The organism is Streptomyces sp. BL1, from assembly GCF_057628045.1.
The window spans coordinates 4,847,672-5,075,246 of sequence record NZ_JBXYWZ010000002.1 but is presented as its reverse complement, the minus strand read 5'-3'; the positions used below and the strand labels follow the sequence as shown (position 1 = coordinate 5,075,246).

191 protein-coding genes, 4 tRNA genes, 1 other RNA gene, 3 pseudogenes and 1 riboswitch (2 of these 200 cut by a window edge) are annotated in these 227,575 nt (G+C 71.7%); of the genes and pseudogenes, 92 read left to right on the top strand and 107 right to left on the bottom strand.

Going from position 1 to position 227,575, the window contains the following annotated elements; translation table 11 throughout:
• From AC3AGO_RS22275 to AC3AGO_RS22255, 5 genes are all read left to right on the top strand, one after another.
• Nucleotides 1-132, top strand: partial view of a sugar phosphate isomerase/epimerase family protein gene (locus AC3AGO_RS22275; RefSeq protein WP_487821987.1) — the end only. 726 nt of this gene lie to the left of the window's left edge; only the last 132 of its 858 coding nucleotides appear in the window; its start codon lies off the left edge, out of view; the stop codon is at nt 130-132.
• Between the two features lie 4 nt (nt 133-136).
• Entirely contained in the window at nt 137-1,627 is a 1,491-nt protein-coding gene (locus AC3AGO_RS22270; protein WP_487821986.1) for a sugar porter family MFS transporter, read from the top strand.
• Between the two features lie 184 nt (nt 1,628-1,811).
• The gene (locus tag AC3AGO_RS22265) at nt 1,812-2,006 is read left to right on the top strand and encodes a helix-turn-helix transcriptional regulator (RefSeq protein ID WP_487821985.1); all 195 of its coding nucleotides are present in this window, start codon (nt 1,812-1,814) and stop codon (nt 2,004-2,006) included.
• Between the two features lie 232 nt (nt 2,007-2,238).
• Nucleotides 2,239-2,457 (top strand): heavy-metal-associated domain-containing protein, encoded by a 219-nt coding sequence (locus AC3AGO_RS22260; RefSeq protein ID WP_487821984.1) that lies wholly within the window; start codon nt 2,239-2,241, stop codon nt 2,455-2,457.
• Nucleotides 2,454-4,772 (top strand): heavy metal translocating P-type ATPase, encoded by a 2,319-nt coding sequence (locus AC3AGO_RS22255; RefSeq protein ID WP_487821983.1) that lies wholly within the window; start codon nt 2,454-2,456, stop codon nt 4,770-4,772. Before AC3AGO_RS22260 ends, AC3AGO_RS22255 begins: the two co-directional genes overlap by 4 nt.
• A 451-nt stretch (nt 4,773-5,223) precedes the next feature.
• Here the strand turns inward: AC3AGO_RS22255 and AC3AGO_RS22250 are convergent, their stop codons facing one another.
• Nucleotides 5,224-6,513, bottom strand: a complete 1,290-nt coding sequence (locus AC3AGO_RS22250; RefSeq protein WP_487821982.1) for a citrate synthase — start codon at nt 6,511-6,513, stop codon at nt 5,224-5,226.
• Between the two features lie 159 nt (nt 6,514-6,672).
• Nucleotides 6,673-8,925, bottom strand: coding sequence for an SF1B family DNA helicase RecD2 (gene recD2 / locus AC3AGO_RS22245; RefSeq protein ID WP_487821981.1), 2,253 nt, complete (start codon nt 8,923-8,925; stop codon nt 6,673-6,675).
• Between the two features lie 93 nt (nt 8,926-9,018).
• Between recD2 and AC3AGO_RS22240 the strand changes: the two genes are divergently transcribed.
• The 3 genes from AC3AGO_RS22240 to AC3AGO_RS22230 all read left to right on the top strand — a co-directional run bounded on the left by AC3AGO_RS22240 (nt 9,019) and on the right by AC3AGO_RS22230 (nt 12,598).
• Nucleotides 9,019-10,569 (top strand): sugar ABC transporter ATP-binding protein, encoded by a 1,551-nt coding sequence (locus tag AC3AGO_RS22240; RefSeq protein ID WP_487821980.1) that lies wholly within the window; start codon nt 9,019-9,021, stop codon nt 10,567-10,569.
• Nucleotides 10,559-11,551 carry an ABC transporter permease gene (locus AC3AGO_RS22235; protein ID WP_487821979.1) on the top strand — a complete coding sequence of 331 codons (993 nt, stop codon included), beginning with the start codon at nt 10,559-10,561 and terminating at the stop codon, nt 11,549-11,551. The genes AC3AGO_RS22240 and AC3AGO_RS22235 overlap by 11 nt, the downstream gene beginning before the upstream one ends.
• A gap of 84 nt (nt 11,552-11,635) precedes the next feature.
• Nucleotides 11,636-12,598 (top strand): substrate-binding domain-containing protein, encoded by a 963-nt coding sequence (locus AC3AGO_RS22230; protein ID WP_487821978.1) that lies wholly within the window; start codon nt 11,636-11,638, stop codon nt 12,596-12,598.
• Nucleotides 12,599-12,823: 225 nt separating this feature from the next.
• Here the strand turns inward: AC3AGO_RS22230 and AC3AGO_RS22225 are convergent, their stop codons facing one another.
• The 11 genes from AC3AGO_RS22225 to AC3AGO_RS22175 form a co-directional block, all read right to left on the bottom strand.
• Nucleotides 12,824-13,672: a sugar phosphate isomerase/epimerase family protein gene (locus tag AC3AGO_RS22225; protein ID WP_487821977.1), complete on the bottom strand. Its 849-nt coding sequence runs from the start codon at nt 13,670-13,672 to the stop codon at nt 12,824-12,826.
• Entirely contained in the window at nt 13,669-14,853 is a 1,185-nt protein-coding gene (locus AC3AGO_RS22220; RefSeq protein ID WP_487821976.1) for a dihydrodipicolinate synthase family protein, read from the bottom strand. Before AC3AGO_RS22220 ends, AC3AGO_RS22225 begins: the two co-directional genes overlap by 4 nt.
• Complete coding sequence (locus tag AC3AGO_RS22215; RefSeq protein WP_487821975.1) at nt 14,850-16,001, bottom strand: Gfo/Idh/MocA family protein; 1,152 nt, start codon at nt 15,999-16,001, stop codon at nt 14,850-14,852. The genes AC3AGO_RS22220 and AC3AGO_RS22215 overlap by 4 nt, the downstream gene beginning before the upstream one ends.
• 116 nt (nt 16,002-16,117) lie before the next feature.
• Nucleotides 16,118-17,908, bottom strand: a complete 1,791-nt coding sequence (locus AC3AGO_RS22210; protein ID WP_487821974.1) for a hypothetical protein — start codon at nt 17,906-17,908, stop codon at nt 16,118-16,120.
• 80 nt (nt 17,909-17,988) lie between these two features.
• Complete coding sequence (locus AC3AGO_RS22205; RefSeq protein WP_487821973.1) at nt 17,989-18,585, bottom strand: hypothetical protein; 597 nt, start codon at nt 18,583-18,585, stop codon at nt 17,989-17,991.
• Between the two features lie 4 nt (nt 18,586-18,589).
• On the bottom strand, nt 18,590-19,519 hold the full coding sequence (locus tag AC3AGO_RS22200) for a carbohydrate ABC transporter permease (RefSeq protein WP_487821972.1): 930 nt from the start codon (nt 19,517-19,519) through the stop codon (nt 18,590-18,592).
• On the bottom strand, nt 19,519-20,505 hold the full coding sequence (locus tag AC3AGO_RS22195) for a carbohydrate ABC transporter permease (protein ID WP_487821971.1): 987 nt from the start codon (nt 20,503-20,505) through the stop codon (nt 19,519-19,521). Before AC3AGO_RS22195 ends, AC3AGO_RS22200 begins: the two co-directional genes overlap by 1 nt.
• Nucleotides 20,505-21,785, bottom strand: coding sequence for an ABC transporter substrate-binding protein (locus AC3AGO_RS22190; protein WP_487821970.1), 1,281 nt, complete (start codon nt 21,783-21,785; stop codon nt 20,505-20,507). The genes AC3AGO_RS22195 and AC3AGO_RS22190 overlap by 1 nt, the downstream gene beginning before the upstream one ends.
• Nucleotides 21,786-21,813: 28 nt before the next feature.
• Nucleotides 21,814-22,563, bottom strand: a complete 750-nt coding sequence (locus AC3AGO_RS22185) for a cupin domain-containing protein (RefSeq protein WP_487821969.1) — start codon at nt 22,561-22,563, stop codon at nt 21,814-21,816.
• Nucleotides 22,564-22,573: 10 nt separating this feature from the next.
• Complete coding sequence (locus AC3AGO_RS22180) at nt 22,574-23,497, bottom strand: DUF6807 domain-containing protein (protein WP_487824762.1); 924 nt, start codon at nt 23,495-23,497, stop codon at nt 22,574-22,576.
• Nucleotides 23,498-23,514: 17 nt separating this feature from the next.
• Nucleotides 23,515-24,672, bottom strand: a complete 1,158-nt coding sequence (locus AC3AGO_RS22175) for a Gfo/Idh/MocA family protein (RefSeq protein ID WP_487821968.1) — start codon at nt 24,670-24,672, stop codon at nt 23,515-23,517.
• A 157-nt stretch (nt 24,673-24,829) separates the two neighbouring features.
• Between AC3AGO_RS22175 and AC3AGO_RS22170 the strand changes: the two genes are divergently transcribed.
• The 3 genes from AC3AGO_RS22170 (at nt 24,830) to AC3AGO_RS22160 (ending at nt 27,927) form a co-directional block, all read left to right on the top strand.
• Entirely contained in the window at nt 24,830-25,930 is a 1,101-nt protein-coding gene (locus AC3AGO_RS22170; protein WP_487821967.1) for a LacI family DNA-binding transcriptional regulator, read from the top strand.
• Nucleotides 25,931-25,990: 60 nt separating this feature from the next.
• Nucleotides 25,991-26,863 (top strand): sugar phosphate isomerase/epimerase family protein, encoded by an 873-nt coding sequence (locus AC3AGO_RS22165; protein WP_487821966.1) that lies wholly within the window; start codon nt 25,991-25,993, stop codon nt 26,861-26,863.
• Between the two features lie 446 nt (nt 26,864-27,309).
• Nucleotides 27,310-27,927 (top strand): LppU/SCO3897 family protein, encoded by a 618-nt coding sequence (locus tag AC3AGO_RS22160; RefSeq protein ID WP_487824761.1) that lies wholly within the window; start codon nt 27,310-27,312, stop codon nt 27,925-27,927.
• A gap of 77 nt (nt 27,928-28,004) precedes the next feature.
• On the opposite strand, the gene AC3AGO_RS22155 is transcribed toward AC3AGO_RS22160, so the two are convergent.
• Nucleotides 28,005-29,432, bottom strand: coding sequence for a S28 family serine protease (locus AC3AGO_RS22155; protein ID WP_487821965.1), 1,428 nt, complete (start codon nt 29,430-29,432; stop codon nt 28,005-28,007).
• A 173-nt stretch (nt 29,433-29,605) separates the two neighbouring features.
• On the opposite strand from AC3AGO_RS22155, the gene AC3AGO_RS22150 reads away from it, so the two are divergent.
• On the top strand, nt 29,606-30,088 hold the full coding sequence (locus AC3AGO_RS22150) for an NUDIX hydrolase (RefSeq protein WP_487821964.1): 483 nt from the start codon (nt 29,606-29,608) through the stop codon (nt 30,086-30,088).
• A 65-nt stretch (nt 30,089-30,153) separates the two neighbouring features.
• Here AC3AGO_RS22150 and AC3AGO_RS22145 read toward each other — a convergent pair whose 3' ends face one another.
• The 4 genes from AC3AGO_RS22145 to speB form a co-directional block, all read right to left on the bottom strand.
• A complete protein-coding gene (locus AC3AGO_RS22145) occupies nt 30,154-32,832 on the bottom strand; it encodes a glycosyl hydrolase family 65 domain-containing protein (RefSeq protein WP_487821963.1) in 2,679 nt (892 codons plus the stop codon).
• Nucleotides 32,833-32,984: 152 nt separating this feature from the next.
• Entirely contained in the window at nt 32,985-36,884 is a 3,900-nt protein-coding gene (locus tag AC3AGO_RS22140; RefSeq protein ID WP_487821962.1) for an ABC transporter ATP-binding protein, read from the bottom strand.
• 143 nt (nt 36,885-37,027) lie between these two features.
• Nucleotides 37,028-38,155, bottom strand: a complete 1,128-nt coding sequence (locus AC3AGO_RS22135) for an esterase-like activity of phytase family protein (RefSeq protein WP_487821961.1) — start codon at nt 38,153-38,155, stop codon at nt 37,028-37,030.
• 523 nt (nt 38,156-38,678) lie between these two features.
• Nucleotides 38,679-39,659 (bottom strand): agmatinase, encoded by a 981-nt coding sequence (gene speB, locus AC3AGO_RS22130; RefSeq protein ID WP_487821960.1) that lies wholly within the window; start codon nt 39,657-39,659, stop codon nt 38,679-38,681.
• Nucleotides 39,660-39,832: 173 nt separating this feature from the next.
• Here speB and AC3AGO_RS22125 point away from each other — a divergent pair, with 173 nt between their 5' ends.
• On the top strand, nt 39,833-40,633 hold the full coding sequence (locus tag AC3AGO_RS22125) for a phosphatase (protein WP_487821959.1): 801 nt from the start codon (nt 39,833-39,835) through the stop codon (nt 40,631-40,633).
• 25 nt (nt 40,634-40,658) lie between these two features.
• On the opposite strand, the gene AC3AGO_RS22120 is transcribed toward AC3AGO_RS22125, so the two are convergent.
• The 4 genes from AC3AGO_RS22120 to AC3AGO_RS22105 all read right to left on the bottom strand — a co-directional run bounded on the left by AC3AGO_RS22120 (nt 40,659) and on the right by AC3AGO_RS22105 (nt 44,585).
• Nucleotides 40,659-41,675, bottom strand: coding sequence for a cation diffusion facilitator family transporter (locus AC3AGO_RS22120; RefSeq protein ID WP_487821958.1), 1,017 nt, complete (start codon nt 41,673-41,675; stop codon nt 40,659-40,661).
• A gap of 28 nt (nt 41,676-41,703) precedes the next feature.
• Nucleotides 41,704-42,603 carry an acyl-CoA thioesterase II gene (gene tesB / locus AC3AGO_RS22115; protein WP_487821957.1) on the bottom strand — a complete coding sequence of 300 codons (900 nt, stop codon included), beginning with the start codon at nt 42,601-42,603 and terminating at the stop codon, nt 41,704-41,706.
• Nucleotides 42,604-42,673: 70 nt separating this feature from the next.
• On the bottom strand, nt 42,674-43,831 hold the full coding sequence (locus tag AC3AGO_RS22110; RefSeq protein WP_487821956.1) for an acyl-CoA dehydrogenase family protein: 1,158 nt from the start codon (nt 43,829-43,831) through the stop codon (nt 42,674-42,676).
• 130 nt (nt 43,832-43,961) lie between these two features.
• On the bottom strand, nt 43,962-44,585 hold the full coding sequence (locus AC3AGO_RS22105) for an SACE_7040 family transcriptional regulator (protein ID WP_487821955.1): 624 nt from the start codon (nt 44,583-44,585) through the stop codon (nt 43,962-43,964).
• A gap of 115 nt (nt 44,586-44,700) precedes the next feature.
• On the opposite strand from AC3AGO_RS22105, the gene AC3AGO_RS22100 reads away from it, so the two are divergent.
• The 5 genes from AC3AGO_RS22100 to AC3AGO_RS22080 all read left to right on the top strand — a co-directional run bounded on the left by AC3AGO_RS22100 (nt 44,701) and on the right by AC3AGO_RS22080 (nt 51,754).
• Nucleotides 44,701-46,368: a carboxyl transferase domain-containing protein gene (locus AC3AGO_RS22100; RefSeq protein ID WP_487821954.1), complete on the top strand. Its 1,668-nt coding sequence runs from the start codon at nt 44,701-44,703 to the stop codon at nt 46,366-46,368.
• Nucleotides 46,369-46,439: 71 nt separating this feature from the next.
• Entirely contained in the window at nt 46,440-48,533 is a 2,094-nt protein-coding gene (locus AC3AGO_RS22095) for an acetyl/propionyl/methylcrotonyl-CoA carboxylase subunit alpha (RefSeq protein ID WP_487824760.1), read from the top strand.
• 23 nt (nt 48,534-48,556) lie between these two features.
• The gene (locus AC3AGO_RS22090; RefSeq protein WP_487824759.1) at nt 48,557-49,537 is read left to right on the top strand and encodes a hydroxymethylglutaryl-CoA lyase; all 981 of its coding nucleotides are present in this window, start codon (nt 48,557-48,559) and stop codon (nt 49,535-49,537) included.
• A 5-nt stretch (nt 49,538-49,542) separates the two neighbouring features.
• Nucleotides 49,543-50,712, top strand: a complete 1,170-nt coding sequence (locus AC3AGO_RS22085; RefSeq protein WP_487824758.1) for an acyl-CoA dehydrogenase family protein — start codon at nt 49,543-49,545, stop codon at nt 50,710-50,712.
• 112 nt (nt 50,713-50,824) lie between these two features.
• Nucleotides 50,825-51,754 (top strand): DUF4429 domain-containing protein, encoded by a 930-nt coding sequence (locus AC3AGO_RS22080; RefSeq protein WP_487821953.1) that lies wholly within the window; start codon nt 50,825-50,827, stop codon nt 51,752-51,754.
• A 58-nt stretch (nt 51,755-51,812) separates the two neighbouring features.
• Here AC3AGO_RS22080 and AC3AGO_RS22075 read toward each other — a convergent pair whose 3' ends face one another.
• Nucleotides 51,813-53,429 (bottom strand): beta-N-acetylhexosaminidase, encoded by a 1,617-nt coding sequence (locus AC3AGO_RS22075; RefSeq protein ID WP_487821952.1) that lies wholly within the window; start codon nt 53,427-53,429, stop codon nt 51,813-51,815.
• Between the two features lie 192 nt (nt 53,430-53,621).
• On the opposite strand from AC3AGO_RS22075, the gene AC3AGO_RS22070 reads away from it, so the two are divergent.
• A complete protein-coding gene (locus AC3AGO_RS22070; protein ID WP_487821951.1) occupies nt 53,622-53,900 on the top strand; it encodes a hypothetical protein in 279 nt (92 codons plus the stop codon).
• Between the two features lie 85 nt (nt 53,901-53,985).
• Complete coding sequence (glmS, locus tag AC3AGO_RS22065) at nt 53,986-55,812, top strand: glutamine--fructose-6-phosphate transaminase (isomerizing) (protein ID WP_487821950.1); 1,827 nt, start codon at nt 53,986-53,988, stop codon at nt 55,810-55,812.
• Between the two features lie 317 nt (nt 55,813-56,129).
• On the opposite strand, the gene AC3AGO_RS22060 is transcribed toward glmS, so the two are convergent.
• On the bottom strand, nt 56,130-56,651 hold the full coding sequence (locus tag AC3AGO_RS22060) for a universal stress protein (protein ID WP_487821949.1): 522 nt from the start codon (nt 56,649-56,651) through the stop codon (nt 56,130-56,132).
• A 459-nt stretch (nt 56,652-57,110) separates the two neighbouring features.
• Between AC3AGO_RS22060 and AC3AGO_RS22055 the strand changes: the two genes are divergently transcribed.
• From AC3AGO_RS22055 to AC3AGO_RS22035, 5 genes are all read left to right on the top strand, one after another.
• Nucleotides 57,111-57,371 carry a hypothetical protein gene (locus AC3AGO_RS22055; RefSeq protein ID WP_487821948.1) on the top strand — a complete coding sequence of 87 codons (261 nt, stop codon included), beginning with the start codon at nt 57,111-57,113 and terminating at the stop codon, nt 57,369-57,371.
• Between the two features lie 452 nt (nt 57,372-57,823).
• On the top strand, nt 57,824-59,092 hold the full coding sequence (locus tag AC3AGO_RS22050) for a helix-turn-helix domain-containing protein (protein WP_487821947.1): 1,269 nt from the start codon (nt 57,824-57,826) through the stop codon (nt 59,090-59,092).
• A 10-nt stretch (nt 59,093-59,102) separates the two neighbouring features.
• A complete protein-coding gene (gene orn / locus AC3AGO_RS22045; RefSeq protein ID WP_487821946.1) occupies nt 59,103-59,705 on the top strand; it encodes an oligoribonuclease in 603 nt (200 codons plus the stop codon).
• A gap of 99 nt (nt 59,706-59,804) precedes the next feature.
• A tRNA-His gene (locus AC3AGO_RS22040) sits at nt 59,805-59,877 on the top strand.
• Nucleotides 59,878-59,993: 116 nt separating this feature from the next.
• Nucleotides 59,994-60,638 carry a DUF6069 family protein gene (locus AC3AGO_RS22035; RefSeq protein ID WP_487821945.1) on the top strand — a complete coding sequence of 215 codons (645 nt, stop codon included), beginning with the start codon at nt 59,994-59,996 and terminating at the stop codon, nt 60,636-60,638.
• A gap of 90 nt (nt 60,639-60,728) precedes the next feature.
• On the opposite strand, the gene AC3AGO_RS22030 is transcribed toward AC3AGO_RS22035, so the two are convergent.
• Both AC3AGO_RS22030 and AC3AGO_RS22025 read right to left on the bottom strand, forming a co-directional pair.
• Nucleotides 60,729-61,283: a murein hydrolase activator EnvC family protein gene (locus AC3AGO_RS22030; RefSeq protein ID WP_487821944.1), complete on the bottom strand. Its 555-nt coding sequence runs from the start codon at nt 61,281-61,283 to the stop codon at nt 60,729-60,731.
• Nucleotides 61,284-61,410: 127 nt separating this feature from the next.
• Nucleotides 61,411-62,475, bottom strand: coding sequence for a LacI family DNA-binding transcriptional regulator (locus AC3AGO_RS22025; RefSeq protein ID WP_487821943.1), 1,065 nt, complete (start codon nt 62,473-62,475; stop codon nt 61,411-61,413).
• Nucleotides 62,476-62,661: 186 nt separating this feature from the next.
• Here AC3AGO_RS22025 and AC3AGO_RS22020 point away from each other — a divergent pair, with 186 nt between their 5' ends.
• The 4 genes from AC3AGO_RS22020 (at nt 62,662) to AC3AGO_RS22005 (ending at nt 67,422) form a co-directional block, all read left to right on the top strand.
• The gene (locus AC3AGO_RS22020) at nt 62,662-64,014 is read left to right on the top strand and encodes an ABC transporter substrate-binding protein (protein ID WP_487821942.1); all 1,353 of its coding nucleotides are present in this window, start codon (nt 62,662-62,664) and stop codon (nt 64,012-64,014) included.
• A 4-nt stretch (nt 64,015-64,018) separates the two neighbouring features.
• Nucleotides 64,019-65,047 (top strand): carbohydrate ABC transporter permease, encoded by a 1,029-nt coding sequence (locus AC3AGO_RS22015; RefSeq protein ID WP_487821941.1) that lies wholly within the window; start codon nt 64,019-64,021, stop codon nt 65,045-65,047.
• A gap of 10 nt (nt 65,048-65,057) precedes the next feature.
• Nucleotides 65,058-65,906, top strand: a complete 849-nt coding sequence (locus AC3AGO_RS22010; protein WP_487821940.1) for a carbohydrate ABC transporter permease — start codon at nt 65,058-65,060, stop codon at nt 65,904-65,906.
• A gap of 70 nt (nt 65,907-65,976) precedes the next feature.
• A complete protein-coding gene (locus tag AC3AGO_RS22005; protein ID WP_487821939.1) occupies nt 65,977-67,422 on the top strand; it encodes a GH1 family beta-glucosidase in 1,446 nt (481 codons plus the stop codon).
• A gap of 186 nt (nt 67,423-67,608) precedes the next feature.
• Here AC3AGO_RS22005 and AC3AGO_RS22000 read toward each other — a convergent pair whose 3' ends face one another.
• From AC3AGO_RS22000 to AC3AGO_RS21990, 3 genes are all read right to left on the bottom strand, one after another.
• Nucleotides 67,609-68,643 (bottom strand): chitinase, encoded by a 1,035-nt coding sequence (locus AC3AGO_RS22000; protein WP_487821938.1) that lies wholly within the window; start codon nt 68,641-68,643, stop codon nt 67,609-67,611.
• Between the two features lie 160 nt (nt 68,644-68,803).
• Nucleotides 68,804-70,255, bottom strand: coding sequence for a sensor histidine kinase (locus tag AC3AGO_RS21995; protein ID WP_487821937.1), 1,452 nt, complete (start codon nt 70,253-70,255; stop codon nt 68,804-68,806).
• The gene (locus AC3AGO_RS21990) at nt 70,252-70,962 is read right to left on the bottom strand and encodes a response regulator transcription factor (RefSeq protein WP_487821936.1); all 711 of its coding nucleotides are present in this window, start codon (nt 70,960-70,962) and stop codon (nt 70,252-70,254) included. The genes AC3AGO_RS21995 and AC3AGO_RS21990 overlap by 4 nt, the downstream gene beginning before the upstream one ends.
• Nucleotides 70,963-70,994: 32 nt before the next feature.
• Here AC3AGO_RS21990 and AC3AGO_RS21985 point away from each other — a divergent pair, with 32 nt between their 5' ends.
• Complete coding sequence (locus tag AC3AGO_RS21985; protein ID WP_487821935.1) at nt 70,995-71,546, top strand: hypothetical protein; 552 nt, start codon at nt 70,995-70,997, stop codon at nt 71,544-71,546.
• 28 nt (nt 71,547-71,574) lie between these two features.
• Here the strand turns inward: AC3AGO_RS21985 and AC3AGO_RS21980 are convergent, their stop codons facing one another.
• Both AC3AGO_RS21980 and AC3AGO_RS21975 read right to left on the bottom strand, forming a co-directional pair.
• Nucleotides 71,575-72,474 carry a spermidine synthase gene (locus AC3AGO_RS21980; RefSeq protein WP_487821934.1) on the bottom strand — a complete coding sequence of 300 codons (900 nt, stop codon included), beginning with the start codon at nt 72,472-72,474 and terminating at the stop codon, nt 71,575-71,577.
• 166 nt (nt 72,475-72,640) lie between these two features.
• Nucleotides 72,641-73,048: a hypothetical protein gene (locus AC3AGO_RS21975; protein WP_487821933.1), complete on the bottom strand. Its 408-nt coding sequence runs from the start codon at nt 73,046-73,048 to the stop codon at nt 72,641-72,643.
• 176 nt (nt 73,049-73,224) lie between these two features.
• Here AC3AGO_RS21975 and AC3AGO_RS21970 point away from each other — a divergent pair, with 176 nt between their 5' ends.
• Complete coding sequence (locus tag AC3AGO_RS21970) at nt 73,225-74,685, top strand: NsdA family TPR-like regulatory protein (protein WP_487821932.1); 1,461 nt, start codon at nt 73,225-73,227, stop codon at nt 74,683-74,685.
• A 96-nt stretch (nt 74,686-74,781) separates the two neighbouring features.
• On the opposite strand, the gene AC3AGO_RS21965 is transcribed toward AC3AGO_RS21970, so the two are convergent.
• Nucleotides 74,782-75,396 (bottom strand): histidine phosphatase family protein, encoded by a 615-nt coding sequence (locus tag AC3AGO_RS21965; protein WP_487821931.1) that lies wholly within the window; start codon nt 75,394-75,396, stop codon nt 74,782-74,784.
• 203 nt (nt 75,397-75,599) lie between these two features.
• Between AC3AGO_RS21965 and AC3AGO_RS21960 the strand changes: the two genes are divergently transcribed.
• From AC3AGO_RS21960 to AC3AGO_RS21930, 7 genes are all read left to right on the top strand, one after another.
• On the top strand, nt 75,600-76,613 hold the full coding sequence (locus AC3AGO_RS21960; RefSeq protein WP_487821930.1) for a phosphatase PAP2 family protein: 1,014 nt from the start codon (nt 75,600-75,602) through the stop codon (nt 76,611-76,613).
• Nucleotides 76,540-77,658: a hypothetical protein gene (locus tag AC3AGO_RS21955; RefSeq protein ID WP_487821929.1), complete on the top strand. Its 1,119-nt coding sequence runs from the start codon at nt 76,540-76,542 to the stop codon at nt 77,656-77,658. The genes AC3AGO_RS21960 and AC3AGO_RS21955 overlap by 74 nt, the downstream gene beginning before the upstream one ends.
• Before the next feature lie 88 nt (nt 77,659-77,746).
• Nucleotides 77,747-79,306, top strand: a complete 1,560-nt coding sequence (locus tag AC3AGO_RS21950; protein WP_487821928.1) for a hypothetical protein — start codon at nt 77,747-77,749, stop codon at nt 79,304-79,306.
• 20 nt (nt 79,307-79,326) lie between these two features.
• On the top strand, nt 79,327-80,685 hold the full coding sequence (locus tag AC3AGO_RS21945) for an AAA domain-containing protein (protein WP_487824757.1): 1,359 nt from the start codon (nt 79,327-79,329) through the stop codon (nt 80,683-80,685).
• 90 nt (nt 80,686-80,775) lie between these two features.
• Nucleotides 80,776-81,153 carry a hypothetical protein gene (locus AC3AGO_RS21940; protein ID WP_487821927.1) on the top strand — a complete coding sequence of 126 codons (378 nt, stop codon included), beginning with the start codon at nt 80,776-80,778 and terminating at the stop codon, nt 81,151-81,153.
• Between the two features lie 144 nt (nt 81,154-81,297).
• A complete protein-coding gene (locus AC3AGO_RS21935; protein WP_487821926.1) occupies nt 81,298-82,011 on the top strand; it encodes a hypothetical protein in 714 nt (237 codons plus the stop codon).
• Nucleotides 82,002-82,075, top strand: a tRNA-Lys gene (locus tag AC3AGO_RS21930). The genes AC3AGO_RS21935 and AC3AGO_RS21930 overlap by 10 nt, the downstream gene beginning before the upstream one ends.
• A gap of 131 nt (nt 82,076-82,206) precedes the next feature.
• Here the strand turns inward: AC3AGO_RS21930 and AC3AGO_RS21925 are convergent.
• The 3 genes from AC3AGO_RS21925 to AC3AGO_RS21915 form a co-directional block, all read right to left on the bottom strand.
• Nucleotides 82,207-82,455: a hypothetical protein gene (locus AC3AGO_RS21925; RefSeq protein WP_487821925.1), complete on the bottom strand. Its 249-nt coding sequence runs from the start codon at nt 82,453-82,455 to the stop codon at nt 82,207-82,209.
• Between the two features lie 97 nt (nt 82,456-82,552).
• Nucleotides 82,553-83,602, bottom strand: coding sequence for a hypothetical protein (locus AC3AGO_RS21920; RefSeq protein WP_487821924.1), 1,050 nt, complete (start codon nt 83,600-83,602; stop codon nt 82,553-82,555).
• Between the two features lie 468 nt (nt 83,603-84,070).
• Nucleotides 84,071-85,294, bottom strand: a complete 1,224-nt coding sequence (locus AC3AGO_RS21915; RefSeq protein WP_487824756.1) for a M6 family metalloprotease domain-containing protein — start codon at nt 85,292-85,294, stop codon at nt 84,071-84,073.
• A 425-nt stretch (nt 85,295-85,719) separates the two neighbouring features.
• Here AC3AGO_RS21915 and AC3AGO_RS21910 point away from each other — a divergent pair, with 425 nt between their 5' ends.
• Nucleotides 85,720-87,507: a putative bifunctional diguanylate cyclase/phosphodiesterase gene (locus AC3AGO_RS21910; RefSeq protein WP_487821923.1), complete on the top strand. Its 1,788-nt coding sequence runs from the start codon at nt 85,720-85,722 to the stop codon at nt 87,505-87,507.
• Nucleotides 87,508-87,617: 110 nt separating this feature from the next.
• On the opposite strand, the gene AC3AGO_RS21905 is transcribed toward AC3AGO_RS21910, so the two are convergent.
• The 3 genes from AC3AGO_RS21905 to AC3AGO_RS21895 form a co-directional block, all read right to left on the bottom strand.
• Nucleotides 87,618-88,700: an LLM class flavin-dependent oxidoreductase gene (locus AC3AGO_RS21905; protein WP_487821922.1), complete on the bottom strand. Its 1,083-nt coding sequence runs from the start codon at nt 88,698-88,700 to the stop codon at nt 87,618-87,620.
• A 132-nt stretch (nt 88,701-88,832) separates the two neighbouring features.
• Nucleotides 88,833-89,564, bottom strand: coding sequence for a maleate cis-trans isomerase family protein (locus AC3AGO_RS21900; RefSeq protein WP_487824755.1), 732 nt, complete (start codon nt 89,562-89,564; stop codon nt 88,833-88,835).
• Between the two features lie 139 nt (nt 89,565-89,703).
• Nucleotides 89,704-90,654, bottom strand: a complete 951-nt coding sequence (locus tag AC3AGO_RS21895) for a maleate cis-trans isomerase family protein (protein ID WP_487821921.1) — start codon at nt 90,652-90,654, stop codon at nt 89,704-89,706.
• A 222-nt stretch (nt 90,655-90,876) separates the two neighbouring features.
• Between AC3AGO_RS21895 and AC3AGO_RS21890 the strand changes: the two genes are divergently transcribed.
• The 9 genes from AC3AGO_RS21890 (at nt 90,877) to AC3AGO_RS21850 (ending at nt 99,755) form a co-directional block, all read left to right on the top strand.
• Entirely contained in the window at nt 90,877-91,845 is a 969-nt protein-coding gene (locus tag AC3AGO_RS21890) for a D-2-hydroxyacid dehydrogenase (protein WP_487821920.1), read from the top strand.
• A 63-nt stretch (nt 91,846-91,908) separates the two neighbouring features.
• Complete coding sequence (locus tag AC3AGO_RS21885) at nt 91,909-93,363, top strand: amidase (protein ID WP_487821919.1); 1,455 nt, start codon at nt 91,909-91,911, stop codon at nt 93,361-93,363.
• A gap of 191 nt (nt 93,364-93,554) precedes the next feature.
• Nucleotides 93,555-94,487 carry an ectoine/hydroxyectoine ABC transporter substrate-binding protein EhuB gene (gene ehuB, locus AC3AGO_RS21880; protein WP_487821918.1) on the top strand — a complete coding sequence of 311 codons (933 nt, stop codon included), beginning with the start codon at nt 93,555-93,557 and terminating at the stop codon, nt 94,485-94,487.
• Nucleotides 94,484-95,218, top strand: a complete 735-nt coding sequence (ehuC, locus tag AC3AGO_RS21875; RefSeq protein WP_487824754.1) for an ectoine/hydroxyectoine ABC transporter permease subunit EhuC — start codon at nt 94,484-94,486, stop codon at nt 95,216-95,218. The genes ehuB and ehuC overlap by 4 nt, the downstream gene beginning before the upstream one ends.
• Nucleotides 95,218-95,868: an ectoine/hydroxyectoine ABC transporter permease subunit EhuD gene (ehuD, locus tag AC3AGO_RS21870; protein ID WP_487821917.1), complete on the top strand. Its 651-nt coding sequence runs from the start codon at nt 95,218-95,220 to the stop codon at nt 95,866-95,868. The genes ehuC and ehuD overlap by 1 nt, the downstream gene beginning before the upstream one ends.
• On the top strand, nt 95,858-96,685 hold the full coding sequence (gene ehuA, locus AC3AGO_RS21865) for an ectoine/hydroxyectoine ABC transporter ATP-binding protein EhuA (RefSeq protein ID WP_487821916.1): 828 nt from the start codon (nt 95,858-95,860) through the stop codon (nt 96,683-96,685). The genes ehuD and ehuA overlap by 11 nt, the downstream gene beginning before the upstream one ends.
• 189 nt (nt 96,686-96,874) lie before the next feature.
• Complete coding sequence (locus tag AC3AGO_RS21860) at nt 96,875-97,633, top strand: IclR family transcriptional regulator (RefSeq protein ID WP_487821915.1); 759 nt, start codon at nt 96,875-96,877, stop codon at nt 97,631-97,633.
• A 115-nt stretch (nt 97,634-97,748) separates the two neighbouring features.
• Nucleotides 97,749-97,822: transfer RNA gene (locus AC3AGO_RS21855), tRNA-Lys, on the top strand.
• Nucleotides 97,823-97,955: 133 nt separating this feature from the next.
• Nucleotides 97,956-99,755, top strand: a complete 1,800-nt coding sequence (locus tag AC3AGO_RS21850) for a hypothetical protein (protein ID WP_487821914.1) — start codon at nt 97,956-97,958, stop codon at nt 99,753-99,755.
• Between the two features lie 84 nt (nt 99,756-99,839).
• On the opposite strand, the gene AC3AGO_RS21845 is transcribed toward AC3AGO_RS21850, so the two are convergent.
• Nucleotides 99,840-102,095, bottom strand: a complete 2,256-nt coding sequence (locus tag AC3AGO_RS21845; protein ID WP_487821913.1) for a tetratricopeptide repeat protein — start codon at nt 102,093-102,095, stop codon at nt 99,840-99,842.
• A gap of 367 nt (nt 102,096-102,462) precedes the next feature.
• Nucleotides 102,463-103,482: an ABC transporter permease gene (locus tag AC3AGO_RS21840; RefSeq protein ID WP_487821912.1), complete on the bottom strand. Its 1,020-nt coding sequence runs from the start codon at nt 103,480-103,482 to the stop codon at nt 102,463-102,465.
• Between the two features lie 140 nt (nt 103,483-103,622).
• Here AC3AGO_RS21840 and AC3AGO_RS21835 point away from each other — a divergent pair, with 140 nt between their 5' ends.
• The 4 genes from AC3AGO_RS21835 (at nt 103,623) to glxA (ending at nt 109,804) form a co-directional block, all read left to right on the top strand.
• Nucleotides 103,623-104,744, top strand: coding sequence for a winged helix DNA-binding domain-containing protein (locus AC3AGO_RS21835; RefSeq protein ID WP_487821911.1), 1,122 nt, complete (start codon nt 103,623-103,625; stop codon nt 104,742-104,744).
• Between the two features lie 62 nt (nt 104,745-104,806).
• Entirely contained in the window at nt 104,807-105,553 is a 747-nt protein-coding gene (locus AC3AGO_RS21830) for a FadR/GntR family transcriptional regulator (protein WP_487821910.1), read from the top strand.
• Between the two features lie 205 nt (nt 105,554-105,758).
• Nucleotides 105,759-107,816, top strand: a complete 2,058-nt coding sequence (locus tag AC3AGO_RS21825; protein WP_487821909.1) for a glycosyltransferase family 2 protein — start codon at nt 105,759-105,761, stop codon at nt 107,814-107,816.
• Nucleotides 107,813-109,804 carry a radical copper oxidase GlxA gene (glxA, locus tag AC3AGO_RS21820; RefSeq protein WP_487821908.1) on the top strand — a complete coding sequence of 664 codons (1,992 nt, stop codon included), beginning with the start codon at nt 107,813-107,815 and terminating at the stop codon, nt 109,802-109,804. The genes AC3AGO_RS21825 and glxA overlap by 4 nt, the downstream gene beginning before the upstream one ends.
• 505 nt (nt 109,805-110,309) lie before the next feature.
• Here glxA and AC3AGO_RS21815 read toward each other — a convergent pair.
• A complete protein-coding gene (locus AC3AGO_RS21815; protein WP_487821907.1) occupies nt 110,310-111,368 on the bottom strand; it encodes a glycoside hydrolase family 6 protein in 1,059 nt (352 codons plus the stop codon).
• Nucleotides 111,369-111,584: 216 nt separating this feature from the next.
• On the opposite strand from AC3AGO_RS21815, the gene AC3AGO_RS21810 reads away from it, so the two are divergent.
• The 4 genes from AC3AGO_RS21810 to AC3AGO_RS21795 all read left to right on the top strand — a co-directional run bounded on the left by AC3AGO_RS21810 (nt 111,585) and on the right by AC3AGO_RS21795 (nt 114,754).
• The gene (locus AC3AGO_RS21810; RefSeq protein ID WP_487821906.1) at nt 111,585-112,340 is read left to right on the top strand and encodes an ANTAR domain-containing protein; all 756 of its coding nucleotides are present in this window, start codon (nt 111,585-111,587) and stop codon (nt 112,338-112,340) included.
• A gap of 61 nt (nt 112,341-112,401) precedes the next feature.
• Nucleotides 112,402-113,142 carry an ANTAR domain-containing protein gene (locus AC3AGO_RS21805; RefSeq protein ID WP_487821905.1) on the top strand — a complete coding sequence of 247 codons (741 nt, stop codon included), beginning with the start codon at nt 112,402-112,404 and terminating at the stop codon, nt 113,140-113,142.
• Between the two features lie 352 nt (nt 113,143-113,494).
• Nucleotides 113,495-113,636, top strand: a riboswitch (cobalamin riboswitch).
• A 27-nt stretch (nt 113,637-113,663) separates the two neighbouring features.
• Nucleotides 113,664-113,891, top strand: coding sequence for a CbtB domain-containing protein (locus AC3AGO_RS21800; RefSeq protein ID WP_487821904.1), 228 nt, complete (start codon nt 113,664-113,666; stop codon nt 113,889-113,891).
• A gap of 14 nt (nt 113,892-113,905) precedes the next feature.
• Nucleotides 113,906-114,754: a CbtA family protein gene (locus AC3AGO_RS21795; RefSeq protein WP_487821903.1), complete on the top strand. Its 849-nt coding sequence runs from the start codon at nt 113,906-113,908 to the stop codon at nt 114,752-114,754.
• Here AC3AGO_RS21795 and AC3AGO_RS21790 read toward each other — a convergent pair.
• From AC3AGO_RS21790 to AC3AGO_RS21760, 7 genes are all read right to left on the bottom strand, one after another.
• Nucleotides 114,740-115,486 carry a sortase family protein gene (locus AC3AGO_RS21790; protein ID WP_487821902.1) on the bottom strand — a complete coding sequence of 249 codons (747 nt, stop codon included), beginning with the start codon at nt 115,484-115,486 and terminating at the stop codon, nt 114,740-114,742. The genes AC3AGO_RS21795 and AC3AGO_RS21790 overlap by 15 nt on opposite strands.
• A gap of 195 nt (nt 115,487-115,681) precedes the next feature.
• Complete coding sequence (locus tag AC3AGO_RS21785; RefSeq protein ID WP_487821901.1) at nt 115,682-116,461, bottom strand: HAD-IIA family hydrolase; 780 nt, start codon at nt 116,459-116,461, stop codon at nt 115,682-115,684.
• A gap of 108 nt (nt 116,462-116,569) precedes the next feature.
• Complete coding sequence (locus tag AC3AGO_RS21780) at nt 116,570-117,640, bottom strand: 2-aminoethylphosphonate ABC transporter substrate-binding protein (protein WP_487821900.1); 1,071 nt, start codon at nt 117,638-117,640, stop codon at nt 116,570-116,572.
• 67 nt (nt 117,641-117,707) lie between these two features.
• Nucleotides 117,708-118,505: an ABC transporter permease gene (locus AC3AGO_RS21775; RefSeq protein WP_487821899.1), complete on the bottom strand. Its 798-nt coding sequence runs from the start codon at nt 118,503-118,505 to the stop codon at nt 117,708-117,710.
• Nucleotides 118,486-119,439 carry a 2-aminoethylphosphonate ABC transporter permease subunit gene (locus AC3AGO_RS21770; RefSeq protein ID WP_487821898.1) on the bottom strand — a complete coding sequence of 318 codons (954 nt, stop codon included), beginning with the start codon at nt 119,437-119,439 and terminating at the stop codon, nt 118,486-118,488. Before AC3AGO_RS21770 ends, AC3AGO_RS21775 begins: the two co-directional genes overlap by 20 nt.
• Nucleotides 119,432-120,514, bottom strand: coding sequence for an ABC transporter ATP-binding protein (locus tag AC3AGO_RS21765; protein ID WP_487821897.1), 1,083 nt, complete (start codon nt 120,512-120,514; stop codon nt 119,432-119,434). The genes AC3AGO_RS21770 and AC3AGO_RS21765 overlap by 8 nt, the downstream gene beginning before the upstream one ends.
• 134 nt (nt 120,515-120,648) lie before the next feature.
• Nucleotides 120,649-121,398, bottom strand: coding sequence for a GntR family transcriptional regulator (locus tag AC3AGO_RS21760; protein ID WP_487821896.1), 750 nt, complete (start codon nt 121,396-121,398; stop codon nt 120,649-120,651).
• Nucleotides 121,399-121,479: 81 nt separating this feature from the next.
• Between AC3AGO_RS21760 and AC3AGO_RS21755 the strand changes: the two genes are divergently transcribed.
• A complete protein-coding gene (locus AC3AGO_RS21755) occupies nt 121,480-122,562 on the top strand; it encodes a Gfo/Idh/MocA family protein (RefSeq protein ID WP_487821895.1) in 1,083 nt (360 codons plus the stop codon).
• A gap of 562 nt (nt 122,563-123,124) precedes the next feature.
• On the opposite strand, the gene AC3AGO_RS21750 is transcribed toward AC3AGO_RS21755, so the two are convergent.
• The 3 genes from AC3AGO_RS21750 to AC3AGO_RS21740 form a co-directional block, all read right to left on the bottom strand.
• Nucleotides 123,125-123,982 carry a fumarylacetoacetate hydrolase family protein gene (locus AC3AGO_RS21750; RefSeq protein ID WP_487824753.1) on the bottom strand — a complete coding sequence of 286 codons (858 nt, stop codon included), beginning with the start codon at nt 123,980-123,982 and terminating at the stop codon, nt 123,125-123,127.
• A gap of 153 nt (nt 123,983-124,135) precedes the next feature.
• Nucleotides 124,136-124,984: a class E sortase gene (locus AC3AGO_RS21745; protein WP_487821894.1), complete on the bottom strand. Its 849-nt coding sequence runs from the start codon at nt 124,982-124,984 to the stop codon at nt 124,136-124,138.
• A gap of 96 nt (nt 124,985-125,080) precedes the next feature.
• Entirely contained in the window at nt 125,081-126,469 is a 1,389-nt protein-coding gene (locus AC3AGO_RS21740) for a DUF445 domain-containing protein (protein ID WP_487821893.1), read from the bottom strand.
• A gap of 219 nt (nt 126,470-126,688) precedes the next feature.
• Here AC3AGO_RS21740 and AC3AGO_RS21735 point away from each other — a divergent pair, with 219 nt between their 5' ends.
• Entirely contained in the window at nt 126,689-127,999 is a 1,311-nt protein-coding gene (locus AC3AGO_RS21735) for an SGNH/GDSL hydrolase family protein (RefSeq protein ID WP_487821892.1), read from the top strand.
• Nucleotides 128,000-128,231: 232 nt separating this feature from the next.
• Nucleotides 128,232-130,580, top strand: a complete 2,349-nt coding sequence (locus AC3AGO_RS21730; RefSeq protein WP_487821891.1) for a transglycosylase domain-containing protein — start codon at nt 128,232-128,234, stop codon at nt 130,578-130,580.
• A gap of 89 nt (nt 130,581-130,669) precedes the next feature.
• On the opposite strand, the gene AC3AGO_RS21725 is transcribed toward AC3AGO_RS21730, so the two are convergent.
• A complete protein-coding gene (locus AC3AGO_RS21725; protein WP_487824752.1) occupies nt 130,670-130,972 on the bottom strand; it encodes a GroES family chaperonin in 303 nt (100 codons plus the stop codon).
• Nucleotides 130,973-131,082: 110 nt separating this feature from the next.
• Nucleotides 131,083-131,406 (bottom strand): DUF3618 domain-containing protein, encoded by a 324-nt coding sequence (locus tag AC3AGO_RS21720; RefSeq protein WP_487821890.1) that lies wholly within the window; start codon nt 131,404-131,406, stop codon nt 131,083-131,085.
• Between the two features lie 149 nt (nt 131,407-131,555).
• Between AC3AGO_RS21720 and bcp the strand changes: the two genes are divergently transcribed.
• The 5 genes from bcp to AC3AGO_RS21695 all read left to right on the top strand — a co-directional run bounded on the left by bcp (nt 131,556) and on the right by AC3AGO_RS21695 (nt 135,383).
• Entirely contained in the window at nt 131,556-132,029 is a 474-nt protein-coding gene (gene bcp, locus AC3AGO_RS21715; RefSeq protein WP_487821889.1) for a thioredoxin-dependent thiol peroxidase, read from the top strand.
• A 101-nt stretch (nt 132,030-132,130) separates the two neighbouring features.
• On the top strand, nt 132,131-133,669 hold the full coding sequence (locus AC3AGO_RS21710; protein WP_487821888.1) for an MFS transporter: 1,539 nt from the start codon (nt 132,131-132,133) through the stop codon (nt 133,667-133,669).
• Nucleotides 133,670-133,831: 162 nt separating this feature from the next.
• Nucleotides 133,832-134,461: an HNH endonuclease gene (locus AC3AGO_RS21705; RefSeq protein ID WP_487821887.1), complete on the top strand. Its 630-nt coding sequence runs from the start codon at nt 133,832-133,834 to the stop codon at nt 134,459-134,461.
• Nucleotides 134,458-135,297, top strand: coding sequence for an HNH endonuclease signature motif containing protein (locus AC3AGO_RS21700; RefSeq protein ID WP_487821886.1), 840 nt, complete (start codon nt 134,458-134,460; stop codon nt 135,295-135,297). The genes AC3AGO_RS21705 and AC3AGO_RS21700 overlap by 4 nt, the downstream gene beginning before the upstream one ends.
• 11 nt (nt 135,298-135,308) lie before the next feature.
• Nucleotides 135,309-135,383: transfer RNA gene (locus AC3AGO_RS21695), tRNA-Leu, on the top strand.
• Nucleotides 135,384-135,430: 47 nt separating this feature from the next.
• On the opposite strand, the gene rdgB is transcribed toward AC3AGO_RS21695, so the two are convergent.
• The 4 genes from rdgB to AC3AGO_RS21675 all read right to left on the bottom strand — a co-directional run bounded on the left by rdgB (nt 135,431) and on the right by AC3AGO_RS21675 (nt 137,760).
• Nucleotides 135,431-136,066, bottom strand: a complete 636-nt coding sequence (rdgB, locus tag AC3AGO_RS21690; RefSeq protein ID WP_487821885.1) for an RdgB/HAM1 family non-canonical purine NTP pyrophosphatase — start codon at nt 136,064-136,066, stop codon at nt 135,431-135,433.
• Nucleotides 136,067-136,128: 62 nt separating this feature from the next.
• A complete protein-coding gene (locus AC3AGO_RS21685) occupies nt 136,129-136,542 on the bottom strand; it encodes a hypothetical protein (RefSeq protein ID WP_487821884.1) in 414 nt (137 codons plus the stop codon).
• Between the two features lie 132 nt (nt 136,543-136,674).
• A complete protein-coding gene (gene rph, locus AC3AGO_RS21680; RefSeq protein ID WP_487821883.1) occupies nt 136,675-137,400 on the bottom strand; it encodes a ribonuclease PH in 726 nt (241 codons plus the stop codon).
• A gap of 126 nt (nt 137,401-137,526) precedes the next feature.
• Nucleotides 137,527-137,760, bottom strand: coding sequence for a PTS sugar transporter subunit IIB (locus AC3AGO_RS21675; protein WP_487821882.1), 234 nt, complete (start codon nt 137,758-137,760; stop codon nt 137,527-137,529).
• Nucleotides 137,761-138,021: 261 nt separating this feature from the next.
• Between AC3AGO_RS21675 and AC3AGO_RS21670 the strand changes: the two genes are divergently transcribed.
• A complete protein-coding gene (locus AC3AGO_RS21670) occupies nt 138,022-139,326 on the top strand; it encodes a PTS transporter subunit EIIC (protein WP_487821881.1) in 1,305 nt (434 codons plus the stop codon).
• 275 nt (nt 139,327-139,601) lie between these two features.
• Nucleotides 139,602-140,867, top strand: a complete 1,266-nt coding sequence (locus AC3AGO_RS21665) for a PTS transporter subunit EIIC (RefSeq protein ID WP_487821880.1) — start codon at nt 139,602-139,604, stop codon at nt 140,865-140,867.
• 72 nt (nt 140,868-140,939) lie between these two features.
• Here the strand turns inward: AC3AGO_RS21665 and AC3AGO_RS21660 are convergent, their stop codons facing one another.
• From AC3AGO_RS21660 to clpS, 8 genes are all read right to left on the bottom strand, one after another.
• Entirely contained in the window at nt 140,940-141,701 is a 762-nt protein-coding gene (locus AC3AGO_RS21660) for an MBL fold metallo-hydrolase (protein WP_487821879.1), read from the bottom strand.
• A 313-nt stretch (nt 141,702-142,014) separates the two neighbouring features.
• Nucleotides 142,015-142,965 carry a PLP-dependent cysteine synthase family protein gene (locus AC3AGO_RS21655; protein WP_487821878.1) on the bottom strand — a complete coding sequence of 317 codons (951 nt, stop codon included), beginning with the start codon at nt 142,963-142,965 and terminating at the stop codon, nt 142,015-142,017.
• Nucleotides 142,965-143,243 (bottom strand): MoaD family protein, encoded by a 279-nt coding sequence (locus AC3AGO_RS21650; RefSeq protein WP_487821877.1) that lies wholly within the window; start codon nt 143,241-143,243, stop codon nt 142,965-142,967. The genes AC3AGO_RS21655 and AC3AGO_RS21650 overlap by 1 nt, the downstream gene beginning before the upstream one ends.
• Nucleotides 143,244-143,375: 132 nt before the next feature.
• Nucleotides 143,376-143,510, bottom strand: a complete 135-nt coding sequence (locus AC3AGO_RS21645; RefSeq protein WP_487821876.1) for a putative leader peptide — start codon at nt 143,508-143,510, stop codon at nt 143,376-143,378.
• A 131-nt stretch (nt 143,511-143,641) separates the two neighbouring features.
• Entirely contained in the window at nt 143,642-144,067 is a 426-nt protein-coding gene (locus AC3AGO_RS21640; RefSeq protein WP_487821875.1) for a M67 family metallopeptidase, read from the bottom strand.
• A gap of 88 nt (nt 144,068-144,155) precedes the next feature.
• On the bottom strand, nt 144,156-145,640 hold the full coding sequence (locus AC3AGO_RS21635) for an amino acid permease (protein ID WP_487821874.1): 1,485 nt from the start codon (nt 145,638-145,640) through the stop codon (nt 144,156-144,158).
• Nucleotides 145,641-146,005: 365 nt separating this feature from the next.
• A complete protein-coding gene (locus AC3AGO_RS21630) occupies nt 146,006-146,620 on the bottom strand; it encodes a DUF2017 domain-containing protein (RefSeq protein ID WP_487821873.1) in 615 nt (204 codons plus the stop codon).
• Between the two features lies 1 nt (nt 146,621).
• Nucleotides 146,622-146,933, bottom strand: coding sequence for an ATP-dependent Clp protease adapter ClpS (gene clpS, locus AC3AGO_RS21625; protein WP_487821872.1), 312 nt, complete (start codon nt 146,931-146,933; stop codon nt 146,622-146,624).
• 155 nt (nt 146,934-147,088) lie between these two features.
• Between clpS and AC3AGO_RS21620 the strand changes: the two genes are divergently transcribed.
• Nucleotides 147,089-148,417, top strand: coding sequence for a nicotinate phosphoribosyltransferase (locus AC3AGO_RS21620; RefSeq protein WP_487821871.1), 1,329 nt, complete (start codon nt 147,089-147,091; stop codon nt 148,415-148,417).
• An 80-nt stretch (nt 148,418-148,497) separates the two neighbouring features.
• Nucleotides 148,498-149,085 carry an isochorismatase family protein gene (locus AC3AGO_RS21615; RefSeq protein WP_487821870.1) on the top strand — a complete coding sequence of 196 codons (588 nt, stop codon included), beginning with the start codon at nt 148,498-148,500 and terminating at the stop codon, nt 149,083-149,085.
• A gap of 37 nt (nt 149,086-149,122) precedes the next feature.
• Here AC3AGO_RS21615 and AC3AGO_RS21610 read toward each other — a convergent pair whose 3' ends face one another.
• The gene (locus tag AC3AGO_RS21610; RefSeq protein ID WP_487824751.1) at nt 149,123-149,389 is read right to left on the bottom strand and encodes a hypothetical protein; all 267 of its coding nucleotides are present in this window, start codon (nt 149,387-149,389) and stop codon (nt 149,123-149,125) included.
• An 890-nt stretch (nt 149,390-150,279) separates the two neighbouring features.
• On the opposite strand from AC3AGO_RS21610, the gene AC3AGO_RS21605 reads away from it, so the two are divergent.
• On the top strand, nt 150,280-150,639 hold the full coding sequence (locus AC3AGO_RS21605; RefSeq protein WP_487821869.1) for a hypothetical protein: 360 nt from the start codon (nt 150,280-150,282) through the stop codon (nt 150,637-150,639).
• Between the two features lie 4 nt (nt 150,640-150,643).
• On the opposite strand, the gene AC3AGO_RS21600 is transcribed toward AC3AGO_RS21605, so the two are convergent.
• Complete coding sequence (locus tag AC3AGO_RS21600; protein ID WP_487821868.1) at nt 150,644-151,321, bottom strand: RDD family protein; 678 nt, start codon at nt 151,319-151,321, stop codon at nt 150,644-150,646.
• Between the two features lie 106 nt (nt 151,322-151,427).
• Nucleotides 151,428-152,957 carry an RDD family protein gene (locus tag AC3AGO_RS21595; RefSeq protein ID WP_487821867.1) on the bottom strand — a complete coding sequence of 510 codons (1,530 nt, stop codon included), beginning with the start codon at nt 152,955-152,957 and terminating at the stop codon, nt 151,428-151,430.
• A 318-nt stretch (nt 152,958-153,275) separates the two neighbouring features.
• Between AC3AGO_RS21595 and AC3AGO_RS21590 the strand changes: the two genes are divergently transcribed.
• Nucleotides 153,276-153,758: an SsgA family sporulation/cell division regulator gene (locus tag AC3AGO_RS21590; protein ID WP_487824750.1), complete on the top strand. Its 483-nt coding sequence runs from the start codon at nt 153,276-153,278 to the stop codon at nt 153,756-153,758.
• Between the two features lie 97 nt (nt 153,759-153,855).
• Nucleotides 153,856-154,314: a hypothetical protein gene (locus AC3AGO_RS21585; protein WP_487821866.1), complete on the top strand. Its 459-nt coding sequence runs from the start codon at nt 153,856-153,858 to the stop codon at nt 154,312-154,314.
• A gap of 75 nt (nt 154,315-154,389) precedes the next feature.
• On the opposite strand, the gene AC3AGO_RS21580 is transcribed toward AC3AGO_RS21585, so the two are convergent.
• Together AC3AGO_RS21580 and hppD are read right to left on the bottom strand one after the other, a co-directional pair.
• Complete coding sequence (locus AC3AGO_RS21580; RefSeq protein ID WP_487821865.1) at nt 154,390-155,757, bottom strand: FAD-binding oxidoreductase; 1,368 nt, start codon at nt 155,755-155,757, stop codon at nt 154,390-154,392.
• 286 nt (nt 155,758-156,043) lie between these two features.
• A complete protein-coding gene (gene hppD, locus AC3AGO_RS21575; protein WP_487821864.1) occupies nt 156,044-157,189 on the bottom strand; it encodes a 4-hydroxyphenylpyruvate dioxygenase in 1,146 nt (381 codons plus the stop codon).
• A gap of 143 nt (nt 157,190-157,332) precedes the next feature.
• Between hppD and AC3AGO_RS21570 the strand changes: the two are divergent.
• The 5 genes and pseudogenes from AC3AGO_RS21570 to AC3AGO_RS21550 all read left to right on the top strand — a co-directional run.
• Nucleotides 157,333-157,797 (top strand): annotated as a pseudogene (locus AC3AGO_RS21570) (Lrp/AsnC family transcriptional regulator); the annotation flags it as partial.
• Between the two features lie 145 nt (nt 157,798-157,942).
• Nucleotides 157,943-158,590, top strand: coding sequence for an ABC transporter permease (locus tag AC3AGO_RS21565; RefSeq protein WP_487821863.1), 648 nt, complete (start codon nt 157,943-157,945; stop codon nt 158,588-158,590).
• Between the two features lie 70 nt (nt 158,591-158,660).
• A complete protein-coding gene (locus AC3AGO_RS21560; RefSeq protein ID WP_487824749.1) occupies nt 158,661-159,887 on the top strand; it encodes a betaine/proline/choline family ABC transporter ATP-binding protein in 1,227 nt (408 codons plus the stop codon).
• Complete coding sequence (locus tag AC3AGO_RS21555; RefSeq protein WP_487821862.1) at nt 159,884-160,714, top strand: ABC transporter permease; 831 nt, start codon at nt 159,884-159,886, stop codon at nt 160,712-160,714. The genes AC3AGO_RS21560 and AC3AGO_RS21555 overlap by 4 nt, the downstream gene beginning before the upstream one ends.
• Nucleotides 160,714-161,715 carry a glycine betaine ABC transporter substrate-binding protein gene (locus AC3AGO_RS21550; protein ID WP_487821861.1) on the top strand — a complete coding sequence of 334 codons (1,002 nt, stop codon included), beginning with the start codon at nt 160,714-160,716 and terminating at the stop codon, nt 161,713-161,715. Before AC3AGO_RS21555 ends, AC3AGO_RS21550 begins: the two co-directional genes overlap by 1 nt.
• 55 nt (nt 161,716-161,770) lie before the next feature.
• On the opposite strand, the gene AC3AGO_RS21545 is transcribed toward AC3AGO_RS21550, so the two are convergent.
• The 6 genes from AC3AGO_RS21545 to AC3AGO_RS21520 all read right to left on the bottom strand — a co-directional run bounded on the left by AC3AGO_RS21545 (nt 161,771) and on the right by AC3AGO_RS21520 (nt 169,057).
• Complete coding sequence (locus AC3AGO_RS21545; RefSeq protein ID WP_487824748.1) at nt 161,771-162,601, bottom strand: S16 family serine protease; 831 nt, start codon at nt 162,599-162,601, stop codon at nt 161,771-161,773.
• A gap of 50 nt (nt 162,602-162,651) precedes the next feature.
• Entirely contained in the window at nt 162,652-163,296 is a 645-nt protein-coding gene (locus AC3AGO_RS21540) for an IclR family transcriptional regulator (RefSeq protein WP_487821860.1), read from the bottom strand.
• A 948-nt stretch (nt 163,297-164,244) separates the two neighbouring features.
• The gene (locus AC3AGO_RS21535; RefSeq protein ID WP_487821859.1) at nt 164,245-166,035 is read right to left on the bottom strand and encodes a DEAD/DEAH box helicase; all 1,791 of its coding nucleotides are present in this window, start codon (nt 166,033-166,035) and stop codon (nt 164,245-164,247) included.
• A gap of 142 nt (nt 166,036-166,177) precedes the next feature.
• Nucleotides 166,178-167,431, bottom strand: a complete 1,254-nt coding sequence (locus tag AC3AGO_RS21530) for a YeiH family protein (RefSeq protein ID WP_487821858.1) — start codon at nt 167,429-167,431, stop codon at nt 166,178-166,180.
• Nucleotides 167,431-168,030 (bottom strand): cysteine dioxygenase family protein, encoded by a 600-nt coding sequence (locus AC3AGO_RS21525; RefSeq protein ID WP_487821857.1) that lies wholly within the window; start codon nt 168,028-168,030, stop codon nt 167,431-167,433. Before AC3AGO_RS21525 ends, AC3AGO_RS21530 begins: the two co-directional genes overlap by 1 nt.
• Nucleotides 168,031-168,151: 121 nt before the next feature.
• On the bottom strand, nt 168,152-169,057 hold the full coding sequence (locus tag AC3AGO_RS21520; RefSeq protein ID WP_487821856.1) for a LysR family transcriptional regulator: 906 nt from the start codon (nt 169,055-169,057) through the stop codon (nt 168,152-168,154).
• A 185-nt stretch (nt 169,058-169,242) separates the two neighbouring features.
• Between AC3AGO_RS21520 and AC3AGO_RS21515 the strand changes: the two genes are divergently transcribed.
• A complete protein-coding gene (locus AC3AGO_RS21515) occupies nt 169,243-170,817 on the top strand; it encodes an FMN-binding glutamate synthase family protein (protein ID WP_487824747.1) in 1,575 nt (524 codons plus the stop codon).
• Between the two features lie 93 nt (nt 170,818-170,910).
• Here the strand turns inward: AC3AGO_RS21515 and AC3AGO_RS21510 are convergent, their stop codons facing one another.
• Nucleotides 170,911-172,305, bottom strand: a complete 1,395-nt coding sequence (locus AC3AGO_RS21510) for an MFS transporter (RefSeq protein WP_487821855.1) — start codon at nt 172,303-172,305, stop codon at nt 170,911-170,913.
• A gap of 270 nt (nt 172,306-172,575) precedes the next feature.
• Between AC3AGO_RS21510 and AC3AGO_RS21505 the strand changes: the two genes are divergently transcribed.
• Nucleotides 172,576-173,508: an alpha/beta fold hydrolase gene (locus tag AC3AGO_RS21505; protein WP_487821854.1), complete on the top strand. Its 933-nt coding sequence runs from the start codon at nt 172,576-172,578 to the stop codon at nt 173,506-173,508.
• 576 nt (nt 173,509-174,084) lie between these two features.
• Nucleotides 174,085-175,729 (top strand): annotated as a pseudogene (locus AC3AGO_RS21500) (IS200/IS605 family accessory protein TnpB-related protein).
• On the opposite strand, the gene AC3AGO_RS21495 reads toward AC3AGO_RS21500, so the two are convergent.
• The 6 genes and pseudogenes from AC3AGO_RS21495 to AC3AGO_RS21470 all read right to left on the bottom strand — a co-directional run bounded on the left by AC3AGO_RS21495 (nt 175,702) and on the right by AC3AGO_RS21470 (nt 185,630).
• Complete coding sequence (locus tag AC3AGO_RS21495; protein WP_487821853.1) at nt 175,702-178,062, bottom strand: xanthine dehydrogenase family protein molybdopterin-binding subunit; 2,361 nt, start codon at nt 178,060-178,062, stop codon at nt 175,702-175,704. The pseudogene AC3AGO_RS21500 and the gene AC3AGO_RS21495 overlap by 28 nt on opposite strands.
• 127 nt (nt 178,063-178,189) lie before the next feature.
• Nucleotides 178,190-178,873, bottom strand: a pseudogene (locus AC3AGO_RS21490) ((2Fe-2S)-binding protein); the annotation flags it as partial.
• A 2,717-nt stretch (nt 178,874-181,590) separates the two neighbouring features.
• The gene (locus AC3AGO_RS21485; protein WP_487824746.1) at nt 181,591-182,454 is read right to left on the bottom strand and encodes an FAD binding domain-containing protein; all 864 of its coding nucleotides are present in this window, start codon (nt 182,452-182,454) and stop codon (nt 181,591-181,593) included.
• A 316-nt stretch (nt 182,455-182,770) separates the two neighbouring features.
• Nucleotides 182,771-184,306, bottom strand: a complete 1,536-nt coding sequence (locus tag AC3AGO_RS21480; RefSeq protein ID WP_487821852.1) for a beta-N-acetylhexosaminidase — start codon at nt 184,304-184,306, stop codon at nt 182,771-182,773.
• Between the two features lie 290 nt (nt 184,307-184,596).
• Entirely contained in the window at nt 184,597-184,896 is a 300-nt protein-coding gene (locus tag AC3AGO_RS21475) for a DUF3039 domain-containing protein (protein ID WP_487821851.1), read from the bottom strand.
• A gap of 11 nt (nt 184,897-184,907) precedes the next feature.
• Nucleotides 184,908-185,630 carry a YqgE/AlgH family protein gene (locus tag AC3AGO_RS21470; RefSeq protein WP_487821850.1) on the bottom strand — a complete coding sequence of 241 codons (723 nt, stop codon included), beginning with the start codon at nt 185,628-185,630 and terminating at the stop codon, nt 184,908-184,910.
• 182 nt (nt 185,631-185,812) lie between these two features.
• Here AC3AGO_RS21470 and murA point away from each other — a divergent pair, with 182 nt between their 5' ends.
• Complete coding sequence (murA, locus tag AC3AGO_RS21465; protein WP_487821849.1) at nt 185,813-187,141, top strand: UDP-N-acetylglucosamine 1-carboxyvinyltransferase; 1,329 nt, start codon at nt 185,813-185,815, stop codon at nt 187,139-187,141.
• A gap of 141 nt (nt 187,142-187,282) precedes the next feature.
• On the opposite strand, the gene AC3AGO_RS21460 is transcribed toward murA, so the two are convergent.
• From AC3AGO_RS21460 to AC3AGO_RS21445, 4 genes are read right to left on the bottom strand one after another with little or no spacing between them, the layout of a single operon-like run.
• Complete coding sequence (locus AC3AGO_RS21460) at nt 187,283-188,419, bottom strand: ABC transporter ATP-binding protein (RefSeq protein ID WP_487821848.1); 1,137 nt, start codon at nt 188,417-188,419, stop codon at nt 187,283-187,285.
• Nucleotides 188,416-189,333, bottom strand: coding sequence for an ABC transporter permease subunit (locus AC3AGO_RS21455; RefSeq protein WP_487821847.1), 918 nt, complete (start codon nt 189,331-189,333; stop codon nt 188,416-188,418). The genes AC3AGO_RS21460 and AC3AGO_RS21455 overlap by 4 nt, the downstream gene beginning before the upstream one ends.
• Nucleotides 189,321-190,202, bottom strand: a complete 882-nt coding sequence (locus AC3AGO_RS21450; protein ID WP_487821846.1) for an ABC transporter permease — start codon at nt 190,200-190,202, stop codon at nt 189,321-189,323. The genes AC3AGO_RS21455 and AC3AGO_RS21450 overlap by 13 nt, the downstream gene beginning before the upstream one ends.
• 37 nt (nt 190,203-190,239) lie before the next feature.
• Nucleotides 190,240-191,379: an extracellular solute-binding protein gene (locus AC3AGO_RS21445; protein WP_487821845.1), complete on the bottom strand. Its 1,140-nt coding sequence runs from the start codon at nt 191,377-191,379 to the stop codon at nt 190,240-190,242.
• 269 nt (nt 191,380-191,648) lie between these two features.
• Here AC3AGO_RS21445 and AC3AGO_RS21440 point away from each other — a divergent pair, with 269 nt between their 5' ends.
• Entirely contained in the window at nt 191,649-192,386 is a 738-nt protein-coding gene (locus tag AC3AGO_RS21440; protein ID WP_487821844.1) for a GntR family transcriptional regulator, read from the top strand.
• Nucleotides 192,387-192,406: 20 nt separating this feature from the next.
• Nucleotides 192,407-193,042 (top strand): HAD family hydrolase, encoded by a 636-nt coding sequence (locus AC3AGO_RS21435; protein WP_487821843.1) that lies wholly within the window; start codon nt 192,407-192,409, stop codon nt 193,040-193,042.
• A 153-nt stretch (nt 193,043-193,195) separates the two neighbouring features.
• On the opposite strand, the gene AC3AGO_RS21430 is transcribed toward AC3AGO_RS21435, so the two are convergent.
• Together AC3AGO_RS21430 and AC3AGO_RS21425 are read right to left on the bottom strand one after the other, a co-directional pair.
• The gene (locus AC3AGO_RS21430) at nt 193,196-193,477 is read right to left on the bottom strand and encodes an HU family DNA-binding protein (RefSeq protein ID WP_345748889.1); all 282 of its coding nucleotides are present in this window, start codon (nt 193,475-193,477) and stop codon (nt 193,196-193,198) included.
• 387 nt (nt 193,478-193,864) lie between these two features.
• Nucleotides 193,865-195,307, bottom strand: a complete 1,443-nt coding sequence (locus AC3AGO_RS21425; RefSeq protein ID WP_487821842.1) for an NAD-dependent malic enzyme — start codon at nt 195,305-195,307, stop codon at nt 193,865-193,867.
• 263 nt (nt 195,308-195,570) lie between these two features.
• On the opposite strand from AC3AGO_RS21425, the gene AC3AGO_RS21420 reads away from it, so the two are divergent.
• Nucleotides 195,571-195,777, top strand: a complete 207-nt coding sequence (locus AC3AGO_RS21420) for a cold-shock protein (protein WP_487821841.1) — start codon at nt 195,571-195,573, stop codon at nt 195,775-195,777.
• 169 nt (nt 195,778-195,946) lie between these two features.
• Here AC3AGO_RS21420 and AC3AGO_RS21415 read toward each other — a convergent pair whose 3' ends face one another.
• The 6 genes from AC3AGO_RS21415 to AC3AGO_RS21390 form a co-directional block, all read right to left on the bottom strand.
• Nucleotides 195,947-198,274, bottom strand: coding sequence for a HelD family protein (locus AC3AGO_RS21415; RefSeq protein ID WP_487821840.1), 2,328 nt, complete (start codon nt 198,272-198,274; stop codon nt 195,947-195,949).
• Nucleotides 198,275-198,368: 94 nt separating this feature from the next.
• Complete coding sequence (locus AC3AGO_RS21410; RefSeq protein ID WP_487821839.1) at nt 198,369-199,094, bottom strand: anti-sigma factor family protein; 726 nt, start codon at nt 199,092-199,094, stop codon at nt 198,369-198,371.
• Entirely contained in the window at nt 199,091-199,633 is a 543-nt protein-coding gene (locus AC3AGO_RS21405) for a sigma-70 family RNA polymerase sigma factor (RefSeq protein WP_487821838.1), read from the bottom strand. The genes AC3AGO_RS21410 and AC3AGO_RS21405 overlap by 4 nt, the downstream gene beginning before the upstream one ends.
• 239 nt (nt 199,634-199,872) lie before the next feature.
• Nucleotides 199,873-201,075, bottom strand: coding sequence for a uroporphyrinogen-III synthase (locus AC3AGO_RS21400; RefSeq protein ID WP_487821837.1), 1,203 nt, complete (start codon nt 201,073-201,075; stop codon nt 199,873-199,875).
• 182 nt (nt 201,076-201,257) lie between these two features.
• The gene (locus tag AC3AGO_RS21395; protein WP_487821836.1) at nt 201,258-202,616 is read right to left on the bottom strand and encodes a nitrate/nitrite transporter; all 1,359 of its coding nucleotides are present in this window, start codon (nt 202,614-202,616) and stop codon (nt 201,258-201,260) included.
• Between the two features lie 184 nt (nt 202,617-202,800).
• Nucleotides 202,801-203,403 (bottom strand): TetR/AcrR family transcriptional regulator, encoded by a 603-nt coding sequence (locus AC3AGO_RS21390; RefSeq protein WP_487821835.1) that lies wholly within the window; start codon nt 203,401-203,403, stop codon nt 202,801-202,803.
• Nucleotides 203,404-203,550: 147 nt separating this feature from the next.
• Here AC3AGO_RS21390 and AC3AGO_RS21385 point away from each other — a divergent pair, with 147 nt between their 5' ends.
• From AC3AGO_RS21385 to AC3AGO_RS21365, 5 genes are all read left to right on the top strand, one after another.
• The gene (locus AC3AGO_RS21385; protein ID WP_487821834.1) at nt 203,551-204,318 is read left to right on the top strand and encodes an SDR family NAD(P)-dependent oxidoreductase; all 768 of its coding nucleotides are present in this window, start codon (nt 203,551-203,553) and stop codon (nt 204,316-204,318) included.
• 322 nt (nt 204,319-204,640) lie between these two features.
• On the top strand, nt 204,641-204,793 hold the full coding sequence (locus AC3AGO_RS21380) for a hypothetical protein (RefSeq protein ID WP_487821833.1): 153 nt from the start codon (nt 204,641-204,643) through the stop codon (nt 204,791-204,793).
• A 153-nt stretch (nt 204,794-204,946) separates the two neighbouring features.
• Nucleotides 204,947-206,329 carry a hypothetical protein gene (locus AC3AGO_RS21375; protein ID WP_487821832.1) on the top strand — a complete coding sequence of 461 codons (1,383 nt, stop codon included), beginning with the start codon at nt 204,947-204,949 and terminating at the stop codon, nt 206,327-206,329.
• Complete coding sequence (locus AC3AGO_RS21370) at nt 206,326-206,871, top strand: glycine-rich domain-containing protein (protein WP_487821831.1); 546 nt, start codon at nt 206,326-206,328, stop codon at nt 206,869-206,871. The genes AC3AGO_RS21375 and AC3AGO_RS21370 overlap by 4 nt, the downstream gene beginning before the upstream one ends.
• Before the next feature lie 134 nt (nt 206,872-207,005).
• Nucleotides 207,006-208,349, top strand: coding sequence for an MFS transporter (locus AC3AGO_RS21365; RefSeq protein ID WP_487824745.1), 1,344 nt, complete (start codon nt 207,006-207,008; stop codon nt 208,347-208,349).
• A gap of 730 nt (nt 208,350-209,079) precedes the next feature.
• On the opposite strand, the gene AC3AGO_RS21360 is transcribed toward AC3AGO_RS21365, so the two are convergent.
• Nucleotides 209,080-210,045: a LysR family transcriptional regulator gene (locus tag AC3AGO_RS21360; protein WP_487821830.1), complete on the bottom strand. Its 966-nt coding sequence runs from the start codon at nt 210,043-210,045 to the stop codon at nt 209,080-209,082.
• A 97-nt stretch (nt 210,046-210,142) separates the two neighbouring features.
• Between AC3AGO_RS21360 and AC3AGO_RS21355 the strand changes: the two genes are divergently transcribed.
• Nucleotides 210,143-211,450, top strand: a complete 1,308-nt coding sequence (locus tag AC3AGO_RS21355; protein ID WP_487821829.1) for an MFS transporter — start codon at nt 210,143-210,145, stop codon at nt 211,448-211,450.
• Here AC3AGO_RS21355 and AC3AGO_RS21350 read toward each other — a convergent pair.
• Together AC3AGO_RS21350 and AC3AGO_RS21345 are read right to left on the bottom strand one after the other, a co-directional pair.
• Nucleotides 211,432-212,412 (bottom strand): oxygenase MpaB family protein, encoded by a 981-nt coding sequence (locus AC3AGO_RS21350; protein WP_487821828.1) that lies wholly within the window; start codon nt 212,410-212,412, stop codon nt 211,432-211,434. The two genes, AC3AGO_RS21355 and AC3AGO_RS21350, sit on opposite strands and share 19 nt — an antisense overlap.
• Nucleotides 212,413-212,584: 172 nt before the next feature.
• Nucleotides 212,585-213,388 (bottom strand): DeoR/GlpR family DNA-binding transcription regulator, encoded by an 804-nt coding sequence (locus AC3AGO_RS21345; RefSeq protein WP_487821827.1) that lies wholly within the window; start codon nt 213,386-213,388, stop codon nt 212,585-212,587.
• A 161-nt stretch (nt 213,389-213,549) separates the two neighbouring features.
• Here AC3AGO_RS21345 and AC3AGO_RS21340 point away from each other — a divergent pair, with 161 nt between their 5' ends.
• Nucleotides 213,550-215,004, top strand: a complete 1,455-nt coding sequence (locus AC3AGO_RS21340; RefSeq protein WP_487821826.1) for an Nramp family divalent metal transporter — start codon at nt 213,550-213,552, stop codon at nt 215,002-215,004.
• A gap of 185 nt (nt 215,005-215,189) precedes the next feature.
• On the opposite strand, the gene ssrA is transcribed toward AC3AGO_RS21340, so the two are convergent.
• The 5 genes from ssrA to ftsE form a co-directional block, all read right to left on the bottom strand.
• Nucleotides 215,190-215,560, bottom strand: a transfer-messenger RNA (tmRNA) gene (gene ssrA / locus AC3AGO_RS21335).
• A 129-nt stretch (nt 215,561-215,689) separates the two neighbouring features.
• Nucleotides 215,690-216,214, bottom strand: a complete 525-nt coding sequence (gene smpB / locus AC3AGO_RS21330) for an SsrA-binding protein SmpB (RefSeq protein WP_487821825.1) — start codon at nt 216,212-216,214, stop codon at nt 215,690-215,692.
• Nucleotides 216,215-216,232: 18 nt separating this feature from the next.
• Nucleotides 216,233-217,516, bottom strand: coding sequence for a S41 family peptidase (locus AC3AGO_RS21325; protein ID WP_487824744.1), 1,284 nt, complete (start codon nt 217,514-217,516; stop codon nt 216,233-216,235).
• A 151-nt stretch (nt 217,517-217,667) separates the two neighbouring features.
• A complete protein-coding gene (ftsX, locus tag AC3AGO_RS21320) occupies nt 217,668-218,579 on the bottom strand; it encodes a permease-like cell division protein FtsX (RefSeq protein ID WP_487821824.1) in 912 nt (303 codons plus the stop codon).
• 63 nt (nt 218,580-218,642) lie between these two features.
• The gene (ftsE, locus tag AC3AGO_RS21315) at nt 218,643-219,332 is read right to left on the bottom strand and encodes a cell division ATP-binding protein FtsE (protein WP_487821823.1); all 690 of its coding nucleotides are present in this window, start codon (nt 219,330-219,332) and stop codon (nt 218,643-218,645) included.
• 270 nt (nt 219,333-219,602) lie between these two features.
• Here ftsE and AC3AGO_RS21310 point away from each other — a divergent pair, with 270 nt between their 5' ends.
• Complete coding sequence (locus AC3AGO_RS21310) at nt 219,603-219,797, top strand: hypothetical protein (protein ID WP_487821822.1); 195 nt, start codon at nt 219,603-219,605, stop codon at nt 219,795-219,797.
• Between the two features lie 136 nt (nt 219,798-219,933).
• On the opposite strand, the gene AC3AGO_RS21305 is transcribed toward AC3AGO_RS21310, so the two are convergent.
• The 4 genes from AC3AGO_RS21305 to AC3AGO_RS21290 all read right to left on the bottom strand — a co-directional run bounded on the left by AC3AGO_RS21305 (nt 219,934) and on the right by AC3AGO_RS21290 (nt 225,339).
• Entirely contained in the window at nt 219,934-220,704 is a 771-nt protein-coding gene (locus tag AC3AGO_RS21305) for a collagen-like protein (protein WP_487821821.1), read from the bottom strand.
• A gap of 256 nt (nt 220,705-220,960) precedes the next feature.
• Complete coding sequence (prfB, locus tag AC3AGO_RS21300) at nt 220,961-222,076, bottom strand: peptide chain release factor 2 (RefSeq protein ID WP_487821820.1); 1,116 nt, start codon at nt 222,074-222,076, stop codon at nt 220,961-220,963.
• A gap of 130 nt (nt 222,077-222,206) precedes the next feature.
• Nucleotides 222,207-223,457, bottom strand: coding sequence for a serine/threonine-protein kinase (locus AC3AGO_RS21295; protein WP_487821819.1), 1,251 nt, complete (start codon nt 223,455-223,457; stop codon nt 222,207-222,209).
• Between the two features lie 118 nt (nt 223,458-223,575).
• Nucleotides 223,576-225,339 carry a serine/threonine-protein kinase gene (locus tag AC3AGO_RS21290; protein ID WP_487821818.1) on the bottom strand — a complete coding sequence of 588 codons (1,764 nt, stop codon included), beginning with the start codon at nt 225,337-225,339 and terminating at the stop codon, nt 223,576-223,578.
• A 487-nt stretch (nt 225,340-225,826) separates the two neighbouring features.
• On the opposite strand from AC3AGO_RS21290, the gene AC3AGO_RS21285 reads away from it, so the two are divergent.
• On the top strand, nt 225,827-227,575 hold the 5' portion of the coding sequence (locus tag AC3AGO_RS21285) for an FHA domain-containing protein (RefSeq protein WP_487821817.1). 1,587 nt of this gene lie beyond the right edge of the window; 1,749 of the gene's 3,336 nt are visible here — the first part of the coding sequence; it begins with the start codon at nt 225,827-225,829; its stop codon lies beyond the right edge, outside the window.

The following is a 227,575-nucleotide window of genomic DNA, read 5'->3' as shown; positions in this document are numbered from 1 at the left end:
TTCGAGGCGCTGCGCGCCAACGGCTTCGACGGCACGCTCACTTCGTGCGTGTTCGCCTGGGAGGACCGGGCCAGGGAGTCGACCGAGTTCATGCGCAAGCGCATCCACGAGTACGTCGCGGACTGGCGGTAGACGCGTGGCGACCGGCATACGGGAGACGGCCGGGGAACGGGAGCCGGCCGGGACGCGGGAAGGGAAACAGAACCGCGCGCTGACCGGAATCGCCGTCATCTCCACCCTCGGCGGGCTGCTGTTCGGCTACGACACGGGGGTCATCTCCGGCGCCCTGCTGTACATGAAGGGCGACTTGGGGCTGACCCCGTTCACCGAGGGACTGGTCGTCGGGTCGCTGCTGTTCGGTGCCGCGTTCGGCGCGGTGGCGGGCGGCCGGACCGCGGACGCGCTGGGGCGGCGGCGCGCACTGTTCTTCGCCGCGGTGCTGTTCGTGCTCGGCGCGATCGGCACCTCCATCGCCCCCGACGTACTGCTGATGGTGCTCTCCCGGCTGGTGCTGGGGCTCGCGGTGGGCTCGGCGTCCGCCGTGGTGCCGCTGTACATCGGCGAGTTGGCGCCCGCGCACCGGCGCGGCCGGCTGGTCACCCAGAACGAACTGATGATCGTCACAGGGCAGTTGCTGGCGTTCTCCATGAACGCCCTGCTGGCCCACGTGTGGCAGGGCGCGCACATCTGGCGCTGGATGCTGGCGATCGCCGCGGTGCCCGCCGTCCTGCTGTGGCTCGGCCTGCTCCTGCTGCCCGAGACGCCCCGCTGGTACGCGAAGCAGGGCCGGTACGAGGAGGCCGGGCGGGTACTGCGCGGCACCCGCGCCGATCCGGCGGCCGCGGACGCCGAACTGGCCGCCATCCGCGAGTCGGTGGAGGCCGACGCGGCACTGGCGAAGGCCGGCTGGGCGGACCTGCGCACGCCGTGGATCCGCCGGGTGGTGATGATCGGTCTCGGCGTCGCCGTGTGCCAGCAGATCACCGGCATCAACACGGTCATGTACTACGCGCCGACGATCCTCGGGTCGACCGGGATGGGCACGTCCGCCTCACTGGTGGCGACGATCTCGATCGGGGCCATGTCGGTCCTGATGACCTTCGTCGGCATCTGGCTGCTCGGCCGCGCGGGCCGGCGTCCCATGCTGATCACCGGTCAGACGGGCACCACTGTTTCGCTCGCCGTGCTCGGACTGTGCTTCACGCTGCCCGAGTCGACGGTGCGCAGTTACGTGGTGCTCGCGGTGATGGTCCTGTTCGTCGCGTTCCAGCAGAGCCTGATCTCCACGGTGACCTGGCTGATGCTCGCGGAGATCTTCCCGCTGCGGCTGCGCGGCTTCGGGATGGGCCTGTGCATCTTCCTGCTGTGGATGGTCAACTGGGCTGTTTCCTCCGGCTTCCCCGTCCTGGTCGACAGCGTCGGCTCTGCGGCGACCTTCTTCGTCTTCGTGGCCTGCGGCATCGGAGCGCTGGTCTTCAGCACCCGCTGCCTGCCGGAGACGAAGGGGAAGACGCTGGAGGAGATCGAGACCGCGATGAGGGCCGGCAAGACTGCGGGCCCTTCTCCGGCCGTCGTACACAGCCCTGTTGACGGACCGTCAGGAAAGCGCGGCTCAGTGAACCGGTGAGCGCCCCGGTCGTACGCCGGCGTGTTCCCGTCCGGGAACGGGCGTCGGCGTACGGTCACGAGCGTCACCATTACACGGGTTCCGCGTCACAGACACGTCTCAGGCCCTCGCCGATGTCACCCTCCGTCGTTCACACGGCACAGGCTGATTGATCAACAGCCACCCCTGTGGGAGGTGCCGAGAGATGGCCGACCGACGGCTCTGGTCGTACAAGGAAATCGCCGCGCACATCCGCGTCCAGCCGGACACGGTGCGCTCGTACCGGAAACACGGTCTGCTGCCGCAGCCCGACCTGGTGGAGGCCGGGAAGCCGTACTGGTTCGCGGACACCATCCGTGAATGGGTCGCCCGCCGGCCGGGCCACCGCGGCGGACGCTGATCACTGACCACCGGGAAGACACCGTAACCGCAGCAAACTGACCGCACCGAGAACACAGCCCTGACCGACCGGCCCCGGCCGCCTCCTCCCCCCCGTGACGAGGCCGCCGGGGCTTCGACGTGTGCGAGGGCGCGTGCGGGGAACCCGGACACCGCGTCGGAATACCTAGGGGGGGTATAGTGTTCACTGCACTGAGAGACAGCAGAGCAGCATGAGCGCGAGGAGACTCTCCATGAGCAACGTCACCACTGTGTACAAGGTTGCCGGAATGACCTGCGGGCATTGCGAGGGCGCGGTCTCCGAGGAGATCGCGGAACTCACCGGCGTGGAGTCGGTCAAGGCCGTCGCCGCCACGGGAGAGGTCACCGTCGGCTCCGCGCAGGAGCTGGACGACGAGAAGGTCCGCGCCGCCGTGGACGAGGCGGGATACGAGCTCGTCGGCCGGTCATGAGCGCACCCACGGACACCTCGCAGGCCGTCGCCGCTCCCGCCGGGGAGCGGGCCGCGGAGCCCGCCACGGACGTCGAGCTGACGATCGGCGGGATGACGTGTGCCTCGTGCGCGGCCCGCGTCGAGAAGAAACTCAACCGGATGGACGGGGTGACGGCCAGCGTCAACTACGCCACGGAAAAGGCGAAAGTGGCCTACGGGGGCGGGGTGTCCGTGGACGACCTGATCGCCACGGTGGAGCGCACCGGGTACTCCGCCGAGCTCCCGCAGCCGCCGGCCCCGAAGCCCTCGGGTGACGCACAGTCCGGCGCCGCGCCGGAGGACGCGGGCGACGACGGGCTCGCCGCCGTACGGCAGCGGTTCCTCGTGTCCCTCGTGCTGTCCGTCCCCGTCGTCCTGCTGGCGATGGTGCCTGCCCTGCAGTTCGACAACTGGCAGTGGCTCTCCCTGACTCTGGCCTCCCCCGTCATCGTCTGGGCCGGACTGCCCTTCCACCGGGCGGCCTGGACCAACCTGCGGCACGGTGCGGCGACCATGGACACCCTGGTGTCGGTCGGCACGCTCGCCGCGTTCGGGTGGTCGCTGTGGGCGCTGTTCTTCGGGCACGCCGGCATGCCGGGCATGCGGCACGGGTTCGACTTCACCGCCGCACAGGGCGACGCGTCCTCCGTCATCTATCTGGAAGTCGCCGCGGGCGTCACGACGTTCATCCTGCTCGGCCGCTTCCTTGAGGCACGCTCCAAGCGGAAGGCGGGCGCGGCCCTGCGCGCGCTGATGGCGCTGGGCGCCAAGGATGTCGCCGTCCTGCGGAACGGCACGGAGACGCGCATCCCGGTCGGACAGCTCGCGGTCGGCGACCGGTTCGTCGTACGGCCCGGCGAGACGGTGGCGACCGACGGCACGGTCGTCGACGGCAGTTCAGCCGTCGACACATCCATGCTGACGGGCGAATCGGTACCGGCGGACACGTCAGCCGGTGACACGGTGACCGGTGCGACGGTGAACGTCTCCGGCCGGCTGGTCGTCGAGGCGACCCGTGTCGGCTCCGACACCCAACTGGCGCGCATGGCACGGCTGGTCGAGGACGCGCAGAGCGGCAAGGCCGAAGTGCAGCGGCTCGCGGACCGCGTGTCCGCCGTCTTCGTACCGGTCGTCCTGCTGATCGCCCTCGGCACACTCGTCGGCTGGCTGCTGGCGGGCGGCGAGATCACGGCGGCGTTCACCGCGGCCGTCGCCGTACTGATCATCGCCTGCCCGTGCGCGCTGGGGCTGGCGACGCCGACGGCACTCATGGTCGGTACGGGGCGCGGCGCGCAGCTCGGCATCCTCATCAAGGGCCCCGAGGTGCTGGAGTCCACCCGCCGCGTCGACACGGTCGTACTGGACAAGACCGGCACCGTCACCACCGGCCGGATGACGCTCCAGGACGTCTTCACCGCGGACAGCGCGGACGGCACCGGCGGCACCGACGAGGAGACTCTGCTGCGTCTCGCGGGCGCCCTGGAGGACGCTTCCGAGCATCCGGTCGCACGGGCCGTCGCCGAGGGGGCACGCGCCCGCACAGGCGCGGCGCTGCCCGCCGTGGAGGACTTCCGCAGCCTTCCGGGCACCGGCGTACGGGGCACGGTCGAGGGACACACCGTCGAGGCGGGCCGCATCACGGAGCACGGCGAACTCCCGCCCGGGCTCGCGGAGTCGAAGGCCGCTGCGGAGGCGGAGGGCCGTACGGCCGTCATCGTCTCCTGGGACGGCGCGGTCCGCGGCGTCCTCACGGTCGCCGACACGGTGAAGGACACCAGCGCGGAAGCCGTACGGCAGCTGCGCGGCCTGGGTCTCACACCGGTCCTGCTGACCGGGGACAACCGGGCGGTGGCCGCTTCGGTGGCCCGCGCCGTCGACATCGCGGACGAGGACGTCGTCGCGGAGGTGCTCCCGGAGGACAAGGCCGCGCAGGTACGGAGGCTCCAGCAGGAGGGTCGTACGGTCGCGATGGTCGGCGACGGCGTGAACGACGCGGCGGCGCTGGCCCAGGCGGACCTGGGGCTCGCCATGGGGACGGGCACGGACGCGGCGATCGAGGCCGGCGACCTGACGCTGGTGCGGGGGGACCTGCGGGTGGCCGCCGACGCGATCCGGCTGTCGCGCCGGACGCTGAGCACCATCAAGTCCAATCTGGGCTGGGCGTTCGGCTACAACGTGGCGGCGCTGCCGCTGGCCGCCGCGGGCTTCCTCAACCCGATGATCGCGGGCGCCGCGATGGCGTTCTCCTCGGTCTTCGTGGTCACCAACAGCCTCCGCCTGCGCCGCTTCCGCTGACGCCCGCGAGGCGGTCCCGCGCCCGGAACAGCACCCCGAAAGACAACGAAAGCGCCCCGTCGGCCGAGGTCCCCCCACGGGCCTGGCGACGGGGCGCTTCCGGTTCCCGGTCATGGATTCCCCCCACGGGATCCTGGCCGGGCGCTTGCTGGCTGCACGTACGGGCGGGAGGGCCGCTCAAAGCTCCCCGTGCTGCACGCTTCACCCCTGCTCCACCGGGCCCGTCCCCAAAGACGCGCTCGGTGGCGTGGCGAAGGCTCCGCCGGGAGGCCGACGCCACCCGGTTAGACCCTCGACACCCCGCAATGGTTACCCCCCAAACGCTGTGATCTATGTCTCCCGGCAGATCTGCACATACGGATGGGCCCGGTCCTCTCGGACCGGGCCCATCCGGTGCGCTGCGCGGAAACCGCGGTGGAGCGTCAGTGGTGCGAGCGGGGCCGCCGGTACGTCAGCGGGACTCGACCGGCACGTAGTCGCGCAGGACCTCGCCCGTGTACACCTGCCGCGGACGGCCGATGCGGGAGCCCGGCTCCTTGATCATCTCGTGCCACTGGGCGATCCAGCCCGGCAGCCGGCCGAGCGCGAACAGCACGGTGAACATGCTGCTCGGGAAGCCCATGGCGCGGTAGATCAGGCCGGTGTAGAAGTCGACGTTGGGGTAGAGCTTCCGCTCGGTGAAGTAGTCGTCGCTCAGGGCGTGTTCCTCGAGCCGCAGGGCGATGTCGAGGAGCTCGTCGCTCTTGCCGAGAGCGGAGAGAACGTCGTGCGCCGCCGACTTGATGATCTTCGCCCGGGGGTCGAAGTTCTTGTAGACACGGTGCCCGAAGCCCATCAGCTTCACGCCGTCTTCCTTGTTCTTCACCTTGCGGATGAAGGAATCGACGTCGCCGCCGTCGGCCTGGATGCGCTGCAGCATCTCCAGGACGCTCTGGTTGGCGCCACCGTGCAGCGGGCCCCACAGGGCGTTGATGCCCGCCGAGATGGACGCGAACAGGTTGGCCTGCGAAGAGCCCACCAGCCGGACAGTGGAGGTCGAACAGTTCTGCTCGTGGTCGGCATGCAGGATGAGCAGCTTGTCGAGGGCACTGACCACGACCGGGTCCAGCTCGTACTCGGCGGCCGGCACGGAGAAGGTCATCCGCAGGAAGTTCTCGACGTAGCCGAGGTCGTTGCGCGGGTAGACCACCGGGTGACCCATGGCCTTCTTGTAGGCGTAGGCCGCGATGGTCGGCAGCTTGGCCAGCAGCCGGATGGTCGAGAGGTTGCGCTGTTCCTCGTCGAACGGGTTGTGGCTGTCCTGGTAGAAGGTCGACAGTGCACTGACGACCGACGACAGCATGGCCATCGGGTGGGCGTCACGCGGGAAACCGTCGTAGAACCGTTTGACGTCCTCGTGCAGCAGCGTGTGCTGCGTGATGTCGTTCTTGAAATTGGCGAGCTCGTCGACGGTGGGCAGCTCGCCGTTGATCAGCAGGTAGGCGGTCTCGATGAACGAGCCGCGCTCGGCCAGCTGCTCGATGGGATAACCGCGGTACCGCAGAATCCCCTGCTCGCCATCGAGGTAGGTGATGGCGGACTTGTACGCGGCGGTGTTGCCGTAGCCCGAATCCAGGGTCACCAGACCGGTCTCGGCTCGCAGCTTTCCGATGTCGAATCCGCGGTCACCGATGGTGCTGTCGACGACCGGGTAGCTGTACTCGCCGTCCCCGTACCGCAGTACTACAGAGTTGTCGCTCACGTCATCCCTCACCGACGTAGTGCCTCTTCTTCGAGGTGCCCTGACTCACTCCACTGTCCCCCATGAAGTGCTGTGCGGTGCACTGGGGGTCGTCCAATGGGCTCCTATGTGGCACGCAGTGCCTTTCAGGAACATCCTGCACCCTCCATGCTCCGGCGGTCACCCCCCGGAGCCTTCCCTCGCAACGGATGTACCCCCGGAGGGCACGAGCCCACCACGGAGCCGGTGTGCGAGTGCCGTGCACCGTCTTCCGGCCGAAACAGTGCGGACCGCCTGCCCGAGGGCCCGTCGTGAACCGACCAGCACCACAAGGCGTTTCGCCCTGGTCACAGCCGTATAGAGCAAATTGCGCTGGAGCATCATCCAAGCGCCCGTCGTGACAGGAATCACCACTGCCGGATACTCGCTGCCCTGCGATCTGTGGATCGTGACGGCATAGGCGTGGGCCAGCTCGTCGAGCTCGTCGAAGTCGTAAGCGACTTCCTCGTCCTCGTCGGTGCGGACCGTCAGCCGCTGTTCGGCGGCATCGAGTGCAGTGACGACGCCGACTGTGCCGTTGAAAACGCCGTTCGCGCCCTTCTCGTAGTTGTTCCTGATCTGGGTGACCTTGTCCCCGACGCGGAACACCCGGCCGCCGAACCGCTTCTCCGGCAGATCGGGGCGGGCCGGGGTGACGGCCTGCTGGAGCAGCCCGTTGAGGTGCCCGGCGCCGGCCGGGCCGCGGTGCATGGGCGCGAGCACCTGGACGTCACGGCGCGGGTCGAGACCGAACCGCGCGGGGATCCGGCGGGCCACCACGTCGACGGTGAGCTTCCCCGCCTCCTCCGTGTCGTCCTCGACGAAGTGGAAGAAGTCGTCCAGGCCCTGAGTGACGGGCTGGGAACCGGAGTTGATGCGGTGCGCGTTGGTCACCACGCCGGACTGCTGCGCCTGCCGGAAGATCCGCCGGAGCCGTACGGACGGCACGGGGCCGCCCTCCGCCAGGAGGTCGCGCAGCACCTCGCCCGCGCCCACCGACGGCAGCTGGTCCACGTCGCCGACGAGCAGCAGATGGGCGCCCGGCGGCACCGCTTTGATCAGCTTGTTCGCCAGAAGCAGATCCAGCATGGACGCCTCGTCGACCACCACCAGATCGGCGTCGAGGGGCCGTTCGCGGTCGTACGCGGCGTCCCCGCCGGGCTTCAGCTCCAACAGCCGGTGCACAGTGGACGCTTCGGCGCCCGTCAGTTCCGCGAGCCGTTTGGCGGCCCGTCCGGTGGGCGCCGCCAACAGCACCTCCGCCTTCTTGGCGCGGGCCAGTTCGACGACCGAACGGACCGTGAACGACTTGCCGCAGCCGGGTCCGCCGGTGAGCACGGCCACCTTTTCGCTCAGCGCGAGCCGGACGGCCTCGCGCTGCTCGGGGGCGAGCTCGGCTCCCGTACGGGACGCGAGCCAGCCGAGCGCGACGTCCCAGTCGACGTCCCGGAAGGCGGGCAGCCGGTCCTCGTCGGCGCGCAGCAGCCGCAACAGCTGCGCGGACAGGGCGACTTCCGCCCGGTGGAACGGCACCAGATAGACCGCGACGACGGGTTCGCCGTCCTCCCCCGGGACGGTCTCCCGGACGACGCCCTCGTCCTCGGCGGCGAGTTCGGCGAGGCACTCGATGACGAGTCCCGTGTCGGCCTGGAGCAGTTTCACCCCCTCGGCGATGAGCCGCTCCTCGGGCAGATAGCAGTGTCCCTGGTCGGTGGACTGCGACAGGGCGTACTGCAGGCCGGCCTTGACGCGCTCCGGACTGTCGTGCGGTATGCCGACGGACTGGGCGATGAGGTCCGCGGTGAGGAACCCGATGCCCCACACGTCTGCGGCGAGTCTGTACGGCTGGTTCTTCACGACGGAGATGGACGCGTCGCCGTACTTCTTGTAGATGCGGACGGCGATGGACGTGGTGACGCCGACGCCCTGCAGGAAGACCATCACTTCCTTGATGGCCTTCTGTTCCTCCCATGCGGCGGCGATCCTCTTGGTGCGCCGCGGGCCCAGGCCCGGGACCTGGATCAGCTGCTGCGCGTCCTCCTCGATGACGTCGAGCGTCGCCGTGCCGAAATGGTCGACGATCTTCTCCGCCGTCCGCGGGCCGATGCCCTTGATGAGGCCCGAGCCGAGATAGCGGCGGATGCCCTGCACGGTGGCGGGGAGGACCGTCGTGTAGTTCTCCACCGTGAACTGTTTGCCGTACTGCGGGTGCGAGCCCCAGCGGCCCTCCATCCGCAGGGACTCGCCCACCTGCGCGCCGAGGAGTGAGCCGACGACGGTGAGCAGGTCGCTCCCGCGCCCGGTGTCGACCCGGGCGACGGTGTACCCGTTCTCCTCATTCGCGTAGGTGATGCGCTCGAGGACCCCCTCAAGCACCGCGGGTTGGAAGGTCATCTCACCGACCGTAGCGGCAGCTACCGACAACTTCCCGGCACGGGCGGGTATTTGGCATGATCACGATCTCGTACGCGACGGAGGGAGCCGCCCGTGGAAGGGAACCGGGAGCTGCTGCGCACCGAGGGCATCCGGAAGGCCTTCCCCGGCGTGCTCGCCCTGGACGGTGTGGACTTCCAGCTGTGCGCGGGCGAAGTCCACGTGCTGCTCGGCGAGAACGGCGCGGGCAAGAGCACTCTGATCAAGGTGCTGTCCGGCACGTACCGGGCGGACGCGGGGCAGGTGCTGCGCGAGGGGCGGCCCGTACGGGTGCACGACACGTCGGAGGCGGAACGGCTCGGCATCGCCACCATCCACCAGGAGTTCACGCTGGTGCCGCAGCTGAGCGTCGCCGAGAACATCTTCCTCGGGCGGCAGCCGCGCCGGTTCGGCCTGCTGGACCGCAAGCGGATGGAAGCGGACGCCGCCGTACTGCTGGAGCGGGTCGGTGTCGGCGTACCGCCGCACACGCGGGTTAGTGAACTGGGCATCGCCGGGCGGCAGATGGTGGAGATCGCCAAGGCGCTCAGCCTGCACGCCGACGTGCTCATCATGGACGAACCGACAGCCGCTTTGACGGCGGGCGAGGTGGACAGACTGTTCGCGCTCGTGCGCGGACTGCGGGACGAGGGCGTCGGCATCGTGTTCATCACGCACCATCTGGAGGAGATCCCCGCCCTCGGTGACCGGGTGACTGTTCTGCGGGACGGCCGGAGTGTGGGACAGGTGCCGGCGGGCACGCCGCGCGACGAACTGGTCCGCCTGATGGTGGGGCGCAGCATCGAGCAGCAGTACCCGCGGGCGACGGGGCACGTACAGGAAGCGGCCGGCGGTGACGGGGGGCCGCTGCTGCGCGTGTCCGGGCTGGGCCGTGCCGGCAGCTTCAGCGGCATCGGCTTCGAGGTGCGGGCCGGCGAAGTGGTGGGCCTGGCGGGGCTGGTGGGCTCGGGCCGTACGGAGGTCGCACGGGCCGTGTTCGGCGCCGACCGGTACGACACGGGCACCGTCGAGGTCCTCGGCAAGCGGCTGCCCCGCGGCGATGTGAACGCGGCCATGGCGGCCGGCATCGGCCTCGTACCGGAGGACCGCAAGGGGCAGGGGCTGCTGCCCGACGCGTCCGTACAGGACAACCTGGGGCTGGTCACACTGCGCGCCGCCACCCGCGCCGGACTGGTCGACCTGCGCGGGCAGCGGCAGGCCGCCGCGGGCGTCGCCGAACGGCTCGCCATCCGGATGTCCGGGCCCGGTCAGCATGTCCGCACGCTGTCCGGCGGCAACCAGCAGAAGGTCGTCATCGGCAAATGGCTGCTCGCGCGCAGCAGGGTGCTGATCCTCGACGAGCCGACCCGCGGCATCGACGTGGGCGCGAAGGTCGAGATCTACGAACTGGTCAACGAGCTGACGGCGTCCGGGCACGCGGTCCTGATGGTCTCCAGCGACCTCCCCGAGGTGCTGGGCATGAGCGACCGCGTGCTGGTCATGGCGCAGGGCCGGCTCGCCGGCGAACTCACCGCGCAGGAGGCCACCCAGGACGCCGTGATGGAACTCGCCGTCGGCACGGCGGCACCGGGCACCACGGAGGGGAAGAGCACGCATGGCGACTGACACACAGCGGACTCCGGACACCGGCACGAAGGGCCGGCCGCACCGGCTGCCGCCGGTGGCACGCCGGGTGCTGCTCGACAACGGCGCGCTGAGCGCGCTCGTCGTCCTGGCCGCCGCGCTGGCGCTGCTGTCGCCGGACTTCCTCGGCACCCAGAATCTGCTGAACGTCGGTGTGCAGGCGGCGGTCACGGCGATCCTCGCCTTCGGCGTCACGTTCGTCATCGTCAGCGGGGGCATCGATCTGTCGGTCGGTTCGGTCGCCGCCTTCTCCGCGATCATGCTGGGCTGGACCGCGACCGGACAGCAGCTCCCCGTGTGGCTCGCGGTGCTGGTCTCGCTGGCCACCGGCACAGCCTGCGGACTGCTGAACGGTGCGCTCATCGCGTACGGGAAGCTGCCCCCGTTCATCGCGACGCTGGCCATGCTGTCGGCCGCACGCGGCCTCGCGCTGGTCGTGTCACAGGGCAGTCCGATCCTGCTGCCGGACTCCATCGGCGACTTGGGCGGCACGCTGGGCGGCTGGCTGCCGGTGCCCGTCCTCGTACTGGCCGGCATGGGCCTGATCGCGGCGCTGGTGCTGGCGCGTACGTACAGCGGCCGGGCGATGTACGCGATCGGCGGGAACGAGGAGGCCGCGCGGCTGTCCGGCATCCGGGTGCGCCACCAGAAGCTGGTCGTGTACGGGCTGTCCGGGCTGTTCGCCGCCGTGGCCGGCATCGTGCTGGCCTCCCGGCTGGCCTCCGCCCAGCCGCAGGCGGCCGCGGGCTACGAACTGGACGCCATCGCCGCCGTGGTGATCGGCGGGGCGAGCCTGTCGGGCGGTGTCGGCAAGGCGTCCGGCACGCTCATCGGCGCCCTCATCCTCGCTGTTCTGCGCAACGGTCTCAATCTGCTTGCCGTGTCCACTTTTTGGCAGCAAGTGGTCATCGGTTGCGTCATTGCCCTCGCTGTACTGATCGATACACTGCGTCGCCGGGCATGAGCATGATCTACGCACTGCCTGACGCACCACGGGACAAGCACGTCGTTCCGCTCCCCTGCCACCGACTGCAAGGACTGCAGCAGCATGAGCAAGAGCAAGAGACAGCGCACTTCCGTGTCCACCGCCCTCTTCGCCTCCGCCGTCGCCCTGGCCCTCACCGCGACCGCGTGCGGCTCGGCGGAGAAGACGGCCGGAGGCGGTGAGGGGAAGCCGGTGAAACTCGGGCTGGCTCTCTCCACCCTCAACAACCCCTTCTTCGTCGAGATGAAGAAGGGGGCGGAGACGGAAGCCAAGGCGCAGGGCGCCCAGGTCACCGTGCAGGACGCGCAGGACGACGCATCCCAGCAGACCAACCAGGTGCAGAACTTCCTCTCGCAGAACGTGAAGGGCGTCATCGTCAACCCGGTGGACTCCGACGCCGCGGTGCCCGCCGTGAAGGCGTCGGAGCGCGCCGGGGTACCGGTCGTCGCCGTCGACCGGAGCGTGTCCGGCGGGAAGGTGGCGACCACGGTCGCCTCCGACAATGTGGGCGGCGGGCAGATGGCGGCCAAGCAGACCGCCAAGGCACTCGGCGGACAGGGCACGATCCTGGTGCTGCGCGGCACGCCGGGCACCTCGGCCTCGCAGGAGCGCGGCAAGGGCTTCACCGAGGGCCTGAAGAAGTACCCCGGCATCAAGGTCGCCGCACGGCAGTCCGCCAACTTCGACCGGGCCAAGGCCCTCGACGTCACCACCAACGTGCTCCAGGCCCACCCGGACGTACAGGCCGTGTTCGCGGAGAACGACGAGATGGCGCTGGGCGCCGCGAAGGCGCTGGGCAGCAGGGCGGGCCAGTCGGTCCGGGTGATCGGCTTCGACGGCACACCCGAGGCGCTGAAGGCCGTCAAGAAGGGCACGCTGAACAGCACCATCGCCCAACAGCCCGCCGAGCTCGGCAAGATGGCCGTACGCAACGCGGTGCGCGTCACCCAGGACGGCAAGATCGAGGAGACCATCAAGGTGCCGGTCAAGGTGGTGACCAAGAAGAACGCGGGGGACTTCTCCTGACGGAGCCCACGCGGCAGTCGGACGTGGCGGTGGGGGCCGCGGACAGTTCGAAGGGCCCGGTGTCGGTGTCGCACCGGGCCCCTCGCGTTCCCCCCGTCGCCTCCCCTGAACGTCCCCCCAGGAAGTCCGACGCCATGTATGACTCGCGACCCCCCGGAAGGGTTGTACGGCGTCCGCGGAAATTTCCGGCGGGCCCTCAAGGACCCATATGGGCCCTTACGGGCGTCAGTCGAGCGCGTGCCGTACGTACCGGGCTGCCGTGTCGGCCAGGACGCGGACGCCGTCCTGTGCCCACAACTCCTCGTTGAAGATCTCCACTTCGACCGGCCCGTCGTAGCCGGTGGCGTCGACCGCCTGCCGGAAGCCGCGCAGATCGACGGACCCGTCTCCCAGCTGTCCGCGTCCCAGCAGCACCCCTTCGGGGAGCGGCGTGATCCAGTCGGCCAGCTGGAAGGCGGCGATCCTGCCACCCTCGCCCGCCCGGACGATCTGTGCCGGCACCCGGTCGTCCCACCACAGGTGGTACGTGTCCACGGTGACGCCCACCTGGTCGGCGGGGAACCGTTCGGCCAGGTCGAGCGCCTGGCCGAGGGTGGAGACGACACAGCGGTCGGAGGCGTACATGGGGTGCAGCGGCTCGATGGCGAGCCGCACCCCCAGCTGACCGGCGTACGGGGCGAGTTCGGCGAGCGCGTCGGCGACACGTTCGCGCGCGCCGGGCAGGTCCTTGCTGCCTTCCGGCAGTCCACCCGACACCAGGATGAGCGTTGTGGTGCCCAGGGCCGCGGCCTCCTCCAGTGCGGCACGGTTGTCGTCGACGGCACGCCGGCGCTCCGCCGGGTCGAGCGCCGTGAAGAAGCCGCCCCGGCAGAGCGAGGTCACCGTGAGCCCGGCGTCCCGTACCAGCCGGGCGGTCTTCTCCAGGCCGTACTCCGCCACCGGTTCGCGCCACAGTCCGACACCGGGGACGCCCAGTTCCACTGCCGCGTCCGTGAGTTCGGGGAGCGACAACTGTTTGACGGTCTGCTGGTTGATGGAGAAGCGGGACAGGTCGCCGGTGGACGGCATGCTCATCGGGGCACTCCATGGATGTCGAGCAGCTGCCGCATGCGGTGCTGTGCGAGGGACGGATCGGGGAACAGGCCGAGCCCGTCGGCCAGTTCGTACGCGCGAGCCAGGTGGGGCAGCGACCGTGCGGACTGCATGCCGCCCACCATCGTGAAGTGCTCCTGATGGCCGGCCAGCCACGCGAGCAGCACGACACCGGTCTTGTAGTAGCGCGTCGGCGTCTGGAAGAGATGCCGGGAGAGCGGCACCGTCGGGTCGAGGACGGCCCGGAACGCGGTGGTGTCCCCGGTGTCCAGATCACGCACCGCCTGCGCGGCGAGCGGGGCGAGAGGGTCGAAGATGCCCAGCAGCGCGTGGCTGAAGCCGCGTTCGTCGCCGGCGATGAGCTCCGGGTAGTTGAAGTCGTCGCCCGTGTAGCAGCGCACACCGTCCGGCAGGCGGCGACGCAGTGCGACCTCCCGCTGTGCGTCCAGGAGCGACACTTTGACGCCGTCGACCTTGTCGGGGTGCCGGGCGATGATCCGCAGGAAGGTGTCGGTGGCCGCGTCCAGGTCGTCGCTGCCCCAGTAGCCCGCCAGCGCCGGGTCGAACATGGGGCCCAGCCAGTGCAGGACGACCGGTTCGGTGGCCTGGCGGAGCAGATGCCCGTACACGTCGGCGTAGTCCTCGGGCCCCCGCGCGCGGGCGGCCAGCGCCCGGGACGCCATCAGGATGGCCTGTACCCCGGTCTTCTCCACGAGGGCCAGCTGCTGTTCGTACGCGTCCCGTACGTCGGTCAGCGTGTGCTCCGACTGCGGGCCGGGCGCGGTCAGTTGGTCGGTGCCCACACCGCAGGCGATGCGCCCTCCGACGGCGCGCGCCTCCGCCGCCGAGCGCTCGATGAGCTCCGCTGCGCCCGCCCAGTCGAGCCCCATACCGCGCTGCGCGGTGTCCATGGCCTCCGCCACGCCGAGCCCGTGCGACCACAGGTGCCGCCGGAAGGCGAGCGTCGCGTCCCAGTCGACGGCCGCGGGCCCTTCGGGCGTCGTGTCCGCATACGGGTCGGCGACGACGTGCGCGGCGGCGAAGACCGTACGGGAGGCCGGCGGGGCCGCGAACGCACCGGCGGCGACGGCGGGTTCGGCCCGCGGCGTGTACGTGCGCAGCTGTCCTCCGGCGTCCGGCAGCCGGACCGTCTCCGGGCTCACAGCGACAGCTCCGGCACCTCGAAACGGCGGCCCTCGGCCGACGACTTCAGCCCCAGCTCAGCGAGCTGCACGCCGCGCGCGCCCGCCAGCAGGTCCCAGCTGTACGGCGTGTCCAGGGCGACATGCCGCAGGAACAGCTCCCACTGCGCCTTGAAGCCGTTGTCGAACTCGCCGTTGTCCGGCACCTCCTGCCACTGGTCGCGGAACGACTCGGTGGCGGGCAGATCCGGGTTCCACACGGGCTTGGGCGTGGCGGACCTGTGCTGCACCCGGCAGCGCCGCAGACCGGCGACAGCGGAGCCCTCCGTGCCGTCGACCTGGAACTCGACCAGCTCGTCCCTGTTGACGCGCACCGCCCAGGAGGAGTTGATCTGTGCGACGGCCCCGCTCTCCAGCTCGAAGATGCCGTACGCGGAGTCGTCGGCGGTCGCCGGGTACGGAGCGCCCTGCTCGTCCCACCGCCGCGGGATGTCCGTGGCGGCGTGCGCCTGTACGGTGCGCACCCGGCCGAACAGGTTGTGCAGGACGTACTCCCAGTGCGGGAACATGTCGACGACGATGCCGCCGCCGTCCTCCGACCGGTAGTTCCAGGACGGGCGCTGCGCCTCCTGCCAGTCGCCCTCGAACACCCAGTAGCCGAACTCGCCCCGTACGGACAGGATCCGCCCGAAGAAGCCGCCGTCGATGAGCCGCTTCAGCTTCAGCAGGCCCGGCAGGAACAGCTTGTCCTGCACGACGCCGTGCTTGATGCCCGCGTCCCTCGCCAGCCGTGCGAGCTCCAGAGCGCCGTCGAGCCCCGTGGCGGTCGGTTTCTCCGTGTAGATGTGCTTGCCGGCGGCGACGGCCTTCCTGAGGGCCTCCTCGCGTGCCGAGGTGACCTGCGCGTCGAAGTACACGTCGACCGAGGGGTCGGCGAGCACGGCATCCAGGTCGGTGCTCCATTCGTCCAGACCGTGCTGCTCCGCAAGGGACTTGAGCGCGTGGTCGCGCCGGCCGACGAGCACCGGCTCGGGCCACAGCACCTCACCGCCGCCCAGGTCGAGTCCGCCCTGTTCGCGGAGCGCCAGGATCGACCGTACGAGGTGCTGGCGGTACCCCATCCGGCCGGTCACGCCGTTCATGGCGATCCGCACTGTCCTGCGTGTCACTGGCTTTTCTCCTTCGCCGTTGATCCCCGGAACCCGATGTCTCCCCGGTACCCCGATAGCAAGCGCTTTCTCCCCGGTGCGCCGAACCGGCCGTTCCGCCGCCCGCGAGGGCGGCTTCAGGTCTGTGCTGCCCGGCCCCGCAGCAGGTGCAGGGTGCCGGTGAACGGCGTGCGTCCCGTGAGGAGCACGCGCGGCCCGTCGGGCGTGAGGCTGCCGTTCATCCAGCTGTACCGCTCCCCCGCGTCCACCACGGGCGGCTGTCCGCGGCCCGCCCCGGTGCCGGGGCCGAACTCGATGCGGTCGCCGCCCGCGGTGCATGTGCCCCACCCGTCGGCCAGTTGGTACGTGTCCTTCTGGCCGTCGACCGGCCGCAGCCCGTCGCCGGAGAGCCGGCCGCCGCGCTTGAAGCACAGTTCGACCGCGAACGGCACGGCGGCTCCGGTCAGCGTGAAGCCGATCTCGTACCCCCGGGCGACTGTGCGCACGAGCACTTCGGTGCGCAGTGAGCGCCATTCCTTGGGCCGGTGCGGGAAGTCCATGGAGGACCAGAACCGGCCCTCGTCGGTGAGCGCGTACGCCCCGTCCGGCCGTCTGTGCTGCGGAGGGAGCGGCTGGTGGAAGGCGGCCCGCACCTCTCCCGTCAGCCGCCAGGCGCCCTCTCCCGCGGGCTCCAGGTCCGCGGCGCGGAAATGGCCCGTGGAGAAGAACTGCGGGGCGAGGCGCAGTGATTCGAGCACCGCCTCCCCGTCCCGCATCCTGAAGAACGTGGGGTTGGCCGACAGTCCGGACGCGATGGCGTGCTTGCCGGGCACGTCGGTGCCGCCGAAGACGGTCGCACTGTGCGCGCCGCGGCGGATGCGTACGAGGCCCGTACCGCGGTCGTGGTGCGTGAACGTGCCGGGCGGTGCGCCGGCGGGCGGGAGCTCTCCGCCCAGCTCCGGGTGGTCCAGCACCTCCGCGAGCCGGTCTCCCAGCGGCGTCTCGCCGAACTTCTGGCCGCTGCCCCGCTGTTGCAGCAGCCGCGCCACGGCGGCGAACCGTTCGTCACCGTCGCGCAGTGCGAGCTCGCGGTACTGCAGCCAGTACTCCGGCAGTTCCTTGCGCTCCGTCTGGTCCTGGCGCCGTGAGTGCACGGTCTCCACCGTGCCGTCCGGTTCGATGAGGTACAGCGTGGCGGCGAGATTGCGGCGCACGTGCGCGTACAAGTCGGACCGGCCGTACAGCCGCGCGACGGTGAGCAGGGAGGGATTGGTGACGACGGCGGCGTACGTGGCACTGCGCTCGCTGTACTCGCCGCCCTCCAACTGGTCCACGCCCTCGGCCAGCCAGGCGTCGATCCGGCGGGCGCACCGCGCGTCGGGCCACAGGCTGTGGATGCGGGCGAGCGCCGCGCACACCTTCCAGCGGTGGTTCGGCGTGTGCACGCCGCCGTGCGCGAGACCGGGCACAGCTTTGCGCAGCACCCTGCGGAGCGCCGCGCGGACGCCCGCGGTCGCCGAGTGGCCGTCCTGGTCGAGGATCCGGTACGCGAGTGCCAGGTCGACCAGGGAGAAGGCGCTGTCCGGCGGGGAGTGCACGGCGCCCTGGTCCCACAGTCCGTCGGGGTGCTGTGTCTCCTCCAGGGCGGCGGCCAGTTCCCGCAGCGGTCCGTGCAGCGCCGCGTCGTGGTGATACCGCGAACCGTCGTGCACATGGAGGGAGCTGAGAGTACGCAGGGACCGTGCCGGTGCGCGGGCCATTCCCAGCGCGCGCAGATCGGCGATCTCCTCTTGATAGCCGTCCCGGATCTCGTCGGCCCGCTCGTCGGCCGCCTTGGTCAGCAGTGCCATGAACTCGGCGTCCTGTCCGCCCTTTTGCGCGGCGGGCGCGGCTGGCGCGGCGGCGGCCGCCGGTGCTCCGGCGGTCATGCCGGCTGCCGTCGTGGCCGCGGCAGTGGCCAGGAAGCCCCTCCTGGGAAGACCCCGGTCAGAGGTCGCCGTCCGGTCCCTCATGCGCCCCGCCCCTCACGCAGTTCGACCGCCGTCAGGGCCGCGGCCAGGGGCCCCGGCACCAGGAAGAGGAGCGGCGGCATGGTCCAGGCGCAGACGGCAGCCGTCATGAGCGCGAGCAGCACGAGTCCGGAGCCGGGAAGGTCGCGGGCCGTACGGGCTGAGCTCTCCCGCAGGGCGCCCCGCCAGTCGCGCACCGACCGGGGCCGGGCACACGCGCGCAGGCCGATGACTCCCGCGGTGGCCCCGGTGGCCGTGAGGAACCACGCGAACGGGACGGCGCCGGGCAGCCCCGCGGAGGCCAGGCCCGCATCGGCGGCGAGAAGGGCGCACAGCGCGAGCAGCACTCCGCCCGCCGCCAGGTCGCCCCGTCGCAGACGTGCGCGCAGGGCGGTGAAGTAGCGGCCGGCGGTGCGGGGTTCGTCGTACAGCCGGCCGCGCCGCAGCAGTTCGCAGGCCGTCGACAGGGCGGCCGGAACGGTGACCACGGGGACGCATGCCGCCGCGGTGGCGAGGCCGAGTGCCAGCACGTCGGCGAAGAGCTCGAAGCGGGGTCCGAACAGTTCGCCGCGTTCACGGACGGGTGCCGCTGTCATCGGTTCACCCCTTCACACCGGAGTTGGCCATGCCTTCGACCAGCAGCCGCTGGAAGGCGAGGAAGAACAGCACGATGGGCAGCAGTGCGAGCACCGACATGGCGAACATCGGCCCGTACGCGGACTGGCTGGAGGTGTCCACGAAGGTGCGCAGGGCCAGCGTCAGCGTGTACTTCTCCGGCTCGAACAGATAGATCAGCTGCGTGAAGAAGTCGTTCCACGTCCAGATGAAGGTGAAGATCGCGGTGGTCACCAGCGCGGGCCGGGTGAGCGGCAGGATGACGCTGGCGAACGTGCGGAAGGGTCCGCAGCCGTCGATCTTCGCGGCCTCCTCCAGTTCGCGCGGCAGTCCGCGCATGAACTGCACGATGAGGAACACGAAGAACGCGTCCGTGGCGAGGAACTTGGGCAGCACCATCGGCCAGAAGGTGTTCACCATGCCCAGCTGGTTGAAGACGATGTACTGCGGGATGAGCACGGCGTGGTGCGGCAGCATGATCGTGGCGATCATGAAGGCGAACAGCGGGCCGCGCATCCGGAAGCGCAGCCGCGCGAAGGCGTACGCGGCGAGCGAGCAGCTGAGGACGTTGCCCAGAACGGCTCCGACCGAGATGGTCAGCGAGTTGCCGAACAGCTGGAGCAGGCCGACCCCTTCGATGCCCTCGGCCGCCGTGCCGTAGTTCTCGGCCGCGAGCCGGGAGGGCAGCAGGGCGAGGCTGGAGAGCACTTCGTCGGCGGGCTTGAAAGACGTGGCGACGAGCCAGGCCAGCGGGTAGAGCATCACCAGCAGTACGGCGAGACAGCCGGCGTGCAGGGCGACGCGTGTCCAGTCGACAGGTTTGCCGTTCCGGCCGCCGCGGACCCTTTTGCCGGGGCCTCCCGTGCCGCCCGTCGTGTCGCTGTGCGGGCGCGGGGTGGTCGTGGTGGCGGTCATCAGCGGCCCTCCTCGTTCGCGTAGAAGACCCAGGAGCGGGAGGTGCGGAAGAGCACCGCGGTGACGATGCCGATGGCGAGCAGCAGCATCCACGCCATCGCGGAGGCGTAGCCCATGTGCGAGGCGGTGAAGCCGCGGTCGTAGAGGTACAGCGTGTAGAAGAGCGTGGAGTCGGCGGGCCCGCCGCGGCCGCCGCTGACGGCGAACGCGGGCGTGAACACCTGGAACGCCTGGATGGTCTGCAGCACCAGGTTGAAGAAGACGACGGGCGACAGCATGGGCAGCGTGATGGAGGCGAACTGCCGCCACCTGCTCGCCCCGTCGACGGCCGCGGCCTCGTACAGCTCCTGCGGTATCTGCTGGAGTCCCGCCAGGAAGATGACCATCGGGGCGCCGAACTGCCACACGGTCAGCAGGGCGACGCTCAGCAGCGCCCAGCCGGGCTGGTTGACCCAGCCGCCGATGTGCAGACCGAGACCGCCGAGCACACTGTCGACGGTCCCGCCGTCGTTGAAAATGGCCCGCCATACGAGCGCGATGCTCATCGACGCACCGAGCAGCGACGGCGCGTAGAAGGCCGAACGGTAGAAGGACTTGCCCCGCTTCATGGACTTCAGCGCGACCGCGACGGCCAGTGCGAAGCCCAGCTGGAGGGGCACGGCGACCAGCACGTACAGCAGGGTGTTCCCCACCGACCGCAGGAGTCGCGGGTCCTCGGTGAACATCTGCGTGTAGTTGCGCAGTCCGATCCAGCGCGGCGGGTCGAAGAGGTTGTAGTCCGTGAAGGACAGATAGAGCGAGACAGCCATCGGCAGCAGGGTGAGCACGGTGGCGCCCAGCACCCAGGGCGAGAGGAACACCCAGGCGGCGCCCTCCCGTTCACGCCGCGGCCGGCGTCCGGGACGCTTGCCGCCCTGTGCCCCGGTCCGCTGCCCGGGCACGTCCGTGCCCCGGTGGCGGGTCTCCGTCGTGGTCGCGGTGCTCATCAGGGCCTCAGCTCCGCACGTGCCTCGGTCAGATAGTCCTCGGCGACCTGACGGGGCGTCGCCTTGCGGAAGGACACGTGGTCGTAGTCGCGCTGGAAGACGGACTGCAGGGCGTTGTCGCCGCGCGGCGGCGCTGCGGGCGGGTCGTTCAGCTTGCCGAGGAGGCTCTGCTGGAGTCCGGCGACCCGCTTCTGGAAGCCGGTGAGCTCGGGGAGTATGCGGGCGCTCTGTGTGCTGTTGACGGGCAGTCCGCGGTCGACGCCGAGAATGCGTGTCCCCTCACGGGAGTTCAGCAGGAAGTCGATCAGCTGCGCGGACTCGCGGGGGTGTGCGCTGTTCGCCGAGATGCCGGCCAGCATGGAGGGCTTGAAGTACTGCCCCGGTGTGCCGTCCTTGCCGGACGGCATGGGGGCCAGTGCCAGGTCGCCGCCGTACATCGCCTCGTAACCCGCGGACGGCGCGTCCCAGTTGAACTCGCCGGACGTCTGCTTGCGTCCCATCGGCGCGTTCTCCACCGAACCGTCCATCTGCGTGGTCGCCTTGGCGGGGCTGACGAGCCCCTCCTTGCGGAGCTTCGTGACGTACGTCCAGTAGCGCGTCAGGTCCGCGGCGCTGAAGGCCGCCTGCCCGTTCTTGTCGTACAGCTTCTTGCCCTGGCCGCGCAGCCAGACCTCGAACCAGTCCTCCGTGCTGCCGGGGTCGGTGACCCCCGGCTTCCCGGTCTTCTCCTTCAGCTTGCGCAGCGCCGACTCCCAGTCGTCCCACGTCCATCCGGGCCGCGGCGGGGCGATGCCGGCCTCGCGCCAGGCCTTCCTGTCGTAGGCGAGCACCTGTGTGCCGGTGCCCATGGGAAGCGCGTACTGCGTGCCGTTCACCTGCCCTGCCTTGAGCAGACTGTCCGGCATCCGGTCCGTGGGGACCGTCTTGCTCTCCTTGCCGATGTCGCGCAGCACGCCCGAGCCGGCGTACTGGCTGATCTGCCGGTAGTCGAGCTGCATCACGTCCGGGGCGTCGCCGCCTGCCGCCTGGGTGGCGAGCTTCTGTTTGTACGACTCGTACGGCGCGTAGGAGGTCTGGACGTCGATGTGCGGGTGGGCGCGTTCGAAGGCGGCCACGGCCTTGTCGGTGAGCGCCGCGCGGTCGGCGTTGCCCCACCAGGTGAAGCGCAGCGTGACCTTGCCGCCGTCCGCTGCCGCGCCGCCACCGCAGCCGGTGAGCACGGCACAGAGCGTCAGCGCCGCCGCAGCGGCACAGGACGCCCTTGTCCTGGTTCCGAGCATGCTGGGGGCCTTTCGGTCTCTCGGTGGGTCACTCGCCGTAGTACGGGAGCGTGGTGCCGGGCAGTTCGTACTCCTCGCGCCGGCCGCACATGCCGTATCCGCCGTGCCGGGTGGGGCCCGCGGAGTGGGCGCGCGCCTGCGCGAGGTGGGACGGGTCGCCGCCGGCGAGCGCCTCCAGCTGCCGTCCCGTGCGTTCGGCGGCGGCCAGCGCGCCCTCGCGCCAACGCTCCTGCCAGGCGGCCACCTTGGGCCCGACGATCCGTGCCGCGGCACGGTGGAAGGCGTGCAGGGGCTCCGTGTCGCCGCCGCGGACCGCGTCGCGCAGCCGCAGATAGCCCTCGACGGCGAGGTCGCGGCGCTTGCGCACGGCCGCTTCGGCCTCGGGCCCTTCCTTCGCCGGCAGGGCTGCCGCCGCCGCGTACGTCTCCGGGTCGGCGAGCACGTCCGGCGGGAACGTGAAGACCGCGTCGCCCGCTTCGGGCAGCCCGCTGTTCTGCATCAGCACGGTCACGCGCAGCGCGCCCCCGTCGACCATCCTGTGCACGGTTCCGGGGCTGAACCAGGCGAGCGCGCCGGGTTCCAGAGGTGTCTCCAGGTAGCCGTCCTGCGGACTGAGCGTCTGGACGGCGCCCCGCCCGCCGGTCACGACGTACGCCTCCGTGCAGGCGAGATGGATGTGCGGGCTGCCGCCGCACACGCCGTCGGCGGCCTCCCATGTGTACGCGCTGATGTGCGACAGTCCGATGCCGCCCGGCAGCGGTGCGTCCAGTGCCGTCATACGGATCTCCTCACCAGGCCAGCGACTTGAGGTGCTGCTCGATGCCGGGCACGTCCCACTCGCCGTCGGCGACCAGCACGCGGTAGCGGTACTGGAAGGACTCGCCGGGCGGCAGCTCGAACTCCTCGAAGAAGGCCCACGAGAAAGCCACCGAGGGGATGGGCTCGGACCGTACGAACCAGTGCGAGGCGTGCCGCGCGTTCTCGTTCTCCGGCGCGTGCTGGAACGCGAGCGTCGAGTGCGCGTCCACGTCGTCGTGTTCGGCGGTGAGCGCGACCCAGGGGCACTCCGCGGCCGGTGTGCCCATCGCCTCCTGGTCGGTGCTCGGGCCCGCCGCGGTCAGCACCCGGCCGCCGGTGAAGTCGCGCGGGCCGCGCCACTGGAGCCCTGTGTAGCCGGCCTGTTCGCGGCCCGCGGTCGTGGGCGAGCCGAAGTGCAGTGCTTCTCCGCGGACGTTGGTCAGCGTGATGCTCCAGTCGACGGCGTACGAGGAGCTCTCCGCGTCCACCGAGTGCACCGCGACCGTGCGCTGTTCGCGGGCCCATTCGGTGCCGCCGTTCTCCACCCAGGTGAGCCGTTCGGTGAAGTCCAGCCTGTCGTCCGACACGTCGAAGGAGTCGAAACCGTCGTGCCGCATGGAGCCGACCCGCTCGTGGAGCGGAAGGTAACCCTCCCCGTGGACATAGGAGTTGCCGCCCCAGAAGTTCTGCCCGGACAGATGGCTCGCGGTCATCTGCAGGCCCTTGTGCCAGCGGTGGTCGCTGGGCCGGTATCCGCTGACAGTCCGGCCGCCGAGCGTGCGCAGCGGATGGACGTACGGCTTGCGGGCCTCGAAGGCCACCGGGTCGGGCGCGTACACGTACGACAGCAGCTCGGTGCCGCCCGCGCTGACGGTGACACGTTCGCCGTGGGTGTGGGTGACGGTGACCGGCATCTGTGCGCTCGGTTCGCTCATCGCTGCGTCACTGCTCCTTCGGTACCGGCGTCCTGGACCGCCCTGGGCGCCCAGTCGGGGTGGTTGCCGTGCATGGCCCGGTAGTACGGGTCGGCGGGGCCGATCTCGCCCGCGCGCACGGGGCGCGCCGTACAGGCCGACTTGTAGAGCGCGGCGAGGAATTCGAGGGTGCGGCGCGCGTCGGCTCCGCTGCCGGGCGGCCGGACGCCCTTCTCCATGGCGTCGAGGAAGCCGTCCAGCTGTGCGGCGTGCGAGCTGGGCAGGTCCGCGGCGGGCGCGCTCCAGCGGGCCGTACGGTCCGTCTGCTCCCGCACGTGCGGTGCGGGGGTGTACGTCCAGTCGTCGTTGCTGTGGCCGTACAGGTGCGTCAGTTCGACCGTCGCGTCGGCGCAGTCGACACGTATGCGGCTCACTTCGTCCGGGCTGAGCACACTGTTGACGACGGTGGCCATCGCGCCGCTGTCGAAACGGACGAGCGCGGTGGACACGTCCTCGCTCTCCACGTCGTGCACCAGCCGGCCCGCCATGGCGCGGATCTCCGTCCAGTCGCCCAGCAGGTGCAGCAGCAGGTCCATCTGGTGGATGCCGTGCCCCATCGTCGGGCCGCCGCCCTCGGTGTCCCAACGGCCGCGCCAGGGCACCGAGTAGTACGCCTCGTCCCGGAACCAGGTGGTCTGGCAGTGCGCGACGAGCGGCCTGCCGAGGTCGCCGCCGCGCAGCAGCTCCCGCGCGTGCACGGCGCCGGACCCGTAGCGGTGCTGGAACACGGGCGAGACGTACGGTCCGCCGTTCTCCCCCTCGGCGGCGGCCAGTTGGTCGTATTCGTCGAGCGAGAGACACAGCGGCTTCTCGCACAGCACCCACGCGCCGGCGCCGAGCGCTGCCCGGACCTGTCCGGTGTGCAGGGCGGGAGGCGTGCCGATCAGTACGAGGTCGGGGCGTTCGGCGGCCAGCATCTCGTCGATGCCGGTGTAGCCGGCGACGTCCTCTCCGGCCAGCGACCGGAAGGCGGCGAGCCGTTCGGCGTCGACGTCGACGGCCGCGACCAGCTGTACGCGGTCGGACTGTTCACGCAGGGCCGGCAGGTGGCTTCCGGTGACGATTCCGCCGGTGCCGACGACAGCGGCGCGGTACAGGGGCTTCTCAACGGGCATGCGACAGGGTCTCCTTGAGAATAGAAAGCGCTTGCCGTCGAGGAAGGACGGTACGGGCGCCCGGATCATCCGGGCAAGAGATGTGCACCGAGGAATTTTGAAACGTGTCAAACCGCGGAGTGAGAACATGACGCGGCAGTGGACGACGGAGGTAACGATGGCAGTGACCCTGGCCGACGTGGCGGCACGCGCGGGAGTCTCGGCGGCCACGGTGTCGCGGGTGCTGAGCAACAACTACCCGGTCGCCGGGGCGACACGGACCCGCGTCCTGCGCGCCGTGGAAGACCTCCAGTACGTCGTCAACGGGCAGGCGAGTGCGCTTGCGGCCGCCACCTCCGATCTGGTCGGCGTGCTCGTCAACGACATCGCCGACCCCTTCTTCGGCATCATCGCGGGGGCCGTGCAGAGCGAGATGGGCGGCGACGGCGGTACGGGCCAGAAGCTCGCCGTCGTCTGCAACACGGGCGGTTCACCGGAGCGCGAACTCACCTATCTCACCCTGCTGCAGCGGCAGCGCGCCGCCTCCGTCGTACTGACCGGCGGCGCCATGGAGGACGCCGGGCACCGTGCGGCACTGGCCGCCAGACTGCGCCATCTCGCCGAGGGGGGCACCCGCGTGGTGCTGTGCGGCAGACCGCCCCTGACGGATCCGGCGGAAGCGCACGAGGAGAGCGCCGCCGCAGAGACACCCGGGGCACCGCCCATCGTCACCGTCGCCTTCGACAACAGGGGCGGCGCCCGGCGGCTCACCGAGCACCTGCTCGCACTGGGCCACCGCCGCATCGGCTACGTCGCGGGCCCGGCCGAACGGACCACCACCCGGCACCGTTTGGAGGGCCACCGTGCCGCACTCCGCGAGCGGAGCCCCGGACTGCTGCCGGACGCCGACAGGCTGACGGTGCACGGCGGCGCGTACGACAGGGCCTCGGGGTACGACGGCGCGCTGGAACTGCTGCGCCGCGACCCCGGCGTCACCGCCGTACTGGCCGCCAACGACACGGTGGCGCTGGGGATTTGCGCGGCGCTGCGGGAGCAGGGGCTGCGCATCCCGGAGGACATCTCCGTCGCGGGCTACGACGATCTGCCGTTCAGCGCCGACGCCTCCCCCGCGCTGACCACGGTGCGGCTGCCGCTGCACGAGGCGGGGGCGCGGGCGGGACGGCTGGCGCTCGACCGGGAGACGCCTCCGCCGGGCGGCGTGGCCACCGCGCGCGCGGACCTGATGGCGCGCGCGTCGACGGCCCCGCCCCGCGGGTGAACTCCACGCAACCCTGCGGGGTCCTTGTCGTGGGGGCGGTGCGTCTGGTGCGCTGATCTCATGCGACTCGCCTTTTCCACCCTCGGCGTTCCCGGTCTGCCCGTCGCCGACGCCGTCCGCCTCGCCGCGGACAACGGGTTCGACGGACTGGAGCTGCGCGCGCACCCCGAGGAGCAGGTGCATCCCGGGATCGGCCTGTCCGAACGCGTCGGCGTGGTGGAGGAGTTCAAGAACGCGGGCGTGGAGATCCTCGCCGTGGCCGGCTACACGAAGATCGCCGAGCCGGGCGGGGACGACAAGGTGCAGGCCGGCCTGCGTGCCCTGCTGGAGCTCGCACGCGACCTCGACGCACCGTACGTCCGCGTGTTCCCCGGCGGCGGTGACACGTCCGCCGAGGAGGCCGACGCGACGGCAGCGCGGCGGCTCGCCAAGGCGGCGCCGCTCGCCTCCGATCTGGGCGTGCGCATCCTGCTGGAGACACACGACTCGCATCGCACGGGCGCGGACGCCGCCCGGGTGCTCTCCGCCGTCGGGCATCCCTCGGCCGGCGCGCTGTGGGACGTACTGCACACCTGGCGGGGCGGGGAGGACCCCGACACCACGTTCCGGCTGCTCGCGCCGCACCTCGGCTACGTACAGGTGAAGGACGTCGCCTCCCCCGAAGACACCACTCCCCTGCCGCCCGGTGAGGGGGTGCTGCCGCTGCGCGAGGTGGTCGGTCTGCTGAGGCGTGCGCGGGAGGAAACCCCCGCCACATCGGGCGATTTGGAGGGGGTCGAGGCGTCGCAGTACGGCCTGCGCCCGGATTCCGGCGGCTGGCTGTGCTGGGAGTACGAGAAGCGCTGGTACCCGGAGGTGCGGGAGTTGTCCACCCTGCTGCCGGGCGTGCGTGCACACCTTCGCCACCTGCTCGACGGGGACCGCGCGCACTGATACCGGCCGTACGCCCCGCCGGTTCCCGTGCAGACACCCGGCCGGATGCCGCGCTCCGCGTCCGGGCCGGCCGCAGACGTACGCGATGCGCCATCCACACCCTTTCCACAGTTTCTCCGGATTCCGGGAACCTTGACCCGCCACTCTCCGTCAGACTGGCATGCCGCCGGAGAGTCCCCGCAGTGCGGCGTCGGCCTCGCTGCTGGCTGCGTCGCTGACCCACCTCTCCAACCGCCTGCGGCCGGCGGCGGGCCGCCATCGGTGCACACCCCCCTTCAACCGCACCGGTGGCGGCTCACCCGTTCGACGTATGGCTCCCCGCTCGGCGCCGCAGCACGCTGGACTGCGATATGTTCAGGGGGATTTGAAGGGATTTCCCGGCGGTTTCGGTGCATCCGGGACACCACGTCGGGGACATCGGGGAAGCCGGGGAAAACACCATGCGCATGCCTACAGTGCGCGCCGCTGTCACCGCGGCCGCGTGCGCGGCGGCGCTCGCCCTGAGCGCGACTGCCTGTCAGCAGCAGCCGCGGACCGACGAAGAGCCCGGCCAGCCGTCCGCCGCGCCCGCGGCGCTGGACACCTCGTTCCTCGCGCGGGGCGAGTGCAGTTCGCGCGGCCGCGCCGACTTCCGCGAGGTCTCCTGCGGCAGTGAACGTGCCGTCGCCAAGGTGACCGCACGGCACGACGGCCGGAAGGCGGACGGGCCGCGCTGTCCCGCGTACACGGACTTCGTCCTGCACATCACCGAACGGCTGCCGGACGCCGACGAGGACGGCGACGGCAGCGTCCCGCGCGGCTACGCGTGCATGCGCAATCTCGAACCGCCGCACCCCGGCGACCCGGGCGGTGGCGGCGGCCCGCGGACCGTGGTCGGCGACTGCGTGTACACGGCCCGGCAGGGCGAGGTGCGGGAGGCGCCCTGCGACGGGTCCGGCGAGCACTCCCCAGGGTTCCGGGTGGCCTCCACAGCGGCCGTGCGCGGTGACTGCCCGTCCGACACGACGCTCTTCGTCGGGCTGGACGGCAGGGAGCCGGTCGGCTGCGCCCGCGCCGTCGGGTAGTCCGGTGTGCCGGACTGCCCTGCGGGCGCAGCCTTCTGACAGTGCGACAGTGCGTTACGGACGCACGCCGCGGTGGGTCACGGACGCAGTGTCTGCTGCTTCTGCGCGGTGCCCTTGTCGAGCTTCGCGTCGTACTCCGTCAGCCGCTTCGGCTTCGCCGACGGGTCGGTCTTCACTCCGGCCCAGCGCATCAGGGTGCGGGTGGCCGCGGCCCTGTCGTCCTCGCTCAGTTTGGCGATGTTCGCGCCGTGGTTCTGGCCGGGCGCCACATAGCGGTGGGAGTCCTTGCTGCCCTGTCCGACGGTGAACGGTTCGGCGCTCCACGGGTCGTTCTCCCCGTTGACGAACAGCATGTGCCGCGACTTCGTCCGCACCCACCGGTCGACGTCCTTCATGGCGCCCTTGTCGAACGTCATGGGGATGTCCCTGGGGACGTACGTGCGCGGCACGTTGAGGCCCGGGTACTTGCGCAGGCCGTCGAGCAGGGGCTCCTCGTAGTCGGGCGAGCCGAGCTGGGTGCCTGCCTGGTAGTAGTACGGCGTGTAGGGCTCCATGCCCTGGTCCGTACCGGCCTCCCAGCCGCCGATCTCGTCGGCCCACTTGTACAGGTCGTCCGTCGGCGCTTCGGGGGACGGCACTGTCTCGCACTCCTTGCCGTCCAGGTGGTACTGCCAGTAGCCCCACACGAGGTCCTGGGCGATCAGCTCGAAGGCCTTGTCCGCGTTGCCCGCCAGCTTGAACGTGTAGCCCTTGTCCTCGGCCCACTTGTCGATGCGGGACACGAACTCGTCGCGGCGCTCGAAGATTTCGCGCTGCGCCGCGTTCAGCCGGTTGCGGCACTCGTCGCTGCCGACGTTCTCGAAGAACCGGTAGTACGCGGAGTCCTCGTCGTTCTTGACGTCGTTGGGCGCGACGTAGGCGACGGTGCCGTCCATGTCCTGGGGGTAGAAACGGCGGTAGTACGTCGCCGTCATCCCGCCCTTGCTGCCGCCGGTCGACACCCAGTTCTTGCTGTAGATGCGGTCCAGCGCGTCGTGGATACGGTGCTGGTCACTGGCGGCCTGCCAGATGTCGAGCTTCTTCCAGTCGGCCGGGTCGGGCCGGGACGGGGTGAAGTACCGGTACTCCATGGAGACCTGGTTGCCGTCGACCATCTGCGTGGGCTCGCTGCGGCTCGGGTTCGTGTTGAGGCCGTAGCCGGAGGTGAAGAAGACCGTCGGACGGCTCTCGCCCTTGTGCAGGATGGATATGCGCTGCTTGAACGTGCCCTTCTCCGGGTGCCGGTGGTCCACCGGCTGCCGGTAGTTCAGGACGAAGTAGCGGTAGCCGTCGACCGGCTTCTCCTGGACCAGGCTCATCCCCGGAATCGCGAGGATGCGGTCCTTGATGTCGGTGCCTGCCGTGCCGGTTCCGGCCGCGGTGGCGGCCCCCGCCGAGATGCCGCCGGCCCCGACGCTGCCTATGAGCATCGCGGACGACAGCACCCATCTGAGCGTTGTACGCATGTTCCCTCCCCTGTAGCCCCTGTGGTGACAAAGGTCGGAGGGAACCTATCGGCGCGCCACCCGTCCCGCCAGACCTCCTCCGTGACCGGAATCGCCCCGTACGGACGCCGGGAGGGCCGGCGGGCCGGTCCGCGACGCCACGAAGGCCCGCCGGACACCCCTAAGGTGGCCGCATGCCGGAACTCTCACCGCAGCCGCTGGCCACCGGGCCGCGCCGGATGGCGCTGCTCGCCTTCCACCGCCTCCCGGAGGGGCGGCAGTTCGACGACGCACCGGTCGCCTATGTGCTCGTCATCCTGCGGCACGAGGGACGCCCGCTGATGGTGTACGTGCGCCACCGTGCGCTGTGGGAGCTGCCGGGCGGCGGCATCGAGTCCGGCGAGACGCCCCGCGCCGCCGCCGTGCGAGAGCTGTGGGAGGAGACCGGGCAGCGGGTCGAGGAGGACGCGCTGCGGTTCGCCGGGTACGCGCAGACGCTGCTCGGTGCGGACCAACGGATGCTGTACGGCGCCGTGTTCACCGCCGACTCGCAGGGTCCGCTGCCCTTCGAGGAGAACGACGAGATCGCCGCCGTGCACTGGCGCGACGGCGACGAGCCGCTGAACGGCCTGGTACAGACTGTGGACGAGTATCTGATCGACGTCTGCCGGGGCTGACCGTACGGCTGTACGGCCGGCCCCGGCAGGTCTTTCGGTTCAGCGGGTGGTCACCGCGTGACCGTTCACTGGGTGACCTTCAACTCCGTGATTCCCGCGGGCTTCTCGGCGTCCTTGGCACTCACGGACACCTTCACGTAGCGGTAGGGCAGCCGGCGCCCGTCCGCGTCCGCCTGCCGCCAGTTCCTGCCGTCGGACGACACGGCGACCGTGTGGCTCTGCGGCGCGGGACGGGTCCACTGCGGCGTGACCGTACCGCCGCTGCGCACTCCGCCCAGATCGACCGTCACACTGCCCCGCTTGCCGTCCGGCATCCATGCCGTGGCCGTGCTCCCGTCGACCGCGGCACCGGCGTACATGCCGGGCTGCTCCGAACTCGCCTGCGCGCTGCGGCACCTGGCCGCGTTGTCGGTCGGCTGCAGGTCGGGCCGGCGCGTCTTGAGCACGGCCGGCGCGGCCTCGCTGACGGTCTGTTCGCCCTGCGGGGTGTCCAGCGTCATCGGGTCGCCGTCGGTCAGCCGGACGGTCGTACTGTGCGCGCCGAGCGACACGTCGTACGTACGCCCCTGCCAGCGCAGTCCCTTCAGCGTGACGCCGTCCTTGAGCTGCGGCGGCAGCATCGGGTCGAGCTTCAGTTTGCCCTCGCGCAGCCGCTGTCCGGTCAGCCCGTGGGTGAACGTCTGCAGGAAGCCGCCCTTGCCGGTGAGGAAGTCCTGTGCGGGCGAACCGGACAGCGGGTCGTTCGCCCCGGCCTTCTCCCCGCGCGCCTCGGAGAAGTTGCCGAACTCCCGCATGAACGGCCGTACGGAGCGCTCCATGTAGGTGTACGCGGAGCAGCCCGGCTCGCCCGTCGCCGCGGCGTCCACGGAGTGCACCGAGTCCGTCATGGCGGGGCCCTCGGGGTCGGTGCGCTGGGCGTAGTAGTCGAGCGTGCGGGTCGCGGTCTTCCGGGACATGGGCCACTCCAGCGGGTACATCAGCAGCACCGTGTCGGCCTGCTTGATGGTCGTGCCCTTGTAGCCGTCGTACTGCTGGTAGATGCCCTTCTTCTTGTCGAAGGGGATGCGGAGCTTGTCCGCGACGGTGTGCCACTTCGCCGGTGTCTTCTCGCCCACCAGCTGTGCGGCGCGGGCGGCCTGACGGAGCGTCGTCGCCGCACCGGCGTTCGTGAACACCCCGTCGTCGACGCCGTTGCTGTACTCGTCGGGACCCGCGACGTTCTTGACGGAGTAGCTGCCGTCAGCGTTCTTGTGCGCCCGGCTCGCCCAGAATTCGGCGATGCCCTTGAGCACGGGCCAGCCGCGTTCGCGCAGCCACTGCTTGTCGCCTGTGGCCAGGTAGTACTGCCAGGTGGCGAGGGCGATGTCGCTCTGCAGATGGTTCTGCGTGCGGCAGTGCGGCGGGTCCCAGCTGTGGCACTCGCGCCAGGCGTCGCCCTTCCTGCCGGCGTTCCAGGCGTAGAACAGTCCGTCGTATCCCAGCTTGCGGGCGTTGGCACGCGCGCCGGGCATGGTGCGGTAGCGGTAGTCCAGTACGGACCTGGCCAGCTTCGGATGAGTCGCCAGCAGGCCCGGGTACATCCAGGTCTCGGCGTCCCAGAAGATCAGGCCCGCGTAGTTGTCGCTGCTCAGCCCCGTCGGGGCAATACTGTCGTCGGCGCCTTTCCGGGTGCTGGACAGCAGTCCGTACTGCGCGGAGCGCAGCCATTTCTGCATCTCCGGACGGCCGTTGACCTGGATGTCGGTCTGCCACAGCTTCCGCCATGCCGCCGTATGGTCCGCGTGCGCCCGGTCCCAGCCGCGCGACGCGGCCTTCCGCGACGCCGAGAGTGCCGCCTTCCGCGGGGACTTGGAGGTGAGCGCGGTGTCGACGCCGACGTACTTGGTGACGTCGTAGGTGTGGCCGCGCCGCGCGGAGAAGGACACGTCCCGCTTCGTGGTCAACTTCCGGGCATCGGTGGCCTTTTGTTCACCACCTGTACGCATTCCGGGTCCGGGGCGCAGCGTGGAGGCCACCGCTCCCGCGGTCTTCGAGCCGTGGGTGCGGAAGGCCACGTCCATCGATCCGGCACCGCGGTCGCCGCCGCCGGTCTGGCTGACGCGGCGGGCGCCCCGCCCGTCCAGTACGTCGGTCACCTTCGCGGGACCGCTCCAGTGCGGCGTCATCGACAGCCGTACGGCGCCCGCGTGTTGGTGGTTCCGGTCGGTGAAGACCTCGTACGTCAGGTCGGTGGCCCGTCCGTCGGGCGCCGTCCACGTGAGCGAGGTGCGTACGGTTCCCTCGCGCATGTCGAGCGACTGCTTGTAGCCGGAGACCCGGCCGCGCGGCGTACCGGACGAGAAGGTCGCCTGTGAACGGCCGCTGCCTGCGGTGACGTTGATCCCGGTCCAGTTGGGCAGCCCGGCGACGGCCGCCTTGTCCTTGGCCGTGCTCTTGTTGTGGCCGTAGAGCCCCGCGACGACTGAACCGTCGTAGCGCGGTGTGTAGAGGGGGAATCCGGTCTTCTCGCCACTCGCGGAATAGCCCGCTCCGGTGGCGGCCACACGCTGGCCCAGATAGCCGTTTCCGACGAACGGCCGGTAGCCGTCGTCCGGGGTGAACTTGTGGGAGGAGAGCACCCAGCCGCCGGGGCTCCCCGCCGGCTGGTGGTGCTGCTGCGGTGGCTGGGCGGCCGAGGCCTGCGGAACGGCGGCCACCAGGGCGCACGCGAGCGCCGGCGCCATGAGGCGGGCTGGTCGAAGCATGGAGCGAACCTAAAGATGTGAACATGACGAGTCAATAGAGCTCGCCATGTGTTAAATCCTTGAACTCCATCTCGTGGCTCCGGTACGGCCGTCCGGCCCCTCCGACGGACGTGCGTGCCCCGGCCGCACCGGGGCACGCACGCGTCACACCGTCACACCGCCGCCGGTTCGGTCTCCCCGGAGAACGTGCGCCAGAGCCGCGCGTAGTGCCCCTCGCGGGTGAGCAGTTCCCTGTGCGTACCGTCCTCGACGATCCGGCCGTGGTCGAGCACCACCACCCTGTCGGCACGCGCCGCCGTGGTGAGCCTGTGCGCGACGACCAGCGTGGTGCGGGTGCCGGCCAGCCGGTCGGTCGCCTCGTTCACCAGTGACTCCGTGGCGAGGTCGAGCGCCGCCGTGGCCTCGTCCAGCAGCAGCACGTCGGGGTCGACGAGTTCGGCGCGGGCCAGCGCGATGAGCTGCCGCTGACCGGCCGAGAGGTTCCTGCCCCGTTCGGCCACGGGGTGCAGATAGCCCTCCGTCAGCGCGGCGATCATGTCGTGTGCCCCCACCGCCCGTGCGGCGGTCTCCACTTGGGCGTCCGTGGCGTCGCTCCGCCCGTACGCGATGGCGTCCCGCACGGTGCCCGGGAAGAGGTAGGGCTCCTGCGGCACGACGCCCAGCCGGTGCCGGTAGCCCGCGAGACCGAAGGTCCGCAGGTCCTCGCCGTCCGCCAGGACGGCGCCGTCCGTCGGGTCGTAGTAGCGCGCGACGAGTTTCACCAGGGTGGACTTCCCGGCGCCGGTCTCGCCGACGAACGCGACGGTCTGTCCCGCCGGGATGTCCAGGCTGATGCCGGACAGCGCCTCCTCCTCGTGGAGGGAGCCGTCCGCCGACCCGTACCGGAACGACACGTCCTCGAACGTGATCTCGCCGCGCAGCGGCCCCGCCTCACGCGGCTTTTCCGGCTCCGGGGTGCTGGTCCGCTCGCTCAGCAGTTCCTGGATGCGGCCGAGGGCCACCGACGCCTGCTGGTAGCCGTCGAACACCTGCGACAGCTGCTGCACCGGCGCGAAGAACAGCTCGATGTAGAGCAGATAGGCGACCAGCGCGCCCGCCGTCAGCGTGCCGGCCTCGACCCTGCCCGCGCCGACGATGAGTACGGAGGCGGTGGCCAGCGAGGCGAGCAGCTGGACGAACGGGAAGTAGACCGAGATCAGCCACTGTCCGCGCACCCGCGCCTGCCGGTAGCTGTCGCTGCGGCGCGCGAACCGTTCGGCGCCGCTGCCCTCCCGCCGGAAGGCCTGCACCATGCGCAGTCCTGCCACCGACTCCTGGAGGTCCGCGTTGACGACGCTGACACGTTCGCGTGCCAGCTCGTACGCCTTGACGCTCTGCCGCCGGAAGAAGACCGTGCCGATGATCAGCAGCGGCAGCGACGCGAACACGACCAGGGCGAGCTGGACATCGATGACGAGCAGGGCGACGAGGATGCCGAGGAAGGTGAAGACGGAGACGACAGCGGTGACGAGTCCGGTCTGCAGGAAGGTCGACAGGGCGTCCACGTCGGTCGTCATGCGCGTCATGACCGCGCCGCCCAAGTGCCGCTCGTAGTAGTCGAGTCCGAGGCGCTGCAACTGCGCGAAGATCTTCACCCGCAGGGCATAGAGCACACGTTCACCGGTACGCCCTGTGAGCCGCATCGAGCCGAACTGTGCCGCCCACTGTCCCGCCACCACGAACAGCGCCAGTCCTGCCGCCGTCCACACGGCGCCGAGGGCCGCCTTCTGCACACCGTCGTCGATGCCGTGCCGGATCAGGATGGGCAGCGTCAGCCCGAAGCCCGCGTCGAACGCGGCACAGACGAGTGCGACGGCGAGTGCGGCACCGAAGCCGCCGAGCAGACGCCGCAGTCCGTACGAGGTCTCCTCCCGTTCGGCACGCTCCTCGTCGACGTCGGGGACGCCGTCGGCGGGCGGCAGAGCGGCGACCCGGGCGAGGAGTTCGGGGCTGCCGGGCGAGGAGCCCAGCGCCGCACCGAAGCTGCCCGGAGCGCCGGACTGTGCGTCGGCGCCCAGTCCGGACGTGTCGCTGTCGTCGTCCGTGCCGGAGGCCTGCCGGCGCACCCAGAGTCCGAGGGTGACGCCGTCGGCGTTCCGCTCGTCGTCGTGGTGCCCGGCGGCGCCCGCCGGGTCGCGGTCGACCTCGCCGAGCTCGTCCGGGTCGGTCAGCAGCCGCCGGTACAGGCCGCAGCGCTCGGTCAGTTCGTCGTGGGTGCCGATGTCCATGAGCCGGCCGCCGTCCAGCACGGCGATCCTGTCGGCCAGCGCGAGGGTGGACATCCGGTGCGCGATCAGCAGTGTGGTGCGGCCCGCCATGACGCCGCGCAGCGCCTCGTGGATCTCGTGCTCCACGCGCGCGTCGACCGCGGAGGTGGCGTCGTCCAGGAGCAGCAGCCGGGGGTCGGTGAGGATGGCGCGCGCGAGTGCTATTCGCTGCCGCTGTCCGCCGGAGAGGGTGAGGCCCTGCTCGCCGACCGCCGTGTCGTACCCGTCGGGCAGTTCGGTGATGAAGCCGTCGGCCTGTGCGGCACGTGCCGCGGCGCGTATCTGTTCGTCGGTGGCGTCGGGCGCGCCGTAGGCGATGTTCTCCCGTATGGACTCGGAGAACAGGAAGCTGTCCTCGGGCACGAGGCCGATGGCCGAGCGCAGCGAGTCCAGCGTCAGGTCGCGCACGTCGTGCCCGCCGACGCGTACGGCGCCGCCGGTCACGTCGTAGTAGCGGGGCAGCAGCAGCGAGACGGTCGACTTGCCGCTGCCGCTGGTGCCGACGACGGCCACGGTCTCGCCGGGCTCGATGCGCAGGCTGAACCCGTCGAGCACGGGACGGCCCACAGTTCGGCTTCCGGAACCGCCGTCCGTGGAGGCGTCCTTGGAGTCATCGGCGGCGTCGTCCTTGGAGCCGTCCGCGGTGGCCGCGCCGTGCGGGCCGTAGCCGAAGGTGACGTTGTCGAACTCGACGGACGCGTCGGCCTCTTCGGGCAGCTCGTGCGCGCCGGGGCGCTCCGCCATGCGCGGTTCGGTGTCGATGAGTTCGTAGACCCGCTCGACGCCGGCGCGGGCCTGCTGGCCGACGGTGAGCATCATGGCGAGCATGCGGACCGGGCCGACGAGCTGGGCGAGGTAGGTCGAGAAGGCGACGAAGGTGCCGAGGGTGATCTGCCCCTCGGTGGCCATCCAGCCGCCGAGCGCCAGCATGCCCACCTGCCCGAGCGACGGGATGGACTGCAGAGCGGGCGTGTAGCGGGAGTTGAGCCGTACGGTGCGCAGCCGGGCGGCGAACAGCCTGCGGCTGATGTCGCGCAGTTTGCCCTTCTCCTGGCTCTCCTGCCCGAATCCCTTCACCACGCGCACGCCGGTCACGGCGCCGTCGACGACGGACGCGACGCCGCCGGCCTGCTGCTGTGCGTACCAGGTGGCGGGGAAGAGCCGGGTGCGGCTGAGGTTGGCGATCCACCAGAGGGCGGGGAAGACGGCGAGCGAGACGAGGGTCAGCAGCGGGGAGAGGACCAGCATCACGACGAGCGCGACGGCGAACAGCAGCACGTTCCCGATCATCATCGGCAGCATGAACAGCAGGCTCTGTACGAGCTGCAGGTCGCTGGTGCCGCGGCCGACGACCTGCCCCGTCGACAGTTCGTCCTGACTGCGTCCGTCGAGCCGGACGATCGAGCGGTACATCTCGGTGCGCAGGTCGTGCTGTACGTCGAGGGCGAGCCTGCCGCCGTGGAACCGGCGCACATAGGTGAAGGCGTAGACGGCGATGGCCGCGACGATCAGCAACCCGATCCAGAGCGCCATGTCGCCCTGCCCGCCGACCACCACGTCATCGATGATCACCTTGGTCAGCAGCGGCACCAGCGCCGTGACGGCCATACCGCCCAGGGAGGCGCCCAGCGCGAGCAGCGCGCTGCGTTTGTACCGCCAGCAGTACGAAGCCAGCCGCCGTGTCCATCCGGCACCTTCGGTGCCGTCCCGGCCGGCCGGCCTGCTGTCCTTCTCGGTCCCCGCCACTGCGCGCCCTCCCGCTGTCCGACGGCTGATCTCTGCTGCCGGATGCTGCAACGCGCTGGCGTGGGGATTTCATCCCCACGCAATACTGCGCAACAAACCGCGCGCGGCGTACGCGGAGGGCGCGTGGAGGGCGCGGGGCCGGGTCAGTCCACGCCGGGCAGCCGTACGTCCAGCCGGTACAGCCTGGTGACCTGCTTCGCGCTCTCGTTGTCGTCGCTGGCGAGCAGGAGACGCAGCCGTCCGCCGGGGGCGTGCCCGGTGACCGTCATGGCCTCGATGTTGTCGAGCAGCGGGTTGCGCTGTGTGCCGGGGTGCGTCGCGCCGAGGTCCGGGCAGTCCCCCAGGTCGGCGAGGAGCGTCTTGCGGGCCGGGCGCTCACGCCCCGTCAGCTTGTCCACGGTGCCGACGTCCTGCGCGCCCCGCGGGTCGGCGAGCGAGAGCCGCACGGTGTTCCCCGTCGCCTCGTCGAAGCCGCGCTCCAGGACGAGCAGCCGCCCGTCGCCCGTCGCGGCGATCTCGGAGACACCGAGCTCCGGGTCGACCGGGTACGCCCACTGCTGTGCGGGCCTGTCCTGCGCGTCCCAGGTCTGCATGCGCACCAGCGGCCTGCCGTGCGCGTCCTTGCCGTCGCCCGCCAACTGGCCCTCCATGGAGGCGGTCAGCCTGCTGCCGTGCGGCCCGTGCCCGGCGGTCAGCCCCTCGAAGGTCTGGTTCTGCTGCGCCCGGCCGGCGGGGGCGACCCGCAGCGGTGCGGGGACGGGCAGCCGTCCGGCGAGCGTGCCGTCCGCGTCGTACCGGCGGACGGACGGTTCGGTCTCCGAGGTGACGAGCCGGCTGCCGTCCGGCTGGACGGCGAGTCCCTCCGAGTCGAGGGCCGCGCCCTTCTCGTCGGCCAGCGGCACCGCGCGCGTGACATGCCGGCCCTTCAGGGAGTGTCCGCCGAGGGAGTAGAGAACGGACCGGTCGGACAGTGCCTCGGTGCGCCCGTGTGCGTCCTGCGCGAGCGCGGAAAGACCGCCCACAATGCGGCCCTGGAAGACGGCCTTGTCGAGTGCGTCGGAGTAGCCGCGGACGGCCGCGCGCGGCGAGCAGGCCGCGCCGTTCTGTTCGCCGGTGTTGTTCTGTACGCCGGTGCCGGTCTGTACGCCGCTGCCGTTCAGTTCGCCGGTGCCACGCTGTCCGCCGGAGCCGGCCGCCGCGGCGGGCACACACGTCAGCGCGGCGAGGACGGCGGCGGCAAGGGTGAGCGAGGTGCGCGGACGTACGGTCACAGAGTCCCCCGGGAGTCGCAAGCAGGTCGTCGGCCGGAAACGGCAGGATCAGACCGGTACCGTAACGCCGCGCGGCGTCCCGGGGGCCAACAAGCGACACAGGGCTGACAGTTCGCCCGCCATCCCGTTCACATCCGGAATCCGTCCGTACGCGGTGCGGGCCGGTCGGCCGGACCGGCGGCGGCCCCGGGAAGCCGGGCTTCCCAGGACCGCCGCGGCCTGCGTGGCGCCGGTGGATGCGTACAGGCGGGCACCCCCCACGAGGCCGGCACTGTCGCCGTCAGCCGGCGCCCATCCCGCGGGACTGCGCTCGCAGTCTGACGAGAACTTCCACGGAATGCACATCGACCCGACAGATTCAGTAACGTTGCGTGTTAAAGCTGTCTCTCTTTGTCATCTCCCGGGGCAGCGGACGCGACTTCCGCCACCCCGTCCCATCAGCGACGATCGCCGCCCCGCCGGACGACGTGCCCAACTCCCCGCGCCCGCAACGCCGTTCGGACCGCTCTCAACACGGCCGGAATCATCCTGCCCGGCCGCGATCTGCCGCGATCTGCCGGGACATCAGAGTCGTCAGCTCGTACGCGGTGTGCGAGGCGGCCACCGAGGTCATCTCGGCGTGGTCGTAGGCAGGGGAGACCTCCACCAGGTCGGCGGAGACCAGGTTGCAGTCCGACAGGCCCCGCAGGATCTCCAGCAGTTCGCGCGACGTCAGCCCGCCGGCCTCCGGTGTGCCGGTGCCCGGGGCGTGCGCCGGGTCGAGCACGTCGATGTCGACGGAGACATAGAGCGGCCGGCCGCCGATGCGCTGCCGCAGCTGGTCGGTGATCTCGTCGACGCCCCGCCGCATCACGTCGGCGGAGGTGACGATGCCGAAGCCCATGCGGGCGTCCTCGTCAAGGTCCTTCTTGCCGTACAGCGGGCCGCGCGTCCCCACGTGGGAGAGCGCCGACGTGTCCAGCAGCCCCTCCTCGAAGGCCCGCCGGAAGGGAGTGCCGTGGGTGTACTCCGCGCCGAAGTACGTGTCCCAGGTGTCCAGATGGGCGTCGAAGTGCAGCAGTGCGACAGGGCCGTGCTTCCGGACGACCGAGCGCAGCAGCGGCAGCGCGATGGTGTGGTCGCCGCCGAGCGTCATCATGCGCGCGCCCGTGTCGAGGATGTCGTCGGCCGCGCCCTGGACGGTCTCCACCGCCTCCTCGATGTTGAACGGGTTGGCCGCGATGTCGCCCGCGTCGGCGACCTGCGCGAGCGCGAAGGGCGCCGCCTCCTGCGCGGGGTTGTACGGGCGCAGCAGCCGGGACGCCTCACGGATGGCGTTGCCGCCGAAGCGGGCGCCCGGCCGGTAGGAGACCCCGGTGTCGAACGGGACGCCCACGACCGCGACGTCCGTACGGCCCCCGACCTCGTCCAGCCGCGGCAGCCGCGCGAAGGTCGGCGGGCCTGCGAAACGCGGGACGCGGGAGGAGTCGACGGGGCCACGGGGCTCAGGATTCGGGGTGGTCATGCGTGCGAGCGTAAGGGGCTTCGGCGGCAGGCCAATTGGACGGTCCTGAGCATCCGCGGAGAAGTTTTCTCCACCGCGTCCAGTGACCGCGGCGCACGTCGTCCTCCGGTTCCGGAACATCCGGCCTCCGGGTACCGGCACAAGGGCTCACCGCAACGGGTGACAATGAGCCCATGCCCATATTCGCCGCCTGCGCCGCGCCCACCCGCTCCGAGCTGACCGACCACCTCGTCCGCACCCGTCTCGCGGGGGAGGTCGCCACGCCCCGCGAGAACAACCTGTCGCACTACCGGAAGCTCTCCGCCGGCGACCGCCACTACTGGCTCGGCCTGGAGCTCGGCGACCGCTGGAGCGACGAGCGGGACGTGCTCACCGTGATGGCGGAACGCTGCGGCGTCGTCCCCGGCGCGGACCACCGCGAGGGCCAGGACACCATCGACCCCGAGCTGACCGTCGGCGCGCTCGACCGCGCGGCCGCCGAGCTGCGCAAGGCGGCGGAGAGCGGGCAGCGCGTGCTGTTCGCGACGGGGCACCCGGGAGCGCTGCTCGACATGCACGGCACGGTGGCGAGGGCGCTGGACGCCGCGGGGTGCGAGATCGTCCGGGTGCCGCTGGGCACCTTCGCGGACGAGGGCGTGGTGGCCCAGTTCGCGGGTGTCGCGGTGTACGAGCGCGGCGCCTCCCTGTGGCACACCCACTCCCCCGAGCCGATGCGGGAGACCCTGGACGCGCTGGAGCGCGCCGGGGAGCCGCTGCCCGGCCTGGTCGTCGCCGACCACGGCTGGGCGGGCTGCGCGGCGCAGCGCGGCATCACCGCGGTGGGCTTCGCCGACTGCAACGACCCGGCGCTCTTCCTGGGCGAGGCGGAGGACACGCTGTCCGTCGCGGTGCCGCTGGACGACCATGTCGCCGACCCGCGGCACTACGAGCCGCTCGCCGCCTACCTGCTGGACGCGGCGGGCCTGCTGGGCTGACGCGCGGGGCGGGCGGGGCCGCTGCTCACCGGTCCGGGCGGGGCCTTCCCGCCCGGCTCTGGGCGGGCCCCGGCGTCGGGTCGAGGAAGACCCGGTCGACCGCGGGGAGGCGGTTGCGCAGCAGCCGCTCCGCGTCCTCGCAGGCCCACTCGATCTCGGCGGCCGTCGCGTAGTCGGCGAAGTCCACTTTGGCCGCGACGAGCACCGACCGCGGCCCCTGCACGATGGTCACCAGCTCCAGTACGGACTGCACATCGGACAGCGAGAGCAGTTCGGCGCGTACGGCCTCCCGCATGCGCGGCGGCAGTGAACGGCCGATCAGCAGCGAGGCGTTGCTGCGGCCGAGCGACACGGCGACGTACACCAGCAGCAGACCGATGCACAGGGAGGCGCAGCCGTCCCACAGGGGCGAGCCGGTCAGCTGGCCGCCCAGCAGTCCGCCCGCCGCCAGTACGAGGCCGACCAGTGCGGCGCTGTCCTCCATGACGACGGCCTTCACGGCGGTGTCCGGGGTGTGCCGCAGATAGGTCAGCGGCGGCACCCCGAACCGCTGTGCCTCGGAGCGCAGTTGACGCTGCCCCTGGAAGAGGGAGCTGCTCTCCAGGACGAAGGCGACGGCGAGCACCACGTACGAGACGGTGGGGTTTCCCAGTTCCTCGCCCCGCGCGATGGTGTGGATGCCGTCGTAGACCGCGAACACGGCGCCGCCGAAGAACGTGGCGACGGAGGCGAGCATCGCCCAGATGTACCGCTCGTTGCCGTAGCCGAGCGGGTGCTCCTCGTCGGCCGGCCTGTCGGCGCGCTTGAGCGAGGTGAGCAGCAGGATCTCGGTGACGGTGTCGGCCACGGAGTGCGCGGCCTCGGAGAGCATGGCGCTGGATCCGCTGACGATGCCGCCGGCCGCCTTGGCCACGGCGATGCCGAGGTTGGCGAGTCCGGCGATGACGACGGTGACGGCGCTCTCGCCGCCCTCGCCGCCGTTTCCGCCTTCGTCCTCCCCGGGTCCGGGGCTCTCCTCGCTGTGCTCCGTATCGCTGTTCACAGCAGGGAAGTATGCCCGATATGCGGCGTTACTTCTGGTCGTTCTGCTCCCACGGCACCCGGACGACGCCCTCCTGGATCACCGACACCGCGAGCCGGCCGTCCCGGGTGAAGATCCGGCCGCGGGCAAGTCCCCTGCCGCTCTGGGACGTCGGGCTCTCCTGGTCGTACAGCAGCCAGTCGTCCGCGCGGAACGGACGGTGGAACCACATCGCGTGGTCCAGGCTGGCGCCGACCACGTCGCCGACCGCCCAGCCGCCCCGCCCGTGCGCCAGCAGCACCGAGTCGAGCAGCGTCATGTCCGACACATAGGTGGCAAGACAGATGTGCAGTGTGGGGTCGTCCAGTTCGCCGTCCAGCTTGCCGTTCGTACGGAACCACACCTGCGAACGCGGTTCCTTCGGCTCGCCGACGCTGCCGAACGGCGGCTCTTCGACGTACCGCAGGTCCACCGCGCCGCGGGCCCGGATCAGCCGGCGCGGCACGTCCTCGTCCCGGAACAGGTGCGCGTACCGCGGGAGCATCTCCTCCGCCGTCGGCAGGGTCTCCGGGTCCGGCGCCTCCGGCATCGGCTCCTGGTGCTCCAGTCCCTCCTCGAACGTCTGGAAGGACGCCGACAGATGGAAGATGGGCTGGCCGTGCTGCACTCCGACCACGCGCCGCGTGGTGAACGACCTGCCGTCCCTGATCCGGTCCACCGTGTAGACGATGGGTGCCCCGGGGTCCCCCGCGCGCAGGAAGTACGCGTGCAGGGAGTGCGGGAGGCGTCCGTCGGGCACCGTTCTGCAGGCGGCGACGAGCGCCTGTGCGGCGACCTGTCCGCCGAACACCCGGGGGACGACGGACGCGCGGCTGTCGCCGCGGAAGATGTCCTGCTCGATCTGCTCCAGGTCGAGCAGATCGAGCAGGGACGTCAGTTCGTGACTCATGCCGACGATTCTGCCCGCCGCGCATTACCAACGGTTACGACGCAGGTCACAGCCCTGGTAACGGTTCTGTTCACAGCCCCATGGACTTCGCGACGATCGACCGCATGACCTCGCTGGTGCCGCCGTAGATGCGCGAGACACGGGTGTCCGCGTACAGGTTGGAGATCTTGTACTCCAGCATGTAGCCGTAACCGCCGTGCAGCTGGAGGCACTTGTCGATGACCTTGGCGGCCAGCTCGGTGGTGAACAGCTTCGCGGAGGCCGCGTCGGCGGGCGTCAGCTCGCCCGCGTCCAGCGCCTCCAGCGCGCGGTCGACGACCGCCTCCATCGCGTCCACGTCGGCCTTGCAGTCCGCCAGCACGAACTTGGTGTTCTGGAAGGAGGCGACCTCCTTGCCGAAGACCGTCCGCTCCTTCACGTAGTCGTGCGCGAACCGCACCGCGGCGGCCGACTGCGCGTACGCGCCGAGCGCGATGCCCAGCCGCTCCTGCGGCAGGTTCTGGCCGAGGTACGAGAAGGCCTTGCCCTCCTCGCCGAGCAGGTCCTCGACGGGCACCTTGACGTCGGTGAAGGAGAGTTCCGCCGTGTCGGAGGCGCGCAGGCCGAGCTTGTCGAGCTTGCGGCCGACGGCGTAGCCCTCGGACTTGGTGTCCACCACCAGGAGGGTGATGCCGGCGCGGCGGTCCTCCGGGGTGGCCGGGGCCGTGCGGGCGCACACGATCACACGGTCGGCCTGGACGCCGCCGGTGATGAAGGTCTTCGCGCCGTTCAGGACGTAGTGCGTGCCGTCCTCGGACAGCTTCGCCGTGGTCTTCATGCCCGCGAGGTCGGACCCGGTGCCCGGCTCGGTCATCGCGATGGCCGTCATGATGTCGCCCGAGACGAAGCCCGGTAGCCAGCGCTTCTTCTGCTCCTCGTTGCCGTACTTCAGGATGTACGGCAGGCAGAGCGCCGTGTGCACGCTGGAGCCGCCGAAGCTGACGCCGGCGCGGGCGCACTCCTCGGTGATGACCGCGTTGAACTTGAAGCTGGCCTCGCCGGCGCCGCCGTACTCCTCGGGGACCTCGATGCCGAACACGCCCAGCTCGCCGAGCTTCTTGTAGAGATCACGCGGGACGTACCCCTGCTCCTGCCACTCCGGGTAGTAGGGCACGACCTCCGCCTCGATGAAGCCGCGGATGGTCTGCCGGAACGCCTCGTGGTCCTCGTTGAACACCGTGCGCCGCACTGCCTGCCTCCTCAAGTCCCGCTCTGACACGCCCCGCTCTGGCAACAGCTCCGCTGCCGCGGCACCCGCTCGGCCCCGCCAGCTTGGCTAAGCGCTTGCTCAGAGCTCCTCGCGTCAAGCTACCCACCGGTCACACCGGCTGTCCAGAGGCGGCGGCGAACGCCCCGCGCGCGAGGCGGTGCAGCAGCGCGGCCGTGGCCTGCCGGCCGGGCAGCGCCGAACTGCCGCTCAGATGGGGCGTGGAGTTGAGCAGCCCGAAGACCGTGTGCACACAGACCCGCGCCTCCAGCTCGGTCAGCGCCGGATAGACCTGCCGCACGGCGTCCACCCACAGCTCCACGTACTGCCGCTGCAGCTTGCGCACTTGCTTGCGGTCGGTGTCCCGCAGCCGGTCGAGCTCCCGGTCGTGGACGGTGATGAGCGAGCGGTCGTCGAGGGCGAAGTCGATGTGCCCGGAGATCAGCGCGTCCAGCACCGCCTCGGGACCGCTGGCCGCCGCGGCCGACTCCGCGACCCGCATCCGGCCGCCCTCGTAGAGCCGTTCACTGATGCCCACCAGCAGCTCGGCGAGCATCGCGTCCTTGCCGGCGAAGTGCCGGTACAGACCGGGGCCGCTGATGCCGACCGCCGCCCCTATCTCGTCGACCCCCACGCCGTGGAAGCCGCGCTCGGCGAACAGCCGGGCGGCCTCCCGGAGGATCTGGTCACGGCGGGTCGGCACAGCGGACCCGGTGGCCCCCGTCTCGGTTCTCATGGATTCATTCTAGACAGCCGAGTTAGTGAGCGTTAACCTGGCCGCAACAGGTTAACGAGCACTAACTCGCGCCGTCGTGGCGGGCGCGCAGTCGTGGCAAGGGGGCCCGGACCGCATGGACGAACGGACCGCACCGGCAGCGGAGTTCACGCCGGACACCGCGCCCGCGCTGCGCACCGGCGCGGATCCCGCCTCCGAGGAGTTCCGGGGCAACGAGGCGGGACACCGCGAGCTGGCCGCGCGGCTGCGCGAGAAGCTCGCTGCGGCCCGGCTGGGCGGCGGCGAGCGGGCCCGCGCCCGGCACACCGAGCGCGGCAAGCTCCTCCCCCGGGACCGGGTGGACGCGCTGCTCGACCCGGGCTCGCCGTTCCTGGAGCTGGCGCCGCTGGCCGCCGACGGGATGTACGAGGGGGCCGCGCCGGCCGCCGGCGTGATCGCCGGGATCGGCAGGGTGGCGGGCCGCGAGGTGGTCGTGGTGGCCAACGACGCCACGGTCAAGGGCGGTACGTACTACCCGATGACGGTGAAGAAGCATCTGCGCGCGCAGGACGTCGCGCTGGAGAACAGCCTGCCGTGCGTCTATCTCGTCGACTCCGGCGGCGCCTTCCTGCCCATGCAGGACGAAGTCTTCCCGGACCGCGAGCACTTCGGCCGCATCTTCTACAACCAGGCGCGGATGTCCGCCGCCGGCATTCCGCAGGTCGCCGCGGTGCTGGGTTCCTGCACGGCGGGCGGCGCCTATGTGCCGGCCATGAGCGACGAGGCCGTCATCGTGCGCGGCCAGGGCACCATCTTCCTGGGCGGCCCGCCGCTGGTGAAGGCCGCGACGGGCGAGGTCGTCACCGCCGAGGAGCTGGGCGGCGGCGAGGTGCACAGCCGCGTCTCCGGGGTGACCGACCACCTCGCGGAGGACGACGCGCACGCCCTGCGGACCGTGCGGGACATCGTGGGCACCCTCCCCCCGCGCGGCCCCGCCCCCTGGTCGGTGCGGCCCGCGGAGGAGCCCGCCGTCGACCCCGCCGGGATGTACGGCGCGGTCCCGGTCGACTCGCGCACGGCATACGACGTGCGGGAGGTCATCGCGCGCGTGGTGGACGGCTCCCGTTTCCACGAGTTCAAGGCGGAGTACGGCACCACGCTGGTCACCGGCTTCGCCCGGATCCAGGGCCATCCGGTCGGCATCGTCGCCAACAACGGCATCCTGTTCTCCGAATCCGCCCAGAAGGGCGCCCACTTCATCGAGCTGTGCGACCAGCGCGGCATCCCCCTGCTCTTCCTCCAGAACATCTCCGGCTTCATGGTCGGCAGGGACTACGAGGCGGGCGGCATCGCCAAGCACGGCGCGAAGATGGTGACGGCCGTCGCCACCACGCGGGTGCCGAAGCTGACCGTCGTCATCGGCGGTTCCTACGGCGCGGGCAACTACTCGATGTGCGGCCGCGCCTACGGCCCCCGCTTCCTGTGGATGTGGCCCAACGCCAAGATCTCCGTGATGGGCGGCGAGCAGGCCGCCTCCGTGCTGGCCACCGTCAAGCGCGACCAGATGGAGGCGCGCGGCGAGGAGTGGAGCGCGGAGGACGAGGAGGCGTTCCGCGCACCCGTGCGCGCGCAGTACGAGGAGCAGGGCAACGCCTACTACGCGACGGCGCGGCTGTGGGACGACGGCGTCATCGACCCGCTGGAGACCAGGACGGTGCTGGGCCTGGCCCTCACCGCCTGCGCCAACTCCCCGCTTCCGCACCGGGATCCGAAGGCTCCCGGCTTCGGCGTCTTCCGGATGTGACGGCGGCGGTGACGGACATGGTGACGGCGGATTCGGTGACGGGGACGGCGAAGGGGACGGGGACTGTGGCGATGTTCGACACCGTGCTGGTGGCCAACCGCGGGGAGATCGCGGTGCGGGTGATCCGTACGCTGCGGGCGCTGGGCGTCCGCTCGGCCGCCGTCTACAGCGACGCGGACGCCGGCGCCCGGCACGTCCGGGAGGCGGACACGGCGGTGCGCATCGGTCCTGCGCCGGCCGCCGAGAGCTATCTGTCGGCGGAGCGGCTGCTGGAGGCGGCGCGGCGCACGGGCGCGCAGGCGGTGCACCCGGGCTACGGCTTCCTGGCGGAGAACGCCGCGTTCGCGCGGGCCTGCACGGACGCCGGGCTGGTCTTCATCGGCCCGCCTGCCGAGGCGATCGCGCTGATGGGCGACAAGATCCGCGCCAAGGAGACGGTGCACGAGGCGGGTGTCCCGGTGGTGCCCGGCTCCTCCGGGAGCGGCCTCACCGACGGTGAACTGGCCGCCTCGGCACGGGAGATCGGCATGCCGGTGCTGCTGAAGCCCTCGGCGGGCGGCGGGGGCAAGGGCATGCGACTGGTGCGGGACAGCTCCGCGCTGGAGGAGGAGATCGCGGCGGCGCGGCGGGAGGCCCGCGGCTCCTTCGGCGACGACACGCTGCTGGTGGAGCGCTGGATCGACCGGCCCCGCCACATCGAGATCCAGGTGCTGGCCGACGGGCACGGGAAGGTGCTGCATCTCGGCGAGCGGGAGTGCTCGCTGCAGCGCCGCCACCAGAAGATCGTGGAGGAGGCTCCCAGCCCGCTGCTGGACGAGGCCACCCGCGCGGCGATGGGCGAGGCGGCGGTGCGCGCCGCGCAGTCCTGCGGCTACCGCGGCGCGGGCACGGTCGAGTTCATCGTGCCGGGCGACGACCCGGCCGCCCACTTCTTCATGGAGATGAACACCAGGCTCCAGGTCGAGCACCCCGTGACGGAAATGATCACCGGCCTGGATCTCGTCGAGTGGCAGCTGCGCGTCGCCGCCGGCGAGCAACTGCCGTACGAACAGGACGACATCACGCTGCACGGACACGCCGTGGAGGCCCGGATCTGCGCGGAGACCGCCCGCCCCGCGGGGGACGGGGAGCGCGTGGACTTCCTCCCCTCGGCGGGCACGGTGCTCTCCCTGCACGAGCCGGCGGGCGACGGGGTGCGCACCGACTCGGGGCTCGCGGAGGGCACCGAGGTCGGCACCGTGTACGACCCGATGCTGGCCAAGGTCGTCGCCCACGGCCCCGACCGGCCCACCGCGCTGCGCAGACTGCGCGTCGCGCTGGCCGCCACGACCGTCCTCGGTGTGGACACCAACACCGGTTTCCTGCGCGCCCTGTTGGCGCTTCCCGAAGTGACGGCGGGCGAGCTGGACACGGGCCTGGTGGACCGCTCCGCGCACACGCTGGTGCCGTCCACGGTGCCCGACGAGGTGCTGGCGGCCGCGGCCCTGCTGCGGCACGCGGCTCTGGAGCCGTCCGGCGCGGGATGGACCGACCCGTTCTCGGTGCCGTCCGGCTGGCGGCTCGGCGCCCCGCCCGTCTGGACCCCGCATCCGCTGCGGGTGCCGGGCCGCCCTCCGGTGACGGTGTCCGTACGGGGCCGGGCCCACGAGGCCGAGGTGCGGGTGGGCCCGGACGGCACCCCGCGGCCCGCACGGCTCTCCCCGGACACGGGCCGACCGGACGGGGGACGTCTGGGAACGGAGCAACGGGGCACGGTGCGGCTGGAGTTCGACGGTGTCACGCACACCTTCGCGTACGCGGCGGGGCCCGGCGGCCGGTGGCTCGGCCGGGACGGCGACAGCTGGCATCTGCAGGACCACGATCCGGTCGCCGAAGCGCTGCGCGGCGCCGCGGGCGCGCACGGCGCCGACACGCTGACCGCCCCGATGCCGGGCACCGTCACCGTCGTCAAGGCGGCCGCCGGGGACCACGTCACGGCGGGCCAGAGTCTGCTCGTCGTCGAGGCGATGAAGATGGAGCACGTCATCACCGCCCCCTGCGACGGCACGGTCACCGAGCTGGATGTGACCGCCGGCAGCAGCGTCGCCATGGACCAGGTGCTCGCCGTCGTCGAACCGCACGCCACAGAGCAGCAGATCCCCGAGCAGGAGGCGGACCCCTCATGACCGAGCATCCCCCCGGCCTGCCGATGCGCTTCCCCGCCGACGGCCTGCCCTCAGCGGTGCGGATCCACGAGGTCGGCCCCCGTGACGGCCTGCAGAACGAGGCGGAGACCGTTCCCGTCGAGGTGAAGGCCGAGTTCATCCACCGCCTGCGGGAGGCGGGGCTCACCACCGTGGAGGCCACCAGCTTCGTCCACCCCAAGTGGGTGCCCCAACTCGCCGACGCCGAGCAGCTGATGCCCCTCCTCGGCGACCTTCCCGCGGACACCCGGCTGCCGGTGCTGGTGCCCAACGCGCGGGGTGCGGAGCGTGCCGCGGCGCACGGCTGCCCGTACATCGCGGTGTTCGCCAGTGCCACCGAGTCCTTCGCCCGGGCCAATCTCAACCGTTCGCTCGACGAGTCCCTCGCCGTGTTCGAGCCGGTGGTCGCCCGCGCCAAGGAGGACGGCCGGCAGGTGCGCGGCTATGTGTCGATGTGCTTCGGCGATCCCTGGGAGGGGCCGGTGCCGCCCGCCCAGGTGGTGCGGGTGTGCCGGGCCCTGCTCGGCATGGGCTGCGACGAGCTGAGCCTCGGCGACACCATCGGCGTCGCCACCCCCGGCCATGTCGCCGCGCTGCTGGGCGCGTTGACCGAGGCGGGGGTGCCTGTCGACCGCCTCGCCGTGCACTTCCACGACACCTACGGCCAGGCACTGTCCAACACTCTCGCCGCCCTGCAGCGCGGGGTGACCACCGTGGACGCCTCGGCCGGCGGCCTGGGCGGCTGCCCGTACGCCAAGAGCGCCACCGGCAATCTCGCCACCGAGGACCTCGTGTGGATGCTGCACGGCCTCGGCATCGGCACCGGAGTCGATCTGGCCCGGCTCACCGCCACCAGCGTGTGGATGGCGGACCGGCTCGGACGCCCCAGCCCCTCCCGTACCGTGCGTGCGCTCACCGGCGCCGACGGCACCCCGCAGCGCTCCGCCGCCTCCCACGAGGAGCGGCCGGAGCGGAAGGAGCAGTGAGCAGCATGTCCCTGGACCACCGCCTCTCCCCCGAGCACGAGGAACTCCGGCGCACCGTGGAGCAGTTCGCCCACGATGTGGTGGCCCCCAAGATCGGCGAGTTCTACGAGCAGCACCAGTTTCCGTACGACATCGTCCGTCAGATGGGAGACATGGGGCTGTTCGGCCTGCCCTTCCCCGAGGAGTACGGCGGGATGGGCGGGGACTATCTCGCGCTCTGCGTCGCCCTGGAGGAGCTGGCCCGGGTCGACTCCTCCGTCGCCATCACCCTGGAGGCCGGGGTCTCCCTGGGCGCGATGCCGGTGTTCCGGTTCGGCACGGAGGAGCAGAAGCGGGAGTGGCTGCCCCGGCTGTGCTCCGGCCAGATGCTCGGTGCCTTCGGCCTGACCGAGCCGGAGTGCGGCTCGGACGCCGGCGGCACCCGCACCACGGCGGTACGGGACGAGAGCACCGGCGAGTGGGTGATCAACGGCACCAAGTCGTTCATCACCAACTCCGGTACGGACATCACCGGTCTTGTCACGGTCACCGCCGTCACCGGCCGCAAGCCGGACGGCGCGCCCCGTATCTCGACGGTCATCGTGCCGTCCGGCACTCCGGGCTTCACGGTCGCCCCCGCCTACTCCAAGGTCGGGTGGAACGCCTCCGACACCCATGAGCTGTCGTTCGACGGGGTGCGCGTCCCGGAGGCCAATCTGCTCGGTGAAGAGGGCCGCGGATACGCCCAGTTCCTGCGGATACTCGACGAGGGCAGGATCGCGATCGCCGCGCTGGCCACCGGTCTCTCGCAGGGCTGTGTGGACGAGTCGACCGTCTACGCCAACACCCGTACGGCCTTCGGCAAGCCCATCGGGGCGAACCAGGCCATCCAGTTCAAGCTCGCCGACATGGAGATGCGGGCCCACACCTCGCGGCTGGCCTGGCGGGACGCGGCGTCCCGGCTGCTGGCGGGCGAGCCGTTCAAGAAGGAGGCGGCGCTGGCCAAGCTGTACTCCTCGGAGAGCGCGGTGACGAACGCGCGGGAGGCCACCCAGATCCACGGCGGCTACGGCTTCATGAACGAGTATCCCGTGGCCCGCATGTGGCGGGACTCCAAGATCCTGGAGATCGGCGAGGGCACGAGCGAGGTCCAACGGCTGCTGGTGGCAAGGGAGCTGGGCGTCGGCGCGGACTGACACCCGGCGCCGGGACCCGGCCGCCGCTGTCACGGGACGGCGGCGGCCCCTGCCCGGCGGGAACTGCGGACGGGCCACCTGTCGCCTGGACGAAAGCGGGCATAATCGCCGCATGGCGGAAATCATCCAGCGCGCCGGCACCTGGACGTTCGACGGGGACACCGTGCGGATCGTTCCGGGCGCCGAACGGCAAGTCGCCCAGCTGCGCAGGTCGTTGGGTGAGGTGGCGGTGCCGTTGGCGGCCGTGGCCGGGATCGCCTTCGAGCCGGGCCGCAAGGGCGGCCGGCTGCGGCTCCGGCTGCGGGACGGTGCCGATCCGCTGGCACAGGTCGCCAGCGGGCGGCTGCCGGACGCCTCCGATCCGTACCAACTGGCCGTGGAGAAGGACCGGATGGGCGTCGCCGAGTATTTCGTGGACGAGGTGCGGAACGCCCTGCTGCTGGAGCGGATACCCGACTCGCCCTGCGACCGCTTTCTCCTGCCGGGCCCGCCCGTCCCGCTGACCGCCAACGGCACGGACGGCACGGCCTCCTTCGACGGGGAGCGGATCCACCTGGAGTGGAACTGGATGGCGGAGGAGAGCAAGACCCACGCCGGCCCGCGGACGTTCACCCTGGAGGACCTGGAGGGCGTGGAGTGGACCCCGGCGATCGGCTGGGAGAGCGGCAGTCTCCGTATCCGCCCGCACGGCAAGCAGCTCTCTCTCAGGCCGCAGCACGACCCCAACTGCCTTGTGCTGTGGGGTGTCCGGCAGGCCAGGGAGACCGGCGGTTCGGTGCTGCTGGCGGCCGCCGTCGTGGCCCGGCTGCCGCATCCGCACGGTGCCGCCGTCTCCCGGCTCTCGGGGCGCCTGCCGGAGCCGCCCCCGTCCCCGGCCGCGAAGGCCGGGCCGGGGGCGGGTGCCGACGCCGACGGGCACGGCGACGCCGGTCACGACGTGCTGCTGCGCCGGCTGCGGGAGCTGGGTGAGCTGCACCGGAGCGGGGTGCTGACGGACGACGAGTTCGCCCTGGCCAAGAAGTCGGTCCTCGACCAGTTCTGACCACCGGCCCACCGGACCCGGCCGCCCACCGGACCCGACTCCTCACCGCCGGTTCGCGTCACCGTGCGGGCCAGGGCACCTCGGGCGACCGCCAGTAGTCGACCCCCAACTCCTCCCAGCGCGGCGCCTGTTGCGCCAGTCGCTCCCGGTAGCCGTCCCAGCCGTGCGTCGCCGCGGGCGACCAGCCGAGCTCCGCGATGCCGGGCAGCCGCGGGAAGGCCATGAATTCGATCTGGTCGTCCGTGGCGAGCGTCTCCGTCCACAGCGGCGCCTCGACCCCGAGCACCGCCTCGCCCGGTACGCCCTGCACCAGGCTGCCCGGGTCCCAGTCGTAGGACTGTCGGGCCTCCACGTATCCGGCCCAACTCAGGCCGTGGGGCGTGTCCTTGTTGTATTTCATGTCGAGGTAGGCGCGGTTCGCGGGCGACATGACGATGCGGGTGCCCTTCTTCGCGGCGTCGGCGACCTCCTTCTCGTTCCCCTCCGTGCCCCAGTACTGGGCGACCGCGCCCTTCACCGGATTGCCGCCGGTCAGCTGGTGCCAGCCCACGACCGTCTTCCCGTACTTCCGCACCGACTCCTGCGCCCGGTCCATGAACCGCACATAGTCCTCGTGGCTGGTCGCGTGCGCCTCGTCGCCGCCGATGTGCAGGTAGGGGCCGGAGGTCATGGCCGCGATCTCCCGCACCACGTCGTCCACGAAGTCGTACGTGATCTCCTTCGGCACGCACAGCGAGCTGAAGCCGACCTCGATGCCCGTGTAGAGGGGCGGCGCCTTGCCGTCGCAGTTCAGCTCCGCGTACGAGGCGAGGGCCGCGTTGGTGTGTCCGGGCATGTCGATCTCGGGCACGACCGTCAGATGCCGCTCGGCGGCGTAGCGGACGATCTCCCGGTACTGCTGCTTGGTGTAGTGGCCGCCCGCGCCGCCGCCGACCTCCGTGCTGCCGCCGTACGTCGCGAGCTTCGGCCACGAGTCGATGGCGATCCGCCAGCCCTGGTCGTCGGAGAGATGCAGATGCAGCTTGTTGACCTTGTACAGGGCGAGTTGGTCGATGTAGCGCTTGACCTGCTCGGTCTCCAGGAAGTGCCGGGAGACGTCGAGCATCGCGCCGCGGTAGGCGTAGCGGGGTTTGTCGGTGAGCGTTCCGGCGGCCACCTTCCACGGTCCGGGACGCTCGCCGCGCGCCTCGATGGCCGCGGGCAGCAGCTGCCGCAGGGTCTGTACGCCGTGGAAGAGGCCGGCCCCGGTGGCGGCCCGGATGACGGCGGCCTTCCGGTCCACGTCCAGCCGGTATCCCTCGGCGCCGTGCCGTGCCCGGTCGTCCGCGCCGGCTGTGAGCCGCAGTTGGATGCCGTCGGGGCCCGGTTTCGTGGTGACGGGCAGCGCGTAGCCGGTGGACGGGCGGAGCAGCGCGGCGAGTTGCTCGCCGGCCTTGCGGGCGGCGCCGCCGGGCCCGGTCACCCGGATCGGGGTCCGCTCCCCGAGGGTGAAGCTCCCGCTTCCCTCCCGTACGGAGGCCGGCGCGGGGATCACCTGGCCGAGCGGCCGGGGTGCGGAGGAGCGGGCGGTCTCCGCGCTGTCGCGCGGCTCCGGGGCCGCGGCGAGGGCGGTGGATCCGGGCACCGCGGTGGCGAGTAACGCGGCACACAGCAGCAGTGGTCTGAGCCGTCTCACGGGCGATCCCTCCACGGGCTCGTACGGGATGGGGACGAACGGCAAGCGTGGTGCGGTCGCGCAGACCCTCACTCGTACCGCCGACCCCAGAAGCGGTCAAGGTGTAGACCAATTCCGGCCTGTCGCACGCGATCCTGCCCGATATCGGGCAGGATTCTTGCACTTCCCCCGTCGAGACCCCACTATCGACAGGTGCTCGACACTCGGACGCCGGTCCACGACGACCTCATCGACCATCTGGTCCGCACCACGCCGCTGCAGCGCGGCGAGGCGGCCCGGGTCGTGCTCGACGTGCTGGCGTACTTCGACGAGACCGCAGAGGAGTTCGTCCGCCGCCGCCACCGCGAGCTGCGCTCCGGGGGCCTGCAGAACACGGAGATCTTCGAGCGGATCTCCGCGGAGCTCCCGCACCGGGCCGTCGCACCCGCCCGGCTCTCGCTCCGTCAGCTGCGCCGCATCGTCTACGGATGACGGAACCGGCGTCCGGCCCGGCGGGTCTCGACTCGCAGCACCACACGTTCATCACCGTCCGGTTCAGGGAGAGGCAGCAGCCAGCATGTGCGGAATCGTGGGATATATCGGCAAGCGTGAAGCGGCACCCCTGCTTCTGGAGGGCCTGCAGCGTCTGGAGTACCGCGGCTACGACTCCGCCGGTATCGCCGTCCACAGCAGCGGTACGGGCAAGAGCGCGGGCCTGAAGACCGCGAAGTCCAAGGGCCGGGTCCGCGATCTGCGCGACCGGCTCCCCAAGCGGTTCGCCGGCACCACCGGCATCGCGCACACCCGCTGGGCCACCCACGGCGCCCCCAACGACGTGAACGCCCACCCGCACCCGGACGCGGACGGCAAGGTCGCCGTCGTGCACAACGGCATCGTCGACAACGCGTCCGAGCTGCGCGCCAAGCTCACCGCGGACGGCGTGGAGTTCATCTCCGAGACCGACACCGAGGTGCTCGCGCACCTCATCGGCCGCTCCCAGGCGGCCGACCTGGAGGCCAAGGTCCAGGAGGCGCTGCGGCACATCGAGGGCACCTACGGCATCGCCGTGCTGCACGCCGACTTCCCGGACCGGATCGTCGTCGCCCGCAACGGCTCCCCCGTGATCCTCGGCATCGGCGAGCACGAGATGTTCGTGGCCTCCGACGTCGCGGCGCTCGTCACGCACACCCGCCAGGTCGTCACCCTCGACGACGGCGAGATGGCCACCATCACCGCCGACGACTACCGCACGTACACCACGGAGGGCTCCCGTACGTCGGCCTCGCCCGAGACCGTCGAGTGGGCGGCCGAGTCGTACGACATGGGCGGCCACGACACGTACATGCACAAGGAGATCGCCGAGCAGGCCGACGCCGTGGACCGCGTGCTGCGCGGCCGGATCGACGACCGCTTCGCGACCGTGCACCTCGGCGGCCTCAACCTGGACGCGCGCGAGGCGCGCACCATGCGCCGGGTGAAGATCCTCGGCTGCGGTTCGGCGTACCACGCGGGCATGATCGGTGCCCAGCTCATCGAGGAGCTGGCCCGGATCCCCGCGGACGCCGAGCCCGCCAGCGAGTTCCGCTACCGCAACCCGGTCGTCGACCCGGACACCCTCTACATCGCGGTCAGCCAGTCCGGCGAGACCTACGACACGCTCGCCGCCGTGCAGGAGCTGAAGCGGAAGGGCGCCCGGGTGCTCGGCGTCGTCAACGTCGTCGGCTCCGCCATCGCCCGTGAGGCGGACGGCGGCATGTACGTGCACGCCGGGCCCGAGGTCTGCGTCGTGTCCACGAAGTGCTTCACCAACACGGCTGTCGCCTTCGGGCTGCTGGCCCTGCACCTGGGCCGGATCCGCGACCTGTCCGTCGCCGACGGCAAGCGCATCATCGCCGGGCTGCGCAAGCTGCCGGAGCAGATCTCCCAGATCATGGACTCCGAGCCGGAGATCGCGAAGCTCGCCGAGGTGTACGCCCAGGCCAAGAGCATGATGTTCGTCGGCCGGGTGCGGGGCTACCCCGTGGCCCGGGAGGCCTCCCTGAAGCTGAAGGAGGTCTCGTACATCCACGCCGAGGCCTACCCGGCCTCCGAGCTGAAGCACGGCCCCCTCGCGCTGATCGAGCCCGCCGTGCCGACCGTCGCGATCCTCCCGGACGACGATCTGCTGGACAAGAACCGCGCCACCCTGGAGGAGATCAAGGCCCGCAGCGGGCAGATCCTCGCCGTGGCGCACCAGGAGCAGGAGAAGGCGGACCACACGATCCTGGTGCCGCAGAGCGAGCCCGAGCTGGACCCGATCCTGATGGGTCTGCCGCTCCAACTCCTCGCGTACCACACGGCGCTGGCGCTGGGCCGGGACATCGACAAGCCGCGCAACCTGGCCAAGTCCGTCACCGTGGAGTGACGTCGGAGCTCCGGGCCGGCACCGGAGCGGCCCGGGCCGCTCCGGGAGATGGGCGGAACCCCGCGCAGGCCACCAACTGCGCGGGATTCCGCCTCCCCTGAGCCGGCGTCGCCCATTACGCCGGCTGGTGGGCCACCGTGGCGGGACCGTCACCTCCCGTCCGGCAGCTCGCCGTTCAGGTACCCGGTCCTCCGTATATGCCCATCACAAGCGCACAATCCACCTCTACGGCTGAGTAGACTTATCGACCGCGGTGTACTGAATCACCCGTAGACGGGGGCAAGTTGACGGCGCGCCCCCGAACGAGTGGCCGCGCGTCAGGGAATGACGACGACGGGGCGCTGCGCGCGGCGCGCGAGCCGGCCCGCGACCGAGCCGAAGATGCGCCCGACCAGGCCGTGCGTCGAGCCGACGACGATGGCGTCCGCCTCGTACTCCTGCCCGACCTCTTCCAGCTCGTGGCAGATGTCGCCGCCGCGCTCCACGAGGATCCACGGAACGTCCGACAGGTGCTCCGCACAGGCGAGTTCGAGTCCGAGCACCTCGGTGCGGTGGTCGGGGACGTCGACGAAGACGGGCGGCTCACAGCCGGCCCACACGGTGGTGGGCAGCCGGTTCGCCACGTGCACGATGATGAGGCCGGAGCCGGAGCGGCCGGCCATGCCGATGGCGTACGCGAGGGCGCGCTCACTCGATGTGGAGCCGTCGAATCCCACGACGACGCCGTGCTGAAACGCCGGATCGCAGGAATGGCGTGCTTCTTCCGCCACCTCGGGGATCACTGTCGGATCGGCGACCTGCTTGCGGTCCGCTGGTTCGGGGATCTCGTGTCCAGCCATGATGTCTCGGCGAAGGGAGGCCTCTGTGCGGAGGACGGCGGGCGATGGTGCGCTCTCGTGGGTGCGGGACTGCGGTCTTGAACCTGGGATGTCGACCGGGAATGGCCTTTTCAACTCCCTACCCCGAGGGTACGGCGGTACTCCCCCGTTGCCCAGAGGCTGAGGGGCGTACGCGCCGCGGGCGCTGCGTTTCCCAGGGAGCGGAGCATGCCTGAGCGTGGGGCTTTGCGCAATGCCCGGCCGCGCCCCTTACAGGCCCCCGCGCCGCGCCCCGCCAGTGACCGGCACCCCGGGCAGCGCGTTGAGCAGGGCGTGCCCGCACCGCTCTCCGCTCCAGCCGCCCCGCACACCCTCTCCTCCGACACCCGTCCGGAGTCCGCGCCGGCCGCCGCCGTCCCCCCTGCGCCACGGAGCGCCCCGGAAGCCGCACCGGCCCACGGTGCGCGCTCCCCCGATCCGGTGACAGAGGTCGTCCGCTGGTCGGCGTTCAGCAGCGCACTTGTCCTCGTCGTTCTGCTGGTGTGCGGGTCGTCGCTGCCGGGCGCGTTCGGTACGTCGATCGGCTTGGCCGCCGTGACCGTCGTATGCCGTGGCCTGCTCCGCGAATCCGAGCGCACGCGCGCGAAGTTCGCCACCCGGGCGCCCGGCCCGCAGCGCGACCGCCGGCGGCGGCCCGGTGAGGGCTCACATCGCGGCGGCCGTCACCAGCGTTCTCTGTGACAAGCGCCTCAACTACGCGCCCGCGTACGGCAGTCGGCGACGGCGCACGCCCCCGGAGTGACCGAATCGCGCATCCGTACCCCGTCGTTTTCGGCCAAGTTCCATCCGAGTAGCGTTCCTTGCCGTGACCCCTCCTCAACCCCCTTGCCACCTGGGAGGAAAGGACTGCCGGTCACGTGTGCGGCCTACGGCGATGGGGCAGGGACGGCATGCGCACTTCCCAGCTGCGTCGCCGAGTGGAACGCTTCGTGATCGAATGCTTCACGCCAAGTTGCCTTATCGACATAGCGTCGGGTGCCGAACTTGTCCCGCTGACCTCATCCGACACAGTAGATTCGATCTTGGCTATCGCCGCGGGGGAGACGTGCAGGAACGATGAGGACGCGACGATTGAGGGGGGCTGACTTCCGGTGAGCGTTCCAAAGAGCCACGAGGACTCCACAAACGGCCCGGTGACGACCCGTAAGCTGGCCGCACGCCGCCGCCGCGAGATCGTGGCCGTGCTGCTCTTCAGCGGGGGTCCCATATTCGAGAGCTCCATCCCGCTCTCCGTGTTCGGCATCGACCGCCAGGACGCCGGCGTGCCGCGCTACCGGCTGCTGGTGTGCGGTGGCGAGGACGGGCCGCTGCGCACCACCGGAGGGCTGCAGCTGAGCGCGCCGTACGGGCTGGAGGCACTGTCCCGCGCGGGCACTGTCGTGGTGCCCGCCTGGCGGTCCATCACCCAGCCACCGCCCGTGGCCGCGCTGGACGCGCTGCGCCGTGCACACGAGGAGGGGGCCCGCATCGTCGGGCTGTGCACGGGTGCCTTCGTCCTCGCGGCCGCCGGGCTGCTGGACGGCCGTCCGGCCACGACGCACTGGATGTACGCGCCGACGCTCGCCAAGCGCTATCCGGCCGTTCACGTCGATCCGCGCGAACTCTTCGTGGACGACGGGGACATCCTCACCTCGGCGGGCACCGCCGCCGGGATCGACCTGTGCCTGCACGTCGTCCGCACGGACCACGGAGCGGAGGCGGCCGGCGCGCTCGCGCGGCGGCTCGTCGTCCCGCCGCGGCGCGGCAACAGCGTGGAGCCCGGGGCGCACGCACGGCAGCTCGACCGCTCCTTACCAGAGGAGATCAGCTCCGATCCGCTCGCCGAGGTCGTCGCGTGGGCGCTGGAGCACCTGCACGAACAATTCGACGTGGAGACCCTCGCCGCGCGTGCCTATATGTCCCGCCGCACCTTCGACCGGCGTTTCCGTTCCCTGACTGGGAGCGCTCCCCTGCAGTGGCTGATCACGCAGCGGGTGCTCCAGGCGCAGCGGCTGCTGGAGACCTCCGACTACTCGGTCGACGAGGTCGCGGGCCGCTGCGGTTTCCGCTCCCCCGTGGCCCTGCGGGGCCATTTCCGGCGCCAGTTGGGCTCCTCGCCCGCCGCGTACCGGGCCGCGTACCGGGCGCGACGCCCGGAGTCCGGCGGCTCGGGCGAGACGAACGCGGCCGTACGTACGGAGGCTCCGGCCGACCGTCCCGCGGGCGCTCCGCAGCGGGAGCAGCCGGGCGCGGGGGGCGCGGTGCCCGCGCCCCGGGAGCGCGCCGACCCGGGCAAGCCGGAGTCCGACGCGTACGCGCCCCGGATGCCGGGGCAGCGCTTCCGCCGGGACCAGGGCAGGGACCAGAGGGAGCACAGAGACCTCCGGGACCATCGCGGCCAGAGCCCGGGCCGGGCGACGTAGGGTGAAGCGCATGAACGATCGCATGGTGTGGATCGACTGCGAGATGACCGGGCTCTCGCTGTCCGACGACGCGCTCATCGAGGTGGCGGCCCTGGTCACCGACTCGGAGCTGAATGTGCTCGGGGACGGTGTCGACATCGTCGTCCGGCCCCCGGCCCCGGCACTCGCCTCCATGCCGGAGGTGGTGCGCGAGATGCACACCGCCTCCGGCCTGCTCGAGGAGCTGGACGGCGGCACCACGCTCGCCGAGGCCGAGGCGCAGGTCCTGGAGTACGTACGGAAGTACGCGCCGGAGGCGGGCCGCGCCCCGCTGTGCGGCAATTCGGTCGGCACCGACCGCGGCTTCCTCGCCCGGGACATGCCGGCCCTGGAGCAGCACCTGCATTACCGCATCGTCGACGTGTCCTCGGTGAAGGAGCTCGCGCGCCGCTGGTATCCGCGGGCCTACTACAACAGCCCGGAGAAGAACGGCAATCACCGCGCGCTCGCGGACATCCGCGAGTCGATCGCCGAGCTGCGCTACTACCGCGAGGCGGTGTTCGTCGCCGAGCCCGGCCCGGACTCGGACACCGCCAAGGAGATCGCGGCGAAGCACGTCCTTCCCCGGCAGTGAACTCCCGCTGCTGACCGCCCGCACGAAACATGTGCGCGAGCACCCCTGAAGACCCTGTACACTTTTTCTCGGCCGGTCGGAGAAAGCGCGCCGGTCGTGGTGGATGTAGCTCAGTTGGTAGAGCACCTGGTTGTGGTCCAGGAAGTCGCGGGTTCAAGTCCCGTCATTCACCCTCGTGGAGAAGGCCCCCGTTCCGGGAAACCGGAACGGGGGCCTTCTCGTTGCGTGGCCTCCGCGGGCGGCAGAGCCTTGGAGGATCTGGCTCCACAGCGGAGGGACACGCGACCCATGGCAGCTGCACGCGGGCGGTACGACGGATATCCGGGGCAGGGTTACCCCGATCACGGACAGGGCCCCGGCGGTCAGGGGCAGGGCCCGCGGTACGGGCAGCCGTACGGACAGCAGCAGTACAGCCAGAGCCACGGGCAGGACCCGTACGGCTACGGCGGCGGTGACCCCTACGGGCAGGATCCGTACGGGCGCGACCCCTACGGGCGGGGCCCGCGGCGGCCGCGGGTCGCGGCGGGCCGGCTGTGGGCAGGCGGGGTGATGGCGGCGGTGGTCGCGGCGCTCGCCGCCTTCGTGGCGCTGATGCTGGTGCGCGGGGTGCTGGACATCCCGGTCTTCGCGCCGCAGAAGCACGGCACGCTCGTCCTGGCCACGTCCGGCACCCTGGCGCTGGGCGCCGCGGCCGCCGCGCTGCTGGCCACGGCGGTGCTGCATCTGCTGATGGTGTCGACGCCGCAGCCGGAGCGGTTCTTCGCGTGGATCGTCGGGCTGGCCACGGTCGCGGTGATGCTGCTGCCGTTCACCTCGCAGGCGAGCTGGCCCGCGAAGATCGGTACGGCGGCCGTCTATCTCGTTCTCGGCCTGATCATCGGCTCACTGCTGACCGCGGTGGCGCGCAGCGCGAGCAACTCCGACTACGACTGACCCCGCCGGAGCGCTCCCGAAACACTCCGACCACGCATGACCGGGCGGGCCCCTGAGGGGCCCGCCCGGTCCGGTTCGGGGTGGTGTCCGTCACGTCAGGCTGATGCCTTTCCGTGCGAGGTAGGCCACCGGGTTGATGTCGGATCCGTAGCCGCGCTTCGCTCTCACCTCGAAGTGCAGGTGCGGGCCCGAGCTGCGCCCGGTGTTGCCGGACTTCCCGAGGTAGCTGCCGGCGCTCACCCAGTCCCCCTTGCGTACGCCGATCTTCGAAAGGTGCGCGAAGAGCGTGTACTTGCCGTCGGCCATGTGGACCGTGACGGCCTTGCCGTAGTCGCCGGACCGTCCGGCGAAGACCACCCGGCCCGCGCCGACGGAGCGGACGGTGGTGCCGACCGGGACGGCGAGGTCGACACCCGTGTGCCGGCCGCCCGCGTAGTCGCCCTTCACGCCGTATCCGCGGGAGATCCGGTAACCGCCCGTCAGCGGGCCGGTCCAGCCTCCCTGTGCCGCCCGCTGCGGCGTCTGCTGTGTGCTGTGCGTGCCGTGTGCGCTCCGGTCGCTCTGCGGGGCCGCGGCGGGGGCTGCGGCGGCGTTTCCTGCCGCACCCCCTATGGAGACCGCGGCAGCGAGTGCGCCGATAGTCACTATCCGGGCGAAACGCCCTGTTTCTGATGTCATGTCAGCGAGCAAAAGACAGTTCGCACCGGCACGCATCCGGGAGCCGTCCGCCAGGGTGACTGTGAACCGTCCGCCGGGTGAGAGGCGGTCAGGATCAGGACGATGCGCGGCGGATGAGCTCCGTGGGCAGCACCCTTGCGGGCGGCTGCAATCCGGACACCTGCTCCCCTTTTTTCCGTCCCACGTCCATCAGTTCGAGCAGCATGCGGGCCATCTCCCGGCCCATTTCCTCGATCGGCTGCCGCACGGTGGTCAGCGGCGGGTCCATGTGGCGGGCCACGGCGGAGTCGTCGAAGCCGACGAGCGCGACGTCGCGCGGCACTTCACGGCCCGCCTCGCGCAACGCCATCCGGGCCCCCGCCGCCATCACGTCGGAGGCGCAGAACACCGCGTCCACGTCCGGCGCGGCCGCCAGGAGCCGGCGCATCGCGGCGTGCCCCCCGCGCTCGGTGAAGTCGGCCGCGGCGACGAGCCGTTCGTCGTCGGGGACGCCCGCGGCGCGCAGTGCCTCGCGGTAACCCGCCAGCCGGCACTGGGCGACGTACATGTCCTGCGGTCCCGTGATGGTGGCCACTGTCCGTCTTCCGCGTGAGAGAAGGTGGTTCACCGCGAGCAGCGCTCCCCCCGGATTGTCGGAGTCGACGTACGGCACGGTCTCGCCGGCCGAACGGCGGCCGCCCAGTACGGCCGGAGTCCCGGAGCGGCGCAGCAGATCGGGCAGCGGGTCGCCGGTGTGCACGGAGACGAGCAGCGCGCCGTCGACGCGGTGCGCCGCCGCGTACTGCGCGAAGCGGTCCCGCTCGCGTTCGTCCCGTATGAGGGTGACCAGCAACTGGAGCTCGTTGTCCGCGAGTTCCCCGCTGACGCCGCGCAGGATGCCGGAGAAGTACGGCTCGGCGAACAGCCGCGACTCGGGTTCGAGGACGACCAGCGCGATGGCGTCGGCGCTGCCCGCGGCCAGTGCGCGGGCGGCGCGGTTGGGCACGTAGCCGAGCTCGGCGACGGCCTCCTGGACTGCCGCGCGGGTGCGTTCGCTCACCCGGGGCGAGCCGTTGACGACCCGGGAGACGGTGCCGCGGCCCACTCCGGCGCGCGCCGCCACCTCTTCCAGCGTGGGGCCCGGCCGCCCGGCGCCGCGCCGGGTGCGGGGTGTGACCATCTCCGCCTCCCTGCCGAGGGTCTGAGCCGGCTGTGCCGGCTCATTCAACTACACCCGTTTCCCGACGACTTGCCGTCCGACTCCTTGACACCTTCGCACGGCGCCGCAACTCTTCAACCCATCACGTATGGGAGCGCTCCCACACTTCTTCCCACTCAAGAACCCTTACGTTCGAGAGGAAGCATCATGCGCGCCATCTCCCGCTCCAAGCCCTCCCCACGCCCCCGGTTACGGCCCGTCCGTGCGCTCACTGCGGCCACTCTCGCCACGCTGCTCGGCGGCGGCGCGCTGGCCGGCTGCGCCGAGGACGGCAAAGAGCCCGCGCGTTCAGGAAGCGACGCCAAGGGCAACACCACCGTCTCCGTCGGGGTGTTCGGGGTCTTCGGCTACAAGCAGGCCGGCCTCTACGACGAGTACGAGAGGCAGAACCCCGGCGTCACCGTCAAGGAGAACTCGACCGAACGGGCCGAGGACTACTACCCCGCGCTGCTCAACCACCTCTCGGCGGGCAGCGGTCTGAGCGACATCCAGGCCGTCGAGGTCGGCAACATCAACGAACTGGCGACCGTCCAGGCCGACAAGTTCCTGGACCTCTCCAAGCAGCCGGGGGTGCGCAAGGAGGACTGGCTCGGCTGGAAGTGGGACCAGGCGAAGACCGAGGACGGCAAGGTCATCGGCATCGGTACGGACATCGGGCCGATGGGCATCTGCTACCGCAAGGACCTCTTCGAGAAGGCCGGTCTGCCCACCGATCGGGAGGACGTCGGCCAGCTGTGGGCGGGCGACTGGGGCAAGTACGTCGACGCGGGTGAGACGTACATGAAGAAGGCCCCGAAGGGGACGAAGTTCACGGACTCGGCCGCCGGGCTCTACAACGGCTCGGTGTCCAGCTACGTGGACAAGAACTACGACCGCGACGGCAATCTGGTCTACAAGAAGAGCAAGGCCGTCAAGGAGTCCTGGAACCTGGCCATGCAGGCGTCCGAGGCCAAGATGACCTCGGGCCTCAAGCAGTTCGACAAGGAGTGGGACCAGGCGTACGCGAACGGCAGCTTCGCCAGCGTCATCTGCCCGCCCTGGATGCTCGGCTACATCAAGGAGAAGGCCGGCACGAAGGGCGCGGACAAGTGGGACGTGGCCGCCGCGCCGAAGCCCGCGAACTGGGGCGGCTCCTTCCTGGCCGTACCGCAGAACGCCAAGAACAAGACCGAGGCCGTGAAGCTGGCCCGCTGGCTGACCGCACCGGAGCAGCAGGCCAAGGTGTTCGAGAAGCAGGGCAGCTTCCCCAGCACCACGAAGGGGCTGGCACTGCCGCGCGTGAAGGACGCCAAGCACCCGTACTTCAGCGACGCGCCGACCGGGCAGATCTACACGAAGGCCGCCGAGAACGCGCCGCGTGCGGTGCTCGGCCCGAAGGACCTGCTCATCCAGCAGTACATCTCCGACATCGGCATCCTCCAGGTCGAGCAGCAGGGCAAGTCGCCCGCGCAGGGCTGGGACGCGGCCGTCAAGAAGATCGACGACGCGGTCGAGGACTGAGCCGATGACACTGCCGACGACCGACCCGGAGCGCCGGGACGCCGTCCGCACGGACGGCGCCGGGGGCACCGGCGCCGGCAGCCCGGCCCGCCGTCCCCCGCGCCCGCCCCGCGGGCGCGGGGGTGCCGCGGACCGGCGCAGCCGGCGCTACCTGCGGGACGCCAAGTGGAGCCCGTACGCGTTCATTTCGCCGTTCTTCCTGTTCTTCGCGGCCTTCGGGCTCTTCCCGCTGCTCTATACGGGCTGGGCTTCCCTGCACAAGGTCTCGCTGCACAACCCGACCGAGATGGAGTGGGCCGGGCTGCACAACTTCGCCCGGCTGATGGAGGACGAGTTCTTCTGGAACGCGCTGCAGAACACGTTCACCATCGGCGTGCTCTCCACCGTTCCGCAGCTGGCGATCGCGCTGGGGCTCGCGCATCTGCTCAACTACCGGCTGCGCGGCAGCACGTTCTTCCGCGTCGCGATGCTCACGCCGTACGCGACCTCCGTGGCCGCGGCCACGCTCGTCTTCGCGATGCTCTTCGGACGCGACTACGGAATGATCAACTGGGCGCTGGGGCTCGTCGGCATCGACGGCGTCGACTGGGAGAACGGCACCCTGAGTTCGCAGATCGCGGTGTCCACGATCGTCATCTGGCGGTGGACGGGCTACAACACGCTGATCTACCTCGCCGCCATGCAGGCGGTGCCCGCCGATCTGTACGAGGCCGCGGCGATCGACGGCGCCTCGCGCTGGCGGCAGTTCCTGCACGTGACCGTGCCGTCGCTGCGGCCGACCATTCTGTTCACCGTGGTCGTCTCCACGATCGGCGCGACCCAACTCTTCGGTGAGCCACTGCTGTTCGGCAAGTCGCAGTCCGGCGGCGGTTCGCACCAGTACCAGACGCTGGGCCTCTATCTGTACGAACAGGGCTGGTTCAGCTTCCATCTCGGCCGGGCCTCCGCGGTCGCCTGGACGATGTTCCTGATCCTCGTCGTGATCGGCCTGGCCAACTGGCTGGTCGCACGGCGGCTGCAGAAGAGCCACTGAGGGGGCCGGCATGCTGCGTACCAAGGCCAACACGGCGGGCAGGCAGTTGCACGGCGGAAGGATCACCTATGCCGTGCTGATCCTGTTCACCGTCGGATCGCTCTTTCCGCTCGTGTGGACGGCGATCGCCGCGTCCCGCGACACCCAGCGGCTGGCGGAGACACCGCCGCCGCTGTGGTTCGGCGGGAACCTCTTCCACAATCTGAGCGTCGCCTGGAACGACGGGGCGATGGGCAAGGCGCTGTTCAACACGGTCATCGTGTCCGGCACCATCGCGGTGAGCACCGTGCTGTTCGCGACGCTCGCGGGGTTCGCCTTCGCCAAGCTCCGGTTCCGGGCCAAGAACGTCCTGCTGCTGCTGGTGATCGGCACGATGATGGTGCCGCCGCAGCTGAGCGTCGTACCGCTGTTCATGGCGGTCGCCGAACTGGAGTGGACCAACCAGCTGCAGGCGGTGATCCTGCCGACGATGGTGAGCGCCTTCGGCGTCTTCTTCATGCGGCAGTACCTGGTGACCGCGCTGCCCACCGAACTGCTCGAGGCGGCACGGGTGGACGGCGCGCACAGCCTGCGCGTGGTCTGGCACGTCGTCTTCCCCGTGGCACGCCCCGCGATGGCGGTCCTGGGCATGCTGACGTTCGTGATGGCCTGGAACGAGTTCTTCTGGCCGATCATCGCGCTGACCCAGGACAACCCGACCGTGCAGGTCGCGCTGACCGGGCTGGGCCGGGGCTACATCCCGGACGAGTCCGTGATCATGGCGGGCGCGCTGCTCGGCACGCTGCCGCTGCTCGTCGCCTTCGCGCTGTTCGGCAAGCAGATCGTCGGCGGCATCATGCAGGGCGCCGTCAAGGGCTGAGTCCCGCCCTCTTACTTCCTCCCCTCCCCTCCCCCGAGACGTCGTACGACCACGAAATGGGAGCGTTTCCATGACCCTTGTCCCCGAGACATCCGAGAGCTCCACCGGGGCGCCGTCCTTTCCGCCCGGCTTCCTGTGGGGCACGTCCACCGCCGCGTACCAGGTCGAGGGCGCGGCGGCGGAGGACGGGCGCACGCCCTCCATCTGGGACACGTTCGCGCACACGCCGGGCAAGGTCCTGCACGGCGACACCGGTGACCGTGCCTGCGACCACTACCACCGGTACGCCGAGGACGTGGCGCTCATGTCCCGACTGGGCGTCGGCGCCTACCGGTTCTCCGTTTCCTGGTCCCGCGTGCAGCCCACGGGCCGGGGTCCCGCCGTACAGCGCGGCCTCGACTTCTACCGCAGGCTGACCGACTCGCTGCTCGACGCCGGCATCACTCCCCTGCTGACCCTCTACCACTGGGACCTGCCGCAGGAGTTGGAGGACGCGGGTGGCTGGCCGCAGCGCGACACCGCGTACCGGTTCGCCGACTACGCGCGCGTAGTCGCCGACGCGGTCGGCGACCGTGTCGACATGTGGACGACGCTCAACGAGCCCTGGTGCAGCGCCTTTCTGGGGTACGGCTCCGGGGTGCACGCGCCCGGGCGTACGGACCCCGTCGCGGCGCTGCGCGCGGCGCACCACCTCAACCTCGCCCACGGGCTCGCCGCGCAGACCCTGCGCGCCGCACTGCCGGCCCGCGCGCAGGTCACCGTCAGCCTCAACCCCGCGGTGGTGCGCCCCCGTTCGCACTCGGCGGCCGACGTGGACGCGGCGCGCCGTATCGACGCGCTGGCCACCCGCGTGTTCACGGGGCCGATGCTGCACGGCCGGTACGACGACGATCTGCGGGCCGACACGGCGCACCTGACCGACTGGAGCTTCGTACGGGAGGGCGACACCGCCCTCGCGCGGCAGCCCCTCGACGCGCTCTGCATCAACTACTACACGCCGTCCTGGGTTTCGGCAGTCGAGGGCGACGGAGCCGCCGTGCGCGACGACGGCCACGGGGCCTCCGGGCACTCCCCCTGGCCGGGCGCCGACGACGTCGCCTTCCACCAGCACCCCGGCGAACGGACCGGCATGGGCTGGGGCGTCGACCCGGAGGGGCTGACCGAACTGCTGCTGCGCTTCCACCGGGAGGCGCCGGGCCTGCCGCTGTACGTGACGGAGAACGGCGCCGCGTACGAGGACCGGCCGGACGCCGAGGGCCGGGTGCACGATCCGGAGCGCATCGCGTATCTGCACGGCCATCTGAAGGCGGTGCACGCCGCGTTGGAGCGGGGCGCCGATGTGCGGGGCTACTTCCTCTGGTCGCTGCTGGACAACTTCGAGTGGTCCTACGGCTACAGCAAGCGCTTCGGCATGGTGCACGTCGACTTCGAAACCCTGCGGCGTACGCCGAAGTCCAGCGCGCACTGGTACGCCGGTGTGGCCGCGTCCGGACGGCTGCCGGACGGCCCGGCGTGAGCTGAAGGCCGTACGCAGAGGGGCCGCGCACAGAACTGCCGCACGCAGAACTGCCGCACGCAGAGCGGCCGTACACAGAGGGGCGGGGCGCAGCGGGTGGGGGACTGTCCGCTGCGCCCCGCAGTTCCGGGGTCCTCGTGGGGGATGTGGGGGGTGACCCCGGGGGCGGGGGTGGCTGTCAGTGGGTCAGCCGGCGAGCACCTTGGCGAAGGCGTCGGCGCTCTGCTCGACGCCCGAACAGGTCGGGTCCGCCTGGTCCTTGGAGCCGCCGGGGCACGCCTTGTCGCGGGTCGCGGACCACATGGACAGGCTGCCGACGCCCTTGTCCGCGGCGAACTTCCGTACCTGCGCGGCGTCCGCCGTGGTGAAGACCTCGCCCTTGACGTCGTTGACGCCGATCATCGGGGTGAGCCCCACGGTCTTCCACGCCGCCGTGTCGCCGAGGCCGAACGACTTCTTGATCTGCTTCTGCGCGGCGGTCGCGGCCTTGGTGGCGTACGTGCCCATGTCGCCGTCGTAGGAGGGCCCGTAGTCCATCGCCATCAGGTTGACGGTGGAGGTCTTCACGCCCTGCTTCTTGGCGTCGTCGAGCAGTTTGACGCCGTCCGGGGTGAGGCCTTCCGGCATCACGGGGAGGGTGAAGGACACGTCGAGTCCCTTGTGGGACTTCTGCAGTGCGGCGATGGCCTTGGCGCGCTTGGTGTTGGCGGCGGTGTCCGGGAGGGCGCCGCCCTCGATGTCGAAGTCCACCTTCTTCAGGTCGAAGGTGTCGACGACCTTGCCGTACGCCTTCTCCAGTTCGCCCGCCGAGCCGCAGGACAGGCCGAGTTCGGAGCCGTTGGCGCCGCCGAAGGAGACCCGGACGTCGCCGCCCTTGGCGCGCAGCTGCTTGATCTGCTTCGCCGTCGCGTTGTCGCCGAGGTTCTGCGTGCCGCCCCACTTGGGCGTGCAACTGCCGTCCGCCGCGGTCACGAAGGCGAGGTTGAACTCCTTCGTGCCGGTCTTCTCCGCGCTCTTCACCAGGTCGTACGAGGGCTGGAGCGAGGTGTCCACGTACGGCGCGAAGGACGTGCTCCCGGCGGCGGCCGTGCTCTCCTCGCCGGCCGTCGCGTTGCCGGCCAGCAGGAAGCCCCCGCCGGCGACCAGGGCCGCTGCTCCTGCGGCACCGACTGCCTTGACCTTGCGGCTGGTACGGCGGCGGTGTGCGGCGTTATTGCTCATCGCGGTGCTGCCTCGTTCTGTGGGGGGATCGGGTCCGGTGTGCACCCCGTGGAGACGAGGTGAACGAGCAGCACGCTAGCGGTGGAGAATCCGGCATCCGGGGCGAACCGGACGGACGCCGTAAGGCTTAGGGGTCGCTTAAGGAGGCGAAAGGGCCCTCTTAGCCGCGGCGGGCCGTACGGCGGTCGACGCCGCCCCGCATCCGGTGCCGTACCCGGCCCGCGACGCGGTGGCCGCGCGCTCCTGTACGTGCCCCGGCCCCGTCGGCGGGGTGCTGCGCGAGCCACACCCGTACCTCCGTGCCGCCGAGCACCGAGCGCCCCAACCGCACGTCGCCGCCCGTCGATTCGGCGACCCGGCGCACGATGTCCAGGCCGAGGCCCGTCGATCCGGGGCCGCCGTCGCCGTGTCCGCGCCGCAGCGCGGCCGCCGGGTCGTCGATGCCGGCTCCGGCGTCCGACACCAGCACGATCACGGCGTCGCCGGCGTCGTGCACGTCGACGGAGAAGGCGACGCCCTCGCGGGTGTGCCGGAAGACGTTGCCGAGCATCGCGTCGAGCGCGGCGGCGAGTTCGGCGCGGGCCACGGGCACCCGTACCGTCCGGTCCACCCCGGCCAGCCGCACCTCGCGCCCCTCGTCCTCGGCCAGCGCCGACCAGAAGCCCATCCGTTCGCGGATGACCTCCGCCGCGTCGCAGCCCGTGAAGGTGTGCGCGCCCGGGGTCCGGTCGCGCTGTTCGCGGGCCGTACGGATGACCTGGTCGACCTCGCTCTCCAGCTTCGCGACGGCCTCCCTGGTCTGTTCGGCCGCGTCGCCGTCGCCGAGGGAGGCGGCGTTCAGCCGCAGCACGGTCAGCGGTGTGCGCAGCCGGTGCGACAGGTCGGCGGCCAACTCCCGCTCGTTGGCGAGGAGCTGGACGACCTGGTCGGCCATGGAGTTGAACGCGACGGCCGCGGACCGCAGTTCGGTGGGGCCGTGCTCGGGTACGCGCACGCCGAGCCGCCCCTCCCCGAGGTCGTTGGCGGCCCCGGCGAGCTGTTCGGCGGGGCGCACCATGCGGGTGCCGAGCCGGTCGGCGACCGCCACCGAGCCGACGATCAGGGCGAGTCCGACGCCGGCGAGCACCAGCCAGGCGGTCGCGACCCCGTTGGTCACCTCGTCGTCGGGCACGAACACCTCGACGACCGCGACCTCTCCGCTGGCCACGGCGGTCGGCTGGAGCAGCGAGTAGCCGCCGGGCACGGCGACCGTGGCGGCCCGGCCCAGCCGCTGCACGGTGTGCAGATCGTCCGCGGGCGCACGCCCCCGGCCGACTTCCACGTCGTCGCGCCCGCCGGACGGCTCCCGGCCGGCGGGTGCGCCGAGGCCGCCCGGCACATGGACGGCGATCCGTCCGTCGGCGCCCGCCTGGGTGCTGGCGACGGCGCGGTCGAGCTTCTCGCGGTCGCTGGTGATGGCGAGCGCCGGTCCGACGGCGGACGCCTGCCGCTCCGCGTTCGAGAAGGCGCGGTCGCGCGCTGTCTCCTTGACGACGAGGGCGAGCGGGACGGCGAAGGCGACGACCACCATGACGGTCACGGCGAGGCACACCTTCACCAGTGCCCATCTCATGTGGCGGGCCCCGGCTCCGCGGGCGGCTCCAGCTTCACGCCGACGCCGCGCAGCGTGTGCAGATAGCGCGGACTGGCCGCGGTCTCCCCCAACTTGCGGCGCAGCCACGACAGATGGACGTCGATGGTCTGGTCGTCCCCGTACGACTGCTGCCACACCTCGGCGAGCAGTTCCCTGCGCGGGACGACGACACCGGGCCGGCCCGCCAGAAAGGCCAGCAGGTCGAACTCGCGGCGGGTGAGGTCGAGCAGTCCGCCGTCGAGCTCGGCGATCCGCCGCAGCGGGTCGATGGCGATGCCGCCGACGCGCAGCACGTGGTCCTCGGCGGTGCCGCCGTTGCCGCCGCCGCGCGAACGGCGCAGCACGGCGGTGAGCCGCGCCGAGAGGTGCTCCACGGAGAACGGCTTGACCAGGTAGTCGTCGGCGCCGTCGTTCAGCAGCCGGACGATCTCCGTCTCCTCGTCCCGCGCTGTGGCGATGATCACGGGTACGTCCGTGATCCCGCGCAGCATCTTGAGCGCCTCGGCCCCGTCCAGGTCCGGCAGGCCGAGATCCAGGATGACGAGGTCGAATCCGACCTGCGTCACCTCCCGCAACGCCTCCAGCGCGGTCCCCACACTCCGCACGGTGTGGGACGCGTCGGTGAGGTGGCGGATGAGGGCGGAGCGTACGAATTGGTCGTCCTCGACCACGAGCACACTTGCCATGCGCGGCACCGTACGCCATTAGGGTGAGCCGGATGCAACGACGACGTCTGGTCCACGCGGCGGCGTGGACCCTGGCCACAGGGGCCGCGGTCACCCTCTCCTGGTGGGGTGTGCACACGGTGCTGGCCGGTACGGCGTACGACCCGCCGCGCGCGCTGCCGGTGTCCGGCCCCCCGGCCAAGGCCGAGCCGCGGGTCTCCTCGACGCACCGGCCGAAGCCCTCGTCGTCCTCGCCCACGGCGTCCCCCTCACCGTCGGAGTCCGGCGGGAAGCAGACGCCCTCGCGCCCGCCCGACACCGGGAGCGCGCCGGACCCCGAGCCGTCGCACTCGCGGACGCCGGCGGCCCCGTCCTCCTCGGGGAACGTCGAGAGCGTGTCGGTGGACGGCGGCCGGGCGGTGTTCGACATGGGGAAGCGCTCGGCGACGCTGGTGTCGGCGACGCCCAACGCGGGCTGGGACATGCGGGTCTGGAAGTCGCAGCAGTGGATCCGGGTGACCTTCACCAAGAGCGACGGGACAGAGGCGTCGGTCTTCTGCCGCTGGGACGAAGGCGCGCCGCGGATCGAGAAGTTCGCGGGCTGAGCCGGCCGGCCACGGGGCCGGTTCCGCGTCAGTCGAAGGTGCCTGCGGGCGGTACCGGCGAGTCCTGTGCCGTCGCGTCGGTGACCGGGCGGGCCCCGGCGGTGAAGTCGTCGAGGTCCTTGCCGTGTTCCACGCGCGCGTGCTGCGGGTCCCCCGCGGCCCGCCGCGTCAGCACCGCGACGGGCAACTCCCCGTCGGACGCGGCCAGTACGCCGTTGCCGAACCGCCGCCCGCGCAGCACCGCGGGCTCGGCGACCAGGCACACCTCGCGGAACTCCGCCCGTACGGTGGCGACTTGGGCCCTCAGATGCGCCGGCGCGGGGCCCGTACGGGACGGCCCGTCCGTGATGTTCGCCGTGTACAGCCCGCCGGGCCGCAGCACCCGGCGCACCGCGCGGAGGAACTCGACGCTGGTGAGCCGGGCGGGCGTGCGCGCGCCGCTGAACACATCGGCGATGACCAGGTCCGCCCACCCCTCGGGGATGCGGTCCAGCCCCTCCCGCGCGTCGCCTGCGCTGACCCGCACCCGCCAGTTCCTGTCCAACGGCAGCTGTTCGCGCACGAATCGGGTGAGGGGCGCGTCCGCCTCCACGACCCGCTGGACCGAGCGCGGGCGGGTGGCGGCGATGTAGCGGGCGAGGGTCAGCGCCCCGCCGCCCAGGTGCAGGACCTGCAACGGAGTGCCCTGCGGGGCGGCCAGGTCGGCGAGGTGGCCGAGCCTGCGCTGGTACGCGAAGTCGAGGTGTGCGGGGTCGTCCAGGTCGACGTACGACTGGGGGGCGGCGTCCACGGTGAGGGTCCAGCCCCGGGGGCGGTCGGGGTCGGGCACCAGTCGTGCGAGTCCGCCGTCGACCGTCGCGCTCAGCGGCTCACGCTGCGCGTGTGGCTTGCGGCCCGTGTGTGCCCCGCGTTCTCTTTTCCGTCCCACGAGGCCAGTATCCCGCGCCCCTTTTTGCGCAGTTCCCCGCGCCCCTTGTGTGCGCAGTTCCCCGCGCCCCTTTGGTGACGTCAGCGGCAGGGGTGCGGTGCCGCTGGGGTTTGCGCAGTTCCCCGCGCCCCTTATCTACGCCGTTCCCCGCCCCTTATTTGCGCGGTCAGTGGCAGCGGTCCAGGGCTTCGATGGTGCGGGCCGCCTCGCCGAGTGCGGCGCGGAGGCGGGCCGGTTCGGTGGCTCCTGCGTACGCGCCGTCCGGTGGCACCAGCCAGCCGGTGCCCGCGACGGGCGGATCGCCCTGCTGGGTGCCCCGTACGGGGCTGCAGGTCTGCGTACAGGCGCTGCCCGGCAGGTCCCAGCCGTCGGCGGTCCCCGGGGGGACGAGGAATCCGAGCGTGTCGCCCGCGCCGTCGTGCAGCACGGGGCCGACGCCGTCCCGCAGCCGCAGGATGTCGACCGCCTCCAGACCCTGCCGCGCCGGCACGGTCACCAGATCACAGGGTTCACCGCCGGGGCGGATACTGCCCGCGCCGCCCAAGGCGGCGGTGCCTACGCCGGTGTGCAACATAGGGCGCTCCTCCGAACTACTCCGGTGGTTGTACGGAGTTCAACGCCCGTCGCTGTCAATGGCTACGGCGGCAGAATGCCGCAAAGGATGGCACTTCATGGCGGATCCTGGGTGGGATATCCCTTTTGTAGCCAGATCCCGCGTGACGGCCGTATCGCAGCCGGTACGGTCCCGCCATGGCGTCGTCACCCTCTGCGTCACAGGAGCCGCGCGGCACAGCACGCGGTTCCAACACCGCTTTCCGCCGGCTGCGCGGCACGCTGTCGCCCGGCGAGTTCGCCGCGGCCGTGCGCCGTGCCGCGCGGGAGATCGGAGAGCAGGTCTCCTGCGACGCGCGGTACATCGGGCGGGTGGAGGCCGGCGAGATCCGGTGTCCCAACTACGCCTATGAACGCGTGTTCCTGCACATGTTCCCGGGTTACTCGCTCACCGACATGGGCTTCGCCCCACGGGAGTCCGTCCGGGGCCGCGCGGCACGCGCCGGAGAGGAGCGCGGCGGCGCGGACGAGGCAGCGCACGGTGTCGACTTCGCGCTCCCGCTGCCGCCGATGCGCCACCCGGACGCCTCACCCTGCGGCGCCCGTCGCCACTGCACCGACTGCCCCGAGATCGACGAGGAGAGCGACGTGCTACGTCGCGCATTCATGACCGGCGGCCCGGCCGCCCTGGCGGCCGTGTCCTTCGGCGCCACCTCCGCGCGCGCGGCGACCGGCCCGCCCGGCATCCCGTCGCCGGGGCGACGGGCCGGCGGCTCCGACGCCGCCGCCGTGGAGGGCGCCGTCCGCCACATCCGTCTGCTCGACGACCGGCACGGCGCGGACGCCCTGTACCGGCACGCGGGCGATTCGCTGCGCGCCGCGTACGAGATGCTCGACGCCGGCGCGCAGCGGCAGTCCGTCTTCAACCGGCTGCACTCGGGCGCGGGCGAACTCGCCATCTCCGTCGGGTGGCTGGCGCACGACTCGGGCCGCTTCGGCGACGCCCGCTCGCACTACGCGGAGGCGCTCGCCACCGCGCGCGTCGCCACCGATCCGGCGCTGGAGGCGCACGCCTTCTGCAACACGGCGTTCCTCGCCCGGGACGCGGGCCGCCCCCGCGAGGCGGTGCGCGCCGCGCAGGCGGGCCAGCAGGCGGCGAAGCACCTGGGCTCCGACCGGCTGCTGGCGCTGCTGGCGCTGCGCGAGGCGGGCGGCTGGGCCGGCCTCGGCGACCGGCCGGGCTGCGAACAGGCCCTGGGCCGCGCCCACGCGCTCTTCGCCCGCGGCCCCGAGGACGCCGACCCCGAGTGGATGTCCTTCTTCGGCGAGGCCGAACTGGAGGGCCTGGAGGCCCAGTGCTGGTCGGCGCTGGGCGCCTGGCCGCTCGCCGCCGAGCACGCGCAGCGCGCGGTCGACCTCCAGGACCCGCACTTCGTGCGCAACAAGGCGCTGTACACCGCGGAGTTGGCGGACGATCTGACGGGCCGCCGGCGCCCCGACGAGGCGGCGGCGGCCGGCACCCGGGCGCTCGCGCTGCTCGGCCCCGTCCAGTCCCGCCGGATCCGGGAGATGCTCGGCCGTACGGCACGCCGCCTGCGGCCGTACGCGTCGGAGCCGCCCGTGCGCGACTTCCTCGCCCGCATGCCGCGCACAGCCTGACTGTCGCTTGCCGCGCACTGCCTGACCGTTCGGCCGTCCCGTCAGACTGTGCGCCGATCCGTCGGACAGTCCGTCAGGTGACGTCCGGACAGTCCGTCAGGCGATGTCGCGCTCCAGATGTCCGGTGTCGTTCCAGCGCACGATCGCCGGTGCGCCGTACGCCCAGCCGAGCGTCGACAGGGACGTGGGGTCCAGCTTCAGCCGCGCGGCGAACAGCGGCTCGTAGCCCATCCAGCGTGCGGCGAGGACCCGCAGCACATGGCCGTGCGCGAAGATCAGCACATCGCGCTCGGGCTCCCCTCTGACCCACTCGACGACCTCGTCCATCCGTGCCGCCACGGACGACAGCTGCTCGCCGCCCGCCGCGCCGTCGCGCCAGATGAACCAGTCCTCCCCGGCACTCTGCCGGATCTGTTCGGGCGTCAGCCCTTCGTAGTCGCCGTAGTCCCACTCCTGCAGCACGTCCCAGACCTGCGCCCGGTCGCCGCCGAATCCCGCGATGTCGCAGGTCTCCCGCGCGCGGGACAGCGGGCTGGTGAGCACCGAGACGTCCGGCAGGCCGTTCCACGGAGCGTGGTGCAGCCGCTCGCCGAGCAGCTTGGCTCCTCTGCGCCCCTCGTCCAGCAGGGGAATGTCCGTACGGCCTGTGTGCTGTCCGGTGAGTGACCATTCGGTCTGTCCGTGCCGGACCAGCAGGATGCGCGCTGCCATGGAAACCTCTTCGGCGTTTTTGCTTTGTAGCGGTGAACGGCTGTCTCCGCTTGTGCTGCCACGGTCCATCTTCGCTCAGCCGTTCGCGCTCAACCTCCGAGGGTGGCTTCGCGTCCCGTTGTGTGACCGACGGCATACGTTCATCTCTGGTATGCCGTGCCCCATTTTGCGGGACTGCCACCGAAAAATTGGAGAGCGCCCGTATGCCCAGCCGGTTGCCCGAGACACGTCGTCCACGGTGGTGGACAGAGCTGCCACTGATCGTCGCGGTGTACGCGCTGTACTCCGCGGCACGGCTGTTCGTGCGCGGCGACGAGTCCGCCGCCGGAGCACACGGACTCGCCCTCCTGCGCCTGGAGCAGCCGCTGCGGCTCGACCTGGAGTCCTGGCTGAACAGTCTGTTCACCGAGCACGCCTGGCTGGGTGTGCCGGCGGACTTCTCGTACGCCTCGCTGCACTATCTGGTCACCCCCGCCGTGCTGGTCTGGCTGTTCCGCAGCCGTGCCGTCCGCTACCGGGCGATGCGCACCTGGCTGATGTGCTCCACGCTGCTCGGCCTGGCCGGGTTCGTGCTGATGCCCACCAGTCCGCCGCGGCTGCTGGGTCCGGGGCACGGGTTCACGGACACCATGGAGCAGTACGCCGCGTACGGATGGTGGGGCACCGAGGCCAGCGCTCCGCGCGGACTGGGCGGTCTCACCAACGAGTTCGCGGCGATGCCCAGCCTGCATGTCGGCTGGGCACTGTGGTGCGGTGTCGTGCTGTGGCGCTGCGGGCGGCGGTCCCTGCTGGTGCGTACGCTCGCCGTCGGCTATCCCCTCGGCATCACCGTCGTCGTGATGGGCACGGCGAACCACTATCTGCTGGACGCCGTCGCCGGGGTCGCGGTGATGGCGCTCGGGCTGCTGCTGACCCGCCCCGTGCTGCTCGTCTCCGCCCGTCTGCAGGCCGTACGGCGGCGGACGCCCGCCGGTGCGGTGCGACCGGTGGCCGGTTCGCCGGGCCGTGTGCCGGCCGTGCCCGCGGGGCGTACGGCAGTGACTTCGGCGGCACCGGTGACTTCGGGGCACGCGGGGGCCAGGATTGTCGGTGCCGGATGCAAGACTTCCGGAGGTACTGCAATCTCCCACGAGGCCACAGCCGATGAGCACATCCCCCGGCGACGGGACGGAGCCGACGAACGGCCCGGCGAGCGGTCTGCGCCGGCGGCTCACTGAGCTGCGCGGCGGGCCGCACATCCCGCCGCGCCCGCTCGACGCCCGCGCGCTCGCCGCCCTGGCGGCGAACCCGGGCTGCCACCGCAGGGCCCTGCTCGACGGCGCGGGGGTGGACAAGGGCGCCGTCGCCGGCGCGCTCGGTGCGCCCGCCGCGTTCGGCCAGTCGCAGTTCGCCTTCATCCGGGGCAACGCCTTCGAGGCGCGCGTGAAGGCGGACGGCGGCGCCGAGTTGATAGCGCTGCTGTGCGCGCGGACGGGCGAGGACCGTCCGGACCCCGCGGACGTCTCCGTCCCGGAGCTGACCGCCGACGGCCCCGTGGGGCGTGCGGCGCGGACGCGGCTCGCGCTGGAGGAGGCCGCCGGTTCGGGCGGCTGGGCGCTGCTGGACCATCCGATGCTCGCGCTCGACGTGGCGGGTTCGACGGCCTATCTGGAGCCGGACGCGCTGGCGGTGCACCCGGACGGCGCGTGGACGGTCCTGGAGATCAAGTCCTTTCCGGTGCTGGACGGTTCGGCCGATCCGGCGAAGGTGGGCGCGGCGGCCCGGCAGGCCGCGGTGTACGCGCTGGCGCTGGAGGCGCTCGGCGGCACTGTCCGGGAGCGGGCCCTGCTGGTGTGCCCGAAGGACTTCTCCAACCTGCCCACCGGTGAGCTCGTCGATCTGCGCAAGCAGCGTGCCGCGACCCGCCGTCAGCTGGCGCGGCTCACCCGTGTCGAGGAGATCGCGGCGGCCCTCCCGGAGGGCACGAGCTTCGATCCGTCGCGTTCCCGGGAGGAGCTGACGGCGGCGGTCGAGTCGGTGCCCGCGGCGTACGCGCCGGAGTGTCTGGCCGGCTGTGAGCTGGCGTTCCACTGCCGGGGCAGGGCGCGGGAAGAGGGCGCCGTGGAGGCGCTGGGCCGGGGTGTGCGGGCCGAGTTGGGCGCTCTGACCACGGTGCGGGAGGTGCACTCCGCCGCGGCGGACCCGCCGCCGGACGATCCCGCGGCCGAGGCCCTGCACAGGGCGGCGCGGCTGCGGGCCGAGGCGCTGGGGCGCACGCCATGACGGGAGCCGGTGTGACGAGGGGCGGTATGACAGGTGCCGGCATGACGGTGGCTGGTACGACGGGAGCCGGCATGACGGGAGGGGCCGCATGACGCTGATGTCCGTGGTGGCGCGCGTGGAGGCCGTCGAGGCGGACCGGGCGCAGCCGACGGCGACCGTACGGCACCGGCATCTCGCCGAACGGCCGCTGGTGATGGTGCCGTTGACGACCGCCGGGGAGGCCGGCGCGCCGCTGGGCGTGATGCTCGGCACCGATCCGGACGCGCCGACGACGCTGGTCGTGCCGCAGCCCCGGGACCGCGATCTGCGCTTCGCGTTCCTGTCCGCGCTGGCCGACGCCCTCCTGCCGCATCTGGAGTCCGCGCAGGACGACGTGGAGTTCGAGGAGCGCAAGGAGAAGGACCCGGAGACCGGGAAGCAGACCCCGGTCCAGGTCGAACTGTGCGCGGACGCCCCGCAGTTGCTGGTGCCGAACGCCCCGGGTGCCGATTTCGTACGGCTCCTCGGGCGCTCCACGCGGTTCCGCCGCACGGCCGCCGACGACCCCGAGGCGGCGTATCCGGCGCCGCCGCGTGTCCCGCTGCTCGGCCGCTGGCTGACGCACTACGGGGAGCGCGCCCGGGTGCCCGGTTCGGCGCTGCTGCTGTCCATGACGGAGCTGCTGACCCGTCACTGGGCCACCGGGCAGAGCCAGTTGGAGGACCAGCACCTGCCGTCGCTGCTCGCCTGGATCGACCCGCCGGAGGGCACCGGAGGCGCCGCGGCGGCGCTGCGCGCGGAGACCGCGCGGGACGAGCGCGGTCAGCTGCTGGTGCCGCCCGCGGGGCCCGCCACCGACCCGGCCTTCGACAACAAGCTGCTCGCGCCCGCCGTCGAGGCGTACGACGCGAAGGTGCCCGGCGCCGAGCAGCGGGTCCGCGAGCTCGTCACCTCCCAACTGGCCCCCGCCTGGCGCGACATGTGGCGCGGCGTCGAGCTGCTGCGCGGCCTGCCGGAGGGCGCCAGGGTGGCCGAGCGCTGGAAGCGGGACCGCTGGTCGTACACGGGCCACCGGGACCGTGTCCGTTCCGGCGAGCCGCCGCAGCCGCGGCGGGACGACGCGGTGACCGCCGCGCAGAAGCTGGCCGGGCGCGAGCAGGCGCAGGCCCGCCTGGAGGCGCAGGAGGCCCTCGACGATCCGCTCACCATGGCGGCGGCCCGGCTCACCGGCGCCGCCTTCGCCGGTGAGGTCGTGGAGACGGAGATGGCCTGGTCGGAGGGGAAGCGTCCGATGCCTCGGCCGCTGGTCACGCTGCGCACGGACGACCAGCCGCAGCTGTCCGCCGGCGGCAGGGTGCACCGGGCGCTGCCCGAAGGGACGCAGCAGACGGCCGAGTTCACCGGTTCGCCGGGCGCCGGGCTGATCACCGTGCGGCTGACGAACGGCATGGGGCGCGGCAAGGAGCCCGCGCCGGGGACCGTTCCGGAGCCGGGTGACCGGCTGTGCTGGACCCTCTTCGAGCACGCGCCGCGCGGCGGGCCCGGCCTGCCGGCCCCGGAGGACACCCCGTGGACGCACGGCGGTCCGCCCGAGTCCGCCACGGGCCAGGCCGAACTGCCCGCGCCCGCCGAGGCTCCCGACCCCGTGACCCCGGAGGACCTCCTGTGACGCCGTCCCCCGACCTGACCGTGGCCGCCGAACAGACCGGCGCTCCCGGGGCATTGGACCTCTCCCCCGGCGAGGCCGCGTCCCGCGCCACCGCCGCGATCCTGCACGACACGCTGTACGGCACGGCCCGCGGCGTCATCGTCGACTCCCCGCCCGGCGCGGGGAAGTCCACCCTCGTGGTCCGCGCCGCGCGTGAACTGGCCGCCGCGGGGCACCGCCTGATGGTGATCGCGCAGACGAACGCGCAGGTCGACGATCTCGTCGACCGGATCGCGGAGGCCGACCCCGAGCTCCCCGTCGGCCGGCTGCACAGCAGCGAGCCGCATCCGTACGACCCGGTGCTCGACACGCATCCGTCGGTGGTCACCTCCGCCAAGCCGGCCGACCTGGCGCAGCTCGACATCGTGGTGTCGACGGCGGCGAAGTGGGCGTGGGTGAAGACGGAGGACCCCTGGCCGTACGCCATCGTCGACGAGGCGTACCAGATGCGGTCCGACGCGCTGCTCGCCGTGGCGGGCCTGTTCCAACGGGCCCTGTTCGTCGGCGATCCCGGCCAGCTCGACCCGTTCAGCCAGGTCGGCGCCGACCAGTGGGCCGGCCTGTCGTACGACCCGTCGGCCAGCGCCGTCGCCGCGCTGCTGGCGCACAATCCGCAGCTGCCGCAGCACCGGCTGCCCGTGTCGTGGCGGCTGCCGGCGTCGGCGGCGCCGCTGGTGTCCGACGCGTTCTATCCGTTCACCCCGTTCCGCAGCGGCACAGGACCCGACGACCGGCGGCTCGCGTTCGCCGTGCCCGCGGACGGTTCGCCCGCCGACCGGGTCATCGACGAGGCGGCCGCGGCCGGCTGGGGCCTGCTGGAGCTGCCCGAGGCCCGTACGCCGCGCACCGACCCGGAGGCGGTGGAGGCCGTCGCCGAGGTCGTACGCCGTCTGCTGGCCCGCGAAGGGGGCGCCGTCAGCGAGCGCTCCGAGGAGGCCGCGCCCCTCACGGCGGCGCGGGTCGCGGTCGGTACGGCGCACCGCGACCAGGCCGCCGCGGTGCGCGCCGCGCTGGAGCGGCACGGCGTCGAGGACGTCACGGTGGACACCGCGAACCGGCTGCAGGGACGGGAGTTCGACGTCACGGTGGTGCTGCACCCGCTGTCGGGCCGCCCGGACGCGACGGCGTTCCACCTGGAGACGGGGCGGCTGTGCGTGCTCACCTCGCGGCACCGGCACGCGTGCATCGTGGTGTGCCGGGCGGGAGTTCCGGAGCTCCTCGACGACCATCCGGCCACCGAGCCCGTGCAGCTGGGCGTCACGGTGAAGTTCCCGGACGGCTGGGAGGCGAACCAGGCGGTGCTCTCCCATCTCGCGGGGCACACAGTGAGATGGGCCTGACGGCCCGACGGCGACCGACCGCGACGACGACTGCCCGCTGCGGCGACCCCGCACAATGGAACGCGGCCCACGACCTACGGAGGTAGCCCGATGTCCGAGCCGCAACCGGCTCCGGGACCGCGCGGTGCGCCGCGCTTCCACCGTCCCGCACCGCTGCTCTTCGAACCGACGGATTCCACGGCGGACGACGAGCACTTCTTCGACCTGGAGACGATCACCGACCCGGGAGAACTGCTCGGCCGTTCCACGGAGCTGACGCTCGCCTTCCGCGCGGCGGCCGACCGGGCCATGGAGTTCCAGGCGATGGCGGCGGCGCAGCTGGCCGACCCGAAGCGGTTCGACCGGCTGACGGACGAGGCGATCGCGGAGCGCGGCGGCTGGACGGCGGCATACGCCCGGAAGATGGTCGAGTTCGGCCGGGAGCTGCTCGCGAACCGCGGCCCGGAGTCGGCCCCGGACCGCGCGTGACCGACCGGTCGTACCCGGAGTAACCCGGCGGGGCTTGCCCCTCTGGCATATCCCGGCCAGAAGGTACCGGACACGCGGTCACCTTGTCCCCGATTCGGGCAATACCCGGAATCGGAAGCCCTGCCTTCGCTACTCCTGGGAGGTATGAGCGACTGGCAGCGGGAGACCCCCCATACCGACATCTTCGAACTCGCGTCGACCAGGCCCCGCGGGGACCGGTCCGCGCACTCCGGAGGCGACCGGCCGGGGCCGGCCCGGGTCACCCTCGCCGGGGCCGACTGGCTCGCCTCCGCCAGCGACTTTCCGCGCAGCGTGCACGCCCTGTGGCACCTGCGCCCCTCGGCGCCGAGCGTGCTGCCCTGCGGCACCGCGTTCGACATCGTGAGCACGGCGCCGCTCTTCGGCCGGCACCTCCTCGACCGCCTCTGGTCGGGGGGTCCCGGCAGCGGCCCGGTCGCCGTGCACCGCGGCCGTACGCTGCTGTTCACCGCGCCGGGCACGGCCGACCGGCTGCCCGCGCTGCTCGGCTGGGAGGAGTGGCACGACGCGGACCAGCCGGAGGAGGACGAGGGCGAGGACGCCGCGGGCAGCGTTCCGCGGCTGCTGTGTCACGGCCCCGGCGACGCCGTCACCATCCCCGCGCTGCATCCGGCGGGCCCGGAGCCCGCCTCGTCCCGCTGGCTCGTCGCCCCGGATCTCCGGCATCCCTGGCTGCCGGGCCCCGATGTGCTGCTCTGGGCCTGCATCCGCACCCAGCGCGCCATCCGCGCAGGTCGGACCGGTCAGCGGCGCGGACAATCGATTTTCACAACGGCGGGGACCGATGCTAAGGTCTACGACGTCAGCGGGCGCCGCTAGCTCAGTTGGTTAGAGCAACTGACTCTTAATCAGTGGGTCCGGGGTTCGAGTCCCTGGCGGCGCACAGACACACCGGAGGCCCCTCGCGCAGGCGAGGGGCCTCCGGTGTTTTCGCACCACAGAGGCCGCAACGGCCGTACGGCGATAGCCCGCCGTGTCAGCCAGTGCCCATCGCCGTTCTGTGGCTCTGGGGCCTCAGACCGGCTCGTGCCCGTGGAGGCGCAGCAACCCGTACTCCCCGTCGGCCTCATGTTGGACATAGATCACGAAATCACGCCCGGTCGCGTGTTCGCGAGCCCACCGCATGACCTCCTCGATGCCTCCCGCACCCTCGAGGAGCCATTCGTCGCTCTCGGTCGTTTCGAGGTTCCAGAAGTCCACCCGGTACGACGGTTCGTCGACCTCCCAACGGACATACCTGGGATCAACTTGCCTGGCCTTCATATGTCCTCCGGGGCAGATCTACTTCGCCGCGAACCTCAACAGCCCGCGTACGCACAGGTTTACGCTGCTCACGTCGTGCCCGTGGCACTCCCCCGGATCAGCGTGATTGCCCGGGCCCCCGGCTGTGCTCTTCCTGATTCGCGGCACGCTCCGGGCCGCAGTCCCTGCACGTCCCCGGGGCCGGCGCGCGGAAGGCGCGTTCGCAGCCGTCGCAGGTCTGGAGCGGGTCCGGGCGCTGCGCCTCGGGACGTGGCGGGCCGGGAGTTTCCGGGAGGGCTGGTGGCAGCCAGTGCTTCAGGCGGTACGCCAGGACGGCGGCGGGCATCCGGAGCACCCCGGCCGGCAGATCGGCGACGAGCGTACGAGCGGTGGCCTCGGGCGATACCCCGCGGGCAAGCCAGGCAGTGGTTGCCGGGGCGAGTCGCCGGATGTCGCGCTCGCTGAGCAACAGCCGCGGGTCCGGCCCTCGGAGCGAGGCGAGCAGGTCGGTGGCGGTGCGGTACTCGGAGGGGTGGTGCTCTGCCGAGTGGAGATTTACGGGGCCGGTGAGGAGTTCGGGGAGCGACGCCGGCTCGGTGGCCGACCCGGGCGCCGTTGCGGGGCCCTGCCCTTCGGCCGGAACAGCCGCCGGCCGAGGGGCCGTTGCGAGGTCCCGGCGCTGCGCCGCCGCCCGCACGGGGCGGCCCGCGGGCTCCGCCTCCGCCTGCGCGGGCCTACCCGCACGCTGCGGGTGCGGGGGCTGGGGCTGGGGCTGGGGTCGCCCTCGATCCGGGTGTTCCCGGTCAAGTGGCTTGTCGTAGGCGAGGGTTCGGGTCGTCCAGCGGCCCGTGCTCGTGCGTTCGCGTACGCGGGTGAGGTAGCCGTGGGTTTCCAGTTCGCGGAGGGCGCGGGCGATGGTTACCTCTCCCTCGCGGAAGCGGGAGGTCAGGCATTTGATGCTGATGACGGCGCCGTCGGGGAGGGACTGGATGTGGACGGCCAGGCCGATCGCGGTGAGGGAGAGCTCGCAGTGCTGGGCGAGGTGGTTTCCGACCACGGTGAAGCGCTCGGTGTGCCGGTGCCGGACGTGGGTGACTCCGGCGGTGACCTTCGTGCCGGGAACGGGGTGTTGGGCGCGCGGGGGCGCGTTAAGCTGCTGCTCAGCCATCGGGAAGGTCTCGCTTCCTCGGTGGTCAGGCCCTCGTTCGGGATGCCACTCCCGGCGGGGGCCGTCTCATGTTCGGTTGTACTCGGTCGGCGCGAGCATAAGCGCCAACAACCGCTTGACGACCCACAGTTCGAGGAACGCCACCCGTACGGATGAGGCGGGACGGGTTTGGTTGGGGAAGGTTTTTCCCTGAATTCTTTACGGGGCGGCCGGGCGCACCGGGACACGGTGCACCGGGTCGTGGCGTACCGGGTCGCGGAAACCCCGATCCGGTGCCGGGCAGCCGGTCGACGGGTCCGGCCGAGGGTGCGGGCGGGCACGCGAGAGGGGCCGGGCGGTCCTCGCCGCCCGACCCCTCTCCGTACGTACAGTTCAGCGCGCGCCGAGAACGCCCTCGCCCGCCGCGGTCACGAACGCACTGAACGCGGCGGCAGGAGAGCCGCGTAGCCGCGTGGGGCCGCGCAGAGCTCAGCGGACGACGGGGAGTTCGGGGGCCGCGGCGGTGGTGGCGCGGAGGGGGCCGCGGTTGATGCGGAGGTTCCAACTGCCGTCCGGGTCGCGCCCGGTGACCTGGACGCGGATCCCGCCGCCGCGCGCCGTCCGGTAGCTCTCCCCCACCCCGAGCGGCGCGTCCGCCAGTTCGGGGCTGACCGCCTCGGACGGGCAGCCGCCCGTACGGGGGTGCCCGTCGACCACCTCGACGGGGCCCTCGGTGGACGGGCGGTCGCTGCGTACCCAGTACAGGAGGACGCCGCTGCGGCACGCGCCCGCGTCCACGCCCTTCGGCTCCCGCACCTCCATGGCCAGCGCCTCCGTCGCGCCGGTCCGCACCACGGCGAGCCGCCGGTCGTCCGCGCCGCCGAGCCGGGCGCCGGCGAGCGGGTCGAGGGTCGCGTCGTAGCCGCCGGGCCCGGCCGGTACGCACGTCACGTTCCGCTTCTCCAGCCAGCCGAGCTTCCACTTGTCCCAGCCGAACGGGTCGGGGGCCAGCCCGAACTGACTGCCCATGAGATCCCAGTCGCCGACGTACGTGTCCCAGTCGCCCTTGCCGTCCTCGGGGCGCTGGTAGAGGTCGGGCAGATCGAAGATGTGCCCGGTCTCGTGGGCGAGCACGTTGCGGTCCGGCGGGGTCTGCTCGAACACCGTGACGACGCGGCTGAGCTTCCGGCCGTCGGCCTCGACGGGTTCCTCGAGATTGACCACCTTGGTGGCGTCGGAGTTGACGCCCGGCGCGTCGGGGTCGGCGACGAGATAGACGAAGTCGTAGCGGCTGAAGTCGACATGGGGGTCCGCGGCGGCGATGGCGTCCCGCAGATAGTCGGTGCGCTGCTCCGTGCTCCAGTCCCGCTGTATCCCGTACGCCGTGGACGCCTCCGGCATCCGGGTCCACCGCCGGTCGGGGTGCGGCCGCAGCCGGAACTTGCCGTACGAGACCCGGTCGAAGAAGTCGGTGGTGACCGGGAAGTGGTCGGCGGTCAGCTCGGCCGGCGTGGCCATCGGCTGCGCGTCCGGGAACGAGAGGAAGAGCATCGCGGCGTCGAGGGCGCCCCGTGGCTTCGGGTAGCTCGCGTCCCAGCTGTCCACGCCCAGCGAATGGTGTGAATCGGTGCGCGGAAGGGCGCACGGACCGGCTGCCGCGTACGCCGTGGTGACCGGTCCCGCCACAAGCCCCGTCGCCATGAAGGCCGTCATCGATATCAGGATCGCGGCGGGGCGGCGCCAGCCGCGCCACGCCGGGGCGGCAGCGGGCTTTCGCGTGAACGCCACGTATCGACCTCGCCGGATGAGGGGGTGCGGACCGCTTCCACCCTTGTCCGGCTTGTGGCGTTACGTCCTGTTCGGCTGCTCCGGAAGAGCCACGGGCAATACGATTACTCCACGTGACGACATATCGCCTGTGATCAGAACTCTTTCAACACCGGAGGGAAATCTGTCAGGTGCGTAAGAACGAGTCTGCCCCAGGCGCAACAGTGGCCCGGATCAGCACCGGAGACACTGGCTCCGGTCTGCCGAAAGCCTCTATGATCGGCACATTTCCAGCGCGGACCGGCTACCGGACGGATCAGTCCCGCCGCCCTGCCGGCCCGTACGTATCGAGTCCCCCGTGGGAGCGATCGGTGAACGGACCCCTCGAAGGACCGGGCGACAGCCCCGGCCACGTCCCCGGAACACCAGCGCAGACCATCACGGAGAGTATGGGAGGGCGAGCGGGGCGCGGCCGCCGCGGACGGCCACGGATCAGCGACTACCGGGCGGCGTTCAACGCGGCGCAGCTGCCCATGGCGATCGTCGACCAGGACGGCAGAGTGCGGTCGGCGAACCGGGCGCTCGGCGCGCTGCTCGGCATCCGGCCCGAGTCCCTGGCGGCCGTACCGGTCGTCGAACTCGCCGGCATCGGCCCGGACGCCAGGGCGCACCACGCCTGCCGCGACGTACTGAGCGGACGCAGCGACCGGATGAGCCGCACCAGCCGGCTGAAGCACGCCGACGGGCACACCCTGTGGGCCGATGTGGCGCTGGTGCCCACGGCGCAGCCCGGCGAGGCGCTGCTGACCATCGCCGACATCAGTGAACGGCGGGATCTCCAGGAGCGGTTGAGGCACCTGCAGATGCACGACCCGGTGACCCGGCTGCCCAACCGCACGCTGTTCTTCGAGCGGCTGACGAACGCACTGTCCGACACGGCGACCGGCCGGGTGGGGCTCTGCTATCTGGACCTCGACGGCTTCAAGGCCGTCAACGACACGCTCGGACACCGGGCCGGCGACCAGCTGCTCGACGCGGTCGCGCAGCGGCTCGCCGGCTGCGCGGAGGACGGCGACGGGCCGGGGCATCTGGTGGCGCGGCTCGGCGGTGACGAGTTCGCACTGCTGGTGGAGAGCTCGACCGGGACGGAACAGCTGACGGGGCTCGCGAAGGCCGTACAGGCGGAGCTGCGCAAGCCGTTCGACCTGGACGGGCAGCGGCTGGCGGTGTCGGCCAGCATCGGCGTCGTGGAGCGGGAGGCGGCGGGCACCGGGCCGACCGCGCTGATGCAGGCGGCGGACACCACGCTGTACTGGGCGAAGGCGGACGGCAAGGACCGCTGGACGCTGTTCGACCCGGAGCGGAACGCGCACCGGATGACCCGTCAGGAGCTGTCCAGCACCCTGCGCGGCGCCATCGAGCGGGGCGAGTTCCTGCTGGAGTACCAGCCGATCGTGGGCTTCGGAGACGAGTCGGTGCGCGGGGTGGAGGCGCTGGTGCGCTGGCGCCATCCGCGGTTCGGCACGCTCGGGCCGAACCGCTTCATCGGACTCGCCGAGGAGAACGGCGCCATCGTGCCGCTGGGGCGCTGGGTGCTCGCGGAATCGTGCCGCCAGGCACGGCGGTGGATGGACGAGCACGAAGGGCAGCCGCTGTTCGTCAGCGTCAACGTGGCCGTACGGCAGGTGTGGGACTCGGACTTGGTGGCCGACGTCCGGGACATCCTGGAGGAGACCGGGCTGCCGTCGGGGCTGCTCCAGCTGGAGCTCACCGAGTCCGCGGTGATGGGGTCCGGGGGCCGCCCGCTGCAGGCGCTGCGGGCGCTGAGCGACATGGGCATCCGGATCGCCATCGACGACTTCGGCACCGGCTACTCCAACCTCGCCTATCTCAGCCGGCTCCCGGTGCGCACGCTGAAGCTGGACGGCACCTTCGTCGAGGGCTTCCGCACCGCGCGGGAGTACGCCAACCCGGCCGACGAGACGATCGTGGCGGCGCTGGTGCAGCTCGCGCACAACCTCGGGCTGACCGTGACTGCCGAGTGCGTGGAGAACCAGGCGCAGGCCGAGCGGCTGCGGCGGATCGGGTGCGATACGGGGCAGGGGTGGCATTATGCGCGGCCCATGGCCGCGGAGCGGATTGGGGAGTTGCTCGGGTAGCGCGGGGGCGGGGGGCTGCGGTTCCGCTGGGGTTTGCGCAGTTCCCCGCGCCCCTTATCTTGCGCCGTTCCCCGCGCCCCTTGTTCGCGCCGTTCCCCGCGCCCCTTCCCTTACGGCAAGTCGTAGGCGTCTGCGATCAGTTGGAGGGAGTGGACTCGGGCGGCGGGAGTGTGGGCGTTGGCTGTGAGCATGAGTTCCTGGACGCCGGTGCGCTTCACCAGGCCGTTGAGGCCCTCCCGTACCGCGTCCGGCGTGCCGAAGGTGACGTTGTTCATCCAGCTGTCGACGAAGTCCCGCTCGATCTCGCTGAAGGGGTACGCCTCCGCCTCCTCGGGAGTCGGCATCAGGCCGGGGCGGCCCGTCCGCAGCCGGAGCATGGACAGCGCGCCGGTCAGCACCTGACGGCGCGCCTCCCGCTCGTCATCGGCTGCCAGCGCCGCCGCACCGATCAGCGCGTACGGCTCGTCGAGCACCGCCGAGGGGCGGAAGCTCTCGCGGTAGAGGTCCAGCGCGGGAAGGGTGTTGGCGCTGGAGAAGTGGTGGGCGAAGGCGAACGGCAGGCCCAGCTGGCCGGCCAGCTGGGCGCTGAAGCCGGAGGAGCCGAGCAGCCACACCGAGGGGCGCGTGACGCTCTCGCCCTGGACGGGTCCGGGGACGGCGTGGATCCGGGAGTACTTGTGCCCCTCGGGGAAGTCGTCGTCGAGGAACCGGATCAGCTCGGCGAGCTGCTGCGGGAAGTCGTCCGCGCCCTCGTTCAGCCGGTCCGTGCGGCGCAGCGCGGCGGCGGTCGCGCCGTCCGTGCCGGGCGCGCGGCCCAGGCCCAGGTCGATCCGGCCGGGGGCCAGCGCCTCCAGCGTGCCGAACTGTTCGGCGATCACCAGCGGGGCGTGGTTGGGCAGCATGACGCCGCCCGAGCCGAGCCGGATCCGCTCGGTGCGGGCGGCGAGATGGGCCAGGATGACGGCGGGCGAGGAGCTGGCCACGCCCGGCATGGAGTGGTGCTCGGCCACCCAGTAGCGGGTGAAGCCGCGCTGTTCGGCGAGCCGGGCCGCCTCGGCGGAGGCGCGCAGCGCGTCGGAGGAGGTGTGCCCCGTACCGACGTTCGCCAGGTCCAGTACCGACAGCGGCACCGGTGCCGTGCCGTGTGCCGTCCCCCGGATGCCGTCGTCCGCCGCTCGCTCTTCGCCCGCCACGTGGTCCGCCTCTCTCCGCTCACTCAGTGCTTCGGTCCGGTGAGGGACAACGGCGGGCGGCGCCGTTCTCTTCCCCGTGGCGCGTGTGCGACGCGCCACGGGGACGGAATCCGTACGGCGGCGGGGCGGGGGTCAGGAGAAGAGGCGGCCCAGCGCGGGGCAGCGGACCTCTTCGTCCAGCAGGCGGAGCCCCTCCCAGGCGGTGACCTGGTTGGCCGTCAGGACGGGCTTGCCCAGCGCGTCTTCCAGGTCGGGGATCCACTCCGCGGTGTGCAGCGCCGTGTCCGGCAGCAGCACCGCCTGCGCGTCGGGGTGGTCGCCGCCGCGGGCCAGGGCCAGGACCTCGTCCCGGCCCCAGGTGCCGACCTCGGCCGCGGTGATGATGCCGCTGCCGCGCATGGTGACGACCTCGGCGCCCGCCGCCTTCAGGAAGCCGGTGAACAGCGCGGCCACGTCCTCCGGATAGGTGGCGGCGATCGCGACCCGCTCGACACCGAGCTGCCGTACGGCGCCGGCGAACGCGAAGGACGTGCTGGACGCCGGGAGGCCCGCGGTCGCCGACAGCTCGCGCACCTGCTCGTGCGCGCCGTCCCAGCCGAAGACGAAGCTGGCGCTGGTGCAGGCCCACACCACCGCCTGGATGTCCGCCTTCTTGACCTCCTCGACCCGGTCGGCGAGCCGCGCCGCCGAGCCCATCTCCAGCAGCGCGTCCACCCGGTGCGCGTCCTCGCCGATGTCGGTGTGCACCAGCGGCAGCCGGACCCGCGCGCCGGCGTCCGCGAGGATGCCCTCCAGCCGCGGATAGTCGTCCTCTGCCGAGTAGCCGGGATAGAGGAATCCGACGGCCTTGGAGCTCCCCGTCATGTCGGTCGCGTTCGCCGTGTCCGGCACATTCGCCTCCCGCTGCGCCTCTCTGTGCCCCACCTGTCGGATGAGGCTGCCTGCCGTGCCCCGCCTGCCGGTTGGGGCTGCCTGCCGTGCCCGCCTGTTGCGCTTACGCCCGTCAGACGGGCGGCTGCGGGCCGCCCCACTCGTCGGGGCCCGCGGAAGGGCCCGCGCCGTCGAGGCCGTCGGACGGGTCGATGCCGTCCGTGCCGGCGCCGGCCAACGCGGCTGCGTCGCCGGGCTCGTTCACCCCGTAGGGACGGCAGGAGTCGTACGTCTCGTACGGCTCGTAGGGCTCCGACGGCGAAGGGGACATCGCCGCCGGGCCGCGTCGCGCGACCGGGTCGAGCAGCGCCTGGTACGGACCGACCGCCTCCTTGCCCATCCGGCGCAGCGCGGCCCACACCGTCACCTGGTTCGCCGACAGGACCGGCATCCGCAGCTCGGCCTCCAGCTGCGGAATCACGTCGTACGTAGGGAGGTTGGTGCAGCTGATGAACAGCGCGTCCGGCCCGTCGGCTACCGCGTCGCGGGCCATGGCGACCACGTCGCGGTAGGGCACGCGCCAGATCTCCCCGGTGAGGCCGAGGTAGCTGCGGCCTGTGACGGTGATGCCGGCCTCGCCGAGGTAGTCCTCCAGCGAGTCGGTCACCGACTTCGTATAGGGGGTGACGACGGCGACCCGCCGTGCGTCGATCTCCTGCAGCGCTTCGAGGAGCGCGCCCGAGGTGGTCAGGCTGGGCAGTTCGCCGGCCTGCGCCATCGCCGCGCTCATGGCCCGCTCGCCCGCGGTGCCGCCGACGAAACTGCCCGACGTGCAGGCGTACGCGAGGACTTCGGGCGCCACGGCGCACAGTGCGCGCACGCCCTCGCGCAGCGTCTCGTGCTCACTGACCATGCGTGCGAGGTCGAGACTCACCTCGACGGGTACGAACGGGGTACGGGTGAGGTGCAGCGACACATCGTCCGGAACCCAGCGCCACAGCTCCCGGTCGAGAGCGAAGTCGAACGGAGCGACGATGCCGACGCCGCGCTGCGGCTGCGGTCCGCCGAGGAAGGAGACATCCATTTCGAGCCCCAAAGAACGGAGGGGTGGCCTGCGCGGCCAGAAGCCAAAAGAAAGAAACGGAACGCCGGTCGGAAGCCGGGACGCAGGGACAGATGCCTTTGTTGACGAAGGTAGTTCGCGCTCCCTACCGTGGTCAATCCTCGCATCCCTCACAAGGCCATGCCTTCCTCACCGGGCGCCGCACAGTCAACCGCACCTTCGTTTCGAAATGGTTTCCTGGCTATGACCGACGAATCCTGTGTGCTCGTCCTGGATGCGGAGCCGCTGCCGCGACTGGACCGGCTGGCGGGCCGGGCCCGAGTCGTACACGCCGACGAGAAGAGCCTGGCCGAGCATCTTCCCACCGCGGACGTGCTGTTGGTGTGGGATTTCCTGTCCGACGCGGTACGCGAGGCGTGGCCCGGCGGCGGTCCGCGGCCGCGCTGGGTGCACACACCGAGCGCCGGTGTCGACCGGCTGCTCCCCGAGCTGGCCGAATCGCCCGGCACCGTCCTCACTAATGCGCGCGGAGTCTTCGACCAGCCCATTTCCGAATACGTGGCGGGACTTGTCCTCGCCATGGCCAAGGATTTTCCCGGGACATGGGAATTGCAGCGTCAACGCCGTTGGCGACACCGGGAGACAATGCGCGTGAGCGGAAGCCGCGCGGCGGTGGTCGGTTCCGGTCCTATCGGCAGGTCAATCGGCCGCACCCTCAAGGCACTGGGTGTCACGGTCGATCTGGTCGGCCGGCGCGCGCGGGACGGCGATCCGGAATTCGGCCGGGTGCACACCGTCGGCGCGCTCGGGGACGTACTGGCCACGGCCGACTGGGTGGTGTGCGTGGCGCCGCTGACGGAGGAGTCGCACGGGCTGTTCGGCGCGGAGTCCTTCGCCCGGATGAAACCGGGGGCGCGTTTCCTCAACGTGGGGCGCGGACAGCACGTCGTCGAGGACGAGTTGGCGGACGCGCTGCGGCGGCAGCACCTCGCGGGCGCGGCGCTGGACGTCTTCGCGGACGAGCCGCTGCCGGAGGACAGCCCGCTCTGGGACGTGCCGGGACTGCTCGTCTCGCCGCACATGAGCGGGGACACCGTGGGCTGGCGGGACGACCTCGCCGAACAGTTCCTGGACAACTTCGACCGCTGGGAGGCGGGCGAACCACTGCTGAACGTCGTGGACAAACAGCTCGGTTACGTCCCGACGGTGTGAGCCCGCGGCCGGTGCGGCCCGCGCGGGAAGACTTGTGACTGTCGTGACTGGAGAGGACGTGCCATGCCGGATCTCGGCGCGCTGACGGCGAACCAGCTCCTCGCGGGGTACGCGGCGGGGGACTTCTCCCCCGTGGACGCCGTACAGGAGACGCTCTCCCGTGCGGAGTCGGCGCAGAGCCGGGTCAACGCCTTCGTACGGATCGACCACGAGGAGGCCCTCTCCCGCGCGCGGGAGAGCGAGGAGCGCTGGCGGCAGGGCACCCCGCGGGGACTGCTCGACGGGGTGCCGGCCACGGTGAAGGACATCCTCCTGATGCGCGGCGCCCCCACGTACAAGGGGTCGTGGGCCATCGGGGACGACGCGCCGCAGGACGAGGACGCCCCCTCGGTGGCGCGGCTGCGGGAGCACGGGGCGGTGTTCCTGGGGAAGACCACCACACCGGAGTTCGCCTGGAAGGGCGTCACCGACTCGCCCCGCCACGGGGTGACCGGCAACCCGTACGACCCCTCCCGTACCGCGGGCGGCTCCAGCGGTGGCGGGGCCGCCGCCGTGGCTCTCGGGGCCGGGCCGCTCGCGCTGGGCACGGACGGCGGCGGGTCGGTGCGGATCCCCGCGTCCTTCTGCGGGGTCTTCGCGCTGAAGCCCACGTACGGGCGCGTTCCGCTCTATCCCGCCAGCGCCTTCGGCACGCTCGCGCACGTGGGGCCGATGACCCGGGACGCTGCCGACACGGCGCTGCTGATGGACGTGATCGGCGACCCCGACCCGCGGGACTGGTCCCATCTGGGGCCGCGGCAGGGCAGTTTCCGCGAGGGGCTGCACGGCGGGGTGCGCGGGCTGCGGATCGCGTACGCGCCGACGCTGGGCGGGCACACGGACGTCGACCCGGCGGTCGCCGACGCGGTGCGGCGCGCCGTGGGCCGGCTCGCGGAACTGGGCGCCGAGGTGGAGGAGGCCGACCCCGGACTGCCGGACTGTGCCGAGGAGTTCCACACCCTGTGGTTCAGCGGCGCCGCGCGCGTGACGCAGCACTTCGGCAAGGAGCAGCGGGACGCGCTGGACCCCGGGCTGCGGGAGATCTGCGAAGAGGGCGCCGCGTACAGCGCGTTGGACTATCTGGCGGCCGTGGACGTACGGATGGCGATGGGCCGGATCATGGGCGGGTTCCTGAGCGGCGGCGGAGGCGCGGCGGGCGGCCCCGGGGCGCGCCGCCCCGGCACGTACGACCTGCTGGTCACGCCGACCCTTCCGGGGACCGCGTTCGGCGCGGGGCGCGAGGTGCCGGAGGGCGCCCCGTACCGGCGCTGGACCGGCTGGACGCCGTTCACCTATCCGTTCAACATGACGCAGCAGCCCGCCGCTTCGGTGCCGTGCGGCACTGACGGCGACGGACTCCCCATCGGTGTGCAGCTGGTGGCGGCGCGGCACGAGGACGCCCTGGTGCTGCGCGCGGCGCACGCGCTGTACGAGGCGGGCGTCGCCGGCATCCCGGCACCCCCGGGCGGTGAAAACTGAGGAGCAGAGAACTCCCGGAATGCTCCCGGAATGGGAGTGATGGCCAGATTCTCCGGTGAACGGTTCCCACTGTGCCGAGAGGAACGCTTGTTTCCTGGGTGTTTCCGGAGCACAGGTCACGCTGGTTGCAAGAGGATCAAGGGCCGGAAACGATCGGCATATTGTCGTCCCCGCTGGGTAGTTGCGCGCCCATGGCTCCACCACAAGGGAACAACACCGGAAGAAACGGAAGAGGTTTCGGCCGCCGCTCCCTGCTTGCGGGAGCGGCGTCTTTTGGTGCGGTGGCCGCGCTCGGGGCGACCACCGCATGCAGCCGGGTACCAACGGGCGATCTGCTCACCCGTCTCAAGAGCGCCGGAACCGTACGTCTGGGCATCGCGGGCGAGGTCCCGTACGGATTCATCGACAAGAACGGCGAGTTCACCGGCGAGGCGCCGGAGCTCGCGAAAGTCATCTTCAAACGGCTGGGGGTGGAGAAAGTCCAGCCCGTGGCGACCGAGTTCGGTTCGCTGATACCCGGGCTGCGGACGCAGCAATTCGACGTGGTGTCGGCCGGTATGTACATCAACGCCGAACGCTGCGCGAGTGTCATCTTCTCCGATCCGGAGTACCGGATGCTGGACTCTTTCATCGTTCGCAAGGGCAACCCGCTGGGGCTGAACTCCTACGAGGACGTGGTGAAGAAGAAGGCCAAGTTCGGTACCGGCAGCGCCTACGCGGAAATCGACTACGCGGTGGCGGCCGGCTATCCGAAGGAGAAGATCACCATCCTGCAGGACCAGGTGGCCGGTCTGAACGCCGTGGAGGCCGGACGCATCGACGTTTTCGCGGGAACCGCGGTGACCGTCCGCGAAGTGGTCAAGAAGAGCCGGAAGGCGGAGGCCACGGGGGAGTTCGCCGCCGTGGTCGACGGAGCGAAGGTGCGGGACGCGGGCGGGTTCGCCTTCCGTCCCGTGGACACCGAACTGCGCGATCTGTTCAACCGCGAACTCAAGAAGATGAGGGAGAGCGGTGAACTGCTGCGCATCATGCGGCCGTTCGGCTTCACCGAGAACGAGATGACCGACTGGACCGCCAGGGAACTCGGGGGCAAGGACAAGAAGGGGAGGTGGATCTGTCGATGAACATCCATCTCTGGGAACTTCTGCTCAAGGGACTCTGGATCACCATCCAGCTCACCGTGTTCAGCGGCGCGCTCGCCGCGGCGGTGTCCTTCGCCGTCGGCATCGCCCGCACCCACCGGCTGTGGATCGTCCGCTTCGTCGCGGGCTTCTACACCGAGGTGTTCCGCGGAACCTCCGCACTGGTGCTGATGTTCTGGGTCTTCTTCGTCCTGCCGCTGATGCTCGGCTGGCAGCTCGTCCCGATGTGGGCCGCGGTGGTCTCCCTCGGCCTGACCTACGGCGCGTACGGCTCCGAAGTCGTCCGCGGCGCCCTCCAGTCGGTGAGTCCGGCGCAGCGCGAGGCGGGGATCGCACTGAGCTTCACCGCGGGGCAGCGGATGCGGAAACTCCTCATCCCCCAGGCCTGGCCGGAGATGATCCCGCCGTTCAACAACCTGGCCATCGAGCTGATGAAGGGTACGGCGCTGGTCTCCATCATGGGCGTCGGCGACACGGCGTTCAGCGCCCAGATGATCCGCCTCGCGCTGCAGGAGAGCGCCGAGGTCTACTCGTACACCCTCGTCATCTACTTCGTCGTCGCCTTCCTCATCACCCGCGGCATGCGGGGACTTGAGCGCAAGGCCAAGGCGGGCATCGGGCAGGCGCCGCCGAAGGGCGCGGGGCTGACCCGGATGCTCGGCCTGCGGCAGCAGTCCGAGACCGCTGCCCCGAAGGCTGGAGGCGGTATCTGATGCAGTGGGACTGGTCCGCGGTATCGGACTTTCTGCCGGAGTTCTGGCGCGGGGTGCTCGTCACCCTGCAGGCGCTGGTGATGGGCTCACTGATGTCCTTCGCGCTGGGGCTCGTGTGGGCGATCGCGCTGCGCTCGAAGACCCGCTTCCTCACCTGGCCGGTGGGGCTGCTGAACGAGTTCGTGCGCAACACGCCGCTCCTCATCCAGCTGTTCTTCCTGTTCTACGTGATGCCCGAGTGGGGCGTGCAGTTCTCCACGCTGACGACCGGCGTCCTCGCGATCGGGCTGCACTACTCGACGTACACCGCGCAGGTCTACCGGGCGGGCATCGACGCGGTGCCCGAGGGCCAGTGGGAGGCGGCCACCGCGCTCAGCCTGCCGCGCACCCGCACCTGGGGCGCGGTGATCCTGCCGCAGGCCTTCCGCCGGGTCGTCCCGGCACTCGGCAACTACGTCATCGCGATGCTGAAGGACACCCCGATCCTCGCCGTGATCGGCGTGCTGGAAATGCTCCAGCGCGCCCGCATCTTCGGCGCCGGATCCTTCCAGTACGTCGAGCCGATCACCGTGGTCGGCGTCGCCTTCATCCTCATCGCCTACCCGGCTTCCCTGCTGATGCGAGCCCTGGAGCGTCGTCTTGTCCAGTGACACCACCCCACCGACCGCCTCCGCGGCGGAGACCGCGAACCCGGCCGTCGACGGCAGCGAGTTGATCAAGTTCGACAACGTGACGAAGCGCTTCGGCAGCAACGTCGTGCTGGACAACCTCTGCTTCGACGTCGCCTCCGGAAAGCACGTCACCCTCATCGGCCCCTCCGGATCCGGCAAGACCACGATCCTGCGGCTGCTGATGACGCTGGTGAAGCCCGACGAGGGCACCATCAAGGTCGCCGGCGACTACCTCACGCACGAGGAGAAGGGCGGCAAGCTCGTCGTGGCCGGCGAGAAGCACACCCGCGAGGTGCGCAAGAGCATCGGCATGGTGTTCCAGCAGTTCAACCTCTTCCCCAACATGAAGGTGCTGCGGAACATCACCGAGGCCCCCGTGCACGTGCTCGGGCTGTCCAAGGACGAGGCCGAGCAGCGCGCCCGCGACCTGCTCGAACTCGTGGGCCTGACCGAGCACATCGACAAGTACCCGACGCAGCTCTCCGGCGGCCAGCAGCAGCGCGTCGCCATCGCCCGCGCGCTCGCCATGCGGCCGCAGGTGCTGCTGCTGGACGAGGTCACCTCGGCGCTCGACCCCGAACTGGTGGCCGGTGTGCTGGACGTGCTGCGCGACATCGCGCAGACGACGGACATCACCATGCTGTGCGTCACGCACGAGATGAACTTCGCACGGGACATCTCCGACGACGTGCTGATGTTCGACGCGGGGCGGGTCATCGAGTCCGGCTCGCCGGAGAAGATCTTCAGCGACCCCGAACACGAGCGCACCCGCGAGTTCTTGAGCGCGGTGCTCTGATCCCTGCGGAGTACGGGGTGCGGGGTCGTCGCAGGTGCGGGGCCCCGCACCCCCTCTCCGCCAACGGCATATGCCGATAGCAGCAACAGCACCCCCTGGGGTGGCAGTTGGCGGCTATCGTGTGTCGTACGGTCGTGACCACATCCGCTGGACGCGACACGAACGGGCACACCCTCCAAGGAGGCCACCGTGGCGCTCAGGCCGGAGCCGACGGCTCCGTTCCACTCGGTGCAGTACGCGCTGCGCGTGCTGGAAGCAGTGGCGAGGCACCGGGACGGCGTCAGCGAGGAGACGCTGTCACAGGAGACCGGACTGCCCTCCGGGCACCTGGCGCATCTGCTGCAGATGCTCCGCCGGGAGAACTACGTGGAGCAGCTGGCCGAGGGCTCGTACGTGGTCGGCGAATCGCTGATGCTGCTCGGCGCCGGCGGAAACCGCGAACACGCCCTGCGCGACCGGCTGCAGCGCACCCTCACCGAGCTCCGCGACACCGTGGGCGCGGCCGTCTACTACAGCCGGTACCGCGACGGTGAGCTGGAGATCGCGCAGTACGCGGACGGCCCGAAGACCCCCTCGGTGAACCAGTGGGTCGACTTCCGCTCCGCCGTGCACGCCACCGCGATCGGCAAGTGCCTGCTCGGGCAGCTCGACCACGACGGCCGCAAGGACCATCTGGCGCGGCACAAGGCCGCCCGCCTCACCTCGCGGACGATCACCGACGAGCGGCTCCTGCTGAACACCCTGGAGCGGCAGCCCCCGACGGTCCCCGTGCTCGACCTCCAGGAGTACGCGGTCGGCACCGTGTGCGCCGCGGTGCCGATCACGGCGGGCTCCTCCGTCGGCTGTCTGGCGCTCTCGCTCCCGGTGGAGAACGCCCACCGGCTGCGCAGCGCGGCGGAGACGCTGAGCCGGCGGGCCGCGCCGGTGCTGCTGTCGCTGTCGATCTGAGGACAGCCGGTCCGAGGCCGCCCCGACGGCGGGCGGCCGCCACGGGAGTGGTCACGAGCACCCCCGCACAGGGGGTAGTATTTCTTTTGTCAGCCGGTCACGGCAGACACCACAGGCGCCGTTAGCTCAGTTGGTTAGAGCAGCTGACTCTTAATCAGCGGGTCCGGGGTTCGAGTCCCTGACGGCGCACCTGTTTCCGAAGGCCCCTCGCACAGGCGGGGGGCCTTCGACGTGTGCGGTGTGTGCTCGGGATGCCCCGAGCCCCGTGCCCGGTGAGGGCCCGATCCGGTGGTCCGCGCTCCGTGTGACTTAGGGTGCCCGGATGACCGGGGAGGCGTGGATACGGGTACCGGTGGGGGCGCATGCCGGAGACTGGGCCACCCGCGGCGGCTGCCGTCGCGTTCTGCTGGTCGTCCACAATGTGACGTCCGCCACGCGACTGCTGGATGTGCTCCCGCTGTTCCGCGACGACTTGCGGGTCCAGCTGCTCGCGACCTGCACCGGCTCCTCACCCTTCCAGGCCGGGGTGCCGGAACTGCTCGCCGCGGCCGGGCTGCCGGTCCTCCCCTGGGAGCAGGCCGTACGCACCCCCGTCGACCTCGCCGTCTCCGCCAGCTACGGCGGTGAACTGCACGCTCTCCAGGGGAAGTTGGCGGTGCTCTCGCACGGGCTCGGCTACAATAAGAGGCTGGCTACACCGGACACCGGACACCGGACACCGGACACCGGACGTCCCGGGCCCGGGTCCGCCCCCGCGCCCGTCTTCGGTCTCGCCCCCGAGTGGCTGCTGCACGACGGCCGCCCCGTCGCGGACCTCACCGTTCTCTCGCACCCCGAGCAGCTCGGCCGGCTGCGTGCCGCCTGCCCCGAGGCCGCGGCCACCGCGGAGCTCGCCGGTGACCCCTGCCACGACCGGATGCTCGCGGCCCGCCCGTACCGCGAGCGCTTCCGCCGCGCCCTCGGCGTCGGTCCCGGCCAGCGGCTCGTCGTACTCAACTCCACCTGGAATCCCGGCTCGTTGTTCGGAGACGGGGACGGGGGCGCGGACGGCGGGGACGACGTACTGCCCTCGCTGCTCCCCCGGCTGATCTCCGAACTGCCCGCCGACGCCTACCGGGTGGCCGCCGTCCTGCACCCCAACGTCTGGCACGGGCACGGCCCCGGCCAGATCCGCCTCTGGCTGGACCGGGCGCGGCGGGCCGGCCTCGCCCTGACGGATCCGCTGCACCACTGGCGGCAGGCGGTCCTCGCCGCCGACGTCGTGCTCGGCGACCACGGGAGCGTCAGCTGCTACGCGGCGGCCCTCGGCGTTCCGGTGCTGCTCGGCGCGGCGCCGCACGAGGGGCTCGACCCGGAGTCGCCGGTGGCCGCCTTCGTACGGGAGGCGCCGCGGCTGCGCCCGTACGAGGAGCTGCTGCCGCAGCTCGAAGCGGCGGTCGAGGCGCCACTCCCGGCGGCCGGCGCCCGGCTGGCGGAGGCCGTCAGCTCCTCCCCCGGCGAGGCCGCGGCCCTGCTGCGCCGCGCCTTCTACCGGCTGCTCGGCCTCCCCGAACCGGACGCGCCGGCGCTGCTCGACCCGCTGCCGCTGCCGCCGTACGAACCGCCGCACAGGACCGTGCCGTTGAGCGTGCTGACCCGGCTGCTGGGCGCGGCGCCTCCGCAGGCGCCACCGGAGATCGAGGTGTTCCGCTGGGCGGGCGCGCCGCCGGAGCGGGGCTTCGCCGTGCACGACGCGCACACCGCCGTCGACGAGGAGACGGCCGATCCGGGCAGGCTCGCCCTCGCCGATGTGGTGCTGCGCCGCGGCGCTCCGGACGATCCGCGCCTCGGGCCGCCCGCCGTCTGGGCGGCGGAGGCGGCGGACCGCTTCCCGTACGCGGCGCTCTGCGCGTACGTCACCGGGCCCGGGGAGTGTCTGGCCCGCACCCGCGAGGGCCAGTTCGTCCGGCTCACCGGGGAGCGCGGCCCGGACGGCAGGCCCGCGGCGGAGGACCCCGGCGTGTACGCGTCGGCCCTGCACGCCTGGCTCGGCAACGGGAAGTCGCTGCGGGAGCTGGCCGCCGGACTGGTGGTGTCGACGGGCCGGGCCCGGTATCGCGTCACGGTGACGGTGCACCGTTGACGGGGCGCGGATAAGGGGCGCGGGGAACTGCGCAAACCCCAGCGGGACCGCACTCCACAGGGTTGCCCACACCGGGGCGGGCGCTCAGGGCTCGTTCAGCAGGGCGAGGACGTTCCGCGCTTCCTCCAGGTCGCCGGTCGCCGTCTTGATGCGGTGGGCGCGCTGCCACAGCTCGCGCTGTTCCGCGCTGCCGGACGTGGCGGCGTGGCCGCACAGCACGGCCACGTCGCCCTCCTGCACCAGCGCCCCCTCCTCGGTCATGATCCGCAGGGCGGCGCCGAGCGGCTCGCGGGCGGACTCCCGTTCCCCGGCGTCGAGTCGGGTCCCGCCGAGGCTGGTGAGCACGCGCCCCTCGTTGTAGCGGTCGCCCAGTGCCCGTACGGCGGCCAGCGCGGACACCAGCCGGTCCAGTGCCTCCTCCGTACGCCCCCGGCCGCGCAGCGCACGTCCGATGTGGTGTTCCAGGAGGGCCTCGGCGCGGGGTTCGGCCGCCTCGGCGGCGAGCGGCAGAGCGGCGCGGAAGCACTCCTCGGCCTCCGCGTACCGCTCCTGCCGCAGCCGCAGCAGTCCGAGCGCCTCGGTGGCGGTGGCGCGGCCGCGCGGGTGGGACGCGGGCTCGGTGTCCCGGGCCGTACGGAACTCCCGCTCGGCTTCCTCGTACTGGCCCAGTGCCATCAGGGAGAAGCCCAACTGCACGCGGATGCGCGGGGCGAAGCGCGGGTCGGGGTTCTCCCCGGCCGCCTCGACGCCGAGCCGGTGGGTGCGCACGCAGTCCTCGTGGTGGCCGAGCCGCAGGTGCAGCCCCCACATGGCCTCGCACAGCTCGCACACGAGGTCGGCGAAGCCGAAGTCGTGGGCTGCGCGCACCGCTTCGACCAGTCCTGCCCGCTCCGTACGCAGCGCGTCCAGGGCCTCCTTGCGGCCGGAGTACGGGGAAGACCCGGCCTCGGCGAGCCAGCCGTAGGACCGGCCGAGGTACCAACGGCCCCTGGTGACCTCGGAGTCGGCGCGCACCGCGAAGTCGCGGTACCACTGCACGATGCGGCGGACGCCGCGGGCCTGCGGCTCGCCCGTCCGTGCCGCCTCCGCCGCGGCGTGCCGGCGGGCCGCCTCCGGCTGCCGGTAGCGCTCCTCGTCCGTCTCCTCCAGCAGGTGCAGTCCGGCGAGCTCCTCCAGGAGCAGCCGGGCCTCGGCCGCCGGGCAGTCCAGTACACCGGCCACCAGGTCCGGGCCGACCGCGGGCCAGCTCCGGGTGCCGAGGAGCCGGTGCAACGCGGCGGCGCGCGCGGTCAGTTCGCCGTACGACAGGTCCACCGCGGTGGCGACCGCGTCCCAGCCGTCACCCTCGCTGTTCTCCTGTGTACCCGCCATGTCCCCTCCTCCGGGGGTGAGTTCGCGCGCCACACGGTCCCAGGTCAGCTGCGGGCGCAGGGCGAGCCGCGCCCCCGTGGCGCCCAGCGCCTGCGGGTGACCCGCGCACAGCCGGGCCACGGCACGTGCGGTGTCGCCGCCCTCCGCGAAGCGCTCCTCGCCCGTGATGCGGGCCAGCAGCGTCTCGGCGTCCCGCTGGGCGAGGGCGCCCACGTGGCTCACGCGGGCGCCGTACCGCACCAGTTCGGGCAGCCGGCGGCGGCTGGTCACGAGCGTGAGGGAGCCCGGGACGCCCGGCAGGACGCCGCGGACCTGCGCCGCCGAGTGCGCGTCGTCGAGCAGGATCAGCGTCCTGCGGCCCGTCAGATGCCGGCGCAGCAGCGCCGCCTGCGCCTCCCTGCCCGCGGGTATCCGCTCGGACAGCACGCCGAGCGCGGTGAGCAGGCCGGTCAGTACGGTGGCGGGGTCGGCGGCGCCGTCCGGGGACGAGCCGCCGAGGTCGGCCTGGAGATGGTGGTCGGGGTAGTGCTCCTCCAGCATGTGCGCCATGCGCAGGCCCAGTTCGGTCTTGCCGATGCCGACGGCGCCGAGCAGCAGATGCAGCTGCGGTGCCTCCGCGGCGGTGACCGCCGCGGCCCGCGCCTCGTCCAGCAGCGTCTCGCGGTTGACGAACGGCGCGTACGGTACGGCGAGCCGGGCGGGCGGCAGCGCGTCGTGCTCGCGCAGCCAGCTGCGCAGCAGCACGTCCACCGACTCGTCGCGGGCTGCCCGGTCGAGCACCTCCCTGGCGGCGCGGAGCGCGGCGGCCTCGTCGCCGGCCGGCGGCAGTTCGGCGTCCCCGCCGCCGCCCCGCCGGACCCGGCCCCAGAGGCCGGCCAGCGAGACCACCCCGAGCCGGCCCGCCTCCTGCCCCGACCCCTGGAGGAACGCCCCGCCGAGCGCGCCCAGCGCCATGGAGAACGGTTCCACCGTGCCACCCCCTCAAAAGATCGCCAACACACCCACGCTACCGGCTCGTTGAACCCCCCGCCGGGGTACGGAGCACCGCCCCGAAAGGGGCGCGGGGAACTGCGCAAACCCCACGCGAACCGCAACTGACGAAACACCGAGCGACCCCGGCAACCCGGGCGCGAAAGCGCCCCGAACAGGGGCGCGGGGAACTGCGCGAACCCCGCACGGGCCGCGACTGACGAGATATCGGGTACCCCCGGCAACCCGGGCGCGAAAGCGCCCCGAACAGGGGCGCGGGGAACTGCGCAGACCCACAGCGCGAACCGCAGCCGCCCGCCCACACCCCGGGCACACGAGGCGGCGTATGTGACGCCCCACCGCGCGCTCAGCGCAATGGCAGCCCCTCCAACCGGTCCTCATGCGCGTGCCGGAGACCGCCGAGGAGGGCGAGAAGCACGCCCGCGACGGCCCAGACGCCCAGCACCCACAGGTGCCCCGCAAGGGCGTTGCTGTGGAAGTACACGATGTTCCGCACCGCGTGCGTGCCCGCGCCCGGCGGGAGCCAGGCGCCGATGACGCGCCAGAACGGCGGGATCATGCTGCCCTGGTAGGCGCCGCCCGCACTGGGGTTGCCGAGGACGACGAAGAGCAGGATGGCGAGCCCGATCCCGATGACGCCGAAGAGCACCTGGAGGGCGATGGTGGCCGCCCCCACACCGAAGACGATCAGCGCGCCGAGCCCGGCGAGCTGCCAGAAGTGCCCCGGCAGCGCGTCCAGTACGGGTCCCACGATGATCGCGCCGCCAATGCCGGAGGCCACGGCGTAGACGGCCATGGTGCCCAGCCGGAGCACGGCGCGGCGGGTGTTGGCGGGGCGGGCGCCCGCGGTGACGCCGAGCATGGAGGCGGCGAGATAGCCGCCGACCAGCCAGCCGATGACGAGGTAGAACGCAGTGAGGCTGCCGTGGTCCTGGTCGCCCGCGGGGACGATGTCACGGGTCGTCAGTTTCCGCTGCTGCTTCGCCGCGGCCTGTTCGGCGACCTGCTCGACGGCCTGGGTCACCGACTGGCCCGCGGCGGAGGCGACCAGCAGGGTGTCCTCACTGCCACGCGGGTTCATCACGTACGCGGCCTGCGCGTCGCGGTGCATGATGCGGTCGCGGGCGGCCTGCTCGCTGCGGACGACGGTGGTGCTGAGGGGTTCACCGGGCAGCCCGTCCAGCTGGTCGGCGACTTTCTGCGGGGCGACGACGGCGACCGGGATGCGCTGCGGCTCGGGGTGGTGGAAGGCGCCGATGTACGAGAGCAGGAAGCCCAGTTGTACGAGGAGTACGGCCACCATCAGGAAGAACGCCCGAGGGGTGACCGCGTCCCGCAGTTCGGCGGCGAAGCTGGAGTGGCGCATGGAGGCTCGATCCTCATATCGACGATTTACACCATGCATACCTTAATGTCCGGTTTCCGGGTGGGAGGGTTCCGGCACGCCCCGCACACCGCCCCGCACGGCACATGGCCAGGGCCCGGTCCGTCGGGGAAACTCCCCTCATGTCGCCCGACGTTCTCACTCCCCGCGCCCTGGGCCGGGCCACCCTGAGCCGCCAACTCCTGGCCGAGCGGGCCACGATGACCCCGCTGGAGGCGATCGAGCATCTGGTCGGCCTCCAGGCCCAGGCACCCCGGCCGCCGTATTTCGGGCTCTGGTCGCGGCTGGCCGGATTCCGGCCCGAGCAGCTGTCCGAGCTGCTGCTGAACCGCACCGCCGTACGGGCCGGACTGATGCGCGGCACCGTGCACCTGGTCAGCGCCGACGACTACGTACAGCTGCGCCCGCTGACCCGGCCGGTCTTCGAGCGGGGCGTGGCGGGCGAACACCGGCGCGGCGAGCTCGGCGTGGAGCCGGCCCGGGTGACCGAGGCCGCTATGCGGCTGCTGGCCCAGCGCCCGTACACCCGCGCCGAGTTGGGCGAGGAGCTGGGGCGGCTGTGGCCGGACGAGGACCCGTACACGCTGTCCAAGGCGGCGTGCTTCCTCGCCCCCGTCGTGCAGATCCCGCCGCGCGGCGTCTGGGGCCGCGGCGGGAAGCCGACGTTCGACACCGTGGAGCACTGGCTGGGCCGGCCGCTCGCGGTGGAGCCCTGCGTGGAGACGTACGTACTGCGCTACCTCGGCGCGTTCGGCCCCGCCTCGGTGGCCGACGCGCAGACCTGGTCGGGGCTGACCCGGCTGGCGGAGGTGCTGGAGCGGCTGCGGCCGCAGCTGCGGGTCTTCCGCGACGAGAACGGCCGGGAGCTGTTCGACCTGCCCGAGGCACCCCGGCCCGACCCGGAACTCCCGCTGCCGGCCCGCTTCGTGGCCGAGTACGACAACCTGATCCTCTCGCACGCCGACCGCGGCCGGGTCCTCGGCGAACCGGACCGGAAGGCCATCGCGACCCGCAACGGGCAGGTCCCGGGCACCTTCCTGCTGGACGGCCGGGTGCGCGGCACCTGGAAACTGCAGGAGAGCGGCGGCAGGCAGGGCGCGGCGACGCTGACGGTCGCCCCGTTCTCCTGGCTGTCGGACGAGGAGGAGCAGGCCCTCGGGGACGAGGGCGAGAAACTGCTGGCCTTTGCCGCCCCTGGCGACAGGTCACGCACCGTGCGTTTCACCGTGCAGCGCCGGACGTAGGCAGTGCCGGCCGTAAGATGGCCCTGACGCACGGAGGGCAGACCAGCGTGAACAACCGGGGCATGGCACGGGAGATCCAGGAACAGCTCAAGCGGCTCATCGTCGACCGGAGACTCCCCTCCGGTGCCCCGCTGCCCACGGAGAACGAGCTGATGGAACAGCTCGGGGTCAGCCGGAACTCCGTGCGCGAAGCCCTCAAGGCGCTGCAGGCGATGGGCATCATCGAGATCCGGCACGGCTTCGGCACCTACGTGGGCGCCATGTCGCTGGCCCCGATGATCGAGGGCCTCACCTTCCGTACCGTGGCGGGCCACTACCGCGGCGAGGACAGCCTGCTGGAACTGCTGGAGCTGCGCGAGGCGGTGGAGACCGGGCTGATCGCGCGGCTCGTCGGCACCGCGGGCCGGGACGCGGACCTGTCCGAACTCGAGGAGATCGTCGCCCGGATGGGCAAGGAGGCACGCGAGGGCGGCGTGCACGCCGCGACCGACCGCGCCTTCCACGTCGCCCTCTACAAGGGGCTGGGCAACTCCCTGCTGAGCGAGGTCCTCGACGCCTTCTGGGACGCCTTCCACCGGGTCCGCACCGACCTGGCCGACCTGGGCGAGGACCCGAAGGTCACCTGGCAGCAGCACGCGGACATCCTGGACGCCGTACGGGACGGTGACGCGGTGCGCGCCGAGGCCGCCGTACGGGACCACTTCGGGAACATCCGTACCCGGATCCGTTCCGCCGTCCCCGCACGGCCTTCGCGGGACAGTGACACTTCCGTCACAACTGACCCGGCATTTCCGCACGTTCAAGGGTAAACACCTGCTTTACCCGCTTGCGCGCCCTCGCCGGAGTTCGGGACCCTGCTGCACAACCGCCGGAAAAAAAGTCATGGAACCGACAACCGGTTCTGCACAGTCTCTTCATCCGGCGGCCGCACGTGCCGCTCCCGGGTCGGGGGGTCCGAGGACGCGGGTCAGTACGAGCACACGCGGCGCTGGCCGCGTGCGGGGGGATGGACTCATGACGTCTACGCCGCCGCCCGAGGGCGACCGGCAGCAGGCTCCCGGCGACGGGAGTCACCACAGCGACGCGCCGCAACGCGCCGATCAGACGGCCCAGTTGCGCATCCCACGGCAGAAGCAGCCGCACCGGACGTCGCACACGGGGGCCCAACGCATCATCCGGACGACCGGCAGCACACTCACCCGGGGCATGCGCCTGTGGACCCGCAAGTCCCTGCCGCGCTACGACTACGAGCACTACAGCCGGCTCGCCGGCCCCCTCACCCAGCCGCCGAAGGACCGCGCCTACCGCGTCCGGTACCGCAGCCTGCTCGCCGACGAACCGCACCGCATACGCGCGGCGGTCCTGCTCTGTCTCGCCCCCCTGGTCTCCCTGGGGCTGCTGGCCTGGCTGATGCAGCCCCAGCACTGGACGAGACGCGACGACGGCTCGGTCTCCGACCTGGTCGTCAAGCTCGACGTCGTGATGCTCGTCGCGATCGGCCTGATCGAGCTGTTCCGCGTCATGAACGTGGTCTCCAACGCACACGCCACGCTGGTCGCGAGAGACCCGATACCCGTCGTCCCCGAGACCGGCACCCGCGTCGCCTTCCTCACCTCGTTCGTCCCCGGTAAAGAGCCCATCGAGATGGTCACCAAGACCCTCGGGGCCGCCGTGAAGATCCGGCACCGGGGACTTCTTCATGTCTGGCTGCTCGACGAGGGCGACGACCCCGAAGTGAAGGAGGTCTGCCGGCGGCTCGGCGTGCACCACTTCAGCCGCAAGGGCGTGGCGCAGTGGAACCAGGCCAAGGGCCCGCACCGCGCGAAGACCAAACACGGCAACTACAACGCCTGGCTGGCGGCGCACGGCGACGGCTACGACTACTTCGCCTCCGTCGACACCGACCACGTACCGCTCCCCAACTATCTGGAGCGGATGCTCGGTTACTTCCGCGACCCGGACATCGGCTTCGTCATCGGCCCGCAGGTGTACGGCAACTACGACAACTTCGTCACCAAGGCCGCGGAGAGCCAGCAGTTCCTCTTCCACGCGCTGATCCAGCGCGCGGGCAACCGGTATGAAGCGCCGATGTTCGTCGGTACGAGCAATGCCGTACGCATCTCCGCGCTCAAGAGCATCGGCGGGCTGTACGACTCGATCACCGAGGACATGGCCACCGGCTTCGAGATGCACCGCCACCGCAACCCGCAGACCGGCAAGAAATGGCGCTCGGTCTACACCCCGGACGTGCTCGCGGTGGGCGAGGGCCCCAACTCCTGGACGGACTTCTTCACCCAGCAGCTCCGCTGGTCGCGCGGCACGTACGAGACGATCCTCAAGCAGTACGGGCGGGGCCTGTTCACCCTCTCGCCGGGGAAGCTCTTCAACTACACGATGCTGATGATCTTCTACCCGATCTCGGCGATGAACTGGATTCTCGCCGCGGTCAGTTGCGCGCTCTTCCTCGGCCTCGGCGCCTCCGGTGTGCAGATCGACCCCACCGTGTGGATGGCGCTGTACGGCAACGCCACCGCGCTGCAGATCGGGCTCTACATCTGGAACCGGCGGCACAACGTCTCCCCGCACGAGCCGGAGGGCTCCGGCGGCCTGGCCGGCATGCTGATGTCCGCGCTGTCGGCGCCCATCTACGCGCGCTCACTGTTCGACGCGCTGCTGCGCCGCAAGAGCAAGTTCGTGGTGACCCCGAAGGGCGACTCGGCGAGCCCGGACACGCTCTTCGGCACGTTCCGCGTGCACCTCTTCTTCATCCTGATCTTCGGCGGATCGCTGGGCGGCTCCTTCTATCTGGGCCACGACCACCCGGCGATGCTCACCTGGGCCACGCTCGCCCTGCTCATCACCGCCGCGCCGATCATCGGCTGGCGCGTCACCGTACGGCGGGCCAAGAAGGACCGGAAGGCGCAGCGGCAGCACCGGGGAACGCACGGCGGCGGCCGCCAGGGCCCGCCCGCTTCCGCGCCGGGCGCCGCGCCGCCGGACCGGCCGCGGCCGAGCTGGGCCGCCACTCCTGACGAGACCGTGCAGATCGCCCTTGGGGGACGGGAACAATGAATTACCGACCGAGCCGCCGCACCCGACGCATAGCCATCGGTGCGGCGGCCGTCCTCGTGATCGCGGGCTTCAACGCCCCCTGGCTGTACAACTTCACGACGGACAAGTATCACCAGTACAAGATCAATCAGCCGGAGTACAAGGCGGCCAACGGGCACTGGCAGAAGCTGGACGTGCCCACGAAGTTCAGGATCAACACGATCCACGCGGCACTGCTGCACACCGGGAAGGTGCTGCTGGTCGCGGGCTCCGGCAACGACGCCAAGCAGTTCCGGGCCAAGACCTTCCGCACCGTCCTGTGGGACCCGGAGAAGAACTCGTACAAGAACATCCCCACACCGAAGGACCTGTTCTGCGCCGGGCACACCCAACTGCCCGACGGGAAGCTGCTGGTGGCGGGCGGAACCCAGCGGTACGAGAAGCTGGGCGGCAATGTGAAGAAGGCCGGCGGCCTGATGATCATCCACAACGAGAGCCCGGACAAGGCGAAGACGATCAAGGCCGGCACCCGCTTCACCGGCCGGAAGAACGGCAAGACCTTCGAGGCCAAGGACTCCGTCCTGGTGCCCCGCGCCAAGAAGCAGGCCGACCCGGTCACCGGCCAGGTGCAGGTCAGCGCGAGCGTCGCCCGCGTGTACGTCGAGGCGTCCCGCAAGGGCAAGCAGTACCAGACCGGCACCGAGGACAACTACCGCATCCAGGGGCTGCGGGGCGGCGACAAGAAGAACCTGTACGGCATCGCGCAGAAGCTCTCCTTCGACAAGAAGGACTTCCAGGGGATCAAGGACAGCTTCGAGTTCGACCCGGAGACCGAGCGCTACCAGCGCGTCGAGCCGATGGAGGAGGCCCGCTGGTATCCGACGCTGACCACCCTGGAGGACGGCAAGGTCCTCTCGGTGTCCGGGCTGGACGAGATCGGACAGGTCGTCCCGGGCAAGAACGAGATCTACGACCCGCAGACCAAGAAGTGGGAGTACCTGCCGAAGACGCGGTTCTTCCCCACGTACCCGGCGCTGCACCTCACCGACGACAACAAGATCTTCTACTCGGGCGCCAACGCCGGCTACGGGCCCGCCGACAAGGGCCGCAAGCCCGGTCTGTGGGACCTCCAGACCAACAACTTCCGTCCCATCCCCGGCATGAGCGACCCGGACGCGCTGGAGACCGCGATGTCCGTGCCGCTGCCGCCCACCCAGACACGGAAGTTCATGGTGCTCGGCGGGGGCGGCGTGGGCGAGTCGAAGAAGTCCACGGCGAAGACGCGCATCGTCGACCTGAAGAAGGACAACCCGCGCTTCCACGACGGGCCCGACCTGTACGCGAAGGCCCGCTACCCGAGCAGCGTCATCCTGCCCGACGACACGGTGCTGACCACCAACGGCTCCGGGGACTACCGCGGCCGCAGCGACACCAACATCCTCAAGGCGGAGCTGTACGACCCGAAGAGCAACACCAAGCGGTCCGTCGCCGACCCGCTGGTGGGCCGCAACTACCATTCGGGGGCGCTGCTGCTGCCCGACGGCCGCGTGATGACGTTCGGCTCCGACTCGCTCTACTCCGACGAGGCCAACACCAAGCCGGGGAAGTTCCAGCAGCAGATCGACATCTACACGCCGCCGTACCTCCACAAGGGCAAGCACCGGCCGTCCCTGCGGGACGTGGGGCAGCCTCGGAAGACGGTACGCCCCGGTGACGAGATCTCCTTCCGGAGCGAGGACGCCGCGTCGGTGAAGAAGCTCCGCCTGATGCGGCCGAGCTCCTTCACGCACGTCACCAACGTCGAACAGTCCTCGCTCGCGCTGAAGTTCAAGCGCTCCGGCGACGGCCGCCTGACGGCGACCCTCCCCGAGGACCCGTCCCTGGTCCCGCCCGGCTGGTGGATGGTCAACGCGGTGGACGCCAAGGGCGTCCCGTCCGAGTCGACCTGGCTCAAGATCACCCGCGACATGTCCGCGACGGCCCCCACCACGTCGACGGTCTCCCCGTAACGGAGTCGAGGGGCGGGCCCCGCCCGCCCCCTCATGTCCGCCGTCGCGGGAAGCGCGCTTCTTCTCCGCCGCAGCGGCGCGCAGCCACCGCGGCGCGTGCCGGCGGTCTCAGCGCGACTCGCGCTCACACCGCCGACACGCAACGCTCAACTCACCCGCCGCTGCGGCGGAGTTGAGGGATGCGCCGCCTCAACGGCGCGGCAGCCAAGAGCCCGCCGCACAGGCGCCGTACCGGCCCGCGGGGCGGGCCCTCCTCCGCTGCGGGAAGCCGCGGCAGAATCTTCTCCGCCGCAGCGGCGCGCAGCCACCGCGGCGCGTGCCGGCGGTCTCAGCGCGACTCGCGCTCACACCGCCGGCACGCAACGCTCAAACTCACCCGCCACCGCGGCGGAGTTGAGGGATGCGCCGCCTCAACGGCGCGGCAGCCAAGGGGCCGCCGCACAGGCGGCGTACTGGCCCGCGGGGCGGGCCCGCCGCCTCACCGGCGCTACGCGCCGGCCCCGCGCTACTTTGCGTTGCTCGCCAACGCCAACGCGTACTGGGGCCACCACTGGCCCGCCTTCGGGCCGCCCTTGCACTCGCCGTCCGACTCGCCGGGGCGCTTGATCCACAGATACGCGTCGACCGTCTTGTCGCCGGTGCGCACCGTCGGCGCCTCGCCCAGCGCGCGGCCCGCCGGATTGCACCACGCCTCCTCGTCCGCGCCGGCGCCCTCCACGGGGCCGTTGCCGTTGCGGCTGGTGTCGATGACGAACGGCTTGTTGCCGACCATCGGGGAGACCTTCTTGCCGTACTCCCGGTTCGACGCGGTCGTCTGGTAGTTGGAGACGTTCAGCGAGAATCCGTCCGCCTTGCCGATGCCCGCGCGGTTCAGCGGTTCGACGAGTCCGCCCGGATCGCGCACCCAGTCCGGGTTGCCCGCGTCGAGGTAGACGGTGGTCTTCTTGAGCCCCTTGAGCTTCGTCACCGCCTCGTGCAGCAGCGCGTACCGCTCTTCGTGGAACTGCTCCGGCGTACATCCCTCGGCCAGCAGGTGCGGAATCGCGTCCGGCTCCACGATCACCGTGGCCTCCCGGTCGCCGATGCCCCGCACCACCTTGTCCAGCCACTGCCGGTAGGCGTCGCCGTCCGCCGCGCCGCCCTTGGAGTACTGGCCGCAGTCGCGGTGCGGCAGGTTGTAGAGCACCATCAGCGCGCCGCGGTCCGCCTTCTCGGCGGTGCTCGTCAGCTTCCGGGTCTCGCCCTCCGGGTCCTCGGTGCCCACCCAGTCGGCCACCGGCTGCCGCGCGATCTTGTCGATCGCCGCGGCCTGCTGGTCCTTGCCGTCCTTGCGGAACGCGGCCGCTTCCCGAGCCGCCTTGCTCTGCGGATCGACCCAGAACGGGGCGGTGTCTCTGGGCCGTTGCTCCGTTCCCCCGGCGTCGTCGCCCCCGCCGTCGTCCGAGGAGCCTGAGCACCCCGCCAGCAGCATCGCGCCCACCGCGGCGGCAGCCGCGGCTCTCGTCAGCCGCGCGCCCGAACGCGCGCCCCGCGTGGTCCTGTCGGCACAGGTGTACCCGTACATCCACTCCCCCCTCGGCCGTACTGCGCGGGGACCGGCCCCGAGAGGCCACTCCCCTGCCCCCTCGCCGCACCCCGCCGGACCGCACCATCGTGTCACAGCGCCCTCCCGTGAAGGCCGCCGCGCGGAACTGTCGACCAGCTGTTACCCGCACGCCCGCCTCCGGCCGCGCATAGGATGTGGGTCCACCAGGCCGCACGGGCACGCAAGGAGGAGGGTGTGGTCAGCCACGAACTGGCAGCCGTCCTCAACGAGCTGACAGCCCACCCCGGTTTCCCGCTCTCCACGGAGACGGCCCGCCGTATCTGCTCCGCACTCGGTGTCGACGGGGCAGCCGTCTCCCTCGCGCACGACGGCCCGCCGCCCGGCGAACAGCTGTGGTCCTCGGGGCGTACGGCGGGCGAGCTGGAGGAGCTCCAGTTCACCCTCGGGGTCGGGCCCGGCGTCGACACGGCGCGCAGCGGAATCATGGTGCTCGAACCGGAGCTGCGTACCGTCCCCGCCGACCGCTGGCCGGGGTTCCCGCCGGGGGCCCAAGAGCTGGGCGTACAGGCGGTGTTCAGCTTTCCGCTGCAGATCGGCGCCATCCGCGTGGGCGTCCTGCTGCTGCACAGGGGCACTCCCGGGACGCTGTCCCAGGAGACGCTCGGCCGGGCGCAGATCCTGTCCGGGGCGCTGGCGCTGTCGCTGCTCGGCGGCCGGGACGCGCAGGGCGACGGCAAACCGCTGCACGACAGTTCGCCGCTCGTCGTGGACTGGGTCGCGGACCGTGCCGCGCTGCGCAGGGCCGAGGTCCATCAGGCGACCGGCATGGTGTCGGTGCAGCTGGGGGTCACACCGGAACTCGCCCTGCTGCGGCTGCGCGTGCACGCGTACACGCGCGGTCTCGCCCTGCTCGACGTGGCCAGGGACGTGGTGGCGAGGAAGCTGCGGCTCACAGACGACGGCCAGGACGGCGAGAGGGATACGAAGTGAAGTGTGTGCCCCCGAAGACCGGCTCGCGCGGCCGCTTCCGCGACGAAGGGACGGGACCGTGATGAGCACGAACCGCGAGCAGCGTCTCGCCGAGACCTTCGTGGAGCTGGCCGACACCCTGGTCGACGACTTCGACGTGGTGGACTTCCTGCACCGGCTCGCGGTGCGCTGTGTCGACCTGCTCGATGTGACGGCGGCCGGGCTGATGCTCGCCGACCCGCAGGGCGATCTGCACACCGCGGCGGCCTCCGCCGAACAGCCGTGGCTGCTGGGGCTGTTCGACCTCCAGCAGGAGCAGGGACCCTGCTTCGAGTGCTACCGCACGGCGGCTCCCGTACCGCCGCACGGCATGACGGAGACCCTGCGGCGGTGGCCGGAATTCGGCACCGCCGCACAGCAGGCGGGCTTCGCCTCCTCGTACACGGTGCCGCTGCGGCTGCGCGAGGACGTCATCGGAGCGCTCCAACTGCTCACCAACGCACCGGAAGAGGCCGCGCCCCCGGCGGACGGGATGCAGGTCGCGCAGGCCCTCGCGGACGCCGCGACCCTCGGCATCCTCCAGCAGCGCACCCTGCGGCAGCGTGAACAGCTCGCCGGCCAGCTCCAGTCGGCGCTGGACAGCCGCGTGGTGGTGGAGCAGGCGAAGGGAGTGCTCGCCGAACGCCGCGGCGTCAGCGTGGACGAGGGCTTCGCGATGCTGCGCGGCTACGCCCGCTCGCACGGGGCGCGGCTGTCCCAGGTGGCGCGGGACGTCGTCGACGGCAGGCTCGGCCTTCCCCAGCCGGGCCCCTCCCAACGGTGAACTGCCGTCCGCGGGCGGCCGGATGACCGCCCGCCCCCGGCCGGCTGTTCCGCGCCGCGGATGGCCTGAAGACGCCCTGCTGCGGCCGGTTGCATGACTGACGGATCAGCCCCGCTCGCCTAATCTTGCCCCTGTGGCCCCGGACCCCGGCCCCGCGTACTCCCCCTCTTTCCTGGGCTCATTCCTCTCGCGGCCCGGAACCCGGGGGGATGAGACGCCCGGCCGGAGTCCTCGGGCACGAGGGGGGCGGACACCGGCCGGGCGTCGGCCACCTCACGCGGGCCGCGCGACCGCACGCCGGTACGGCCGTGTTGACAGTGGTCAGCCACCCTGGGACTCTCCTGGCGGCACATATTCATACTGAGGCGACGGTGTACAGGAACCCGGTGCGAATCCGGGGCGGTCCCGCCACTGTGTCCGTACGTCCGCGACAGCCGAGTGCTGTCCGGCCGGCGTACGGGAGTCAGGAACTGACCCGTCGCTTCTCCCAACGGGGCGTGGAAACCCCAGGAGGAGTACCAATGTCCCTGCACACCGCGGGTCCGACGAACAGCACTGTGTCCCCGGCGGCGGACGCCGCCACGCTCGGCGCACGCGACTGGATGATCGCGGCGGCAGCCGCGATCGTCGCACTGATCGCCCTCTACGCCGTCTTCGTCGACAACGGCACCGTCATCTCGGCGACGGGCAACTACCTGCACGAGTTCTCCCACGACGGCCGGCACCTCTTCGGCGCCCCCTGCCACTGACGGGGCCCGGCACGATGACAACCGCACACACCGAAACACCGTCCCCCTCCGGCACCCCGGCGGAGGCCGGCGCCGCCGTGCGTCCCGTGCTGCCCCTGCTGCGGCGCGGGCTCGCGGCGGGCGGCCTCGCCGGGCTGGTCTCCGGACTCTTCTCGCTGCTGCTGGCCGAACCTCTGATGGACCGGGCGATCCGGCTGGAGGAGGAGCGCGCGCAGCACGAGCACGCCGGGCACGGCGGCGGGGGCCACCAGCACGCCGCCGAGGAGCTCTTCTCGCGCGGCACCCAGCACACGGGCCTGGTCGTCACCGCCGTGATCGTCGGCCTCGCGCTGGGCGTCTTCTTCGCTCTCGTGTACGCGCTGGCACACCGTCACGATCCGCTGCGGCACCGGCCGTGGGAGCGCGCCCTCACCCTCGCGGGTGCGGGATTCCTCGCGCTGTCCCTGCTGCCGGGGCTGCGCTATCCGGCCAACCCGCCGGGTGTCGGCGACGCCGGTACGGTCACCGACCGGCAGTTCATGTGGCTGGGCGCGCTGGCCGTCGGCGTACTCGGGCTGCTGCTCGCGTGGCAGCTGCACCGCCGTCTCGCCCGTGCGGGCCGCTCCTCCGCGGTCTGCCAACTGGCCGTCGCGGCAGCGGTGGTGGCCACTCTCGGCCTGATGTTCCTGCTGCCCGGCAACCCCGACCCGGTGCCGGTCCCGGCCCCGCTGCTGTGGGACTTCCGGGTGCTGTCGCTGGCCTCGCACGTCCTGCTGTGGGCCGCGCTGGGCGTGACGTTCGGCGCGCTCGGGCTGCGCGCGGCACGGGCCGCCGGCCGTACGGACGCCGGCGGGGAGCAGGACCGGGGCTCAGCCGCGGCGTGACCCGGTGAGGTAGGCGGAGACCACCCGCTCCGGGGTGCAGCCACGGGCCCCCGCGCCCGTGGCGTCGCCGCAGACCCGGAGTTCGAGCACGGCACGGTCCCGCGGCGCCGCTCCGTCCCGTACGGCTGCTCCGTCCCATACGGCTGCTCCGTCCCGTACAGCTGCTCCGTCCCGGGCGGCTGCCCCGTCCCCTTCCCCGGCGGGGCCGCCGCCCGGGTCCGTCCGCACCGCCGACACGGTGAACTCCGCGACGGTCCCGTCGGCCCTGCCGACGGACAGCTTCGCGCCCCGCACGGGCCGCCGTTCCGGGCCCGCGGCGCTCCGCGCCTCCAGCCGCGCCGTGCCCCCGGCGCCGGGCACGGGCCCCGTACCGTCCCAGCGGACGGGCCCCGTTCCCGGTGCGGGCGGCGGGGCACCGTCCGCCTCCCCCACTGTGCCCGCTCCGTGTCCGGCGACCGGCTCGTGCAGGCCGAGCGCCGCGAAGTCCAGCCGTTCCGGGCGGGGTTGGCCCTCCAGCGGGTCGTGCGCCGCGGGCAGTTCGGGCCGCTGTTCGCCCGCCGCGAGCCGCGCCAGCGGCGAACCCTGTGCGGAGCCGCCGGTGTCGGGGCGGCTCGCGCCGTCGGTGAGCTTGTAGCCCCACACCCACAGCGCGGAGAGCAGCAGAACCCAGGCGGCGGCGGTCAGGAACCGGCCGCGCCCGGACGTACGGGGCATCGTGTCGTCCGCGAACATCGGCCGGTGCACCTCCCTGGAAGCTGCTACCGACCTTCGCGGCCCCGCCGCGCGCCCGCATCCGCTGCCGGTGCCGGATACTCCGTACGGGCCGTCAGATGCCGTGCGCCCGCGCCCCTTTCACCCACACAGCAGGGCCCCACACAGCAGGGGACCCCGCATGCCATGCGCTGCGGGGTCCGGACGCGGGGTCGCTCAGATGCGGTCGACCAGGTCCGCGATGGAGTCGACGACGGTCGTCGGGCGGTACGGGTGCCGGTCGATCTCCTCGGGCTGCGTGAGCCCGGTCAGCACGAGGAAGGTCTCCAGACCCGCCTCCATACCGGCGCGCACATCGGTGTCCATCCGGTCACCGATCATGGCGGTGGTCTCCGAGTGCGCCCCGATCGCGTTGAGTCCGGCGCGCATCATCAGCGGGTTGGGCTTGCCCACGAAGTACGGGTCCTGGCCCGTGGCCCGGGTGATGAGCGCCGCGACGGAGCCGGTGGCGGGCAGCGCGCCCTCCGTGGAGGGCCCCGTCTCGTCGGGGTTGGTGGCGATGAAGCGCGCGCCGTTGTTGATGAGCCGGATCGCCTTGGTGAGCGCCTCGAAGCTGTACGTACGGGTCTCGCCGAGCACCACGTAGTCCGGGTCGACGTCGGAGAGCACGTAGCCGATGTCGTGCAGCGCCGTGGTGAGACCGGCCTCCCCGATGACGTACGCGGTGCCGCCGGGCCGCTGGTCGTCGAGGAACTGGGCGGTCGCCAGGGCCGAGGTCCAGATGCTGGAGACCGGGACGTCCAGGCCGATGCGCGCCAGCCGCGCGTGCAGATCGCGCGGCGTGTACATCGAGTTGTTGGTCAGCACCAGGAACGGGCGTCCGGACTCCTTCAGGCGCTTTATGAAGGAGTCGGCGCCCGGGACGGGCACGCCCTCGTGCATGAGGACACCGTCCATGTCGGTGAGCCAGGACTCGATGGGCTTGCGCTCTGCCACGTGACAGCTCCTGCCGTGCGTAACTGGGGTGCGTAACGGCGTGCGGTCCGGCCGCCGCGTTCAGCGTAACCGCAGCCACCGGCCCCGTGCGCCCCGTGTGCATCAGCTTCAGCTGCCCGTCGCCGACTTCCAGTCGTCGATGTAGGAGTTGAGGTTCCGGGCCACGGTCGGCCAGTCCGGCTCGAAGACCCGCACACCCTTCATGATCTTCTCCAGTTCGGCCGCCTCCCTGCCCGACGGCCGCACGTCCTCGCGGGCGGGGAAGCCCTTGCCGACGGTGGTGGCCTCCTCCTGCGGCTTCTTGCTCAGCAGGAAGTCCAGCAGCTTCTTGCCGTTCCCGGCGTTCTTGGAGTCCTTGACCAGGCCGCCCGCGTACGGCAGCGCGAAGGTCGAGGGCTTGTCCGCCGGCTTCGCGGCCGGGAAGAAGATGCCGGTGTTCGGCTGGTTCTTCTGCTGCGCATAGTTCATCTGCACATCGCCGTTGGCGACGGTCAGCTCGCCCTTGTCGACCTTCGGGCCGAGCTTGCTGGTGGAGGAGGACGGGCCGACGTTGTTCTTCTGGAGCTTCCTGAAGTAGTCCATGGCCGGCTTCTCGCCGCCCATGTCGTGCATCGCCTTGATGATCATCGCGGTGCCGTCGCCGGCGACGCCGGGCGTCGAGTACTGGAGCTTGCCCTGGTACCGGGGCGACAGCAGGTCGTTCCAGGTGGCCGGGGGCTCCGGCTGCTCCTCGGTGTTGTGGATGAAGCCGAAGTAGTTCTTCACCAGGCTCGTCCACGTGCCCGTCGCCGACTTGTCCTCGGCGGCGACCTGTTCCGCGCCCTTCGGCCTGTACTTCCGCAACAGGCCCTGGCTGTCGGCCTGCTGGATGAACGGCGGCAGCGTCACCATCACATCGGCCTGCGGGTTGTTCTTCTCCCGCACGGCGCGCTGCACCATCTCGCCGGAGCCGCCCTCGACGTACTTGACCTTGATGCCGGTCTGCTTCTCGAACGCCTTGAACTGCTGGTCGTACCAGCCGTCGCCGTTCTCGCCCTTGAGGCCGTCGGCGCTGTAGACGGTGACGGTCCTGCCGTCCTCGGCGGCGGTGCCGGTGCCGCCGCAGCCGCTGAGCGTGACGGTCAGCGCGAGGGAACCGAGGGCCGCGGTGGTGAGCGTGAGCCTGGAGTGGCGGGGCATGGCAGAAGAGCTCCTCATGACAGGGGCGTACGCGGGGCGGGGAAGTGCGGGGCGAGGTGACGCCGGCTCAGCGGAGCGACGCCTTCGTACGGACGCGGGACACGGCGAGCAGCACCAGCAGCGTGGTCGCCATGAGCAGCACCGCGATCGCGGAGCCGGAGAACAGCGAGCCCCGGTCGGTGGCGGCGAAGATCTGCACGGGCAGCGGCATCCAGTCCGGCGGGTAGAGCATCATCGTGGCGCTCAACTCGCCCATGGACAGGGCGAAGCAGAGGCCGGCCGCGGCGTTCAGCGACGGCAGCAGCAGCGGCAGCTTCACCCGCCACAGGACGTACGCGGGGCGCGCGCCGAGCGACGCGGCGGCCTGTTCGTACGCCGGGTCGAGGCGGGTGACCGCGGCCGAGACCGACTGGAAGGCGAAGGCCGTCACCAGCACGGTGTGCGCGAGGATCACGATCCACCGGGTGCCGTTCAGCAGCACCGGCGGCTTGCTGTAGGCGACGAGCACGGCGAGCCCGACGACCACCGAGGGCACCGCGACCGGCAGCATGAACAGGGCGTCCAGCAGCCGCCGTACGCCCCGGCCCAGCGCGGACGCGGCGAGCGCCGCCCAGGTGCCGATGACGAGCGCCACGACGGAGGCGGCGAGCGCCGTCTGCAGGCTGACGCCGAGCGCGGCGAGGGACTCGCCGCGGGTGGCCGCCGCGTAGTTGCCTGTGGTGACGCCGGAGGGGAAGGCGCCGCTCCAGTTGGTGGCGAACGACGCGACGGCGACGACGAGCAGCGGCGCGGCGAAGACGGGTACGAAGAGCACCGCGAACAGGGCCCAGGCGGCCCGGCGGCCGTTACGGCTGTGGACGAGCACGGCGGCTGTCCCTCCCTCCGGAAGTGGCCCCGGCCGCACGGGCCGTGACGGCCCGGTAGAGGGCGTAGAGGCCCACGGAGATGACGACGTTGACGGACGCCACCACACAGGCCGAGACATAGTCGGATTCGAGGATCGCCTTGCTGTAGACCAGCATCGGCAGCGTCACGACGTCCTTGGCGCCGGTGAACAGCACGATGGCGAACTCGTTCAGGCACAGGACGAGGACGAGGCTGCCGCCGGCCATCAGCGCCGGGTACGCCTCGGGCAGGATCACCCTGCGGATGATCCGCAGCGGGCGCGCGCCCAGCGAGGAGGCGACCTCCAGCTGCGCGGTCTCCATCTGCGAGAAGGCCGCCAGCAGCGGCCGCATCACGAACGGCGTGAAGTAGGTGACCTCCGCGAGCAGCACGCCCCAGGGCGTGGTGAGGAAGTCGAACGGGCCCTCGGCCGCGCCCGTGACGTCCGTCCACACGCCGTTGGCCATGCCGACGGTGCCGTAGATGAACAGCAGCGCGAGCGTGATCAGGAAGGACGGGAAGGAGAGGAAGACGTCGATGAACTTCGACACCGCGCGGCTGCCGGGGAACGGCACGAAGGCCACGACCAGCGCCAGCAGGAAGCCCAGCACCAGACAGCCGACGGTGGCGCCCACCGCGATCAGCACGGTGGTGACGAGGGCCTCGCGGAAGGCGGTGGAGGCGAAGACCTCGGCGTACGGCTGGACCGACAGGCCGCCGCCGTCCGGGGTGAAGGACTGCTGGAAGACCAGCGCCAGCGGGTAGAGGAACAGCACCGCCAGCACGGCGACCGGCGGCAGCGCCCAGAGCCGGGACAGCCTCCCGCGGGTACGGCGGGCGGGCCGTGCGCCGCCCGCGGGCGCGCTCTCCGCGCTCCCGGCGGCGGGCCGCTCCGTGACCGTCAGGTCAGTCATGGAGCAGCACCCCGTCCTCCGCGGCGAAGGACAGCTCGATCTCGTCGCCCAGCGCCGGAGGGGCCCGCAACTCCTTGACCTCGGCGTTGACTTCGTGCCCTCCGACGGCCGCGGTCACCCGGTGGGTGGCGCCCCGCCACTGCAGCCCCGTGACGGTGCCGCGCAGCGTGTTCGGTCCTTCCGCGCCGAGGGCCAGCCGGTGCGGACGTACGCACAAGGTGGCCTTGCCGTCCTCCGGTACGGGGCCGCCGGCGACCTTCAGCCCCGTACCGGCGAACCGTACGGAGCCGTCCGAACCCCCGGTGACGGGCAGCAGGTTGGCGCTGCCGACGAAGGAGGCGGTGAACTCGCGGCGCGGCTCCCGGTAGAGCCGCCGCGGGGTGCCCACGTCCTGCAGCCGCGCCCTGTCCATGACGGCGATCCGGTCGGCGAGAGTGAGCGCCTCCACCTGGTCGTGCGTCACGTACAGGATGGAGACGTCCGGCAACTCGCGGTGCAGCCGCTCCAGTTCGGCGAGCATCCCGGAGCGCAGCTGCGCGTCCAGCGCCGACAGCGGCTCGTCCAGCAGCAGCACGCCGGGGCGGATCGCGAGCGCGCGGGCGATGGCGACCCGCTGCTGCTGGCCGCCGGACAGCTCCCGCGGATGGCGCTTGGCGTACGCGCTCATCCCGGTCATCTCCAGGGCCTCGCCCACCCGTCGGGAGATCTCGCCGCGGGGCGTCTTCCGCGCCTTCAGCCCGAACGCGACGTTGTCCTCGACCCGCATGTGCGGGAAGAGCGCGTACTGCTGCACCACCATGCCGACGCCGCGCCGGTGCGGGGGCAGGTCCGTCACGTCGCGGTCGCCGAGCCACACCCGGCCGCTGCGCGGCCGCACGAAACCGGCGACCGCCCGCAGCGCCGTGGTCTTGCCGGAACCGGAGGGGCCGAGCAGGGCCATGACCTCACCGGGCTCGACGGTCAGGTCGAAGGAGTCGAGAACGACGTTTCCGTCGTAGGCGACGGTGACCTCGTCGAAGCGTATGCCGGCCGTGTCCGGCACGGCGGCCGTCCCGGCCGCTGTCTGATCTCGCATGCTCCGCACGGTGGTTGGCTGCCGTGTACCTCACGGGGCCTGCCGGCGAATGACCGGTTAACTGATCCTCAATCCTGGTCCGGACCCGTTATCTTCTCGTTATCAAATGAGAGGGCGCCGACAGCCGGCCGCGCTCAGCCCAGCTTCGTGGTGAAGCTGAAGCGGTCGCCGCGGTAGAGGCTGCGCACCCGTTCCAGGGGGCGGCCGTCCGTGTCGCGGGACAGCCGGTGGATGAGGATCATCGGCAGCGCGGGCGACGTACCCACCAGCAGCGCCTCGCGCGGCGTCGCCAGCACCGTCTCCAGCCGCTCGTCCGCGTCGCCGGAGCGGACGCCGACGCGTTCGCTCAGATACGCGTAGAAGGACGAGTCCGGGTCGAAGTCCCGCTCCAGGTCCGGCACCCGCTCCACGGCGATGTACGTGCTCTCCAGCCCCACCCGCTCGTCGTCGGCGAGCAGCACCCGCTCCATGTGCCAGACGGGCGTGCCCCGTTCGAGGCCGAGCTCCCCGGCGAGCTGCGCCGGGCACGGATGCCGCTCCAGCCCGATCAGGTTCCGGCCGGGCTCGCGGCCCTGCCGCCGTACCCCCTCCGTGTAGCTGGCCAGCGACAGCGGCTGCTCCAGCTTCGGCCCCGCCACCACCGTGCCGCGCCCGGACCGCCGCAGCCGTCCCTCCAGCAGCAGCTCGCGCAGCGCCTGACGGACCGTCTCCCTGGACACCTCGTACCGCACGGCGAGTTCACGCTCGGTGGGCAGCGTCCCGCCCTCGCCGAGCTCGTCGAGCATCGGGACGAGCTTGGCCTTCACTGCGTAGTACTTGGGCACCCTGCCGTGCTCGGGGATGCCGGCGCGGACCGGCGCAGCGCTGTCGTACGGAATAGCCACGCCCGTATCTTCCCAGGCAGCAGCCGTACACCGCGGCGCAGCACGTCCTCCGCCGCCGCGCGGCTCTGCCAAAATGGCCGCATGGACGCTGCGACACCCCCCGCGAGCCCGCTCCGGACCGGCCTCATCGGCTACGGACTGGCCGGTTCCGTCTTCCACGCCCCGCTCATCGCGGCGGCCGAGGGACTCGTACTGGACACGGTCGTCACCTCCGACCCGGTCCGGCAGGAACAGGCCCGCGCGGAGCACGGAAGCGGCCTCCGTACGGTCGCGAGCCCCGACGAACTGCTCGCCCTCGCCGGGGAGCTGGACCTCGTCGTGATCGCCTCGCCCAACAAGACCCACGTCGACCTCGCCCGCCGGGCGCTGGAGGCGGGGCTGCCGGTCGTGGTCGACAAGCCTCTGGCCGGCACGGCCGCCGAGGCGGAGGCGCTGGCGGCAATCGCCGCGGAGCGCGGGCTGATGCTGTCCGTCTTCCAGAACCGCCGCTGGGACAACGACTTCCGCACCCTGCACGCGCTGCTCGCGGACGGCGCGCTGGGCGAGCGGATCTGGCGCTTCGAGTCCCGCTTCGAACGCTGGCGGCCGAAGCCGAAGGGCGGCTGGCGCGAGTCGGGCGACCCGGCGGAGATCGGCGGCCTGCTGTACGACCTGGGCAGCCACGTCGTCGACCAGGCCCTCGCCCTCTTCGGCCCGGTGCTGTCGGTGTACGCGGAGTCCGACGTGCGCCGTGTCGGCGCGGAGGCCGACGACGACACGTTCATCGCGCTCACCCACGCGAGCGGCGTCCGCTCCCACCTGTGGATGAGCGCCACGGCCGCCCAACTGGGCCCGCGTTTCCGGGTGCTGGGCAGCGAGGCGGCGTACGTGAAGTACGGCCTCGACCCGCAGGAGGCCGCACTACGGGCCGGCGAACGGCCCTCCATGGACCTGCCGTGGGGCGTGGAGCCGGAGTCCGCGTGGGGCACGCTCGGCGCGCTGGACGACACCCGCCCGGTGCCGACGCTGGACGGCGACTATCCCGCGTACTACGCGGCGGTCGCCGACGCCCTGCGGACGGGCTCCGCGCCGCCGGTCACCGCCCACGAGGCCGCGGCGTCCCTCCGCGTCCTGGAAGCGGCCCGAACCTCAGCCCGAGAACACCGAGCCATCCCCCTGGGCTGACCCCCGGCCTCCGCCGAGGTGTGGGCACCCCGCCCGCACCCCGGTGTGGGCAGCTGGTCCGCCCTAGGGGGCGGAACGGGTGGGCACACCGGACCGCCAGCCGCGAGGCCACGTCCCCCACGCACCCAACGCACGCGCCGCCGTGAGGGGTTGGCCCCAGACCCGCCCCTACCCGTTTCTTCCGGGGCTCCCGCCCCGGCCCCCAGCCCTGCCCTGCGGGCAGGGAAAAGGGGAACCGGGGCTACGCCCCGGCCCCACCGCGCTCCGCGCGAAACGGGGGGGCTACGCCCCGCCCACGGGCGACGCAAGGGTAACCGGGGGTCCGCCCCGGACCCCACCGCGCGCGAAAGAACGGGGGCGAGGGGAACAGGGGCTCCGCCCCAGGCCCCGGCGGGGCTGCCGCCCTGCACCCCCCGGGGGGGGGAGGAACAGGGGCTACGCCCCGGACCCCACCCGCGGGGCGCGGGAACGGAGCTGGGCTCCGACCCGCACCGCGAAGAGCAGGAACAGGGGCCCGCCCCGCAAGGATCCGCGCTGCCCCCAAGGGGCGGACCGCAGGGGGCTATGCCCCCTTGAGCTCCTGGCGTTGCCGCCCAAGCCCCTCGATCTCGAGCTCCATGACGTCCCCCGCCCGCAGATACGGCTTCGGCTCCGCGTGCCCCATCGCCACCCCCGCCGGCGTACCCGTGTTGATGACGTCGCCGGGATACAGCGTCATGAAGTGGCTGACGTACCGCACCACTTCGGCCACCCCGAAGATCTGGTCGGAGGTGGAGCCGTTCTGCCGCAGCTCGCCGTTCACCCACAGCCGCATGGCGAGCGCCTGCGGATCGCCCACCTCGTCGGCGGTGACCAGCCACGGCCCCAGCGGGTTGAACGTCTCGCAGTTCTTGCCCTTGTCCCACTGGCCGCCGCGCTCGATCTGGAACTCCCGTTCCGAGACGTCGTTGGCCACCGCGTATCCGGCGACCGCCGCGAGCGCCTGCTCGTCCGTCTCCAGATAGCGCGCCGTACGGCCGATGACGACGGCGAGTTCGACTTCCCAGTCGGTCTTCCGGCTGCCGCGCGGCACGAGCACCGTGTCGTCCGGGCCGACGACCGTGTCCGGCGCCTTCATGAAGATGATCGGTTCCTGCGGGATCGCCGCGCCCGTCTCGGCGGCGTGGTCGTGGTAGTTGAGCCCGATGCAGACGACCTTCCCGGTGCCCGCGACGGGCGCACCGGTCCGCAGTCCGCCCGCGTCGAGCACCGGCAGCCCGCCGCCGGCGGCGGCCTCCCGTATCCGGGCGAGCGCGGCGTCGTCCGCCAGCAGCTCCCCGTCGATGTCGCGGACGAGCCCGCCGAGGTCGCGCAGGACCCCTTCGTCGTCCAGCAGCGCCGGGCGTTCCGCCCCCACAGTTCCGACACGCAGCAGCTTCAAGGTCACACTCCCGTGGTCGAGGACTCCGGCGGGGACGGCCACCGGTAGAGCATGGCCGATCGTCCAAGAGCCCGTTCAGAACCACAAGACCCCGTTCACGTCCTGGACTTGGACGGAACGTCAGCGACCCGCGCTACGGCACGTATCCGCAGGTCATCGGGGTGATACGGACCGCAGCTCGGCCCAGACGACCAACCGGTACCGGGAGGTGTACTCGGGCGTACAGGTCGTCATCGTCAGGTAGTAGCCCGGTCCGGACATCCGCATCCCGGGGTGCACGCTGCTGTACGGCTGCGCGTTCAGCACCGTCCCGTCGCCCGGCGTCGTCTGCGCGACAGTGCGCCGCACCGTGTAGACGTAGCGCGCCTCCCGCGTCTCCACCCGCACCGCGTCGCCGGACCGCAGCCGGTTGATGTAGCGGAACGGTTCGCCGTGCGTGTTCCGGTGCCCGGCGACCGCGAAGTTGCCCGCCTGCCCCGGCCCGGCCGTCTGCGGATAGTGGCCGATATAGCCCCTGTTGAGCACCCCCGGCTTGCTGATGCCCTGGGCCACGGGCGCGGTGACCCCCAGCTTCGGGATCCGCATGACCGCGTACGCGCTCTCCCAGCGCGGCCGTTGGGGCCCCGTCGCCGCGCCGCTGTCCTGCCGGCCGTCCGCCGCGGACTGCCGCGTACCGCCCGAGCCGCTGTCCGTACCGTCCGCGCCCGGCTCCGGGGCATCCCCGGACTCCTCGGACTCCCCCGGCGATGCCTCCGGCGCCGGCGCGTCCCACTGCCGCCGCAGTTCGGTCACCTGCTGCCGGGCGTCCGCCTGTGCCTCCCTGTTGGTCCACCACAGCTGGTGCACCACGAGCAGCAGCACCACGAGCCCGCAGGTGACCGCCAGTTCCGCGGCACCCCACAGCGCGCGGGCCAGCCGCTCACCGCGGCCGGCCGCACCCCCTTCGTACGGGGCGTACGAGCGCCGGCGCCGCCCCTGCTGCACCACAACCCGGTTCCGCATCGCGCGCACCATAGGACGGCGGCCTCACGTTTGCCATGCCCGGAACACGGCGAACTCGCGCGAGTTCACCCCGCGACGGCGCTCCCGGCGACAGGGTCACGCGCCCAGGAGGTGCGCCACCGTGTAGATGACGAGCCCGGCCAGCGAGCCCACGACCGTGCCGTTGATGCGGATGAACTGGAGGTCCCGGCCGATGTGCGCCTCGATCTTCTTCGAGGTGTGCTCCGCGTCCCAGCCCGCGACGGTCTCGCTGATCAGCGAGGTGATCTCGTTCTGGTACGTGGTGACCACGTGCACCGCGGCCCCCTCGACCCAGCCGTCGACCTTCCCCTGGAGCCCCGCGTCCCCGGACATCCGGTGGCCGAGCGACAGCAGCGCGGACCGTGCCCGTACGCGCAGCTCGCTGTCCTCGTCCTCCGCCGCGGCGAACAGCATCGAGCGCACCGCGTTCCACGCCGAGGCGATCAGGTCCTGCACCTCGCCGCGCCGCAGCACCTCGCTCTTCAGCCGCTCGACCCGCGCGCGGGTCTCCGGGTCGGACTGCAGATCGGACGCGAAGTCGGTGAGGAACCTGTCGAGCGCGCCGCGCGCCGGGTGCTCCGGCATGTCCCGCATCTCCGTGACGAAGCGCAGCAGTTCGCGGTAGACGCGCTCGCCGACCTTCCGGTCGACGAACCGCGGCGTCCATCCGGGCGCCCCGCCTGCCACGGCGTCCATCACCGAGTCGCTGTGCACCTCCAGCCAGTCGGCGGCCCGTGTGCACACCAGGTCCACGAACCGGCGGTGCCCGCCGTCCGCCACGACCTTCGCCAGCATCGTGCCGAGCCCGGGAGCGATCTCCTTCGCGTCGGCCCTGCGGGTGATGGCCTCGCCGACCACCGCCTGTACGTCGGAGTCCCGCAGTACGGCCAGCGCGCCCCGCAGCGCGGTGGCCAGTTCGGCCGTCACCCGCTCCGCGTGCTCGGGCTCGGCGAGCCACGTACCGAGCCTGCTGCCGATGCCCACCGAGCGCAGCCGGGCCCGTACGACGTCCTCGGACAGGAAGTTCTCGCCGACGAAATCGCCCAGACTCTGCCCCAGTTGGTCCTTCTTCTTCGGAATGATCGCGGTGTGCGGGATGGGCAGCCCCAGCGGATGCCGGAACAGCGCCGTCACCGCGAACCAGTCGGCCAGCGCGCCGACCATGCCCGCCTCGGCCGCCGCCGCGACATACCCGGTCCACGCACCCGCGCCCGCGTGCCCCGCCCAGGTCGCCAGCGCGAAGACGACCGCCATCAGCCCCAGCGCGCAGGTGGCGATGGTCTTCATCCGCCGTACGCCGCGCTGCCGCTCCTCGTCCGCCGCGGTCAGGGCGCCCAGTGACCCTCGGGAACGGACTCCGCGCGGTGCGTCGACCACAGGATCCCCGTCCGGTTCCGCGCTTGTGATTGCCCTCACGCGGCCATCCTCTTCAGCGGCATTTTCACCCTGCTTTGTCCGTTCCATCCCGTTCCACCGTCCACCCTCTCCCGCCTACAGTGTCCCAAGCTGCCGTATGGAGGGAACGCTGGGCGGTTTCCTGGCGTCTGTCTGTCCGGGTGACGACGCCGTCGCCGCATTCCCAGGTCCACGGCCCGTCCGAAGACGGCCGAGGGGATCGTGGGATCATGAACCGCCGACGATCCGGAGCCCCGGGCTCCGCCTGCCCGAGGAGACACACCGCGCATGACCAGAAACATGGGTTATGCCCTGCTCGCCGGACTCGCGGCGATCGTCGTCCTCGTCTCGACCGCGATGTTCATCGGAGTCGGGAGCGATGACGGCGGGCTGGGCGGAGACTCCTCCGGCAGCGGCAATCCCGCCAATCCGGCCTCGGCGGGCGCGTGGACCGGCACCTGGGCCGCGGCACCCGCCGCCGCCGAACCCCGCACCAACGACGGGTTCACCAACATGTCGATACGGAACGTGGTGCACACGTCCGTCGGCGGCACCGGAGCCCGGATCAAGCTCTCCAACCTGTACGGCACCCGCCCGCTGACCGTCTCGCACGCGACGCTGGCCCTGGCCGCGGCCCCCAGCAACCCGACCGCCGCGAGCGGCACCATGCGCCGGCTCACCTTCGGCAACGACCCGACGGTGACCATCCCCGCGGGCGGCGCGATCACCAGCGACGCGGTCCGGCTCAACGTGCCGCACTCCGCGGACCTGCTGGTCACCACCTACTCACCGCAGCCCTCCGGCCCGGTGACGTACCACCCGTACGCACGGCAGACCAGCTACGTCGCGCACGGCGACCGCTCCGAGGACGCGGCCGGCACCGCCTTCGCGCAGCAGAGCCCGTACTGGCGCTACCTCACCGGCGTCGACGTGTGGTCGAACGAGACCCGCGGCGCCGTCGCCGTCCTCGGCGACTCCATCACCGACGGCATCACCTCCAGCCCCGGCGCCAACCGCCGCTGGACCGACTTCCTCGCCGAGCGGCTGCGCACCGAACGCGGCGCGCCGCGGCTGAGCGTCCTCAACGGCGGCATCAGCGGCAACCGCGTCCTCGTCGACGGCACCCGCTTCTCCCCCAACAACGGCCCCAGCGGCATGAGCCGGATGGAGCGCGACGCCCTCACGCAGACCGGCGTGAAGACCGTCGTCGTCGAACTCGGCCTGAATGACATCGTCAAGCCGCCCCGCCAGCGCGACCCGCGGCGGATCGTGGACGGGCTGCGGGACATAGTGCGCCAGGCACACGGCCGCGGCCTCAAAGTCATCGGCGGCACGCTCACCCCGTTCGGCGGCCACCGCGGCGACGAACCGCACCTCAACGTGATCCGCCAGCAGGTGAACGACCAGATCAGGGCGGGCAAGGTGTTCGACTCCGTCGTCGACTTCGACGCCGCGCTGCGCGACCCCGCGCACCCCAACCGGCTGCGTCCCGCGTACGACTCGGGCGACCACATGCACCCGAGCGACAACGGCTTCCGGGCCATGGCGCACGCACTGGATCTGCGCACGCTGAAGGGTTCTTCCCCGGCCAAGCTCTGACTACGGTGCATCCTTTCGGGCACTCCGACCGTCTCTCTTCACGACCGATACGTACCGAACGGGCCTGCGGACACCGCTCACCTGATGGAGTGACAGGCGCGGGGCCATCCGGCCCGTGCCGTACCCGCTCCTGGTGGAGCCGGTCCGCACCGACCAGTGCGGTAGATGCAACAGTGGACTACGGGGCGCATGACGGGAATCGCCCAAAACTGGACGAGGGGTCCCTGCGGATATGAGTGACGAGCCGAAGAGCCGGGCCGAAGGCGCCCACAGCGCCGAGGGCTGGGAGCCCCGGCCCGGCGGCAAGGGCAGACCGCGCAGGACCGGGCTGCGGCGGCTGATCCCCACCTGGCGCATGGTGCTGGGCGGGGTGCTGCTGGTCCTCCTCGCGCTGTCCGGCTGCTTCGTCGCCGGCTATCTGCTCGTGAGCATCCCCGCGCCCAACTCGGCCGCCGCGGCGCAGTCGAACGTCTTCCTCTACTCCGACGGCTCCCAACTCGCCCGCGAGGGCGAGGTCAACCGGGAGAACGTCAGCCTCTCGCAGATCCCGAAGACCACCCAGCACGCCGTACTGGCCGCCGAGGACCGGGACTTCTACAACGAGTCGGCCGTCGACCCCAAGGCCATCGTCCGCGCCGGCTGGAACATGCTCACCGGCGGCGGCAGGCAGTCCGGTTCGACCATCACCCAGCAGTACGTGAAGAACTACTACCTGGACCAGGACCAGACGGTCACCCGCAAGGCCAAGGAGTTCTTCATCGCCCTCAAGCTGGACCGCGAGGTGAGCAAGGACGACATCCTCCTCGGCTACCTCAACACCAGCTACTTCGGCCGCAACGCGTACGGCATCCAGGCCGCGGCGCAGGCCTACTACGGCAAGGACGCCGTCGACCTGAAGCCCGCCGAGGGCGCCTACCTCGCCACCCTCGTCAACTCCCCCAACGCGTACGACACCCAGGCCCACCCGGAGAACCGGCAGCGCGCCGTCTCCCGCTGGAACTACGTGCTCGACGGCATGGTCAAGGAAGGCTGGCTCACCCAGTCCGACCGCAGCACCATGAAGTTCCCCGACCCGGACCGCGCCAAGGCCCCCACGGGCCTCTCGGGCCAGCGCGGCTACCTCGTCGAAGCCGTCAAGAACTATCTGACCGACAACGGCATCGTCGACGAGAAGCGGCTGGCGGCCGGCGGCTTCCGCATCACCACGACGCTCGACCCGGACAAGCAGAAGGCGATGCGCAAGGCGGTCGACGACAGACTGATGTCGCAGCTGGACGAGAAGAGCCGCTCGGTCGACAAGTACGTCCGCGCGGGCGGCACTTCGGTCGACCCGAAGACCGGCAAGATCGTGGCGATGTACGGCGGCCGCGACTACACGCAGCAGTACGTCAACAACGCCACCCGCCGCGACTACCAGGTCGGCTCCACCTTCAAGCCGTTCATCTTCACCTCCGCGCTGCAGAACGACTCCACCACCCAGGACGACCAGCCGATCACCGCCAACACGGTGTACGACGGCACCAACAAGCGCGAAGTCATGAGCGACGGCAACGGCACCGGCTACGCCCCGGAGAACGAGGACCACAAGTCCTACGGCCAGATCCCCGTCACCACCGCCATGGACAAGTCCGTCAACGCCGTCTTCGCGCAGATGGGCGTCGACGTCGGCCCGCAGAAGGTCAAGGACACCGCCATCGACCTCGGGCTGCCCAGCAAGACCCCCAACATGCCCGCCGACGGCTCCATCGCACTCGGCGTGTCCACCGCCTCCACACAGGACATGGCGGAGGCCTACGCCAGCCTCGCCAACCACGGCAAGCACGGCCAGTACTCACTCGTCGAGAAGGCCACCCGCGGCGGCGAGGTCGTCGACCTCCCCGACCACGACCCGCGCCAGGCCGTACCCCGCGAGGCGGCCGACTCCACCACCGGCATCCTGCAGAGCGTCGTCGAGGGCGGCACCGCCACCGCCGCCAAGTCCGCCGGACGCCCCGCCGCCGGCAAGACGGGCACCGCGGAGGAGGACAGGGCCGCCTGGTTCGCGGGCTACACCCCCGAACTGGCCACCGTCATCAGCGTGATGGGCCAGGACTCCGAAACGGGCGCACAGAAGTCCCTGTACGGCGCCGCGGGTCTCCCCCGCGTCAACGGCGGCGGCTTCCCCGCGGAGATCTGGGGCGCGTACACGAGGGACGCCCTCGAGGGCGAGCCCGTGACCCCGTTCGACCTGGAGGAGGGCAGCGGCGAGAGCATCCCCGCCAGCCCCCCGCCGCCCACCAGCGAGACCCCCACCAGCGAACCGCCCACCACCGACTCCCCCACCAGCGAGCCGCCCACCAGCGAAGCGCCGACCGGTGAACCCACCGAGCCGACACCGCCCACCACCCCGCCCACAACTCCCCCCTCCAGCCCGGGCATTCCGCCCACCGGCGGCCTGGAGGGCGGCAACACCCAGGGCAACAACGGGCAGGGCGGCGGCAACGGCGGCGGAGGCTCCGACGGCGGCACGGACGACGGCGGCACCACCACCGACCCCGCCTCCGGCGGCGAATGGGACGGCGGCACCACCGAGGGCCCCTGACCCACAGGCCCGCACACAGCCCGCACACGAGTGGGGCCCCGGCAACCGCCGGGGCCCCACTTCTGCTTCTGTACTCGCTTCCGACAGCTCTACAGGTACAAGCCCGTCGAGTCCTCGGAGCCCTGCAGCCGTTCGGCCGCCACCGCGTGCAGATCACGCTCACGGATCAGCACGTACGCGACACCGCGCACCTCGACCTCGGCCCGGTCCTCCGGGTCGTACAGCACCCGGTCACCGACCTCCACGGTCCGCACGTTCTGCCCGACCGCGACCACCTCGGCCCAGCTCAGCCGCTTGCCGACCGCGGCCGTCGCGGGAATGACGATGCCGCCCGACGAGCGGCGCTCGCCCTCGTCGATGTCGGTGCGCACCAGCACACGGTCGTGCAGCATGCGGATCGGCAGCTTGTCGTGCTGCGACGCGGCGGCCCGCGAGGTGCCGCGGCCGTCGGAACCGGAGGAAGACTTCTGGGAACTCACGGCCAGAACCGTATCTCAGCGGCTCAGTCGCGCCTGCGGCGAGCCGACACGGCGTACAGCCCGCCGACGAGAGCGACGGCCACCACGGCCGCCGGCACCACACGCTCCATCCGCGGCGCCCCGTCCTCGGAGACGAACTGCGCCCGTACGTCCGAGACCGCGCGGTTCGCCGCCACATAGGCGCGCCCCGCCGTACGGTCCACCGCCGCCGTGGCCTTCGCCTTCGCGTCGCCCATGATCGTCTTCGGGTGCACGCGTACGGCGATCTCGTCCAGCGCGGCGGCGAGGTCGTGCCGCCTGCGGACGATGTCCGCCTCGATGTCCGCGGGGGTCCTGGCTTCCGGCACCGCGCTGCCTCCGTCGCTGTCGCTGTCCTCGGGTCGATCCCTGGTTTCCGGACAGTCTGTCAGCTCACCTCGCTCCACGCCCCACGGCACCCCCGACAGTTACGCTCAAGCGTGTACGGATTCCCTGCCGAACCATCCCAGGAGTGCACATGAGCGAGCGGCTCCAGCCGGGCGACACCGCCCCGGACTTCACGCTTCCCGACGCCGACGGCAACGAGATCTCCCTCGCCGCCCACCGCGGCCGGAAAGTCATCGTGTACTTCTACCCCGCCGCGCTGACCCCCGGCTGCACCAAGCAGGCCTGCGACTTCACGGACAATCTCGAACTTCTCGCCGGCAACGGTTACGACGTCATCGGCATTTCCCCCGACAAACCGGAAAAGCTGGCCAAGTTCCGCGAGAAGGAAGACCTGAAGGTCACCTTGGTGGGCGACCCCGCCAAGGAGACCCTGGAGGCCTACGGCGCCTTCGGCGAGAAAAAGCTGTACGGCAAGACCGTCACCGGCGTCATCCGCTCCACCGTCGTCGTCGACGAGGACGGAAAGGTCGAACGGGCCCTCTACAACGTCAAGGCGACCGGCCATGTCGCCAAGCTCCTCAAAGACCTCTCCATCAGCGCCTGAACACCACCTCAACACGCGGTGGAGCACGCTGAAACGTGGCGAACGCCACTCATGACGCCGCATGAGGAGTAAGGGGCCCGGTGTGCGGTACAGATAAGGCCATGCACACCGAGGCCCCCGCGCCGCCGGACCCGGAAGCCGCGAAACGGCACCGGACGCTTTACCGGGCGATGAAGCGCAGACTGCAGCCGAAAATCCGTCGCAGTGACATCACCGTCACCGACGAGAAGACCGTAAGGCGCGCGACGAAAGCCGCGGCACTGGGCAATGCCATGGAGTGGTTCGACTTCGGCATCTATGCCTACCTCGTGGTCACCATCGGCCATGTCTTCTTCCCCGGCGGCGGCGCCACCCAACTCCTGCTCTCCTTCACCACCTTCGCGGCGTCCTTCATCGTGCGCCCGCTCGGAGGCCTGTTCTTCGGTCCGCTCGGTGACCGCATCGGCCGCAAGAAGGTCCTGGCCCTGACCATGATCCTCATGGCCGCCGGAACCTTCTGCATCGGCCTGCTCCCCGGCTACGCGTCCATCGGCCTCACCGCGCCGGTCCTGCTCCTGGTGTGCCGTATGGTGCAGGGCTTCTCCACCGGCGGCGAATACGGCGGAGCCGCCACCTTCATCGCCGAATACGCCCCCGACAAGAAGCGCGGATTCTTCGGCAGCTACCTCGAGTTCGGCACCCTCGCCGGCTACACGGGCGCCGCAGGCCTCATCCTCGTCCTCAACACCGTGCTCGGCTCCGCCGCGATGGAGAGCTGGGGCTGGCGCATTCCGTTCCTCATCGGCGGACCCATCGGCCTGGTCGGCCTTTATCTCCGGATGAAGCTGGACGAGACCCCCGCCTTCCAGAAGCTCGCCGAACAGCAGCAGGCGCAGAGCAGCCAGGCGAACGGAAACGGCAACAGCAACGGAAACGGGACGGAAAAGGACACACCACACCTCTCCGAAAACGTTCCGCAAAAGGAGTTCAAGACCCTCTTCGTCAGCCAGTGGCGGCGGCTGCTCATCTGTATCGGGCTCGTCGCGGCGTACAACATCTGCCACTACATGCTGACGTCGTACATGCCCGCCTATCTCACCGACGAGCTGGGCTACAAGAACTCCATGGAACTCATCGCGGCCATCATCGCGATGGTCGCCATGATGGCCGTCATCCACCGCGTCGGACATCTCAACGACCGGATCGGCCGCAAGCCCGTCCTCATGGCCGGCATGATCGGCTTCCTGGTGCTCACCGTCCCGGCGTTCTGGCTCTTCCAGCAGGGCAGCTTCATCTTCGTGCTGCTCGGCCTGATGATCCTCGGCGCCTGCCTGGTGTGCCTGCTCGGCACCATGTCCGCGACCCTGCCCGCGCTCTTCCCCACCGACGTGCGGTACGGCGGACTCTCCATCGGCTACAACATCGCCGTGGCCGCGTTCGGCGGCACCGCGCCCGCCATCATGACGTTCCTGGTCAACAGCACCGGCAGCAAGATGGCCCCCGCCTACTACGTCGCGGCGGCCGGCCTCGTCGGCATCATCACCGTCGCCTGCCTCAAGGAGACCGCACGCCAGCCCCTCGAGGGCTCGCCGCCCGCGGTCGCCACCAGGGAAGAGGCGGAAGAAATGGCCCGCGCCCAGAGCCAGGACCCCGCGTTCTGACCTGAAGCCACCCGCGGAACAGCGACGCGAAGGCCCCAAAGCCCGCCCCCCGGGCCGGCTTTGCCCCTCCGCGTCGCTGTTGCGCGCGGGGCGTAACCCCTCCCGCCCCGGCTCGTTCTCCAGTGCGAAAGAGGAACAAGCGGATCGATCCGGGGAGGGGTCGTGGGATCCCGCTACAGCCGCGAGGAGCTGACGGAAGCGGTGGCCCGCTCCGAGACCCTCACCGAAGCGCTGCGCCGGATCGGCCGGGAGCCCACCCCGGGCAGCCGGAGGTACGTTCGCGGGCTGCTCGCCGCCTGGGGCGTCGACACCACCCACCTGGAACGGGACGGACTCCGGCACAGCGCGCGGAGGTTGCGTGAGGAGGTCCGCGCCTCCCGCAGCACCGCGGAAGTCGTCCGCCGCCTCGGCCTCTCTCCCGTGGGCGGCAATCAAGCCCACATCGGCCGGCGGATCGCCGAACTCGGCATCGACACCTCGCACTTCAGAGCGGAACGCCGCGTTCCCGCCCCTCGGCGGACTGCGGACGACCTGCTCGGGCTGCGGCTCCCCGAAGCCGGCCGGATTCCCGGAGAACGCCTGCGAAGAGCCCTGCTGCGCCGCGGCGTCCCCGAGTCCTGCGCCGTGTGCGGTGTCGGTTCCGAGTGGAACGGAAAGCCGCTCCGGCACGAGGTGGACCATCGCAACGGCGACTGGTGGGACAACCGTCCCGGCAATCTCCGGCTGCTCTGCCCCAACTGCCATGCCGTCACGGACACGTACCGCGGAAGGAAGCGGGGGCCCGCGGCGTGACGCCCCGCGGCACCTTCGGCCGGGAACGTCTCGCCCGCACGGCGGCACAGGCCCGGAGCCATGTCGACATGCTGCGGCGGCTGGAGGTGCCGCCCGGCAACACCACGAGGAACTACCTCCGTCAGCGTCTCCGCCATTACGGCATCGACACCCCGCACTTCGTCGAGGAACCACTCCCCGCCCGCGAGCGGCGCAGCTATCCACGGGAAGTCATGGAAGAGGCAGCCGCCCACAGCCACAGCATCCGGGAGATGCTCGTCCGCATGGAGGTGCCGCCGCAGGACTGGTCGTACAGTCACGTGCGGAAGCGGCTCACCCACTTCGGCATCGACACCTCGCACTTCACCAGCGGCCGTGATCGCGGCACGGCTGTCCTGCCGTTGGAGACGCTGGCTCCCGCGGTCGCCTCCGCACGCAGCATGCGGCAAGTGCTGCTCCGCCTGGGCCGGGCGGACAACGGGGCCGGCCGTGCGCTGGTCAGGCGCAGCATCGCCGAACACGGCCTGTCCACCGAGCACTTCACCGGGCAGGCCCACGCCGCAGGGTCACGGTCACCGGCGCGCAAACCCGCGCAGGACGTGCTGCGTCTCAGCCCTCCGGGCTCCCCGCGGACGAGGACAGCCATGCTGCGGCGCGCGCTCGACGACCTCGGAGTGGCCCACCTCTGCGCCGCATGCGGTCTCGGCGACTCCTGGCAGGGCAAGCGGCTCGTATTGGAGGTCGACCACGTCAACGGCGACCGGCTCGACAACCGCCCGGCGAACCTCCGTTACCTCTGCCCGTCCTGTCACAGCCAGACGGGAACCTTCTCGAAGCGCCGCCGGGAAGCACAGTAGAGTGACACCGCGGGTCCGTACCCCAGTTGGCCAGAGGGCGCCGGTTTAGGTCCGGTGTGTCGTCGGTTCGAGTCCGACCGGGCCCACGCGCATCGGGCGCGGCTCCCCTCGGGCGCCGCGCCCTTCCGCTGCCTCAGCCCAGCAACTCCCGTACGACCGGGGCCAGGGCGCGGAAGGCCTGGCCTCGGTGGGAGATGGTGTTCTTCTCGGCCGCGCTGAGTTCGGCGCAGGTGACCGTGTAGCCGTCGGGCTGGAGGATCGGGTCGTAGCCGAAGCCGCCGGAGCCCGACGGGGCGTACCGCAGGGTGCCGCGCAGCTGTCCCTCGACCACGCGCTCCGTGCCGTCGGGAAGGGCGAGCGCCGCCGCGCAGGCGAAGTGCGCGGCGCGGTGGGTGTCGTCGATGTCGGAGAGCTGCGCGAGGAGCAGGTCGAGGTTGGCCTGGTCGTCGCCGTGCCGGCCGGCCCAGCGCGCTGAGAAGATGCCGGGCGCGCCGCCCAGGACGTCGACGCAGAGACCGGAGTCGTCGGCGACGGCGGGCAGGCCGGTGGCACCGGCCAGCGCGTGTGCCTTCAGCAGCGCGTTCTCGGCGAAGGTCACCCCGGTCTCCTTGACGTCGGGGATCTCGGGGTACGCGTCGGCGCCGACCAGTTCGAGGTCGAGGCCCGCGTCGCTGAGGATCGCCTGGAGTTCGGTGACCTTGTGGGCGTTGCGGGTGGCGAGGATCAGTCGGCCGGTGCCGGGGGTGCCCGGAGTGCTGGAGGTGCTCATGCGGCCCATTGTCCCGTCGCCGGGGCCCGGCCGGAGCCGGGCCCCGCGGCGTGGGCCGGATGTCAGCCGGGCTTGCAGACGTTGGTGAGTTCGTTGGCGGCGCTGCCGACCTTGCCCGTGTCGGGGGTCCTGCCGGCGTCGACGTCCTTGCGGGCGTCGTCGACGGACGAACGGAGGTCGTCCACGGCCTTGTTGACGTCGGTGTCGCCGGTGCTGTCCCCGATCTTGTCCAGATTCTTGTCGATCTTGTCGAGGGACTGCTGGGCCTGTTCGGGGCTTTCGGTGGCGTTGGACGCGGCCTGCTGGAGGTCGTCGGCGGCCTGCGCGACGGTGGTGGCCGTACGGGCGCAGTCCAGGGCCTTGTCGACGGCCCCGCAGCCGGTGAGCGCGACGGCGGCGAGCGCGGTCGCGCTGAGGGCTGCGGCGGTGGTGAGGGCGGGCTTGCGGCGCACGGCGGAGGTCCTCTCGGGTGACATTGGACGGGCCGTACGGCTCGACCCGTACGGCCCGTACCTCTCATGACGCTTCAATGGAGCGCAAAGTTTCCCCGTGCCGCCCGGAAATTGTTCCGCGCGGCGCGGATGGCCGTCCGCGCCGCGCGCGGAAGGTCAGTCGCCGAGGGCGGTCCGCTGTGCGCCGTCGAGCTGGAGGCAGCCCTTGACGGCCAGGTCGAGCAGCGAGTTGAGCTCTTCGCGGGCGAAGGGCTCGCCCTCGGCGGTGCCCTGGACCTCAACGAAGCGGCCGTCGCCGGTGCAGACGACGTTCATGTCGGTCTCGGCGCGCACGTCTTCCTCGTAGCAGAGGTCGAGCAGCGGTTCACCGTCGACGATGCCGACGCTGATCGCGGAGACGGTGCCGGTGAGGGGCTGATTCTTTGCCTTGATCAGCTTCTTTTCCTGGGCCCAGGCGATCGCGTCGGCGAGGGCGACGTACGCGCCGGTGATGGCGGCGGTGCGGGTGCCGCCGTCGGCCTGGAGGACGTCGCAGTCGAGCACGATGGTGTTCTCGCCCAGCGCCTTGAAGTCCACGACGGCGCGCAGGGAGCGCCCGATGAGGCGGGAGATCTCGTGGGTGCGGCCGCCGATCTTGCCGCGGACGGATTCGCGGTCGCCGCGGGTGTTGGTGGCGCGGGGCAGCATGGCGTATTCGCCGGTGACCCAGCCCTCGCCGCTGCCCTTGCGCCAGCGCGGTACGCCTTCGGTGACGCTGGCGGTGCACAGGACTTTGGTGTCGCCGAAGGAGACGAGGACGGAGCCTTCGGCATGCTTGCTCCAGCCGCGTTCGATCGTGACGGGGCGCAGCTGGTCGGCCGTTCGGCCGTCGATACGTGACATGGGGGCGAGCCTAGCCCGCCCATACGGAAAGGCCCGTTCCGGGCGAGGGGAACAGGCCTTTGCCGTACGGTTTTCCGTCGCCGCGGCGTTACGTCTCCGTCGCCGCGGGGCGTCACGGGAGTCCGCTCACATCATGTCTTCGATCTCCGCGGCGATGGGGTCGGCGTCGGTGCCGATGACGACCTGGACCGCGGTGCCCATCTTGACGACGCCGTGTGCGCCGGCGGCCTTGAGGGCCTTCTCGTCGACGAGGGAGGCGTCTTCCACCTCGGTGCGGAGGCGGGTGATGCAGCCCTCCACCTCGGCGATGTTGTCGAGGCCGCCGAGTCCGGCGACGATCTTCTCAGCCTTGCTGGCCATGTCTCTCTCCTGATGTCTCGGAGCGGCGGAGTCCCGCTGGTGGCGGGTGTTTTCTCACGCTAGCCCACGTTCAGACCACGTTCGCGGGCGTATGCCCGGTGCGTAGCGAATTATGGCGATCACCCGGCGTCACGCCCCGGTCGTCGGCCGGAGCATCACGCCACTAGAGGTCTACACCAGTATGCGTCAGGCAGCCGGGCCCGCGCCCACGGGGCATGACCGGAGCGGAGCGGGGGCCGGCCGGCAGGCGGGAGGCGATTCGTGAGTTCCAGCACCGCGGCGGCTTCGGGGGGCAAGCCCGCGCCCCAGTGGAGGGCCGGTCTGTTCCAGGGGCTGCAGAAGATGGGGCGCAGTCTGCAGCTGCCGATCGCGGTGCTTCCCGCGGCCGGCATCCTCAACCGGCTGGGCCAGCCGGATGTGTTCGGCGCGGAGGGGCTCGGCTGGAACAACGTCGCGAAGGTGTTCATGGGTGCCGGCAGTGCGCTGCTGGACTCCTCACTCGGTCTGCCGCTGCTGTTCTGCGTGGGCGTCGCGATCGGTATGGCGAAGAAGGCGGACGGCTCGACGGCGCTGGCGGCGCTGGCGGGTTTCCTCGTGTACTACAACATCCTCCACCAGTTCCCGGAGTGCGCCGGGGGTGCCTCGTTCAGCAACGGGACCTGTCTGGCGAAGGACGGTACGACGGCTCCGGTGACGTACCAGAATCCGGGGGTGTTCGGCGGCATCGTGATGGGGCTGCTGGCGAGCTGGTTCTGGATGCGCTTCCACCGGGTGAAGCTCGTGGACTGGCTGGGCTTCTTCAACGGGCGGCGGCTGGTGCCGATTCTGATGGCGTTCGTCGCGCTGGTCGTCTCGGTGCTGTGTCTGTGGGTGTGGCCGCCCATCGGTGACGCGCTCACCAGCTTCAGCAAGTGGATGGTGGATCTGGGCGCTTGGGGGTCGGGCGTCTACGGCGTGTTCAACCGTGCGCTGATCCCGATCGGCATGCACCAGTTCCTGAACACCTTCATGTGGTTCCAGTTCGGGGACTTCACCAAGCCGGACGGTTCGATCGTGCACGGCGACATCAACCGGTTCCTCGCCGGGGACCCGACGGCGGGTCAGTTCACGTCGGGCTTCTTCCCCGTCATGATGTTCGCGCTGCCGGCGGCGGCGCTGGCGATCACGCACGCGGCGCGTCCGGAGCGGCGCAAGGTCGTCGGCGGCATGATGCTCTCGGTGGCGCTGACGTCGTTCGTCACGGGCGTGACCGAACCGCTGGAGTTCTCCTTCATGTTCATCGCGCCGCTGCTGTACGTGCTGCACGCGATCCTCACGGGTGTCTCGATGGCGGTGACGTGGGCGCTGGGGGTGCACGACGGCTTCAGCTTCTCCGCGGGCTTCATCGACTACGTCATCAACTGGGGCCTGGCGACGAAGCCATGGCTGATCATCCCGATCGGTCTGTGCTTCGCGGTGGTCTACTACGTGGTCTTCCGCTTCGTGATCGTCAAGTTCGATCTGAAGACGCCGGGCCGGGAGCCGGAGGAGCTGGCCGAGGAGCTCGAGCAGGAGAACACCAAGTGACGCCGGTCGTCTGAGCGTCGGGTACGACGTCCTCCGCGCGGTACCCAAGCGGCCCCCGAGTCCCCGGACTTGGGGGCCGCTCGCTGTGCGCCGCCCGCGGTGGCGCGAGGGCCGGGCGGGGCGCGGGAGAACGGTCGATAACCATTGGGATTCGGCCGTTCCGCGGGGGGCCGGGCACATGTTAAGAATGGTCTAAACCACTGTTGTGGTGCTGACCGAGTTTGACCACCTCGCGGGCCGTCCCCTCAGCAGCGCCCGTTTCACCAGGAGGATCGATGAGTACGGACGCCGCTGCGGCTCCCGCGAAGAAGCGGGGCGCGGGAGCGATGGCAGTCGCCCAGCGCATCGGGCGCAGCCTCATGCTGCCGATCGCCACCCTGCCCGCCGCCGCCCTGATGGTCAGGCTGGGGCAGGACGACATGCTCGGCCGGGCCGGCTTCCCGGACTTCCTGAACCGCGTCGCGGAGTTCCTCAACGCGGGCGGCAGCGCCCTGCTGGACAACATGCCGCTGCTGTTCGCCGTCGGCATCGCGGTCGGCTTCGCCAAGAAGTCGGACGGCTCGACAGGACTGGCCGCCGTCGTCGGCTACCTGGTCTTCAAGAACGTGCTGGAGGTCTTCACCGACCCGAGCATGCCGAAGGTGCCGGAGGCGCAGGGCGGAAAGGTCGTCGAGGTGGCGCCGCCCGTCGACGCGGGTGTGCTCGGCGGCGTGGTGATGGGCATCGTGGTGGCGCTGCTCTACCAGCGCTACCACCGGAAGAAGCTCCCCGACTGGCTGGGCTTCTTCGGCGGCCGCCGCCTGGTCCCGATCCTGTCGTCCTTCGCGGGCCTCGTGATCGCCATCGTCTTCGGCTACATATGGCCCGTGCTGGGCACCGGTCTGCACAACTTCGGTGAGTGGCTGGTCGGTTCGGGCGCCACCGGGGCCGGCATCTACGGCGTCGCCAACCGGGCGCTGATCCCGGTCGGCATGCACCACCTGCTCAACTCGTTCCCCTGGTTCCAGGCCGGCAGCTACGACGGCAAGCACGGCGACATCGCCCGCTTCCTCGCCGGGGACCCCACCGCCGGACAGTTCATGACCGGCTTCTTCCCGATCATGATGTTCGCCCTGCCCGCCGCCTGCCTCGCGATCGTCCACTGCGCGCGTCCGGAGCGGCGCAAGGTCGTCGGCGGCATGATGCTCTCGCTCGCGCTCACCGCCTTCGTCACCGGCGTGACCGAGCCGATCGAGTTCACGTTCATGTTCATCGCGCCGGTGCTGTACGGCATCCACGCCGTCCTCACCGGTGTCTCGATGGCCCTGACCTGGGCCCTGGGCATGAAGGACGGGTTCGGCTTCTCGGCCGGCGCGATCGACTTCGTGCTGAACCTGGGCATCGCCAGCAAGCCCTGGTTCCTGGTGCTCGTCGGGCTCTGCTTCGCGGTCGTCTACTACGCGGTCTTCCGCTTCGCCATCCTCCGCTTCGACATTCCCACGCCGGGCCGTGAGCCCGAGGAGGACATGACGAAGGAGGACAAGGAGCAGCTCACCAAGTAGCGGCCGGCGTACGGACGTTCGAGGGGCCCGGGACCGTGTGCGGTTCCGGGCCCCTTCGCCGTGTGCGGGTGCTCAGACGACGTACACCGCGCCGGGGCGGGCCAGTTCGACGGGGCCGTCGAAGACCGACTTCGCGTCGCGCAGGTTGATCTGCGCGTCGGTCCACGGCGGTACGTGGGTGAGGACCAGCCGTCCCGCGCCGGCCTCCTGCGCGCACACGCCCGCTTCCGTGCCGTTCAGGTGCAGGTCGGGGATGTCCTCCTTGCCCTCCGTGAACGACGCCTCGCAGAGGAACAGGTCGGCGCCGCGGGTGAGCGCGCCGAGCTCCGCGCACGGGCCGGTGTCTCCCGAGTAGACCAGCGTCCGGCCGGTCTCCCGGTGCTCGATCCGGAAGGCGTACGCCTCGACGGGGTGCGCGACCAGTTCCGTGCGGACGGTGAACGGGCCCAGCTCGAACGTGAGGCCGGACGCGAGCGTACGGAAGCCGAAGACCTCGCTCATGGCGTGCTCCGACGGGATGTCCCCGTAGGCGGTGACCAGCCGCTGTTCCGTGCCGTCCGGCCCGTAGACCGGTATCGGCGCGCACCGGCCGCCCTCGTGCCGGTAGTAACGCGCCACCCAGTAGGCGCACATGTCGATGCAGTGGTCGGCGTGCAGGTGGCTGAGCGCGATCGCGTCGAGGTCGTAGAGACCGCAGTGGCGCTGCAGCTCGCCGAGGGCTCCGTTGCCCATGTCGAGGAGCAGCCGGTAGCCGTCGGCCTCGACGAGGTAGCTCGAACAGGCCGAATCCGCGGACGGGAACGACCCGGAGCAGCCGACGACGGTGAGCTTCATGGAGCGGGAACCTCCGTTGGCGGCCGGTGAGGTGGGCCCCATGCCGGGGGCGGCGCGGGGTGAGGGGATTTCCCGAGCGTAAGGCGCGTGGCAGCCGTTGACTCCTCCGGACGGCTCCGGTGTGTGCGGAATCACCGGCCCGGGGTAGCGCCGTCACCCTTCGTGCTGCCTCCTCGGAACCCGGCCGTGCGCTGCGCCGGGGCAAAGAGAAGCGCCGCCGGTGGCGGTCCGGCGGCGCGGGGGTGGGGCGGGCCCGCTCGCGCGGGAGCGGGCCCGGCGCCCCGCGCAGTGGGCGGGGCGTGAGCGGCGGCGGTCAGGCCCAGAGCTGGCCCTGCAGCGCCTCGACCGCCGCGTCCGTGGACTCGGCGGTGTAGATGCCGGTGGACAGGTACTTCCAGCCGCCGTCGGCGACGAGGAAGACGATGTCCGCGCTCTCGCCCGCGCGCTGGGCCTTGCGGCCCACGCCGATGGCGGCGTGCAGGGCAGCGCCGGTGGAGACGCCGGCGAAGATGCCCTCCTGGGCGAGGAGTTCGCGCGTACGGGTGACGGCGTCCTCGGAGCCGACGGAGAACCGGGTGGTGAGCACCGACTCGTCGTACAGCTCGGGCACGAAGCCCTCGTCGAGGTTGCGCAGCCCGTAGACGAGGTCGTCGTAGCGCGGCTCGGCAGCGACGATCTTGATGTCCGGGTTCTGCTCGCGCAGGTAGCGGCCGGCGCCCATCAGGGTGCCGGTGGTGCCGAGTCCGGCGACGAAGTGCGTCACGGACGGCAGGTCCGCGAAGATCTCGGGGCCGGTGCCGGCGTAGTGCGCACCGGCGTTGTCCGGGTTGCCGTACTGGTAGAGCATCACCCAGTCCGGGTTCTCCGCGGACTTCTCCTTGGCGACGCGCACGGCGGTGTTGGAGCCGCCGGCGGCCGGGGAGGAGATGATCTCGGCGCCCCACATGGCGAGCAGCTGGCGCCGTTCCTCGCTGGTGTTCTCCGGCATGACGCAGACGATGCGGTAGCCCTTGAGCTTGGCCGCCATCGCCAGCGAGATGCCGGTGTTGCCGGAGGTCGGCTCCAGGATGGTGCAGCCGGGCGTCAACCGGCCGTCCTTCTCGGCCTGTTCGATCATGTGCAGGGCCGGGCGGTCCTTCACGGAGCCCGTGGGATTGCGGTCCTCGAGCTTGGCCCAGATCCGCACGTCGTCGGAGGGGGACAGGCGCGGCAGCCGCACCAGCGGGGTGTTGCCCACGGCGGCCAGCGGTGAGTCGTAGCGCATCAGCGCGAGCCCCCGGCGACTGCCGGAAGGATGGTGACGTTGTCGCCGTCGGACAGCTTGGTGGAGATGCCGTCGAGGAACCGCACGTCCTCGTCGTTCAGGTAGACGTTCACGAAGCGGCGCAGCTCGCCGCCGTCGACGACGCGCTCCTGGATGCCCTCGTGCCGGTTGTCGAGGTCCTGGAAGAGCTCACCGATGGTGGCGCCCTCGCCGGTCACGGACTTCGCGCCGTCGGTGTAGGTGCGGAGGATGGTCGGGATGCGGACCTCGATGGCCATGGTGGGCTCCTGTCGGGGAGTGGTGTGGGTGCGTGCGTGGGCGGCGTACCTGTGCGGTACGCGCGGGGAGGCCGCGCCCGGGGCCGGTGGGGGCGGGCCGCGCCGCGCTGTGGCGGCGGGCGGGCCCGGCGGTCAGTGGGACGCGGCGGCGCGGCGCTCGGCCGGCTGACAGATGGCGCTGGCGAGGCGGCACAGATCGACGTGCAGGCGCCCCACGAGCAGCATGCCCGGGGTCTTCTGAAGTGCGCTCACGCCGTGGACAACCATGGGCTCATCGTAACGATTCCCGGACCCGGAATCGGATGCGTGTTTCATGATGCGGACTCTTCTGTCTCAGATCGGCGGGGCCGTCCCGGAGCCGCTGCCGTCGCGGCTCCGCGGGCCCGGTACGCGCCGGCTCAGTACGCCTCGACGACCTCGACCTCTTCCTCGGTCACCGTGCCGTCCACGATGCGGAAGGAGCGGAAGGAGAACGGGCCTTCGTCGTTGCCGCACTCGGCGGTGGAGACCAGCACGTAGTGCGCGTTGGGCTCGTTGGCGTACGTGATGTCGGTGCGCGAGGGGTAGGCCTCGGTGGCGGTGTGCGAGTGGTAGACGACGACCGGTTCCTCGTCGTTGTCGTCCATCTCGCGGTAGAGCTTCAGCAGGTCCGCGGAGTCGAACTCGTAGAACGTGGGCGAGCGCGCCGCGTTGAGCATCGGGATGAAGCGCTCGGGCCGGCCCTGGCCCTCCGGTCCCGCGATCACGCCGCAGGCCTCGTCGGGGTGGTCCTCGCGGGCGTGGGCGACGATCTTGTCGTGCAGCTCCTGGGTGATGGTCAGCATGCCCGCCACAATATGCGGGTACGGCAGCGGGCCGGACCGTACCCCCGAGCGGTACGGTCCGGCCCGCTGTCGCGGTCCGCCGTGCGGGTCAGCCGTCCTCGCGGCCGCCCGACAGGGACCGCTCCCGGTCCGCCAGCCCCTTGCCGTTGCGGTGCGCGGCGGCACTGTCGCGGAAGAAGAGCATCCAGCCGAGGAGGAGCAGCACGCCCCAGCCCAGGCCGATGTAGAGCGAGATCCGGGCGACCGGGTCCAGGGCGACCACGACCAGCACGCCGGTGAGACACGCGAACGCGACCCAGCTGAGCACCGAGCCGCCCGGCGCCGGGAAGGACGAGGCGGGCAGCCGTCCCGCGACCACCTCGCGGCGGTACCGGATGTGGCTGAGCAGGATCATCATCCAGGTCCAGATGCCGCAGGCGGTGGACACCGAGGTGACGTACGCGAACGCCTCCTCGGGGACGACGTAGTTGAGGATCACGCCGACGCTCATGATGATCGCCGACAGGGTGATGCCGGTCGCCGGCGTCTTGCGGGAGTTGAGCCGGCCGAGGAGCTTCGGGGCCTCCGCGTTGGCCGCGAGGTCGCGCAGCATCCGGCCGGTGGAGTACATCCCGGAGTTGCAGGACGACAGGGCCGCGGTGAGCACCACGAAGTTCACGATGGAGGCGCCGAGCGGGATGCCGATCTTGGCGAAGGCGGCCACGAACGGGCTGGTGCCCTCGCTGAATTCGGTCCACTTGACCACGGCCAGGATCACCGAGAGGGAGCCGACGTAGAAGATGATGATGCGCCAGGGCAGGGTGTTGATCGCCTTGGGCAGGGTCTCCTTGGGGTTCTCGCTCTCGCCCGCGGTGACGCCGACGAGCTCGACGGCCAGGTAGGCGAACATGACGCCCTGGAGCGTCATCAGGCTGGAGCCGATGCCGTTCGGGAAGAAGCCGCCGTGTGCCGTGAGGTTGCTGACGCCGGCCGTGTCACCGGCCTCCGAGAAGCCGAGGGTGAGCACGCCGAGACCGATCACGATCATGCCGATGATCGCGGTGACCTTGACCATCGAGAACCAGAACTCGACCTCGCCGAAGATCTTCACCGAGATCAGGTTCACGCCGAAGAGCACCACGAGGAACACCAGGGCGCTGAACCACTGCGGGATCTCGGGGAACCAGAAGTGGATATAGATGGCCGCCGCGGTGAGCTCGGCCATACCGGTGACGACCCACATCAGCCAGTACGTCCAGCCGGTGACGAACCCGAAGAACGGGCCCAGGAACTCCCGGGCGTACTCGGAGAAGCTGCCGGAGACCGGCCGGTACATCAGGAGCTCGCCGAGCGCCCGCATGATGAAGAAGATGACGACGCCCGCGAGGGCGTACATCAGGATGATGCTGGGACCGGCCTTGACGATGTTCGCCCCGGCGCCCATGAAGAGACCGACGCCGATGGCCCCGCCGATGGCGATCATCTGGACCTGCCGGCTGCCCAGTCCCCGCTCGTAACCCTCGTCGACGGGTTCGGCGCCGTTGCCGCCCCCGCCTGTCGCTGCGGTGCTGTCCGCGACCCGCTCAGAGGTCATAAGTGTCCTGCGCCTTTCTCCATACCGACCCGGCATGTCCGGATCGGGTTCCGATCCCCCCGGATGGAGTCATCTGCTTGCCGACGGTCGGCCGGAACAGCACTCCGCCGGACGCAGGGGTGGCGCGGCCGACGCAGATCGTGCAGGTGTACCACGGAGCGAGACAACATCCTGTGGCACAGGTCACGCGCAAAACGGACAGCGGCGTAAATACGGCGCAGTACGCCGGGCGCTGTGATGTGTTCGTTAGTCGGGCGTTACTCCCCATATAGCGGAGATCACTGAGGGGTGACGGCCCGTCATTTCCATCCCGTGACAGCCGCGCGGGCGGCGTTTCCGGCCCGTTGCGGGGCGGTCGCCGAGGGCTACGGGAGGAGGGTCTCGACGAGGCTCTCCTGCAGCCCGCCGAGCCAGAGGTACGCCATGACCATCGGCTTCCGCGGATCGGAGTCGGGCAGCGAGTAGAGCCCGCCGCCGTCCTCGTCCTCGGTGACCTCCAGCCGGGTGCCGAGCGCGAGCCGCAGATCGTTCAGCGCGCCGAGCCACTGCCGGCAGTCGTCCTTGGCGAGCCGCAGCACCGCGCCCGCGTCGCCCGCCGGGGTGAGCGAGTCCAGCGCCCGTACGACGGTCAGGCCGTCCTCGCGCTTGGCGGTCCGCAGGTCGTTCTCCGTGAAGCGGCGGAACTCCGAGGACGCCTCGCGGGCTTCCTCGCTCTCGCCGCTCTCCGCGGCGGCCGGGCCGCTGCCGTACGCGTCGGGGAAGAGGCGCGCGAGCACCGGGTCGGACGGCGGCTCGGAGGGGCCCTCGGAGAACAGCGCGTCCAGCGGGTCCACGTCCTCGCCGGGGCCGTCGGCCGGCTCGTCGCCGGGTCCGATCAGCTCCAGGAGCTGCACGGTGAGGCTGCGCAGAATCGAGATCTCGACCTCGTCCAGCGCGATGGCCGCGCCGCCGTCGCCGGTCGGCTCGAAATATCCCGCCATCTCAGCGGTCCTGCTGCAGGGTCGCCCAGAGGCCGTAGCCGTGCATCGCCTGCACGTCGCGCTCCATCTCCTCGCGGCTGCCGGTGGAGACGACCGCGCGGCCCTTGTGGTGGACGTCCATCATCAGCTTCTTCGCCTTGTCCTTGGAGTAGCCGAAGTAGCTCTGGAAGACGTAGGTCACGTAGCTCATGAGGTTCACCGGGTCGTTGTGCACGACGGTGGCCCAGGGCACGTCCGGCTCGGGAACCGCGACGGGTTCCTCGGCGGATTCCGGGCGTTCGATCTCCGTGGGGGCGACACTCACGCGTCCCATGCTGCCACCCCCGAGGGCGGGTCGCGCAAACGGTCCCCGCTCCACGGAGGGACGGGCGCCCGGCGGAGGCGCCGCCGGGGGCACGGGCGGGGCGGCACGGCGGATCCGCGTGCCGATATCGTCACCCTGACGAGATCTGAGGTACGCTCACCTCCATGACTTCTGCGGACAGCGGACTGCCGATGCCGGTGCCGTCCACGGCGCTCTTCACCGACCAGTACGAACTCACGATGCTGCGGGCCGCGTTGCAGGCCGGGACCGCCGGACGGCACTCCGTCTTCGAGGTCTTCACCCGCAGGCTCCCCGAGGGCCGCCGGTACGGCGTGGTCGCCGGCACCGGCCGGGTGCTGGACGCGGTCGAGAACTTCCGCTTCGACGAGCAGCAGCTGGCCTTCCTGGAAGAGAACGGCGTCGTGGACGGGCCGACGCTGGAGTGGCTCGCCGACTACCGCTTCAGCGGCGACATCCACGGCTATCCCGAGGGCGAGGTCTACTTCCCCGGCTCCCCCGTACTGCGCGTCGAGGGCAGCTTCGGCGAGTGCGTGCTGCTGGAGACCGTGATCCTCTCGATCCTCAACCACGACTCCGCCGTGGCGGCCGCCGCCTCCCGGATGGCCGTGGCCGCGGGCGGCAGGCCGCTGATGGAGATGGGCGCCCGGCGCACCCACGAGCTGGCCGCGGTCGCCGCCTCCCGGGCCGCGTACGTCGGCGGCTTCGACTCCACGTCCGACCTGGCGGCCGGCTACCGGTACGGGATCCCCACCGTCGGCACCAGCGCCCACGCCTTCACCCTGCTGCACGACAACGAGCGCGACGCCTTCCGGGCCCAGGTCGACACCCTCGGCTCGGGCACCACGCTGCTGGTCGACACGTACGACGTGGCCGAGGCCGTACAGGCGGCCGTCGAGGTGGCCGGGCCCGGACTGGGCGCCGTCCGGATCGACTCCGGCGACCTGCTGCTGCTCGCCCACCGGGTGCGGCAGCAGCTGGACGAACTCGGCGCCAAGGAGACGAAGATCGTGGTGACGAGCGATCTCGACGAGTACGCGATCGGCTCGCTGGCGGCCTCCCCGGTGGACGCGTACGGCGTCGGCACCCAGCTGGTGACCGGCAGCGGCCACCCCACCTGCTCGATGGTCTACAAGCTCGTCGCGCGGGCCGGCTCTGACGCGCCGGACGCGCCGCTGCGGGCCGTCGCCAAGAAGTCGATGGGCGGCAAGTCCTCGGTGGGCGGGGCGAAATGGGCCGCGCGCCCGGTCGACGACGACGGCACGGCGGAGTCCGAAGTGGTCGGCACGGGACCCGTGCCGGACCACTTGCGGGACCGGCTGCTGCAGACTGAACTGGTGCGCGGCGGCGACGTCGTGGGCCGCGAACCCCTCTCGGCGGCCCGCGCACGGCACGCCGCGACGCTGGCCGGGCTGCCGATGTCGGCCACCCAGCTGTCGCGCGGCGAGCCCGTGCTGCCGACAGAGCACCTCTGAGCGATCCGAGGGATATGCCCGGTGCCGCCGGGCATGTGCTGTACAGGGATGTCCCCTACTCCGGCCGAAAGGTGTGCGCCATGCACCGGGCACTGATCGTCGTCGATGTGCAGAACGATTTCTGCGAGGGCGGCAGCCTTGCCGTCACCGGCGGCGCGGACGTCGCCGCCGCCATCACCGAGCTGATCGGGGACGCCTCCGCGGGGTACCGGTACGTCGTGGCCACCCGCGATCACCACATCGCCCCCGGTGACCACTTCGCCGAGCACCCCGACTTCGCCCACTCCTGGCCGCCGCACTGCGTGGCGGGCACGGAGGGCGTCGGCTTCCACCCGAACTTCGCGCCCGCCGTGGCGGCCGGAGCGCTCGACGCGGTCTTCGACAAGGGCGCGTACTCGGCGGCCTACAGCGGCTTCGAGGGCGCCGACGAGTACGGCACGCCGCTGGCGGACTGGCTGCGGGCCCGCCACGTGCGGGAGGTCGACGTGGCCGGGATCGCCACCGACCACTGCGTACGGGCGACAGGCCTGGACGCGGCCCGCGAGGGCTTCCGCGCCCAGGTCCTGCTCGACCTCACCGCCGGGGTGGCCGCGGCGACCACCGAACGCGCGCTGGAGGAACTCCGGGACGCCGGCGTGGAGTTGACCGGCAAGCCACTGGTGCAGTGACCTGCCGGAACCGCCGGACCGCGAGGCCTCCGGACCGCTAGGCCGCGCTCCGCAGCAGGGCCGCGATCGGGTGCCAGCGGCCCCGGTCGCCCTCCGGCGTGGCCCGCCACACCAGCCCGTCCGGATGGTGCAGCACCGCCGTGACCTCGTCGGGGGTCGGCGGCTCGCTGTTGCCGTTCAGATAGACGGCACGCATCCCCAGATTCCGCAGCCGGGTCAGGGCGCGGGAGCGGTTCAGCGCGTGCACGAGCACCCGGACCCGCGGCTCCTCACCGGGCCGGCGGGCCGCCTCCGCGGCCCGCACCGTGTGCGCCTCGTCGGCGTGCGCCGACCATCTGCGCCGCCGGTGCGGGTCGGGCACCGCGGCACGGCGCGCCGGCAGCAGAGCAGGGCGCGAACCGGGCCGCGGCAGGGTCAGTGCGACGACCACGCTTCCGTCGGGAAGCTCGGCGTATCCACCTCTGGACATGATCAACATCTCCCCCGCGAGACTTGCGACGAGGGACCCCGGTCGAGGTCCACAGGAGGCATCTAAACGCGATCGAGCGCCGTCCGCTAGGGGGGCTTCGGCCGATCATGTTTTGACCTGCAACGATGCAAATTAATTTACCGAGGCATTCACCTCAAGAGTGATCGTCGTACCGCACGCACCCCCTCCCCGCCCCCGCCGGACCCCCGAGTGGCCGGTTTCGATCGGTGCTGAGTGGGCGTTTTGCGGGGGTCTGCACTTTTACTCACAGCATGATCGCAAATGCTCAACTTCCGTGGCTTTTGCGAGAGTTCACTGACGGACTCCCCTGCTGGTCGTGGCGCCCGGCGGCCGTGAGCCCTCCCCTCGTCCGCCGAATTCCCAACGATACGCCCCCGCACGGAAGTTGACGGTCCGTCCTGCGTCGCGGCCGAACTCGCCGCTCTCACCCAGCCGTTGAACCAAGGGACCGTCAGATTACAAAAGCGAACATCATTCTGGCCACTGGCCAAGCCCCGGCGCCCGTCCGGCAGTTGGGACGCGAGGGGCGGCGTGCGCCAGTGCGCCCCCTGTGCCTCCACGGCGTGGGTAAGGTCACGCTTACCGGGCTGTCCGCGGGGGCATCGGCACCGTAGAGTCGTTCGGCGGCGCACCTTTTGTACCGGCTTGATCGCCGAGCGATCGGCTTCCGCATTCCACCCAGACTTCTGAGGACGGATCCCGCCATGCCGCGTCCGACCCCCGCACAGCTTGCCTACGGCTCCGTCACCGTCATCTTCTCCGGCCTCGCGATGCTGCTGCTGTCGCAGACCCGCTCGGGCCCCGGAATCGCGGTGATCGCCATCGTGGCCACCGCAGTCGGCGTGCTGGTCGCACTGACCGCGCCGGGCTTCCGTCTGATACGCCGCTCCCCCGCGCGCCGGGGCCCGGCACGGCAGCGGGCGCGGGCCGCCCGTACGGCGAACTCCGCGCCCACTGCCGCCTCTTCGGCCGGCGCCGCCTCCGCGGCCGCGCCGCAGCGCATCTCCGGCGCCGCGGCCCCGCGTGCCAACTCCGGGTCCAGGATGGCCGAACCCTCGCTCTGACCCGCTAACGGGCCGTGCCGGCCTCCTGGTCGGCTGACTGGTCAGCCGACACGACGACGGTCTTCGCGACCTTGTCGTGCAGGCACTGCCGGTACGGCTTGTCCCATGTGCAGAAGAGGACGTTCACCAGCCAGAACAGCGAGCCGATGCACGGGATGACCGGCGGCACCGAATAGGCCAGGGCCCGGAACCAGCCCGGACTCCCTTGCGGCACCTGGCCGTTCTGCAGCACCGCGACCCGGATCTTCACCAGCTTCTTGCCGAGCGTCTGGCCCGAGCGGGTCAGCATCAGGCCCTCGTAGACGAGATACACGAGCTGGTAGACGATCGACTGCGAGACCGTGTTGCCCGAGTCCCAGGGCGCCGCGTCGCCGCTCGCGGCCCCGTTCAGCAGCGCCATGACGATGCCCACGGGGATGCCGACAATGAGCGCGTCCACGATCCGCGCCAGCAGCCGCAGACCGCGCGAGGCCAGCGGGGGCATCCCGGCCAGCGGATCGGGCTCGCCGTACGGACTGCCGGCAGCGGCGCCGCCCCCGTACGGACTGCCCGAGTACGGGTCGCCGGAGTACGGGCTGCTGCCGGGATACGCCGTGCCGCCGCCCTCGGGGGGCGGCGGCAGGGGCGCGTGCGGGGGCTCCTGCTTGCGGAAGGGGTCGTTCTCGGGCTGCTCCGAAGTCATGGCCCGAGTGGATCTCCTGCCCGGCCCCGGCGCATCCGGCGGACGGCGTTGGGGGGAAGGCCCGTAGGCCGTACGGAGCAGCGGCCCGTACGGAACCGAGGGTCCGTCAGATACGGACTCCCCCGGTGTCCTTGGAGACGAACGTCCGGGCCGCCTTGTCGTGCCAGCACTGCCGCCAGGGGCGGTCGAAGACGCACCAGAGGACGTTGACGACACCGACCGCGACGGCGCCCAGCACGCCGTACACCAGCCAGCGGCGCAGGGCGGCGCCGAAGTCCGGGGTGTCCTGCCGCTCGACGTCGAGCACCTTCAGCCCGAACAGCTTCTTGCCGAGGGTGTGGCCCCAACGGGACGTCGGCAGCACCTCGTAGAGCAGTCCGAAGGCGATCAGCACGGCGAGGACGATCGCGAGATAGACGCCGGTGGTGCCGTCGATCAGCCAGACCCGCTCCGTCCTGCCGGACATCCGGACGGCGTCGATCTTCTCCTGGATGTGTGCCGTGGCCTGGCCGAGGAAGGGCACGGTGACGGCCGCGGCCACGGCGCCGGTGAGGACGTTGTCCACGAGCCGGGCCGCGAAGCGCTTGCCCAGCCCGGCGGGGCGGGCCTGGTCCAGGGACATCTGGGCGAAGGGGTCGTTGACCGGCGGCTTCCACGGCGTGACCGGCTCCTGCGCCTGCGCCGGGCTCTGCTGCTGCGCCGGGCCCTGCTGCTGGGGCGGAAGGGCGGCGGCCGACGGGGAGTTGGCGCCGACGGGGGCGCCGCCGGACTGGGCGGCGAGGTCGTGCACCTGCTGGGCCCAGTGCTGCTGTTGCGGCGGTGCGGCCTGCTGCTGCGGTGGTGCGGACGGCTGTTGCTGCGGCTGCGGGGCCTGCTGCTGTTGCGGCGGGACCTGCTGGGGCTGTTGCTGCTGGGGCTGGGGCTGCGACTGCTGCTGCGGCGGGGCCTGTTGGGCCGGGGCCTGCTGCTGTACGGGCTGCTGCGGCGGGTGCTGCGCGGCCTGCTGATGCTGCGGCTGCTGGGGCGCCTGCGGGGGCTGCGCGGTCTGGTCGGGCACCCCCGGGGCCGTCGCGGCGGGCGGACCCTGCTGCGCGCCCTGGGAGTTGAGGACATCGGAACGGCGCAGCCCCACCGTGTGCTCGGGCACGGCCGCCGGAGCCTGACCACCCTGCTCCTGCTGCCTCTTGAGCTGCTGCGGGCTGAGGGCCCGCATCTGGAACGTGCCGCCCTCGGGCACCCGGCCGCCGGCCTCCTCGGCGCCGGGACCCTCCTCGCCGTGCCGGCCCCAGGAGATCCGCTCCTCGCGCTGCCCCGCGAAGCCGTCCTGGCGTGCCGCGTCCGCCTGCCAGGCGGTGGACGGCTCCTGGCCCGCCATCTCTCCGGCGTCCTCGTCCAGGAAGACCGGGCCCGTCTCCTCGGCGGGGGCGGGCTCGGCGGCGGTGGGCGGCGGCGCGGCCTGCGAGGCCGCTGCGGAGGGCGGCGCCGGGAGCGGTTCGCCCTCGCGCGGGGCGGGACGGCTGGTGCCGGGCACCCAGGCGGCGCCGTTCCAGTAGCGGACATATCCGGGAATGGACGGGTCCGGGTAGTAACCGGCGCTGGGGCTGCCGCTGGCGGATCCTGAGGGAGGCGCACTCATGATGTCCGGGTCCCGTATCTGTTCGACTGTGGTGTCGGCGTGTGGCGTAGGCGGCACTCCGCCGCCGTGCGGTGAAGCGCGGACGCGAAGCGCAAGGTCCACATCTACCAGACCCGTACGGCCCACGGCCCGCCCGAACGCCCGCTTCAGCCTTCCGGAGAGACAACCTCACACGGCGCCGCGGGACTCCGCGCGAAAAGAACTGAGAAAAGTCGTGTAAGGATCCGCGCCCCGCGCTCTCTCCCCAGTGCACGCCGCCTCCAGGCGGCACCGGATGAGAAGGAGAAGGTCGTGAACGAGCACGAAGGGGCGCAGCACATGCACACGGTGGTCGAACGCGAACTCGAACTCAGGCTCGTGCTCTCGCCGGAGCGCAGCATCCCCGTTCCCGCGCGGCTCAGCTATGCCAGCGACGACCCGTACGCGGTGCACGTGGCCTTCCACACCGGCAGCTCGCACCCCGTCCACTGGACGTTCGCGCGCGAGCTGCTCGTGGAGGGGGTCTTCCGGCCGTGCGGGCAGGGCGACGTGCGGGTGTGGCCGACCAAGGTGAACGACCGGAGCGTCATCTGCATGGCGCTGACCTCGCCGGACGGTGACGCGCTGCTGGAGGCGCCGGCGACGGCGGTGTCGGCGTGGCTGGAGCGCACGCTGCGTGTGGTGGCGCCCGGGCAGGAGGCGGAAGTGCTGGGAATCGACGAGGCGTTGGCCGATCTGCTCACGCCGACGCCGAGCGACGATCTGTATCTGCGCGACCCGTGGCCCTCGGACGAATCCGGCCCCGAAGAGGCGGGTGCCTGAGCCGGTGCGATGTGTTCCGGCCGTAACAGCGGCGGATTCCCCGGAGATTATCCGGATTCCGGCCCAAGGCGATGCGGAATCCGTCACCATTCCGGGCATGCCAGAGGAGGAGGACCGGGCAGTATGCCGCACGGAGGCGGAGCCGGTGCACGACACGGCGGCGCCGGATCCGGCGCCGCACACGGACAGCGGGGACAGGACGAACGTGATCGGTAGAGACCCGGAGGGCACGGGCGGTGACGAGGACGCCGCCCGGCTGCGGGTGTGGGAGCACCTCGCGGATCTGGCCGAACGGCTGGATCCGGATTCCTTCCAGTTGTTCCTGAAGGTGCTGAGCGGGGTCAACGAGGCATTCGCGCGGCGGGACAGGCGCGTGGAGATCAAGCTGTCCCCGCAGGACATGGAGTTGTACACGCCGCAGTTGCGGCGGGAGCTGACGGCACTGATGGAGAAGGCGAGTTTTCCGGCGAACCGCATCGTCGCGGAAATCGTCCCCGTCAGTGCCGGCAGCGAGCAGCGCGGCGCCGTGGCCCGCGCTCACGAGCGAGAGGCGTGAGCGCGGGCTCCCTGCGGAGCGGTAGTGGACTCAGCCGCGGAGCGGTGAACAGCACAGCCGTGAACGCGGTCGCGGTCAGAACAGTTTGCCGGGGTTCAGCAGCCCGAGCGGGTCGAAGACTTCCTTGATTCCGCGCTGCATCTCGACGCCCACCGGGCCGATTTCGCGCGCCAGCCATTCCTTCTTCAGTACGCCCACGCCGTGTTCGCCCGTGATGGTGCCGCCGAGTTCCAGGCCGAGGCCCATGATCTCGTCGAAGGACGCGCGGGCCCTGCGTGACTCGTCCTCGTCCGTGGGGTCGAAGCAGACGGTGGGGTGGGTGTTGCCGTCGCCCGCGTGCGCGCAGACGCCGATCGTCAACTGGTGCTTCTCGGCGATCGCCGCGGTGCCCTCCAGCAGGTCCGCGAGCCGGGAGCGCGGTACGCAGACGTCGTCGATCATCGACGTCCCGGTGATGGCCTCCAGCGCCACCAGCGCCTGACGGCGGCCCGCCAGCAGCATCTCCGACTCGGCATGGTCCTCGGCCGGCACGACCTCGGTGGCCCCGGCCGCGGCGCAGAGCTCGCCCACGGCGGCCAGGTCGGCGGACGGGTCCGGGGAGTCGAAGGCGGCCAGGAGCAGCGCCTCGGTGGACTCCGGAAGGCCCATCTTCGTCAGCGAGTTGACCGCGCGCAGCGTCGTACGGTCCATGAGTTCGAGCAGCGAGGGGCCGTAGCCGCCCTCCATGATCCGGCACACCGCGTCGCAGGCGGCGGCAGCGGAGGGGAACTCGGCGGCGAGCGCGAGCTGTTGGGGCGGTTCCGGCTTGAGCGCGAGCGTGGCCCGCACGACGATGCCGAGGCTGCCCTCGGCGCCGACGAACAGCCGGGTGAGGTCGTATCCGGCAACGCCCTTGGCCGTGCGGCGGCCCGTGGACATCAGCCGGCCGTCGGCGAGCACCACGTCGAGGCCGAGGACGTACTCGGCGGTGACGCCGTACTTCACGCAGCACAGTCCGCCGGAGGCGGTGCCGATGTTGCCGCCGATGGTGCACATTTCCCAACTGGAGGGATCCGGCGGGTAGTAGAGGCCGTGCTCGTTGACCGCGCGGGACAGCGCGGCGTTCACGACGCCGGGTTCGACGACGGCGACCCGGTCGACCGGGTTGATCTCCAGGATCCGGTTCATCCGGGTGAGGGAGAGGACGATGCAGCCCTCGCTGGCGTTGGCGGCCCCGGACAGTCCCGTACGGGCGCCCTGCGGCACGACGGGGACGCGCAGTGCGGTGGCGGTGCGCATGACGTGCTGCACCTCTTCCGTGCCGCGCGGCAGCACGACGGCGGCCGCGGCGCCCGCCTCGCAGAAGCTGGCCATGTCGTGGGAGTACGAACGGACCACGTCGGGGTCGGTGAGCACCGCGTCGTCCGGCAGCCCGTCCCGCAACCGGCTGAGAAGATCACTCATGTCCTCAGCGTCGCACCGCGTGGCGTCCGCCGGAAGACCGTGAGAGAGCGCCGTTTCCGCGTGGTCCGGCCCATGTTCGGCCGCCCGAACGCAGGGCCCGCCGCCCGCCGGTACGAGGTCGACGTCGCCCCTTCACGGCGCGCTCGGCACCTTCGGCCGCATACCGCCGGCCGGACGGGTACGGGGTCCGTACCGCTGCGGCGGACTGGAGGGACGATGCGTGTCCCTCCAGTCCTCACTTCGGCGTGTGCAGGGGCGCCCCTCATCGGATCACCCCGCGGACGCGTCACAGGTTGCCGCGGCGTTCCTGTTCGCGCTCGATGGCCTGGAAGAGGGCCTTGAAGTTGCCCTTGCCGAAGCCCATCGAGCCGTGCCGCTCGATGAGTTCGAAGAAGACCGTCGGCCGGTCCTGAACGGGCTTGGTGAAGATCTGCAGCAGATAGCCGTCCTCGTCGCGGTCGGCGAGGATCTGCATCTCGCGCAGCGTCTCGACCGGGACGCGGGTCTCGCCGACCCACTCCCCCAGCGCGTCGTAGTAGGAGTCCGGCACGTCCAGGAAGCGCACGCCCGCGGCGCGCATGGCGCGCACGGTGGCGACGATGTCGTTCGTGGCGAGCGCGAGGTGCTGGACGCCGGGGCCGCCGTAGAACTCCAGATACTCGTCGATCTGGGACTTCTTCTTCGCCGGGGCGGGCTCGTTCAGCGGGAACTTCACCTTGCGGGTGCCGTCCGCGACGACCTTCGACATCAGGGCGCTGTACTCGGTGGCGATGTCGTCGCCGACGAACTCCTTCATGTTGGTGAAGCCCATGACGCGGTTGTAGAAGGCGACCCACTCGTCCATCCGGCCGAGTTCGACGTTGCCGACGCAGTGGTCGATCGCCTGGAACCGCCGCGCGCCGGGCTCGACGAGGGGCTCGGCCGCCGCGTACCCGGGCAGGTACGGGCCGTCGTAGCCGGAGCGCTCCACGAGGGTGTGCCGGGTCCTGCCGTACGTGGCGATGGAGGCGAGGACGACGGTGCCGTGCTCGTCCTTCTCCTCGTGCGGCTCCTCGATGCCGACGGCGCCGTTCTCGACGGCGTGGGCGTAGGCGCGCCGCGCGTCGGGGACCTCGACGGCCAGGTCGATCACGCCGTCGCCGTGCTCGGCGACGTGACCGGCCAGGAACCGGCCCCAGTCCGTCGCGGGTTTGATCACCGAGGTGAGCACGAAGCGCGCGGAGCCGGATTCGAGGACGTAACTCGCGGTCTCGCGGCTGCCGTTCTCCGGTCCCGCGTAGGCGACCAGCTTCATGCCGAAGGCCGTGGAGTAGTAGTGGGCCGCCTGCTTGGCGTTGCCGACGGCGAAGACGACCGCGTCCATCCCCTTGACCGGGAACGGGTCGGTGTCACGGGGGGCCGTACCGGGGGCTGCGTGGGTGGTCTCAGTCATGCCGGAAGGCTCCCGCCGATCCACAAGGTGCGCAATACTTCGCGCATTCACTGGACAGTCTGCTCAGTAGAGCCGTGCAATTACTGGGCGTTCTGCACAAGCTGTCCACGCCCACTCAGGGGTCGACTACGGAGGGACAGGCCATGGGCATCGATCGGCTCGACGGTCAGCTGCTCGAACTCCTTGCGGAGGAGCCGCGGATCGGCGTACTGGAGGCCTCCCGGCGGCTCGGGGTCGCGCGCGGCACCGTGCAGGCCCGGCTGGACCGGCTGCAGGCGTCCGGGGTGATCCGCGGCTTCGGCCCGGACGTGGAACCGGCCGCGATCGGCTATCCCGTCACCGCCTTCGCGACCCTGGAGATCCGGCAGGGCCAGGGGGCGGACGTACGGGCCCACTTGGCGACGGTGCCGGAGGTGCTGGAGCTGCACACGACGACCGGACAGGGCGACATGCTGTGCCGGCTCGTCGCCCGGTCCAACGCCGATCTTCAACGCGTCATCGACCGGGTTGTCGGCTTTGATGGGATCATGCGCGCTTCGACGGCGATCGCCATGGAGAACCCCATTCCCTTCCGGGTCGTCCCGCTGGTGCGCCAGGCCGCCGGAGCCACCGGGGCGGAAACCTGTCTTGACAACGAGCCGGTAACAACTGTGCGTAAACCGCAGGCCACGGGGCAGGTGCCTTCACCGGCGAGCGCCCGCGGACCGCTCCGCGCCCGGAGTGACACCTGAACAGAACGTAGGGAGAGGCCCAGTGAACTTCTGGGAATACCTCGGCAGCAGGCATGCCCAGCTGCTGACGGACTCGCTCCAGCATGCGAGCGCGGTTTTCCAGTGCATGGTGGCCGCCACGGTCATCGGCGTACTGGTGGGTGTGCTGACCTACCGCAGCGAGTGGGCCGGGAATCTGGCCACCACCGCCACGGCCTCCATCCTGACCGTTCCCTCGCTGGCGCTGATCGGCCTGCTGATCCCCGTCGTCGGGCTCGGCGTGATGCCCACCGTCATCGCCCTCACCCTGTACGGGCTGCTGCCCATCGTGCGGAACGCCATCGTCGGGCTGCGCGGCGTGGACCCCGCGCTCGTCGACGCGGCGCGCGGCATCGGCATGTCCCGCGTGACGCAGCTGCTGCGGGTCGAACTCCCGCTGGCCTGGCCGCCGATCCTCACCGGCATCCGCGTCGCGACACAGATGCTGATGGGCATCGCCGCGATCGCCGCCTTCGCCTCGGGCCCCGGCCTGGGCAACCTCATCTTCCGCGGCGTCGCCTCGCTGGGCAGCGCCAACGCCCTGAACCAGGTGCTCGCGGGGACGCTCGGCATCGTCGTCCTCGCGCTGCTCTTCGACGCCGCGTACGTCCTCATCGGACGTCTGACCATCCCGAGGGGGATCCGTGCCTGACCCGACACCTGCCGGCGCCACACCTGCGAACGGTGCGCACAGTACGACCGGTACGGCCGGTGTGAACGGCATGCCCGGCGCGAACGGCGCCTCCGGGGCGACGATCCAGCTGGAGGGGCTGACGAAGCGCTACCCCGGCTCGCCGTCCGCCGCCGTGGACAACGTCTCCATGGAGATCAAGGCGGGTGAACTCGTCGTCTTCGTCGGCCCGTCCGGCTGCGGCAAGTCCACCACCCTCAAGATGATCAACCGGCTGATCGAGCCCACCGGGGGCCGCATCCGGATCAACGACGAGGACGTCACCGACATGGACGCGGTGAAGCTGCGCCGCAAGATCGGTTACGCGATCCAGTCGTCGGGGCTCTTCCCCCACATGACCGTCGCGCAGAACATCGCGCAGGTCCCCAAGATGGCCGGCTGGTCGAAGTCCGCCATCAAGGCCCGCGTCGAGGAGATGCTGGACCTCGTCGGCCTCGACGCCGGCGAGTTCCGCAACCGCTACCCGCGGCAGCTGTCCGGCGGCCAGCAGCAGCGCGTCGGCGTGGCCCGCGCGCTCGCCGCCGACCCGCCCGTACTGCTGATGGACGAGCCGTTCGGCGCCGTCGACCCGATCACCCGGGACCATCTGCAGGACGAACTGATCCGGCTGCAGCGCGAACTGCGCAAGACCATCGTCTTCGTCACCCACGACTTCGACGAGGCCATCAAGCTCGGCGACCGGATCGCGGTGCTCCGCGAGCAGTCGCACATCGCGCAGTTCGACACCCCCGAGGCCATCCTCACCAACCCAGCGGACGACTTCGTCTCCGGCTTCGTCGGCGCGGGCGCCGCCCTGAAGCGGCTCAACCTCACCCGCGTACGGGACGTCGGCGTCGTCGACTTCCCCACCGCGAGCATGGACGAGCCGCTGCAGACCATCTTCGACCGGCTGCGCAACGGCCCCTTCAACGAGGTGCTGCTGCTCGACAAGCACCAGCGGCCGTTCAAGTGGCTGCGCCGGGGCGACATCATGCGCGCCAAGGGCTCCCTGGCGCGGGCCGGTTCGCCGGTGAACGACACCGTGACCCGCGACGCCACCCTGCGCGACGCGCTGGAGGCGGTGCTCACCGACAACGCGGGCCGCGTCGCCGTCACCGGACGCCGGGGCGAGTACACCGGCGTCGTCGACATGGAGACACTGATGAACTCGGTGCACGAACTCCTCGACGCCGACCGGATGGACGCCACCGAGCACCAGCACCTCCTGGAGGAGCAGCAGATCCGGCAGACGCATGCCGCGCAGGAGGGCCTCTCGTGAGCGGCACGCTGGAACGGGACACCGGCCCCGGCGAGGAGCGTGCCCCCGACGAGGAGCCGCCCCGCGAGGAGGCCGCCGGCCGCCTGCCGGCCCGGATCACCTGGCGCAAGCTGACCGTGCTGCCGTCCGTCGTGGCGGTGGCACTGCTGGCGACCTGGCTGTGGTTCCGGGGCGCCGACCTGGACTCCATCGCGCGGAACGCGCTGGCCGACGGCAACGTACAGACCCGGCTGTGGCAGCACGTCGAACTCACCGCCGTCTCCACGTTCTTCGTGCTCGTCAGCGCGATCCCGCTGGGCATCGCGCTGACCCGGAAGACGTTCCGCAAGGCCAGCCCGGTCGCCATGGCCCTCGCCAACCTCGGCCAGGCCATCCCCTCCCTCGGCCTGCTCGTACTGCTGGTGTTCTGGCTGAGCATCGGCTCCAGTACGGCCATCGTCGGCATGGTCGTCTACGCCGTGCTGCCCGTGCTGGCCAACACCATCGCCGGGCTGCGCGCCATCGACCCCGGCCTGGTGGAGTCCGCCAAGGGCATCGGCATGTCCCCGCTGGGCGTGCTCACCAAGGTCGAACTGCCGCTGGCGGTACCGCTGATCCTCGCCGGCGTACGGAACGCGCTCGTGCTGAACGTCGGCACCGCCACCCTGGCCACCTTCATCGGCGGCGGCGGACTCGGCGACCTGATCGCCGCGGGCATCACCACCCAGCGGATGCCGGTACTCGTCCTCGGCTCGCTGCTCACCGTGGCGCTGGCCCTGATCGTCGACTGGCTGGCCTCGCTCGCCGAACTGCTGCTGCGCCCGCGCGGCCTGGAGGGAACGTCCTGATGCGCACGCCCCGTTCTCGCACCTTCGCGCGGACGCGCAGGGCGGCGACGGCCGCCGGAGCCGCGGCGCTCGCCCTCGTACTGGGCGGCTGCGGGCTGGTCAGCGGCAGCCCCATGACCGACGACGTACGGCCCGGCAGCGTCGGCCAGGGCGAACCGCTCGAGGGCGCCGAACTGACGGTGACGTCCAAGGAGTTCACCGAGCAGATCGTGCTCGGCCAGATGCTGGGGCTGCTCTTCGAAGCCGCCGGCGCCAACGTCGTGGACCGCACCAGCATCCAGGGCTCCATCGGCGCCCGCGAGGCCGTCAGGTCGGGCACGGCGGACGCCATGTACGAGTACACCGGCACCAGTTGGATCACCTACCTCGGGCACGCGAAGCCGATCCCGGACAGCAAGAAGCAGTACGAGGCGGTGCGCAAGGAGGACGCCGGCGAGGGGATCAGCTGGCTGCCGCCGTCCACGCTGAACAACACCTACGCGCTGGCCGTGAACAGTGAGGTGCGCGAGAAGTACGGCGTGAAGACGCTCTCCGACGTGGCGGAGCTGTCGCGGAAGAACCCGAAGGCCGTGACGCTGTGCGCGGACAACGAGTTCGCGTCCCGCGACGACGGGCTGAACGGAATGATGAAGGCGTACGGGATGAGGATCCCCGCCGCGAACGTGCACAAGATGAGCAGCGGCGTCGTCTACACGCAGACGGCGAAGGGCTCGCCCTGCACGTTCGGCGTGGTCTTCACCACCGACGGCCGGATCCCCGCGATGAAGCTCCATGTCCTCGCGGACAACGGGCACTTCTTCCCGAACTACGACGCCGCGCCGGAGATCAACAGCGCGACGCTGAAGAAGCATCCGGAGATCGCGCAGGTGCTGGGTCCGGTCACGGAGGCGCTGAACAACAAGGAAGCGCAGAAGCTCAACGCGAAGGTGGACGTCGACGGGCAGGACCCGCACGACGTCGCCAAGGACTGGCTGGTGGAGAAGGGCTTCATCAAGGACTGACGCGGGGCGGGCGGGGCGTTTCCGGCCCCGCCTGTGCTTTCCGCTCTGCCCCGGGTCAGGGGCAGGACGGGACCTTGCCGCCGTCCTTCAGCGCCTTGAGGGAACCGGCCGCTCCGTGCAGGCTGCTGACCGGGATCAGCCGCAGCCCCTCGGGCAGTCCGGCCTTCGCGTCCTTGCACTCCGCCTTGGGCACCAGGAACACCGAAGCGCCGTCCCGCTTGGCCGCCTTGGTCTTCAGCGGGACGCCGCCCACCGCGCCGACCTTGCCGGACGCGTCGATGGTGCCGGTGCCGGCGATCGTACGGCCGCCCGTCAGCCCTCCGCCGCTGCCGTCGCCGTCCAGCTTGTCGATGATGCCCAGCGAGAACAGCAGGCCCGCGCTGGGCCCGCCGACATCGGCCAGCCGCAGCCGTACGTCCACGTCCTCCGGCGACCTGTGCAGCTCGTTCAGCGCGGCCTTGACGGCGATGTCCTGGGACTTCTTCATCTCGGCCTTGTTGTACTTCTCGGCCTCGGCAGTGCTGTCGCCCCCGGGGTAGACGGCGTCGCGCGGCATCGCCGCACGGTCCTCGCGGAACCAGCCCCGTACGAGGTCCGGCAGCCGCACCGTCGTGTCGGGCGCCGTCGCGGCGATCGTCACCATGCGCAGCTGGCCGCCGTCCTTGCCGGCGGCATCCTTGCCGGAACTGCCCTTGCCGGCGGCGTCCTTGTCCGCGGCGCCGCCGACCGTGATGACGGGCTTGCCCTTGTTCTCACCGAGCACGTCGGCGGTCAGGCCCGGCTGTGCGAGCGAGAACGGCAGCGGCGCGGTGGCGACGACCGCCCCCAACGCCACCACGGGTACGGCGCAGATCGCGAGCGTACGGCGGCGCGGGGTCAGTCGCATTCGGCTGGTACGAGTCGTCACCCCTGCAATCTAGACGACGCGCCGCGCCGTCACCGAAGCGCGTCCGCCACCTCCTGCGCCGCATGCACCACACGCTCACCGACCTGGTCGGGCACCGAGTCCGCGAGCATCACGACACCGACGCTGCCCTCGATGCCCGTCACCCCGAGCACGGGGGCCGCGGCGCCGCTGGCGCCCGCCTCCAGCTCGCCGTGGGTCAGCTCGTACGGGGCGCGGCGCTGCTGGTCGGGCACGCGGCCCGAGAGGATGGCCCGGCCCGCGGCGCCCCGGTCCAGCGGGTGCCGGAAGCCCGGGCGGTACGCCACGTGATAGTCCGTCCAGCTCGGTTCGACGACGGCAACGGCCAGGGCCTCGGTGCCGTCGACGAGCGTGAGGTGTGCGGTGGCGCCGACGTCCTCCGCGAGCGCGCGGAGCGCGGGGAGCGCCGCCTCGCGCACGAGCGGGTGGACCTGGCGGCCCAGGCGCAGTACGCCGAGCCCGACCCTGGCGCGGCCGCCCAGGTCGCGGCGGACCAGGGCGTGCTGTTCCAGGGTCGCCAGCAGGCGGTACACGACGGTGCGGTTGACGCCGAGCTTGTTGGACAGCTCGGTCACGGTCAGGCCGTGGTCGGTGTCGGCCAGCAGTTTGAGGACACGCAGTCCTCTGTCGAGCGTCTGAGAAGTCTCCGCGGTCACGACGCTCCCCCCTCCTCGGGTGAGTGCCGGCGGATGGCGCGGGGGTCGGCACTGCCCGTCCCGTCACGGCAGCGCGGCGCCAGCTACCGCCGGTCGCGGTGGCTGCGCTCCGCGGCGACGCTGCCACGGCGCGTGTGTGAGCGGCAACTTAGCGATCCTCACCGCTCACCGGAAGACTCTGTCCAGAATCCGGTCAACGGGTCCTCTACGCGAGGCGGCTCCGCGCCACGAAAACCCGCCCCCCGGTTCGGCCACGGCGGGACGGCGCGGGAGGGGCTCCCCCTCTCATTCCGCCGCAGCGCGTTCGCCCCCCGGCGGGGGTGGCGCGTGAAGGGCGAGCCCCTTCATTCCGCCGCAGCGGAGGGTGCGTTGAGCGGGGCGCTCCCGGCGGGGCAGCGCGGGCCACGCTGAGGCCGCCGGGCGGATCCGCGGGACGGCTCGCCGCTGCGGCGGAGAAGGATGCGGCGGCATCTCCGGCGGGGCCGCCCCGGCCCGGCGGGGCGCGAGCGGCCTCCGCTGCCAGGGCGCGCGTTCGCCCCGGTGGGGCGGCACGGGAGGGGCTCCCCCTCTCATTCCGCCGCAGCGGAAGGTGCGTTCAGCGGGGCGCTCCCGGCGGGGCAGCGCGGGCCGCGCTCAGACCGCCGGGCGGGGCCGCTGGGCGGATTGCCGCTGCGGCGGAGAAGAGGTGGCCTCCCGCCACCACGGGGCACGTTCCGCCGCCGTGGCGCGCCTTCGCCCCCGGCGGGGCGGCACGGGAGGGGCTCCCCCTCTCATTCCGCCGCAGCGGAAGGTGCGTTCAGCGGGGCGCATCCGGCGGGACAGTGCGGGGCGCGCTCAGACCGCCGGGCGGATCCGCGGGGCGACTTGCCGCTGCGGCGGGGAGAGGTGGCGGTCTCCCCGCCCCGCTGGGCTGATTGCCGCTGCGGCGGGGAAGAGGCGCGGGGGGCGTTAGTGCATTTTGGTGGCCCATTCTCGGACCTTGGTGATGCGTTGTTCGAGTTGGCCCGCTGTCGCCTCGGCTGACGGCGGGCCACCGCAGACGCGGCGGAGCTCGTTGTGGATGACGCCGTGGGGCTTGCCGCTCTGGTGGACGTAGGCGCCGACCAGGTTGTTCAACTGCTTGCGCAGCTCCAGCAGTTCCTTGTGGGTGACCACGGGCCGCCGCTCGGCCGGCAGCTCGACGAGGTCGGCCTCGTGGTCGGGCCGCTTCTTGCTGTGCGAGATCTGCTTCGACTGCCGCCGCTGGAGCAGCATCTGCACCTGGTCGGGCTCCAGCAGTCCGGGGATGCCGAGGTAGTCCTGCTCCTCCTCGCTGCCCGGGTGCGCCTGCATGCCGAACTCGGCGCCGTCGTACATCACCCGGTCGAAGACCGCGTCGGACTCCAGCGCCTCGAAGGGCAGCTGCTCCTGGTCGCCGGTGTCCTCGTCCTGCTCCTGTTCGGCCTCCTTGAGCAGGTCGGCCTCTTCCGCGTACGGGTCCTCGTCCTTGTCCTTCTTCGGCTTGTCGAGGACGTGGTCCCGCTCCACCTCCATCTCGTTGGCCCAGGTCAGCAGCATCGGGATGGTGGGCAGGAAGACGGACGCCGTCTCGCCGCGGCGCCGGGACCGTACGAATCGGCCGACGGCCTGGGCGAAGAACAGCGGCGTGGAGATGGTCGTGGCGTACACGCCGACCGCGAGCCGCGGCACGTCCACGCCCTCCGAGACCATCCGCACCGCGACGAGCCATCTGTCGTCCGAATTGCGGAAGTTCTCGATGCCGTCCGAGGCGCCTTTGTCGTCGGAGAGGACGACGGTCGGCTTGCTGCCGGAGATCTCGCGGAGCAGCTTCGCGTACGCGCGGGCCGACTCCTGATCACTCGCGATCACCAGCCCGCCCGCGTCCGGGATGGCCTTGCGCACCTCGGACAGCCGGTTGTCGGCGGCGCGCAGCACCGCGGGCATCCACTCGCCCTTCGGGTCGAGCGCGGTGCGCCACGCCTGGGAGATCGCGTCCTTCGTCATCGGCTCGCCGAGCCGCGCCTCGATCTCGTCGCCGGCCTTCGTACGCCAGCGCATGTTGCCGCTGTACGAGAGGAAGATGACGGGTCGCACGACACCGTCGGTGAGCGCGTCGCCGTAGCCGTACGTGTAGTCGGCGACGGAGCGGCGGATGCCCTCGGCGTCCTCCGCGTAGTCGACGAACGGGATCGGGTTCGTGTCGGAGCGGAAGGGCGTACCGGTCAGCGCGAGCCGGCGGGTCGCCGGTTCGAACGCCTCCTGGCAGGCCTCGCCCCAGCTGCGGCTGTCGCCGGCGTGGTGGATCTCGTCGAGGATGACGAGGGTCTTGCGCTGCTCGACGCGGTTGCGGTGCAGCATCGGGCGGACGCCGACACCGGCGTAGGTGACCGCGACGCCGTGGAACTCCTTGCCGAGCGGGCCCGCGCTGTAGTCCGGGTCCAGCTTGATCCCTATCCGGGCCGCGGCCTCCGCCCACTGCTTCTTCAGATGTTCGGTCGGCGCGACGACGGTCACCTGCTGCACGAAGTGGTGGTGCATCAGCCAGGAGGCCAGCGTGAGCGCGAAGGTCGTCTTGCCCGCGCCAGGGGTCGCCACCGCGAGGAAGTCGCGGGGCTGCTGTTCGAGGTACGAGTCCATCGCCGCCTGCTGCCATGCGCGCAGCTTGTTGGCAGTGCCCCAGGGAGCACGGCCGGGGAAGGCGGGCGACAGGTGGGTGTTGGACGTGGGCGTGGTAGTCACGGTCTCCGTCGGGGTCGGCAACGGGTCGAAGCAACCGCGTCAGCCTACCCGTGCCCCCACCCGCTCTTACGGGTGACGTAGCGCAGTTCCGCCCGGATGGGATTCAGCTCACACGGCGGGCGGCGTCCGTACGGGCCCGGTGTCACGTGGTGAGCAGCACGCCCGCGTACGACACGCCCGCGATCACCACCCAGGAGCACAGTCCGAGCGCGGCGACCCTGCCGCCGGTACGGGCCAGCGAGGGCAGGTGCACGGCGCTGCCGAGCCCGAAGAGGGCGGCGGCGAGCAGCAGTTCCTGTACGGTCTGCGCGCTGTCGAGCACCCCGTGCGGGACGGGTACGACAGTGCGTACGGCAACCATGGCGAGGAAGCCGAGGACGAAGAGCGGGACGAGCGGCGGCTGTTTGGTGCGCGGTCCGGTGCGTACGGGTGCGCGGTTTCCGTGTCGTACGGAGGTGTCCCCGTGCCGTACGGAGGTGTCCTCGCGGCGGGCTTTCGCGCGCTGCCGTGCGGACAGGACAACTGCCGCGACCAGGGGTGCCAGCAGGGCGACGCGCATCAGTTTGACCAGAACGGCCTGCCCCAGTGCGTCGGGTCCCGCTGTCTGGGCGGTGGCGACGACCTGTCCTACGTCGTGCACTCCGGCACCGACCCAGCGGCCGAACTGTCCGTCGTCCAGGCCGAGTGGCTGGTGCAGCAGGGGCAGTACGGCGATGGCGAGCGTGCCGCACAGGGTGACGAGGGCGACGGAGGTGGCGACGTCGCGCCGGTCGCTCTCGCGTACCTCGCCGACGGCGCCGATGGCGGACGCGCCGCAGATCGAGTAGCCGGTGGCGATCAGGAGCGGCTGGTCGCCGGGCAGGCCGAGCCTGCGGCCCAGCCACAGCGTGCCGGTGAACGTGGCCGCGACCACCACGCACACCATGCCGACGGTCGCCCATCCGATGCCGAGCACGTCGCCGACGCTCAGTTTCAGTCCGAGCAGCACGATGCCGAGCCGCATCAGCCGCTTGCCGGCGACCGAAAGGCCGGGCCGGGCCAGGCCGTTCACCAGGCCGCGCAGGCCCGGCAGATGGGCGGCGCAGATGCCGAGCACCACGGCGGCGGTGAGCATCGGCACGGCGGGTATCAGCAGATGCACCGCGGACGCCGCGGCGACGCCGAGCGCGGCGAGGGCCAGCCCGGGAAGTCTGCTGCGCGCCGTGCTGCTCGTACGGGTCGCACGGGAGCCCGCACGCGTGCCGGAGCGGACACGGGGCACGTTCCGGGTACGGGAGCCGGTCCGCGTACGGGAGCCGGTCCGCGGGTGGTCGGTGTGCTTCCCCGCGCGCTCCCCGGCCTGTGCTGCCGCGCGCTCTCCGTCCGGTGCTGCCGCGCGCTCCCCCAGCAGCGCCATCAGCGGTCGGCCGGCAGTTCGTACACGCGGCGCACACTGGTGCCGAGGCGGGAGATGTCGGCGCCGTAGATGTGCAGCGAAACGGCCGTCTCCGTACAGCCGTTCCACACCCGGTGGATGTCGCCGGGCGGGGCGAAGCCGCACACCGCGCCCTGCGGATTGACCACGTCCTCGGTCGCCACGAGCCGCGCGCTCTCGCCGGCGGCGCCGGCGGGCAGCAGCCGGTAGCGGCGCTCGTGCTCCTCGCCCCGGTGCACGCCCGTGACGCACCAGGAGACGTGATCGTGGATGGAGGTGTACTGGCCGGGCAGCCAGACGAGGGCGACGAGCGAGAAGCTGCCGTCCGGTTCGGCGTGCAGAAGGTGCTGGCGGTAGCGCTCGGGGTCGCCCTCGCACTGTGCGGGCGTGAGCAGCCCGTCGGCGCCGAGGTGCGGGGCGAGCTTCTCGCCCACCAGATAGGACGTCACATCCGGCGGCAGGCCCCGTCCGACGGCGTCACGGACGTCCCCGACGAGCGCGTCGAGCCGTCCGGTCCGGCGAAGGGCCGTCGTGGAGCCGTTGGAACCCGTTGAACCCGTTGAACCCGTCAAAGTGGCCATGCCAGGAGCGTGCGGCCGCCCGTCCATCACGTCCAACGACGGTTTCTTCGCCGTACCCGCACAACTGCTTATGGGTCACCGGTGGCTGACGGGCCGTCCGCGGTGTGCGCCGGAGGACCGGTCAGCAGCCGACCCGGTTCGCCGCCGCGGTCCGCAGCTCGTCCAGCACGAGGGCCGTGGCCGGGATGTCCAGATGCTCGCGCAGTACGTACGCGGAGACCTGCCGGCGCGAGGCCGGATCGAGGGCGCGCCCCGTCACCTTCTCGTGCACCAGGAACGACAGCACGAGGCCCGGCATCATGGCGATACCGAGCCCCTCGGCGACCAGACTCTGCACGACGAGGATGTCGTCCGTGGTGAAGGCGATGTCGGGGGCGAAGCCCAATTCGGCGCACTCGTGCAGGAAGTTGGCCCGGCAGCGCAGACAGCCGGCGATCCAGCGCTCGTCCGACAGTTCGTCCAGCCGCACCGCACGGCGCCGCGCCATCGGGTGCCCGGTCGGCATCAGAACGGTCAGCTGGTCCTCCAGGAGCGGGATGCCGACGACCTCTTCCGGCACCTGTTCGTGCAGCCCGGGGTAGGTGAAGGCGAGGGTGATGTCGCACTCGCCGCGCACCACGCGGCGCAGCGACTCGGGCGGCTCCTCCTCCTGGAGCTCCACCCGTACGCCGGGGTGCTCGCTCGCCAGCCGGGCGAGCGCCTCCGGTACGAGGGTCGCGCCGGCACTGGGGAACGCGCACACGCGGACCCGTCCCGCACGCAGCCGCGTGAGGGCGGACATCTGCTGCTGCGCCGTCGCCATGCTGTCGAGGATCGTGGTGGCGTGCCGGGCCAGCGCCTCGCCCGCCTCGGTCAGCCGCATCGACCGGCCGACGCGGATGAACAGCGGCGTGCCGACGTCCCGTTCGAGGGCCTTCATCTGCTGCGTGATGGCGGGCTGGGTGTACCCGAGGGCGCGTGCGGCTGCGGTGTACGACCCGGTGCGCACGACTTCGTGGAACGTCCGTATGTGCCGCGAGTCGAACATGCCCGCACCATAAGCAGATTTTGGTGCGCCGGACATCTTCCCCGGCGCTGCTGCCGGGGAGGAGGGTGCGCTCCGTGATGAGCTGTCGGCTGCGCCGCGACCGGCCGCACACTCGCCGGCTGCACGTTCGCCGACAAGGAGGTACCCGGGTGCAGTTCCTGCATCACCGCCACGGCACGGCACTGCTGGTGGGCGTCCTGGTTCTGGTGACGGCGGGCGCCGTGTGGGCCGCCGTCGCGGGCAGTCCGTTGTGGTGGATCGCCGCGGCTCCGCTGCTGGCCTGCTCGCTGGCCGGTACGTACGACGTACTGCAGCGGCGGCACTCCGTCCTGCGCAACTACCCGGTCCTGGGACACCTGCGCTACCTGCTGGAGAGTCTCCGTCCCGAGCTCCAGCAGTACTTCATCGAGCGGGACTTCGACGGCCGCCCCTTCGACAGGGAGACCCGGTCGACCGTGTACGAGCGGGCCAAGGGCACCGCCGACCAGGACCCCTTCGGCACCGAAAGGTCCGTCTACCAGCCGGGTTACGAGTTCTTCGTGCACACGGTGACGCCCCGCCCGGCGCCCGAGGAACCGTTCCGCGTGCAGGTCGGCGGACCGCACTGCACGAAGCCGTACGACATGGCGCTGCTCAACGTGTCCGCCATGAGCTTCGGCTCACTGTCCGGCAACGCGATCCTCGCCCTCAACCGCGGTGCGGCGGAGGGCCGTTTCGCCCACGACACGGGCGAGGGCGGCATCTCCGACTACCACCTGCGGTACGGCGGCGACCTCGTGTGGGAGATCGGCACCGGCTACTTCGGGTGCCGTACGGACGACGGGGGCTTCCACGAGGGCGAGTTCGCGCGCAAGGCGGCATGGGACTCGGTGCGCGCCGTGTCGCTGAAACTGTCGCAGGGCGCCAAGCCGGGCGTCGGCGGAGTGCTGCCCGGCGGCAAGGTCACCGCCGAGATCGCCCGCGTACGGGAGGTGCCGCAGGGCAGGACTGTCGTCTCCCCCTCCTACCACCGGGTCTTCTCCACCCCGCGCGAACTGGTGCGCTTCCTGGGCCGCATGAGGGAGCTCGCCGGCGGCAAACCGGTCGGCTTCAAACTGTGCGTCGGACGGCGGCGCGACGTGCTGGCGATCTGCAAGGCCATGCTCGACGAGGACCTCACACCGGACTTCATCGTCGTCGACGGCGCCGAGGGCGGTACGGGCGCGGCCCCGCTGGAGTTCGTCGACCACATCGGCGTCCCGCTCACCGAGGGGCTGAACACCGTGCACAACGCGCTCGTCGCCACCGGCCTGCGGGACCGGATCAGGATCGGCGCGAGCGGCAAGGTGGCCACAGGTTCCGACCTCGTCAAACGCCTTGTGCAGGGCGCCGATTACACCAACGCCGCCCGCGCGATGATGTTCGCCGTCGGCTGCATCCAGTCCCAGCGGTGCCACGCCAACACCTGCCCGGTCGGCGTCGCCACCCAGGACCCGCGGCGCGCGCGGGCCCTGGACGTGGCCGACAAGTACGCGCGGGTGCGGCGCTTCCAGGACGCTACGGTGCGCAGCGCGCTGGACATCATGGCGTCCCTCGGCTGCGACTCCCCCGAGCAGCTGCGCCCCCACCATCTGTACCGGCGCACGGCACCGCACGCGGTCGCCTCGTACGCCGACCTGTACGACTGGCTGGAACCGGAGGCGCTGCTGAACGGCGGCGACGTGCCGGGCCCTTGGGCCGCGGACTGGGACGCGGCGGAACCGGACGCGTTCACGGCGTGAGGCCGGACCGCACGGCGTGAGGCGGACCGCACGGCGTACGGACCGCCTCACGGTGCTGAGACCCCTCACGGAGCTGAGGCCGGCTCCCCCGCGTCATCCCCGCTCGCGGAGCCGGCCCGCCACGAAGACGGCCACGGCGGCGACCGTCGCGGAGATCGCGTAGACCGCCGTGAACGCGAGCGGCTGGCCCGCCGACGTGTGGGCCGCCGCGGACGGCGCCGCGTGCGAGGCAGCGCCGGCCGAACCGCCGCCGAAGGCGGCGAACGCCGCACCGGTGAGGGCGAGGATCAGCACGTTGGACAGACTGTCGGACATCTGCAGCGACGAGGAGTTCTTGCCGGTCTCCTCCGGCGCCGACAGCTCCAGCAGCAGCACACTCGTGGCCGAGATGACCAGACCCATGCCGAAACAGCCGACCGTCATGCCGACCGCGAGGGTCCACACCGGCACGCTGTCCACGAGCACGACGGGCACGTAGACGATCGACAGTGTCACCAGCACCATGCCGAACTGCGCGAGCTGCGTACGGTACGGGCCCAGCCGCGGCCGTGACTGGGTGAAGGAGCCCAGCGCCCAACTCGCCCCGCCCGCCGCCAGGGTGAGCCCGGCCAGGGTCACCGACAGCCCGCGCTGCGTGACGAGCATCAGCGGGATGAAGCTCTCGGTGACGATGAACGCGCCGGCCGCCATGCCGCGCAGCAGCACCACGGCGGGCAGCCCGCGCGCGGCCCGGTACGTGCCGCGGGGCATCAGGGTGCGCACCGCGGGCACCAGCAGCACGGCGCCGAGCACCGCGGCGGGCAGCCCCGTCAGGTCCAGGGCCTGCGCCCCGTACTGCAGCAGTCCCGCGCCCGCCGCCACCGCGACGGCCATCCGTATCCGCCGCCGGTCCACGCGGCCGTGCGCCTCCGCGCCGGGCGGCGGCCCGGACGCGGCGCGCCGCAGCGCGGGCAGCATGACCACCAGCGGCAGTACGACCAGCACCGGGATGCCGAGGAACACCCAGCGCCAGCCGAGGTGTTGGGTCACCGTGCCGGCGATCAGCGGTCCGATGGCGGAGGGCACCACCCAGGCCGCGGCGAACGACGCCATGACGGTGGGCCGCAGCCGCTCCGGGTACGCACGGCTGACCGTGACGTACAGCGAGACGATCACCAGACCGCCGCCGACGCCCTGCACCGCGCGGCCCAGGACGAAGACCCACATGGCCACCGCCGTGCCGGACAGCAGCAGTCCGGCGACGAACGCGCCGATGCCGGTGGCCAGCGCGGGCAGCGGGCCGCGCCGGTCGCACCACTGACCGGAGACGACCATGCCGAGCAGGCTCGTGGTGAAGAAGGCGGAGAACGCGAACGCGTAGACGGAGACACCGTCGAGTTCGGCCGCCGCCGCGGGCATCGCCGTGCCGACGGCGGTCGCCTCGAAGGCGATGAGCAGCACGACGGAGACAATGCCGAAGGTCAACGCCCGGTAGGTGCGCCCGAGCACGGTCTCCTCGCCGTTCCCCGCGGGCCCGGCCCGCTTGGCCGCGGCCTCCCCGGGTACACAGTCCTGCGGCCCCCGGCTGCAGGACCCGGTACATCGGGCGCCGGCCCGGCGGGCCCTTCCGTGGCCACGTCCTCGTCAGCACTCATGCCGCCCACGGTAAGTGCCGTATCCCCCAGTGACACCTGTCGCGGGGAGGGGTTCACCTGGTCCGCCGGTCCTACGCCGGGTAACAACCGGGATAATCCTCGCTTTTGCGGCAACCTTGACTGCATGCCCCTCTTCACTTCGTACGACGGCGCCGAGCTCACGTACCGGATCGTGGACAACGTCCCGAACCACGTCCCGGAGCCGCCGCCCTCCCCGCTCGTCTGCCTCGCCGGCGGACCGGCCCGCGACGCCGCGTACCTCGGCGACCTGGGCGGACTCAGCACGCGGCGCCGCCTGATCGTGCCCGACTCGCGCGGCACCGGGGCCTCTCCGCCCGCCGCCGACCCGGCCGCGTACGCGTTCCCCCGGCTCGCCGAGGACGTCGAGGCGCTCCGTACCCACCTCGGCCTGGACCGCATCGCCCTGCTCGCGCACGACGCCGCGGCCGCCACCGCGCAGGCGTACGCGGCGAGCCACCCCGAGCGGCTCAGCCGGCTCGTCCTGCTGAACCCGGGAGGCCGGCTGCAGGGCGAACTCCCCGACGACGCACGGGAGATCTTCGAGTCCCGGGCCGCGTACGAGGACTGGTGGGAGGAGGCCTACGTCGCCGTCCAGCTGCTGCGGCAGGCCGACGACCTCGACGAGATCCGCGGACTGCTGCTGCGTGCCGCGCCGATGGGGTACGGGCGCTGGGAGCACGCCCAGCAGCTGCACGCGGCGGCCGAGGGCGAGCAGCTCAACCCCGTGCCGCGCGCGGCCTTCTGGCAGGGCGTCGACGACGCGACGCGGCGCGCGCTGCTGGAGCGGCTGCGCGAGGTACGGGCCCCGGTCCTCGTCGTCACCGGCGACCTCGACGGCATCACCGGCATGCGCGCGGGCGAGGCCGTCGCCGAGTCCTTCCCCGAGGCCCGGGTCCGGCCGCTGCACCGGGTCGGCCACTATCCGTGGGTCGACGAACCGGCCATGCTGGTCCCGCTGTTGGAGGCCTTCCTGGCCGAGGACGGCAGCGACGGCGACACCGTCGACGGCACGGCGGACACCCGCGACGGCGCGTGAGGACATGCGAAGGGGGCGCGGCCACGAGTTGATCCCGCTGCGTGACCGCGCCGCCCCCACTTTCTACACGTTTTACGAAACAGATGCCAAGAGCAGCGGAACCCTTTTCCCTCACCCGCCCCAACCGCCCCCCGGAACAGGGGCGGCGAGCGGACCGGGGAGCGTCGGATCCCTCAGGCGCCGCACGTTACGGATGAGTACGGACCGGGTGGTTCCCTAGGTCGGCACACTCAGGCGGCAAGCCTCTGACCAGCACATCCTGGTGCGCATGACATTCCGTCCAGTACCTGGGAGCACGCGCCACGCGATCATCACCGCCGCAGTCCCGGCCCCGTCCGCCACACACCTCGGCGGCGGAGCCGACGGACTCACAGACGACCGTCACACGACGTGAGGCAACCCGCCCACACCCCGACCCCGCGCCGAGGCCACTACGGCGTGGGGTCGGTTACGTGGCGCTTCTCCACGGATACCGGCTGGGGCAAAGAACAGACATTCCTTGGTCGAACGGGTGACTTCTGGGGCGGTGTTTCGTTGGACAGGTCCTCAGCGGGCATGGCGGTTACGAGGGGCGGAATGGGGCAGGGCGAGCGGGTACTGCGGGCGATGTCCACGCCACATGTGGCGCTGGCACCGTCGGGGGTGGCGATCCGTACCAGGCTCAAGCACCTCACCCCCACCGATGAGCGGGTGCTGTGGGAAGTCGGCCGGTATCTGGGGTCGTTGGCCTCCGGCGATCTCAAGGCACGGTGCGCGGCGGGAAATGGGCACAACAACACCGGATGGGCGGGGCGGAAGCGAGCGCTGACGCCGAGGTGCTCCGCCCGGTGGGCGGGGTCGATCACGAAGGCCACCAACGATCAGTGGGCGCTGGCGCGCCGAGGGCTGTCCGCGCATATCAAGGGCCTTGAGGCGGGCATTGCCACGATCCGCCACCGTCTTGCCCAGCCGCCTGGCACGAGGGGTACGAAGCGGATGCCGGGCGGCTATGGGTCGCGGCGGGAGTGGCATGCCAAGTCCCGCCGCCTGCACGCCTTGCAGGCCCGGCACACTGCGGCGGTGGCGGACTGGGCGGCGGGGCGGGTACACGTGGTACGCGGCGGGAAACAACTCGCCCATGTCCGGCACCACCTGGCCGACGCCGGTCTGGATGAACAGGTGTGGCGGAGTCGGTGGGAAGCGGCGCGGATATTCCTGGCTGCCGACGGCGAGTCCGGCAGATGTTGCGGCAACGAGACGATTCGGATCACGCCCGAAGGGGAGGTGAGTATCAAACTCCCCGCCCCCATGACCCACTTGGCCAACGCTCCGCACGGTCGCTACCGGATTACCGGGACGGTGGCCTTCGCGCACCGCGGAGCCGAGTGGGGGGATCGGGTCGCTGCGCGGCGGGCGGTGGCGTACCGCTTCCACTACGACCCGGCGCGGGGCCGCTGGTACGTCACCGCCTCCTGGCAGCGCACGCCCGCCCCCACTCTGTCGCTGGAGATGGCGCTGGCTGCGGGCCGGGGCCGGGTGATCGGCGTGGACACCAACGACGACCATTTCGCGGCGTGGCTGCTCGACCAGCACGGCAACCCGATCGGTGCCCCACGCCGTTTCGCCTACGACCTGTCAGGTAGCGCTCAGCACCGGGACGCGCAGATCCGGCAGGCCACCAGCCGTCTGCTGCACTACGCCCGCCACTGCCGCGCGGCAGCGCTCGCCATCGAAGAGCTTGATTTCGCCGACGGCAAGTCCCGGGAGAAGTACGGCCGCCGGAAGCGTTTCCGACGGCTGATCTCCCGCTTCCCCACCGCGAAACTGGCCGCCCGGCTGACCTCGATGGCGGCCGAGCAGCGCGGTGATCGGGGTCGATGCGGCCTACACCAGCAAGTGGGGCGGCGAGCACTGGCAGCAGCCGACCAGCAGCCCCGCCCGCAAGACCAGTCGGCACGAGGCCGCAAGTCTCGTGATCGGCAGGCGCGCCCAGGGTTTCGGAGCGCGGCGACGGACACCACCGCCCCCACGCGACCAGAGAGATCGCGTGGGGCATCGGAGCGTCCAGGCCGCACCCCGGACTCCCGGGGGTGAGGGAAACCGCCCGCCCCGGGCCGGACCACCATCACGAGTGGTGTCGCCGCCGGAGACGAGAACGCGGCCACCCAGCCCGTCCAGAACCGTTCGGGACGAGCGCAGCGGCCGGGAGTGGATCTACGACCCGCTTCCGTCTGTTGAATAGGAACGGTCGGTCACTGCCGTCTGGGGGCGGATGGGGAGGCGGTTGACGGGGCGGCCCGTGGCCTGGCGGACCGCGGAGGCGACGGCTGCCGGGGAGACGACCACCGGGACGGCCGACGCGGGCTTCGCGCCGAACGGGGCGACCACGTCGCGCTCTTCGACGAGCTTCGCGATCCGGATCTCCGGGGCGTCGAGGGCCGTCGGCAGCGCGTATCCGGTGAAGTCGGGATGCCGGACGACGCCCTTGGCGACGCGGAGGTGTTCCGTGAGGGCCGCGCCGACGCCCTGGGTGACGCCGGCCTCGATGCGCGTGCGCAGCTGACGCGGGTTCAGAACGCGGCCGACGTCCTGCGCGATGGTCATCTCCACGACGCGTACGGAGCCCAGTTCGACGTCGACGTCGACCACGGCCCGTACGGCGGCGAAGGCCATGCCCACGAACGCGTCGCCCTGCCCTGTGTCGTCCAGCGGCTCGGTGGGATGCGGGCGGCACTGGGCCGTGGCCCACAGTTCCTTGCCCTCCAGGGCCTCGGTCACCGTCGTCGACAGCACCCCGTCGTACGAGGTGATCTTGCCATCCGCGATGGACAGCAGCTCCGTGGACATCCCGAACTTCGCGGCCAGCGGCTGGAGAAGCTGCGTACGGACCATCCGCGCGGCCCGTTCCACCGCGCCGCCGGACACCCACGTGTGCCGGCCGCGCGTGCCGGGCCCGGAGGGCGGCTGGTCCGTGTCGACGGAGGCGACGTGCACCTCGTCGACGCCGAGGGTCTCCTGGACGATCTGCCGTGCCAGCGTGGAGAAGCCCTGGCCGGTCTCGACCGCCGCGCACATCACGGTGGCCACCGGGCCGTTGACCTTCACGGTGGCCGTGGAGACCTCGTCCGTGCCCTCCGCGCCCAGCAGGTGCACCATGCCGAGCGCGTAGCCGACGCCGCGGCGCACCGCGCCCGGTTCGCCCGCGCCCTCGGGACCGCCCGGCAGCAGCCAGTCGCGCTCCGGGGTCTCCTTGGGGAGTGGCGGCAGCGGCTCCTCCCGTACGGCGCGCAGGAGTTCGGCGACGGGCGCCGGGCACGTCACCGTCTGGCCCGTGGGCAGCAGGTCACCGGTGGCCAGCACGTTCCGCATGCGCAGGTCGGCCGGGTCGATGCCGAGGCGCGCCGCGAGCTTATCCATCTGGCCCTCGTACGCGGCGCACACCTGCATGGCGCCCTCGCCGCGCACATGGCCGGACGGCGGGTTGTTCGTACGGACCGCCCAGCCGTCGACCACCGCGTGCGGTACGACGTACGGTCCCGCCGCGAAGGAGACGGCGGCGGCGAGCGCGTCGGCGGACGTGTCGGCGTAGGCGCCCGCGTCGAGCAGGATCTGCGCCTCCACCTTGAGCAACCGGCCCTCGGCGTCGGCGTGATGGCGGTAGCGCAGCAGGGTGGGGTGGCGGTGCGCGTGGCCGAGGAAGGACTCCTCGCGGGACACGGCGATCTTCACGGGGCAGCCCGTGCGCATCGCCAGCAGGCCCAACGGCACGGTGATACCGGTGTCTTCGCGGTCGCCGGTGGCGCCCGGCACTCCGGTGACGACGACCTTGACCTGTTCCGGCGGCAGCCCGAAGCAGGCCGCCGCGAGGTCCCGGTCGGTGTGCGGGTCGGTGGACGCGGTGTAGATCTCCACGCCGCCGTCGGCGCGCGGCACGGCCAGTCCCGCCTCGGCGCCGATGGGCGCCGGGTCCTGCCGGCCGATCCTGTACAGCCCCTCGACCACGACGTCGCCGGTCACGTCCGCGTCGCCGTAGCGCAGCGGGATGTGGCGGACGATGTTGCCGTCCGGGTGCAGGGGTTCGGCCTCGAAGGACTTCTCCGGGTCGGTGACCGGGTCCAGCACCTCGTACTCGACGGCGATCGCCGCAGCGGCCAGCCGCGCGGTGTCGGGATGGTCGGCGGCGACGGCCGCGATCGGCTCGCCGTAGAACCGCACGAGGTCCCGGGCGAACGCCGGCTGGTCGGCGACCTTGCGGCCGTGCGTCGCGTCGCCGGGCACGTCCCGGTGGGTGACGACGGCGCGCACCCCGGGCATGGCCTCGGCCTGCGCGGTGTCGATGGAGACGATCCGCGCGTGCGGGTGCGGGGCGCGCAGCACGGCGGCCCACAGCAGGCCCTCCGCCCACAGGTCGGCCGCGTACGGGAAGACGCCCTCCGCTTTGGCGGGTGCGTCCTCCGACGGTACGGAGGCGCCCAGGCCGTGCGCGTTCTCCGGCAGGAGGGGGCCGGCGGGAACGGCCGTTCCCTCGGGGGGAGTTGCTGTGACGGCGCCGGAGCCGTCGGCCGTACCGGTCATGCCGCTGCTGCCTTTCCGCGTCGTCGCCTGGCCTGCCTGGCTGCTGTGCTGTCTGTCGTACGGCCCGCCGCCGGCGTGCCGTACCGCGCCGCACTGTCCGCGATCCGCCGCGGGGCGCGGCGCGCGGTCATGCGCCGCCTCCCTCGGGGTAGTGGATGCCGCCCGTGCCGGGGCCGCCCTGGTGCGGAATCCGCGCCGTGTCGTCGCCGCCCACCGCGGGTCCCGGCAGTACGGGCCCCGACTGGTCGCGGCCGGCGTGCAGTTCGCCCTCGGGCTGCTGCTCGTGCCGCTGGGACCGGTCCGCCGCCTCGTCCGCCTCGCGGGCGGCCTTGGCCTGCCGCTCGGAGACGACCGTACGGACGGCGTCGAGGACGCCGCTGTAGCCGGAGCAGCGGCAGAGATTGCCGCAGATGGCCTTGCGGGTCTCCAAGTCGCTGGGCGCGTGGTTGCCTTCGAGCAGGTCGTGCACGGTCATGGCGAGCCCCGGCACGCAGAACCCGCACTGCACGGCGCCGCATTCGGTCAGCGCCCGCTGTACGTCGGAGGGCGTGCCGTCGGCGGCGAGCCCCTCGACGGTACGGATCTCGCTGCCCGCGGACGTCGCGGCCGGCACGAGGCAGGACGCCACCAGCCGGCCGTCGACCTGTACGGAACAGGCCCCGCATTCGCCCTGCGAGCAGCCGTCCTTGGCGCCGGCCAGACCGAGCCGCTCGCGGAGTACGTAGAGCAGGGACTCGCCGATCCAGGAGTCGGTGACGGGCCGGTCGACGCCGTTGACGTGCAGCACGTACGACGTGTGCGGGTGCTCGTCGTCGACGGGCGCGAACCCCTCGAAACCCTGGACGGCACTGTCCGGCGAGCTGTCCACGGGCAGGCTGTCGACGGGGACCCCTACGGGCGCGGCCTCCGCTGCCGCGCCCTCGGCCCCTCCGGCGGGCGTGAACTCCTCGCGGGCGCCCTCGACTTGACCGGAGCCGTCCGGGGACGTGCGGTCGGAGACGGCCGCGTCGCCGGGAGCGGGTACGGATACGCCGTGGGCGGGGGTGTCCTGGTGCGGGGGCTCCGCGTGCGGACCCTCGTGGACCGGGACGTCCTGCGCGGGTACGCCGTGGGCCGGGGTGTCCTGGTGCGGGGCGCCCTGGTCCGGGGCCTCGGGGTGCGGGGCTTCGGCTGCGCTGGGGACGTCATGGGCGGGGGCGGGGCTCTCGGGGGCCGAGCCCTCAAGGGCGGGGCCCTGGGTGGCGGGGCCCTCGGGGGTGATCCCCTGAGGGGCGGAGCCCTCAGAGGCGGCCCCCTCCTGGGTGGGCCCCTCAGAGCCCGTGCCCTCCTGGGTCAGCGCTTCACGGGCCGGGCTCTCCTGGGGCAGGGCCTCACCAGCCGGGCCCTCAGAGATCAGCCCCTCAGAGGCCAACCCCTCATGGGCCACGCCCTCCTGAGGCAGCCCCTCACCGGCCGGGCCCTCAGAGATCAGCCCCTCAGAGGCCAACCCCTCCTGGGCGGCGCCCTCTTGGGACAACCCCTCACGGGCCACGCCCTCAGAGGCCAACCCTTCCGAGGTCACCCCCTCACGGGCCGCCCCCTCATGAAGCAGCCCTTCCGAGGCCAACCCCTCCTGGGCCAACCCCTCATGAAGCAGCCCCTCCGAAGCCAACCCCTCCTGCGCCAACCCCTCACCGCGCACGCCCTCCTGAGCGGGGACGTCATGTTCGGGTGCCCCAGCGGGGACGTCGTGTTCGGGTGCCCCCTCCTCCGGGGGCGCGGGCGAGGGCTCCGGGGTGTCGGCGGGCGCGGCATGTTCGGGCTCGGGCTGCGCGGGGCCGCCGGACACGTCCTGCGGCGCGGGCTCGGACTCACCAGGCGCGGGCTCACCAGCGGCACCGTCCCCTACGGGACCGGCCGTCACGGCCTCCCCCGTACCCGAGGCGTCCACACCAGCGGCATCCGTACCGACAGCGCCCGCCGCATCCGTCCCACCCACCGGCGCCCCGTCCGTCGTGGACGGCCCCGTCGTGGACGGGCCCTCGGCGTGCGGCGGTTGGCCCGCGGCGGGCCAGCCCTCACCGGGCACGGGCGGCATGCCCGCGAGGGGGTTCGCCGCCGTCCAGTCCTGGCCGGTCTGCGGCTGCGCGACCTCTGCCGGGGCTTCCGGGACGAACCCGCCCTGCGGTGCGTAAAGGCTCTGCGGTTCGGACGAGCCCTGCGGTTCCGCAGAGTTCTGCGGTTCCGAAGAGCTCTGCGGTTCGGAAGAGAAGTGGTCCGAAGAAAACTGATCCGTCGCATCCGCGAACGCCGCTTCCGTGGACGGGCCGTCCCATCCCGCGCCGCTCACCGGGGGTGCGGGCTCGCCGCGTTCGGGCACGGACGGGGTCCACGGGATGGCCGATCGGCTCGGCTCCGGGGAAGCGGGAGCGGGGACGGCACCGGACACACCGGCGGAACCGGGCCCGGCCGCCCACTCGTCGGCGGCGTTCTCCTCCGGAGAGGGCGCCACCTGCATGTCCGGGGTGCCGGCCGGCTCCTCCGGCGCGGCGGGGGGCAGCGGCCCCCCGTGCTGCGCGAACGGATCGCCGGACCCGTCCGGGGCGGTGGGCACCGCCCCGTGGTCCGCCGGTTCGCCCGCGGGCAGTCCGGTGTCGAAGGGCGGCTCTGCCGCGGGCTCGAAGCCGCCGCCCCCGAACGGGACTTGCCGTCGCGCGTGTGCGTCCGCGAACAGTTCGTCGTGCATCTGCGGCTGCTGCTGAGGCTGCGGTTCCGGCGGCGGCTGCGGCTCGAACGCGTCCGGCGGCAGCACTCCCGCGCCGCCGCCCTCACCGAGCGGACGGCGGTGCGTCCGCGCCTCGTGCGAGCCGGCGAGCGCGGCCGCCGCGCCCTGCCCCATCGCCGCGGCGGCGGACCCCTGCGCGTCGTCACCGGCGGCGGGTTCGCCCGCGCCGCCGGGCACGCCGAGCGCGTCCGGATACCCCAACTCGCCGCCGGCGCCCGGGTCTCCGAGATCCGCGCCGGCCTGCGGCTGTGCCTGCTGCTGCCCCTGATAGGGCAGGGTCCAGTGCCCGGTCGCTGCCGGGTCCATCGTCGCGCCCGGTGTCAGCGGACCTCCGGGGGAGGTGCCGGTGTTCGGCTGGGTGACCTCGATGCGCGGCGGCGTGTATCCGCCCTGGCCCGTTCCGGGCGCTGCCAGCGGACCGGCGAGCGGGTCGCCGTACGCCTCGGCTCCGGCGCCGTTCTGCGGGTCGAGCGCGGGCCAGCCGCCGGCGGGCAGCTGCACGAACGCCGTGGCGTCGGCGTCGTATTCGCCGCCCCAGCCCTCCGCCGGGGGCTGCGCGGGGGGCATGCCGCCGCCGTAGGCGTAGCCGTACGCGTCGGTCCCGCCGTGCATGCCGCCGTGCGGCTCGCCGTGGGCCCGGCCGTCGCCCTGCCCGTACGCGTCCCCCTGAGCGCCGTGGCCGAAGTCGTAGCCGTAGCCGTGCCCCTCGGGGTATCCGCCGTCGTACCCGTACGGGTATCCGTCGCCGTAGGTGTTGTCGTTGGTCATGCGAGTGCCCTCCCGAGTCCCCGGCGGGCCAGTGTGGCAACCGTACGCCGCAAGTGCAGCGCCGCGGGCGGCAGCGCGGGAGTCTCCGCGCCGTCCTCGGCGGGCTGCGGGTCGGGGATACAGGCCATCGCGACGTACTCGCCGAACGCCTGCAGCGCCTCCGGGGCGAGCGCGGCACGCTGCCCGTCCCAGTCGATGAGCGAGGCGATCCAGCGCTCCGCCTCCAGCGGCCGCAGCGGCATCGGGGCGACCGCGCCCACCGCGCAACGCACGCCGCGCCGGGCCGGATCGAGCACCACGGCGACCGAGGCGAGCGCGCGTCCCGGGCCGGTGCGGCCGGTCGCCTTCAGGAACGTCTGCGGCGCGTGCAGCAGCGGCACCCGGACGAATCCGACGATCTCTCCAGGGCGGAGCATCTCGACTCCCGCCAGGAGGTGACTGACCGGGATCTCGCGCCGTTCGCCCTCGGGTCCCGCGATGACGACCGTGGCCTCCAGCGCGGCCAGCACGGGCAGCGTGTCACCGGTCGGCGCGGCACTGACGATGTTGCCGCCGAGCGTGCCCGCGTTGCGGATCTGCGGCGGTCCCGCGGCGCGCGCGGCGTACGTGAGGGCCGGGATGAGCGCGGCGAAGTCGGGCCGCCCCATGCGCGCGAGAGTCAGGCCCGCACCGAGGAGGGCGTGTCCGTCGAGGTACTGCCAACCGCGGATCTCGCTGATCCGGTTCAGGCCGACGAGCGCGGAGGGGCGCAGCTGGCCGGAGTTGACCCCGGTCATCAGGTCGGTGCCGCCGGCGACGGGCACGGCCGCCGGCACGGCGGTCAGCGCCGCGACGGCCTCGTCCAGTGTCGACGGCAGCATGACGGACGGCTGCACAGCCTGTGGTGCATGTCGTGCCTGCTGTGCGTGCGTGCTCAATGCCGCTGCCCCTTCCCCGGTTTTCCCGGCTGCCGTGCCCGTACGGTACGTGCTCACAGCCCGGACGTGGCAACTCTGGCACATCCTGCCGGACCCACGGTGCGAGGGTCCGTGAAGGGGGGAACTGCCGGAGTCACCCGCTGTCCTCCCGTCTCACGGACAATCAACCGGATAACCGCTCTTGGGGAACCTTGTGCGTTTTGGTCCCGCCGTCACGCTCCCAGGGACGGCGCGCACCGCGCCGTCCCTTCGGCCGCGCTCACACGATCGGGGGCGGTCCGTCGATCGGGCGTCCGAGTACGCCGGGACGCCGCTGCCACGGCCGCGGACCCGACGGCGGGCGGTAGTCGACGCCGAGTGCGTCGAGACGGGCGAGGTGGGCGCCCTCGACGCGGCGTACGAAGCCGTCGGTGTCCCGCTCCGCGGGCGGCGGCAGTTGGGACCAGGCCACCTCCGCGAGCGCCGCCAGCCGGGGGAACACCTGGTAGTCGACGCGCTGTTGGTTCTCCGTCACTTCGGTCCACATGTTCGCCTGGGTGCCGATCACGTGCCGTTCACGGTCCGTTCCGGCCAGCTGCGGCGGTACGGGCTCGAAGGCGTACACGTCGCGCAGGGTCCGCACGTAGCCGATGGGCACGGGTTCGTCGGGGCCGCCGTCCTCCCGGTAGTTCAGGTAGACCTGCTGCTCGGGGCACATCACGACGTCATGTCCTGCCTGTGCGGCGGCGATTCCGCCCGCGTAGCCGCGCCACGACGACACGGTTGCCCCTTCCGCCAGGCCGCCCTCCAGAATCTCGTCCCAGCCGATGAGGCGGCGTCCGCGTGCGGTGAGCCAGCGGTCGAAGTGCCGGATGAACCACGACTGGAGCTCGTCCTCGTCGGCCAGACCCTCCTGCCGTATGCGTTCCTGCGCGGCGGGCGAGGCCCGCCACTGGTCCTTGGGGCACTCGTCGCCGCCCAAGTGCACATAGGGGGACGGAAAGATGTCGAGCAGTTCCTCCAGGACGCCCTCGTAGAAACGGAGCACGGTGTCGGTCGGCGCGAGGATGTTCGGATTGACGCCCCAGGTGTCCCAGACGCCGAGTGAAGTGGTGTCCACCACATCGGAGTTGCCGAGCTCCGGATAGGCGGCGATGGCCGCCTGCGAGTGGCCGGGGATGTCGATCTCGGGGACGACGGTGATGTGCCGTTCGGCCGCGTAGGCGACGATCTCGCGCAGGTCGTCCTGCGAGTAGTAACCGCCGTGCGGGCGTTCGTCCCACAGGTCGGACGCGCGGTGGCCGACGCGGGTGCGCGGCCGCCAGGAAGCGGCCTCGGTGAGCCGCGGATAACGCTTGATCTCGGGGCGCCACCCCTGGTCGTCCGTCAGATGGAAGTGCAGCACGTTGAGTTTGTGCGCGGCGAGCAGGTCGATGTAGCGCAGCACGCCGTCCTTGGGCATGAAGTGCCGTGCCACGTCCAGCATGAAGCCGCGCCAGCGGAAGCGGGGCGCGTCCTCGACGACGCCGTACGGCAGCTCCTGCTTCACCGGCCCGTGCGGCCCGGCCTTTCTGAACTCGTCCGGGCCGAGGAGCTGTTTGAGGGTCTGCCGCCCCCAGAAGACCCCCGCCGCGTCCCCGCCGGTAATCTCCACTCCTTCGGGGCCGACGGTCAGCCGGTACGCCTCGGCGCCCAACGAGGCGTCCGTGCGCGTACGGACGTCGTCCGGGCCGCCGCTCCAGGTGTACGTCCGCCCGCTCTCCCGCGTGAACTCCACCCGGCGCGGGGCGGGAAGCAGTGACTCCGTGTCCGGCATGCGTACCTCTCTCGCGTCTCAGACCATCCGGTCCGCGACTACCTGCCCCGAACAGGGCCGCGGGGAACGGCACAAGACAGGGGCGCGAGAGAGGGGCGCGAGGAACGGCGCGAAATAAGGGGCGCGGGGAACGGCGCGATAAGGGGCGCGGGGAACTGCGCAAACCCCACGCGAACCGCAGCCGCCCTCCCCGCCCGGGACACACAAAGCACGGCCACAAGCACAGCGCAGCGACAGCGCGCTGTGGAGCCGGTCCGCGGGGACTGCCGGCCGGAAGGCCGGCGAGGGGGCTACTTCTTGTCGCCGCCCTTGCCGTCCTTGCCGTTCTTGTCGCCGCCGGCGCCCATGGTCTCGTAGATCTCCTTGCACATGGGGCAGACCGGGTACTTCTTGGGATCGCGACCCGGGACCCAGACCTTGCCGCAGAGCGCGACGACGGGGCTGCCCTCCATCGCGCTCGCCATGATCTTGTCCTTCTGGACGTAATGGGCGAACCGCTCGTGATCGCCGTCACCGTGCGACGTCTCCGGGGTCGGGTCGACAAGTGTGCCGGTGCCGGTCCCGCGCTCAGGCTCAAGAGGAGTGCTCATACAGACCAAGCCTAATTCAGCGACGGGTCGTCCGGGTACGTGGCCACGATGGCCAGTTCACTGCGTTGACGCCGCAGGACAGAGCGCCAGAGCCCCTCGGGCGAGGTGGACGACACATCGCCCGGCTCGGCCTCCACGACGTACCAGGCGCCCTCGGACAGTTCGTCCTCCAGCTGGCCCGGTCCCCACCCCGCGTAACCGGCGAAGATCCGCAGCGAACCCAGTTCGGCGGCGAGCAGTTCGGGCGGGGCCTCCAGGTCGACGAGGCCGATGGCCCCGTGCACGCGCCGCCAGCCCAGCGGCCCGTCCGTGGCGCTCTCCTCGCCCTGCGCGCCTCCGGCGTGCGCGAGTCCCGCGTCCTGTGCGCCTTCTCTCTCCCGTACGCCGTCGTCCGTTTCCGCGCCGTCCCGCGCGACGGCGCCTTCCCCTGCGCCCGTACCGCCCCCTCTGTCCGCGGCGTCCACGCCGTCGACGGTGGGGACGACCGCGATGCCGAGCGCGGCGTCGAGGGAGACGGGGCCGCCCTGGAAGACGACGCCGGGCTCACCGGCGAGGTCGGCCCAGGGCTCCAGGATGTCGCCGACGTCCACGGGCGTCGGACGGTTCAGGACCACCCCGAGTGTGCCCTCCTCGTCGTGGTCGAGGAGCAGCACCACCGCGCGGTCGAAGTTCGGATCGGCCAGCACCGGGGTGGCCACGAGCAGCCGCCCGGCGAGCAAGGACGCCTCGGTCATGCGGCAATGATCCCGCACCCGCCCCCTCCACGGGTGCCCCTCGCTCATTTCGCGGGACGGTCGACGGCGAGTTGCCGTCAGGCCGCAGACAGTCACAGGGCGTCCACGGCCTTACCCAACCGCCCCTGACGGCCATTAGCATTGCCATTTGTCCCAACCCGTCTCCAGGAACGCGGAGATCCATGACCGTCCCGACCGACGACGTCCTGCTTGTCCACGGCGGTACCCCGCTGGACGGCGAGATCCGTGTCCGCGGTGCGAAGAACCTCGTACCGAAGGCCATGGTCGCCGCGCTGCTCGGCAGCGAGCCGAGCCGTCTGCGCAATGTGCCCGACATCCGTGACGTACGCGTCGTGCGCGGGCTGCTCCAGCTGCACGGCGCCACCGTCCTCTCCGGGGACGAGCACGGCGAGCTGGTGATCGACCCCTCCCATGTGGAGAACGCCGATGTCGCCGACATCGACGCGCACGCCGGCTCGTCCCGTATCCCGATCCTCTTCTGCGGTCCGCTGCTGCACCGCCTCGGCCACGCCTTCATTCCGGGGCTGGGCGGCTGCGACATCGGCGGCCGCCCGGTGGACTTCCACTTCGACGTGCTGCGGCAGTTCGGCGCCACCATCGAGAAGCGCGCCGACGGCCAGTACCTGGAGGCGCCGCAGCGCCTGCGCGGCACGAAGATCCGCCTGCCGTACCCGTCCGTCGGGTCCACCGAGCAGGTGCTGCTAACCGCCGTGCTGGCGGAAGGCGTGACGGAGCTCTCGAACGCGGCCGTCGAGCCGGAGATCGAGGACCTGATCTGCGTGCTCCAGAAGATGGGCGCGATCATCACCATGGACACCGACCGGACCATCCGGATCACCGGTGTCGACAAGCTCGGCGGCTACACGCACCGCGCGCTCCCGGACCGCCTGGAGGCGGCCTCCTGGGCGAGCGCGGCGCTGGCCACCGAGGGCCAGGTCTTCGTGCACGGCGCCCAGCAGAAGCCGATGATGACCTTCCTCAACACCTTCCGGAGGGTCGGCGGCGCCTTCGAGGTGCTGGACGACGGCATCCGCTTCTGGCACCCGGGCGGCCCGCTGAAGTCCATCGCGCTGGAGACCGACGTGCATCCGGGCTTCCAGACGGACTGGCAGCAGCCGCTGGTCGTCGCGCTGACGCAGGCGACCGGCCTGTCGATCGTGCACGAGACGGTGTACGAGTCCCGGCTGGGCTTCACCTCCGCGCTCAACCAGATGGGCGCGCACATCCAGCTCTACCGCGAGTGCCTGGGCGGTTCCGCCTGCCGCTTCGGACAGCGCAACTTCCTGCACTCGGCGGTGGTTTCGGGCCCGAACAAGCTGCAGGGCGCCGATCTGGTCATCCCCGACCTGCGCGGCGGCTTCTCGTATCTGATCGCGGCGCTGGCGGCGCAGGGCACCTCACGGGTGCACGGCATCGACCTGATCAACCGCGGCTACGAGAACTTCATGGAGAAGCTCGGCTCGCTCGGCGCCAAGGTCGAACGGCCGTAGCGCGGCGGTCCGGTGGCCCGCGGGCGCGCCGGACAAGCAGAAGAACACGCACAGGAGGGGCGGTCACCGTGCTCGGTGACCGCCCCTCCCGCGTGTGTGCGTCAGTCCGGCGTGTACGCCGTCAGTCCCGCGTGTGCGCGGTCAGCCGCGGGGTTCGACCAGCACGGGGCCGCCCTGCGGGGCGACCACGCACCGTGCGCCCACGGCCAGTTGACCGGCGTACCGGCTCGGCAGGTCGGCCTTGCAGGCGGTCCCCTCGTCCGTGACGAGGTGCAGCCGTGTCGTGGCCCCGAGGAAGGTGGTCACCCGCACGGTCGCCTCCACACCCTCCGCGGGGCCCTCCGCCGCGCCGTCCGTCCCCTCCCCGGACGGCGCGGCCTTCAGCCCCTCGGGCCGCACCAGTACGTCGACGTCCGTCCCGGCGGCCGGCGCCGTGCCGTGTACGGGCAGCCGCGCGCCGAACAGGCCGACCGTGCCGTCCTCGTGGACCGTGCCGGGCAGCCGGTTCATGGTGCCGACGAACTCGGCGACGAACGGGGTGGCGGGACGCTCGTACAACTCGGCGGGGGCCGCGCACTGTTCGAGCCGGCCGTCCTTCATCACGGCGACCCGGTCGGCCATCGACAGCGCCTCCTCCTGGTCGTGGGTGACGAAGACGGTGGTGATGCCCAGCTCCAGCTGGATGCGCCGGATCTCCTCGCGCAGCTGGAGCCGCACCTTCGCGTCGAGCGCGGACAGCGGTTCGTCGAGCAGCAGCACCCGCGGCTGTACGGCGAGGGCGCGGGCGAGTGCCACGCGCTGCTGCTGGCCGCCGGACAGCTCGTGCGGGTAGTGGCCCCCACGGCCCGGCAGGCCGACCAGATCCAGGAGTTCGGCGGCGCGCCGGGCCCGCTCCCCCTTGCCGGTACCGCGCACCCGCAGGCCGTACGCGACGTTCTCGGCGGCGGTCATGTTCGGGAAGAGGCTGTAGGACTGGAAGACCATGCCGATGTCGCGCTCGTTCGCCGGCGTGCCCGCGATGTCCTCGCCGTCCATCAGCAGTTCGCCCCGGTCGGCCGTCTCGAAGCCCGCGATGATGCGCAGCGCGGTCGTCTTGCCGCAGCCGGAGGGGCCGAGCAGCGCGACGAGTTCGCCCGGTGCGATGTCCAGGTCCAGCCCGTCCAGTGCGACGGTGCCGCCGAACGTACGGCGCAGTCCGGCCAGCCGTACGGGCACTCCGGCGCGCTGTTCCGGGGCGCGGGTCTTCTCTGTGGCGGCGGCGGTGGCGGTGGCGGTCATGCGGTGGTCCTCCGGGTACGGCGGGCTCGCCCGCCGGCGAGGGTGGTGAGCAGAAGCAGCAGGCCCCAGGTGATGAGCAGGCTCAGCATGGCGGCGGCGACGGACAGTTGGGCCTCGGTCTCGCCGGTCTGCACCATCCACACGGCGAACGGGGTGAAGCCGAGCACCGAGGCCACGGTGAACTCCCCCAGCACCATGGCCAGGCTGAGCACGGCGCCGCTGACGAGGGCGTGTCGCAGGTTGGGCAGTACGACGCGGTACAGGGTGGCCGTACGGGAGGCGCCCAGACTGCGGGAGGCCTCCACGAGGGTCTTCAGGTCGACGCCGCGCAGTCCCGCGTCGAGCGAACGGTGCAGGAAGGGCAGCGACATGACGGTGTAGACGAGCACCAGCACCAGCGGGAACCTGTCGTTCTGCAGCACCTGGAAGGTCTTCCAGAACGGGGTGTCGGACAGCGCCTGCTGCCACGACAGCACGGTGCTCACGCCGGCCACGAGGGCGATGGGCGGCACCATCAGCGGGGCCATGCAGAGGATCTCCACGGCCCGCCGCAGCCGCGGCAGATGGAGGGTGACGGCGACCATCGTCGGCACCATGAGCAGCAGCCCCAGCGCGACGGTCGCCAGTCCCAGGCCGACGGAGAGCAGCAGGCTGCTCGCCATCCCGTCGGAGGTCAGCCCCTGCGTGTACGGGGACAGGTCGAGGCCCGAGGCGCCCGGGGTGTCCACGGTGAACCAGAGCGAGGCCGCGACCGGCACCAGGAAGTACAGCGCCGCGCACAGCAGTACGAGGGCGCCGCCCCAACCGCCGCGCCGGCGGCGGGAGTCGCGTACCGGCGCCGGCGCCGCCGGCTCGGTGGATGCGGGGGACGCGGGAGGCGCCGGTGGGGGCGCGGTGTGGGTCAGCCCAGCCATCGGGAGCTCCGTCGTTGCAGGGGGATCTGTACGGCGATCACCAGCAGCGCGACCACGACCATGTTGAGGCTCATGGCGAGCGCCAGGTTCTCCTGTCCCGCGAGCACGTTCCCGGAGAGGGCGTTGGCGATCTGGATGGTGAGGACCGGCACCGAACTGCCGGTCATCACCGCGGCGGTGGCGTGCGAGGCGAAGGCCGTGCCGAACATCAGCACGGCGCCGCCGAGCAGCGCGGGGGTGAGCACGGGCAGTCCCACGTGCCGCCAGAACTGTCCGCGGGTGGCCCCGCAGGACGCGGCGGCCTCCCGCCACTGGCTCTTCAGCCCGTCGAGCGCCGGCAGCACGGTGGCGACCATCAGCGGCACCATGAAGTACAGGTAGGCGAGGACGAGTCCGGTGAAGGTGTAGAGGCTGAAGCCGGAACTCTCCAGGCCCAGCAGCCGGGTGAGGGTTCCGGTGGTGCCGAGCGTCGCGATGAAGGCGAAGGCGAGCGGCGCGCCGCTGAAGTTGGCGAAGACGCCGCACGCGGACACGGTCAGCTTGCGCAGCGCCGGGCTCTTCGCGTTGATGAGCGCCTGGGCGACGACCGCGCCGAGCACGGTGGCCAGTACGGCCGTCAGCAGGGACAGTTCGATGCTGCCGGTCAGCCCGGTGGCGTACACGCCGGACAGCGATCCGGTGACGTTCGCGGTGCTGTAGTGGCTCGCCCCGGTGCCGGGGTCGATGACGGTGAAGGCGTTCACGGCCATCGATCCGGCGGGCAGGCCGAAGCAGAGCGCCAGGAAGACGAAGAACGGGACGACGGCCGGCCAGCGCGGTGTGCGCCTGCGTGCGCGTACGGCCCGGGCGGGGGCGGGAAGTTCGAACATGGGGTCTCCAACGTGAGGGGGCGGCGGGTGCGCGGGGTCAGCTGACGGCGGCACCCCAGCCCTCACTGATCGCCTTCTGCGCCTCGGCCTCCTGGTCCGCGTCGGGGAACTCCGGCTCGCCGGCCACCTCGGGCAGCTGCCGTGCCGCCTTCTTGTCCGCCGTGCCGTCCCGTTCCATGGCCTCCAGCAGCGCCGGCCGGGAGAAGCCCTTGAGCCACATGTTCTGGCCCTCGCGGCTGTAGAGGAACTCCAGCCACAGCCGGGCCGCCGCCGGGTGCGGGGCGAAGGCGTTGACGCCCTGGTTGTAGTACTCCGCGTACTGGCCGTCGGAGGGCACGGTGACCTTCCAGTCGATGCCCTTGGACCGCAGCTCCTCGCGGTAGCCGAGGTTGAGGTAGTCCCAGTCCACGGAGATGGGCGTCTCGCCCTTCTGGATGGTGGCCTTGGTCGACTCGACGGGCAGGAAGTTGCCCTTCTCCTTGAGCTTCCGGAAGAAGTCCAGGCCGGGCTGTACGTCGTCGAAGCTGCCGCCGTTGGCGAGCGCGGCGGCGACCACCGCGCCGTACGCGGAGGTGGATTCGTTCGGATTTCCGTTCAGCGCGACCTTGTTCCGGTACTCGGGGCGCAGGAGTTCCTTCAGAGTGCGCGGGCAGTGCGCGACGGCCTTCTCGTCGCAGCCGATCGACACGTAGCCGCCGTAGTTGGTCTGGTACGAGCCGTCGCGTTCCTTCATACGGGCCGGGATCCGCTTCCAGTCCCGCACCTTGTACGGGGCGAGGACCCGCTTGGCCTTGGCGCTGCGCATGAAGGAGCCGCCCAGGTCCATGGCGTCCACGGCGCGGGTCTGGCCCTGCCGTTTCACGGCGGCGTTGAGGACGCCCTGGCTGCTGCCGCCCGGGTCCTCGTTGTGCACCTCGATGCCGTACTTCTTCTCGAACGCCTTGATCATCGCGCCGTAGTTGGCCCAGGTCGGCGCGAGCGCGTAGACGTTCAGCGAACCTTCCTCGCGGGCTGCGGCGACCAGTTCGCGCATCCCGCCGAAGTCCTCCGCCGAACGCGCCTTCGCCGCCTTGCTGTTCACACTCTGCGCGGGTGCCGCGCCGCATCCGCCGACGGCCACCGTGACGGCGAACGCCGCGGCGGCCGTGACAGTACGGCGTCGATGGTGTGCCTTCACATGCTGCTCCCGTGGTCTACCGGCAGCCACCTGTTTGGACAAGTGGTCTTCAACAAGCCCAGGAAAACTAACAGCGCCGACCCTCTTCCACAAACCTCCCAGGTCAGCAAAACCCCAGCTCATAGCGTTATGGACAACGAGGTTTAGCTTCCGCGGAAGCGGTAATAAGCATCTGCCCACCCCTGATGGGATGCGCACTACTGTGCACAGGTGACATGATCGGAGTCCGCTCGCAACGAGCGCACACTCCGCGTACCGAGGAGCCCGCAGTGACCCGACGCCACGAGCAGATCGCCGACGCGCTGCGCCGTGCCATCTCCGACGGCCGCCACCCCGTGGGGTCCACGCTGCCCTCCGAGGCCGAACTGGCCGCGGAGCACGGCGCGTCCCGCGGCACCGTCCGGCAGGCCGTCGCCACGCTCCTGACGGAGGGTCTGATCGGCTCCCGCCAGGGCGCGCGCCGTGTCGTCCTGTCGACCGCGCCCCGGCAGACCTTCACCGAGCTGCGCAGCTTCGCGCAGTGGGCGCAGGCGGGCGGCCACACGGCGGGCGGTCTCGTACTGGACTCCGGCTGGGACACGGCGAGCCCGGAGGAGGCGGCGCTGCTCCAGCTCGGCCCGGACGAACGGGTGCTGCGCGTCATGCGGCTGCGCACCCTCGACGGCGACCCCGTCCTGCTGGAGCGCACCGTGTACGCCGGCTGGGCGGGCCCCGCGGTCGAACGCCTGCCCGCCGACTGCGAGTCGGTGACCCAGGCGCTCAACGAGCAGGAGGGGCTGGTCTTCGCGCACGGCGAGCACCACATCGACGCGCTGTCCGCCGGCACCGTCGAGGCTCGCCATCTGCAAGTACGGCGCGGCAGCCCGCTGCTGCGCGTCCGCCGCACCACGACCACGGCGGACGGCCAGCCCGTCGAGACCTCCGACGACCGCTACCGGCCCGGTTCGGTCGTCTTCACCGTCCGCAACTCCACCCGCACCAACCCCCTTGCCCGCACCACGGGCTGACACCGAGCGAGCCGCACCGTATGCCTTCTCTCCCCGCCGCCCTGCTGTGTGACATGGACGGAACACTCGTCGACACCGAGCGCGACTGGCTGGCCGCCGTCGCCGAGCATCTCGGCACCCGTACGGACGACCCCGTCGTTCTCCAGTTCGCCGGTCTCACCATCGCGGACGGCGCCGAACTCCTCGCCCCGCGCGTGCCGGAGCTCACCACGGAGCGCGCGGCGAAGATGCTGGACCGCGCGTTCGCCGAGCGGGTGGCCGCCGGGGTGACCGTCCAGCCGGGCGCGCTGCGGCTGTTGGACGCGGCGGCGGAACTGGGCATCCCCGTGGCGCTCGTCACGGCCTCCGAACGGGCCGTCGCGGGGCTGGTGCTGGACCGGCTCGGCCGGCACCGCTTCGCGCACTCCGTCGCCGCGGGCGAGGCGGGCCGTGACAAACCGCACCCCGATCCGTACGTGTCCGCCGCCCGGGCCCTGGGCGTGGACCCGCGGGACTGCCTCGCCGTGGAGGACACCCCGACGGGCGCGGCGGCCGCGCTCGCCGCCGGCTGCCGGGTGCTGGCGGTCCCGACCGTCCCCGGTATCGCCGCGGGACCGCGCACGCTGCTGACGGACTCACTGGAGGGCGTGGACCTGGTTTCCCTCGGCGCCTCCTGAGGGGCGCTCAGAAGCCGCTCAGGCGCCTCCCGTACGGCATCCGGCCCCCTGCGGCCAGCGCGCCGTCCGGGAGGCGCAGACACGCACGAGGGGCGGCCACCCGGAAAACCGGGTGGCCGCCCCTCGCCTTTGCGTTTCCGAACGCCAGGGGGCTCAGTTGCCCTTGGCGGCGTCCTTGAGCTTCGAGCCCGCGGAAACCTTGACGCTGTACCCGGCCGGAATCTGGATCGGGTCGCCGGTCTGCGGGTTGCGGGCGGTGCGAGCGGCACGGTGCGTGCGCTCGAAGGTGAGGAAGCCGGGGATGGTGACCTTCTCGTCGCCCTTGGCGACGACCTCACCAACGGTGTCGGCCAGGGCGGCCAGCACGGCGTCCGCGTCCTTACGGGTCACCTCGGCGCGCTCGGACAGAGCGGCCACCAGCTCACTGCGGTTCATAACTCGTTTACTCCCGTGTTCTTCTTGCCGATGAGGCGTGAGATCGAAGCCGATGCTGCCAGGGCCCTCGGACAGTCCCCGGACCCGGGTCTGCTTTCAGACCCTCGCGCCCAGTGACGCATCCTGCCCCCACCAGCGGCGGGAAAGCCAATCCGGCACCCTGTGGGCAGCTACGGAGTCACACGAAAAGCTCCAGTGGCTCGCAGTGGTGACTTTCCATAGGCTTTGTCTGCCCGCAACCCTAAGGGGCCCGTCCGTGCCGCCGCCCACCGACGCGCCGTCATCGGCGCCCGATTGCGTCGGAACGCACCGGGCGCCACGGCGTGGTACGCGGCGGAACAGCCGGGGTGCCGTGCACCGGCGGAGTCCCGACCGTACGGCCCGGGGTCAGGACGCGGGGGTGGCGGGGGCCGGTTCCATGGCCTCGCCGGCGGCGCGGGCCGCGTCCCGGACGGCGCCCGCGACGGCCCCGGACACCTTCTCGTTGAAGACGCTGGGGATGATGTAGTTCGCGTTGAGCTCGTCCTCGAGCACCACGTCGGCCAGCGCCCGCGCGGCGGCGATCATCATCTCGTCGTTGACGGTCCGCGACTGGGCGTCCAGCAGACCGCGGAACACACCGGGGAAGACCAGCACGTTGTTGATCTGGTTCGGGAAGTCCGAGCGGCCGGTGGCCACGACGGTCGCCGTCTCGCGCGCGATCGCGGGCTCGACCTCGGGGTCCGGGTTGGCGAGCGCGAAGACGATCGCGCCGTTCGCCATCTTGGCGACGTCCTCTCCGCCGAGCACGTTCGGGGCCGAGACGCCGATGAAGACGTCCGCGCCGACGACGGCCTCCTTGAGCGTGCCGGTGACACCCTCCGGGTTGGTGTTGTCGGCGATCCAGCGCAGCGGCGTGCCCTCCTCCGCGCCGACCAGGTCCTGCCGGCCGGAGTGCACCACGCCGTGGATGTCGGCGACGACGGCGTGCTTGACGCCGGCCTCCAGCAGCAGCTTGAGAATCGCCGTACCGGCCGCGCCCGCACCGGACATGACGACCCGTACGTCCTCGATCCGCTTGTCCACCACGCGCAGCGCGTTGAACAGCGAGGCGAGCACGACGATCGCGGTGCCGTGCTGGTCGTCGTGGAAGACGGGGATGTCGACGGCCTCGCGCAGCCGCGCCTCGATCTCGAAGCAGCGCGGCGCGGAGATGTCCTCCAGGTTGATGCCGGCGAAGCCGGGGGCCAGCGCGCGGACGACCTCCACGATGGTGTCGGTGTCCTGGGTGTCCAGGCAGATCGGCCAGGCGTCGATGCCGGCGAACCGCTTGAACAGGGCCGCCTTGCCCTCCATGACGGGCAGCGCGGCCTTCGGGCCGATGTTGCCCAGGCCGAGCACGGCCGAGCCGTCGGTGACGACCGCGACGCTGTTCCGTTTGATCGTCAGACGCCGCGCGTCCTCCGGGTGCTCCGCGATCTGGGTGCACACCCGGGCCACGCCCGGGGTGTAGATCATGGAGAGGTCGTCACGGTTGCGAATGGGGTGCTTCGACGACATCTCGATCTTGCCGCCGAGGTGCATCAGGAACGTACGGTCCGAGACCTTGCCGAGGGCCACACCCTCGATCTCGCGGAGTTTGTCGACGATTTCGTCGGCGTGCGCCGTCGAGGAGGCCGCGATGGTGACGTCGATCCGCAGCCGTTCGTGGCCGGATGCGGTGACGTCGAGGCCGGTCACCGAACCGCCCGACGACTCCACGACCGTGGTGATCTGACTGACCGCTGTCCCGCCCGCGGGGACTTCGAGGCGGACCGTCATCGAGTACGAGACGCTTGGCGCCGAGCTCATTGCCGACTTCCCTCTGCTTTCCCTATGTGCACGTATGCAGCCCGGCTCCGGGGGCCGGGCACTCTTCAGATCGTCCCACCTACCAATTGGTACGCGGTAACAACCCCTGTTCGCGGAAATGAACTTCCACCATACGAGAGGGCGTCAGCGGAAGGGAACCCCCCACTCCTTCGCGGGAAAACCGGATCCAATACCCGTAAAACGGCGTAAACCGACTTAGGCTCCCTCCGCACATGCTCACCCCCTCACGAAAGACCAGGAACATGGCTCAGGGCACGGTCAAGTGGTTCAACGCCGAGAAGGGCTACGGATTCATCGCACAGGAGGGCGGCGGGCCCGACGTCTTCGTGCACTACAGCTCGATCGACGGCAACGGCTTCCGCAGCCTGGAGGACGCCCAGCGCGTGGAGTTCGAGATCGGCGAGGGCCGGAAGGGCCCGCAGGCCGAAGGGGTTCGCGTCATCGGCTGAACGCCCTTGCGCGGCTGCCCTGTTGGACGAAGTCAGTGACACCGACCCGCCAGCTCGCCTCGCGGCAAGTGGTCGCTCGAAGCGACTATGGTTGGGCCCGGGGGCATGGATCGGGCCGGTGCCACCACCAGGCTAACACCGACGTTCGCGTCACTCGGGTGCTGCGGCCTCAGTCCCGCAGCAGGTCCGGAACTCCGGTCCGGTCGGGCAGGTCCCGCTCCCCCGCCACCACCAGAAGACGCTGCGTGGCCCGGGTCAGCGCCACGTACAGCACCCGCAGTCCCGCGGGCGATTCGTCGGCGATCTCCGCGGGGGACACCACGACCGTCGCGTCGTATTCGAGGCCCTTGGCCTCCAGGCTGCCCAGCGCCACGACACGGTCGCCCAGGTCCGCCAGCCACTCCCGCGCCGCGGCCCGCCGGCCCATGGCGACGACGACGCCGACGGTGCCGCCCTCCTCGCCGAGCCCGTCCAACGCCCGTTGCGCCTCGGCCCGTACGGCGGCGCGCAGCGTGTCCTCACCGCCGTCCGGGACGGCGGTGAACCGCGGCTGCAGCCCCGTCGCACGCACCGCCTTGGGCGGCACGCTGCCCGGCATGGCGAGGGCCAGCACCCGGTCGGCGAGCTCCGCGATCTCGGCGGGATTGCGGTAGTTGACGGTCAGTTCGAAGCGCCGGCGGGGCCGGGAGCCCAGCGCCTCCGTACGGGCCTCGGCCGCCTCGTCCGGGTCGGTCCAGGAGCTCTGCGCGGGGTCGCCGACGACCGTCCAGGTGGCCTGCCGGCCGCGGCGGCCGACCAGCCGCCACTGCATCGGCGTGAGGTCCTGCGCCTCGTCGACGATCACGTGCGCGTAGTCGCGGCGCTCCTCGGCGAGCCGCTCGGCGCGGTCCCTGCGCGTCTGGTCGCGGTCGGCCGCGGTGGTCAACTCCTCCAGTCCGGTGAGCTGTTCGAGCGGGTCGAGCTCCCGTTTCCTCGGCTTCGCCGGGGCCCCGAGCAGTAGGTGCAGCTCGTCCAGGAGCGCCACGTCGTGTACGGACAGCGGGCCCTGGCCCGTCTCGTCCAGCCGGCCCAGCGAACCCGCCAGCAGCCGTACCTCCGCGGGCTTCAGCACCCGGCGGGCCCAGGGGGCCAGCAGCCGTTCGTCGGCCATGGCGGCGAGGACCCGACGGGGCGTCAGCTCGGGCCACCAGGCGGCCAGGAAGTCCTGGAAGGAGTCCTCCGTGGAGACGTCCTCGTCGAACGCCTCGCGGGCCTCGGCCTCCAGCTCCGGGTCCGACCAGGGCCTGCGCGCACCGGACTTGGCCCACAGGGCGTCCAGCAGCAGCTTGCGGGCGCGCGGCCGCATCAGGTTGACCGGCGCGGTGCCGCCGAGGATCTGGCGGCGGACCTCGCGGAGCTCGTCCGCGTCCAGCTCGACGCGGGCGCCGTTCGCCACCACCCGCAGCCTGTCCGGGAGTTCGCCCAGTTCGAGCGCCCCGCGTGCGGCCTTGCGCAGCACCTTGACCATGCGGGCCGAGCCCTTGATCCGGGCGACGGGCTGCTCGTCGTACGTGTCGGCCTCGGCGCCCTCCACCAGCGAGCCGAGCGCCCGGATGGCGACCTGGCCCTCCTCGCCGAGCGAGGGCAGCACGCCCTCGGTGTAGGACACCAGCAGCGGGGTCGGGCTGACGATCAGGATGCCGCCGGCGTAGCGGCGTCTGTCCTGGTAGAGCAGGTACGCGGCACGGTGCAGCGCGACCGCCGTCTTGCCGGTGCCGGGGCCGCCCTCGACCTCGGTGACGGAGGCCGCGGGGGCGCGGATCACCTCGTCCTGCTCGGCCTGGATGGACGCCACGATGTCGCGCATCGAGTGGCTGCGGGCCCGGCCCAGCGCCGCCATCAGCGCGCCGTCGCCGACCGCGGGCAGCTCCTCGCCGCCCAGGCTGGCCCGGACCTCGGGGCGCAGCAGATCGTCCTCGACGCCCAGCACCTGCCGCCCCTTCGAGCGGATGACGCGGCGGCGTACGACACGGCCCGGCTGCACGGGCGTGGCGCGGTAGAAGGGTGCGGCGGCGGGGGCGCGCCAGTCGATGACCAGCGGCGAGTAGTCGGCGTCGAGCACGCCGAGCCGGCCGATGTGCAGGGTCTCGGCGATGTCGGCGGTGCGGTCGTCGCGGACGGCGCCCTCGGCGGGCTCCACGGAGGTGTACGCGCCGTCCGGGCCCTTCTTGCCGTCCTTGCCCCGCAGCAGGTCGACGCGGCCGAAGAGGAAGTCCTCGAACTCGCTGTTCAGGCGGTTGAGATGGACGCCGGCGCGGAAGACCTGCGCGTCGCGCTCGGCGAGGGCGCCGGGGGTGCCGACCTGCCCCCGCTTGGAGGCGTCGTCCATCAGGAACTCGGCCTCGTGGATCTTCTCTTCGAGCCGCCGGTAGACGTCGTCGAGGTGCGCCTGCTCCTCGCGGATCTCACGGTCCCGGACGGTGTCCTGCCGGCCGGCCTCGTCGTGCTGCGCTCTCAACGCCGCGGCCCCCTTCTGCTTGCTTAGGGCAGCCGTCCACCGTACGCGAAGCGGTGTGCGCAGCGCACGTAAGCGGCGCGGGCGGCGTACGCCGTCACACGCCGATCGACGCGAGGGTGCGCCCGTCGAGGGTGCGGACGACGAAGCGGGAGATCTCGTCGCGGTCGAACGCGGCGCCGCCGTACGCGTACAGCGGCTTCGCCGACCAGTCGTCGCCAGATCCGGGGACGCCGTAACCGCCCTTCGGTACGGCCCACGTCGTGACCGTCTGCTCCTTGCCGCGCGGGCCGACGGCGACCAGTTCACAGCTCAGCGGCCCGCGTACGTCGCTCAGCTTCAGCGCGACGTGCGTGCCCCAGGGCTTCCGCTCCAGGGAGACCGTGGCCTCGGCCCGCGTCCGCGGATCGGTGACGCCGATCTTCTCGCCGTGCGCGTACATCTGCCGTGCGGCGCTCACCGTCTGCCGCGGCGTGTCGTCGTCGCCGGTCAGCCCGAGGGTGGCCAGCGGGCCGCCGGCCACCAGCACGAAGGCGGCGGCGACCAGCCACAGGCGGCGGGTGCGCCGGGTGCGGCGCTCGGCCGCTGTCGCGGCCAGCAGCCGTGCCAGCAGCGCCGGTTCGGGGGGCGCGGGCACGCCGGCCTCCTGCCGCTGCCCGGCGAGCAGCGACTGGAGGCCCATCAGCTCCTCCAGTTCGGCGGCGCAGCGGTCGCAGGCCGCCAGGTGTTCCTCGAACCGCTCCGCTGCGGCGGGGTCGAGTACGCCGAGCACGTACGCACCGACGTCCGTGTGCGCGGTGTGCCCCGAGGCGTTCTCCGTCATGCCGTCACCCCTCTTTCCTCCAGCGAGAGCTTCAGCGCGCGCAGCGCGTAGTACACGCGTGAGCGCACCGTCCCTGGAGGAATACGCAGAACCGCTGCCGCCTCGTTCACTGTGCGGCCCCGGAAATACGTCTCGACGAGAGCTTCCCTGTGTGCAGGCGTGAGGTCGTCCAGTGCTTCGGAGATCGTCATCATCCGCAGGGCGCGGTCGATTTCGTCGGCGGCGGGCAGCGCCTCCAGCGGCGACGGGTCGACCTCGTGGGGGCGGGCGCTGCGGCTGCGGTGCCCGTCGATGACGATGCGGCGGGCGACGGTCACCAGCCAGGGACGTACAGAACCGTGCGCGGCGCGCAGCTGTTCGGCGTTCCGCCAGGCGCGCAGCAGGGTCTCCTGTACGACGTCCTCGGCGCGGTGCCGGTCGCCGGCCACCAGCCGCAGGACGAAGGCGAGGAGCGGGCCCGCGTGCTCGGCGTAGAGCGCCCTCATGAGGGCGTCGTCCGGCGATGTTCTGTCGGCGGCCACGCCGGAATCCTCGCGCACCCCTGACCTCCGGTCGAGAGCCGTTTCCGGATCTGTGCCGCGCGGGGGTACGGAACCGACTGCCGCCATGTTCAAAGGAGTTGGAGTGAAGCGGCGCAGATAGGGGGCGCGGGGAACTGCGCAAACCCCAGCGGAACCGCACTCGCGCAGCGCAACAGGGGCGCGAGGAACCGCGCAAAAAGGGGCGCGGGGAACTGCGCACGCCCGAGCAACACCGCACCCGGGACTCGCAGGCCCCGTCAGTCCTCCGCGTCGCCGCCCGCAGGGCCCCCGTACTTGTCGGAGGAGGACCCCGCCGCGGGGTCGAGGGACAGCCGGTACCCCCGCTTCACAACCGTCTGCACCATCCGCGGCTCGCCAAGCGCACCGCGCAACCGCGCCATCGCCGTCTCCACCGCGTGCTCGTCCCGGCCGGCGCCGGGCAGCGCCCGGAGCAGTTCGGCGCGGGGCACGACCCAGCCGGGCCGGCGGGCCAGCGCCCGCAGGAGCGCCATGCCGGCGGGCGGTACGGCGCGCAGTTCGCCGTCCACCAGGACCGCGTGCCCGCGCACCTCCAGCCGGTGCCCGGCGACGGGCAACGGCCTTACGCGCCCGGGGAGTTCGGCGCACAGGAGCTGCACCAGCGGCCCGAGCCGGAAACGTTCCGGCTGGGACGTGGGCACGTCCCAGGCCTCCAGGGGCAGGGCCGTCACGGGGCCGACGCACGCCACCAGCACGTCGGTGCGCAGCGCGTCCAGCAGCGCGTCGCGGACGCCGCGCTCCTCGGCCCGCTTCAGCAGCGACGCCGCGGCGGGCGCGCTGGTGAACGTCAGCGCGTCCACGCCCCGGGCGAGCGTCGCGTCGATCAGCCGGTCCACGGGGGCGATGTCGGCGGGCGGCATCCACCGGTAGACGGGCACGCCGACGACCTCGGCGCCCGCGGCGCGCAGCGACTCGCTGAAGCCGGGCAGGGGTTCGCCGTGCAGCTGGATGGCGATGCGGCGGCCCGCGACGCCCTCCTCCAGCAGCCTCTCCAGCACCTCCGCCATGGACTCGGACGCCGGCGACCAGTCCTCGCGCAGCCCCGCGGCGCGGATGGCGCCGCGCACCTTCGGGCCGCGGGCGAGGAGTTCGACGGTGCCGAGCAGTTCCACCAGGGCCTCGCCGAGGCCCCAGCCGTCGGCGGCCTCGACCCAGCCGCGGAAGCCGATCGCGGTGGTCGCGATGACCACGTCGGGGGCTCCGTCGATCAAGTCCTTGGTGGCGCCGAGCAGTTCACTGTCGTCGGAGAGCGGAACGATCCGCAGCGCCGGCGCGTGCTGTACCTCGGCACCGCGCCGCTCCAGCAGCGTGCCGAGCTCGTCGGCGCGGCGCGCCGCCGTCACCCCGACGGTGAATCCGTCGAGGGGCCGCGCGGGACGCACGTCGTCCGTCTCCGGCGTTGTCCGCTCTGGCTGCTGCATCTGTGTCGTCGCTCCGCCCACTTCGTTCCGTTCCGGGGATCAGGGTCTGTTCCCGGGAGACCTGGCGCCCTTCTCCGGGGAACCTGTGTCCTGCTCCGGGGAACCGACCCTGCCCGCTGTCCGTGACAGGACCGGTTCCTCCTCATTTCCCCGACGTTACAAGGGTCGCAGTGCGGGACGGCTCACACCTCGGCGAACGCGGGCTGCCGCTCGGCCGCGGGTGCCTCCGTACCGGCAGCGGCGGGCGCGGCGGGGCGCCGCCGCAGGTATACGGCCCAGGTGACACCGGCGCACGCCGCGTAACAGACCAGGAAGGCCGTGAAGGCGGCGGTGCCGGTGCCGGCCGTCTCGAAGGACTGCCGGAAGGCGAGGTTGATGCCGAGTCCGCCGAGGGCGCCGACGGCGCCGATGAGTCCCATGGCCGCGCCGGACAGCCGCCGGCCGTAGACCGCGGCCTCGTCCTCCGTCATGCCGCGGGCGAGGCCCTTGGTGTGGAAGATGCCGGGGATCATCTTGTACGTCGAGCCGTTGCCGACACCGCTCAGCACGAACAGCAGCGTGAAGCCGGCCAGGAACAGCGGCAGCGAGGCGTTCAGCGAGGCGACGATCACCACGGCGGTGGCGGCGCCCATCGCGGCGAAGTTCCACAGCGTGATCCGCGCGCCGCCGTACCGGTCGGCGAGCCGGCCGCCGACGGGCCGTACGAGGGAGCCGAGGAGCGGGCCGAGGAACGTGAGCGAGGCCGCCTGCAGCGGGGTCTGCGCGAACTGCGTCTGCAGGACGAGCCCGAAGGCGAAGCTGTAGCCGATGAACGAGCCGAACGTGCCGATGTAGAGGAACGACATGATCCACGTGTGCGCGTCCCGGACCGCTTCCCGCGCGGCGCCGGTGTCGTTCCGTACGGGCGCCAGGTTGTCCATCCAGCGCGCCGAGCAGAGTGCGGCGAGCACGATCAGCGGGATGTAGATGCCCAGCACGATCCGCGGGTGGCCGGCTCCTGCGGTGCCGATGACCGCGAGCCCGACGAGCTGCACGACGGGCACCCCGACGTTGCCGCCGCCGGCGTTGAGGCCGAGCGCCCAGCCCTTCCTGCGCAGCGGGAAGAAGGAGTTGATGTTCGTCATGGAGGAGGCGAAGTTGCCGCCCCCGACGCCGGTGAGCATCGCGACGACCATGAACGTCGTGTACGAGGTGCCCGGTTCCATCACGACGAACGCCGCGATGCTGGGCACCAGCAGCATGCTCGCGCTGATCACCGTCCAGTTGCGCCCGCCGAACCGGGCCACGGCGAACGTGTACGGCACGCGGACGACGGCGCCGACGAGCGTGCCCATGGAGATGAGGAAGAACTTCCCCGCCGGGTCGACCCCGTACTCGGGCCCCATGAACAGCACCATCACCGACCACAGGGACCACACGGAAAAGCCGATGTGCTCCGAGAGCACCGACAGGAAGAGATTCCGGTGCGCGATCCTCTTCCCCTTCTCCTCCCAGAACGTCGTGTCCTCCGGGTCCCACTGCGCGATCCAGCGGCCAGTCATGGCGCCTCCAGCTGTACGGGATGTCGCTTCCCGCACGAAGCTAGGGAGACCACGTTTCCGCCCTGTGCTGCGAGGTGACACGTACGAAACCTTGCGCTCATTCCCCACGGGGGGCAGCGGTGAGCGCCCGGTCCCCTCGGCTCGGCCCCGCCCCGCCGCGCGCGGGTCCCGCGCCGTCACCGGGTCATGAAGTGAGCGCGGGCCAGGCGGACATGGCGGCTTCTGCCACCGCCTCCAGCTGGGGGAGGGTCGCTCCGTCGCGGGCCTGGAGGCTGAGGCCGAAGAGGACCGTGGAGTAGAAGGCCGCCACGGTCGCGGTGTCCGTGCCCGGCGGCACGTCGCCGTCCTGTACGCCGCGGTCCAGGCGGGCCCGGACGGCGTCGGCCGTGTCCCGGCGCGCGGCGGCGAGGAGTTCGCGTACGCCGTCGTTCTCCTCCGTGCTGGTGGTGGCGGCGAGTACGACCATGCAGCCGCGCGGCGTTCCCGGCGCCACGTACGCGGCGGCGTTGTGGCGCAGCATGTCGCGGACGCCCTCCCGGGCCGTGCCGGCTGCGTTCAGGGCGGCGTCCGTGACGGTGCCCTCCGTCGCCCTGTACCGGTCGACGGCCTCGCGGAACAGCTCCTCCTTGGAGCCGAACGCGGCATACAGGCTGGCCGACTTGATGCCCATCGCCGCGGTCAGCCCGGACAGCGAGGCGGCCTCGTAGCCGCGCTCCCAGAACACCCGCATCGCGCTCTCCAGCGCCTCGTCGCGGTCGAAACCGCGGGGGCGGCCCCGTACGGCCATCGCACGGCCCTCCTCCCTTTCTGTGCCGGTCGCTCAACAAAGCCTTGACGACCGAGGGTACCCATGGACTAGTTTTTTAGCGATCGCTAAATAAAAGTGCTCGCGCCGGGCAGGACCCTGCGCGGGCCCGTTCAGCAGGAGGACACGATGACCACAGCAACCGCCACCGCCACCGCCCCGCTCGCCGGCAGGGCCGCCCTCGTCACCGGGGGCAGCCGCGGCATCGGCGCGGCGACCGCGCGGAAGCTGGCCGCGGACGGCGCCGACGTGGCGCTGACCTACGTGAACGGCGAGGACAAGGCGAAGGCCCTGGTGGAGGAGCTGCGCGCAACGGGCGTACGGGCGCTGGCCGTTCAGGCCGACAGCGCCGACGCGGAAACCGTCCCGGAGGCGGTGGACCGCGTGGCGGAGGAGTTCGGACGGCTGGACATCCTGGTGAACAACGCGGGCATCTTCCCCGCGGGCCCGCTGGAGGAGATCACCGCGGCGGACATCGACCGCACGCTGGCGATCCACGTACGGGCCGTCCTGCTCGCCTCGCAGGCGGCGGCCCGCCACATGACCGAGGGCGGGCGGATCATCAGCATCGGCAGCAACCTCGCGGAGCGGGTGCCCACGCCCGGCATCACGCTCTACGCGGCGAGCAAGTCCGCGCTCGGCGGCCTCACCCGGGGCCTCGCCCGCGACCTGGGCGGGCGCGGCATCACGGCGACGCTGGTGCACCCGGGCTCCACCGACACCGACATGAATCCGGCCGACGCCGGCGCGCACTCCGAGGAGCAGCGGCAGCGCACCGCGCTGGGCCGGTACGGGGCGGCCGCGGACATCGCCGCGACCGTTGCTCATCTCGCCGGGGAGGGTGGCCGGACCGTGACCGGGACGGCGATCACCGTGGACGGCGGGACGAACGCGTAAGCGCCCCCGCGGGTGTGCCGATTGCGCCTGCTTGCACACCCCGTGCGCTTGTCGGGCGGCCTGCGGGCCGTGCGTGGTCGGCTCTGCGCAGTTCCCCGCGCCCCTGTAGGGCGTGGCTCGCCGACGGGGGCGGGTTGACCCAACCCGCCCCCGTACACCGGGAGTTCACACACCGCCCCCACCCTCACTGCGGGGCCGCTGTTTCTCCCGTGGCCGAATATTACCTTCCTTTGACACTTGCTTGGTACCCCTTTTACGCTCCTCCGAGCGGCGTGGATCATGAACTTCGCCGTGTGTCCCCACACCATTCGGAGGTCCGCACATGCATGACCTGATCAAGAAGATGGCGCAGGACGAGAACTGGCAGGGCTGGGTCGCCGCCAACTCGGCGACCGCGGCGAAGGACGGCTGCATCAGCGCCGCTCCCAAGTCGGGCTGCATCAGCGCGGCTCCGAAGTCCGGCTGCATCAGCTGACGGCTGCGGCAAGTCACGGCCTTGACGGCCGTATCAGCTGACGGCGCCGGGCCGGTCCGGACGCGGGCCGGGGGAAAGGACAGCGCCCCGGCCCGTTCCCGGCGGCCCGCGTCATCGCCGGGGGAACGACCAGGGACACGGAGGGGCAGCGCAATGGACGGTCAGCCGACGGCCGACGTCATCGACCAGGTCAAGGACATACCGATCTACCGCACCTCGGTGGAGCGGGGCCACTTCCCCATCCTGGAGAAGGCCGAGATCGCACGCGGCTTCCCGGACAACTGGCGCACGCCGCGGCTGGACGCCGCACTCGCCACGGGCGAGGCCGAGTTCGTACTCTCCACGGGCACCAACCACGCGCGGATGCAGCTCATCCGGCCCCCGTACTTCCTGCTCGACTCCTACTACCGGCTGTGGAGCGAGCATCCCGACATCGCCGGCACCTGGCACGAGGGCTGCCAACGCGCCTCCCTGACCACGGTGCTGGCCACCGAGCACGTCGCCCGCGTCAACGCGAAGAAGCGCGGCGGGCAGGAGCCCGACCCCGTCCCCGCGCTCGCGGACCGGCGGCTCGACGACCGTACGGTCTATCTCAACCTGCGGCTCGACCCCGCGCTGTGGGACCGCGCCGACGTCGAACGCATGCTGGGCGAGCTGCGCGAGGTCGCGGACAGCCACCCGCAGGGGCGCTACCACCTCGACTGCTCCGGCTACCACCTGGCGCACCTCGTACGGAAGGCCGACGAGTGGGGGCTGTGGGAGGGCTTCCCCGAACCGGCCAGCATCATCACCGCGTACGAGTACACGCCCGCGAACGTACGGCGCTTCCTGGAGCGGCAGTTCGGCTGCCCGGTGATCGACCTGTTCGGCAGCACCGAGCTCGGCTACCTCTACTACAGCGACCGGCACGGCACGTACCGGCCGTACCTCGACAAGATGAGCGTGGAGCTGCTGCCCGTGGCGCCGGGCAGCACCCTCTACAGCCTCATCGTCTCCAGCGTGCGCAACCCCCATATGCCGCTGATCCGTTACCGCTCCGGCGACGTGGCCCGTACGACCGACGGCAGCCCCGACCCGGCGAGGATCGCGCAGTTCTGCGGGCGGGAGAAGGAGCTGCTCGACGCGCCCGACGGGCCCGTCGCGCAGGGCGATCTGGACGCGTGCGTCACCGCGGCGTCGGCGCACGTGTTCGTGCACCGGCTGCGGGTGGGCGCGGCTTCGAGCGTGCTGGAGTACACGACCTTCGACGGCGGCCCGCTCGCGCCGCCGGAGACCGCCGCGCTGGAGCGCGGCGTCCGCGAACTCACCGGCCGGGACTGCCGGGTGGAGCAGCGGGGCCACATACCCGTCGGGAAGTCGGGCAAGTACGCCTGGCTCGCCGTGGAACAGAACGACGAGCCGGAAACCGGTGACGGTCCGGAAGCCGGTGACGACCCGGAGACCTGCTCCGGCCCGGATACCTGCGACGGTCCGGAATCGGGCGAAGGCCAGGCCTCCGGCGTTGGCCGGGCATCCAGTGAAGGGGAGCGTCAGTGACCACCACCGCACAGCCGGACGGCCGTACGGGCCGGATATCCGCCGACGACCTCAGAGAACTGCTCGGCGGCACGCTGCACACCGAGGTCGTCGACCACTTCGTCCAGGAGACCGGCGAGGAGCGGGAGTTCGTCGAGCGCCAGGTGACCGAGTGTCTGCGCTACCTGTACCTCGTCTCCCGCCACCGCGACCGGCTCAGCGGCCTCTTCCTCCCCGTCGAGCAGGCCATCGACGAGATCTGGCACTACCTCATCCTGCAGACCCGCGAATACCGGGCGCTGTGCGAGGAGCGGCTGCCCGGCGGCTACTTCATCGAGCACCGCAGCATCGCCTACGAGGACTACCAGCGGGAGCCCGGCCGGGAGCAGGCCGTCGAGGAGGCGCTGCGCTGGATCCCGCTGTACTGCCGGGAGTTCGGTCCTTTCGACGAGGGCGCGCTGCCGCACTGGACCATCGTGCGCTTCCTGCACGAGCACATGCGGATGCCGCTGGCCGACATCGCGGCGCTCGAACCGGCGGACGCGGCGACGGACGCGGCGTGACGGCTGCGCCGGTACCCGCCGGGCCTTCGCAGTCCGGAGCTGCACAGCCCGGGCCGGCGGGGAACGGGTCCGGACAGCGCGGGACGTCCCGGAAGGGGACGTCCCGCTCCGGGACGCCCGAGGGTGAGCACCCCCTGCAGCGGCGGACCCTGGCCGTCCTGGTCCTCTGCCAGGGCCTCAGCGGCGCCGGACTCGCCGCCGGCATCACCGTCGGGGCGCTGCTCGCCGAGCAGATGCTCGGCTCGACCGGCCTCGCGGGGCTGCCCAGCGCCCTGTTCACCGCCGGGGCCGCGCTCGGCGCCGCGGGCATCGGCCGGCTCTGCCAGCGCTGGGGACGCCGGCCCGGCCTCGCCGGCGGCTACGGCGTCGGCGCGCTCGGCAGCCTCGGCGTGGTCGTGGCCGCCGCGACGGGGAGCGTGCCGCTGCTGTTCGTCTCGCTGCTCGTGTACGGGGCGGGCACCGCGGCCAACCTCCTGGCCCGGTACGCGGGAGCCGACCTGGCCGGCCCCGCGCGCCGCGCGCGAGCCGTCAGCACGGTGCTGTTCGCGACCACGTTCGGGGCCGTCATCGGCCCCAATCTGGTCGGCCCCACCGGGGAGTTGGCGCACGCGTGGGGCATCCCGCGGCTCGCCGGCCCGTTCCTGCTGGCGACGGCCGCGTACGGCGCCGCCTCCCTCGCACTCGCCGCCCTCCTGCGCCCCGACCCGCTGCGTGTGGCCCGCGCTCTGGCGGAGACGGGGACGGGGTCGGCTTCGGGTACGGGGCCGGGTACGGGGTCGGCGTCGCGTACGGGTGCGGTCGCCGGGCCGGACGCGCGGGACGGCCGGGAGCAGGAGGGCACGGCGCGGGACGGCACGGCGCGCGATGCGGACGACGACGCGGACGACGACGCGGCGGCGGGGCCCGGTGACGGGACGCCCGCTGTCACGGACCGGCGCGGGGTCGCCACCGGTACCTCCGTCATGGTCCTCACCCAGCTGGTGATGATCGCCGTCATGACGATGACGCCCGTCCACATGCAGGCGCACGGACACAGCACGCAGGCCGCGGGGCTGGTCATCGCGCTGCACGTGGGCGCGATGTATCTGCCCTCGCCGCTGACGGGGATCCTCGTCGACCGGATCGGCCGGCTGTGGCTCGCGGCGGCCTCCGGACTCACCCTGCTGACAGCCGGACTCGTGGCGGCCCTCTCCCCCGCGCACTCCGTCCCCGCCCTGGCCGCCGCGCTCGTACTGCTGGGCCTGGGCTGGAACTTCGGCCTCGTGAGCGGCACGGCGCTGATCACGGACGCGCTTCCGTTGGCCACGCGGGCCGCGACGCAGGGGCTGGTCGACGTGGGCATCGCCCTGGCGGGCGCGACGGGCGGGATGGCCTCGGGTCTCATCGTGGCCACAGGCAGCTTCCCCACCCTGGCCCTCACCACCGCAACCCTCTCCCTCCTAGTCCTCCCGCCCCTCCTCCTCCGCCGAGCGCGCTGACCCGAGGTGTGGGCCGCACCCCGCCGAGGTGTGGGCGGCGGTCCGCCCAGAGGGCGGAACGGGCGGGCACACCGGACCGCACCCGCGCAGGGTTCCGCACCCCGCCCCCAACGCACGCGCCCCGATGAGGGGGTTGGCCCCAGCCCCACCCCTACCCGTTTCTTCCAGGGCTCCGCCCCGAACCCCACCGCGCTCCGCGCGAAGGAACGGGGGCCGCGCCCCTGCACCCCACCGAGGTGTGGGCAGCTGGTCCGCCCAAGGGGCGGAACGGGTGGGCACACCGGACCGCACCCGCACAGGAAACGCACCCCGCCCCCAACGCACGCGCCGCCGTGAGGGGTTGAGCCCCGGACCCGCCCCTACCCGTTTCTTACGGGGCTGCCGCCCCGGACCCCAGCCGCGCTGCCCGCGGAAACGGGGGCCGCGCCCCAGACCCCGCCCCTGGGCGGGGAAAGGAGGAGGAACCGGGGCTCCGCCCCGGACCCCAGCGGGGCTACGCCCCTGCACCCCACGCGCTCCGCGCGAAGAACCGGGGCTGCGCCCCGGGGGGGGTGAGGGAAACCGGGGGGAAACCGGGGGCGCGCCCCGGGCCCCCGGGGCGCGGGAAAGGGAAGTCGAGGCTGCGCCCCGGCCGGGCGCCCCGCCCCCGCCGCGCCGCGCGCGGAAAGCCGGGGGCCGCCCCCTCGGGGGCGGGAGGGAATCGGGGCTCCGCCCCGGCGCCCCCAAAGGGTCACCGCAGCGCCGCGTCCCCCGCAGGGAGCCACGCCCCGCCCCGCGGACGCACGCGCCAACCCCCCTCCTCCGCAAGCGCGTCCGCCGCCGCGGACAACCGCCGAAGGGCCGGATGCCGCAGCGACGCACGCCACACCAGGGAGACGGGCGAAAGCGGCACCGGCCCCGTAAGGGGAAGGAGCACCATGCCCGGCACCCCCGTGAAGACGTCGGTGGCCAGCACCGACCAGCCCCGTTCCCGTACGACGCGGGCGAACTCCGTCTCGCCCTCGATCCGCGGGAAGGGCGGGGCCAGTTCGATGCCGCGGCCGGCGAAGAGCGTGCGGGCGTAGTCCGTCCACTCGGCCGTGCCCGGATTGCCCGCGCCCGCGTACAGGGTCTCGCCCGCCAGGTCGGCGAGCGGCACCCGGCGCAGGCCCGCGAGCCGGTGCTCCGCGGGGAGCAGCACGGCCACCCGCTCGTACCGTACGAGCCGGTGGGCCAGGCCCGCGCGGAGACCGTCCGGGAGGCCCGCGAACCGGCCGAAGGACACGTCCAGTCCGCCGGAGTGCAGTTCGTGCGCGGCGCCGGTGAGCCCGGAGCGGTAGCGGGCCACGAACTCCGTTCCGGGGTCCCGCAGCCGGGCCGCCTCCAGGACGCGCTGGCCGGTGCTGACGGGTGCCGCGACGTCGACGGTCAGCGGGCGTGCCTCCGCGGCGTCCCGCCCGAACGCGTCCGTCAGCTCCTCCTGCGCGGCGAGCACGCGGCGCGCGTACGGCAGCAGCCGTTCGCCCTCCGCCGTGAGGGACACCTGGCGCGTGGTGCGTACGAACAGCTCCGCGCCCAACTCCCGTTCCAGGCGCCGGACATCGCGGCTCAGCGCCTGCTGCGCCAGGTGCAGCCGGGCCGCGGCGCGGGTGAAGTGCAGCTCCTCGGCGACCGCCAAGTAGGCCCGCAGCAGGCGGGGTTCCAGGTCACGGGACACGAAGGGGACAGTACTCCGCGATTCACATCGCAGGTGCGTGAAGGGGCACCGAAAAGGTGTTGGACCCCGGTACCGGGCCGCGGCGAGGCTTTCCGGCATGCCCCTCTCCCCTGCCGCGACCCCGGTGCGCCGCGTACTCGCCCCGTACGGACGGCTGTTCGCGCCGCGCGGCGCCGTCGCCTTCACGCTCGGCAGCCTCCTGGCGCGGCTGCCCATGGGCATGTTCACCGTGTCCGCGGTGCTGATGATCTCCGGCGCGCGCGGCTCGTACGCGCTCGCCGGGGCCGTCACCGCGTGCGGGCTCGCGGCGACCGCGGTGGTCGCGCCGCTGATCGCGCGCCTCGTCGACCGGTACGGGCAGGCCCGCGTGGCGCTGCCCGCGACGGCCCTCGCGGTGTGCGGTTCGCTGGCCCTCGCGGCGTGCGTGCGGTACGGCACGCCGGACTGGACGCTGTTCGCCTCGTACGTGGCGACCGCCACCACCCCCAACACGGGCGGCATGTCCCGGGCCCGCTGGGCGTACCTGCATCACGGCGACCCCGCTGCCCGGCACACCGCCAACGCCTTCGAACAGGCCGCGGACGAACTGTGCTTCATGTCGGGCCCGGTGCTCGCGACGTTCCTGTGCGCCGCGTTCTTCCCCGAACTGGGCACTCTGACAGGCGCGTTGCTCCTGCTCGCGGGGATGCTGCTGTTCATGAGCCGGCGGCGCACCGAGCCGCCGGTGGCCCACGGAGCAGGCAGCACGGCGCACGCCCCGGCGCCCCTCCGGCGGCCCGGGATGGTCCCGCTGCTGTGCGTCTTCCTCGCGACGGGCGCCGTGTTCGGCTCGCTGGAGGTGGTGACGGTCGCGTACGCCGACGGGCAGGGCCACAAGGCCGCGGCGGGCGCGATACTGGCGTGCCAGGCGGCCGGATCCGGCGCCGCCGGACTGTACTTCGGGACGCTCCGGCCGCGCGGACCGCTCCCCCGCCGCTTCCTGCGCTGCGTGACGGCGATGGCGGGGCTGATGCTGCTGCCGCTGTGCGCCGCGGCGGGTACGGGAAGCCTTCCGGTGCTCGCCGTCGCGCTGCTCGCGGCGGGCATGGCGACGGCGCCCACGATGGTCACCGGCATGACGCTGGTGCAGAACACGGTGCCGGCCGCGCGGCTCAACGAGGGGATGACGCTGGCCGTGACGGCGCTGCTGTGCGGAGTCGCCGCGGGCGCGGCCGCCGGCGGGCGCGCGGCGGAGTGGGCCGGGGGCGGCGCCCTCGCGTACGCCGTGCCGCCCGCCGCCGCGGCACTCGCCGTGGCCGTGGCCCTCGCGGGCCGGGCGGTACGCCGTGAACTGCCGGGCGGGAAGGGCGAGTCGGGCCGGCCCTGGCGGGAGCCCGCCGCACCCGCTCAGGAGGGGCGGCGGTAGCCGGCCGGCAAGTAGTGGGTGGGCGCGTCCCGTTCCTCGGGTAGCGGCAGGTTGCGCAGGGGCGTGTCGACGCGCGGCGCGGCGCCGTCGCGGCGCCCCGCGGCGCGTTCCCAGCCGGCGCGCGCCCGCGGGTGGTAGCGGCGCGAGCGCGGAACGAGCTTCCACGCGTGGTGCACCAGCCGTCCGAAGCGCCGCAGCCGCCGTTCGTCGCGGACCGTCCACTCGTAGCCGAGCCGGCGGCGCGCGGCGGGCGGGAACAGGCCGACCGTGAACCACACGGTGAACCGCGCCTGCGGCCCGCGCACCAGCCGCCACATCCACATCGGTACGCGCAGCGCCTCCGGTCTGTCGATGTACCGGATGTCGAGGACGTCGCGGGTCGCCGCGTTGTCCTCCAGTACGTCGCGGGCCATCCGGTCCCAGTAGGCCTGGAAGTCCTCCCAGCTGTCCGGGACGGGGCGCATGCTCATGCCGTACATCCGCCACCACTGCACATGCTCGTCGAACAGCTGCCGCTTCTCCGCCTCGGTGAGACCGGGTCCGAACCGGTCGGCGACGAGGAATGTCAGCATGAAGAACGTGGAGTGCGCCCAGTAGAAGGTGTCCGGATCGAGCGCGTGGTACGGGCGGCCGTGCCGGTCGACGCCCTTCACCGTGTGGTGGTAGCCCCGCACTTCGCGGGCGGTCTCGGCGGCGCGCGGCCCGTCGTACACGACACCGCCGATGGGATACAGGGAGCGGAACAGCCGCTGCCAGCGCTCCTCGAAGAACCGCGAGTGCTCCTCGACTCCGGCGCCGAGGCCGGGGTGCATGTTCTGCATCGCGCCGGCCCACGGCGCGAGCAGCACACCGCGCCAGTCGCCGAAGTACTTCCAGGTCAGCGAGGAGGGGCCGAGCGGTTCCGGCGGGGTCCCGCCCGTGGTGCGCGCGTCCGGTCCGGCGTTCTGTGCGTCACGCTCCATACCGCCACTCCGTCCTGCCGCGGGAACGGTCCACGAACACGCCGCCCGTCCGTGACAGCGCTCGTGCCGGACACGGTAAGTGTCACACCTGTCCCGTTCCACCCCCCGTGCACAGAAACAGTAGCCGTCGCATTGTTGCGGCACGGGAGTCGGACCGTACGGCGCCGCGGGCTCAGACCGTCACGACCGTCGCCTTCGGCAACTCCCGGAACGGGGCGAGCTGTTCGTCCGTCGCCCCGGTGTCGGTGACCAGCGTCCACGGCACCTCCAGCGGCGCCCACACGGGGAACGGGCGGTGTCCGAGCTTGCTGCTGTCGGCCAGCACGTACACCTCGCCGGCCCGCGCCGTCATCAGCTCCTTGAGCGCGGTCTGCTGGATGTCGGCCTCGCAGATGCCGAACCGCGCGTCCAGTCCGTCGGCGCCGAGGAACACCTTGTCGGCCGTGAGCCGGGAGAGCGTGAGCTCGGCGAGCGGCCCCACGAACCCCTGACTGACGTGCCGGAGCGTGCCCGCGAGGGTGACGACCTGCACCCCGTCGGCGTCCGCCAGCTCCTTCAGCACCGTCAACCCGCTGGTGATCACGGTGAGTTCGGTACGGGCGTGCAGCTGCCGCGCGAGCCGGCCCGTCGTCGTCCCGGCATCCAGGATCACCGTGTCGCCCTGCCCGATGTGCCCGGCGGCCCAGCGCGCGATCCGGTCCTTCTCGGCGACGGCGAGCGCGGCACGCTGCCCGACAGTGGTCTCCGGCTCGTGCTCGCCGGCCCGCGCGCTCATGGCGCCGCCGTACGTACGGGCGATCCGGCCCTGTTCGGTGAGCAGCGCGAGATCGCGCCGGATGGTGGACGGGGTGACCTCCAGGGTGCGGGCCAGCTCCTCGACCACGACCGCGCCGTCCGCCGCCACCGTACGGGCGATCAACTCGCGCCGGTCGGCGGCCCGGGTCCGCTCGCGCGGCGCACTGCCGGCCTCGTTCACTGCCTGTCACCTCGCAAGAGTGGTCCGGCCCTGCCGGACCTTCGCATGACCGGCACCGTACAGACCATTGCGCGGACCGCGCAATCGTGTCAACGTCTCGCACGCAACACGCACTTGATGCCGGAGCACCGTCCAATGGCGGACGGAAATGGAGACCATCCATGCAGACGGAGAGCGTGCACACACCACCCGGAAGCGGCAGGGAGAACCAGCGCATCCCCGCCCCTGACGACCCCTACGTCCTGCGCCCCGAGGACGTTCGCGAACCCCCCACAACCCTGCGCGGCACCATCGGTCACCTCGGCCCCGGCATGGTGCTCTCCGCCGCGGTCGTCGGATCCGGCGAACTGATCACCACCACCTCGCTCGGCGCGAAGGCCGGCTTCGTCCTCCTCTGGCTGGTCATCATCAGCACCCTGGTGAAGGTCTGGGTGCAGATGGAGCTGGCGAGTTGGGCCATCCTCACCGGCAGAACGGCGATCCGCGGCTACAGCCAGGTCGGCCCGCGGCTCTCCCGCCGCAACCGCCTCGGCTGGATCAACTGCCTGTGGATCCTGATGGACTTCGCCAAGTCCGTGCAGCGCGGCGGCATGATCGGCGGCACGGCGGCGGCGTGCAGCATCATGCTGCCACTGGCCGGCGAACCGCTCGGCGGCACCTCGCTGACCGTGTGGGCGCTGCTGGTCACCCTCAGCGTCATCGCCCTGCTGTACGGCAACAAGTACGCCACCGTGGAGCGGATCGCGTTCGGCACGGTCGTGCTGTTCACGCTCATCACCGTCGGGCTCGCGCTCTCCCTGCCGTGGACGGAATTCGGCTACACCGGCGCCCAGTTGGGCTCCGGACTGGAGTTCGCCATCCCGGCCGGCACGCTCGGCCTCGCCCTGGCGATGTTCGGCATCACCGGCGTCGGCTCCGACGAGATGACCACGTACACCTACTGGTGTCTGGAGAAGGGCTACGCGCGCTGGACCGGCCCCGACGACGGCAGCGAGGAACGGGCCCGGCGCGCGGAGGGCTGGCTGCGCGTCATGCGCATCGACTCCCTCGCCTCCTGGGGCGTGTGCACGCTGTGCACCCTCGGCTTCTACATCATCGGCGCCGCCGTGCTGCACCCGCAGGGACTGGTGCCCGAGGGCAACCAGATGATCACGACACTGTCCCGGCTCTACACCGACACCCTGGGCCCGTGGGCGATGTACCTGTTCCTCGCGGGCGCCATCGCCGTGCTGTACTCGACGATCCTCGCCTCGACCGCCAGCACGCCCCGCCAGTGGACCGACATCCTCGGCCTGCTGGGCGCGCTGGACTGGTACGACACGAAGGTCCGGCAGCGCGTAGTACGGGCGCTGACCGTCCTGCTCCCGCTGGTGTGGATGCTGTGCTTCCTCACCATCCAGGAGCCGGTCCTGATGGTGCAGATCGGCGGCATCGCCAGCGGCGTCTTCCTGCTGGCCGTGGTCATCGCGGTCTGGCACCTGCGCACCGGCGAGGTCCCGCACCGCTTCCGCCGCAACCGGCCGCTGACCGCGGCGCTCGTCCTGAGCAGCGCGGCGATCGCGGCACTCGGCGTCTACACGGTGCTGGAGTCCCTAGGCCTGGCCCCCGGCGCGTGACCGCCCACCCAACCTGAGGAGCACGCGTAACCGCCCACCCGGCCCCAGAGGCGCGTGCAACCCGCGCGCCCCGCTTGAGGGGGTGCGGGTGGGCGAAGCCCCCCGCCACGCGCGGCGAAGCCGCGCAAAAACAACGAAAGACGACGGGCCCCCGCTTTCCGGGGGCACACGTCGCCTGTCGTCTTTCGTGGAGATGGCGGGAATCGAACCCGCGTCCAACGGTGCGGAAGAAGGGCTTCTCCGAGCGCAGTCCGCTGCGATTTTCTCGGCCCCGGAGATCTCGCGGACAAGTCTCCGACGGGCCCAGTCACTGTGTGATGTCCCGGCAGGTCCCGTGACCGGACCTACGCGGTGAGTCCCCTAGTCGATGCCAGGACCCGGGGCGGGGACGCACCCGGACTGACACTTCATGCTTGCTGCTCAGGCAGCAAGCGCGAAGGAATCGCGCTTTGTGTTGGCGATTATTTTTTTGCGGCACATGGTTAACGAGATCATTGCCGCGTTCCTCGGCTCGCTTCCCCTGCTTCGACATCCGCTGTCGAAACCGATCATCCCCATGTTGAGTTGACAAACTGTCCGCCCTCGCGAGCGGCGCTGCGACCATGGTACGTGACCGGGTCACGTGAAGGCCAACACCTTTTACGGCCGGCCGTATTCCCGGGCCCGGCGGCTCACTTGAGCCGGCTCACTTGAGCTGGGCCCGCTCGCGGCGGCGGACCGCCGAGATGACCGCGTGCGCCTCGCGGTTGTCCTGCTTCTCGCGCAGGGCCTGCCGCTTGTCGTAGTCCTTCTTGCCCTTGGCCAGCGCGATCTCGCACTTGGCGCGGCCCTTGGTGAAGTACAGCCGCAGCGGGACGAGCGTGTGCCCCGTCTCCTGCGTCTTGCCGATGAGCTTGTCGATCTCCGCGCGGTGCAGCAGCAGCTTCCGCTTCCGCTTGGCCGCGTGGTTGGTCCAGGTGCCCTGCGAGTACTCCTGGATGTGCACGTTGTGCAGCCACACCTCCGCCCCGTCGATGTGGGCGAAGCCGTCGGCCAGTGAGGCGCGACCCTGGCGCAGCGACTTCACCTCGGTGCCCGTGAGCACGATGCCGCACTCGTAGGTGTCGAGGATGTTGTAGTCGTGCCGGGCACGCTTGTTCTGCGCGATGAGCTTGTAGCCGTCGGGGTCCTTGTCCTTCTTGCTCTTGTTCTTCGCATCTTTCTTCGCCATAGCCAGGCCATTCTTCCACTACGACCGGGTCGCGAGGCCACTCAATACTGTGCGGGCCCGCTCCGCGGCATCCCCTTGTGCACCGGTTCCGACCGAAAGGTCCGGAGTGATACCCCGGTCGTCGATACGGCGCCCCGCGGGGGTCGCGTAATGGCCGACGGTCAGCTCGGCGACCGACCCGTCGTACTGCCGGCTGGGCATCTGCACGGTGCCCTTGCCGAAGGTGCGGGAGCCGACGACGACCGCGCGGCCGCGGTCCTGCAGCGCCCCGGTCAACAGCTCGGCCGCGCTCATTGTTCCGCCGTCCACCAGCACCACCAGCGGCCTGCGGTGATCGCCGCCCTGCTGTGCGTACAGGGCGCGCTGGGTGCCCTCGTCGTCGTACGTCGCGACCAGGCCGCCGTCCAGGAAGGCGGAAGCGGCCTTCGTGGCCTCGTCGACCAGACCGCCCGCGTTGCCGCGCAGATCGAGCACTATGCCCGAGCCGTGCGGCACCTGCTCGCGGACCGCCTTCCGCACCTCCGCGCCGGTGCCGCGGGTGAAGGAGGAGACCTTGATGCGGGTGGCGCCGTCACCGAGCCGGTCCACGTCGACGGTGTCGGTGGACAGCCGGGCGCGGCGCAGCGACTCCGTCCACTCGCGGCCGTCCCTGCTGAGCCGCAGCAGAACGTCGCTGCCGGTGTCGTGCGCCGAACCGCGCAGCCGTCCGACGACATCCGTGATCGGCCGGCCCGCCACCTCGTCGCCGTCGACGGCGCGCAGCCTGTCGCCGGGGCGGATGCCGGCCGCCGCCGCCGGACTGCCCGGGTGCACCCTGGCGACCGTGACGGCGGGAGTCTCCTCGGAGTCGCCCCGGTCCTGGAGGGCGCGCGGGCCGGAAGCGCGCGTCCCGTGTGCATCGGGATCGGGGGCGCCGGGCTCGGGAGCGTGGGCCCCGGCCGGGCGTTCGGGGGGCCGGCGGTCCTCCTGGACGGAGATGCCGACCCCGACGTACTGGCCGTTCAGCGTCTGCCGCAGACCCTCGTACTCGCGGGGGCTGTACGCGCCGGACCAGCGGTCGCCGCTGCGGCTGACGAGCTCCTCCGCGGCCTCCTCGGCGCCCGGCGGGCCGTGCACGGCGCGCTGCTCGACACCGGCGGCTCCGCGTACCCCCTCCGAACTGCCGCCCGGGGGTGCGCCGTTGACCACCGCGCCCGCGGGGGTCTGCCGCGAAGTGTCCTGCGCGGGCCCTGCCTGCGCACGGAACGCGTCACCCCAGGAACCGGTGGCGGCACCGGTTCCCAGCACGCTCGCGAAGACCAGCGTCAGCACGGCCCCGCGGCGGATACGCCTGGATCTCCCCCCGGTCGACTCGGGGGGAGAAGCGGAGAACCACAAGCCCGACATATTGCGGAGTCTAGGCCAGACGCAGGCGCGGCACGGGCCGTTGGGCGTACCGCGCCCGCGTCATGCGTCACACCTTCAGGTACTTGCGCAAGGTGAAGAAGGCGGCAATGGCAGGCATCAGCACTCCCACCGCCACGATGAACGGCAGCACCTTGAACACCGCGTCCCAGCCGATGAAGTTGATCAATACGATCTTCTGCTGGAGCCAGTTGTTGATCAGGAAGTACTTGCCGCCCACGAGCAGAACGGACGCGAAACCCGCCCCGATCAGGCCCGCGATGGCGGCCTCCAGGATGAACGGCATCTGGATGTAGAAGCTGGAGGCCCCCACCAGCCGCATGATCCCGGTCTCCCGCCTTCGGCTGAACGCCGACACCCGCACGGTGTTGACGATCAGCAGCAGCGCAACGACCAGCATCAGCGCCATCACGCACAGCGCGGCGATGTTCATGCCGTTGAGCAGGTTGAACAGGTTCTCCAGGAGGCTGCGTTGGTCCTGGACCTCCTGCACGCCCTGTCTGCCGGAGAACGCCGTCTGAATCACCTGGTACTTGGTCGGGTCCTGCAGTTTGACCCGGTAGGACTCCTGCATCTGGTCCGGCGTCAGGGAGTCGGCCAGCGGAGAGTCCTGGAACTGCTGCTTGTAGTGCTTGTACGCCGCGTCGGCGGACTCGTAGTAGACCTTGTCGACAACCCGGAGCTCCTCCAGGTCGGACTTGATCTGCTGCTTCTGCTGCGCGGTGACGGCGCCCTTGGCGCAGTTGGGGTCGGACGCGGCGTCGTTCTTGTTGCAGAGGTAGATCGACACCTGGACCTTGTCGTACCAGTACCCCTTCATCGTGCTGACCTGCTCGCGCGCGAGCAGCGAACCGCCGGCGAGGGCGAGCGACAGGGCTACCGAGACGATCACCGCGAAGGTCATCGTGAGATTGCGGCGGAGACCGACGCTGATCTCCGACAGTACGAACTGGGCGCGCATGGCGTCCTTTCAGCCTTTCCGTGGTGGTGCTGAGAGAGCCGGCCGTCCCCCCGGTGCGGCCTCTCAGTGCTGGTAGCCGTAGACGCCGCGCGACTGGTCACGGACCAGGCGGCCGGTCTCCAGCTCGACGACACGCTTGCGCATCTGGTCGACGATCTGCTGGTCGTGCGTGGCCATCACGACTGTCGTACCGGTGCGGTTGATCCGGTCGAGCAGCTTCATGATGCCGACGGAGGTCTGCGGGTCGAGGTTGCCCGTCGGCTCGTCGGCGAGCAGCAGCATCGGACGGTTCGCGAACGCGCGGGCGATCGCCACGCGCTGCTGTTCACCACCCGACAACTCACCGGGCATACGGTCGTCCTTGCCGCCGAGACCCACCAGATCGAGCACCTCCGGCACGGTCTTGCGGATCTGCCCACGGGACTTGCCGATGACCTCCAGCGCGAACGCGACGTTCTCGCCGACGGTCTTGTTGGTCAGCAGCCGGAAGTCCTGGAACACGGTGCCCAACTGGCGCCGCATGTGCGGCACCTTCCAATTGGAGAGCCGGGCGAGGTCCTTGCCGAGGACGTGCACCTGTCCGTGCGAGGCGCGCTCTTCGCGCAGCAGCAGTCGCAGGAAGGTGGACTTGCCGGATCCGGACGATCCCACCAGGAACACGAACTCTCCGCGCGCGATCTCCAGCGAGACATCGTGGAGCGCCGCACGGGTCTGCTTGGGGTAGTGCTTTGAGACGTTGTCGAATCGGATCACGGAAACACCACGTCGACCTGGGTAGGGGCAGCGGAAGCCGGAGAGCGGGCTCCCCGTCGGTGTGGTGACCTTACGCGAACCGGTGCGCACGGCGCAGTCGCCGTCCGGTGTTGGTGGGTTTATTCACGGCGTCTTTAGGCATAAAGAGGTCACTCGTGACAGTGCGGACCGCTCTGCGTTACTCCCGGGGAGCTGGCACAGTGGAAGAGGTACACCGTTGGGGAACGCCTGACTTACGGGTGGCGTTGGCACGGTGAAGGAGGTTTTCGCATGACATGCGACCGACTGGTGTGTGCCAACTGCTCGGGCCCGGTGAGCGAAGGCCGCTGCTCAGTGTGCAGGGCGCACCGCGCGCGCATGCAGCGCGAGTCCCCGTTCGCGACCCTGACCCCCGCCGCGCTGATCGCCCTCCTGCTGGCCCTGATCGCCGTGGCGCTGGTGGCGCAGCGCGTGGCAACTGCCTGAGCAGGCACGGCCGGAGACCCGGGACGGCGAAGGCCCGGGACGGCACGGACCGGACATGAACAGTACGGACCGGACATGACGAAGGGCCCGGAACGCGGAGTGCGTTCCGGGCCCTTCGACTGTCCGTTACGGCGTGTCAGGCAGCCGTACGACGGTTGATCAGACGCGGCATGAAGCGGAAGGCGATACCGCCCGCGATCATCGTCGCGGCGCCGACCAGCAGGAAGGACGTCTCGTTGGAACCGGTGTCCGCCAGCTCCTGGTTCGGGCCCTGCGGCTGCGGGTCCGGCTGCGGCTGAGGCTGCACCGGACGGCTGCCGTCGGTGTCGGGGTTGGTGCCGCCCGACGTGGCCGGCTGCTCGCCGCCGCTGGAACCGCCCACGGTCGCGGGCTGCTCGCCGGTGTCGCCACCGCCGTTGTCACCGCTGCCGGTGTCACCGCCAGTGCTGCTGCCGCCACCGCCGGTGTCGCCGCCGGAGGTGGCCGGGGGCTCGCTGCCGCCGTTGTCGCCGCCGTTGCTGTCGTCGCCGCCGCCGGTGTCGCCGCCGATGGTGCCCTCGGTGTCGCCGCCGACGGTGCCTTCGGTGCTGCCACCGTCGTCGCCGCCGATGGCGCCGCCGATCGAAACGTCGCCGTCGTCACCGCCGTTCTGGCCGCCGCTGTCCTGCGGCGGAGTCTCCGGGTCCTCCGGGTCTTCCTCGCCGTTACCGGTACCGCCGATGATGCCGAGCCCGAGGAGCCCGCCGTCGTCTTGCTTCTGGTCGCCGATGCCCTGGCCCGCCGTCGGCTCGGACCCGGTCAGGTCCGCCGCCGAGGCGGCACCCGCGGCAGTGAGCGAGGCGCCGGCTGCGAACACCGCACCGGCGGCAATACGCGCCACACGCAGCCGCGTCTTCGAATTGGTCATGTGCCAACTACCCCCAGTAGCTGTACTTGTCAGTGGGACAGCCGTGCCGGGCCGTGGAACATCACTCGTGGCTCGGGCGCATCCGTCCCGCCCCCGCACACGCGCCGCTGACACAGGCATGCCGAGCGAACAGCTTTCCCACTTTTCACACAGGCGTCAAGCGAGCACTGTCCCAAATGTCCCGGGGAGGGGGGTAGTTCGCTTACTGGGACGGGAATCACTGCAATTCCCGCACATCAGCGCGGAGGAACAGGCGTCAGTTCGTCTGCTGTTCCTGCTGCTTGCGCCAGCGGATTCCGGCTTCCAGAAATCCGTCGATATCGCCGTCGAGAACCGACTGGGGATTGCCGACCTCGTGTTCGGTCCGCAGATCCTTCACCATCTGGTACGGGTGCAGCACGTACGAACGCATCTGGCTGCCCCAGGAGTTGCCGCCCTCGGTCTTGAGTGCGTCCATCTTCTTCTGCTCCTCCATGCGGCGGTGGGCGAGCAGCCGGGCCTGCATGACGCGCATGGCGGCGGCGCGGTTCTGGATCTGCGACTTCTCGTTCTGACAGGAGACGACGATTCCGGTGGGAATGTGCGTCATCCGGACCGCGGAGTCCGTGGTGTTGACCGACTGGCCGCCGGGGCCCGAGGAACGGAACACGTCGATCCGCAGCTCGTTCTCCGGGATGTCGATGTGATCTACCTGCTCCACGACGGGCAGCACCTCGACGCCGGCGAACGACGTCTGGCGGCGGCCCTGGTTGTCGAACGGGGAGATCCGCACCATGCGGTGGGTGCCCTGCTCGACGGAGAGCGTGCCGTACGCGTACGGGGCCTTCACCGTGAACGTGGCGGACTTGATGCCCGCCTCCTCCGCGTAGCTGATGTCGAAGACCTCGGTCGGGTGGCCCTTCCGCTCGGCCCAGCGCAGATACATCCGCATCAGCTGCTCGGCGAAGTCCGCGGCGTCGACGCCGCCGGCCTCGGCGCGCACGCTGACGACCGCCTCACGCGGGTCGTACTCGCCGGACAGCAGCGTGCGGACCTCCATCTCGTCCACAGCCTTGCGGACGGAGGTCAGCTCCTGCTCTGCCTCGGCGCGGGCGTCGGCGTCGTCCTCGCTCTCGGCGAGCTCGAAGAGCACTCCGAGATCGTCGATACGGGAGCGCAGCTCCTCGGCACGCCGCAGGTGCCCCTGGAGGTAGGAGAGCTTGCTGGTCACCTTCTGCGCGTTCTCGACGTCGTCCCACAGGTCGGGGGCCGCCGCCTGCTCCTCGAGCGAGGCGATATCGGCCCGCAACTTGTCGAGGTCGAGAACGGCCTCGATCGACTCCATCGTGGAGGAGAGGGACTTCAGCGCTTCGGATACATCGACGACTGCCACGCCCCCCACCCTAACGGCTGCCTCCCCCACCCGGTCCCATGCCCGGTGGGGGCACCTTCCGTACGCCTCCGGGCCCCGGAACGCCGGGCCGCTCACGGGCTCCGGACCGGGGCACCGGCGGACCGCCCGGTCAGGGACTGTCGGGCTGCTCCACGGCGGGCGCCGGCTGCGTCGTCCCCTCGTCGTCGCCCGAGGCCATCAGCCAGCCGCCCACACCGGCCACCGTGGCGACCGCGGCCACCACACCCACCTTCAGCCTGCGACGGCGCAGCGCCGCACGGTGTTTGGCCGAGCCCGCCCGGGGCGCGCCCGTGGCGCGGGGCGAGCGGGCCGTGCCGTGCGGGCCGCCGGCCAGCTCGTCGGCGCCGGGCACGCGCATGCTGGTGTGCGTGTCCCGGTTGGAGTCGGGACGTGCGCCGCCCTGCACCAGCGGCACCGCTCCCCGCGCGGGGGCCGCGGTGCCCGGCTGCGTGCGCAACTGGGGCTCCGTCTCGGCCTCCTCGCTCTCCTCCGGCGCCTCCTCCTCGTACCGCTCGTCGATGTCCAGCGGCGGCAGGCCCTCCAGCGCGGGCAGCATCTCCCGCAGCCTGGCGGCGAGTTCGGGGGCGCGCAGCCGGGAGGCGGGCGCCTTGGCGAGGCACTGGTGGATGAGCTGCCACAGCTCGTCCGGGATGCCCGGCAGCGGCGCGACGGACTCGGTGACGTGCCGGCGGAGCACCGCGCCGGGGTGTCCGCCGCCGAACGGCGTGAATCCCGCGAGCAGTTCGTACAGCACCGTCGCCAGCGCGTATATGTCGACGGAGGCGCGCGGCGGGAGACCCTCGACGATCTCCGGCGCCACGTAGTCCGGGGTGCCGATCACGGAGGTCGCGCGGGTGCGCCGCGGGGAGTCGATGAGCTTCGCGACGCCGAAGTCGGTGAGCAGCGCGGGCGGCGCGCCGCCCGCGCCGGCGGGCGCGTTGACGTCCAGCAGGACGTTCTCCGGCTTCACATCGCGGTGCGCGATGCCGGCCGCGTGCGCGGCGGCGAGCCCGTCCGCGACGTCCGCGGCGACGGCCGCGGCCGCCTGCGGGGTGAAGCGGCGCTCGTGCTCCAGTCGCGTCCGCAGGTCCGTGCCCCGCACCAACTGCATGACCAGCGCGAGGTCGTTGCCGTCGACGACGAGGTCGCGGACGGCCACCACCTTCGGGTGGTCCAGGGACAGCAGCGCCGCGCGCTCCCTGACGAACCGTTCGACGAGCTCCTGGTCGGAGGCGAGGTCCTCACGCAGCAGCTTGAGGGCGACGGGCCCCTCGGGACCCTCGCCCAGCCACACCGTGCCGGCGCTGCCGCGTCCCAGGACCTGGTGGGCTGTGTAGCGACTGCCGATCTTCCGTGCCATAGCGACAAAACTACGCGGCGAACGGGGCGTTGAGAGCCCCGGATGCCATTAACCGCCACTTCTGTGCGGGAAATTGACCCGTAGAAGTCGATAAATCTCTGAACTCGCCTTCCGGTGCTCAGCCGCCGGTCGCGCTCTTTCCGCTGTTCACCAAGTCCTGTACCTGGCCGAACCAGTCGGTGACCGTCTCCCAGAAACTCTTGCCCTGCGCCACCCACTCCGGCAGCGGCGTGAAGTTCCACACCAGCACGCAGATCACGACCAGGATCAGGATCAGGAACAGACAGCCCTTGAGGCAGCCGAGACCGGGAATGTGCATCGGATTCGCGCGGCGCCGGGGCTCACGGCGCTGCCGGGGCTCGCGCTCCGGCTCGCGCGGCGGCTCGCGGCGCTGCGGAGGCTGCTGCGGGGGGCGCTGCGGCGGACGCTGCTGCTGCGGCCCGCCGTACTGCTGACCGCCGGGGCCCTGCCCGTACGGCTGCGCGTACTGCTGACCGTACGGCTGGCCGCCGGGCGGCGGTCCCCCGCGGCGCGAGCGGCGGCGCAGCGGGTCGTCGATGTTCGGGTCGAGCGGCTGGACCTGCGTCTGCTCGTTGCGGTCGCGCGCCTGCTGGAGCTGGTCCCCCCACGGGGGCGGGCCCTCGGGCTGCTGCGCCTGCGGGGCCTGCTGGGGCTGCGGCGGTGCGCCCGGGACGGGCGGCATCATCTGGGTCGGGTCCGCGTTCGGGTCCTGGCCCTGGCCGCCCTGGCCGAAGCCTTCCTGGCCGTGCGCCGCCGTACGGGGCAGCATCTCGGTGGCGTCGGCGTCCTGCGCGTGGCCAGCGGCATAGCCGGCTGCGGCACCGGCGGCCGCGCCGCCCAGCGCTCCCGCGGCGGCCGCGCCGGCGACCCCGCCCGCTCCCGCGCCGCCCGCACCGCCGGAGGCCGAACTGCCGTCCCCCGCACCGTTGTCGGGCACCTGCGCGGGCGCCGGGTCGGGCGCGAGCAGCGCGGCGACGCCCATGGCGGCGCCGGCCTGCTCGGCGGTGGCGTTCGCACCGATGCCGTTGGCGACGGTGCGCAGCGCGCGCGCCAGGTTGACCGCGCTGGGGCGCTCGTCCGGGTTCTTGCGCAGGCAGCGCTCCAGCACCGTCCACAGCGGTTCGGGGATGCCGTGCGGGCGCTGCGGCTGCTCGCTCAGGTGCCGCTGCAGCACCTCCAGGGTGCTGCCGCCGGAGAACGGCGGGTGCCCGGTGACCAGTTCGTACAGCAGCACGCCCGCGCCGTAGACGTCCACGGCGGAGGTCTGCGGCCGGCCCTCGGCCGACTCGGGCGCCACGTACGACGGGGTGCCGACGAACTCCTGGGTACGGGTCAGGCCCGGCGAGTCCGCGAGCCGCGCGATGCCGAAGTCGGTGAGCATCGGGCGCATCGCGCCCTCCGCGTCCTGGGACAGCAGGACGTTCGCCGGCTTCAGGTCGCGGTGCACGACGCCGTCGGCGTGGCTGGCGGCCAGCGCGTCGGCGACCTGCGCCGTCACGAGGGACGCGGCCACGGCCGTGAACGGCCCGTTGTCCCGCAGATAGTGGTGCAGGTCGGGGCCGTCGACGAGGTCCATCACCAGGGCGAGCATGTCGCCCTCGACGACGAGGTCGCGGGTCCTGACGATGTTGTGGTGCTGGAGGCGCAGCAGGACGGAGCGCTCCCGCAGGAAGCGCATCACGACGTCCGCGTCGTTGGCCAGCTCCTCCTTCAGCACCTTGATCGCGACCGTCTCACCGGGCTGCCCGGCGACGGACGCCTCGGCTCCCGCCGTCTCGCGCTGGCGCGCTCGCCACACGGTGCCTGTCGCGCCGCGTCCGAGCGGCTCCTCGAGCAGGTACTTGCTGCCTACCGGCCGCACGTCATGCGCTCCCTGGTCTCGTACTGCAGTGCTGAAGGGCTTGCTGAAGGGGCAATCCCATCAACAATAGTGCCGCCTCGCGAGGCGTCCGTCCGACTGCCTGCCCACACTGCGCAGATGTGTTCGTACGGATGCGCACGGGGGCGGCTCCCCCGGGAGACGCACACCAGGGGCGCCGAGGTTGCAGCACAGTCCTGTGAACCGAAACCGGGCGGTCCGGTGCCGCCATGGAATAGGCACGAGATGATCAGCAGATTGTTTCGGGTCGAACACATCACAGTCGGAGCCGATCGGTCCCGTTCCGTCCCGGACAGCCGGGCGGACCGGCCGCCGCAGGCCCTTGCGCACCAGGTCACAAGGTCAAGATCATTGACGGGAGACGGACGGGGGAAGCTGTCAGTGCCGGGTGCGAGGATGCATCCGGCGTCGAGTGCGTTGTGCGCTCCGTGGGGGGCGCGCAGTACGCGGATGGGACCGGGAGGGGCCGATGCGGATCCGGCTGACTGTCGCACGCGCCGGTGCGGAGTGCGGCGAGGCCGCCGTCGTCGTGACGGCCCCGGTCGGCACGGTGCTGGCCGCCGTGACGAGCGCGCTGGTGACGGAGTCCGCCGCTGCGGGCGGCGGAGCGGAACCGGCGGCCGGCGACGGCCCCGCGCCCGTGTTCGCGGGCACGCAGCGGCTCGACCCGCACCGGCACGTGCTGGGCGAGCCCCCGCTGCTGGACGGCGCGGCCGTCTCGCTGTACGGACCGGGACCCGTCCCGCCCACCGCCGTCTCCACGGCCTCGGCCGTCGCGGCGTACGACTCGGCGAAGGCCCGGCTGCACGTGGTGGCGGGCCCCGACGCGGGCGGTGTGCACCTTCTCCAGGGCGGACAGGTGCACTTGGGGCGCTCGGCCGAGGCGGACGTGCCCCTGGACGACCCCGATGTGTCGCGGCTGCACTGCGCGGTGACCGTCACCGACAGCGGCGACGTCACCGTCACGGACCTCGGCTCCACCAACGGCACGACGCTGGACGGCAGGCCGGTCGGCGAGCGGCCGCTGCTGCTGCGGCCCGGCGCCACGCTGCGGCTCGGCGAGTCGGAGGTCCGGCTGGTCGCCGCGGAGGACCCGTCCGCCGGGCCCGCCGTCCCGGCCCCGGCCCCGGACGGCAAGGGCCGCCTCCGGCTCGCCCCGTCGGCGGGCCCGGCCGGCGCGGCGCAGCCGCCCGCCGCCGCGTCCTGGCCCGCGGCCGCGGGCGGGGACGGCCCCGGCGGCGCCACCACGTCGGGTACGGGCTCCGTGACGCCCGCCCGTTCCGCCGCGCCGAGGCAGTCGGCCGAGCCCCGTGTCCCGGGCCCCGCGCGGCCGGAGGGACACCCCTCAAGTGCCGCGGGCGGCCCGCCCGTTGACGCGCCGGGACCGCCACCGGCAGCCGCCCCGCAGCCGCCCGTCGACGTCCCGCACGCGCGTACGGCGCCCGGCAGCACGGCGGAGCCGGAAGGTCCCGGCTCACCGTTTCCCGGCGGCGGGGTCACCCACGGGGCGGGTGTCGCCCCGGCGCGGGCGGATCAGGAGCGGGCGCGGTCCAAGGGGCTCGGGGCCTGGGCCCGCCGGTTCGCCGGAGGGCGGGCCGGCACACCGCGCGAGGCCGAAGGGGCGCGGCCCGGGGGCGCCCCGGGCACGCCGGCGGACGGCCCTCCCGCGGCGCACCGCGTTCCGGCGCAGCGGGACCGCAGGGCGCTGCCCGATCCCGCGACGGTGCTGCTCACCGCGCTCGGTCCGGGGCCGCGGCTGTGGGAGCGCGAGCCGTCCCATCCGGACGCGCTGACCGTGCGGCTCGGCACGGCGCACCAGGGCGAGGGCTCCGGCGAGCCGGTCACGGTGAGCCTGCGCGAGGCGGGTTCGCTCGGTCTCGCGGGGCCGCGCTCGCGGCTGTCGGGGCTGGCCCGTTCGGTCGTGGCACAGCTGGCGGCGCTGCACGGCCCGGCGACGCTGGAGATCGTGCTGCTCTCGGCGGACCGCGCGCGGGACGTGGAGACGCGGACGGCGGAGTGGTCGTGGCTGGGCTGGCTGCCGCATCTCGTCCCGGCGCACGGCCAGGACTGCCGGCTGCTCACGGCGTACGACCGCGATCAGGCCGCGGCCCGCACCGCCGAGCTGACGCGCCGTCTGGAGATGCCGGGGGCCGCCCGGCAGCGGCCGCACCCCGGGCCGTACACGCTGCTCGTCGTGGACGGCGATCCCGGTTCGGCG

What these genes read in the sequence shown, in the direction of transcription:
- AC3AGO_RS21675 (WP_487821882.1), bottom strand. Translation starts at nt 137,760, where the DNA reads ATGGCCAGCAAGGCTGAGAAGATCGTCGCCGGACTCGGCGGCCTCGAC.
- AC3AGO_RS21825 (WP_487821909.1), top strand. Translation starts at nt 105,759, where the DNA reads ATGACGTCTACGCCGCCGCCCGAGGGCGACCGGCAGCAGGCTCCCGGC.
- AC3AGO_RS21885 (WP_487821919.1), top strand. Translation starts at nt 91,909, where the DNA reads ATGCCGGATCTCGGCGCGCTGACGGCGAACCAGCTCCTCGCGGGGTAC.
- AC3AGO_RS21470 (WP_487821850.1), bottom strand. Translation starts at nt 185,630, where the DNA reads ATGACCGAGGCGTCCTTGCTCGCCGGGCGGCTGCTCGTGGCCACCCCG.
- AC3AGO_RS21595 (WP_487821867.1), bottom strand. Translation starts at nt 152,957, where the DNA reads ATGAGTGCGCCTCCCTCAGGATCCGCCAGCGGCAGCCCCAGCGCCGGT.
- AC3AGO_RS21620 (WP_487821871.1), top strand. Translation starts at nt 147,089, where the DNA reads ATGACTTCTGCGGACAGCGGACTGCCGATGCCGGTGCCGTCCACGGCG.
- AC3AGO_RS22125 (WP_487821959.1), top strand. Translation starts at nt 39,833, where the DNA reads ATGCCCATATTCGCCGCCTGCGCCGCGCCCACCCGCTCCGAGCTGACC.
- AC3AGO_RS21450 (WP_487821846.1), bottom strand. Translation starts at nt 190,202, where the DNA reads ATGTTCGAACTTCCCGCCCCCGCCCGGGCCGTACGCGCACGCAGGCGC.
- AC3AGO_RS22000 (WP_487821938.1), bottom strand. Translation starts at nt 68,643, where the DNA reads ATGAGCAATAACGCCGCACACCGCCGCCGTACCAGCCGCAAGGTCAAG.
- AC3AGO_RS22035 (WP_487821945.1), top strand. Translation starts at nt 59,994, where the DNA reads ATGGCAGCTGCACGCGGGCGGTACGACGGATATCCGGGGCAGGGTTAC.
- AC3AGO_RS21310 (WP_487821822.1), top strand. Translation starts at nt 219,603, where the DNA reads ATGACATGCGACCGACTGGTGTGTGCCAACTGCTCGGGCCCGGTGAGC.
- AC3AGO_RS22150 (WP_487821964.1), top strand. Translation starts at nt 29,606, where the DNA reads ATGCCGGAACTCTCACCGCAGCCGCTGGCCACCGGGCCGCGCCGGATG.
- AC3AGO_RS21350 (WP_487821828.1), bottom strand. Translation starts at nt 212,412, where the DNA reads ATGGAGCGTGACGCACAGAACGCCGGACCGGACGCGCGCACCACGGGC.
- AC3AGO_RS21890 (WP_487821920.1), top strand. Translation starts at nt 90,877, where the DNA reads ATGACCGACGAATCCTGTGTGCTCGTCCTGGATGCGGAGCCGCTGCCG.
- AC3AGO_RS22025 (WP_487821943.1), bottom strand. Translation starts at nt 62,475, where the DNA reads ATGGTCACACCCCGCACCCGGCGCGGCGCCGGGCGGCCGGGCCCCACG.
- AC3AGO_RS22260 (WP_487821984.1), top strand. Translation starts at nt 2,239, where the DNA reads ATGAGCAACGTCACCACTGTGTACAAGGTTGCCGGAATGACCTGCGGG.
- AC3AGO_RS21850 (WP_487821914.1), top strand. Translation starts at nt 97,956, where the DNA reads ATGACCGGGGAGGCGTGGATACGGGTACCGGTGGGGGCGCATGCCGGA.
- AC3AGO_RS22170 (WP_487821967.1), top strand. Translation starts at nt 24,830, where the DNA reads ATGGCAGTGACCCTGGCCGACGTGGCGGCACGCGCGGGAGTCTCGGCG.
- AC3AGO_RS22160 (WP_487824761.1), top strand. Translation starts at nt 27,310, where the DNA reads ATGCCTACAGTGCGCGCCGCTGTCACCGCGGCCGCGTGCGCGGCGGCG.
- AC3AGO_RS21550 (WP_487821861.1), top strand. Translation starts at nt 160,714, where the DNA reads ATGCGCACGCCCCGTTCTCGCACCTTCGCGCGGACGCGCAGGGCGGCG.
- AC3AGO_RS21725 (WP_487824752.1), bottom strand. Translation starts at nt 130,972, where the DNA reads ATGCTGCACGACCGTGTGCTGGTGCGCACCGACATCGACGAGGGCGAG.
- AC3AGO_RS22225 (WP_487821977.1), bottom strand. Translation starts at nt 13,672, where the DNA reads ATGAGCATGCCGTCCACCGGCGACCTGTCCCGCTTCTCCATCAACCAG.
- AC3AGO_RS21525 (WP_487821857.1), bottom strand. Translation starts at nt 168,030, where the DNA reads ATGGCCACTTTGACGGGTTCAACGGGTTCAACGGGTTCCAACGGCTCC.
- AC3AGO_RS22015 (WP_487821941.1), top strand. Translation starts at nt 64,019, where the DNA reads ATGACACTGCCGACGACCGACCCGGAGCGCCGGGACGCCGTCCGCACG.
- hppD (WP_487821864.1), bottom strand. Translation starts at nt 157,189, where the DNA reads ATGACTGAGACCACCCACGCAGCCCCCGGTACGGCCCCCCGTGACACC.
- AC3AGO_RS21950 (WP_487821928.1), top strand. Translation starts at nt 77,747, where the DNA reads ATGACGCTGATGTCCGTGGTGGCGCGCGTGGAGGCCGTCGAGGCGGAC.
- AC3AGO_RS21390 (WP_487821835.1), bottom strand. Translation starts at nt 203,403, where the DNA reads ATGGCCGTACGGGGCCGCCCCCGCGGTTTCGACCGCGACGAGGCGCTG.
- AC3AGO_RS21895 (WP_487821921.1), bottom strand. Translation starts at nt 90,654, where the DNA reads ATGGATGTCTCCTTCCTCGGCGGACCGCAGCCGCAGCGCGGCGTCGGC.
- AC3AGO_RS21815 (WP_487821907.1), bottom strand. Translation starts at nt 111,368, where the DNA reads ATGTACGGGTACACCTGTGCCGACAGGACCACGCGGGGCGCGCGTTCG.
- AC3AGO_RS21355 (WP_487821829.1), top strand. Translation starts at nt 210,143, where the DNA reads ATGCCCCTCTCCCCTGCCGCGACCCCGGTGCGCCGCGTACTCGCCCCG.
- AC3AGO_RS21935 (WP_487821926.1), top strand. Translation starts at nt 81,298, where the DNA reads ATGAGCGACTGGCAGCGGGAGACCCCCCATACCGACATCTTCGAACTC.
- AC3AGO_RS21630 (WP_487821873.1), bottom strand. Translation starts at nt 146,620, where the DNA reads ATGGCGGGATATTTCGAGCCGACCGGCGACGGCGGCGCGGCCATCGCG.
- AC3AGO_RS21585 (WP_487821866.1), top strand. Translation starts at nt 153,856, where the DNA reads ATGCCAGAGGAGGAGGACCGGGCAGTATGCCGCACGGAGGCGGAGCCG.
- orn (WP_487821946.1), top strand. Translation starts at nt 59,103, where the DNA reads ATGAACGATCGCATGGTGTGGATCGACTGCGAGATGACCGGGCTCTCG.
- AC3AGO_RS21635 (WP_487821874.1), bottom strand. Translation starts at nt 145,640, where the DNA reads ATGACCTCTGAGCGGGTCGCGGACAGCACCGCAGCGACAGGCGGGGGC.
- AC3AGO_RS22190 (WP_487821970.1), bottom strand. Translation starts at nt 21,785, where the DNA reads ATGCTCGGAACCAGGACAAGGGCGTCCTGTGCCGCTGCGGCGGCGCTG.
- AC3AGO_RS21590 (WP_487824750.1), top strand. Translation starts at nt 153,276, where the DNA reads ATGCACACGGTGGTCGAACGCGAACTCGAACTCAGGCTCGTGCTCTCG.
- AC3AGO_RS21955 (WP_487821929.1), top strand. Translation starts at nt 76,540, where the DNA reads ATGAGCACATCCCCCGGCGACGGGACGGAGCCGACGAACGGCCCGGCG.
- AC3AGO_RS21425 (WP_487821842.1), bottom strand. Translation starts at nt 195,307, where the DNA reads ATGAGCTCGGCGCCAAGCGTCTCGTACTCGATGACGGTCCGCCTCGAA.
- AC3AGO_RS21395 (WP_487821836.1), bottom strand. Translation starts at nt 202,616, where the DNA reads ATGACTGGCCGCTGGATCGCGCAGTGGGACCCGGAGGACACGACGTTC.
- AC3AGO_RS21400 (WP_487821837.1), bottom strand. Translation starts at nt 201,075, where the DNA reads ATGCAGCAGCCAGAGCGGACAACGCCGGAGACGGACGACGTGCGTCCC.
- AC3AGO_RS21410 (WP_487821839.1), bottom strand. Translation starts at nt 199,094, where the DNA reads ATGACGGAGAACGCCTCGGGGCACACCGCGCACACGGACGTCGGTGCG.
- ftsX (WP_487821824.1), bottom strand. Translation starts at nt 218,579, where the DNA reads ATGCGCGCCCAGTTCGTACTGTCGGAGATCAGCGTCGGTCTCCGCCGC.
- AC3AGO_RS21645 (WP_487821876.1), bottom strand. Translation starts at nt 143,510, where the DNA reads ATGGTTGTCCACGGCGTGAGCGCACTTCAGAAGACCCCGGGCATGCTG.
- AC3AGO_RS22080 (WP_487821953.1), top strand. Translation starts at nt 50,825, where the DNA reads ATGGCGGAAATCATCCAGCGCGCCGGCACCTGGACGTTCGACGGGGAC.
- AC3AGO_RS21475 (WP_487821851.1), bottom strand. Translation starts at nt 184,896, where the DNA reads ATGAGCACTCCTCTTGAGCCTGAGCGCGGGACCGGCACCGGCACACTT.
- AC3AGO_RS22095 (WP_487824760.1), top strand. Translation starts at nt 46,440, where the DNA reads ATGTTCGACACCGTGCTGGTGGCCAACCGCGGGGAGATCGCGGTGCGG.
- AC3AGO_RS21655 (WP_487821878.1), bottom strand. Translation starts at nt 142,965, where the DNA reads ATGCGCTACGACTCACCGCTGGCCGCCGTGGGCAACACCCCGCTGGTG.
- AC3AGO_RS21790 (WP_487821902.1), bottom strand. Translation starts at nt 115,486, where the DNA reads ATGTTCGCGGACGACACGATGCCCCGTACGTCCGGGCGCGGCCGGTTC.
- AC3AGO_RS21560 (WP_487824749.1), top strand. Translation starts at nt 158,661, where the DNA reads ATGCCCGGCGCGAACGGCGCCTCCGGGGCGACGATCCAGCTGGAGGGG.
- ehuB (WP_487821918.1), top strand. Translation starts at nt 93,555, where the DNA reads ATGGCTCCACCACAAGGGAACAACACCGGAAGAAACGGAAGAGGTTTC.
- ehuD (WP_487821917.1), top strand. Translation starts at nt 95,218, where the DNA reads ATGCAGTGGGACTGGTCCGCGGTATCGGACTTTCTGCCGGAGTTCTGG.
- AC3AGO_RS22265 (WP_487821985.1), top strand. Translation starts at nt 1,812, where the DNA reads ATGGCCGACCGACGGCTCTGGTCGTACAAGGAAATCGCCGCGCACATC.
- AC3AGO_RS21985 (WP_487821935.1), top strand. Translation starts at nt 70,995, where the DNA reads ATGCAACGACGACGTCTGGTCCACGCGGCGGCGTGGACCCTGGCCACA.
- AC3AGO_RS21805 (WP_487821905.1), top strand. Translation starts at nt 112,402, where the DNA reads ATGAGCACGAACCGCGAGCAGCGTCTCGCCGAGACCTTCGTGGAGCTG.
- AC3AGO_RS22200 (WP_487821972.1), bottom strand. Translation starts at nt 19,519, where the DNA reads ATGACCGCCACCACGACCACCCCGCGCCCGCACAGCGACACGACGGGC.
- AC3AGO_RS21770 (WP_487821898.1), bottom strand. Translation starts at nt 119,439, where the DNA reads ATGACTGACCTGACGGTCACGGAGCGGCCCGCCGCCGGGAGCGCGGAG.
- AC3AGO_RS21545 (WP_487824748.1), bottom strand. Translation starts at nt 162,601, where the DNA reads ATGCGACTGACCCCGCGCCGCCGTACGCTCGCGATCTGCGCCGTACCC.
- AC3AGO_RS21830 (WP_487821910.1), top strand. Translation starts at nt 104,807, where the DNA reads ATGGCACGGGAGATCCAGGAACAGCTCAAGCGGCTCATCGTCGACCGG.
- AC3AGO_RS21480 (WP_487821852.1), bottom strand. Translation starts at nt 184,306, where the DNA reads ATGCCGGACACGGAGTCACTGCTTCCCGCCCCGCGCCGGGTGGAGTTC.
- AC3AGO_RS21755 (WP_487821895.1), top strand. Translation starts at nt 121,480, where the DNA reads ATGGACGCTGCGACACCCCCCGCGAGCCCGCTCCGGACCGGCCTCATC.
- AC3AGO_RS21900 (WP_487824755.1), bottom strand. Translation starts at nt 89,564, where the DNA reads ATGACGGGGAGCTCCAAGGCCGTCGGATTCCTCTATCCCGGCTACTCG.
- AC3AGO_RS21615 (WP_487821870.1), top strand. Translation starts at nt 148,498, where the DNA reads ATGCACCGGGCACTGATCGTCGTCGATGTGCAGAACGATTTCTGCGAG.
- AC3AGO_RS22105 (WP_487821955.1), bottom strand. Translation starts at nt 44,585, where the DNA reads ATGAGAACCGAGACGGGGGCCACCGGGTCCGCTGTGCCGACCCGCCGT.
- AC3AGO_RS22195 (WP_487821971.1), bottom strand. Translation starts at nt 20,505, where the DNA reads ATGAGCACCGCGACCACGACGGAGACCCGCCACCGGGGCACGGACGTG.
- AC3AGO_RS21485 (WP_487824746.1), bottom strand. Translation starts at nt 182,454, where the DNA reads ATGCTGCCGTCGACACTGGACGAGGCCGTCGCGGCGCTGACCGCCGTG.
- AC3AGO_RS21965 (WP_487821931.1), bottom strand. Translation starts at nt 75,396, where the DNA reads ATGGCAGCGCGCATCCTGCTGGTCCGGCACGGACAGACCGAATGGTCA.
- AC3AGO_RS22100 (WP_487821954.1), top strand. Translation starts at nt 44,701, where the DNA reads ATGGACGAACGGACCGCACCGGCAGCGGAGTTCACGCCGGACACCGCG.
- AC3AGO_RS22005 (WP_487821939.1), top strand. Translation starts at nt 65,977, where the DNA reads ATGACCCTTGTCCCCGAGACATCCGAGAGCTCCACCGGGGCGCCGTCC.
- AC3AGO_RS21745 (WP_487821894.1), bottom strand. Translation starts at nt 124,984, where the DNA reads ATGCGGAACCGGGTTGTGGTGCAGCAGGGGCGGCGCCGGCGCTCGTAC.
- AC3AGO_RS21990 (WP_487821936.1), bottom strand. Translation starts at nt 70,962, where the DNA reads ATGGCAAGTGTGCTCGTGGTCGAGGACGACCAATTCGTACGCTCCGCC.
- AC3AGO_RS21530 (WP_487821858.1), bottom strand. Translation starts at nt 167,431, where the DNA reads ATGGCGCTGCTGGGGGAGCGCGCGGCAGCACCGGACGGAGAGCGCGCG.
- glmS (WP_487821950.1), top strand. Translation starts at nt 53,986, where the DNA reads ATGTGCGGAATCGTGGGATATATCGGCAAGCGTGAAGCGGCACCCCTG.
- AC3AGO_RS21375 (WP_487821832.1), top strand. Translation starts at nt 204,947, where the DNA reads ATGGACGGTCAGCCGACGGCCGACGTCATCGACCAGGTCAAGGACATA.
- AC3AGO_RS21420 (WP_487821841.1), top strand. Translation starts at nt 195,571, where the DNA reads ATGGCTCAGGGCACGGTCAAGTGGTTCAACGCCGAGAAGGGCTACGGA.
- rph (WP_487821883.1), bottom strand. Translation starts at nt 137,400, where the DNA reads ATGTCACGTATCGACGGCCGAACGGCCGACCAGCTGCGCCCCGTCACG.
- AC3AGO_RS21385 (WP_487821834.1), top strand. Translation starts at nt 203,551, where the DNA reads ATGACCACAGCAACCGCCACCGCCACCGCCCCGCTCGCCGGCAGGGCC.
- AC3AGO_RS21340 (WP_487821826.1), top strand. Translation starts at nt 213,550, where the DNA reads ATGCAGACGGAGAGCGTGCACACACCACCCGGAAGCGGCAGGGAGAAC.
- AC3AGO_RS22155 (WP_487821965.1), bottom strand. Translation starts at nt 29,432, where the DNA reads ATGCGTACAACGCTCAGATGGGTGCTGTCGTCCGCGATGCTCATAGGC.
- ehuC (WP_487824754.1), top strand. Translation starts at nt 94,484, where the DNA reads ATGAACATCCATCTCTGGGAACTTCTGCTCAAGGGACTCTGGATCACC.
- AC3AGO_RS22205 (WP_487821973.1), bottom strand. Translation starts at nt 18,585, where the DNA reads ATGACAGCGGCACCCGTCCGTGAACGCGGCGAACTGTTCGGACCCCGC.
- AC3AGO_RS21975 (WP_487821933.1), bottom strand. Translation starts at nt 73,048, where the DNA reads ATGTTGCACACCGGCGTAGGCACCGCCGCCTTGGGCGGCGCGGGCAGT.
- AC3AGO_RS21520 (WP_487821856.1), bottom strand. Translation starts at nt 169,057, where the DNA reads ATGTTCGACTCGCGGCACATACGGACGTTCCACGAAGTCGTGCGCACC.
- AC3AGO_RS22180 (WP_487824762.1), bottom strand. Translation starts at nt 23,497, where the DNA reads ATGCCGGTCACCGTCACCCACACCCACGGCGAACGTGTCACCGTCAGC.
- AC3AGO_RS22230 (WP_487821978.1), top strand. Translation starts at nt 11,636, where the DNA reads ATGAGCAAGAGCAAGAGACAGCGCACTTCCGTGTCCACCGCCCTCTTC.
- AC3AGO_RS21710 (WP_487821888.1), top strand. Translation starts at nt 132,131, where the DNA reads ATGCACACCGAGGCCCCCGCGCCGCCGGACCCGGAAGCCGCGAAACGG.
- AC3AGO_RS21685 (WP_487821884.1), bottom strand. Translation starts at nt 136,542, where the DNA reads ATGTCACCCGAGAGGACCTCCGCCGTGCGCCGCAAGCCCGCCCTCACC.
- AC3AGO_RS21765 (WP_487821897.1), bottom strand. Translation starts at nt 120,514, where the DNA reads ATGCGAGATCAGACAGCGGCCGGGACGGCCGCCGTGCCGGACACGGCC.
- AC3AGO_RS21940 (WP_487821927.1), top strand. Translation starts at nt 80,776, where the DNA reads ATGTCCGAGCCGCAACCGGCTCCGGGACCGCGCGGTGCGCCGCGCTTC.
- AC3AGO_RS22085 (WP_487824758.1), top strand. Translation starts at nt 49,543, where the DNA reads ATGTCCCTGGACCACCGCCTCTCCCCCGAGCACGAGGAACTCCGGCGC.
- AC3AGO_RS21800 (WP_487821904.1), top strand. Translation starts at nt 113,664, where the DNA reads ATGTCCCTGCACACCGCGGGTCCGACGAACAGCACTGTGTCCCCGGCG.
- AC3AGO_RS21660 (WP_487821879.1), bottom strand. Translation starts at nt 141,701, where the DNA reads ATGAAGCTCACCGTCGTCGGCTGCTCCGGGTCGTTCCCGTCCGCGGAT.
- glxA (WP_487821908.1), top strand. Translation starts at nt 107,813, where the DNA reads ATGAATTACCGACCGAGCCGCCGCACCCGACGCATAGCCATCGGTGCG.
- AC3AGO_RS21960 (WP_487821930.1), top strand. Translation starts at nt 75,600, where the DNA reads ATGCCCAGCCGGTTGCCCGAGACACGTCGTCCACGGTGGTGGACAGAG.
- AC3AGO_RS21505 (WP_487821854.1), top strand. Translation starts at nt 172,576, where the DNA reads ATGCCCCTCTTCACTTCGTACGACGGCGCCGAGCTCACGTACCGGATC.
- AC3AGO_RS21920 (WP_487821924.1), bottom strand. Translation starts at nt 83,602, where the DNA reads ATGGCTGAGCAGCAGCTTAACGCGCCCCCGCGCGCCCAACACCCCGTT.
- AC3AGO_RS22010 (WP_487821940.1), top strand. Translation starts at nt 65,058, where the DNA reads ATGCTGCGTACCAAGGCCAACACGGCGGGCAGGCAGTTGCACGGCGGA.
- smpB (WP_487821825.1), bottom strand. Translation starts at nt 216,214, where the DNA reads ATGGCGAAGAAAGATGCGAAGAACAAGAGCAAGAAGGACAAGGACCCC.
- AC3AGO_RS21740 (WP_487821893.1), bottom strand. Translation starts at nt 126,469, where the DNA reads ATGGAACGGACAAAGCAGGGTGAAAATGCCGCTGAAGAGGATGGCCGC.
- AC3AGO_RS22165 (WP_487821966.1), top strand. Translation starts at nt 25,991, where the DNA reads ATGCGACTCGCCTTTTCCACCCTCGGCGTTCCCGGTCTGCCCGTCGCC.
- AC3AGO_RS21305 (WP_487821821.1), bottom strand. Translation starts at nt 220,704, where the DNA reads ATGACCAATTCGAAGACGCGGCTGCGTGTGGCGCGTATTGCCGCCGGT.
- AC3AGO_RS21840 (WP_487821912.1), bottom strand. Translation starts at nt 103,482, where the DNA reads ATGCGCCACTCCAGCTTCGCCGCCGAACTGCGGGACGCGGTCACCCCT.
- AC3AGO_RS22060 (WP_487821949.1), bottom strand. Translation starts at nt 56,651, where the DNA reads ATGGCTGGACACGAGATCCCCGAACCAGCGGACCGCAAGCAGGTCGCC.
- AC3AGO_RS21430 (WP_345748889.1), bottom strand. Translation starts at nt 193,477, where the DNA reads ATGAACCGCAGTGAGCTGGTGGCCGCTCTGTCCGAGCGCGCCGAGGTG.
- AC3AGO_RS21995 (WP_487821937.1), bottom strand. Translation starts at nt 70,255, where the DNA reads ATGAGATGGGCACTGGTGAAGGTGTGCCTCGCCGTGACCGTCATGGTG.
- AC3AGO_RS22090 (WP_487824759.1), top strand. Translation starts at nt 48,557, where the DNA reads ATGCGCTTCCCCGCCGACGGCCTGCCCTCAGCGGTGCGGATCCACGAG.
- AC3AGO_RS22235 (WP_487821979.1), top strand. Translation starts at nt 10,559, where the DNA reads ATGGCGACTGACACACAGCGGACTCCGGACACCGGCACGAAGGGCCGG.
- AC3AGO_RS21580 (WP_487821865.1), bottom strand. Translation starts at nt 155,757, where the DNA reads ATGAGTGATCTTCTCAGCCGGTTGCGGGACGGGCTGCCGGACGACGCG.
- AC3AGO_RS22255 (WP_487821983.1), top strand. Translation starts at nt 2,454, where the DNA reads ATGAGCGCACCCACGGACACCTCGCAGGCCGTCGCCGCTCCCGCCGGG.
- AC3AGO_RS21795 (WP_487821903.1), top strand. Translation starts at nt 113,906, where the DNA reads ATGACAACCGCACACACCGAAACACCGTCCCCCTCCGGCACCCCGGCG.
- AC3AGO_RS22175 (WP_487821968.1), bottom strand. Translation starts at nt 24,672, where the DNA reads ATGCCCGTTGAGAAGCCCCTGTACCGCGCCGCTGTCGTCGGCACCGGC.
- AC3AGO_RS21665 (WP_487821880.1), top strand. Translation starts at nt 139,602, where the DNA reads ATGAGTACGGACGCCGCTGCGGCTCCCGCGAAGAAGCGGGGCGCGGGA.
- AC3AGO_RS21495 (WP_487821853.1), bottom strand. Translation starts at nt 178,062, where the DNA reads ATGACCGGTACGGCCGACGGCTCCGGCGCCGTCACAGCAACTCCCCCC.
- AC3AGO_RS21925 (WP_487821925.1), bottom strand. Translation starts at nt 82,455, where the DNA reads ATGAAGGCCAGGCAAGTTGATCCCAGGTATGTCCGTTGGGAGGTCGAC.
- AC3AGO_RS21970 (WP_487821932.1), top strand. Translation starts at nt 73,225, where the DNA reads ATGGCGTCGTCACCCTCTGCGTCACAGGAGCCGCGCGGCACAGCACGC.
- AC3AGO_RS21295 (WP_487821819.1), bottom strand. Translation starts at nt 223,457, where the DNA reads ATGGCACGGAAGATCGGCAGTCGCTACACAGCCCACCAGGTCCTGGGA.
- clpS (WP_487821872.1), bottom strand. Translation starts at nt 146,933, where the DNA reads ATGGGACGCGTGAGTGTCGCCCCCACGGAGATCGAACGCCCGGAATCC.
- tesB (WP_487821957.1), bottom strand. Translation starts at nt 42,603, where the DNA reads ATGAGTCACGAACTGACGTCCCTGCTCGATCTGCTCGACCTGGAGCAG.
- bcp (WP_487821889.1), top strand. Translation starts at nt 131,556, where the DNA reads ATGAGCGAGCGGCTCCAGCCGGGCGACACCGCCCCGGACTTCACGCTT.
- AC3AGO_RS22210 (WP_487821974.1), bottom strand. Translation starts at nt 17,908, where the DNA reads ATGACCGCCGGAGCACCGGCGGCCGCCGCCGCGCCAGCCGCGCCCGCC.
- AC3AGO_RS21730 (WP_487821891.1), top strand. Translation starts at nt 128,232, where the DNA reads ATGAGTGACGAGCCGAAGAGCCGGGCCGAAGGCGCCCACAGCGCCGAG.
- AC3AGO_RS21640 (WP_487821875.1), bottom strand. Translation starts at nt 144,067, where the DNA reads ATGCTGACCATCACCCAGGAGCTGCACGACAAGATCGTCGCCCACGCC.
- AC3AGO_RS22020 (WP_487821942.1), top strand. Translation starts at nt 62,662, where the DNA reads ATGCGCGCCATCTCCCGCTCCAAGCCCTCCCCACGCCCCCGGTTACGG.
- AC3AGO_RS21780 (WP_487821900.1), bottom strand. Translation starts at nt 117,640, where the DNA reads ATGCCCCGCCACTCCAGGCTCACGCTCACCACCGCGGCCCTCGGTTCC.
- AC3AGO_RS21835 (WP_487821911.1), top strand. Translation starts at nt 103,623, where the DNA reads ATGTCGCCCGACGTTCTCACTCCCCGCGCCCTGGGCCGGGCCACCCTG.
- AC3AGO_RS21915 (WP_487824756.1), bottom strand. Translation starts at nt 85,294, where the DNA reads ATGACGGCCTTCATGGCGACGGGGCTTGTGGCGGGACCGGTCACCACG.
- AC3AGO_RS21460 (WP_487821848.1), bottom strand. Translation starts at nt 188,419, where the DNA reads ATGACCGCCACCGCCACCGCCGCCGCCACAGAGAAGACCCGCGCCCCG.
- AC3AGO_RS22145 (WP_487821963.1), bottom strand. Translation starts at nt 32,832, where the DNA reads ATGCTTCGACCAGCCCGCCTCATGGCGCCGGCGCTCGCGTGCGCCCTG.
- AC3AGO_RS21455 (WP_487821847.1), bottom strand. Translation starts at nt 189,333, where the DNA reads ATGGCTGGGCTGACCCACACCGCGCCCCCACCGGCGCCTCCCGCGTCC.
- AC3AGO_RS21380 (WP_487821833.1), top strand. Translation starts at nt 204,641, where the DNA reads ATGCATGACCTGATCAAGAAGATGGCGCAGGACGAGAACTGGCAGGGC.
- AC3AGO_RS21650 (WP_487821877.1), bottom strand. Translation starts at nt 143,243, where the DNA reads ATGGCCATCGAGGTCCGCATCCCGACCATCCTCCGCACCTACACCGAC.
- speB (WP_487821960.1), bottom strand. Translation starts at nt 39,659, where the DNA reads ATGACCACCCCGAATCCTGAGCCCCGTGGCCCCGTCGACTCCTCCCGC.
- AC3AGO_RS21605 (WP_487821869.1), top strand. Translation starts at nt 150,280, where the DNA reads ATGCCGCGTCCGACCCCCGCACAGCTTGCCTACGGCTCCGTCACCGTC.
- AC3AGO_RS22185 (WP_487821969.1), bottom strand. Translation starts at nt 22,563, where the DNA reads ATGACGGCACTGGACGCACCGCTGCCGGGCGGCATCGGACTGTCGCAC.
- AC3AGO_RS21735 (WP_487821892.1), top strand. Translation starts at nt 126,689, where the DNA reads ATGACCAGAAACATGGGTTATGCCCTGCTCGCCGGACTCGCGGCGATC.
- recD2 (WP_487821981.1), bottom strand. Translation starts at nt 8,925, where the DNA reads ATGACCTTCCAACCCGCGGTGCTTGAGGGGGTCCTCGAGCGCATCACC.
- murA (WP_487821849.1), top strand. Translation starts at nt 185,813, where the DNA reads ATGACCGTCCCGACCGACGACGTCCTGCTTGTCCACGGCGGTACCCCG.
- AC3AGO_RS21435 (WP_487821843.1), top strand. Translation starts at nt 192,407, where the DNA reads ATGCCTTCTCTCCCCGCCGCCCTGCTGTGTGACATGGACGGAACACTC.
- AC3AGO_RS21600 (WP_487821868.1), bottom strand. Translation starts at nt 151,321, where the DNA reads ATGACTTCGGAGCAGCCCGAGAACGACCCCTTCCGCAAGCAGGAGCCC.
- rdgB (WP_487821885.1), bottom strand. Translation starts at nt 136,066, where the DNA reads ATGAGCACCTCCAGCACTCCGGGCACCCCCGGCACCGGCCGACTGATC.